The sequence below is a fragment of the Enterococcus sp. AMC1252 genome (genome assembly GCF_058216515.1).
Genome location: NZ_CM177097.1, coordinates 1,672,475 through 1,903,160 on the forward strand (window position 1 = coordinate 1,672,475; position 230,686 = coordinate 1,903,160).

209 protein-coding genes, 1 other RNA gene, 2 pseudogenes, 1 riboswitch and 2 other annotated features (1 of these 215 only partly in view) are annotated in these 230,686 nt (G+C 35.6%); of the genes and pseudogenes, 168 read left to right on the forward strand and 44 right to left on the reverse strand.

Going from position 1 to position 230,686, the window contains the following annotated elements:
- The first annotated feature begins 95 nt into the window (after positions 1 to 95).
- From AC4BB5_RS07900 to AC4BB5_RS07945, 10 genes are all read left to right on the forward strand, one after another.
- Positions 96 to 752, forward strand: a complete 657-nt coding sequence (locus AC4BB5_RS07900) for an MgtC/SapB family protein (RefSeq protein ID WP_490458803.1) — start codon at positions 96 to 98, stop codon at positions 750 to 752.
- Between the two features lie 29 nt (positions 753 to 781).
- The gene (locus AC4BB5_RS07905; protein ID WP_490458804.1) at positions 782 to 1,282 is read left to right on the forward strand and encodes a GNAT family N-acetyltransferase; all 501 of its coding nucleotides are present in this window, start codon (positions 782 to 784) and stop codon (positions 1,280 to 1,282) included.
- 231 nt (positions 1,283 to 1,513) lie between these two features.
- Positions 1,514 to 4,174: a magnesium-translocating P-type ATPase gene (gene mgtA / locus AC4BB5_RS07910; protein WP_490458805.1), complete on the forward strand. Its 2,661-nt coding sequence runs from the start codon at positions 1,514 to 1,516 to the stop codon at positions 4,172 to 4,174.
- 175 nt (positions 4,175 to 4,349) lie between these two features.
- Positions 4,350 to 5,081 carry a LytR/AlgR family response regulator transcription factor gene (locus AC4BB5_RS07915; protein WP_490458806.1) on the forward strand — a complete coding sequence of 244 codons (732 nt, stop codon included), beginning with the start codon at positions 4,350 to 4,352 and terminating at the stop codon, positions 5,079 to 5,081.
- Between the two features lie 39 nt (positions 5,082 to 5,120).
- Positions 5,121 to 6,446, forward strand: coding sequence for a GHKL domain-containing protein (locus AC4BB5_RS07920; protein ID WP_490458807.1), 1,326 nt, complete (start codon positions 5,121 to 5,123; stop codon positions 6,444 to 6,446).
- A gap of 108 nt (positions 6,447 to 6,554) precedes the next feature.
- Entirely contained in the window at positions 6,555 to 7,244 is a 690-nt protein-coding gene (locus tag AC4BB5_RS07925) for a YhfC family glutamic-type intramembrane protease (protein WP_490458808.1), read from the forward strand.
- Entirely contained in the window at positions 7,241 to 7,630 is a 390-nt protein-coding gene (locus tag AC4BB5_RS07930; protein WP_490458809.1) for a DUF3887 domain-containing protein, read from the forward strand. The genes AC4BB5_RS07925 and AC4BB5_RS07930 overlap by 4 nt, the downstream gene beginning before the upstream one ends.
- Positions 7,631 to 8,233: 603 nt before the next feature.
- Positions 8,234 to 10,837 carry an ATP-dependent chaperone ClpB gene (gene clpB / locus AC4BB5_RS07935; RefSeq protein WP_490458810.1) on the forward strand — a complete coding sequence of 868 codons (2,604 nt, stop codon included), beginning with the start codon at positions 8,234 to 8,236 and terminating at the stop codon, positions 10,835 to 10,837.
- A gap of 130 nt (positions 10,838 to 10,967) precedes the next feature.
- Positions 10,968 to 11,408: a MarR family winged helix-turn-helix transcriptional regulator gene (locus tag AC4BB5_RS07940; RefSeq protein ID WP_490458811.1), complete on the forward strand. Its 441-nt coding sequence runs from the start codon at positions 10,968 to 10,970 to the stop codon at positions 11,406 to 11,408.
- A 172-nt stretch (positions 11,409 to 11,580) separates the two neighbouring features.
- Positions 11,581 to 11,985 carry an organic hydroperoxide resistance protein gene (locus AC4BB5_RS07945; RefSeq protein ID WP_069645003.1) on the forward strand — a complete coding sequence of 135 codons (405 nt, stop codon included), beginning with the start codon at positions 11,581 to 11,583 and terminating at the stop codon, positions 11,983 to 11,985.
- Positions 11,986 to 12,025: 40 nt separating this feature from the next.
- On the opposite strand, the gene AC4BB5_RS07950 is transcribed toward AC4BB5_RS07945, so the two are convergent.
- The 3 genes from AC4BB5_RS07950 to AC4BB5_RS07960 are packed head-to-tail and all read right to left on the reverse strand — an operon-like array spanning position 12,026 to position 14,501.
- A complete protein-coding gene (locus tag AC4BB5_RS07950; protein WP_490458812.1) occupies positions 12,026 to 12,703 on the reverse strand; it encodes a DUF2238 domain-containing protein in 678 nt (225 codons plus the stop codon).
- Between the two features lie 40 nt (positions 12,704 to 12,743).
- On the reverse strand, positions 12,744 to 13,223 hold the full coding sequence (locus AC4BB5_RS07955; protein WP_490458813.1) for a nucleoside 2-deoxyribosyltransferase: 480 nt from the start codon (positions 13,221 to 13,223) through the stop codon (positions 12,744 to 12,746).
- 57 nt (positions 13,224 to 13,280) lie between these two features.
- Complete coding sequence (locus AC4BB5_RS07960) at positions 13,281 to 14,501, reverse strand: GNAT family N-acetyltransferase (RefSeq protein WP_490458814.1); 1,221 nt, start codon at positions 14,499 to 14,501, stop codon at positions 13,281 to 13,283.
- A 136-nt stretch (positions 14,502 to 14,637) separates the two neighbouring features.
- Between AC4BB5_RS07960 and AC4BB5_RS07965 the strand changes: the two genes are divergently transcribed.
- Positions 14,638 to 15,252, forward strand: a complete 615-nt coding sequence (locus AC4BB5_RS07965) for a histidine phosphatase family protein (protein WP_490458815.1) — start codon at positions 14,638 to 14,640, stop codon at positions 15,250 to 15,252.
- 175 nt (positions 15,253 to 15,427) lie between these two features.
- Positions 15,428 to 17,263 (forward strand): translation elongation factor 4, encoded by a 1,836-nt coding sequence (lepA, locus tag AC4BB5_RS07970; protein WP_490458816.1) that lies wholly within the window; start codon positions 15,428 to 15,430, stop codon positions 17,261 to 17,263.
- A gap of 122 nt (positions 17,264 to 17,385) precedes the next feature.
- Here the strand turns inward: lepA and AC4BB5_RS07975 are convergent, their stop codons facing one another.
- Both AC4BB5_RS07975 and AC4BB5_RS07980 read right to left on the reverse strand, forming a co-directional pair.
- Positions 17,386 to 17,613 (reverse strand): DUF5067 domain-containing protein, encoded by a 228-nt coding sequence (locus AC4BB5_RS07975; protein ID WP_490459043.1) that lies wholly within the window; start codon positions 17,611 to 17,613, stop codon positions 17,386 to 17,388.
- Positions 17,562 to 17,780 (reverse strand): annotated as a pseudogene (locus tag AC4BB5_RS07980) (DUF5067 domain-containing protein); the annotation flags it as partial. The pseudogene AC4BB5_RS07980 and the gene AC4BB5_RS07975, both read right to left, overlap by 52 nt.
- Positions 17,781 to 18,009: 229 nt before the next feature.
- Here AC4BB5_RS07980 and AC4BB5_RS07985 point away from each other — a divergent pair.
- The 7 genes from AC4BB5_RS07985 to AC4BB5_RS08015 all read left to right on the forward strand — a co-directional run bounded on the left by AC4BB5_RS07985 (position 18,010) and on the right by AC4BB5_RS08015 (position 23,327).
- A complete protein-coding gene (locus AC4BB5_RS07985; RefSeq protein WP_490458817.1) occupies positions 18,010 to 18,747 on the forward strand; it encodes a TraX family protein in 738 nt (245 codons plus the stop codon).
- A 123-nt stretch (positions 18,748 to 18,870) separates the two neighbouring features.
- Positions 18,871 to 19,539 (forward strand): response regulator transcription factor, encoded by a 669-nt coding sequence (locus tag AC4BB5_RS07990; RefSeq protein WP_490458818.1) that lies wholly within the window; start codon positions 18,871 to 18,873, stop codon positions 19,537 to 19,539.
- A gap of 87 nt (positions 19,540 to 19,626) precedes the next feature.
- Complete coding sequence (locus AC4BB5_RS07995) at positions 19,627 to 20,544, forward strand: ATP-binding cassette domain-containing protein (protein WP_490458819.1); 918 nt, start codon at positions 19,627 to 19,629, stop codon at positions 20,542 to 20,544.
- A complete protein-coding gene (locus AC4BB5_RS08000; RefSeq protein WP_490458820.1) occupies positions 20,537 to 21,340 on the forward strand; it encodes a hypothetical protein in 804 nt (267 codons plus the stop codon). Before AC4BB5_RS07995 ends, AC4BB5_RS08000 begins: the two co-directional genes overlap by 8 nt.
- A gap of 29 nt (positions 21,341 to 21,369) precedes the next feature.
- Positions 21,370 to 22,269, forward strand: a complete 900-nt coding sequence (locus AC4BB5_RS08005) for a sensor histidine kinase (protein WP_490458821.1) — start codon at positions 21,370 to 21,372, stop codon at positions 22,267 to 22,269.
- A gap of 274 nt (positions 22,270 to 22,543) precedes the next feature.
- On the forward strand, positions 22,544 to 22,753 hold the full coding sequence (locus AC4BB5_RS08010; RefSeq protein WP_490458822.1) for a hypothetical protein: 210 nt from the start codon (positions 22,544 to 22,546) through the stop codon (positions 22,751 to 22,753).
- A 373-nt stretch (positions 22,754 to 23,126) separates the two neighbouring features.
- The gene (locus AC4BB5_RS08015; RefSeq protein WP_010761095.1) at positions 23,127 to 23,327 is read left to right on the forward strand and encodes a cold-shock protein; all 201 of its coding nucleotides are present in this window, start codon (positions 23,127 to 23,129) and stop codon (positions 23,325 to 23,327) included.
- Positions 23,328 to 23,906: 579 nt separating this feature from the next.
- Here the strand turns inward: AC4BB5_RS08015 and AC4BB5_RS08020 are convergent.
- Positions 23,907 to 25,271, reverse strand: a complete 1,365-nt coding sequence (locus AC4BB5_RS08020; RefSeq protein ID WP_490458823.1) for a TrkH family potassium uptake protein — start codon at positions 25,269 to 25,271, stop codon at positions 23,907 to 23,909.
- A gap of 258 nt (positions 25,272 to 25,529) precedes the next feature.
- On the opposite strand from AC4BB5_RS08020, the gene treP reads away from it, so the two are divergent.
- Together treP and AC4BB5_RS08030 are read left to right on the forward strand one after the other, a co-directional pair.
- Positions 25,530 to 26,999, forward strand: coding sequence for a PTS system trehalose-specific EIIBC component (gene treP / locus AC4BB5_RS08025; protein ID WP_490458824.1), 1,470 nt, complete (start codon positions 25,530 to 25,532; stop codon positions 26,997 to 26,999).
- 248 nt (positions 27,000 to 27,247) lie between these two features.
- A complete protein-coding gene (locus AC4BB5_RS08030) occupies positions 27,248 to 28,252 on the forward strand; it encodes a nucleoid-associated protein (RefSeq protein ID WP_490458825.1) in 1,005 nt (334 codons plus the stop codon).
- 50 nt (positions 28,253 to 28,302) lie between these two features.
- Here the strand turns inward: AC4BB5_RS08030 and AC4BB5_RS08035 are convergent, their stop codons facing one another.
- The gene (locus tag AC4BB5_RS08035) at positions 28,303 to 28,659 is read right to left on the reverse strand and encodes a YxeA family protein (protein WP_490458826.1); all 357 of its coding nucleotides are present in this window, start codon (positions 28,657 to 28,659) and stop codon (positions 28,303 to 28,305) included.
- A 185-nt stretch (positions 28,660 to 28,844) separates the two neighbouring features.
- Between AC4BB5_RS08035 and AC4BB5_RS08040 the strand changes: the two genes are divergently transcribed.
- Together AC4BB5_RS08040 and AC4BB5_RS08045 are read left to right on the forward strand one after the other, a co-directional pair.
- Positions 28,845 to 29,549 carry a zinc metallopeptidase gene (locus AC4BB5_RS08040; RefSeq protein WP_490458827.1) on the forward strand — a complete coding sequence of 235 codons (705 nt, stop codon included), beginning with the start codon at positions 28,845 to 28,847 and terminating at the stop codon, positions 29,547 to 29,549.
- An 84-nt stretch (positions 29,550 to 29,633) separates the two neighbouring features.
- Positions 29,634 to 29,969 carry a hypothetical protein gene (locus AC4BB5_RS08045; protein ID WP_490458828.1) on the forward strand — a complete coding sequence of 112 codons (336 nt, stop codon included), beginning with the start codon at positions 29,634 to 29,636 and terminating at the stop codon, positions 29,967 to 29,969.
- Between the two features lie 42 nt (positions 29,970 to 30,011).
- Here the strand turns inward: AC4BB5_RS08045 and AC4BB5_RS08050 are convergent, their stop codons facing one another.
- The gene (locus AC4BB5_RS08050) at positions 30,012 to 30,866 is read right to left on the reverse strand and encodes a helix-turn-helix domain-containing protein (RefSeq protein WP_490458829.1); all 855 of its coding nucleotides are present in this window, start codon (positions 30,864 to 30,866) and stop codon (positions 30,012 to 30,014) included.
- Between the two features lie 69 nt (positions 30,867 to 30,935).
- Here AC4BB5_RS08050 and tadA point away from each other — a divergent pair, with 69 nt between their 5' ends.
- From tadA to AC4BB5_RS08065, 3 genes are all read left to right on the forward strand, one after another.
- On the forward strand, positions 30,936 to 31,448 hold the full coding sequence (gene tadA, locus AC4BB5_RS08055) for a tRNA adenosine(34) deaminase TadA (RefSeq protein WP_490458830.1): 513 nt from the start codon (positions 30,936 to 30,938) through the stop codon (positions 31,446 to 31,448).
- 40 nt (positions 31,449 to 31,488) lie between these two features.
- An RNA gene (gene ffs / locus AC4BB5_RS08060) (signal recognition particle sRNA small type) lies at positions 31,489 to 31,573 on the forward strand.
- A gap of 355 nt (positions 31,574 to 31,928) precedes the next feature.
- Positions 31,929 to 33,176, forward strand: a complete 1,248-nt coding sequence (locus AC4BB5_RS08065; RefSeq protein WP_490458831.1) for an acyltransferase family protein — start codon at positions 31,929 to 31,931, stop codon at positions 33,174 to 33,176.
- A 360-nt stretch (positions 33,177 to 33,536) separates the two neighbouring features.
- On the opposite strand, the gene AC4BB5_RS08070 is transcribed toward AC4BB5_RS08065, so the two are convergent.
- On the reverse strand, positions 33,537 to 34,070 hold the full coding sequence (locus AC4BB5_RS08070; RefSeq protein WP_490458832.1) for a DUF5067 domain-containing protein: 534 nt from the start codon (positions 34,068 to 34,070) through the stop codon (positions 33,537 to 33,539).
- Positions 34,071 to 34,408: 338 nt separating this feature from the next.
- On the opposite strand from AC4BB5_RS08070, the gene AC4BB5_RS08075 reads away from it, so the two are divergent.
- Positions 34,409 to 34,543, forward strand: a complete 135-nt coding sequence (locus AC4BB5_RS08075; protein ID WP_490458833.1) for a hypothetical protein — start codon at positions 34,409 to 34,411, stop codon at positions 34,541 to 34,543.
- A 63-nt stretch (positions 34,544 to 34,606) separates the two neighbouring features.
- Here the strand turns inward: AC4BB5_RS08075 and AC4BB5_RS08080 are convergent, their stop codons facing one another.
- The 3 genes from AC4BB5_RS08080 to AC4BB5_RS08090 all read right to left on the reverse strand — a co-directional run bounded on the left by AC4BB5_RS08080 (position 34,607) and on the right by AC4BB5_RS08090 (position 37,893).
- Entirely contained in the window at positions 34,607 to 35,413 is an 807-nt protein-coding gene (locus AC4BB5_RS08080; protein WP_490458834.1) for a TPM domain-containing protein, read from the reverse strand.
- Positions 35,410 to 36,570, reverse strand: a complete 1,161-nt coding sequence (locus tag AC4BB5_RS08085) for a TFIIB-type zinc ribbon-containing protein (protein WP_490458835.1) — start codon at positions 36,568 to 36,570, stop codon at positions 35,410 to 35,412. Before AC4BB5_RS08085 ends, AC4BB5_RS08080 begins: the two co-directional genes overlap by 4 nt.
- Positions 36,571 to 36,660: 90 nt before the next feature.
- On the reverse strand, positions 36,661 to 37,893 hold the full coding sequence (locus tag AC4BB5_RS08090) for an SPFH domain-containing protein (RefSeq protein ID WP_490458836.1): 1,233 nt from the start codon (positions 37,891 to 37,893) through the stop codon (positions 36,661 to 36,663).
- 275 nt (positions 37,894 to 38,168) lie between these two features.
- On the opposite strand from AC4BB5_RS08090, the gene pbp4 reads away from it, so the two are divergent.
- The 6 genes from pbp4 (at position 38,169) to argS (ending at position 45,223) form a co-directional block, all read left to right on the forward strand.
- A complete protein-coding gene (gene pbp4 / locus AC4BB5_RS08095; protein ID WP_490458837.1) occupies positions 38,169 to 40,205 on the forward strand; it encodes a penicillin-binding protein PBP4(5) in 2,037 nt (678 codons plus the stop codon).
- 127 nt (positions 40,206 to 40,332) lie between these two features.
- Positions 40,333 to 41,052 (forward strand): tRNA (adenosine(37)-N6)-threonylcarbamoyltransferase complex dimerization subunit type 1 TsaB, encoded by a 720-nt coding sequence (gene tsaB / locus AC4BB5_RS08100; RefSeq protein WP_490458838.1) that lies wholly within the window; start codon positions 40,333 to 40,335, stop codon positions 41,050 to 41,052.
- Positions 41,036 to 41,584 (forward strand): ribosomal protein S18-alanine N-acetyltransferase, encoded by a 549-nt coding sequence (rimI, locus tag AC4BB5_RS08105; RefSeq protein ID WP_490458839.1) that lies wholly within the window; start codon positions 41,036 to 41,038, stop codon positions 41,582 to 41,584. Before tsaB ends, rimI (AC4BB5_RS08105) begins: the two co-directional genes overlap by 17 nt.
- A gap of 4 nt (positions 41,585 to 41,588) precedes the next feature.
- Positions 41,589 to 42,053, forward strand: coding sequence for a ribosomal protein S18-alanine N-acetyltransferase (gene rimI, locus AC4BB5_RS08110; RefSeq protein WP_490458840.1), 465 nt, complete (start codon positions 41,589 to 41,591; stop codon positions 42,051 to 42,053).
- Positions 42,050 to 43,084: a tRNA (adenosine(37)-N6)-threonylcarbamoyltransferase complex transferase subunit TsaD gene (tsaD, locus tag AC4BB5_RS08115; protein WP_490458841.1), complete on the forward strand. Its 1,035-nt coding sequence runs from the start codon at positions 42,050 to 42,052 to the stop codon at positions 43,082 to 43,084. The genes rimI (AC4BB5_RS08110) and tsaD overlap by 4 nt, the downstream gene beginning before the upstream one ends.
- A gap of 63 nt (positions 43,085 to 43,147) precedes the next feature.
- Positions 43,148 to 43,352, forward strand: a binding site (T-box leader).
- A 179-nt stretch (positions 43,353 to 43,531) separates the two neighbouring features.
- On the forward strand, positions 43,532 to 45,223 hold the full coding sequence (argS, locus tag AC4BB5_RS08120; RefSeq protein ID WP_490458842.1) for an arginine--tRNA ligase: 1,692 nt from the start codon (positions 43,532 to 43,534) through the stop codon (positions 45,221 to 45,223).
- A 123-nt stretch (positions 45,224 to 45,346) separates the two neighbouring features.
- On the opposite strand, the gene AC4BB5_RS08125 is transcribed toward argS, so the two are convergent.
- A complete protein-coding gene (locus AC4BB5_RS08125) occupies positions 45,347 to 46,300 on the reverse strand; it encodes a Gfo/Idh/MocA family protein (protein WP_490458843.1) in 954 nt (317 codons plus the stop codon).
- A gap of 295 nt (positions 46,301 to 46,595) precedes the next feature.
- Here AC4BB5_RS08125 and AC4BB5_RS08130 point away from each other — a divergent pair, with 295 nt between their 5' ends.
- The 11 genes and pseudogenes from AC4BB5_RS08130 (at position 46,596) to purB (ending at position 55,304) form a co-directional block, all read left to right on the forward strand.
- Positions 46,596 to 47,117, forward strand: a complete 522-nt coding sequence (locus tag AC4BB5_RS08130; RefSeq protein WP_490458844.1) for a hypothetical protein — start codon at positions 46,596 to 46,598, stop codon at positions 47,115 to 47,117.
- Positions 47,118 to 47,137: 20 nt separating this feature from the next.
- Positions 47,138 to 47,338, forward strand: coding sequence for a hypothetical protein (locus AC4BB5_RS08135; RefSeq protein ID WP_490458845.1), 201 nt, complete (start codon positions 47,138 to 47,140; stop codon positions 47,336 to 47,338).
- A gap of 93 nt (positions 47,339 to 47,431) precedes the next feature.
- Positions 47,432 to 48,055, forward strand: coding sequence for a glycoside hydrolase family 73 protein (locus AC4BB5_RS08140; RefSeq protein ID WP_490458846.1), 624 nt, complete (start codon positions 47,432 to 47,434; stop codon positions 48,053 to 48,055).
- 26 nt (positions 48,056 to 48,081) lie between these two features.
- On the forward strand, positions 48,082 to 48,765 hold the full coding sequence (locus AC4BB5_RS08145; protein WP_490458847.1) for a hydrolase: 684 nt from the start codon (positions 48,082 to 48,084) through the stop codon (positions 48,763 to 48,765).
- 399 nt (positions 48,766 to 49,164) lie between these two features.
- Positions 49,165 to 49,548: pseudogene (locus AC4BB5_RS08150) on the forward strand (C40 family peptidase); the annotation flags it as partial.
- On the forward strand, positions 49,549 to 50,031 hold the full coding sequence (locus AC4BB5_RS08155) for a hypothetical protein (RefSeq protein ID WP_490459044.1): 483 nt from the start codon (positions 49,549 to 49,551) through the stop codon (positions 50,029 to 50,031).
- A 112-nt stretch (positions 50,032 to 50,143) separates the two neighbouring features.
- Positions 50,144 to 50,241, forward strand: a riboswitch (purine riboswitch).
- 83 nt (positions 50,242 to 50,324) lie between these two features.
- Positions 50,325 to 50,906, forward strand: a complete 582-nt coding sequence (locus tag AC4BB5_RS08160; RefSeq protein WP_490458848.1) for a xanthine phosphoribosyltransferase — start codon at positions 50,325 to 50,327, stop codon at positions 50,904 to 50,906.
- Position 50,907: 1 nt separating this feature from the next.
- The gene (locus AC4BB5_RS08165; protein ID WP_490458849.1) at positions 50,908 to 52,233 is read left to right on the forward strand and encodes a nucleobase:cation symporter-2 family protein; all 1,326 of its coding nucleotides are present in this window, start codon (positions 50,908 to 50,910) and stop codon (positions 52,231 to 52,233) included.
- Positions 52,234 to 52,387: 154 nt separating this feature from the next.
- A complete protein-coding gene (gene purE / locus AC4BB5_RS08170; protein ID WP_490458850.1) occupies positions 52,388 to 52,876 on the forward strand; it encodes a 5-(carboxyamino)imidazole ribonucleotide mutase in 489 nt (162 codons plus the stop codon).
- The gene (gene purK, locus AC4BB5_RS08175) at positions 52,860 to 53,990 is read left to right on the forward strand and encodes a 5-(carboxyamino)imidazole ribonucleotide synthase (protein ID WP_490458851.1); all 1,131 of its coding nucleotides are present in this window, start codon (positions 52,860 to 52,862) and stop codon (positions 53,988 to 53,990) included. Before purE ends, purK begins: the two co-directional genes overlap by 17 nt.
- A gap of 18 nt (positions 53,991 to 54,008) precedes the next feature.
- Positions 54,009 to 55,304, forward strand: a complete 1,296-nt coding sequence (gene purB, locus AC4BB5_RS08180) for an adenylosuccinate lyase (RefSeq protein ID WP_490458852.1) — start codon at positions 54,009 to 54,011, stop codon at positions 55,302 to 55,304.
- Positions 55,305 to 55,359: 55 nt separating this feature from the next.
- Here purB and AC4BB5_RS08185 read toward each other — a convergent pair whose 3' ends face one another.
- Together AC4BB5_RS08185 and AC4BB5_RS08190 are read right to left on the reverse strand one after the other, a co-directional pair.
- On the reverse strand, positions 55,360 to 55,683 hold the full coding sequence (locus AC4BB5_RS08185; RefSeq protein ID WP_490458853.1) for an inorganic pyrophosphatase: 324 nt from the start codon (positions 55,681 to 55,683) through the stop codon (positions 55,360 to 55,362).
- A gap of 66 nt (positions 55,684 to 55,749) precedes the next feature.
- Complete coding sequence (locus tag AC4BB5_RS08190) at positions 55,750 to 56,136, reverse strand: hypothetical protein (RefSeq protein ID WP_490458854.1); 387 nt, start codon at positions 56,134 to 56,136, stop codon at positions 55,750 to 55,752.
- 254 nt (positions 56,137 to 56,390) lie between these two features.
- Here AC4BB5_RS08190 and purC point away from each other — a divergent pair, with 254 nt between their 5' ends.
- The 10 genes from purC to AC4BB5_RS08240 all read left to right on the forward strand — a co-directional run bounded on the left by purC (position 56,391) and on the right by AC4BB5_RS08240 (position 66,924).
- On the forward strand, positions 56,391 to 57,158 hold the full coding sequence (gene purC / locus AC4BB5_RS08195; protein WP_490458855.1) for a phosphoribosylaminoimidazolesuccinocarboxamide synthase: 768 nt from the start codon (positions 56,391 to 56,393) through the stop codon (positions 57,156 to 57,158).
- Between the two features lie 6 nt (positions 57,159 to 57,164).
- Positions 57,165 to 57,413 (forward strand): phosphoribosylformylglycinamidine synthase subunit PurS, encoded by a 249-nt coding sequence (gene purS, locus AC4BB5_RS08200; RefSeq protein ID WP_490458856.1) that lies wholly within the window; start codon positions 57,165 to 57,167, stop codon positions 57,411 to 57,413.
- A gap of 1 nt (position 57,414) precedes the next feature.
- The gene (gene purQ / locus AC4BB5_RS08205; protein WP_490458857.1) at positions 57,415 to 58,098 is read left to right on the forward strand and encodes a phosphoribosylformylglycinamidine synthase subunit PurQ; all 684 of its coding nucleotides are present in this window, start codon (positions 57,415 to 57,417) and stop codon (positions 58,096 to 58,098) included.
- The gene (purL, locus tag AC4BB5_RS08210) at positions 58,095 to 60,317 is read left to right on the forward strand and encodes a phosphoribosylformylglycinamidine synthase subunit PurL (protein WP_490458858.1); all 2,223 of its coding nucleotides are present in this window, start codon (positions 58,095 to 58,097) and stop codon (positions 60,315 to 60,317) included. The genes purQ and purL overlap by 4 nt, the downstream gene beginning before the upstream one ends.
- Positions 60,302 to 61,741, forward strand: a complete 1,440-nt coding sequence (gene purF, locus AC4BB5_RS08215) for an amidophosphoribosyltransferase (protein ID WP_490458859.1) — start codon at positions 60,302 to 60,304, stop codon at positions 61,739 to 61,741. Before purL ends, purF begins: the two co-directional genes overlap by 16 nt.
- A gap of 57 nt (positions 61,742 to 61,798) precedes the next feature.
- Positions 61,799 to 62,839, forward strand: a complete 1,041-nt coding sequence (gene purM, locus AC4BB5_RS08220) for a phosphoribosylformylglycinamidine cyclo-ligase (RefSeq protein WP_490458860.1) — start codon at positions 61,799 to 61,801, stop codon at positions 62,837 to 62,839.
- A 2-nt stretch (positions 62,840 to 62,841) separates the two neighbouring features.
- Positions 62,842 to 63,423 carry a phosphoribosylglycinamide formyltransferase gene (gene purN, locus AC4BB5_RS08225; protein ID WP_490458861.1) on the forward strand — a complete coding sequence of 194 codons (582 nt, stop codon included), beginning with the start codon at positions 62,842 to 62,844 and terminating at the stop codon, positions 63,421 to 63,423.
- Positions 63,423 to 64,964, forward strand: a complete 1,542-nt coding sequence (purH, locus tag AC4BB5_RS08230; RefSeq protein WP_490458862.1) for a bifunctional phosphoribosylaminoimidazolecarboxamide formyltransferase/IMP cyclohydrolase — start codon at positions 63,423 to 63,425, stop codon at positions 64,962 to 64,964. Before purN ends, purH begins: the two co-directional genes overlap by 1 nt.
- A gap of 12 nt (positions 64,965 to 64,976) precedes the next feature.
- Positions 64,977 to 66,242 carry a phosphoribosylamine--glycine ligase gene (gene purD, locus AC4BB5_RS08235; protein WP_490458863.1) on the forward strand — a complete coding sequence of 422 codons (1,266 nt, stop codon included), beginning with the start codon at positions 64,977 to 64,979 and terminating at the stop codon, positions 66,240 to 66,242.
- A gap of 187 nt (positions 66,243 to 66,429) precedes the next feature.
- Positions 66,430 to 66,924, forward strand: coding sequence for a type II toxin-antitoxin system Phd/YefM family antitoxin (locus AC4BB5_RS08240; RefSeq protein WP_490458864.1), 495 nt, complete (start codon positions 66,430 to 66,432; stop codon positions 66,922 to 66,924).
- Positions 66,925 to 67,011: 87 nt separating this feature from the next.
- Here the strand turns inward: AC4BB5_RS08240 and AC4BB5_RS08245 are convergent, their stop codons facing one another.
- On the reverse strand, positions 67,012 to 67,821 hold the full coding sequence (locus AC4BB5_RS08245) for a Cof-type HAD-IIB family hydrolase (RefSeq protein ID WP_490458865.1): 810 nt from the start codon (positions 67,819 to 67,821) through the stop codon (positions 67,012 to 67,014).
- A 184-nt stretch (positions 67,822 to 68,005) separates the two neighbouring features.
- On the opposite strand from AC4BB5_RS08245, the gene AC4BB5_RS08250 reads away from it, so the two are divergent.
- The 3 genes from AC4BB5_RS08250 (at position 68,006) to AC4BB5_RS08260 (ending at position 72,629) form a co-directional block, all read left to right on the forward strand.
- Complete coding sequence (locus AC4BB5_RS08250; protein ID WP_490459045.1) at positions 68,006 to 68,611, forward strand: DUF1361 domain-containing protein; 606 nt, start codon at positions 68,006 to 68,008, stop codon at positions 68,609 to 68,611.
- Between the two features lie 68 nt (positions 68,612 to 68,679).
- Positions 68,680 to 70,965: a 5'-nucleotidase C-terminal domain-containing protein gene (locus AC4BB5_RS08255; RefSeq protein ID WP_490458866.1), complete on the forward strand. Its 2,286-nt coding sequence runs from the start codon at positions 68,680 to 68,682 to the stop codon at positions 70,963 to 70,965.
- 257 nt (positions 70,966 to 71,222) lie between these two features.
- Positions 71,223 to 72,629 (forward strand): NCS2 family permease, encoded by a 1,407-nt coding sequence (locus AC4BB5_RS08260; protein ID WP_490458867.1) that lies wholly within the window; start codon positions 71,223 to 71,225, stop codon positions 72,627 to 72,629.
- A gap of 205 nt (positions 72,630 to 72,834) precedes the next feature.
- Here the strand turns inward: AC4BB5_RS08260 and AC4BB5_RS08265 are convergent, their stop codons facing one another.
- Positions 72,835 to 73,719 carry an IS3 family transposase gene (locus tag AC4BB5_RS08265; protein ID WP_490459046.1) on the reverse strand — a complete coding sequence of 295 codons (885 nt, stop codon included), beginning with the start codon at positions 73,717 to 73,719 and terminating at the stop codon, positions 72,835 to 72,837.
- On the reverse strand, positions 73,716 to 74,246 hold the full coding sequence (locus tag AC4BB5_RS08270; protein ID WP_490456441.1) for a transposase: 531 nt from the start codon (positions 74,244 to 74,246) through the stop codon (positions 73,716 to 73,718). The genes AC4BB5_RS08265 and AC4BB5_RS08270 overlap by 4 nt, the downstream gene beginning before the upstream one ends.
- A 158-nt stretch (positions 74,247 to 74,404) precedes the next feature.
- On the opposite strand from AC4BB5_RS08270, the gene AC4BB5_RS08275 reads away from it, so the two are divergent.
- A complete protein-coding gene (locus AC4BB5_RS08275; RefSeq protein WP_490458868.1) occupies positions 74,405 to 75,601 on the forward strand; it encodes a multidrug efflux MFS transporter in 1,197 nt (398 codons plus the stop codon).
- 129 nt (positions 75,602 to 75,730) lie between these two features.
- On the opposite strand, the gene AC4BB5_RS08280 is transcribed toward AC4BB5_RS08275, so the two are convergent.
- Positions 75,731 to 75,922 (reverse strand): YjzD family protein, encoded by a 192-nt coding sequence (locus tag AC4BB5_RS08280; RefSeq protein WP_025868754.1) that lies wholly within the window; start codon positions 75,920 to 75,922, stop codon positions 75,731 to 75,733.
- Between the two features lie 142 nt (positions 75,923 to 76,064).
- Here AC4BB5_RS08280 and dnaE point away from each other — a divergent pair, with 142 nt between their 5' ends.
- From dnaE to AC4BB5_RS08350, 14 genes are all read left to right on the forward strand, one after another.
- A complete protein-coding gene (gene dnaE / locus AC4BB5_RS08285; protein ID WP_490458869.1) occupies positions 76,065 to 79,397 on the forward strand; it encodes a DNA polymerase III subunit alpha in 3,333 nt (1,110 codons plus the stop codon).
- Positions 79,398 to 79,568: 171 nt separating this feature from the next.
- Entirely contained in the window at positions 79,569 to 80,531 is a 963-nt protein-coding gene (gene pfkA / locus AC4BB5_RS08290) for a 6-phosphofructokinase (RefSeq protein ID WP_086444330.1), read from the forward strand.
- An 83-nt stretch (positions 80,532 to 80,614) separates the two neighbouring features.
- On the forward strand, positions 80,615 to 82,372 hold the full coding sequence (gene pyk / locus AC4BB5_RS08295; RefSeq protein WP_490458870.1) for a pyruvate kinase: 1,758 nt from the start codon (positions 80,615 to 80,617) through the stop codon (positions 82,370 to 82,372).
- Between the two features lie 186 nt (positions 82,373 to 82,558).
- The gene (gene adhP / locus AC4BB5_RS08300; RefSeq protein WP_490458871.1) at positions 82,559 to 83,578 is read left to right on the forward strand and encodes an alcohol dehydrogenase AdhP; all 1,020 of its coding nucleotides are present in this window, start codon (positions 82,559 to 82,561) and stop codon (positions 83,576 to 83,578) included.
- 210 nt (positions 83,579 to 83,788) lie between these two features.
- Positions 83,789 to 83,944: a hypothetical protein gene (locus AC4BB5_RS08305; RefSeq protein WP_490458872.1), complete on the forward strand. Its 156-nt coding sequence runs from the start codon at positions 83,789 to 83,791 to the stop codon at positions 83,942 to 83,944.
- Positions 83,945 to 84,219: 275 nt separating this feature from the next.
- Complete coding sequence (locus AC4BB5_RS08310; protein WP_490458873.1) at positions 84,220 to 84,522, forward strand: Fpa/YlaN family protein; 303 nt, start codon at positions 84,220 to 84,222, stop codon at positions 84,520 to 84,522.
- 3 nt (positions 84,523 to 84,525) lie between these two features.
- Complete coding sequence (locus AC4BB5_RS08315) at positions 84,526 to 85,719, forward strand: FtsW/RodA/SpoVE family cell cycle protein (protein WP_490458874.1); 1,194 nt, start codon at positions 84,526 to 84,528, stop codon at positions 85,717 to 85,719.
- Between the two features lie 100 nt (positions 85,720 to 85,819).
- Complete coding sequence (locus AC4BB5_RS08320) at positions 85,820 to 89,248, forward strand: pyruvate carboxylase (RefSeq protein ID WP_490458875.1); 3,429 nt, start codon at positions 85,820 to 85,822, stop codon at positions 89,246 to 89,248.
- A 19-nt stretch (positions 89,249 to 89,267) separates the two neighbouring features.
- On the forward strand, positions 89,268 to 90,389 hold the full coding sequence (locus AC4BB5_RS08325) for a CAP-associated domain-containing protein (RefSeq protein WP_490458876.1): 1,122 nt from the start codon (positions 89,268 to 89,270) through the stop codon (positions 90,387 to 90,389).
- A 2-nt stretch (positions 90,390 to 90,391) separates the two neighbouring features.
- A complete protein-coding gene (locus AC4BB5_RS08330) occupies positions 90,392 to 90,823 on the forward strand; it encodes a YlbF/YmcA family competence regulator (RefSeq protein WP_490458877.1) in 432 nt (143 codons plus the stop codon).
- Entirely contained in the window at positions 90,813 to 91,163 is a 351-nt protein-coding gene (locus tag AC4BB5_RS08335) for a YlbG family protein (protein WP_490458878.1), read from the forward strand. Before AC4BB5_RS08330 ends, AC4BB5_RS08335 begins: the two co-directional genes overlap by 11 nt.
- A gap of 74 nt (positions 91,164 to 91,237) precedes the next feature.
- Complete coding sequence (gene rsmD / locus AC4BB5_RS08340; protein WP_490458879.1) at positions 91,238 to 91,834, forward strand: 16S rRNA (guanine(966)-N(2))-methyltransferase RsmD; 597 nt, start codon at positions 91,238 to 91,240, stop codon at positions 91,832 to 91,834.
- Positions 91,827 to 92,327, forward strand: a complete 501-nt coding sequence (coaD, locus tag AC4BB5_RS08345) for a pantetheine-phosphate adenylyltransferase (protein ID WP_490458880.1) — start codon at positions 91,827 to 91,829, stop codon at positions 92,325 to 92,327. Before rsmD ends, coaD begins: the two co-directional genes overlap by 8 nt.
- On the forward strand, positions 92,320 to 93,375 hold the full coding sequence (locus AC4BB5_RS08350) for a SepM family pheromone-processing serine protease (RefSeq protein ID WP_490458881.1): 1,056 nt from the start codon (positions 92,320 to 92,322) through the stop codon (positions 93,373 to 93,375). The genes coaD and AC4BB5_RS08350 overlap by 8 nt, the downstream gene beginning before the upstream one ends.
- A 45-nt stretch (positions 93,376 to 93,420) precedes the next feature.
- On the opposite strand, the gene AC4BB5_RS08355 is transcribed toward AC4BB5_RS08350, so the two are convergent.
- On the reverse strand, positions 93,421 to 94,242 hold the full coding sequence (locus AC4BB5_RS08355; protein ID WP_490458882.1) for a hypothetical protein: 822 nt from the start codon (positions 94,240 to 94,242) through the stop codon (positions 93,421 to 93,423).
- Positions 94,243 to 94,305: 63 nt separating this feature from the next.
- On the reverse strand, positions 94,306 to 94,830 hold the full coding sequence (locus AC4BB5_RS08360; protein WP_490458883.1) for a sigma-70 family RNA polymerase sigma factor: 525 nt from the start codon (positions 94,828 to 94,830) through the stop codon (positions 94,306 to 94,308).
- Between the two features lie 101 nt (positions 94,831 to 94,931).
- Here AC4BB5_RS08360 and AC4BB5_RS08365 point away from each other — a divergent pair, with 101 nt between their 5' ends.
- The 5 genes from AC4BB5_RS08365 (at position 94,932) to AC4BB5_RS08385 (ending at position 100,001) form a co-directional block, all read left to right on the forward strand.
- Positions 94,932 to 95,555: a helix-hairpin-helix domain-containing protein gene (locus AC4BB5_RS08365; RefSeq protein ID WP_490458884.1), complete on the forward strand. Its 624-nt coding sequence runs from the start codon at positions 94,932 to 94,934 to the stop codon at positions 95,553 to 95,555.
- A 141-nt stretch (positions 95,556 to 95,696) separates the two neighbouring features.
- Positions 95,697 to 96,203, forward strand: a complete 507-nt coding sequence (locus AC4BB5_RS08370) for a ComE operon protein 2 (protein WP_490458885.1) — start codon at positions 95,697 to 95,699, stop codon at positions 96,201 to 96,203.
- A 31-nt stretch (positions 96,204 to 96,234) separates the two neighbouring features.
- Positions 96,235 to 98,511, forward strand: a complete 2,277-nt coding sequence (locus tag AC4BB5_RS08375) for a DNA internalization-related competence protein ComEC/Rec2 (RefSeq protein WP_490459047.1) — start codon at positions 96,235 to 96,237, stop codon at positions 98,509 to 98,511.
- A 49-nt stretch (positions 98,512 to 98,560) separates the two neighbouring features.
- Positions 98,561 to 99,592 carry a DNA polymerase III subunit delta gene (gene holA / locus AC4BB5_RS08380; protein WP_490458886.1) on the forward strand — a complete coding sequence of 344 codons (1,032 nt, stop codon included), beginning with the start codon at positions 98,561 to 98,563 and terminating at the stop codon, positions 99,590 to 99,592.
- 19 nt (positions 99,593 to 99,611) lie between these two features.
- The gene (locus AC4BB5_RS08385; protein ID WP_490458887.1) at positions 99,612 to 100,001 is read left to right on the forward strand and encodes an ester cyclase; all 390 of its coding nucleotides are present in this window, start codon (positions 99,612 to 99,614) and stop codon (positions 99,999 to 100,001) included.
- 132 nt (positions 100,002 to 100,133) lie between these two features.
- Here AC4BB5_RS08385 and rpsT read toward each other — a convergent pair whose 3' ends face one another.
- Entirely contained in the window at positions 100,134 to 100,388 is a 255-nt protein-coding gene (gene rpsT, locus AC4BB5_RS08390) for a 30S ribosomal protein S20 (protein WP_490458888.1), read from the reverse strand.
- A gap of 279 nt (positions 100,389 to 100,667) precedes the next feature.
- Here rpsT and AC4BB5_RS08395 point away from each other — a divergent pair, with 279 nt between their 5' ends.
- From AC4BB5_RS08395 to AC4BB5_RS08405, 3 genes are all read left to right on the forward strand, one after another.
- Positions 100,668 to 101,645 carry an inorganic phosphate transporter gene (locus tag AC4BB5_RS08395; RefSeq protein ID WP_490459048.1) on the forward strand — a complete coding sequence of 326 codons (978 nt, stop codon included), beginning with the start codon at positions 100,668 to 100,670 and terminating at the stop codon, positions 101,643 to 101,645.
- A gap of 12 nt (positions 101,646 to 101,657) precedes the next feature.
- Positions 101,658 to 102,281 (forward strand): DUF47 domain-containing protein, encoded by a 624-nt coding sequence (locus tag AC4BB5_RS08400; RefSeq protein ID WP_490458889.1) that lies wholly within the window; start codon positions 101,658 to 101,660, stop codon positions 102,279 to 102,281.
- Between the two features lie 83 nt (positions 102,282 to 102,364).
- Positions 102,365 to 103,018: an HD domain-containing protein gene (locus AC4BB5_RS08405; protein ID WP_490458890.1), complete on the forward strand. Its 654-nt coding sequence runs from the start codon at positions 102,365 to 102,367 to the stop codon at positions 103,016 to 103,018.
- Positions 103,019 to 103,055: 37 nt separating this feature from the next.
- Here the strand turns inward: AC4BB5_RS08405 and AC4BB5_RS08410 are convergent, their stop codons facing one another.
- Both AC4BB5_RS08410 and AC4BB5_RS08415 read right to left on the reverse strand, forming a co-directional pair.
- Positions 103,056 to 104,963 (reverse strand): heavy metal translocating P-type ATPase, encoded by a 1,908-nt coding sequence (locus tag AC4BB5_RS08410; RefSeq protein WP_490459049.1) that lies wholly within the window; start codon positions 104,961 to 104,963, stop codon positions 103,056 to 103,058.
- A 257-nt stretch (positions 104,964 to 105,220) separates the two neighbouring features.
- Complete coding sequence (locus tag AC4BB5_RS08415; RefSeq protein WP_490458891.1) at positions 105,221 to 106,051, reverse strand: undecaprenyl-diphosphate phosphatase; 831 nt, start codon at positions 106,049 to 106,051, stop codon at positions 105,221 to 105,223.
- 180 nt (positions 106,052 to 106,231) lie between these two features.
- Here AC4BB5_RS08415 and AC4BB5_RS08420 point away from each other — a divergent pair, with 180 nt between their 5' ends.
- The 5 genes from AC4BB5_RS08420 to AC4BB5_RS08440 all read left to right on the forward strand — a co-directional run bounded on the left by AC4BB5_RS08420 (position 106,232) and on the right by AC4BB5_RS08440 (position 111,393).
- On the forward strand, positions 106,232 to 106,723 hold the full coding sequence (locus AC4BB5_RS08420) for a PTS sugar transporter subunit IIA (protein WP_490458892.1): 492 nt from the start codon (positions 106,232 to 106,234) through the stop codon (positions 106,721 to 106,723).
- A 167-nt stretch (positions 106,724 to 106,890) separates the two neighbouring features.
- Positions 106,891 to 107,955 carry a DUF871 domain-containing protein gene (locus AC4BB5_RS08425; RefSeq protein ID WP_490459050.1) on the forward strand — a complete coding sequence of 355 codons (1,065 nt, stop codon included), beginning with the start codon at positions 106,891 to 106,893 and terminating at the stop codon, positions 107,953 to 107,955.
- 1 nt (position 107,956) lies between these two features.
- A complete protein-coding gene (gene murQ, locus AC4BB5_RS08430) occupies positions 107,957 to 108,844 on the forward strand; it encodes an N-acetylmuramic acid 6-phosphate etherase (protein ID WP_490458893.1) in 888 nt (295 codons plus the stop codon).
- A gap of 24 nt (positions 108,845 to 108,868) precedes the next feature.
- On the forward strand, positions 108,869 to 110,317 hold the full coding sequence (locus AC4BB5_RS08435) for a PTS transporter subunit EIIC (protein WP_490458894.1): 1,449 nt from the start codon (positions 108,869 to 108,871) through the stop codon (positions 110,315 to 110,317).
- A gap of 218 nt (positions 110,318 to 110,535) precedes the next feature.
- Positions 110,536 to 111,393 (forward strand): MurR/RpiR family transcriptional regulator, encoded by an 858-nt coding sequence (locus AC4BB5_RS08440; protein WP_490458895.1) that lies wholly within the window; start codon positions 110,536 to 110,538, stop codon positions 111,391 to 111,393.
- 69 nt (positions 111,394 to 111,462) lie between these two features.
- Here AC4BB5_RS08440 and AC4BB5_RS08445 read toward each other — a convergent pair whose 3' ends face one another.
- The gene (locus tag AC4BB5_RS08445) at positions 111,463 to 112,164 is read right to left on the reverse strand and encodes a histidine phosphatase family protein (protein ID WP_490458896.1); all 702 of its coding nucleotides are present in this window, start codon (positions 112,162 to 112,164) and stop codon (positions 111,463 to 111,465) included.
- Between the two features lie 75 nt (positions 112,165 to 112,239).
- A complete protein-coding gene (locus tag AC4BB5_RS08450; protein WP_490458897.1) occupies positions 112,240 to 112,866 on the reverse strand; it encodes an MBL fold metallo-hydrolase in 627 nt (208 codons plus the stop codon).
- 194 nt (positions 112,867 to 113,060) lie between these two features.
- Here AC4BB5_RS08450 and AC4BB5_RS08455 point away from each other — a divergent pair, with 194 nt between their 5' ends.
- The 6 genes from AC4BB5_RS08455 (at position 113,061) to AC4BB5_RS08480 (ending at position 118,961) form a co-directional block, all read left to right on the forward strand.
- Positions 113,061 to 113,420, forward strand: a complete 360-nt coding sequence (locus AC4BB5_RS08455) for a hypothetical protein (protein ID WP_490458898.1) — start codon at positions 113,061 to 113,063, stop codon at positions 113,418 to 113,420.
- Positions 113,421 to 113,606: 186 nt separating this feature from the next.
- Positions 113,607 to 114,983 carry a guanine deaminase gene (gene guaD / locus AC4BB5_RS08460; protein WP_490458899.1) on the forward strand — a complete coding sequence of 459 codons (1,377 nt, stop codon included), beginning with the start codon at positions 113,607 to 113,609 and terminating at the stop codon, positions 114,981 to 114,983.
- 1 nt (position 114,984) lies between these two features.
- A complete protein-coding gene (locus AC4BB5_RS08465; RefSeq protein ID WP_490458900.1) occupies positions 114,985 to 116,355 on the forward strand; it encodes a uracil-xanthine permease family protein in 1,371 nt (456 codons plus the stop codon).
- A 193-nt stretch (positions 116,356 to 116,548) separates the two neighbouring features.
- Positions 116,549 to 117,526 (forward strand): GMP reductase, encoded by a 978-nt coding sequence (gene guaC / locus AC4BB5_RS08470; RefSeq protein WP_490458901.1) that lies wholly within the window; start codon positions 116,549 to 116,551, stop codon positions 117,524 to 117,526.
- 131 nt (positions 117,527 to 117,657) lie between these two features.
- On the forward strand, positions 117,658 to 117,987 hold the full coding sequence (locus AC4BB5_RS08475) for a PadR family transcriptional regulator (protein ID WP_490458902.1): 330 nt from the start codon (positions 117,658 to 117,660) through the stop codon (positions 117,985 to 117,987).
- On the forward strand, positions 117,987 to 118,961 hold the full coding sequence (locus tag AC4BB5_RS08480) for a permease prefix domain 1-containing protein (RefSeq protein ID WP_490458903.1): 975 nt from the start codon (positions 117,987 to 117,989) through the stop codon (positions 118,959 to 118,961). The genes AC4BB5_RS08475 and AC4BB5_RS08480 overlap by 1 nt, the downstream gene beginning before the upstream one ends.
- Positions 118,962 to 119,021: 60 nt before the next feature.
- Here AC4BB5_RS08480 and AC4BB5_RS08485 read toward each other — a convergent pair whose 3' ends face one another.
- Together AC4BB5_RS08485 and thiD are read right to left on the reverse strand one after the other, a co-directional pair.
- A complete protein-coding gene (locus tag AC4BB5_RS08485) occupies positions 119,022 to 119,570 on the reverse strand; it encodes an ECF transporter S component (protein WP_490458904.1) in 549 nt (182 codons plus the stop codon).
- Between the two features lie 11 nt (positions 119,571 to 119,581).
- On the reverse strand, positions 119,582 to 120,406 hold the full coding sequence (thiD, locus tag AC4BB5_RS08490; RefSeq protein ID WP_490458905.1) for a bifunctional hydroxymethylpyrimidine kinase/phosphomethylpyrimidine kinase: 825 nt from the start codon (positions 120,404 to 120,406) through the stop codon (positions 119,582 to 119,584).
- Between the two features lie 366 nt (positions 120,407 to 120,772).
- On the opposite strand from thiD, the gene AC4BB5_RS08495 reads away from it, so the two are divergent.
- The 8 genes from AC4BB5_RS08495 (at position 120,773) to thrB (ending at position 129,427) form a co-directional block, all read left to right on the forward strand.
- On the forward strand, positions 120,773 to 122,215 hold the full coding sequence (locus tag AC4BB5_RS08495) for an aminotransferase-like domain-containing protein (RefSeq protein WP_490458906.1): 1,443 nt from the start codon (positions 120,773 to 120,775) through the stop codon (positions 122,213 to 122,215).
- A gap of 28 nt (positions 122,216 to 122,243) precedes the next feature.
- A complete protein-coding gene (locus tag AC4BB5_RS08500; protein ID WP_490458907.1) occupies positions 122,244 to 122,969 on the forward strand; it encodes a nitroreductase family protein in 726 nt (241 codons plus the stop codon).
- Between the two features lie 102 nt (positions 122,970 to 123,071).
- Positions 123,072 to 124,796, forward strand: coding sequence for a phospho-sugar mutase (locus AC4BB5_RS08505; RefSeq protein WP_490458908.1), 1,725 nt, complete (start codon positions 123,072 to 123,074; stop codon positions 124,794 to 124,796).
- 77 nt (positions 124,797 to 124,873) lie between these two features.
- On the forward strand, positions 124,874 to 125,650 hold the full coding sequence (gene proC, locus AC4BB5_RS08510; protein WP_490458909.1) for a pyrroline-5-carboxylate reductase: 777 nt from the start codon (positions 124,874 to 124,876) through the stop codon (positions 125,648 to 125,650).
- 126 nt (positions 125,651 to 125,776) lie between these two features.
- Positions 125,777 to 126,082, forward strand: coding sequence for an ArsR/SmtB family transcription factor (locus AC4BB5_RS08515; RefSeq protein ID WP_207113849.1), 306 nt, complete (start codon positions 125,777 to 125,779; stop codon positions 126,080 to 126,082).
- 133 nt (positions 126,083 to 126,215) lie between these two features.
- Positions 126,216 to 127,505 carry a homoserine dehydrogenase gene (locus AC4BB5_RS08520; RefSeq protein WP_490458910.1) on the forward strand — a complete coding sequence of 430 codons (1,290 nt, stop codon included), beginning with the start codon at positions 126,216 to 126,218 and terminating at the stop codon, positions 127,503 to 127,505.
- 3 nt (positions 127,506 to 127,508) lie between these two features.
- Entirely contained in the window at positions 127,509 to 128,567 is a 1,059-nt protein-coding gene (gene thrC, locus AC4BB5_RS08525) for a threonine synthase (RefSeq protein WP_490458911.1), read from the forward strand.
- A complete protein-coding gene (gene thrB, locus AC4BB5_RS08530) occupies positions 128,564 to 129,427 on the forward strand; it encodes a homoserine kinase (RefSeq protein WP_490458912.1) in 864 nt (287 codons plus the stop codon). The genes thrC and thrB overlap by 4 nt, the downstream gene beginning before the upstream one ends.
- Before the next feature lie 55 nt (positions 129,428 to 129,482).
- On the opposite strand, the gene AC4BB5_RS08535 is transcribed toward thrB, so the two are convergent.
- Entirely contained in the window at positions 129,483 to 130,340 is an 858-nt protein-coding gene (locus AC4BB5_RS08535) for a pyruvate, water dikinase regulatory protein (RefSeq protein ID WP_490458913.1), read from the reverse strand.
- Positions 130,341 to 130,437: 97 nt separating this feature from the next.
- Between AC4BB5_RS08535 and AC4BB5_RS08540 the strand changes: the two genes are divergently transcribed.
- The 9 genes from AC4BB5_RS08540 to recO all read left to right on the forward strand — a co-directional run bounded on the left by AC4BB5_RS08540 (position 130,438) and on the right by recO (position 137,801).
- A complete protein-coding gene (locus tag AC4BB5_RS08540) occupies positions 130,438 to 130,866 on the forward strand; it encodes a Fur family transcriptional regulator (protein ID WP_490458914.1) in 429 nt (142 codons plus the stop codon).
- Positions 130,867 to 131,073: 207 nt separating this feature from the next.
- A complete protein-coding gene (rpsU, locus tag AC4BB5_RS08545) occupies positions 131,074 to 131,250 on the forward strand; it encodes a 30S ribosomal protein S21 (RefSeq protein ID WP_002356740.1) in 177 nt (58 codons plus the stop codon).
- Between the two features lie 25 nt (positions 131,251 to 131,275).
- Positions 131,276 to 131,725 (forward strand): GatB/YqeY domain-containing protein, encoded by a 450-nt coding sequence (locus tag AC4BB5_RS08550; protein ID WP_490458915.1) that lies wholly within the window; start codon positions 131,276 to 131,278, stop codon positions 131,723 to 131,725.
- 198 nt (positions 131,726 to 131,923) lie between these two features.
- The gene (locus AC4BB5_RS08555; protein ID WP_490458916.1) at positions 131,924 to 132,892 is read left to right on the forward strand and encodes a PhoH family protein; all 969 of its coding nucleotides are present in this window, start codon (positions 131,924 to 131,926) and stop codon (positions 132,890 to 132,892) included.
- Positions 132,893 to 132,924: 32 nt separating this feature from the next.
- Complete coding sequence (locus AC4BB5_RS08560) at positions 132,925 to 135,123, forward strand: HD family phosphohydrolase (protein WP_490458917.1); 2,199 nt, start codon at positions 132,925 to 132,927, stop codon at positions 135,121 to 135,123.
- Entirely contained in the window at positions 135,123 to 135,599 is a 477-nt protein-coding gene (ybeY, locus tag AC4BB5_RS08565) for an rRNA maturation RNase YbeY (RefSeq protein ID WP_490458918.1), read from the forward strand. The genes AC4BB5_RS08560 and ybeY overlap by 1 nt, the downstream gene beginning before the upstream one ends.
- On the forward strand, positions 135,583 to 135,984 hold the full coding sequence (locus AC4BB5_RS08570) for a diacylglycerol kinase family protein (protein WP_490459051.1): 402 nt from the start codon (positions 135,583 to 135,585) through the stop codon (positions 135,982 to 135,984). Before ybeY ends, AC4BB5_RS08570 begins: the two co-directional genes overlap by 17 nt.
- Positions 135,985 to 135,996: 12 nt before the next feature.
- On the forward strand, positions 135,997 to 136,899 hold the full coding sequence (era, locus tag AC4BB5_RS08575; RefSeq protein ID WP_490458919.1) for a GTPase Era: 903 nt from the start codon (positions 135,997 to 135,999) through the stop codon (positions 136,897 to 136,899).
- Positions 136,900 to 136,991: 92 nt separating this feature from the next.
- Positions 136,992 to 137,801, forward strand: a complete 810-nt coding sequence (gene recO / locus AC4BB5_RS08580; RefSeq protein ID WP_490458920.1) for a DNA repair protein RecO — start codon at positions 136,992 to 136,994, stop codon at positions 137,799 to 137,801.
- Positions 137,802 to 137,885: 84 nt separating this feature from the next.
- Here the strand turns inward: recO and AC4BB5_RS08585 are convergent, their stop codons facing one another.
- The gene (locus AC4BB5_RS08585; protein ID WP_490458921.1) at positions 137,886 to 138,113 is read right to left on the reverse strand and encodes a DUF5067 domain-containing protein; all 228 of its coding nucleotides are present in this window, start codon (positions 138,111 to 138,113) and stop codon (positions 137,886 to 137,888) included.
- Positions 138,114 to 138,773: 660 nt separating this feature from the next.
- Positions 138,774 to 138,941 (forward strand) — a binding site (T-box leader).
- 272 nt (positions 138,942 to 139,213) lie between these two features.
- On the opposite strand from AC4BB5_RS08585, the gene glyQ reads away from it, so the two are divergent.
- The 7 genes from glyQ to AC4BB5_RS08620 all read left to right on the forward strand — a co-directional run bounded on the left by glyQ (position 139,214) and on the right by AC4BB5_RS08620 (position 146,905).
- Positions 139,214 to 140,122 (forward strand): glycine--tRNA ligase subunit alpha, encoded by a 909-nt coding sequence (gene glyQ / locus AC4BB5_RS08590; protein WP_490458922.1) that lies wholly within the window; start codon positions 139,214 to 139,216, stop codon positions 140,120 to 140,122.
- A gap of 1 nt (position 140,123) precedes the next feature.
- Positions 140,124 to 142,205 carry a glycine--tRNA ligase subunit beta gene (gene glyS, locus AC4BB5_RS08595; RefSeq protein WP_490458923.1) on the forward strand — a complete coding sequence of 694 codons (2,082 nt, stop codon included), beginning with the start codon at positions 140,124 to 140,126 and terminating at the stop codon, positions 142,203 to 142,205.
- Between the two features lie 248 nt (positions 142,206 to 142,453).
- Entirely contained in the window at positions 142,454 to 142,858 is a 405-nt protein-coding gene (locus AC4BB5_RS08600) for a DUF2177 family protein (RefSeq protein ID WP_490458924.1), read from the forward strand.
- A 7-nt stretch (positions 142,859 to 142,865) separates the two neighbouring features.
- Positions 142,866 to 144,680 (forward strand): DAK2 domain-containing protein, encoded by a 1,815-nt coding sequence (locus AC4BB5_RS08605; protein WP_490458925.1) that lies wholly within the window; start codon positions 142,866 to 142,868, stop codon positions 144,678 to 144,680.
- Positions 144,677 to 145,450, forward strand: a complete 774-nt coding sequence (locus tag AC4BB5_RS08610) for a DUF1295 domain-containing protein (protein ID WP_490458926.1) — start codon at positions 144,677 to 144,679, stop codon at positions 145,448 to 145,450. Before AC4BB5_RS08605 ends, AC4BB5_RS08610 begins: the two co-directional genes overlap by 4 nt.
- Positions 145,451 to 145,463: 13 nt before the next feature.
- The gene (locus AC4BB5_RS08615) at positions 145,464 to 146,270 is read left to right on the forward strand and encodes a TspO-related membrane protein (protein WP_490458927.1); all 807 of its coding nucleotides are present in this window, start codon (positions 145,464 to 145,466) and stop codon (positions 146,268 to 146,270) included.
- A 62-nt stretch (positions 146,271 to 146,332) separates the two neighbouring features.
- Positions 146,333 to 146,905 (forward strand): TetR/AcrR family transcriptional regulator, encoded by a 573-nt coding sequence (locus tag AC4BB5_RS08620; RefSeq protein ID WP_490458928.1) that lies wholly within the window; start codon positions 146,333 to 146,335, stop codon positions 146,903 to 146,905.
- A gap of 50 nt (positions 146,906 to 146,955) precedes the next feature.
- Here the strand turns inward: AC4BB5_RS08620 and yidC are convergent, their stop codons facing one another.
- Both yidC and AC4BB5_RS08630 read right to left on the reverse strand, forming a co-directional pair.
- A complete protein-coding gene (gene yidC, locus AC4BB5_RS08625) occupies positions 146,956 to 147,885 on the reverse strand; it encodes a membrane protein insertase YidC (RefSeq protein ID WP_490458929.1) in 930 nt (309 codons plus the stop codon).
- Between the two features lie 120 nt (positions 147,886 to 148,005).
- The gene (locus AC4BB5_RS08630) at positions 148,006 to 148,281 is read right to left on the reverse strand and encodes an acylphosphatase (protein ID WP_490458930.1); all 276 of its coding nucleotides are present in this window, start codon (positions 148,279 to 148,281) and stop codon (positions 148,006 to 148,008) included.
- A 118-nt stretch (positions 148,282 to 148,399) separates the two neighbouring features.
- On the opposite strand from AC4BB5_RS08630, the gene AC4BB5_RS08635 reads away from it, so the two are divergent.
- The 23 genes from AC4BB5_RS08635 to AC4BB5_RS08745 all read left to right on the forward strand — a co-directional run bounded on the left by AC4BB5_RS08635 (position 148,400) and on the right by AC4BB5_RS08745 (position 177,374).
- Positions 148,400 to 149,167 (forward strand): TrmH family RNA methyltransferase, encoded by a 768-nt coding sequence (locus AC4BB5_RS08635; protein ID WP_490458931.1) that lies wholly within the window; start codon positions 148,400 to 148,402, stop codon positions 149,165 to 149,167.
- Positions 149,168 to 149,343: 176 nt separating this feature from the next.
- Positions 149,344 to 150,105, forward strand: coding sequence for a carbonic anhydrase (locus AC4BB5_RS08640; protein WP_490458932.1), 762 nt, complete (start codon positions 149,344 to 149,346; stop codon positions 150,103 to 150,105).
- A 264-nt stretch (positions 150,106 to 150,369) separates the two neighbouring features.
- Complete coding sequence (rpsB, locus tag AC4BB5_RS08645) at positions 150,370 to 151,158, forward strand: 30S ribosomal protein S2 (RefSeq protein ID WP_010772651.1); 789 nt, start codon at positions 150,370 to 150,372, stop codon at positions 151,156 to 151,158.
- A gap of 229 nt (positions 151,159 to 151,387) precedes the next feature.
- Positions 151,388 to 152,269 carry a translation elongation factor Ts gene (tsf, locus tag AC4BB5_RS08650; protein ID WP_490458933.1) on the forward strand — a complete coding sequence of 294 codons (882 nt, stop codon included), beginning with the start codon at positions 151,388 to 151,390 and terminating at the stop codon, positions 152,267 to 152,269.
- Positions 152,270 to 152,411: 142 nt separating this feature from the next.
- The gene (pyrH, locus tag AC4BB5_RS08655) at positions 152,412 to 153,134 is read left to right on the forward strand and encodes a UMP kinase (RefSeq protein WP_010761216.1); all 723 of its coding nucleotides are present in this window, start codon (positions 152,412 to 152,414) and stop codon (positions 153,132 to 153,134) included.
- Positions 153,135 to 153,137: 3 nt separating this feature from the next.
- Entirely contained in the window at positions 153,138 to 153,695 is a 558-nt protein-coding gene (frr, locus tag AC4BB5_RS08660; protein WP_071877310.1) for a ribosome recycling factor, read from the forward strand.
- 233 nt (positions 153,696 to 153,928) lie between these two features.
- Positions 153,929 to 155,395 carry an ABC transporter permease gene (locus tag AC4BB5_RS08665; RefSeq protein WP_490458934.1) on the forward strand — a complete coding sequence of 489 codons (1,467 nt, stop codon included), beginning with the start codon at positions 153,929 to 153,931 and terminating at the stop codon, positions 155,393 to 155,395.
- A gap of 12 nt (positions 155,396 to 155,407) precedes the next feature.
- Positions 155,408 to 156,082 (forward strand): ABC transporter ATP-binding protein, encoded by a 675-nt coding sequence (locus AC4BB5_RS08670; protein ID WP_490458935.1) that lies wholly within the window; start codon positions 155,408 to 155,410, stop codon positions 156,080 to 156,082.
- The gene (locus tag AC4BB5_RS08675; protein ID WP_490458936.1) at positions 156,075 to 157,658 is read left to right on the forward strand and encodes a PASTA domain-containing protein; all 1,584 of its coding nucleotides are present in this window, start codon (positions 156,075 to 156,077) and stop codon (positions 157,656 to 157,658) included. Before AC4BB5_RS08670 ends, AC4BB5_RS08675 begins: the two co-directional genes overlap by 8 nt.
- A gap of 340 nt (positions 157,659 to 157,998) precedes the next feature.
- Positions 157,999 to 158,796 carry an undecaprenyl pyrophosphate synthase gene (gene uppS, locus AC4BB5_RS08680; protein WP_490458937.1) on the forward strand — a complete coding sequence of 266 codons (798 nt, stop codon included), beginning with the start codon at positions 157,999 to 158,001 and terminating at the stop codon, positions 158,794 to 158,796.
- A gap of 2 nt (positions 158,797 to 158,798) precedes the next feature.
- Positions 158,799 to 159,599, forward strand: a complete 801-nt coding sequence (locus AC4BB5_RS08685) for a phosphatidate cytidylyltransferase (RefSeq protein WP_490458938.1) — start codon at positions 158,799 to 158,801, stop codon at positions 159,597 to 159,599.
- A 58-nt stretch (positions 159,600 to 159,657) separates the two neighbouring features.
- Positions 159,658 to 160,818, forward strand: a complete 1,161-nt coding sequence (locus tag AC4BB5_RS08690) for a 1-deoxy-D-xylulose-5-phosphate reductoisomerase (RefSeq protein ID WP_490458939.1) — start codon at positions 159,658 to 159,660, stop codon at positions 160,816 to 160,818.
- Positions 160,815 to 162,083: an RIP metalloprotease RseP gene (rseP, locus tag AC4BB5_RS08695; protein WP_490458940.1), complete on the forward strand. Its 1,269-nt coding sequence runs from the start codon at positions 160,815 to 160,817 to the stop codon at positions 162,081 to 162,083. The genes AC4BB5_RS08690 and rseP overlap by 4 nt, the downstream gene beginning before the upstream one ends.
- Before the next feature lie 71 nt (positions 162,084 to 162,154).
- Positions 162,155 to 163,864, forward strand: coding sequence for a proline--tRNA ligase (locus tag AC4BB5_RS08700; protein WP_490458941.1), 1,710 nt, complete (start codon positions 162,155 to 162,157; stop codon positions 163,862 to 163,864).
- A gap of 394 nt (positions 163,865 to 164,258) precedes the next feature.
- Entirely contained in the window at positions 164,259 to 168,611 is a 4,353-nt protein-coding gene (locus tag AC4BB5_RS08705; protein WP_490458942.1) for a PolC-type DNA polymerase III, read from the forward strand.
- Between the two features lie 233 nt (positions 168,612 to 168,844).
- Positions 168,845 to 169,288 (forward strand): cell division protein ZapA, encoded by a 444-nt coding sequence (gene zapA / locus AC4BB5_RS08710; protein ID WP_490458943.1) that lies wholly within the window; start codon positions 168,845 to 168,847, stop codon positions 169,286 to 169,288.
- Between the two features lie 17 nt (positions 169,289 to 169,305).
- Positions 169,306 to 169,854, forward strand: coding sequence for a CvpA family protein (locus AC4BB5_RS08715; protein ID WP_490458944.1), 549 nt, complete (start codon positions 169,306 to 169,308; stop codon positions 169,852 to 169,854).
- Between the two features lie 74 nt (positions 169,855 to 169,928).
- Complete coding sequence (locus AC4BB5_RS08720) at positions 169,929 to 172,295, forward strand: endonuclease MutS2 (protein WP_490458945.1); 2,367 nt, start codon at positions 169,929 to 169,931, stop codon at positions 172,293 to 172,295.
- A gap of 88 nt (positions 172,296 to 172,383) precedes the next feature.
- Positions 172,384 to 172,698: a thioredoxin gene (trxA, locus tag AC4BB5_RS08725; protein ID WP_490458946.1), complete on the forward strand. Its 315-nt coding sequence runs from the start codon at positions 172,384 to 172,386 to the stop codon at positions 172,696 to 172,698.
- A 101-nt stretch (positions 172,699 to 172,799) separates the two neighbouring features.
- Positions 172,800 to 174,590, forward strand: coding sequence for an excinuclease ABC subunit UvrC (gene uvrC, locus AC4BB5_RS08730; RefSeq protein ID WP_490458947.1), 1,791 nt, complete (start codon positions 172,800 to 172,802; stop codon positions 174,588 to 174,590).
- Between the two features lie 282 nt (positions 174,591 to 174,872).
- Complete coding sequence (locus AC4BB5_RS08735; protein WP_490458948.1) at positions 174,873 to 175,106, forward strand: hypothetical protein; 234 nt, start codon at positions 174,873 to 174,875, stop codon at positions 175,104 to 175,106.
- A gap of 107 nt (positions 175,107 to 175,213) precedes the next feature.
- Positions 175,214 to 176,113, forward strand: a complete 900-nt coding sequence (locus AC4BB5_RS08740; protein WP_490458949.1) for an ABC transporter ATP-binding protein — start codon at positions 175,214 to 175,216, stop codon at positions 176,111 to 176,113.
- Positions 176,106 to 177,374 carry an ABC transporter permease gene (locus AC4BB5_RS08745; protein WP_490458950.1) on the forward strand — a complete coding sequence of 423 codons (1,269 nt, stop codon included), beginning with the start codon at positions 176,106 to 176,108 and terminating at the stop codon, positions 177,372 to 177,374. Before AC4BB5_RS08740 ends, AC4BB5_RS08745 begins: the two co-directional genes overlap by 8 nt.
- Before the next feature lie 29 nt (positions 177,375 to 177,403).
- Here AC4BB5_RS08745 and AC4BB5_RS08750 read toward each other — a convergent pair whose 3' ends face one another.
- Positions 177,404 to 178,399 carry a LacI family DNA-binding transcriptional regulator gene (locus AC4BB5_RS08750; protein WP_490458951.1) on the reverse strand — a complete coding sequence of 332 codons (996 nt, stop codon included), beginning with the start codon at positions 178,397 to 178,399 and terminating at the stop codon, positions 177,404 to 177,406.
- A 239-nt stretch (positions 178,400 to 178,638) separates the two neighbouring features.
- Between AC4BB5_RS08750 and AC4BB5_RS08755 the strand changes: the two genes are divergently transcribed.
- On the forward strand, positions 178,639 to 180,033 hold the full coding sequence (locus AC4BB5_RS08755) for a 6-phospho-beta-glucosidase (RefSeq protein WP_490458952.1): 1,395 nt from the start codon (positions 178,639 to 178,641) through the stop codon (positions 180,031 to 180,033).
- Between the two features lie 82 nt (positions 180,034 to 180,115).
- Here the strand turns inward: AC4BB5_RS08755 and AC4BB5_RS08760 are convergent, their stop codons facing one another.
- Positions 180,116 to 181,588: a helix-turn-helix domain-containing protein gene (locus AC4BB5_RS08760; protein ID WP_490458953.1), complete on the reverse strand. Its 1,473-nt coding sequence runs from the start codon at positions 181,586 to 181,588 to the stop codon at positions 180,116 to 180,118.
- A 379-nt stretch (positions 181,589 to 181,967) separates the two neighbouring features.
- Here AC4BB5_RS08760 and AC4BB5_RS08765 point away from each other — a divergent pair, with 379 nt between their 5' ends.
- The 8 genes from AC4BB5_RS08765 (at position 181,968) to AC4BB5_RS08800 (ending at position 191,822) form a co-directional block, all read left to right on the forward strand.
- Entirely contained in the window at positions 181,968 to 182,408 is a 441-nt protein-coding gene (locus AC4BB5_RS08765; RefSeq protein WP_490458954.1) for an LPXTG cell wall anchor domain-containing protein, read from the forward strand.
- 146 nt (positions 182,409 to 182,554) lie between these two features.
- On the forward strand, positions 182,555 to 184,921 hold the full coding sequence (locus AC4BB5_RS08770; RefSeq protein WP_490458955.1) for an Ig-like domain-containing protein: 2,367 nt from the start codon (positions 182,555 to 182,557) through the stop codon (positions 184,919 to 184,921).
- Between the two features lie 87 nt (positions 184,922 to 185,008).
- Positions 185,009 to 187,375 (forward strand): Ig-like domain-containing protein, encoded by a 2,367-nt coding sequence (locus AC4BB5_RS08775; protein WP_490458956.1) that lies wholly within the window; start codon positions 185,009 to 185,011, stop codon positions 187,373 to 187,375.
- 15 nt (positions 187,376 to 187,390) lie between these two features.
- Positions 187,391 to 188,125, forward strand: coding sequence for a WxL domain-containing protein (locus AC4BB5_RS08780; RefSeq protein ID WP_490458957.1), 735 nt, complete (start codon positions 187,391 to 187,393; stop codon positions 188,123 to 188,125).
- Between the two features lie 19 nt (positions 188,126 to 188,144).
- Positions 188,145 to 188,957 (forward strand): WxL domain-containing protein, encoded by an 813-nt coding sequence (locus AC4BB5_RS08785; RefSeq protein WP_490458958.1) that lies wholly within the window; start codon positions 188,145 to 188,147, stop codon positions 188,955 to 188,957.
- 75 nt (positions 188,958 to 189,032) lie between these two features.
- The gene (locus AC4BB5_RS08790; protein WP_490458959.1) at positions 189,033 to 189,839 is read left to right on the forward strand and encodes a WxL domain-containing protein; all 807 of its coding nucleotides are present in this window, start codon (positions 189,033 to 189,035) and stop codon (positions 189,837 to 189,839) included.
- A 122-nt stretch (positions 189,840 to 189,961) separates the two neighbouring features.
- On the forward strand, positions 189,962 to 191,071 hold the full coding sequence (locus AC4BB5_RS08795) for a WxLIP family cell surface protein (RefSeq protein ID WP_490458960.1): 1,110 nt from the start codon (positions 189,962 to 189,964) through the stop codon (positions 191,069 to 191,071).
- A 55-nt stretch (positions 191,072 to 191,126) separates the two neighbouring features.
- A complete protein-coding gene (locus AC4BB5_RS08800) occupies positions 191,127 to 191,822 on the forward strand; it encodes a winged helix-turn-helix domain-containing protein (RefSeq protein ID WP_490458961.1) in 696 nt (231 codons plus the stop codon).
- Positions 191,823 to 191,898: 76 nt separating this feature from the next.
- On the opposite strand, the gene AC4BB5_RS08805 is transcribed toward AC4BB5_RS08800, so the two are convergent.
- Together AC4BB5_RS08805 and AC4BB5_RS08810 are read right to left on the reverse strand one after the other, a co-directional pair.
- Positions 191,899 to 192,330 carry a hypothetical protein gene (locus AC4BB5_RS08805; protein ID WP_490458962.1) on the reverse strand — a complete coding sequence of 144 codons (432 nt, stop codon included), beginning with the start codon at positions 192,328 to 192,330 and terminating at the stop codon, positions 191,899 to 191,901.
- 168 nt (positions 192,331 to 192,498) lie between these two features.
- On the reverse strand, positions 192,499 to 193,788 hold the full coding sequence (locus tag AC4BB5_RS08810; RefSeq protein WP_490458963.1) for a BaiN/RdsA family NAD(P)/FAD-dependent oxidoreductase: 1,290 nt from the start codon (positions 193,786 to 193,788) through the stop codon (positions 192,499 to 192,501).
- Positions 193,789 to 193,926: 138 nt separating this feature from the next.
- Here AC4BB5_RS08810 and gdhA point away from each other — a divergent pair, with 138 nt between their 5' ends.
- The 3 genes from gdhA to AC4BB5_RS08825 all read left to right on the forward strand — a co-directional run bounded on the left by gdhA (position 193,927) and on the right by AC4BB5_RS08825 (position 199,508).
- Positions 193,927 to 195,273 (forward strand): NADP-specific glutamate dehydrogenase, encoded by a 1,347-nt coding sequence (gdhA, locus tag AC4BB5_RS08815; protein WP_490458964.1) that lies wholly within the window; start codon positions 193,927 to 193,929, stop codon positions 195,271 to 195,273.
- 175 nt (positions 195,274 to 195,448) lie between these two features.
- On the forward strand, positions 195,449 to 197,758 hold the full coding sequence (locus tag AC4BB5_RS08820; protein WP_490458965.1) for an Ig-like domain-containing protein: 2,310 nt from the start codon (positions 195,449 to 195,451) through the stop codon (positions 197,756 to 197,758).
- Between the two features lie 400 nt (positions 197,759 to 198,158).
- On the forward strand, positions 198,159 to 199,508 hold the full coding sequence (locus tag AC4BB5_RS08825) for a glucose-6-phosphate isomerase (RefSeq protein WP_490458966.1): 1,350 nt from the start codon (positions 198,159 to 198,161) through the stop codon (positions 199,506 to 199,508).
- 81 nt (positions 199,509 to 199,589) lie between these two features.
- Here the strand turns inward: AC4BB5_RS08825 and AC4BB5_RS08830 are convergent, their stop codons facing one another.
- Both AC4BB5_RS08830 and AC4BB5_RS08835 read right to left on the reverse strand, forming a co-directional pair.
- On the reverse strand, positions 199,590 to 201,050 hold the full coding sequence (locus AC4BB5_RS08830; protein WP_490458967.1) for a helix-turn-helix domain-containing protein: 1,461 nt from the start codon (positions 201,048 to 201,050) through the stop codon (positions 199,590 to 199,592).
- Positions 201,051 to 201,230: 180 nt separating this feature from the next.
- On the reverse strand, positions 201,231 to 201,572 hold the full coding sequence (locus AC4BB5_RS08835; protein ID WP_490458968.1) for a hypothetical protein: 342 nt from the start codon (positions 201,570 to 201,572) through the stop codon (positions 201,231 to 201,233).
- Positions 201,573 to 201,718: 146 nt separating this feature from the next.
- Here AC4BB5_RS08835 and AC4BB5_RS08840 point away from each other — a divergent pair, with 146 nt between their 5' ends.
- The 10 genes from AC4BB5_RS08840 to pheT all read left to right on the forward strand — a co-directional run bounded on the left by AC4BB5_RS08840 (position 201,719) and on the right by pheT (position 218,092).
- Positions 201,719 to 202,456: a cyclase family protein gene (locus AC4BB5_RS08840; RefSeq protein ID WP_490458969.1), complete on the forward strand. Its 738-nt coding sequence runs from the start codon at positions 201,719 to 201,721 to the stop codon at positions 202,454 to 202,456.
- Positions 202,457 to 202,694: 238 nt separating this feature from the next.
- Positions 202,695 to 203,456 carry a (Fe-S)-binding protein gene (locus AC4BB5_RS08845; RefSeq protein ID WP_490458970.1) on the forward strand — a complete coding sequence of 254 codons (762 nt, stop codon included), beginning with the start codon at positions 202,695 to 202,697 and terminating at the stop codon, positions 203,454 to 203,456.
- Between the two features lie 11 nt (positions 203,457 to 203,467).
- Complete coding sequence (locus AC4BB5_RS08850; RefSeq protein WP_490458971.1) at positions 203,468 to 204,940, forward strand: LutB/LldF family L-lactate oxidation iron-sulfur protein; 1,473 nt, start codon at positions 203,468 to 203,470, stop codon at positions 204,938 to 204,940.
- A complete protein-coding gene (locus tag AC4BB5_RS08855) occupies positions 204,933 to 205,664 on the forward strand; it encodes a LutC/YkgG family protein (RefSeq protein ID WP_490458972.1) in 732 nt (243 codons plus the stop codon). The genes AC4BB5_RS08850 and AC4BB5_RS08855 overlap by 8 nt, the downstream gene beginning before the upstream one ends.
- Positions 205,665 to 205,811: 147 nt before the next feature.
- The gene (gene lepB / locus AC4BB5_RS08860; protein ID WP_490458973.1) at positions 205,812 to 206,357 is read left to right on the forward strand and encodes a signal peptidase I; all 546 of its coding nucleotides are present in this window, start codon (positions 205,812 to 205,814) and stop codon (positions 206,355 to 206,357) included.
- A gap of 135 nt (positions 206,358 to 206,492) precedes the next feature.
- Positions 206,493 to 210,071, forward strand: a complete 3,579-nt coding sequence (locus AC4BB5_RS08865) for a PD-(D/E)XK nuclease family protein (protein WP_490458974.1) — start codon at positions 206,493 to 206,495, stop codon at positions 210,069 to 210,071.
- Positions 210,064 to 213,864 (forward strand): helicase-exonuclease AddAB subunit AddA, encoded by a 3,801-nt coding sequence (gene addA, locus AC4BB5_RS08870; RefSeq protein ID WP_490458975.1) that lies wholly within the window; start codon positions 210,064 to 210,066, stop codon positions 213,862 to 213,864. The genes AC4BB5_RS08865 and addA overlap by 8 nt, the downstream gene beginning before the upstream one ends.
- 66 nt (positions 213,865 to 213,930) lie before the next feature.
- A complete protein-coding gene (locus AC4BB5_RS08875; protein WP_490458976.1) occupies positions 213,931 to 214,275 on the forward strand; it encodes a winged helix-turn-helix transcriptional regulator in 345 nt (114 codons plus the stop codon).
- Positions 214,276 to 214,615: 340 nt separating this feature from the next.
- The gene (pheS, locus tag AC4BB5_RS08880; RefSeq protein ID WP_490458977.1) at positions 214,616 to 215,662 is read left to right on the forward strand and encodes a phenylalanine--tRNA ligase subunit alpha; all 1,047 of its coding nucleotides are present in this window, start codon (positions 214,616 to 214,618) and stop codon (positions 215,660 to 215,662) included.
- A 6-nt stretch (positions 215,663 to 215,668) separates the two neighbouring features.
- Complete coding sequence (pheT, locus tag AC4BB5_RS08885) at positions 215,669 to 218,092, forward strand: phenylalanine--tRNA ligase subunit beta (RefSeq protein WP_490458978.1); 2,424 nt, start codon at positions 215,669 to 215,671, stop codon at positions 218,090 to 218,092.
- Positions 218,093 to 218,143: 51 nt separating this feature from the next.
- On the opposite strand, the gene AC4BB5_RS08890 is transcribed toward pheT, so the two are convergent.
- Genes AC4BB5_RS08890 through AC4BB5_RS08905 form a run of 4 tightly spaced genes read right to left on the reverse strand, consistent with a single transcriptional unit; the run spans position 218,144 to position 221,144 of the window.
- On the reverse strand, positions 218,144 to 218,800 hold the full coding sequence (locus tag AC4BB5_RS08890; RefSeq protein WP_490458979.1) for an amino acid ABC transporter permease: 657 nt from the start codon (positions 218,798 to 218,800) through the stop codon (positions 218,144 to 218,146).
- 13 nt (positions 218,801 to 218,813) lie between these two features.
- Positions 218,814 to 219,512 carry an amino acid ABC transporter permease gene (locus AC4BB5_RS08895; protein ID WP_490458980.1) on the reverse strand — a complete coding sequence of 233 codons (699 nt, stop codon included), beginning with the start codon at positions 219,510 to 219,512 and terminating at the stop codon, positions 218,814 to 218,816.
- Between the two features lie 46 nt (positions 219,513 to 219,558).
- Entirely contained in the window at positions 219,559 to 220,383 is an 825-nt protein-coding gene (locus AC4BB5_RS08900) for a transporter substrate-binding domain-containing protein (protein ID WP_490458981.1), read from the reverse strand.
- 32 nt (positions 220,384 to 220,415) lie between these two features.
- Positions 220,416 to 221,144 (reverse strand): amino acid ABC transporter ATP-binding protein, encoded by a 729-nt coding sequence (locus tag AC4BB5_RS08905; RefSeq protein WP_490458982.1) that lies wholly within the window; start codon positions 221,142 to 221,144, stop codon positions 220,416 to 220,418.
- A 444-nt stretch (positions 221,145 to 221,588) separates the two neighbouring features.
- Here AC4BB5_RS08905 and racE point away from each other — a divergent pair, with 444 nt between their 5' ends.
- The 5 genes from racE (at position 221,589) to dapD (ending at position 225,927) form a co-directional block, all read left to right on the forward strand.
- Positions 221,589 to 222,416: a glutamate racemase gene (gene racE / locus AC4BB5_RS08910; RefSeq protein WP_490459052.1), complete on the forward strand. Its 828-nt coding sequence runs from the start codon at positions 221,589 to 221,591 to the stop codon at positions 222,414 to 222,416.
- Between the two features lie 40 nt (positions 222,417 to 222,456).
- Positions 222,457 to 223,806, forward strand: coding sequence for a ribonuclease PH (gene rph, locus AC4BB5_RS08915; RefSeq protein ID WP_490458983.1), 1,350 nt, complete (start codon positions 222,457 to 222,459; stop codon positions 223,804 to 223,806).
- A 10-nt stretch (positions 223,807 to 223,816) separates the two neighbouring features.
- Complete coding sequence (locus tag AC4BB5_RS08920) at positions 223,817 to 224,332, forward strand: metallophosphoesterase (RefSeq protein ID WP_490458984.1); 516 nt, start codon at positions 223,817 to 223,819, stop codon at positions 224,330 to 224,332.
- Positions 224,333 to 224,613: 281 nt separating this feature from the next.
- Positions 224,614 to 225,111, forward strand: a complete 498-nt coding sequence (gene cbpB / locus AC4BB5_RS08925; RefSeq protein WP_490458985.1) for a cyclic-di-AMP-binding protein CbpB — start codon at positions 224,614 to 224,616, stop codon at positions 225,109 to 225,111.
- A gap of 114 nt (positions 225,112 to 225,225) precedes the next feature.
- Positions 225,226 to 225,927, forward strand: coding sequence for a 2,3,4,5-tetrahydropyridine-2,6-dicarboxylate N-acetyltransferase (gene dapD / locus AC4BB5_RS08930; RefSeq protein WP_490458986.1), 702 nt, complete (start codon positions 225,226 to 225,228; stop codon positions 225,925 to 225,927).
- A gap of 370 nt (positions 225,928 to 226,297) precedes the next feature.
- Here dapD and AC4BB5_RS08935 read toward each other — a convergent pair whose 3' ends face one another.
- Positions 226,298 to 226,762, reverse strand: a complete 465-nt coding sequence (locus AC4BB5_RS08935) for a MarR family winged helix-turn-helix transcriptional regulator (protein ID WP_490458987.1) — start codon at positions 226,760 to 226,762, stop codon at positions 226,298 to 226,300.
- Between the two features lie 133 nt (positions 226,763 to 226,895).
- Between AC4BB5_RS08935 and AC4BB5_RS08940 the strand changes: the two genes are divergently transcribed.
- Together AC4BB5_RS08940 and AC4BB5_RS08945 are read left to right on the forward strand one after the other, a co-directional pair.
- Complete coding sequence (locus AC4BB5_RS08940) at positions 226,896 to 227,336, forward strand: flavodoxin domain-containing protein (RefSeq protein ID WP_490458988.1); 441 nt, start codon at positions 226,896 to 226,898, stop codon at positions 227,334 to 227,336.
- A gap of 116 nt (positions 227,337 to 227,452) precedes the next feature.
- Positions 227,453 to 228,580: an N-acetyldiaminopimelate deacetylase gene (locus AC4BB5_RS08945; protein WP_490458989.1), complete on the forward strand. Its 1,128-nt coding sequence runs from the start codon at positions 227,453 to 227,455 to the stop codon at positions 228,578 to 228,580.
- A gap of 314 nt (positions 228,581 to 228,894) precedes the next feature.
- Here the strand turns inward: AC4BB5_RS08945 and AC4BB5_RS08950 are convergent, their stop codons facing one another.
- A complete protein-coding gene (locus AC4BB5_RS08950; RefSeq protein WP_490458990.1) occupies positions 228,895 to 229,827 on the reverse strand; it encodes a mechanosensitive ion channel family protein in 933 nt (310 codons plus the stop codon).
- 139 nt (positions 229,828 to 229,966) lie between these two features.
- On the opposite strand from AC4BB5_RS08950, the gene AC4BB5_RS08955 reads away from it, so the two are divergent.
- Positions 229,967 to 230,686, forward strand: partial view of a branched-chain amino acid aminotransferase gene (locus AC4BB5_RS08955; RefSeq protein WP_490458991.1) — the 5' portion only. 297 nt of this gene lie beyond the right edge of the window; 720 of the gene's 1,017 nt are visible here — the first part of the coding sequence; its start codon is at positions 229,967 to 229,969; its stop codon lies off the right edge, out of view.

The window sequence follows — 230,686 nt, forward strand, 5'->3', positions numbered from 1 at the left end:
TGATGAACAGTACTTGACGAACGAAAAGACCAAGAGAACGCCATTAAAAAGCAAATCCAAGAAAGGAGCAAAGATATGAATTTTTAATAAACATTATGGCCAGTATTTTTGCAGGAATGATCATTGGGGCAGAAAGACAGTGGCGAAAAAAATTAGCTGGCATGAGAACGATGACCTTAGTAACATTCGGTTCATGTCAATTTGTTTCATTATCTTCTTTGATTCAAGACGACAGTAGTCCAACACGAGTAGCAGCGCAAGTGGTCAGCGGGATTGGATTTCTTGCTGGAGGAGTGATTTTAAGGGAAGGATTTAGTGTGACTGGCGTCAACACAGCGGCAACTTTATGGTGCTCAGCAGCAGTTGGCAGTATGATTGGGGCTGGATTTGTGATCGAAGGAGTCGTGTGTGCAATCATTTTAATGCTAGTCAATATTTTGTTAAGGAATTTATCGTTCAAAATAGATGACTACACCGTTCAAAGAGAAGAGGAACAAACAGACTCGGTTCATTATCTGTCCGTTATTGCAAGTAATACTAGCGAAGTTATGCTTAGAACAGAGATTATCCAGTTGTTGGACAAGTACTGTTTAACGTTCACTAAATTTTCTTGTACAGATTTAGCTGGAAAAAAAGTTCGACTATTTTTGGAAATCGAAGCAACAAGGAATGGGACACTTGCAGTAAATACGATTATTTCAGAATTATCTCAGTTATCAGAAGTCATAGAAATCAATCAAATGAATAACTAAAAGAACGGAGGAATCAATATGGTAAAACAGTGAGGGTAAAAATCGTAAATTGGAACAGCGAAGAATATTGGTCAGGAATAGATTTAAGAAATAAATTATTAAAAACAACTGCAGGTAAAGCGTGGATCAAGGAGGTTCCCTTAAATGAAAAAAAGGATATTCACATGGCAGCGATGATTGATGGAAGTGTTGTGGGAACGTTACTTCTTTCAAAGAAAAACCAAACAATTGCTCAAATCAAACAAGTGGCCATCAATGAAAATTATCAAGGATTTGGTGTAGGGAAAAAATTACTTGAATTTGCTGAAAACCTTGCAGAGCTTATGAATTTTCAATCTATATTTTTAACTGGACGCAAGCAAGCTTGGGGGTTTTATGATCATTTTGGGTATCGTAGTATCGGGAATTCCTTTTCAGATGGTCAAGTGATCTTAAAAAAATTTGAGAAAAAGCTCAATACTAAAAAGAATGCAGGAAAGCCAGAAATTATTAAATATATAACACTAAAGGAGATGGAAACAAATGGATGACAGTAGTCAGATGATCAAGGACTTATGTAAAAAGAGCCTGTTGTTAAAAATATGTGGATACTATTGTCTATTTGTTTCTAGTATAGTCAAGTAGCTTCCTCCGATAACAGTACTTCTTTTTCCATTAGTCCGTCCCCTAAAAATACCAAATCATTGAAATTGAATGAACGATTGTGTAGAGGCAGCGGTTACCATTTCAGTGATCAGAGTTTTAGAAAGAAGGAGAAATAAATGGAGAAAAGAGTACTAGTAACAAAAAAGAGTAATCAATCCTATGAATATTTTGCAAGAAACTCGATAGAAAATATCATCACGTATTTCAACGCTTCAAAAGGAGGATTAACACATCAACAAGCTGTCCTATCTAGAGAAGAATACGGAGAAAATGTCATTACACATGGTAAAAAAACACCATTGTTCATTGAAATAATCAAAGCCTATTTTACCCCTTTTACAATTGTCTTGCTTACGTTGGCAATCATTTCATTTATCACTGATTATGTGATTGCACCGCCAGCTGATCGTGATCTTGTCGGTGTATTGATTATTTTAGCAATGGTTTTGATTAGTGGAACTATGACCTTGATTCAATCAGTTAAATCAAATCAAGCAGCCGAAAAATTGAATAATTTGGTAAAAGTTACAGCAACTGTCATTCGTAGAAAGAAGACAGTTGAATTGCCAATAGAAGAAATTGTTTGCGGAGATATCGTAAAATTATCGGCAGGAGACATGATTCCAGCTGATATACGACTAACGAAAACCAAAGATTTATTTGTTTCTCAATCGGCTATGACTGGTGAGAGTTATCCTGTAGAAAAAAGAGCAGACTATAAATTAAAGGTGAATAGTGTTGAAACAGAATACGAGAACATCGTTTTTATGGGCAGTAATGTCATAAGTGGTAGCGCGGAAGGCATTATCGTTTCAGTAGGAAACGATACACTTTTTGGTAAAGTAGCGCAAGATGTTTCCAATAAAAATCCTCAAACAAATTTTGAAGTGGGGATTAGTAGAACGTCATGGTTGTTGATTCGGTTTATGTTAGTGATGGCACCGGCAGTATTTTTGATCAATGGCCTAACAAAGGGCGATTGGGTTGAAGCCTTTCTTTTTGGGTTATCTGTTGCAGTTGGATTGACACCAGAAATGTTACCGATGATTGTTACAACTAATCTTGTAAAAGGTGCTTCAAGCATGGCGAAAAAAGGAACGATCATTAAAAACTTGAATGCGATTCAAAACTTTGGTGCAATCGATATTTTATGTACAGATAAAACAGGGACACTAACCCAAGACAAAATTATCCTAGAATATCATTTAGATTGTGCTGGAAAAGAAGACAGCCGCGTATTACGCCATGCTTTTTTCAATAGCTATTATCAAACAGGATTGAAAAATTTAATGGATGTTGCCATCATTGATGTAGCGAAATCAGAGCTATCAATCGATCCTTCTGATTATCGAAAAGTAGATGAAATTCCATTTGATTTTAAACGTCGTCGCATGAGTGTCGTGATCGAAGATACTTCTGGAAAAACGCAAATGATCACAAAAGGTGCCGTAGAAGAAATGTTGGACATTTCAAGCTTCGTTGATTATCAAGGTGCAGTTATGCCTTTAACTGAAGGACTTAAAAATGAAATTTTAAAAACAGTTGAAGAATTAAATGAAGACGGATTACGTGTATTGGCGGTTTCTCAAAAAACAAATCCAGCAACGATTGATGAATTTTCTGTTTCTGATGAAAATGAAATGGTTTTAATCGGCTATCTTGCCTTTCTTGATCCTCCAAAAGAAACGACAAAAGCAGCTTTAGAAACGTTAAAAAATCATGGAGTCGGTGTTAAAGTTTTGACAGGTGATAATGCGTTAGTGACAAAATCTGTGTGTAAACAAGTTGGATTAGCCAATGAAGAGCTGATCATTGGTAATGAAATCACACGAATGAATGATTTTGAATTAAGAACGATTGCAGAAAAGTATAATATATTTGTGAAATTAACACCTCAACAAAAAACGAGAATCGTTCAGGTGTTAAGAGAAGCTGGACATACGGTTGGTTTCATGGGTGATGGAATCAATGATGCGCCTGCGATGAAAGAAGCTGATGTGGGTATTTCTGTTGACACAGCTGTAGATATTGCGAAAGAATCTGCAGATGTCATCTTGTTGGAAAAAGACTTGATGGTTCTTGAGCGTGGTCTATTAGCAGGGAGAACAACTTTTGGGAATATCATGAAATATGTCAAAATGACAGCAAGTTCCAATTTCGGAAACATGTTTTCAGTCGTTGTTGCCAGTATCTTTTTACCATTCTTACCAATGTTGCCATTGCAATTGCTGTTTTTAAATTTGATTTATGATATTTCTTGCATGTCGATTCCATGGGATCATGTGGATGATGAATATTTGGAGCAACCTAAGAAGTGGGAGGCTTCAAAAATCGGTTCGTTTATGACGTGGTTAGGCCCCACTAGCTCAGTTTTTGATATTACGACGTATTTATTAATGTACTTTGTTATCTGTCCACAATTGGTTGGTGGCAACTATCAAGACTTAGATCCAGCACAACAAGCGACATTTATAGCAATTTTTCATGCGGGTTGGTTTGTTGAATCACTTTGGTCACAAACCTTGGTGATCCATACATTACGGACGCCTAAAATGCCATTTATACAAAGCCGGGCCTCTTTTATTCTAACCACGATTACTTCATTAGGAATTGCCGTTGGAACGATTTTACCATTTACAGGATTTGGTAAAAGTCTAGGCTTAGCTGAATTATCATTAAATTATTTTGCATGGTTAGGTTTGACGATAGTTAGTTACTTGATTTTAGTCATGATCGTAAAAAAATTCTATGTAAGACGATTTGGTGAGTTGTTGTAAAAAATAAAGATTACGTATTCGAATTTTAACTAAATAATAGCAGAGGCAAAAATTATCTATTGGATTTTTGTCTTTGTTTTTATTTTATCGATTGTGACCTGTATTTTTGTAAGAAAGCTTGTATAATTGAGTTAGTTTTTAAAATAACTATAAGTTGATTGAGGAATGAAAATAGATGAGCATTTTTATTTTGGAAGATGATGTTATCCAAGCACAAGCATTAAAAAAGTTAGTCAGAGAAGTTTGTCAGGAAAAGGGTATCGATTATGATGAAATTCACGTTACGAATAAAGGGGAACAAATTACAGAACAGATGTCAAAATCAATAACGCAAAACCTTTATTTTCTTGATATTGAAATTAAAAAATCAACATATCATGGTTTTGATATTGCTAAGAAAATTCGCTCCATTGATGAGAGAGGCTTAATTGTTTTTATAACTACTCATTCAGAATTTGCTCCGATATCTTATCAATATATGGTATCGGCTTTAGCATTTATAGACAAAATGACTGAGCCTGAAGTCTTGAAAATAGAAGTTGAAAAATGTCTAATAAAATACCAAGAGTTGAACCAAAAACAAGTTGTTGATGATTATTTAATCGTTGACAACACTCATTCAAAAATAAAAGTTCCAATTTCAGATTTCTATTATGTAATGACAACTGAAGCACATCGCCTAGCGCTTTTTACAAAAAATCGCTCATTACGTTTTTATGGTGAATTGAAAGAAGTTGAGCTAAAAAAGAGTCACTTTATGCGTTGCCATCAATCATATGTTGTTAATTTGGATAAAATTGTTGAAATAGATTCTAATGAACGTGAATTGATTTTATCAAACGAGATGAAAATTCCAGTCTCAAGGCGGCTTTTAAAATCAGTGATTGAACGCTGGAGAGCACGATAAAAATGATTAGAAAAGAAATAGAATGGTTGGTAGGTAAAGATGGGGATAATCACTTTAAGTACAAGTTTAGTCATTGGATTTGTTTATTTCATATTTTATTTAGAGTTAATCAATAGCAAAATCAGAAGGATCAAACTTCTCATCATAAATGCTGTGTTGACTATTGTTACGGGATTTTTTAATAGCAGTGGTCACAATATTTATTCGGTCTTTGCTATTTTTTTGTTGTTATTTTATGTTGGATTAAGTCAAAAGCAGCATAAGTTATCGATAGTTGAAAATATTTATTTTTCTGGATTAACCGTTTTTTTGATTACTTTTTTGCAAAGTGAACTAAATAAAATTTTTAGTTGGCTTTTGATTTATTCATCATTACCAATTTATTTATCGACCTTTATCGTACTTCCTTTGGTTGTCGTGTTGATTATGTTCGGTTTATTGATGGTTCTCCGAAAAAAAATCAGCCGAGTGTTTGCTTATTTAGTTGAAAGTCCGATGCTTTATTTAAGTATCATATTTATTTTAATTTGCAATTTTTTTCTTTTTGCAGCTTTTAATCCGCAATCCACTTTTTTTCAACACTATTTTTGGCAATTTGAATCAATTGCGTACCCATTGTTGATCTTGGCTTTTGGATTGGCTCTTTTTTTCTTTTATTATAGTTTTAAACTTGCCAATAAGAAACGCTTAGAAAAGCAAAAAGAAGCGGAATATTATGAAATGAAGCAATATACAGAGAAGTTGGAAATACTTCATGAGGAACTAGCCACTTTCCGGCACGATTATCTGAATATACTTCTTTCCTTAGATGAAAGTATTCGATTTAAGGATTTCGAGCAAATTCAACAAGTGTATAATGACACAATTAAACCTACTTCACAAATAATTTCTAATAAAGAACTTGAACTGACTAAATTGACCAATATAAAGATTGTTGAAATCAAAAGTGTTTTGAGCGTAAAGGTTATTGATGCTTGTCAGCAAAACTTAAATGTTACTGTAGATATACCTAGAGAAATAACAAAAGTATACATTGATCTGGTGGATTTTATTAGAAGCGTATCTATCATAATTGATAATGCTATTGAGGAAGCGGCCGTATCTCATGAAAAAGAATTGGTTATTGCTTTTTTTGAAGTAGAGGATAATCAATTTTTTGTCGTAAAAAATAGTTGTTCAAAAAATATAATGGCTGTAGATAAATTGTTCCAAAAGTCTGAATCAACTAAAGAAGATAAAGAAAATCGAAGAGGCTATGGGTTATTTTCGTTGGAGCAGATTGTAAATCACTCAGCGAATATAATGCTTGAAACAGTCATAGAACGACCTTATTTTATGCAAATATTGAAAATCAATAAAAGCTAATCAAACCACCTATGATCGAAAAAGAACCACTTATGAAAAAACTATTACAGAATATTGGAGACACTGTATACTTACGTTGAAATGATCTATGTGAAGAAGGTGAGTAAATTGTTTAGTGCTTTAATAGCATTAAGTGTTGGTGGTATTTTTCCAGTGGCTGTTTTTATCTATTGTTTTGTGAGACAGCAGTATGTAAAAGCGTTTCTTTTAGGTGTCTTGACATTTATCGTTTTTCAATTAGCACTAAGAATTCCGTTATTACAACTATTATCAAAAAATAGTATTGGCTTTAACCTTTTCCAAACACTCCATCCAACCCTGTATATATTTTTTTTAGCTATAACTGCAGGGATTTTTGAAGAAGTGGGCAGGTATTGTATCATGAGATATTTCTTGAAAAAGAATAATTCTTTTCAAACTGCTGTGTTTTTTGGATTAGGTCATGGCGGAATTGAAGCTTTTTTGTTTTTAGGTATAAGTACTCTTGCTTTCCTTACTACTACAAATAGTCAAAGTATTGTAAATAGTGATTTTGTTTGGGGAAGTTTGGAGAGAGCACTGGCAATGTCTCTTCATCTTGAGTTATCAATCATCGTGATGAAAAGTATAAAAGAAAACAAGCCTAACTTTCTATGGTTAGCAATATTTTTACATGCTGTGGTTGATTCAGTGGTTGTTATTGTGCAATTTGTTAGTAATGGATCGCCTATTCTAACGGAAATTATTTTTGGAATTATTGTCATGTGTCTGTTTTTTTATGTTTCAAAATTAAAGAGAGAATGGAGTATAATAAAATGAAAAAAACAATGTCATCAATTATTATTATATTTACTGGAATTATGTTATTAGCTGCTTGCGGGGAAAAAGTTGATCAAGAGACATCAAATAAAATGACAGCTAAAGCTGAGGAAGTTGTAATGTCAATAAATGATGGAAACTATGAAAAAGCGAGTGATTCTTTTTCAGATCAATTATTAAAACAGTTGGATAAAACAGAGTTTGAAAAGGCGGTTGCTCCACTTCTTGAAAAATCGGGGAATTTTAAATCATTTGACAAAAGCACGGTTGAAAAGAAAGATGATTTTTATGTAGTCGTTTTAGTTGCTAAGTATGAAAAGGATAAAAGAGTTTTTACAATTTCTATTAATGAAAAAGAAAAGTTAGAGGGTTTTTTCATTAAATAAAAAGTTGCGATTCGTATAGAGTGAGACTAGACAAAGCGTACTTTCAAGCGCCTAATGACAAGAGGAAGCACTCTCTTTCAGCTAATTTAGATTGTGTATTATTGACTCAAAGCCGATCATACTATTATCACTGTTTATTCAAATTTTGAGGGGTTGAGAGATGACTGAAAAAGTTATGTCCCAATCCCCTTTTTTTAAGAAAGATAATAATATTTGCGAAAAAACGTATAAGTTGTATCATGAAAACAGAGGTGACGAATTTGTCAAAATAAGATAGTTTTTATTTGACCTTTACTGACCAAATGAGTATAATTGTTTCATAAGGTCAAAATTAATCAGACTATAGACCTTGTAAAAATAGTACAAAAGACCTAATGTCTTTTTAGAAAATAAACGATACTATATTATAGTGTAGGTAAGTCTTGCGGGAAAAACTACAAATCTATTATCCTGTCAAGGCTGCTCAGCTTTTAACATTATCTAGTTATACGAGCTAGCCTTTTGGAAAAGATAAAATTTGATTGTGGCAGAAAGCAGTACTCTCATATTTTTCTGCCCAGGCTGGACAAGCTCGTTATACTTTTAAATTTAGGAGGTAATTCTATGAACATCGAAAAAATGACAACGACATTACAAGAGGCAATTGCAGAGGCACAACAGGTAGCAGTGACTCGTCATCATCAGGAAATCGATATTGCTCACCTATGGAAGATTTTTTTGCAGCCAAATCATTTTGGGCGTAATTTTTATACAGACGCTGGTGTTGATGTAGAAGCTTTTGAACATGAGATTGATCAAGCAATTGACGAATATCCAAGCATTCAAGGTAGCAATATTCAATATGGTCAAAGCATGAGCCAAAATCTGTTTAACTTATTAGGTGAAGCAGATAAACTTAGAGAAGCATTTCAAGATGAATTTTTAGCAACGGAAATCGTGATTCTAGCGTTGATGAAATTGAAAAATTATCGTTTGACTAAATATTTAACTAGTCAAGGAATCACTGAAAAAGAACTACGTAAAAATATCGAAGACATGAGAGGAGGAGATCGTGTGACTTCTCAAAATCAGGAAGAACAATATAAAGCATTAGAAAAATATGGGGTAGACTTAGTTCAACAAGTTAAAAGCGGTAATCAAGACCCAATCATTGGACGCGATGAAGAAATTCGTGATGTTATTCGAATTCTTTCTCGTAAAACAAAAAATAACCCTGTTTTGATCGGTGAACCAGGTGTTGGTAAAACAGCAATCGTCGAAGGGTTAGCTCAACGAATTGTTCGTAAAGACGTACCTGAAAATTTAAAAGACAAAACCATTTTTTCATTAGACATGGGGGCATTGATTGCTGGAGCTAAATTCCGTGGTGAATTTGAAGAACGTCTAAAGGCAGTTTTAAAAGAAGTGAAGAAAAGTGAAGGTCGTATTATTCTATTCATCGATGAAATTCATAACATCGTAGGTGCGGGCAAAACAGAAGGTAGTATGGACGCAGGTAACTTGTTAAAACCTATGTTGGCACGTGGTGAATTACACTTGATTGGTGCTACAACATTGGATGAATATCGTCAATATATGGAAAAAGACAAAGCGCTAGAACGTCGTTTCCAAAAAGTTTTAGTAAAAGAACCGACAGTTGAAGATACGATCAGTATTTTACGTGGTTTAAAAGAACGTTTTGAAATACATCATAGCGTGAATATCCATGATAATGCATTAGTCGCTGCAGCAACGTTGTCTGATCGTTATATCACTGATCGCTTTTTACCAGATAAAGCCATCGATTTAGTCGACGAAGCAAGCGCAACGATTCGAGTTGAAATGAATTCAATGCCAACTGAACTTGACCAAGTAACCCGTCGCTTGATGCAATTAGAGATCGAAGAAGCGGCATTGAAGAAAGAATCAGATGATGCTAGTAAAAAGCGTTTGAATGTATTACAAGAAGAATTAGCAGATCTTCGTGAAGAAGCCAACGCTATGAAGATGCAATGGGAAACTGAAAAAGAAGAAGTTAATGCTGTTAGCAATAAACGTGGAGAAATCGACAAAGCAAAACATGAACTTGAAGACGCTGAAAACAATTATGACTTAGAACGAGCAGCTGTTCTTCGCCACGGTACAATTCCTCAATTAGAAGAAGAACTAAAAAAACTTGAAGAAAAAAATGCAAAAGACAATGTCCGTATGGTGCAAGAGGCTGTGACGGAAAATGAAATTGCGCAAGTGGTTGGTCGTTTAACAGGTATTCCTGTAACAAAACTAGTTGAAGGTGAACGTGAAAAACTAATGAAATTGAACGAAACCCTTCATAAACGTGTCATTGGTCAAGATGAAGCAGTAGATGCTGTTAGTGATGCAGTGATTCGTTCACGTGCAGGTTTGCAAGATCCAAACCGCCCATTAGGTTCTTTCCTATTCTTAGGTCCAACAGGTGTTGGGAAGACAGAACTTGCTAAAGCTTTAGCGGAAGACCTATTTGATTCAGAAGATCATATGGTCAGGATCGATATGAGTGAGTATATGGAAAAACATAGCGTATCTCGCCTAGTTGGAGCACCTCCAGGCTACATTGGTTATGAAGAAGGTGGTCAATTAACTGAAGCTGTCCGCCGCAATCCATATACAATCGTTTTATTAGATGAAATCGAAAAAGCGCATCCTGACGTTTTTAACATTTTACTTCAAGTGTTAGATGATGGGCGCTTGACTGATTCTAAGGGACGCATGGTTGATTTTAAAAATACTGTTTTAATCATGACAAGTAACATCGGTTCTCAATTACTGCTTGAAGGGGTAACGCCAGAAGGAACAATTCCAGAACAAGTAGAAGAACAAGTGATGACGATTTTACGTGGTAATTTTAAACCAGAATTCTTAAACAGAATTGATGATACGATTTTGTTCACACCACTAAGTTTAGATAATGTCAAAGGCATCATCGGTAAAATGACCACCCAATTAGCGAAACGTTTAGAGCATCAAGAAATCGAATTAGTAATTTCAGATGAAGCGAAAACATGGATTGCAGAAAGTGGTTATGATCCAGCATATGGTGCGCGTCCATTGAAACGTTTTATTACAAAAGAAGTGGAAACACCTTTAGCAAAAGAAATTGTTTCAGGACGAGTATTGCCAAAAACAAAAGTAACCATCAGTTTATTGAATGAGCAATTAGTGTTTGAAAACGAACCGATAGAAGAATAATTTAGAAGGTGTGTGGGACAGAAGTGTTGTTTACTTTTGTTCCACACTTTTTTAAGTGCAAAAAATTGATTTTAAAAATGATATTGTGTAGAATCTAACTATTATAATAACAATTTAAAAGAGGGATCCAGTGGATAAAAAAAGCAGAAGATTAGAAGAACAGTTATGTTTTTCTTTACAATCAGCCTCAAAACAGTTTAATAGAATGTATGCAAAGGCGTTGAAACCATTTCATTTAACCTATCCTCAATATTTAGTATTGTTAGTTTTGTGGGAATACTCAGAACAAAGGATCTCAGATATTGGAGAAAAACTAGCGCTAGATACTGGAACATTGACCCCAATGCTTAAAAGAATGGAAAAAAATGGGTATATTCATCGCAATCGACTGCCAGAAGACGAGCGAATCGTGATTGTTTCACTTTCAGAAAAAGCGATTCAACTGGAAACAGAGATTTATGATCAAGTAGAAGGATGTTTAAGTCAGCTTGATTTTAATGAAAAAGATTATTTTTCGTTGATCGAACAAATCAACTCTCTAAGCAAGAAAATAGCTGAAATCAACCATTAGAATGTGAAGCAAAAGACTTCGAAAAGAGCGGAATGTTCAAAGTCCATCTTTTTGAAGTCTTTTTAAAATAGAATTGATTTTTATGAAGCAAACTATTGTACATTGCTATAAATATTGTGTACAATTTAATTGTACGATACAGTTATGATAATAGGAATTGGAGGAACGAATCATGAAAAAAATTTATTCAACAACAATTATCAATACAGGCGGAAGAGAAGGTGAAGTTTTTTCACCAGATAAATCGTTTAGTTATCAAGTAACCTCTCCTGGTCCGCACCAAGAAAATAAGACGAATCCAGAACAGTTATTTGCCGCAGCATACAGTTCTTGTTTCAATAGCGCTTTGGAACTTGTAATGGCTAAACAAAAAATCACATCAAAAAGCACCGTAAAAGCAACTGTTTCATTATTTAGTGATGAACAATCTGGTTTTCAAGTTGGGGTTGTTTTATCTGTCAAAATTGATGATGTTGATCGTGAAACAGCAGAAGAATTGGTAAAAGCAGCTCATGAAGTATGTCCTTATTCAAAAGCAACAAGAGGCAATATTTCAGTGGAGTTAGAAGTAGAATAAAAAAACGACAACTTTAGGGATGCTAAAGTTGTCGTTTTTTTTATTTGTTAACTTTTCTAAACGCATAAGCTTTAAAATAGTCAGGTTTATGACGTTGAGTAAAACTATAAACCGTTAAAATCAATGCACCAATCGTATTTGTAAAGAGATCGCCCATTGTATCCATCAATGCTGCGCGACCAATATAAGGTTGCCCAGATTCTGTCATATAACGCTGTAAGTTCATATTGCCAAGTGAATCACAAAGAAATTCCCAGAATTCCCAGAAAACGCCGCATAGTCCAGCAAAGGCAAAGCCCATAATAATGAATAACCAAGGATTGATTTTAGAAAAATCTGACTCACGTAAACAATACCCGATAATCGCATACCCCACAGCAACTAATAGAATAGGACTAACTGCATGCAAAATCTTGTCCCAAAACGGTACTAATATGATCAAGCGCAAACCTGTTCCTAAAAAAACAGCAATCCAAATGAAAAACCAATAATAAAGACGTACCATTTTTGGGAAAACCAATCCAGTAAATTTTGTGAAAACAAATGGAACGAAAATTACAGCAATTCCTGCAATCATTTCAAACGTCAACAACACGTATTGTTCAGTTGGGTGAACGACAAAGGTTTTAATAATATTGACGATCAACGTAATAACACCAAAAATAAGTAGTAAATAAAAGGCACTTTTTTCTTGTTTATCCTCAAATTCCAATTTCATATAAACGCCTCCGATATGCTCATATCAATAAGCAAGTAAATTATTTGTTTAATTGTTCTTTGATCAAATCTAAAAACTCTTGTTCATTACTAACAACGCTCCCATTCAATTTAACCAAGCCTACAGTGTACAGGTTTAAATAATGGAATTGATTTTCAGCCGTGTCACTTAAGGCTGCTAATTTTTTTTGATTATCAAAACCTTGTTGACGAGTATCTGTATACAAGGCGATCATTGGAATGTTTTTGGCGTAAGCGACACCGATTTCAGAGGCTACACCTGCATCGATTGTAATGCCATCCAATATAGCTACAAGTAAATCACTTTCAATCACTTTTTCAGTATCTGCTAAAGCAATCATTTTGCTATCTGCATAGGCTGTTTTATCATTGATTGCGCCGTTTTCTTGTGGCAAATAAACCTCAATTGAATCGTCTAATTCACGGATCTGTTTCACCATATAATCATTATAAAGTAAGTCTGCTTTAGCAAACATCGGTCCAGCAAAGTATAGTTTCATGTGTTATTTCCTCCAGTAGTAGTTATGATGTTAAAATGCTCGGCATTCGATTCTCGCTTAGAAATAATCGCTAAAGTAAGCTTCTTGATCAGGAAAAATCCGTTCCAATGAATTTAGCGTTTCTTTATCTGTATCTATACGTTCGATTCGATGCAAGTATGTCGGACGACGATAATTCATCAAAAGACAAGTCAATGTTTGAATATCGATATGGACAGCTTGTCCTAAGGGTTCATTTGTGACCGAAACTTGATCATCCTCATCCCATAATAAGCTAAAGATACCATTGTTCCACTCGGCAACAGGATCACTTACTACAAAGTGAAACGGTTTTGCAGTACTGGCATATGGGTAGACCAGCAATATTTCTTTGACGTCGACGATTCTAGCCATATAATAAGGTTCGATCGTTTCTTTGATTTGACTGTCATCTAATAAAAATGCTAATGGTTCATTTTTATAAATATCACCTTCAGCCCAATCGATCATTGAAAAGTGAGCTGAAATAAAGTTCCATAAAGCATTGCGTGCTTCTTGATTGATGTAGAACATTTCCTTGATGTGAAATACATCTTCAGCTACCCAGTAAAAAAGGACACCTAAAGGTTCTTGATTTGCGCCATAATAAACAGCAGCAATTCGTTCATCTTCATTTTCAAAACGCCAATATTCTTCCCAGTTAAATTCACTTCGAATCAAGGCACCGTGATTTTGACGAGCAAATTTTGCATAGACAGTAAATACATCTTCATGATCTACACTCACACGTTCTACCATTCCAGGAACTGCTACTTGCTTAGGTAATTGGGTGTCACGTATCTTGAATGAGAGTTTATCAGACATGATCTCCCAGCCTTTTCTGCGATAATAGGGAATACTATACGGGTAAAGGTAAGAAATCCATTGTTGATCTTCACGCATATTTTTAAGAGCAAGATGAATCAAATCCTGCATCAATCCGTGATTTGCGTACTCGGGATAGGTTCCAACCCCTGTTACCCCACCCATTTTGAAAAGTTTTCCGTGAATGTTCACTTCACATGGATAAATCGCAATCTGAGAAATCAGTTGTTCCTCATGAAACCAACCAAATACTTTTGATTGTTCTAAAATAGGTTGTTTTGATTTAATCAATTCTTTTTTACTTTCATAACCACTTTCTTCTAAATCTGCTTCCGTAAATTGGAAGACATAGCTCAATAATTCATTGAACTGATCCACATATTTTTCATCTACCGCTTTTAATTCTAAACTATCTCTGAACTCTTTTTGGTCCATTTTTCCATCTCCAATTAGTTTTCTATCTCCAGTATATCAAATAAAAAGGAATAAATAGAGTATTACTTACTAAGAAATGGTAAAGAGAGGTTTTTAGTTGCAAAATAATGTGATACCCTTTTTTTGGAGGTAGATAATGAACAAAAAATTTTATTTACTAAGACATGGGGAAACTGAATTTAACCAACTGGGAATCTATCAAGGAACCCTTGATTCACCGCTAACGACAAATGGGAAACAACAAGTGAAGGAAAATGGTCTTTTACTAAAACAAAACTTGAGAAACGTAAAAGATGAAGAAATCGCCTTTTTTTACAGTCCACTCGGACGAACGCAACAAAGCGCACGAATTATTTCTGAGGTAACTGGTCGACAACAAGTACGATTGATGGAAGATGAACGATTAAAAGAAGTGGATATTGGTCGTTGGAATGGGAAAAACAGACAAGAAATTCAAAAATCTGATTCAACGATTGATTGCGATAGGTACAACTGGTACTTTAAATCGCCCAATGGAGAAAGTTATGCTGACGTTTTTTCACGTTGCAAAAGCTGGATAGAAACGATTCAACTGATCGAACAACAACACGTGATCGTGATGTCACATGGTTTGTTAGGAAGAGTTTTACGAGGCGTGATACTAGATTTAAGCTTTGAGGAAGCAATTACCTTAGAGATTTCGCAAACTGGTTTTTTCATTTTGGAAGAAGGACGAAGTAAATTTGTGACCAATGATTATGAATACATGTGATAAATCAACAGATTTGTAAAAGCCGTGGGCAAACATAGGAAAGTTCTTTAATTCTAGTGGAAATCTTGCTATAATGGGAAGTGCTGATTGAAAATGATCTGAGCGATGAGCGACTAAACAATCGAATGAAATCACAAGCTCATTCAGCTTTTCATAAAAGAAATGAGGACTATTAATGAATATAAATGAAATGAAGCAAAGACAAGAAAAAATCCGTAACTTTTCCATTATTGCTCATATTGACCATGGAAAATCTACACTTGCTGACCGAATTTTACAAAAAACGGAGACGGTATCAGATCGTGAAATGCAAGATCAGTTGCTCGATGCGATGGATTTAGAGCGTGAACGTGGGATTACCATCAAGCTGAATGCTGTTGAATTAACATATACAGCAAAAGATGGTGAAGAGTACATTTTTCATTTGATCGACACGCCTGGACATGTGGATTTCACCTATGAAGTATCAAGAAGTTTAGCGGCTTGTGAAGGAGCCATTTTAGTTGTTGATGCAGCTCAAGGAATCGAAGCGCAAACATTAGCGAACGTTTATTTAGCATTAGACAACGACTTAGAAATTATTCCAGTTATCAATAAAATCGATTTGCCAGCCGCGGACCCAGAGCGTGTTCGGACTGAAATCGAAGACGTGATTGGGATCGATGCAAGCGATGCCGTTTTAGCGAGTGCCAAAGCAGGAATTGGGATCGAAGAGATTTTAGAACAAATCGTTGATTTGGTTCCAGCGCCAACTGGTGATCTTGAAGCACCTTTAAAAGCACTGATTTTTGATTCAGTTTATGATAGTTACCGTGGGGTTATTTTGAATGTTCGGATCATGGATGGGGTTGTAAAGCCTGGGGATAAGATCATGATGATGAATAACAATAAAACCTTTGAAGTAACGGAAGTTGGAATCTTTTCGCCAAAACCAATCGGTCGTGACTTTTTGATGGTTGGTGACGTTGGTTATATTACAGCTGCAATTAAAACAGTTCGTGATACGCAAGTAGGGGACACAGTGACTTTAGCGAATAATCCTGCAAAAGAAGCATTAGCTGGTTATCGCAAAATGAACCCAATGGTTTATTGCGGATTATATCCTATCGATAATTCACGTTATGTTGAGTTACGTGAAGCATTGGAAAAATTACAATTAAATGATGCAGCATTACAGTTTGAAGCAGAGTCTTCTCAAGCTTTAGGATTTGGTTACCGTTGTGGTTTCTTAGGTTTGTTGCACATGGATGTTATTCAAGAACGGTTAGAACGAGAATTTAATCTTGATTTGATTACGACAGCGCCATCTGTAATTTATCATGTGACTAAAACGGACGGTACGAAAATCGTGGTTGATAATCCAGCAGAATTTCCGGATCAAAGTACTGTTGATTTTGTTGAAGAACCTTATGTTAAAGCAACAATTATGGTTCCAAATGAATATGTTGGTGCAGTTATGGAAATTTCTCAACGTAAACGTGGAGAATTTGTTACAATGGATTACTTAGATGAGTATCGAGTGAATGTCATCTATGATATGCCACTATCAGAAATCGTATATGATTTCTTTGACCGTTTGAAATCTGGAACTAAAGGGTATGCGTCACTAGACTATGAGATGATCGGTTATCGTAAGAGTAATCTATCAAAGATGGATATTTTATTGAACTCAGAAAAAGTCGATGCCTTAAGTTTTATTGTGCATAAAGACTTTGCTTTTGAACGTGGTAAAGTAATCGTTGAGAAGTTGAAAAAATTAATTCCTCGTCAGCAATTTGAAGTGCCAATCCAAGCGGCTATTGGGCAAAAGATTACGGCACGTTCAACGATCAAAGCATTGCGTAAAAACGTTTTGGCTAAGTGTTATGGTGGGGATATCTCACGTAAACGTAAGTTATTAGAGAAACAAAAAGATGGTAAAAAACGGATGAAACAAGTTGGATCTGTTGAAGTTCCTCAAGAAGCCTTCATGGCTGTTCTAAAAATGGACGAGGACGAACCGAAGAAATAGCAAGATATTTATTAAGAAAATGATTGAAGTATTATATTATAAAATTTGCTAACTGCTTGCCTACGTTGAAGGTGGAGAGTTAGCAAATTTTTTATTTATTATTATGCTGGATCGAATTTAAATTATGCTAAAATCTTATCTGAGAAAATATTTGCTTTCACACTAATGTCTACTGGTTTTGAAGGATCTTTGACTTCATAATTAGAAACAGAATGAACTGTACCATTTGGCTTAACATCAACTACTCCTTGGCTAGTTTCTTCTGTAAATTTTTCATGATCAGCAATAATCTCCATATTTAGTTCTTCAATCGTATTTTCAAATTCTTGTGATACTTTGAATGAAGATATGAACGAGGAGAAAGCTTGGACATTTCTTGGCTATTTTTTGTAAAATCAAAAGTAATTGCTAAAACAGTAGAATCTTGATAACCTTCATGATATCCATGACCAGTGATTTTAATGGTGCAATCTTTTGTTGTTAGACTATTATCCTTAAATGTATCGTTACCCTTGTCTTTTACTGAATCCGTTAATCATAATCTTTGTAATAAGTATAGTAAATACTTTTAAAATTATAAACATTATTAAAATGAAAATTAATAGGAATAGCAGTATTATTTTTGACTTTACCTTTTCTTTATCTTTTTTTGCAGTTGTCTTGGCACCTTTTTATTAAAGTATAGGTAACAAAGCAGTTGCGATGTTAATCAACAGACAAGACTAAGAAAGGAAAAGGGATAAATAATGAATAAACAGTTAGATGCTTTTCATTTAAAAGTTATCGCAATTATTGCCATGGCAATCAATCATGCAGGAATCATATTTTCTTGGAGTCACCATACAAATACAATGATACTGTTTGCATTTTCAGAATTTGTTGGGAGGTTTACGTTTCCAATTATGGCTTATCTATTAGTAGAAGGGTTTTATTACACTAAAAATGTAAGAAAATATTGTATGAGGTTGATGCTTATGTGGTTAGTATCGATTTATCCATTTTATCTACTTCATAATCCAACCTATTCATTTTCAATCACCGATATGCCTAATAATATTTTCTTTACGTTGTTAATGGGATTGTTGATGCTGATTCTTTATTCACGAACGAAAAATAAAGTGATTCGTCCTCTAACAGTTTTGGGGTTTAGTTCACTTACAGTTCTTTCGGATTGGGCAATAATCGGCATCATTATAATTTGGTATTTTTATGTAACTCACAATCAAAAAGGAAAAAAAAGAGCATTAGTTAGCACATTTCTTTTTTTTGAAATTATTTCAATTGTTGGTTTGGTTATGAATAATGCCTCACCATCCTGGATAGCAGAAGTCTTTTCACAATTTGGGTTTTTAGCAGTACTATTTTTTTTAGTACAATACAATGGTGAGAGAGGCTATTCTCCAACATGGATCAAATGGGGGTTTTATTGGTTTTATCCGATTCATTTAGTTGTATTTGAACTAATTAGATACTTTATTTTTTAAATAAATGATTCAAAAAAAGCCCAAGAATGTTCAAGTTTGAGGGCTTTTTTTGATACATGTTCTGCTATAATGAATAGCGAGTTATAAAAAATAAGAGATAGATAGCAAAGATAAAGGAGAAGAATGAAGAATATTTTAATCGTTGAAGACGATGCGTATATTAATGATTTACTTTATGAAACGTTAGTAGCAGAATCATATTCTTGTACACAAGCGTATTCTGGAACTGAAGCGTTATTGTGTATTGAAACGAAAACCTTTCAGGTTATTTTATTGGATTTAATGTTGCCTGGTATTACTGGAGAAAAATTAGTTCCACTTATAAAAGAAAAATGTAATGTAGCAATAATTATCATCTCATCAAAAGATGTAATTGATACCAAGGTTGAGGTGTTGACTAATGGAGCCGATGATTATATCACAAAGCCTTTTGAAGTTGAAGAACTACTGGCTCGTATTCAAGTTCAATTAAGGAAAAGTAGCCCACATGAAGGTCACTTGATTACCTTTAAATCGTTGACTTTGAATAAAGATAGAAATGCTCTGATTGTATCGGGTCAGGAGATTGCTTTAACACATCGGGAATTCAAAATTATGGAGTTGCTATTATCCTATCCTAAAAAAATATTTAGTAAGCAGGAAATCTACGAATATGCATGGGATGATTTTTATGTTGGCGAAGAAAAAACTGTGAATGTTCATATTTCAAATATTCGTCAAAAAATCAAAAAAAATTCTGAAGAAGAATGGATAAAAACTGTTTGGGGAGTAGGCTTTACTTTGCAAAGTTAACCCTTTAACATTTCTTTAACTCTTTTTTGCGTTGAATTTGTATTAGTAAGGTAAAGTGATTTTAACAAGAAAGAGAGGAATCGAAAAATGAGTAAATATCTGTTAGAAACAAAATCTTTGAGCAAAAAATACAAAAATCATTTTGCAGTGGATCATGTGGATTTACACATTACAAGAGGAGCGATTTATGGCTTGGTTGGCAAGAATGGAGCCGGAAAAACAACAATCATGCGAATGCTTAGTGGGTTAGCGAGTCCTAGTAGTGGAGAAATTGTTTTGTTTGGAGAACATGGAGCAAGGGCTAAAAAATACTTTTCTCGTATTGGTGTTTTGATAGAGGAACCAGGGTTATATGGAGATATGAGTGCAACAGATAATTTAAAATTAAAACAAATTGCCATAGGTTTAAATGGGAGAGATTTTATTTCATCTATATTAAACGTGGTAGGATTGGCAGAGGTAGGGAATAAAAAAGTCAAACATTTTTCTTTAGGAATGAGACAAAGACTAGGGATTGCAATGGCGCTGATTGGTGAACCAGATTTATTGATATTAGATGAGCCTATCAATGGATTGGATCCAGAAGGAATTGTTGAAGTACGAGAAATATTAATAAAATTGGCAGAGGAAAAAAATATAACTATTATGATTTCGAGTCACCTGCTAGAGGAACTTGCCAAAATGGCGACTAGCTATGGTTTTATAAATAAAGGCCAGTTAATTCAAGAAATTTCTCATGAAGAATTAATGGAGGAATGTAAACAGTTTATTGAAATTCAATTACATGACCCGCATCTTGCGACGACTGTAATTGAAAGTCTAGGTATTTTAAATTATAAAGTAGTAAACAGAAACACTATTCGTATTTATGAGCAATTGACTAGAAATAGTGAAATCAATTTGGCTCTTGCTAAAAAGAGCATACCCATTGATTCCTTTATAACATCTCAGATTTCATTAGAAGATTATTTCTTAGAATTAACAGGAGGTGGAGGTCATGATTAATATCATAAAAATGGATTTGTACCGTATGATGCGCTCAAAAAGCACCTACTTTATACTTGTTGGAATACTTTTGTTTATGACTTTGTTGATACTACCGATGAGAGACTTAATAGGTAAACCTGATGTTTCAGTTAGTTTAGGGATTAGTACGAACACTGAAGCACTCAAAAATGTAATGGATTTAAAAACATTATTTATGATTATGACAGGTAGTGGTTCATTTTTGATGGGAATCGTGATATTTAGTGTCTGGTTTATCAGCCGTGAAGAAGTTTCTGGATTTACAAAAAATATTGCAGGACAAGTTCAGAATAAAGGAATGCTTAGCGTATCAAAGTTTATTAGCCAATCTGCATTTGTTTTGGTGTCTTTTATTAGTGGTTTAATTGTTTTCTTAATTGTTGGTAATATCATTTTTGAGGCAGTAGAGTTGGGAGGTATTTCTGACTTATTAAAAGAAGTGAGCTTGCAATTTATTTTCCACATTGCTTTTGCAGCAATTGTGTTGGGCATTAGTACCTTGATAAAGCAGTCTGTTGCTAGTATGTTACTAGGTATTTTAATAACTTTTGGAGGACTTAACTATGTCTATCAACTAATAAATGATATCATCCATAAGTTAGTAGGAGAAGACACATTCAACATAATGGACTATACTGTTACAGGAATCACTTCTAATGTATCAACAGACTCTTCTATGGGAAGGATTGTCAGTGCAATCTGCGTGTCTGCCGTTTTTATTGTTGTGATGTTAGCTTATAGCGTTACAATAAAACAAAAAAGAGATATAAACTAAAAAATGAGTAGGAAGTAAGAGGTTTTTTTATGGTAGTAGCTTTTAGTGTTGTTGGATGTCTTTGTTTGTTGTTACTTTTTCGATTACTCCAGTATAGGCAAAAGATAAAAGGAATTAACCAACAGATCCGTTTTATTCAGCAACATGAAAGTAACCTCTTATTGACAAATCAATTTAGCGACAAACAATTAAATGAATTACTAAGATTGCTTAATCAAATGTTAGTTGCGCAGCGTTCAAATAAAGTTGCAGCACGAAAACAAGAACGTCAATTGAAAGATTCTATTACAAACTTATCACATGATATTAGAACCCCACTAACCTCGTTAGATGGCTATTTTCAGTTGTTTCTTAAGAGTAATAACGAAGAAAAACGGCAGCAATATATTGAGGTAATCAAAAATAGAATTGAGACACTATCAGAATTACTCGAAACGATATTTATGTATACAAAATTAGAAAATGATACTTATGAGATAAAATTAGAGAAGATCCAAATCAATCAATTTTTTCTAGAAACGGTCTTTACATTTTATCCACAATTTTCAAAAGTACAGATAGAGCCAACTATTTTGATTACTGAAAATCCATTGTTTATTGTTGGAAATAAGGAAGCGTTAAATCGGATTTTTTCTAACCTATTGAAAAATAGTCTTGATCATGGAGAAGGTAATATACATATTTCGCTTAGAGAACATGATAATCAGGCTATCTTTTTGTTTGAAAATTCATCTTCAGCTGAGAATGAATTAGATATTTCCAAAATTTTTAATAAGTTTTATAGGTCAGATAAATCAAGAAGTAGGAATTCAACTGGTTTAGGTCTATTTATCGTGAAAGAGTTTGTAGAAAAAATGAATGGACAGATCGAAGCTAAGTTAGTTGACCAAGTTTTTACGATTTGTTTGAAAATTCCGCTGTTAAAATGAATTAGGAAGTAGGTCTACCTAATGGTTTGTTTTCATAGGTATCTTTTGTTTCCGTGTCGCTTATCATCTTTTTGCCAGCAGATGTTACATTGGAAGATGTGGTAGTCGCACCTAAAATAAAAGTAGTAAAGATAAGTACGATAATGGACAATATTGTGTATGGAGCGTTTAGGTCGTTTTTTATTTTTTTTTTTCACCAAGAGTAATTGATGATTCTTTAAGGTATATTTTTTAAAAATATCATATCTCAGTTGAAGGGAGTTTAATTGTCTCAATGCCCCGATCGTTGACTATTTTCAGTTATAAATTTACTATTGATTCACCTATCAGCAAGATGAAATTAGGTTTTGGGCTGACAGGAAGTCACCAGTTTACGATGCAAGATAAGGTTATCTGTGGTATCGATAAAAGAAAATTGACTTCAGATGAGATGAATATCAGATTGAGATCGATGATGCGCAATGTCAAAGAGCCTTTTTATTAATAACTATTGCGCTAGATCGTATTTATTATACTAAAAGATAAGGTTTATAAAATATGTTTGCATGTATTGCGTTTATATAGTAGACTTAACAAGTCTGAAAAATCAATACCTTAACAAATAACTATCCTTATCCCATCTCCTTAGAGGTGGGATTTCAATTTTTAGAAATAAGAAAATGAAAAATGAGTATTTTCTCATAAAAAGAGAAAAGTGTATACTTTCATTCAAGAACATCGTATAATAACAAATGTAGTATAATTGTAATTTAAATTAATAGGTCATTTCATTCGTAAGGGTGTTTTAATTCCTCTTTTTTTATCACAAAGGTATTGCAAAAATTAATCGTGCTAAAAGCACTAGGAGGAACACATTTATGAATACAGGTACAGTGAAATGGTTTAACGCAGATAAAGGTTTTGGATTTATTACTCAAGATAACGGAACTGATTTGTTTGCGCATTTTTCAGCAATCCAAGGTGACGGTTTTAAATCTTTAGACGAAGGCCAAAGCGTATCATTTGATATTGAAGAAGGTCAACGTGGACCACAAGCAGTAAACATCGTTAAAAACTAATTGAAGACTTTCAGAACGATCCAATAATTATTGGATCGTTTTTTTATTGGCTAAAAAAGTGTAGATACAAACTGACGATTTAATAAAAAATTATGAATGGTATATGTGTTTATTTAATTAATAGTTTAAGTAGGTTGTTTTTAGTTTGGATATATTTACAATAACCAAGGGTTATTAGTTGAAATTTTATTTGTTTGAAGTTAATATACTTGTATACCAACAACAACCCTTTTTATTTTTTCATTTTACTCTTTAGAGTAAAACTCCTTTTCTCATCTTCATTAGAAGATGGGATTTTATTTTTTTGTTTAGTAAATAAAAAAATGAAACGTTTAAATTTGTTTTTAAAAAAATAATGAATGTTCGAGGGTTATTAGTTGATAATAAAATAAAATAATAGTATTATAAATTCATACCAACAACAACCCTTTTTATTTTTTCATTTTACTCTTTAGAGTAAAACTCCTTTTCCCACCTTCGTTAGAGGGTGGGATTTTTTATATATTGATTACGTCTATTTATTTAAAAAAACATATAAAATAAAAAGAAACCTTTTTCTTAGGTTTCTTTTTATCTTTTTTATCCAATCATAACACTTTCATCTGGATATTTAAATTTAGCTTGTTGTTTTTGACCCCTAGTCAATAGTGAAAAACCAACGGTATAAATGCCGACTCTTCCAATATACATCAATAACATGATGATTACTTTTCCTATAAAAGTTAACTCAGGTGTTAACCCCATTGTAAGCCCAACAGTGCCAAATGCAGAAAATACTTCAAATGCGACATATTCTATGCCCGATGATTCAGGTATATTTTCCGTAATCGTCAAAAGCATAATAGAGAGTACGCATAAAGTTAATGTGATAAAAAATAAAGTCAAAGCGCGAAAAACCGTGCTATTTCGAATGGTCCTTCCTTGAAATTCTGCTCGTGTTCGTCCCTTGAATATTGAAACAATCTGAATTACTAATACAGCAAAGGTGGTGGTTTTAAGACCGCCGGCAGTTGATCCAGAAGTACCTCCGACATACATTAAAAATATAGTTGTAATCAGTCCAGCATTGGTCATCTGCATGTAATCGATAGAATAATAACCAGCTGTTCTTGGCGTTACAGACATGAAAAATGTATTTGCTAATCGATCAAAGAAATTAGTTCCAGCGGTTAAAGTGCCTGCGTTGTGTTCCGTGATGAAAAATAAGATGAAGCCGCCGAACAATAGAGATAAGGTGGTGATTAATGCGATTTTTGTATGCAAGGAGAATTTCCGTTTTTCTTTAAATCTTAGTAAATCCTGCCAAACAATAAAACCAAGCCCGCCAGAAATAATCAAGCCTCCTATAACCAAAAGAACAAAAGGGTTATTTTGGTAAGGCGTTAAGCTGTCACCTAATAAATCAAAGCCCGCATTACAGAAACTGGATATAGAATGGAAAAGTCCGAAAAAAAGCCCTTTTTTCCATCCGAATTCAGGTACAAATTGAATTGAAAGTAAAATTGCCCCTGTAATCTGAATGATTGCTGCTAATTTAACAACATACATCATTAAGCGAAATGCTCCTGACATATCATCTAAATTAAGTGCTTCGCGCAATAAAATACGGGTACTGAGTGTAATTTTTTTGCGCAGAATAAAATATAAAAGAACTGGCATTGTCATGAAACCAAGCCCGCCAATTTCAATTAAAATCATGATCAATAATTGACCATATGCATTCCAATGCAACGCAGTATTGAGAGTTGTTAAGCCGGTCACGCAAACAGCAGAAACGGATGTAAATAACGCATCGATAAAAGGAGTTGCGTTACCACTGCGTGAAAATACGGGTAAGGATAATAAAGTTCCACCAACAAAAATCAATACAATAAACCCGAAGGCTAAAACTTGGACAGCTGACAATCGTTTTTTGACTATAGTAGTAATTTTCTTTTTTCTCATCTTTTCCTCGGTTATACATACTGTACTGAACAGTATTTTTTATTTGATAAATCCAAGTGTACCATTTTATAAAATAATTGCCAGTAATTTAAAAATGAGGCTACATGATTTTGTTCAGTGATCTGTTTAATTCGCTTTTAAGTAGAAATTAAAAAATTATTTATTTTAAAAAGAAAACGCTTGTAAAAATATAAATAATAAAGTATTATACAAATACAGACGAATTGTATATACAAGTTGTTAGAGAGGAGCAAGGAAATGGGTAAGTTTCAAGAGGATGTAAAAAAACTGTTAGAAGATGTAGGTGGGAAAGAAAATATCGCAGCTGTTTCACATTGTGCAACTCGGATGCGTTTTGTTCTTAATGATCCAAGTAAAGCTGATACTGAGGCAATTGAAAAAATTCCTTCTGTAAAAGGAACGTTTACAAATGCTGGTCAATTTCAAGTTATTATTGGTAATGAGGTACCACAATTTTATAATGAATTTTCTGCTATTTCAGGAGTTGAAGGCGTTTCCAAAGAAAAAGGGAAAGCCGCTGCAAAACAAAATCTAAATCCAATACAGCGTGCGATTTCAGTTTTAGCAGAGATTTTTACTCCGTTGATACCAGCTTTAGTTATTGGTGGGCTAATTTTAGGATTTCGCAATGTGTTGGAAGGAATTCCCTTTAGTTTTTTAGATGGACAAAAAATTGTTGAAGTTTCACAATTTTGGAGTGGGGTAAATTCGTTTTTATGGTTGATTGGGGAAGCAATTTTTCAGTTTCTACCAGTTGGAATTACCTGGAGCATCACTAAGAAAATGGGTACCACTCAAATTCTAGGGATTGTTTTAGGGATTACATTAGTGTCACCGCAATTATTAAATGCTTATTCTGTAGCAAGTACAGCCGCAGCTGATATTCCTTTTTGGGATTTTGGTTTTGCTCAAGTGAATATGATAGGGTATCAAGCTCAAGTGATCCCGGCGATGTTAGCAGGATTTTTACTTGCTTATTTAGAAATATTTTTCAGAAAAGTGATACCGCAGGCAGTTTCGATGATTTTTGTTCCATTGTTTGCCTTAGTGCCAACGGTAATAGCAGCTCATGTAATCTTAGGTCCGATTGGTTGGGCGATTGGAAGCTGGATTTCAGATATCGTAAATGCTGGGTTAACATCGTCACTTAACTGGCTGTTTGGGGCTGTTTTTGGTTTTATGTATGCGCCGCTAGTAATTACAGGTCTACATCATATGACGAATGCAATTGATTTACAGCTAATAGCTGATTTTCATTCAACAAATCTTTGGCCGATGATTGCATTGTCTAATATTGCTCAAGGATCAGCAGTATTGGCTGTTGTTTTCATGCATAGAGGAAATAAGGATGAAGAACAAGTTTCGATTCCTGCCATGATTTCTTGTTATCTAGGTGTTACTGAACCGGCGATGTTTGGGATTAATTTGAAATATGTTTATCCATTTGTTGCTGGGATGATTGGTTCTGCTTGTGCGGGATTATTTTCTACTTTACTTGATGTAAAAGCAATCAGTATTGGGGTTGGAGGATTACCAGGGATTTTATCTATCGTTCCTCAGTATTATCTGTCATTCTTTGGTGCAATGTTGATCGCTGTTATTGTGCCCTTTGTTTTAACTTATATATTCAGAACGAAAGGGATTTTTAATAAACTTGATCCTGTTGATGAAGCAACAGGGAAATTGTTTGTAGAAGAAAATCAATGAAAGTGTGAGCTTTAAAGAGTGAAATTACTCTTTTGTTTACTAAAGCGAGGCAAAAAATTTGCTTCGCTTTTTTGTAGGATAGATTTATGAATAGACTCTTAATTGATCTGAGTTGTACCTTTCTGTATAAAAATGAAAAATTTTTGGTTAGAGTGGGACAAGGTCATTTCACTTTTCTAATAAAATAGTTGGCTTTTTTTGTTCTTTCGGGTAGACTAAAAAGGGTTTAAGAAAAGGGAGATTAAGAGATGGATATTTATTTAAAAAGTGCAATTTTGCACATTATTGATCGGGAAACAGGTACGCCTGTATTTTCTGCGAAGGAGTTGGATTTAACAACAGAATATATTCGCGTTTATCTAACAAGCAAAATAACAAAGCTATCAACTGCTCAAACTAAAACTGGTATTCTGGCAGAAGAAAGCGCCTTTGTTGATAAAATGCGGGGAATTCCCAATGACTTTATTCAAAAAAGTCAACATCTTGCTCAGCATTGGTATGACGTATACTCAGGTAGTGAGGATGCACCGAGTGCGGATGTTCTTTTCATTTTATACGAATTGGATACTGTAATGCATTTAGCTATGATTAAATTGAACTACAAAGAGAGCTATACACATTATGTAGATTATGAAGATGAGTCTGTATACAATAAACTGATCATCAATCGAGCAATTTTACCATCAAAATCACAAAAGCCAGACGAGGGAATGACTGTTAATCTTGATACGTTAGCTTATGAACTATTGGAAAAACGGTATGAATTTTCCGGAGAAAAAGTTTGGTATTTTTCTGAAAAAGTAATTGAATCACAACCTGCCCCTTCAATAGAAGAAAATATGAAAGAAATAAAAAAAGCAGTGAAACGAATTGGTAAAAAGTTTAATGAAGATGAATTTGAATTGATTGCTTCTGTGAAAGAAGCTGTCTATGAAAGTATTGAAGAAACAGGAACAATCGATAATGAGCAGGTAGCAGAACTAGTTTTTAAAGAAAATATTTCGGCGCGTATGGCTTATCAAGATGAAGTAAATGAATCAAAGTTCGTTGATAAAACGCCACCAGTTCGTGAAGCTAGAGAGATTTCAGAGAAAAAATTTGGAAAGCAAAAGTTGAAGATGAGCAATGGGATTGAATTGATTGTTCCAATAGATGTCTATCGAAATGGAGAACTGATTGAATTTATAAATAATCCTGATGGAACTGTTTCAATCGTTTTGAAAAACATCGAAAAAATTAGTAATCAGCTATAAAAAAAAGTCCTTCATCGACGTCGATGAAGGACTTTTTGAATGATAATAGGTTAATCAACCAATCGCTCCAGAGCTTTTTTGGGAACGGACGTTTCGGGTACTTCTTCCCAGCTTAGCACACCTTTTCTAGGATTGACTTTTAATTTTAGGTAAGCATTGATTCGCAAGGGCTTATCTCTAATTTCATACATCTTTTGGACATTTTTTTCACCTTGTTTATTAAAGGCAGTTTGTATGTAATCATATTCTGTATATTTTTCGCCATTTGAAAACTTTCCAGTCTTTACTTCATCTGGTTCTCCAACACGAGTATAGTAATCTTTTCCGCCGAAATAATAATTATAGCCAAACCAAACGCCTGCAGTTAAAAGTACGAAAGGTAGGATAAACAGTAGAATTTTTTTCAATTTAGTCACCTCTTAGTATATAGTATGCCTTTTTTTGAAGAAGGATGCCATTTAATTGTCTTAAAATAATGTGACAATTTTGTTAGAGAATCATTTTCTTACTGTTCACAAATTCATCACGTTATAGATATACTTTTTTTAGAAACTCATGATACAATGAAGAAAAGAATAGAGGGGGAATAAAAATGATGCCTTTTTATGCGGTATTTGATCCAACATATATCTTAGTGATTGTAGGATTGCTGATTTCAATGGCTGCATCAGCTTATGTAAATAGCACGTTTAAAAAATATGATAAAATACAAAGTCGAAACAATGTAACGGGCACAAAAGCAGCTCAATACATTTTACAAAAAGAGCAGATCAACAATGTAGGTGTTCAACAAATTGCAGGAGATTTAACTGATAATTATAATTCTGGGAACAAGATATTAAGCTTATCAGAAGCCACGGCTCAGTCAACATCAGTTGCAGCAATCGGTGTAGCAGCCCATGAATGCGGGCATGCTGTTCAGGATCATACAGGATATAGCCCATTGAAAATTCGAGCAGCAATCGTTCCCGTTGCTAATTTAGGATCTGCAATGTCATTTCCAATTATTTTAGTAGGTGTGTTGCTTAGTTGGAATCAAACATTGATTAATATTGGAATCCTAGCTTTTTCATTAGCATTACTGTTTCAGTTAGTTACTTTACCGGTAGAATTTAATGCATCACGAAGAGCATTGAAAATTTTATCAGAAGGGAATATTTTAACTGAGGAAGAAGTCCCAATGGCAAGAAAAGTCTTGTTTGCCGCAGCATTGACATATGTTGCTGCTGCTTTAGCAACATTTTTACAGTTACTTCGTTTGATTATTTTATTCGGTGGAAACAATCGCAGAGATTAAAAATTGTGTCTGATTTTGTTTCATTACCTCAATTTTTAAGAGTGTGTTATCATAAGAAGAGATAGTAAGAAGGAGCTGAAAAGAATGAAAACATCAACAAAAATTAGTATCGGGTTAAGTATTGCTGCAGTAGCTGGCGTGTCAGTAGCGGTGATTGCTTCTGAGAAAATCGTCAAGAAAGTTTACCATGTCTCAAATCGTTTCAAAGCGAAAAAATTTGTGAACGATAAATTTGGCGGCAATGAAAAATTACTAGGAATTGTAGATGATTTATCTGATGATGAGCTTGATTCTATGATGAACGTTTTAGGCAAGGTCAAAGACGGTAGAAAAAGAATCTCTTCTTACGGAGAATCTTTAAAAGACAATACTGAAAACTTAAAAGATCGTTTAGTCAGTTTTGTTGAAGAAATGATGTAAAAATAGTAGGCGAGCATCTTTTGAGATGGCTTGCCTACTATTTTACTTTGTAATTAATAAATAGCAGAACACAAGATCATCCATTTTCTTTAAGGAAAGTCCTGTTAGCTCGTAAAATTTTTCTAAACGATAGTGTAAAGTATTACGATGCATGTATAGATCTTTCGCCGCTGAACTGATATTTCCTTGATTATGCCAGAGAGCAAGGATGATTTGTTGAATTTCGCTGGTCAAAATTAATTGTTGTGTAAAAGTCTGAACGATCTTACTCTGGTTCATTGCATCGTTGGTAAAAAAATGTAGTGCTACATCGGGTAAGGAAAATGTTGACTTTCCACGGAGATTTTCTATTTCTGTTTTAAAAATCTGTTGTTCTTCTTGGAATAATGCTAGTAACTGTTCATTTGCAGAGAAAAAGCTCCCTACAAAAACGGTAGTGGAAGAATCAAAATCAGCATCTAAAGTTAAAAAAATACTTTGAAGTTCTTCTAAGTTATAATGATTTTTATTATATTCTTCAATTAAAAGTCCATCAGTTTCGCTAATGAAAAAGAAATCGTTTAGGGTAGGAAAGATTTCTACAATACTATTTTCCCATTCTGATTGTAAAAAAGCTTTCGGTTTTTTGATTTGAAATTGCATAATACGAAATGTACCTTCAATTTCAAACGTCATTTTATCAAATAGATAGCCAAACCAAGGATGTTTATTCGGATCGACAGAATATTCTTTTGCAGGAAATAATGTTTCCAATAGTCGGATTTCAGTTTCTTGTAGCGTTTCTTTAGCAACGACAAAATATTTTCCATCAAGTGGTAATGATAGATCTGTACTTGCTGATTTTGTTTGCTGGATTTTTCCTGCAGGATATAGTTTAGCTAATTTCTCAATAGTCATAGACACACCTCACTAGTTTATTGTACCATGAATATGAGAAAAGTATAAAGAACGAGAGGCGGAAATCGCTTGAATGAAAAGACAAGCAGTTTAACGATCGAAGAAAAAGAAAAATTCATGCTAGAGGCAATCAAAGAAGCTGAGAAGGCGCAGGCAATCAAAGAGGTCCCTATAGGAGCAATTGTTGTCTTGGATGGACAAATCATAGGGCGTGGACACAATCTTAGAGAAGAGAGCCAAGATGCTACAGCTCACGCAGAAATGTATGCAATCAAAGAAGCTTGTTCGGCACTTGAAAACTGGCGTTTAGAGCGTGCTCAGTTATTTGTCACACTAGAACCTTGCCCAATGTGTAGTGGAGCAATGATATTATCTAGAGTCAATGAAGTTTATTATGGTGCTAAGGATCCTAAAGGCGGAACTGCGGGAACATTAATGAACCTATTAGAAGATGAACGATTTAACCATGTGGCCTATGTAGAAGCTGGCATTTTAGAGGAAGAGTGTAGTGATTTGTTGTCTAATTTTTTCAAGAAACTTAGAGCAGAAAAGAAACTTTTAAAAAATCAAAAGAAAGACTAGCCAAGCATCAAAAAATGCGGTATACTAAGTCTTGCCGAAAGGCTAGGACAATGGTGGGCTTACGAAGCGTGTCAGATCCGGAAGGAAGCAGCACTAAGTAGGTGCCGCCATGTGTCTGAATTGAGATAGCTTAACAACAGACTTTAGAGTCTGTATTTTTTTTGCTCAAAAAATGAAAAGGGCCAGTATGTTAATCTTGTAATTAGTGTCGATACAAATTCTGAGTTTAATGTATGATTATCATTTTGGGTAGTTACCTGATGCTTATATCAGTTGAATTGGTGGGAATGGGAAATGTCGTCATGTTAGTTGCGGTTCCTATGACGATAGATTGTTTCACATAGATGTATTGATCCATTACTGATGGGAGATTTATAAATATAACAGCCTCATATTTCGATTCGCTTTATGGAATTTATAGTTTACTTGTGGTAAAATTAATGGCATAATATTTTATTTTTTTATTACAAGGAGATGCTTATGAAAAGAAAAAGCATACAATCTCGTGAATCAAATTTTGAACTCTTGAGAATATTAGCCATGTTGGGTATTATTGTATATCATTTGGTAATGCATCATCTAGATTACAGTAGATTTGCAATAGTTGATCCAGAAAATGGCTCTAATTTCTATCATTTAGAAATAATCCAAATCATGTATACTTTTGGTCAGATAGGAAATACCTTATTTATTTTAATAACAGGATATTTCTTAATAGGTAAGCTAAATATCAATGTATTGAAACCAGGTGTTAGGTTATTAAATCGTTCCTATTTGTTAGCAATTATTTTATTAGGTCTCTCTTTTTTATTTGGCAGATTTCATATGCCGTTTTCATCGAGTTCTGATATACACATGGCGCTCAACGGTTGGTGGTTTATTGGATATTATATTTTTATTATTATATTTGCGAAATTTTTTCTTAATGATTTTCTTGATAGATTAGATAAAAAAGGTTATCTAAATTTCATTCTAATACTTACGTTACTTTTAAGTTTTATGGAATTTTTCAACGTTCTTACAAATCTTAAGATACAAAATTTTATGATCGGAATTCTAGTATACTCCATAGGTGGTTTTATTCGTTTATATAATCCCTTAAAAGGTGTGAAGACCTTCACTTTGATATTTTGTATTGTAGTCTTTATGTTTATTCAAATTGTTCAGTACAAAGTAAATTTAAATACAAATATGAGAGAATTTTACCAAGATCCAAGTGTGTTATTCGCAAAATCTCCGTTTACAAATGTGTTGTGGTCTCCAAGTATACTATTTATGATATGTAGTGTGAGTATTTTCGAGTTATTTAGTCGCCTGAATATAGGGAGCCTTAGATTTATTAATGATGTATCTGCTGCCACGTTTACAGTCTATCTTTTTCATGAATCTTCGTTTTTTAGAAAGATACAATTTAAAGGGATTCCATTACCAAATAGACTAGGCATATTAAAAGAAGCTTCAACTAAAATCCTAGATAAAGAGCCGATGAGAGGCTCTATTGCTCAAATAGACAATGCAGAAGGTTGGATTAATTTAAAAGACTTTCTAAATATTAGCCAAGTCTTTCAAGACCGAGGCGTTAAACTCGGCTTGTTTTATATGGCGATATTAACGGTGTCAATATTTACAATTGGTATTTTTTTTGAGTTTTTAATTAGATTCATCAATAAAGTATCTAAGAGTATTTTTTATAATGATTTTAAAAAAATCAAAAGAAAATTGGAATAATTTTTTAAATAAGAAATCAGACTCTTGTTTGTGGAAAACTATAGCGGGTTTTATTATTTTCACGCTTTTCCAGTATTTTGATTACTGAAGAAAAGCAGAATAGATAACAAAAAATGGAATTCAAGCTTAGGTTCTTGATTTGCTTATAAAAGAATAATCAAATAATTAGGCATTAAACAATTAGGTTGATGGCAACAATTTTAAAAGAGGGGTATCACAAATCAATCAACTTATTCGGGAAGCACATAGTTTTTACGGATGAAACAATTTTTTGATGGATGCCTAAAAATATGAAAAGAGACAGCAGTCAATAAAATCATGATTGCTGTCTCTTTCCAATTATTCTGTTAAAATAAAGTTTTATTTTAAGTTGATCACTTTTTCTCCCAGTTCTTTACCAGCCATACCTTGAGTCGCCTTTAAAAGAACTGGATTTTCCGAGTTATTTAAATCATAAGAGATAATAGCTTTCGCTTTATCACCAGGTTTGATATCATCTAATTGATGTTCAGTGAATTCTGTAAATTTTTCATCTTGAGGTGTCATACCCACTGTCAATTTTTCACTATCTTGAGTCAATCCCATACAGGCAATCCAAATAGTAGAAGCAGAAATAGGTTCATCACTATTATTCGTCACTTCATAAATGATTGCTAATTGAGTTTTTTCTCTGAGTAGATTTTCATCTACAGGTAAAACTTCAGTAGATAGTATTTTTAGTGTAGCCATATCAATTTTTAACGTGTTGTCTTTGAAATAGGTTCCTTCTGTTTTCTTTTGAGTAGTTGAAGTGTCTTTAGTTTCTTCCTCTTTAGTTGACTTAGTATTTCCACCGCAAGCAACTAACGTTATACAGCATAATGTTAATGCTCCTAATTTTACCAAATTCTTCATTTACAAATCCTCACTTTATCAAATAATCTTTAGAGAAGTGCCTTGGAAAATAAAAGTCCAGTTCATTTTTACAGGTCATATTACTCTATACTACCTTGTATGTTTGTAAATAACAAGATGAGTTCAGCTTGTTAAGCGATTATTTTGAAAAATCATCCTCATTTATGATTTTCATTAATTTTATTGAAGATATATTTATTTTTTGCCCCAAAAATACGATAATCAAGTAAAATAAATATGGAACAAGTAGGTTTAACATTGTTGCTTTAATCCGAAATAGAAAGGTAATCGCTCCGTCAATAAAATAGCAAAATAGTTGAAAGAAGAGGGGTATCCAAATGATTAAGTTGTGGGATGATTTTGGATCAACCTTGATAACGGAGATTAATGCAGCTTTGGGTTATGCAATTCTAGCCCGTAGTGTTACTTATGGACTTGAGTTTTGTCAGCCATTATTGAATAGTACAAAATGAACATACAAAAAACCTATTCAAAAGAGCGTATTCCGCATTTTTGAATAGGTTTATTTTCTAACATTAAAAACTACGGCCGCCCCCTCCAAAGGTTCCACCGCCAGTTGAGTGAGTGCTGCTTCCACCGCCCCCAGAACTGCCTCCGCCAGAATTATTTCTAGGAATACGGCGAGTTGTAACAAATGAGTTGACTAGAGTATCCTTGCGTCGAGTTAGATTAAGGGTAGATTTTTCTCTAAATGGGTATTTATAGGTGCCAAATTTTAATTGGTACTTTGAAACACTCACCGCAAAAAAGATACCACTTAAAATTATTGCTGCTAGGAAAGCGATGATAATTTCTGTCGTTGTTAAGGTTTTATAACGAGTGATTTTACCAGTTTCTGTGTCTACACGATAATGTCCACCTGGAACGCCTTGGTCAAAGTAATAGCTGACATTTTTTAGGAAGCTTTTAGTAGACTGAAAGTAATGGCCATCTATCATACTAGGTTCCATGTCATCTAAAGTCTTTTTAATCCGTCTATCATCCATATAATCGATCATATTACCAGAGGTGGAAATAATGAAGGATCGTTGATTCATATCGATATAAAAGGTGATACCATTCTTATCTTTACCAATGCGATCGAGCATATAATAATCCGCGAATCTTTTCGAGTCAATATCATTATCAGTATTCGTCACAATAAAAATACGCGCCTTTGTTTTTGATTCGATAGGTGTGATGGTTTCTTTCAGTTGAGTGATTTCCTCAGAAGTAAATAGGGAAGCTTGGTCATCAATTGAATCTTCAGCCGCTTGAACATGAATAGAAAACCCGAATAGTAGAGAAATTAAAACGAATAGAGTAAAACTTATTTTTCTCATATAAACCAGCCTCCTATCAAGAAAAGAGCTAAAATTGTAGCAAAAATACCAAAGGTAAATAAACCTAATCGCCTATAACTTACAGGCAAAATTCCGCTAACTTTTCCAGTTTGACCGTTCATCGCATAATAATACACTTTTTTTGACTGCTCATTGCTTCGATAAGTTACGACCCAAATCGGTAGTAACATATAGTGGTTTTCTTCGTTATTCAACGAAATATCAGTCCGTAGTTTTGTTAAAGTCGTATAACCAGAAGCCGTATCTCTTAATAATGATTCAGAATAATTTTTTAACTCACTTTGGATAGATTTTTGGATAGCTTCATATTCAATGTCACGTTTTTCAGCCTGAAATCCAGCTAAATATTGACTTTTAAATGAAACGGCTTTATCCAATAGAAAGGGTTGGACGGCTTCTACCATTTTTTGCTGTACATTTTTGGAAAGAGCATTTTTGATCAACTCTTTAAATGAAATCTGACCTTGTCGTTGCACATCGAATTGCTTGGTTTCAGTGTATTCAAGGTCACCAATACGCCAAATTCGAATACTTGTACCCGTGCCGTTCATTTGACCATTGATCTCAGCGTCTACAACCCAATAGGGAAAATAGACACCTGTCATTTTATCTATTTGTTCTTTGTTGAAAAAATCTTTAGGAATAAACCATTTTTTCTTTGTCCAGTCTAAAAATTTTTCAACAGCTTCTTCTTTTTCAATGGAAAAAGGCAGAACTTTTTCTGGGAGAAAGTTACCACTCAATCGTCCAGATAAAACAACTGGACTGTGACAATAGTAACAGTAGGTAGCTGCAGTTGTAGCTTCAGTAACAATTTGTGCGCCGCAGCTTGGACAATTGAATAATTCCATTGCACCTTCTAATGTGTCTTCAGTCATACTATCTGTACCAGTAGCTTCTTTAAATGAAGATTTTTCCTCAATTGTCATATGATCTTCTTGTGATTCAGCTGAAAAAGTTAGCTCAGGCTCAGAAGGACTATCTTCTAAATGCGCGTTTCGTTGCGCTTTTTCGTATGTGGAGACTTCATCTTCGGTGTAGACATTTAAACAGTATTCACAATGGAATTTTTGATCTTTGGGATCGAACAATAAAGGTCCACCGCAATTTGGGCATTTGTGTGTAAATGTATCCATCATGATTGTTCCTTTCTTTGCGTGCTTTAGTACTTTAAAGAGTAGATGGAAAAAGGGCAGGACGCGGTTGCCCAGCCCTAAACTCTTGGTTTATAAAGGGATTCCTTGGAAAGGTTTGCCGCAATGTGGACAGAATTTTGGAATACCGTTGGATAAATCAACGATTTCACTACATTCACTGCATTTCATCTCTAATTTTGGTTTTTCATTTGTCGGTTTTGGCGTACCGCAATTAGAACAGAATTTACCATTATTTTCAGTTCCACATTGCGGACAAGTCCATGTATCAGCCGAACCTTGAGCATTTTGTTGATTTTGTTTTTCTTGCATTTGTTGTTGGTTGGTTTGAGAGGCTTGGGCAAAGTAATTACCACTTGTGTTCATGCCCATGCCAACACCCATAAACCCATTCATTGCGCCACCTTCGTTATTTCCAGCAGCTTCCATGCCGCGAGCCATTGCCCCTTGCACATACCCCTCGCGGACACCAGCGTCACTAAGCATTGCGCCCTGATTTCGCATATTGATCAGTTTAGTAGAATCGTCTGTATAAGAGATGCTAGCTACAGCGACAGAGACGATTTCCATTCCGCGTAGTTCGCGCCATTCGTCATCTAATGCTTGCCCCATATATTTGCTTAATTCTAAACTTTTAGAGGGTACATAAGAGATTCTTTCACCGTCAGCAGACATTTTGTTGATTGCTGATTGTAGGGCTGTTAGGAATTCAGCTAGGTATTGTTCATTGATATCATCAATGTCTACTTGAGTTTTATTTCTAGGAATTGCATTTGAAAAGAACAACAAAGGATCAGTGATTTTGATTGAGTAGTTCCCATGTGCGCGTAAAAATAGTTCAGCATTATAGAAATTATCAAAATAATTGATTGGTGAAGAGGTGCCAAACTTGATTCCTTTAATTTCTTGTAAATTGATATAAAAGACTTGTTGTTTTTGAGGTGTTACGCCACCAAATTTAAAACGATCAAATGTTTCCGAAATCGCTTCTTTTAAAGAGCCGTTGAATGCAGAAGGGGCAGAATCATTTTTCACGGTGTAATAGCCTTCTTCAGCTGTGTAGTCGATGATTTTACCACCATCAACTAAAATCATCATCATATTTGGATAAACATGTATAACAGAACCGTCAGTCAAAACATCTTCAGTTCCTTTTCGATTAGAGCCACGTTTATCATTCTTTCGAACAAAAACGCCCTTTGTCATAACGGTTGTGTCGCCCATGTTGTCCGGTTCGATGACTTCGATCCATTGATCCGCTAATCCGCCACCTATTGTACTTGTTGCTGCTTTTATAATTCCCATGTAAAAATCCCTCCTAAAATTGAAAGCGTATCGGGCTAGATAATTGATCAAGCCTGTATAGCTAAATAAAAAGTAGTAAGTAAAAATAGTATACCACAGGTAGACGCAAGAAAAATACTGCTAGAGACTGAACATAGAGTGAAAGTAACTAGTTAGAATAGGCTAAGTTAAATTTTTTATGTTTTTTATAAAAACTTCTTTTTTTACCTTAGACATAGAAGAATAAGGTATAATAAATAAAATAGCATTGAATCAAAGACTTGGGGGATTGAAAAGTGGAAAGAAGAAAACAAAAAAACTCGAATAAACCGTTAATCTTGGCTCTTGGGGGAGGTATAGCAATTGTCGCTTTCGTAGGAGGTTATTTTGCCTATAGCTCATGGCAAAAAGCGCAAGAGTTAAACCAAGCTGAAAAGTCCGCTAAGACATTTTTAAAGTATCTTTCAAAACAAGAATTTGAGAAATTTCCTGAATTACTAAATGAAACAACAATAAAAGAAAATGGCTATGATAAAAGTAAAGTCGTTGAAAAATATCAAACCATTTTTTCAGGGATTCAAGCTGAAGGAATTAAAAGTAAAGATGTCAAAGTATCGCAAGAAAGAGATGACCAATACAGTTTTACCTATAAATTAGAAATGACAACTCCTTTAGGGAATTTAAAAGATTTGTCCTACAAAACAACAATCAAAAAATCAGGTGAAGACTATAAAATCAATTGGGCGCCTAATTTGATTTTTCCAGAAATGTCAGGTCAAGATAAGATCTCAATCGGTGTAGATGCAGCAAATAGAGGAGAAATCGTTGATCGCAAAGGTGAAGGTCTAGCTGTTAACCAAGCGTTTGATCAAGTTGGGATCGTCCCTGGAAAACTTGGAGAAGGGCAAGAAAAATCAGACAACATCAAAGCGTTCAGTGAACAATTCAAAGTTTCAGTTGATGAAATCGAACAAAAGCTTAAACAAGATTGGGTGAAACCAGATGCTTTTGTTCCATTAACGATTTCATTTGATCCAGTAACGACGTTGCCTAAAGGAGCAGCTTCCCAAGATACGATTGTTCGTTATTATCCATTAAAAGAAGCAGCAGCACAATTAATTGGTTATGTTGGCGCGATCACGGCAGAAGACATCGAAAAAGATTCAACATTGAGTAGTACTGGCGTGATTGGAAAAGTTGGCTTAGAGCAAGCGTATGATAAACAATTGCGTGGGCAAGACGGTGGTAATATCACGATTACAGATAAAGATGGTAACTTCAAAAGTGTCTTGCAGAAAGTAGATAAAAAAGACGGCGAAAAAATTCAGCTTGCAATCGATAAAAATGTCCAATCGCAAGCGTATGATATTTTTGTGAATCGACCAGGTAGTGCAGTTATAATGGACCCTCAACAAGGAGATCTATTGGCAGCTGCTAGCTCCCCGTCATTTGATCCAAATAAAATGGCCAATGGGATTTCTCAAGCTGATTATGATGGTTATGCAAACAATGAGAATTTACCCTTTACAGCGAGATTTGCGACAGGTTATGCACCTGGATCTACGTTTAAAACAATCACAGGTGGTATTGGTTTGGATGCTGGTACTTTAAAACCTGACGAAGAAATAGCAATCAATGGCCTAAAATGGCAAAAGGATGCCTCATGGGGAGATTACTTTGTCACCCGTGTAAAAGAAGCAAGTCCAGTAAATTTAAGAACTGCTTTGGTGAATTCTGATAATATCTATTTTGCGGAGCAAACATTACGCATGGGCGAGGATACGTTTAGGAAAGGGTTAGACAAATTTATTTTTGGTGAAAAATTAGATTTATCGATTCCGATGAACCCAGCACAAATTTCTAATGAGGATAAGTTCAAGTCTGAGATTTTACTAGCAGATACAGGTTATGGTCAAGGACAGCTATTAGTTACTCCGATACAGCAAGCATCAATGTACACGGTATTCCAAAACGAAGGAAAACTCGTTTATCCAAAAATAGAGCTGAATAAAGAAACGAAGACGAAAGAAAATGTCATTAGTTCAAATGCAGCAAATACGATTGTAAATGATTTGCTTGGTAGCGTGGAAGATGAAACAGGTTATGTACACAACATGTATAATCCAGAGTTTTCTTTAGCGGCAAAAACAGGAACAGCTGAAATCAAGGATAAACAAGATACCGTTGGAAAAGAAAATAGTTTCCTTTTAGCGATGGATCGAAGCCATAACAAGTTTTCAGCAATGATTATGGTAGAAGATTCTAGAAAAAATGACACAGCGACAAATATCAGCAAACCATTGATTGATTATTTAGAAGCAAATATCAAATAATAATTGGAGATTGGGCGAAGCGTACTAGCGTTTTTGCCCTTCTTTAGTTTTAGTAGCGCGTTTTTTTACGAACGATTAAAAATATGCTACAATTAACCAACTACATGATGAAAGAAAGGGATTTTTTGTGCGAATTTTAGCGATCGATACTTCGAATCAGACATTGACAATTGCTGTTTGTGAAGATAATAAAGTAATGGGACAATATACAACGACTGTTAAAAAAAATCATAGTTTGACGTTGATGCCTGCAATCGCGCAGCTTGTGAAGGAAGTGGGCTTAACACCAAATGATCTTGATCGCATCGTGGTCGCTCAGGGACCAGGATCTTATACAGGGTTAAGAATTGGTGTTACCACAGCGAAGACACTTGCTTATACATTAAAAAAAGAATTGGTTGGTATATCTAGTTTGAAAGCACTGGCTGCAAATTGTGTGAGTATCAAGGGAGCGATTATCCCTGTGTTTGATGCTCGAAGGAATAACGTTTATACTGGGGCTTATGAATATGTTGATCGTCAATTAACAACCGTTATCGCTGATCAACATATTTCGATAGAAGAGTGGTTAGAACGACTAAAAGGATTTGATAATCTTTATTTTGTTGGTGAAGACGTAGAAAAATTCCGATCACAGATAGAATTGACTTTACCTAACGCTGAGATCTGTGATATATCTCAATGGCAAGTTCCGAGCGGAGTCGCTCTTGCAGAGCTTGGCAGAACAGCTGAGCCTGAAGCGGATATTCATCACTTTTTACCCAATTATTTAAAACGAGTAGAAGCAGAAGAAAATTGGCTAAAAGAACATACACCTGAGGTAGAAAATTATGTTGAAAAAATTTAATCTTTTTCATAGTATTCTGGGAATCTTTTTTAAAAATCGTCCATATGATGAAAAGAAAGTTGAAATTTCAAATCAAGAGTATGTTTTACGCGCAATCGCTTTGGATGATATCAAAGATTTGCTATCCATCGAAAGGGAAGTTTATGCAGGAGAGCTACCTTGGACCAAAACAGCTTTTTTAGTTGAACTTCAATCTCCAGATCCTCATCTTTATATACTAATTCAAAAAGAGGGACAAACGATTGGTTTTATTGGCTGCCGTATTTTTGGTCACGATGCCCATATTACAAATGTTGCTGTGTTGACTCAAAATCAAGGAAAAGGAATCGGCAGTTTCTTAATCCGTGAAGTGCTTGAATTTGCAAACGTTAATGGTTGTGAAACGATCTCTTTAGAGGTTAGGATCAGTAACAAAAATGCGCAGCGTGTGTATCGCCAACTTGGTTTTGTCTCTAATACGATCAAACCAAATTACTATACAGAAGACAAAGAAGATGCGTTAGAGATGATTTTATATTTAAAAGAAGAGTGAAATAATGTATTATTCAAAAGAAAATATACCGACAGAGCACCGTGCTGAAAATCTTTGGTACTTAAGTGAGCATTCATACAGTTACGGGTCACCATGGAATATCGAACAATTTAAAAGTGATTTAGATCAAAAAAATAGTCATTACCTGATCTTAGTTGAAAACGATCAGTGGATTGGTTTTATCAGTTATCATTTGATTTTAGGTGAGGTTGAAATAACCCATGTTGTGATCCATAGCGAATTTCAGCAGCAAGGGTATGGCAGTCGCTTGCTTGAACAACTGATTCAGCGTTTTATTGAAGAAAAAGTTTACCAAGTATTTTTAGAAGTTCGAGAATCTAATTTAAGTGCACAAAAATTATATGAAAAAAAAGGATTCAAAACAATCAACCGTCGAAAAAAATATTATAGTCAGCCTAAAGAAGACGGGATCGTTATGTGTTTAAAGTTTAAGGAAGTGAATCAATGACTTTTTTTAATAAAGAAAGAAAATTAATATTGGCGATTGAAAGTAGTTGTGATGAAACCAGCGTTGCGATTATTGAGGATGGTGCTACAATTTTATCAAATATTGTAGCATCTCAAGTGAAGAGTCATCAACGGTTTGGTGGAGTTGTACCGGAAGTTGCTAGTCGTCACCATGTGGAAGAAATTACCTTATGTATTGAAGATGCCCTAGATGATGCAGGAGTGAAACCTAGTGATTTAAGTGGTGTTGGTGTTACATATGGACCTGGCTTAGTGGGGGCTCTATTGATTGGTATATCCGCTGCCAAGTCATTTGCTTGGGCTCATGGTTTACCATTAATCCCAGTAAATCATATGGCCGGACATATCTATGCTGCTAATTTTATCGAACCTTTACAATTTCCCTTGATAGCCCTATTGGTTAGTGGAGGTCACACAGAATTAGTTTATATGAAAGAATCAGGGTCATTTGAAATCATTGGTGAAACAAGAGATGATGCTGCTGGGGAAGCGTACGATAAAGTAGGTAGAGTTTTAGGTTTAACCTATCCAAGTGGCAAAGAAATCGATGAGTTGGCTCATCAAGGAGAAGATACGTATCATTTCCCTCGAGCAATGATCAAAGAAAACAATTATGATTTTAGCTTTAGTGGCTTAAAAAGTGCATTTATCAATACTGTTCATAATGCTGAGCAACGCGAAGAAAAATTGGTAGTGAAGGATTTAGCTGCTAGCTTTCAAGCAAGCGTGATTGATGTATTAGTAGATAAAACGATTCGAGCATGTAAAGAATACCCGGTCAAGCAATTAGTGATGGCCGGTGGCGTAGCCGCCAACAAAGGGTTGCGTGAGCGTTTGAGTGTGGAAGTTGCTAATGAACTTTCTGGTGTAACGTTTATTGTTCCGCCACTTAGATTATGCGGAGATAACGCTGCAATGATTGGTGCTGCTGCTTTTGTTGAAGCGGAAAAAGGTCATTTTGCTGATTATCACTTAAATGCGGATCCTAGTTTGTCTTTTATGACGATTTAAAAGTGAATCGCACTAAACACTAGGCAGAGAGAAAAATATTTGCTATAATAAACCCAGTTTAATAATGATTCAATGAAAAAGAAAGTACTTCATTAAGTTGTCCAAGCGATTTCGGGTTGGTGAAAGCCGAAAATAATCAAATGAAGGAAGCGCACTTTTGAGAATCTGCATAGGCAGACGGCTATCTACCGTTAATAGATTAAGTGGGTCCAATCTTTAAAAAGAATGGACAAATAGAGTGGTACCGCGGGGAAATCTCGTCTCTGGTGTTTTTTAACACTAGGGACTTTTTGTTGTGAATCATCAGACACCTTAGATGGTAAAACGACATATAGACGAGACAAAAGTGCTAATTAATATCAAGAATAATCGAACCGCAAAATGATGAATACTTGTCAATTAGCAAGTATGTATTGAACAGTAAAATCGACTATCAGGAGGATACCTATGAATAACAAAGAAATCGTAGCAAAAGCCATTTTTGAAGTAGTAAAAGAAGATCTATCTCTAGAAACTATTACACAATTATTAGAAAATCCAAAATCTGTCGATCATGGAGATGTAGCATTTCCAGCATTTTCATTGGCGAAAGTCTATCGTAAAGCGCCCCAACAAATCGCAGCTGATTTAGCTGAAAAAATATCTGGTACGGATTTCGAAAAAATTGAAGTGGTTGGTCCATATTTGAACTTTTTCATGAATAAAAAAATGATCAGTCAAGCAGTGATCGGTCAAATTAGCAAAGAAAAAGGTCATTATGGAGATAGTTCAATTGGTGAAAAAGGGAATGTGCCAATTGATATGTCCTCACCGAATATTGCAAAGCCAATTTCAATGGGACATCTTCGTTCAACTGTAATTGGAAATTCAATTGCATTTATTCTTGAAAAAATTGGCTATACACCGATTCGTATCAATCATTTAGGTGATTGGGGCACTCAGTTTGGTAAATTGATCGTGGCCTACAAAAAATGGGGGTCAGAAGAAAGTGTCAGGACAGAACCAATCACAGAATTGTTGCGTTTATATGTTCAATTTCACGAAGAAGCCGAAACTCAACCAGAATTAGAAGAAGAAGCTCGTGCTTGGTTTAAGAAACTAGAAGAAGGCGACGAAGAAGCCACAGAATTATGGCAATGGTTCCGGGCTGAATCATTAAAAGAGTTTGATAAGATTTATTCGATGTTGGAAGTCTCGTTTGATTCATATAATGGTGAAGCTTTTTACAACGATAAAATGGCTGAAATTGTCACAATGTTAGAAGAAAAGCATTTATTAAAAGAAAATCAAGGTGCTGAAATCGTTGATTTATCTGCGTATGATTTAAACCCAGCGTTGATCAAAAAATCAGATGGTGCCACGCTTTACATTACCCGTGATCTAGCAGCAGCTGTCTACCGTAAGCGCACATATGATTTTGCAAAATCAATTTATGTTGTAGGGAATGAACAAAGCAATCATTTCAAACAATTAAAAGCTGTTTTAAAAGAACTTGGCTTTGACTGGTCACAAGACATGCAACATGTGCCGTTTGGTTTGATTACACAAGGTGGTAAAAAGCTATCAACTCGTAAAGGTAAAATTGTTTTACTTGAAGAAGTGTTGAATGAAGCAGTTGAATTAGCGAACAAGCAAATCATGGAAAAAAATCCTGATTTGCCAAATCGTGAAGAGGTTGCTAGACAGGTTGGAATCGGTTCAGTTATTTTCCACGATTTGAAAAATGACCGATTGAATAATTTCGACTTTGTGCTTGAAGAAGTTGTTCGCTTTGAAGGTGAAACAGGTCCTTATGTGCAATATACTCATGCACGTGCAATGAGTATTTTGAGAAAAGCTAATTTCGTTATTGATGAGACAAAAGAGTATGGATTAGATGATAAAGACAGTTGGGAAGTAGTTAAGTTACTACAAAAATTCCCAGAAGTTGTAATGCAAGCGGCTGAAAAATATGAGCCATCTGTGATTGCCAAACATGCTATTCAAGTTGCACAGGCATTTAATAAATATTATGCACATGTCAAAATTTTAGCTGAAGATGATCAAAAGGAATCACGTTTAGCTTTAGTTTACGCAATGGCAACCATCATTAAAGAGGACTTACGTTTGCTAGGATTACATGCACCAAATGAAATGTAAGAAGCCTAGAAAGTAGTTCACCGTCTACTTGAAGTTTAAGGGACTGATATATAACTCTTCAAGTTATATATCAGTCCCTTAAATGTGGTATAAATAACATCAACTCTTATACCAAGTGATTGTTTACGACTTCCAATTTTGTTGCATTTGATCCAAAAGATCAATAACATCTTTTGTTAAAAACAATGAGCGATTTGGTTTTCGCCCTTCAATCATTTTAATCATATTAGTTATTTCATAATTTAAAGCTTGATTACTATCACCAGAAACAATTGTCTCTACGGTACCATCGTTAAAAAAGATTTTTGCCTCATCTGCTCGAGGGTATTCATTAATCACAATGTATGCATCTTCAAAAGCAACGATCCCTTGTTTAGGCATTTTTGCTTGAAAGCTTAAAGAGATTGTAGCCAATTCTTGTGCTTCATTTTGAAGAATCGTTGCGGATTGTTCATCTACACCAGTTGAGAATGGCTGCATGACAGAAGCGATAACTTTTGGTTGAGCAGTGAGGAACCAACGTGCAAAAGAGACTGCGTATGTTCCGATATCCAAAAGAGCACCACCGGCTAAATCGGGATTAAAGAAACGATTTGTTGGATCAGGATCTTTATAACTACCAAAAGGTGCTTGAATCATTTTTAATTTACCGAAACGTTTAGAATCTATCTGACTTCGTAATTCATGATATAAAGGCATATTGAAAATCGTCATCGCTTCAGCTAATATCAATTCTTTTTCTTCAGCTAATTTCATTGCTTTAGCCAATTCTTGACTATTCATGGTAATAGCTTTTTCGCAAAGAACGTGTTTGCCTGCTGCTAATGCTTTTAAAATGTGCTCAATATGTTGCCTATTAGGTACTGCAATATAAACAATATCTATCGTTTCATCTGCTACTAGATCATCAAATGAGCCATATGCTGCAGGAATATTGTGTTCTTTAGCAAATGTTTCAGCTTTAGATAATGTTCTAGATGCAACTGCCGTTATGCGACTATGCTCTTGTTGGAAACTCTCCACAAAACTAGTTGCAATGTCCCCAAGGCCAATGATGCCCCAATTGTAATGCTTCATAAAATGATTCCTCCTTAATTTTAAAAGTTGAATAGCGAGTCATCTACAGCAAAAAGAGAAGCAAAAGGTTGTTACGTACGATAACCAAATTTTTTGCCTGTTGCTAGCGTATCAAGCATTTGTTTTCATTATACATGAGTAGTCCAAAATAATGGATTATTTTGGACAGAAGTACGGAATTGTCTTATTATTTATGGGAATAAGCTGAATGTTTCTTAAAAATACAGAAATAAGTGAATCAAAGAGATGCATTTTTTGTATATTTTCAGTAAAATAGGGAAAGGAGGCGAAAGTCATGCACCAAATGTATATAGATATTCTTATCGATGCAATTATTGAACAATTTGAAACGGAAGAGAACTTTTATACGGACTATCTCCAAACTACAAAGGAAAATTGGGATAACTGGAAAAAGGGTAGAATTAATTTAACTAGCGAAGAAATGCAAAAAGTAAAAAACTTATTTTCTGATTATGAATGGATGTTGACACAAAAAGTATTGCGTCAAACCATCCTATTTCCAGAAAAAAGAAACATTGCTGTTTCAGAGTATAAACGTTTAAAAACATTAATAGCCAAAAAATGGCTGCAGTCTGGATTGGGGATTGCGGAATTGATACCATCAAAGACAAACCACGAAGAAAAAGAACAATCTTTTATAGATTTAAAAGTAACCGTTTCGTATGGTGAGTGGGGCTTTGATGATATTGTTACTTTCAGATTACCAGCTACACTACAAGGACAGTTAGAAGGTTCAAAAGTGGAACTGCTTGATTGGGTAAATGAAAATTTGATGGGTACTTACGTTGGTGAATAAGTAAGTAAGGGAGTTTTATCGTGAAACAAATTTTAGGAATTTTATCCGTCATTATAGTATTAGGAGCTGTGATTTATGTCTTTTTTGGTCATGCTACTCCAAAAGAAAAAACAAAAAATAGCATTGAAGATACAAAAGCAACAAGTATAACTGTTTCGTCAACTACATCTGAAGCAAAAACGGAAGCATCAACAACTACGACTACAACAGCTGTTGATTGATTGTATGGAAAAAAACTGATATAATCAGTCAGCCATTGTCCTAAGCTAGCAAAAGTTAGAGTAGGATCGAATACAAGACAAAGTAGGGAATGTATGAATAGTCCAAGGTATAAGAAGAAAAAAATGAGAAAAACCAATTTACCAGCGCTTTTTGCGGGTTTATTGATTGTTGGTGTGGCATTTATTTTTTCAATCAATGTGTTGTCAGATAGTTCAAAGACAGAAGAAGAATCTGCTCAACAAAAAGAGCAAGTTTCAAAAGAACAGTTTATTGATAGAATTAGTCCCCATGCAAAAGAACTGCAAGCGTCTTATGGCGTTTTACCCAGCATTATCATCGGACAAGGAATTTTAGAATCAAATTGGGGACAGAGTACTCTTGCCTCGAAATATAATAATTTATTTGGAATCAAGGCATATGGGGATCAAAAAAAAGTTAATCTTGAAACGCGGGAATATATCAATGAAGAGTGGATTGTTATTCAAGGAGATTTTCGAGTATATGATACATGGGAAGAATCGATGGATGACCACACACGATTGTTTGTTAACGGTGTAACATGGAATCCTCGTCTGTATGAACATGTTCTTTTAGCAAAAAATTATAAGCAAGCCGCACGTGCGTTACAAGATGCAGGTTATGCGACAGATCCGACTTACGCAGATAAGGTAATTCATGTGATCGAGAGTTACGATCTTAATCAATATGATCGTTGATTAATAGAGTAAAAGGAGTGGGTTGAATGAATGAAAAGTGGGTACCAGAAATCGTTACACCTTTAAAACAGGATATTGTTCAAGTCCCTAAAGTTATTGCGCAAGCGAGTGGAATCCGAATTTTTGGGAAAAAAATCAAATCAATTATTTTTACAACAGATATTGCTATTATTCGAAATACAGATGCTAACGCAGTAATTGCTGTTTATCCGTTTACGCCTCATCCAGCAATCACTAAAAGTATTATTGAGGCAGCAGATATTCCTGTTTTTTCAGGTGTTGGAGGTGGGTTGACCCAAGGACAACGTTCTGCTTATATGAGTTTATTTGCAGAAGCACAGGGATCAATCGGAGTTGTGTTAAATGGACCGACACCAGTTGAAACAGTTGAGATGGTTTGTGAAGTTGTTGATATTCCAGTAGTCAGTACTGTGACGTCTATTCATACACCAATCGATGAAAAAATAGCTGCAGGAGTTACTATGATCAATATTAGTGCCGGAAAAGAAACAGCTAAGACGGTTCAATATTTTCGACAAAAGTATCCGAAATTACCGATTATTGCAACAGGTGGACCAACGGATGCGTCAATTACAGAAACAATCGAAGCTGGGGCAAATGCGATTACATATACACCGCCTAGTAATGGAGAGCTTTTTAGCCATAAAATGGACAAATATAGAAATCTCGAAAAAAAGAACGACGTTTAAAACGTAGTAATTAAATTTTAATTGAAATTAAGAAGAATCAATGGATAATCCAGTATGTTATCATTGATTTTTTTTGTACATTTTTATCAATCTGAAAGTTATATTACAAAATGATTATAAATAGAATAAACTAGTTTTACTATCTTAAAATTAGTTTATTATATGTTATTATTAAAGAAAATGAGTTAGGAGTTGGAAAAAAGTATGAAGAAATATTGTTACGTGGTTGGTGCAGCACTGTTACTTTTTGCTGTTAACGGTACATTTTTGTCAGCTGAAGCGACTGAAAAGTTAGGTGACGAGAGTTATCAAGAAGCAGTTGAAGCAGGTTATACAGCTGGACAAATTCAACAAATCCAAGAAATGCCGGATTTTTCGTTAGAAAATATAGAGGAAGCACCAGCAGCTAGGAGTGCAGTCGCATTTTCGACATCTCAAAAAAATCAAGTAGTTGCTGAAGCAAAAAAACATTTAGGTAAACCCTATGCGTGGGGTGGAAAAGGTCCGAATGTATTTGATTGCTCAGGATTGACACGCTACGTATTTTTACAAGTAACTGGAAAAAATATTGGGGATTATACTGTTCCTCAAGAAAAAGCTGGAGAGCAAATCGGCGTTGCACAAGCTGAACCAGGGGATTTATACTTTTGGGGTGCCAAAGGAAATACTTATCATGTAGCGGTTGCCATTGGTAATGGGCAATATATACACGCGCCAAATGAAAAAGAAGTCGTGAAAATCAATTCAACTACTTATTTTAAACCGAGTTTTGCTGTTAGAGTAATCAAAAATAGCAATAATAATAATAATTCAAAACTAGTAAGCTATAGAACTCATCTTCAAGATTTTGGTTGGGGAAACTACGTTCAATCTGGGCAGACGAGCGGATCAGTTGGAAAATCAAAACGCTTAGAAGGAATTCAAATCAAGTTAGATTCTTCAATTAGTGGGAATATCCAATATAAAACTCATATCCAAGATATTGGCTGGCAAGCTTGGAAATCCAATAATGAACTTAGTGGAACTACAGGTAAGAAGAAAAGATTAGAAGCTATTCAAATTCAATTGACAGGTGCAGCAGCTACTAAGTATGATGTTCATTATCGTGTTCACTCTCAAGATTATGGCTGGCAAGCTTGGACAAAAAATGGACAATCTGCTGGAACGCAAGGCTTATCAAAACGTTTAGAAGCAATTGAAATAAAATTAGTTCCTAAAAATACAGCACTAACTACGGGTGGAAAACCTGCTTTTATTAAAAGATAGATAAAGTTTAAATGAAAACAAATTTTAAATAATTAGTGGAATCAATAAGAGACTCTGTAAAATTTCAATGAAAATTGTTTTTTTCATTGAAATTTTCAGAGTTTTGTACTATTGTATACTAATACAAGAAGCTTATATATGGTCAGAATAAGGCTGGCCGTCTCTACCCAACACCGTAAATGTTGGTCTATAAGTGAAGAAGTGTCCTAGACTCTTTTTTGCTTACGCAGAAAAGAGTCTTTTTGTTTTTTTAGAAATGTCGTATTTAAAAATTGGTGAGGGAGTCGGAAAAAATGGAAGAATTAGTACAACGAATCAAAGAAGATGGCCGTGTTTTAGGGGAAGGTGTCTTAAAAGTAGATAGTTTCGTTACCCATCAAGTTGATCCGAATTTAATGGAAGCGATAGGCTATCGTTTCGCTGAAGTCTTTGCAAATGCAGGCATTACTAAAGTTGTTACAATTGAAGCATCAGGTATTGCACCAGCGCTATTTGCAGCAAAAAAATTAGAAGTACCAATGATCTTTGCTCGTAAAGCCAAAAGCTTAACAATGGACGAAGAGTTATTGACTTCATCGGTTTATTCGTTTACTAAGCAAGTAACAAGTCAAATTTCAATTTCAAGAAAATTCTTATCAAGTGAAGATAAAGTGTTGATCATTGATGACTTTTTAGCAAATGGTCAAGCTGCTAAAGGTTTGGTTGAATTATGTCAACAGGCAGGAGCTCAAGTAGATGGAATTGGGATTGTCATTGAAAAGTCTTTCCAAGATGGACGAGAGTTATTAGAAGAAATGGGGATGCGCGTTGTGTCATTAGCTCGCATTGCTTCTTTAAAAAATGGCGAAGTCGAATTTCTTGAGGGGGATGCATAACTTGGAAAGTAAAACTGAACAAAAAAATCTAGTGGGTCAAACTGAAACAGGGAACGGAAAAGCAGCGGTGTTGGGTCTTCAGCATTTGTTAGCGATGTATGCTGGAGCTGTGGCTGTACCATTGCTGATTGGAACAGGGTTGAATTTTAATTCAGAACAAATGACTTATTTGATTTCAATCGATATTTTTATGTGTGGGATAGCAACGTTATTGCAGTTGACGGTTAATAAATTTTTCGGTATTGGTTTGCCGGTGGTGCTTGGCTGTGCGATTCAAGCAGTAGCTCCGTTGATTATGATCGGTAATGATAAAGGTGTAGGCGCAATTTATGGCTCAATTATCGCTTCAGGAATTTTTGTTGTATTCATTTCTGGGATTTTTTCGAAAATCAAAAAGCTATTTCCACCATTAGTGACTGGTACGGTGATCACCGTAATTGGTTTAACGTTGATTCCAGTCGCGGTTGAAAAAATGGGTGGAGGTCTAGCGGTAGATCCTAATTTTGGTGATGGGACGAATTTGCTTTTAGCCTTTGTAACAATTGCACTGATTATTGTGATTCAAGTTTGGGGTCGAGGATTCATAAAGTCTATTGCTGTTTTAGTTGGCTTAGTCGGTGGTACAATTCTTGCAGCTATCCTAGGACAGGTTAACTTAAGCCCTGTTGGTGAAGCGACATGGTTTCATTTTCCTCAACCTTTTTATTTTGGTACGCCAACATTTGATATCTCTTCAATTGTCTTGATGATCATTATTTCGATCGTTAGTATGGTTGAATCAACAGGGGTTTATTTTGCGTTAGGGGATATCACTGGAAAACGTATTGGTGAAGAAGAACTAAAAAAAGGATATAGAGCAGAAGGTTTAGCAGTTATTTTAGGGGGGATTTTTAATACATTCCCTTATACTGGTTTTTCTCAAAATGTTGGATTGGTTCAACTTTCGGGGATCAAAACGAGAAAACCTATTTATTATTCCGCTTTTTTCTTGATTATCTTAGGTTTATTGCCAAAAGTTGGTGCCATTGCCCAAATTATTCCAGAACCTGTGTTAGGTGGAGGAATGTTAGTGATGTTTGGTATGGTAGCTGTTCAGGGAATGAGAATGTTATCAAAAGTTGATTACAATAATGATAAAAATTTACTGATCATTGCTATTTCAATCGGCTTTGGTTTAGGATTTAACATGATGCCAACATTATTCCAGCAAATGCCAGAAACATTGAGAATGTTTACAGGTAACGGAATTGTCATGAGCAGTCTGACAGCGATTATATTAAATTTGTTGTTTAATGGATTAAAGAATGAAGAGCAAAATGAGGAATGATAATACAGGAAAAACCGGATATTTTTCTGGTTTTTCTTTTTTTGTCTGTCTAATACGAACAATAAGATTAAAAAAAACTATAATATTCGATTTTATTTTGACACGTAAGATTTCCGTTGATAAAATATAATAAGAGTAAAGAAAGGGGAATATTATGTCTGTCGTAGTTTCAATAGTTATGGGAAGTACATCTGATTGGGAGACCATGAAGCACGCGTGCGATTGTTTAGATGAATTTGATGTTTCTTATGAAAAAAAAGTTGTATCAGCACATCGGACACCTGATTATATGTTTGAATTTGCGGATCAAGCGCGTGATCGTGGTGTTAAGGTCATTATTGCAGGTGCAGGTGGCGCAGCACATTTACCTGGCATGATTGCAGCGAAAACAACACTGCCTGTCATTGGTGTCCCAGTTCAATCTAGAGCTTTGAATGGGCTGGATTCATTGTTATCCATTGTTCAAATGCCTAGTGGTGTTCCTGTTGCTACGACTGCTATTGGCAAAGCTGGCGCAGAAAATGCCGGACTACTTGCAGTTCGCATGCTTTCCATGTATGATGTAGAATTAGCAGGGAAATTAGAAGCAAGACGTAAATTTCTTGAAGAAACTGTGATGGAAAGTAGTGATGAACTTGAATAAACCTCTATTACCGGGACAAATGATCGGTATTATTGGTGGCGGACAATTAGGTCGGATGATGGCGTTAAGTGCACGAGAAATGGGTTTTCGTGTTGGCGTTTTAGATCCAACTGTTGATTGTCCTGCTGCTCAAGTCGCTGATTGGCATTTGTTAGCTGATTATGATGACATAGAAGCCTTAGAAGAACTGGCAAAACGCTCGCAAGTTTTAACGTACGAGTTTGAAAATGTGGATGTTGGTGCATTGATGCAAGTTCAAGATTTAGTAAGTATTCCACAAGGGACAGATCTTTTAGCGATTACACAAGATCGCCTGCTTGAAAAATCTTTTTTAGAAGCAAATAATATCGTGATCGCTCCATACGCTACGATTGTAAGCCCAACGGATATTCAAGATGCCATTGACGGTATCGGTTATCCTTGTGTGTTGAAGACGACACGTGGCGGTTATGACGGTAAAGGTCAATTTGTTTTGTATAGCACATCAGATTTAGCCCCATCGATGAATATCCTAAGAGAAGGGACTTGTGTTTTAGAAGCATGGATTCCTTACGAAAAGGAAATCTCTGTATTGGTCAGCGGAAATGGGCAAGGAGAGATTACGGTATTTCCTGTGGTGGAAAATATCCATCGTAATAATATTTTACACGAAACAATAGCGCCAGCTCGCGTAGACGGAGAAGTGGTTGAAGAAGCCCAAAGAATTGCTCGTGTCATTGCAGAATCAGTTGACTTAGCGGGAACGTTAGCTGTAGAAATGTTTTTGACTAGTAATGGTGGTATCTATGTGAATGAGCTTGCTCCGAGACCGCACAATTCAGGGCACTATTCAATCGAGGCTTGTTCGATGAGTCAATTTGATGCGCATATTCGTGGTATTTGCGGTTGGCCGCTACCTGAAATCGAGTTATTATCAGAAGCCGTAATGGTTAATATTTTAGGGAATGAAATCTATGAAACCATGGATGTTATTGCTGAAAAACCGAATTGGCATTTCCATTATTATGGTAAAGCCGAGGCAAAGAAAGATAGAAAAATGGGTCATATCACTATTTTAACAAAAGATATTTTTGAGACCTTAGAAGACATATATCAAACCAATATTTGGGATTAAAAAGGAGAACAAAAACGAATGATCGATCGTTATACACGACCTGAAATGGGTGCTATTTGGACAGATGAAAATCGTTACAATGCTTGGTTGGAAGTAGAAATTTTAGCTGATGAAGCCTGGGCTGAATTAGGGGATATACCGAAAGAGGATGTGCAAAAAATTCGCGAAAATGCATCATTTGATGTAGAGCGGATTTTAGAAATAGAAGCTGAGACTAGGCACGATGTGGTTGCATTTACTCGAGCTGTATCAGAGACTTTAGGTGAAGAACGCAAATGGGTTCACTATGGTTTAACAAGTACAGATGTAGTGGATACGGCGTACGGCTATTTATTGAAACAAGCAAATGATATTTTGCGAGACGACTTAAAAAAATTCACTGAAGTTATTGGTGAAAAAGCAAAAGAACATAAACATACAGTAATGATGGGACGTACCCATGGTGTTCATGCTGAGCCCACTACGTTTGGTTTGAAATTAGCATTATGGTATTCAGAAATGAAGCGAAATGTTGAACGCTTTGAACATGCAGCAAAAGGTGTAGAAGCTGGAAAAATCAGTGGGGCAGTAGGCACTTTTGCGAATATTTCACCTTTTGTTGAGGAATATGTTTGTGATCATTTGGGGATTCGTGCCCAAGAAATTTCTACGCAAGTATTGCCGCGCGATTTACACGCTGAATATTTATCAGCAATGGCCTTGGTTGCGACTAGTATCGAAAAGTTTGCGACTGAAATTCGTGGTTTGCAAAAGTCGGAAACTAGAGAAGTGGAAGAGTTCTTTGCTAAGGGGCAAAAAGGGTCTTCTGCGATGCCGCATAAACGAAATCCTATCGGTTCTGAAAATATGACGGGACTTGCCCGTGTCATTCGTGGGCATATGGTGACAGCTTATGAAAATGTGACATTGTGGCATGAACGCGATATTTCTCATTCATCAGCAGAACGAATCATTATCCCTGATACAACGATTTTACTAGATTATATGCTGAATCGTTTTTCAAATATTGTTAAGAATTTAACTGTATTCCCTGAAAATATGAAACGCAATATGGATGCAACTTACGGCTTGATTTATAGTCAGCGTGTTTTGTTGAAATTGATCGATCATGGGATGGCTAGAGAAGCCGCGTATGATTTAGTACAGCCAAAAACGGCCTACGCTTGGGATCACCAAACGGCGTTTAGACCGTTGCTTGAAGCAGATGAAAAAATCACATCCATTTTATCTAAAGAGGAATTAGATGATGCATTCGATTACAATTATCATTTAAAGAATGTAGATATTATTTTTGAACGTGTTGGTTTAGCTTAATAACGAAAAAAAGTAGTGAGTTCACGATTTAATGTGAGTTCACTACTTTTTTTGATCAGAGCATTTCGACATAACTATCAAAATACTGCTCTATAAAATAAGTTTGTTCGATGATTTCTTTTTCAGAGATCGATGTATTTTCAGGGATCACGACCCATTTTGTTTCAATGTCATTGTTTCTATGGATAACAGCTGTTACAATGCCGATAAATGTATTCACCTCTACAGAAGGAATAGACAAGATGTATGCATCTTGTTCTTCGCCATCACCGCCAATCACACCAGCGACATAACCATAGTTGATTGAATAGATTGTGCCAAAAGAATCTTTATATCCAACTGGTCTGTCGACAGTCACTTTTACTTTTAATTTTTCCATGTTGTATTCTCCTTTGTAGTCATAAAAAAAGACTAAAACCTTGTGAGTTTCAGTCGCAATTTTTTTCTATATAGTAATTTCTTGAAATGTACGCAATGCTATAGGTTTTGGTGCTTTTAATACAGAAAGCAAATAATCGATAAGAAGATACGTACATTCTTGTGAATTGAAATAAACATGTATACAGTATTTATTTTTGAAAAAATGTTGTTCATGAATCTGGTGTATCACTAATTCGTTGTTGAAACTATTCATATAGCGAAACGTTCGCTTACGTCTTTCTGAATGACGATGAACTGCTCGTCTTAGGTTTTTAAATGTGTAATAAGAACTATATTGATTTAATTTATGGACATCTTCTAATGCGAGTAAATCATTGTACAATTTTGTCCTTTCTTCAGGTGATAATCCTGCCAAAAAATCCTGAGCTAAACTGCTATAATCGCTAGTCATTCCTGTGTTCCCTCCTAAAAATCACCACTAATAGCAAATGAATAAAAGTGGAATTTCTACTATTCTACTTTTATTTAGCATACCACTTTTTCAAATAGTTGTAAATGCTTACAGGTTTTTTTATAGTGTTCTTAATCCATACGCTTAAAGACGAACGTTTTAAATAGTTTCAATGTTTAATGTTAATAAAAAGTTGACGGTTTATCATTGTCTTGTTAAACTTAAAATGAATAAAATACGAATTTAAAATAGAAATGTTTGGAAAATGTACGGAAAAGGATGTGGCATGTTTAGTGGGAAGTAGTTCGTTGTTATATGAAGGGAAAGCTAAAAAGTTGTTTAAAACAGATGATCCTGGTGTGTTAAGAGTGGCATACTTAGACCAAGCAACTGCACTAAATGGCGCTAAAAAAGATGTTGTTCAAGGAAAAGCAAACTTAAATAACCAGATTACGTCACTTATTTTTAAACAATTTAAGAAAAAAGGAATTCACAACCATTTTCTTAAAGAAATATCAAAAAACGAACAATTAGTAGAAGCACTTGAAATGATTCCTTTAGAAGTTGTCGTTAGAAATATTTCGGCAGGGAGCTTTGCAAAGCGCCTAGCTATCTCAGAAGGTGAGGTGCTTGATTTTCCAGTTTTAGAATTTTATTACAAAGATGATCAGCTTGACGATCCAATCATTAATGGTGACCATGTAAAGATTTTACAAATTGCGTCAGATCATGAAATCAAAAGGATAAAAGAAGAAGCTGGCAAGATAAATCAAGTATTGATTGAGTTGTTTAAGGAGATCGGTATTCGATTGATTGATTTTAAAATAGAGTTTGGACGAAGAGAAGATGGAACGATAATACTTGCTGATGAGATAACACCAGATACTTGTCGTCTATGGGATGAAAAAACAAATGATCATTTGGACAAAGATGTTTACCGAAGAGATTTAGGGGACTTAGTACCTGTGTATCAAGAAGTACTAGACCGTTTAAATCAAACATTTAATCAAGAAGGGGAGTAGCTTAGTATGTATAACGTAAAAGTGTATGTGACATATAAAGATTCTGTTTTAGATCCACAAGGTGAAGCAGTTAAAGGGGCTGTCCATCGGCTTGGATTTGAAGAAATTGAAGAAATTCGTATTGGAAAATATTTTGAAATTAAAGTAAAAGCAATTGATCGACCGATTGAAACTGTGATTGAAGAAATTTGTGACAAATTATTAGCTAACGTCAATATGGAGACCTATCGATATGAAATCGGAGAGGAAGTCTAAAATGAAATTTGCAGTACTTGTTTTTCCAGGATCAAATTGTGATATGGATTTGTTGTGGGCAGTCAAGGATGTTTTAGGTGTCGAGGCTGAGTATGTTTGGCATGATGCAGATAGTTTAGCTGGATTTGATGGTGTGTTGATACCAGGGGGATTTTCTTATGGTGATTATCTTAGATGTGGTGCAATTGCTCGTTTTTCAAAAATCATTAATGAAGTGATTCGTTTTGCGGATGAAGGGAAACCTGTGTTTGGCACATGTAATGGATTTCAAATATTAACAGAAGCGGGGCTTTTGCCAGGTGTGTTGCTTAGGAACAGCTCTCTTCATTTCGTTTGCAAAACTGTTCGTTTAAATGTGGTGAACAACCAAACGAATTTTACTTCAGAATATCAAAAAGATGAAGTGATTCAATTGCCAATAGCACATGGAGAAGGAAATTATTTTTGTGATGAAGAAACATTGGAACAATTAAAAGCGAATCAGCAAATTGTGTTTACGTATGCTGATGAAAATCCAAACGGTAGTTTAGAAAATATCGCTGGAATCGTCAATGAAAAAGGAAATGTACTAGGGATGATGCCGCATCCAGAGCGTGCAGTGGAAGCATTGTTAGGTTCTGATGATGGGTTGGTTTTCTTTAAATCGATCATTGAAAATTTCGGAAAGGTTAGGGGAAACGCATGATGAAAGTCAAAGAACCAACACCGCAAGAAATTAAAAGCCAGCGGATTTATTCTGAATGGGGCTTGACGGATGAAGAATATCGAATGATTGAAGAAGATATTTTAGGCCGTATGCCGAATTATACGGAAACAGGACTATTTTCTGTAATGTGGAGTGAGCATTGTTCCTATAAAAATTCAAAGCTGGTATTAAGAAAATTTCCCACTGAAGGACCGCAAGTCTTGCAAGGACCAGGTGAAGGCGCTGGAATCGTTGATATTGGTGATGGCCAAGCGGTTGTCTTTAAAGCAGAAAGTCATAATCATCCCTCTGCTGTCGAACCATATGAAGGAGCAGCTACAGGAGTTGGTGGAATCATTCGGGACATTTTTAGTATGGGGGCACGACCGATTGCTATTTTAGACTCATTACGTTTTGGTGAACTGACCAATGATCGAACAAAATACCTTTTAGAAGAAGTTGTAGCGGGAATCAGCGGCTATGGAAATTGTATTGGTATTCCAACGGTTGGTGGAGAAGTAGCATTCGATCCCTGTTATGAGGGCAATCCTTTAGTAAATGCAATGTGTGTCGGTTTGATTGACCATAAAGATATTCAAAAAGGGCAAGCAAAAGGGGTAGGAAATGCAATCATGTATGTCGGTGCGAAAACAGGACGTGACGGTATACATGGTGCGACTTTCGCTTCAGAAGAATTTGTTGAAGGAGAAGAGCAACAACGGTCAGCTGTTCAAGTAGGGGATCCATTTATGGAAAAATTATTACTTGAAGCGTGTTTGGAATTGATTTTAGAGCATTCAGATATTTTAGTTGGGATACAAGATATGGGCGCAGCTGGTTTAGTTTCGTCAAGTGCGGAAATGGCTTCTAAAGCAGGTTCTGGTCTGATTTTAGACCTGGATGATGTGCCCCAACGTGAATCAGGGATGACCCCATATGAAATGATGCTTTCAGAGTCTCAAGAACGGATGTTGATTTGTGTTGAAAAAGGCCATGAAGCAGAAGTTGTCGAACTGTTTCAAAAGTATGAGTTAGAAGCAGTGACGATCGGAAAAGTAACAGATGATGGCTTATATCGTTTATATCATAATGGGGTAGAGGTGGCTAACTTACCTGTAGACGCATTGGCAGAAGATGCTCCAGTTTATACTAAAGAATGTAAGGAGCCGGCAAGAATCAAAAAATTTGAATCATTGGCAGACTTTCAACCTGATATAAAAGATGGGACAGAAACTTTGTTGAGGCTGTTGCAACAACCCACGATTGCCTCAAAGAAAATGATTTATGAAACCTATGATTCTCAAGTGCGGACAAATACAGTGGTTTTACCTGGCAGTGACGCAGCCGTTTTACGAGTTCGTGGGACAAATAAAGCATTAGCAATGACGACGGATTGTAATGCTCGTTACCTGTACTTAAATCCAGAAATTGGCGGACAAATTGCCGTAGCAGAAGCTGCAAGAAATATTGTAGCGAGTGGCGGTCAACCATTAGCGATTACGGATTGTTTAAATTATGGATCACCAGACAAACCAGAAGTGTTCTGGGAGCTTTGGACTTCGGCTGATGGAATTGCTAAGGCTTGCGAAGTACTAGAGACACCTGTGATTTCTGGAAATGTTTCTTTATATAACGAAACAAACGGTCAGGCGGTTTATCCTACTCCAGTAATCGGAATGGTAGGATTAGTCAAAGATTTGTCAGATATTACAACACAAGATTTTAAAAATGTTGGCGATTTGATTTATGTAGTTGGTGAAACAAAAGCTGATTTTAATGGCAGTGAACTGCAAAAAATGAGCCTTGGTTTTATTGAAGGGAAATTAATGGGTTTTGATTTAGCTACTGAAAAGGAGAACCAGCAATTAGTATTAGCTGCGATTCAGTCAGGAATGGTCCAAAGTGCTCATGATTGCTCAGAAGGTGGATTAGGTGTGGCCCTAGCTGAATCTGTGTTTAAAAAAGGCTATGGTTTAGAGGTAAAGGCGAATATGCCTGTTTCATTCCTTTTTTCTGAAACACAGTCAAGATTTGTGCTATCAATCAAGTCAGAAAATCGTGATGTATTCGAAAAAATGCTGCACGGTAAAGGACAACTTATTGGGAAAGTAACGGATAATGGAACAATCAGTATTCAAGCAAGAGACCAAAAAATAGAGGTATTGACACAAACAGCCAAGGTGTTGTGGGAGGAAGCGATTCCATGTCTTATGAAGTGAAAAGTTTAAATGAAGAATGTGGTGTTTTCGGTATTTGGGGCCATCCTGATGCGGCTCGTGTAACCTATTTTGGTCTGCATAGTCTGCAACATAGAGGACAAGAAGGTGCTGGCATCGTATCAAACCAGAATGGAAAGTTAAATGGTTATCGAGGATTAGGTTTGCTTTCCGAAGTGTTTAAGGATGATCGTTCCTTAGCTTCTCTAAGCGGCAATTCAGCGATTGGTCATGTACGTTATGCAACCGCTGGAAATGGGAGTGTAGATAATATTCAGCCATTTTTATTCAAGTTTTATGATGGTGCATGTGGTTTAGCACACAATGGTAATTTAACGAATGCTAAAAGTTTGCGGAAAGAACTAGAACAGGACGGTGCGATTTTTCATTCCAATTCTGATACTGAAATTTTGATGCATTTGATTCGACGCAGTAAACAACCATCATTTATTGACCAACTTAAAGAAAGTTTGCAAACGGTCAAAGGTGGTTTTGCTTATCTGCTAATGACGGAAACCGCAATGATCGCAGCACTTGATCCTAATGCGTTTCGCCCGTTATCAATTGGGCAAATGAAAAATGGTGCATATGTGATTGCAAGTGAGACTTGTGCACTTGAAGTCATTGGCGCTTCTTTTGTTCGCGATGTAGGTCCTGGTGAAATGGTCATCATTAATGATACGGGATATAAAATTGAAAGGTACACGGAAGATACCCAATATGCAATTTGTTCAATGGAGTATATTTATTTTGCTCGGCCGGATTCGAATATCGCAGGCATAAATGTTCATAGAGCACGTAAAAACATGGGGAAACGATTAGCTGAGGAGTCACCAATCGAAGCAGATATGGTTGTTGGTGTGCCTAACTCTTCTCTATCAGCTGCTAGTGGGTATGCTGAAGCTAGCGGTATACCGTATGAAATGGGTTTAGTAAAAAATCAGTACATCGCTCGTACGTTTATTCAACCGACACAAGAATTGAGAGAACAAGGTGTTCGAATGAAACTTTCGGCAGTTCGTGGTGTAGTTGAGGGAAAAAGAGTAGTCATGGTAGATGACTCAATTGTGCGTGGAACAACAAGTCGTCGAATCGTACAATTACTCAAAGATGCAGGGGCTAAAGAAGTTCATGTGCGCATCGCATCGCCTCCACTGAGATTTCCTTGTTTTTATGGAATCGATATTCAAACAAGAAAAGAGTTGATTGCAGCGAATCATTCGGTTTCTGAAATCGAGCGCTTGATCACAGCTGATTCATTATGCTTTTTAAGTGAGCAGGGATTGATCGATGCGATCGGATTGAAGTATGATGCACCTTATTCAGGACTTTGTATGGCTTATTTTAATGGTGATTATCCAACGCCATTATACGATTATGCTGAAAAATACCAAGCATCTCTGCAAGAAAAAATTGGTTTTGCTTGATCTGATGAAGAGAAGTAAAAAAATCACTCGTTTATTAATAGAGTAGGAGGAACCAAAATGGTAAATGCCTATGCAAAAGCTGGTGTTGATGTTGAAGCAGGTTATGAGGTAGTCGAAAGAATCAAAAAGCACGTTAAACGGACAGAACGTGTTGGTGTGATGGGAGCACTTGGTGGTTTTGGAGGTTGTTTTGATTTAAGTACGGTGAACGTGAAGGAGCCTGTCTTGATATCAGGGACAGATGGGGTAGGAACAAAGCTAATGGTTGCGATTCAAGAAAATAAGCATGATACGATTGGGATCGATTGTGTTGCGATGTGCGTCAATGACATTATTGCGCAAGGGGCAGAACCTCTTTTCTTCTTGGATTATATTGCGACTGGCAAAAATAGGCCGGAACGGTTAGAACAAGTCGTTTCTGGTGTTGCGCAAGGCTGCTTACAGGCAGGTGCAGCACTGATTGGTGGCGAGACAGCCGAAATGCCCGGGATGTATGGTGAGGATGATTACGACCTAGCTGGGTTTGCAGTTGGCATTGCAGAGAAAAGTCAATTAGTTACAGGTGCCGATATTAGAGAAGGAGACGTTCTTCTTGGGTTGCCATCAAGTGGTATCCACTCAAACGGTTATTCACTAGTACGTAAAATTTTCTTTGAAACACACCAACTCACAGGGGAAAGCGTTATTCCAGAGCTAAATGAAAAAGCATTAGGAGATGAACTTCTGACGCCTACAAAAATTTATGTAAGGTCAATACTTCCACTAATAAAACAGGAATTAGTGAATGGTATGGCTCATATTACAGGTGGCGGTTTTGTAGAAAATATTCCTAGAATGCTTTCAAAAGAGTTATCAGCGGAGATTCAGCTAGGCAGTTGGCCGATATTGCCAATTTTTGCTTCATTGGAAAAATATGGTCAGATTCCAACAATGGAAATGTATGAGATTTTTAATATGGGAATTGGCATGGTTTTAGCTGTTTCGCCTGAAAAAGTTGCTAAGGTTCAAACCATTTTAAATGAACTAAATGAGCCTAGTTATATTATTGGTAAAATTACTGCAAAAGATGAGCATGCTGTTATTTTTAATGAGGTGTAAAAATGAAACTAGCGATATTTGCCTCAGGGAATGGGAGCAATTTTCAGGCGATTGCGCAAGCTGTTGCAGATGGAATGATCGATGCAGAGATTCCTTTGCTATTTTGTGATAAAAAAGAGGCTTATGTGGTGCAACGAGCAAAGGTTATGCAAATTCCAGTTATTTCATTTTCGCCGAAAGATTTTGCCTCAAAAGCAATGTATGAAGCAGAACTGCTTCATTTGCTTGAAGAAGAACAAATCGATCTAGTTGTTTTGGCTGGTTACATGAGAATTGTTGGTCCAACATTATTAGAAGTTTTTTCAAATCGTATAATCAATATCCATCCTTCATTATTGCCGGATTTTCCAGGTTTACATGGAATCGAGGATGCTTTTAATGCGAATGTAAGTGAAACTGGTGTAACGATCCACTACGTTGATGATGGAGTGGATACCGGTCCAATCATCGCTCAAGAAAAAGTAGTGATCGAATCCCACGACACGCTTGCTAGTTTAGAAGAGAAAATCCATAATGTAGAACATGAGTTATTTCCAAATATCTTAGCAAAAATTATTAAAACACAGCAAAGGGAGAATTGTTGATGACAAAAAAAAGAGCGTTGATCAGTGTTTCAGATAAAACGGGAGTGACCGCTTTTGCAAAAAGATTAGTAGAACTAGGAATTGAAATCATTTCGACAGGAGGAACAAAAGCTGAACTTGAAAAGCAAGGAATTCCGACGATTTCAATTGAAGAAGTAACTAATTTTCCTGAGATGATGGATGGTCGGGTAAAAACATTGCATCCTAAAATTCATGGTGGTTTATTAGGGCGACGTGATATAGGTAGTCACATGGAAGCAATGGAAACGCACGAAATTCAGCCAATCGATTTTGTCTGCGTAAATCTTTACCCTTTTAAGGAAACAATCTTGAAAGAAGATGTAACACAAGAGCAAGCAATTGAAAATATTGATATTGGCGGACCTAGCATGTTAAGAAGTGCGGCAAAGAACCATCAATCTGTGACAGTTGTTGTTGATCCTAAAGACTATGATCAAATTCTGAAGGAGCTTTCTAATAATGGGACGACGACCTTTGCAACAAGACAACGGTTAGCAGCAAAAGTTTTCCGTCACACAGCAGCGTATGATGCGTTGATTGGGGAATATTTGACGGAGATAGCGGGGGAAAAAGAACCTGAATCATTGACATTGACCTATGATCTAAAGCAAGTATTGCGTTATGGAGAAAATAGTCATCAACAAGCAGCGTTTTACCAAAATTCATTACCAGTACCGTTCTCGATTGCTAGTGCAAAACAGCTTCACGGTAAGGAATTGTCTTATAACAATATAAAAGATGCCGATGCAGCACTTCGGATTTCTAGAGAATTTGATCAGCCAACGGTTGTTGCAGTCAAACACATGAATCCTTGTGGTATCGGTAGCGGTGAAACAATTAACGAAGCCTATCAATCTGCTTATGAAGCAGACCCCGTCTCTATTTTCGGTGGAATCGTGGTCTTTAATCGTCAAGTTGACGAGCTAGTTGCTGAAAAAATGCATCAATTATTCCTTGAAATCATTATTGCGCCAAGTTTTTCAAAAGAAGCATTTCAGATATTGAGTAGCAAAAAAAATCTTCGCTTGATGACGTTAGATTTTTCTAAAAAAGACCAGGCGGTAGAAGATGAAAAAGTTTCGGTTTTAGGCGGCTTGCTTATTCAGAACCAAGACATTATTAAAGAAGAGTCAGAAAATTGGCAAGTTGTGACCAAAAGACAACCAACGAAAGAAGAACTACAGGCGCTAGAATTTGCTTGGAAAACGGTTAAACATGTTAAAAGTAATGCTATTGTTGTTGCAAATGCTCACCAAACATTAGGGATTGGTGCAGGTCAAATGAATCGTGTGGGTTCTGTAGAAATTGCACTCAAACAAGCTGGAGAAAAAATGAATGATGCGGTCTTGGCTAGCGATGCCTTTTTCCCAATGGGAGATAGTGTTGAATATGCTGGGAAACATGGTATTAAGGCAATTGTTCAGCCAGGTGGCAGTATCAAAGATCAAGAATCTATCGAAATGGCAGATAGATATGGAATTGCCATGGTGTTCACTGATATCAGACACTTTAGACATTAGAAGGAGAACTCAATGGGATTAACAGTTTTAGTTATTGGAAGCGGGGGCAGAGAACATGTCATTGCCCAAAAATTGATTCGAAGCGCTAAAGTAACAACTGTCTTTTGTGCCAAAGGAAACGCGGGTATGAAAAAAGATGGTATCCAATTGATTGATATTGCAGAAGATGATCATCCTGCTTTGATTAAGTTTGCCAAAGAAAATGCCGTCGACTGGACATTTGTTGGTCCCGAAACGCCATTGCTGAATGGGATTGTTGATGATTTTGAGGCGGCTGGTTTGCTCGCTTTTGGACCAGTCAAAGCTGCGGCAATCATTGAAGGATCGAAAGACTTTGCAAAAAAAATCATGAATAAATACGATATACCTACAGCAAGGCATCAAACATTTTTTGATTTTACAAAAGCCCGTGCTTATGTTATTGAAAAAGGTGCTCCGATTGTAATTAAAGCCGATGGACTCGCTGCTGGTAAAGGGGTTGTAGTAGCGCAAACAGTTGAAGAAGCAATTGAAGCGTTGGATGACATGCTTGAGAAAAGTAAATTTGGTTTAAGTGGTGCGAAGGTAGTTGTTGAGGACTTTTTAGAAGGAGAAGAGTTCTCTTTGTTAGCATTTGTTCGGGATCAAGAAGTTTATCCTATGGTGATTGCACAAGATCATAAACGAGCATATGAAGGAGATAGTGGTCCAAATACTGGGGGGATGGGTGCCTACAGCCCGGTACCTCAAATTTCTGATGAGATTGTCAAAGAAGCAATCGAAACGATCTTGACGCCAACAGTGCGTGGAATGGTAGCAGAAGGTAGGGCTTTTACAGGTGTTTTGTACGCTGGATTGATTGCGACTGATGGAGGTCCCAAAGTAATTGAATTTAATGCTCGGTTTGGTGACCCAGAAACCCAAGTTGTGCTGCAACGTTTAGAAAGTGATTTTGCTCAAGTCATTGATGACCTACTAAAAGGAAAAAATCCAGAGATTCGGTGGAAGCAAAGTGGCTACAATTTAGGTGTGGTAGTTGCAGCGAATGGATATCCTAGCGAGTATCAAAAAGAACAAGTTATTCCAGATTTTTCCAGCTTAGATACGGAACATGTTTATTATGCTGGCGTAAAAGAACAAAGAAATCAGCTAGTTTCAAATGGAGGCCGTGTGTATCTTGTTGAAGCAAGTGGGAAAACATTGAAAGAAGCTCAAGATGCTGTTTATAGTGTACTGGCATCTTTCGATACAGAAGGGACTTTTTATAGGGGAGATATTGGTTTTAAGGGAATCCAATAGAGGATAAGTCAGTTAAGAGTAATTTATACTTTTAACTGACTTATCTTTTATTTTTATATGGGTTCAATTTATTATGAGTATGTACTAGGTTAAATGATGAGTACTATTGACAAAAATATGATAATCTCAAATAGCGCTTCACACTGAAATTCTGTATGATATAATCATTTGGAAGGGGAGTTGACAAATGAAAAATAAAATACAAAGAGACGTAGCGTTTTCAATTACAGATGTAAAACAGTCTCCTATGACCATTTTTGAAGCAGCTGAGGAAACAAACGCGGGAGTTTATATTTATAATCGAAAAAAAATTGCTGGCGTAATGTTGACTGCTGAACAATATGAAACGTTGATTAAGAAACAATCAAATGAACAGAGTCAAGATGTAAAAATAACACAATTAAATCAGGCGATTCGTCAAAAAATTGCTTTTGGTTCACTAATTTCAACAAAGAATCTAGATGACCAAATGGTCTCGTTAGGTTTTATCACTAAAAAGATTGAATCTGAAGATTATGGCGATATGATGAATGAATTGAATGAAACGGGAAAAATCGAATATCAACTTCAGAGAAAAGAAGATCGAACAAATGTTTTAGCTGAAGTAATTGGGGAGCAGAGTAATCAATCTCATTTAACAGATAAATTGATCGTGAAAAAAATTCATCTTAGAGTAGGTTAGCATATTGATACTTAAATAAATTAGAAAAGAACAATAAAAATGACTAGAACACAAAGCACAAAGCTCTGTTCTAGTCATCAATGTTTATTAATCTTCAATCTCTAAATATTTTTTTAGGTAATCAGCTAGGCCGTCTTCATCATTTGTTTTTTCTGTAATGTCGTTGGCGACAGACTTGATTTGGTCAGTTGCATTTTTCATTGCAACACCCCAACCTACATATTCTAGCATTTCTTCGTCGTTATGTTCATCACCAAATGCAATGATATCTGAGCGTTTCACATCTAGGTATTTTGCAACTTGCTCGACGCCTTTAGCTTTTTGAATACCTTTAGAGACGATTTCTAAGATAGGCGTAGGGCCACCCCAGGTTCTAACGTCAACATAATCGCCATACTGTTTCATTAAAGAATCAGAAACGAGTGCGGCTTGATCTTTTGATGTACGAACCATCATCGAAGTTGGATCTGTGACTAAGTTTTTTGCAGTCAAAAGATTACTTGGTGTTGCCTCTGATGCAAAGAAACCCGAATCGAAGTAATCTAAACTATCGATGTAAAAGGTTTCTTTATTTTCTGCAGCGACAAAATCAAGGTTTAATGCTTTTTTTTGTGCTAAAATGTCAAAGACTAAGTCCCGTTTTATTCCTGTTTCTTTCTCATCGGCCCATTGTTTTTCAGGCATATGAACAAGAGCACCATTAAAATTGACCATCGGCGTAGCTAATCCTAATTGGCGATAAAACTGACCGCTCATTCGATAAGGACGACCAGTAACGATACTGACATAATGCCCGTGTTTCATAGCACTTTTCAAGGCTTTTTCAGTGGTTTCACTGATCAATGACTGTGCATTTAAAGTTGTACCATCTAAGTCGATTGCAATTAATTTTTTCAAAATCATTCCTCCCGGAAATTTTTCTTTAACTAAGTCTAGCATAAAATAGCAGAATGACAAGTTTTCAAGAAAATTTTAGAAAAAATTTTCTTTATGATACACTAAATTGAAAAGGATGGTGAAAAAATTGATTCAGATCTATCGTTGGACAATACGGATAGCGACTATCCTGTATTGTCTTTATATGTTATTTGTAGCCCAGATGTATCATTTCATGGCACTGAATGTGTTATTAGCCTATATTCCACTTGAAATTAGTTTTCATTTTAAGAAAGTGAATAATCAATTATTCTTATTACTAGTCTTCTTTTGGTTGATATTTTATCCAAATGCTCCTTATTTATTTACGGATTTTTTTCATTTAGAACGTTTACCCATCTATCGAGGAATGGATCAGATATTTGGACTGTCATTGTCAGGATGGTTGTCTTTTAGTTTTCTAACGGTGGGGATTTGTGTATATGGATTTTTAGGAATGGCGACACTATTTGCAACGCTTAATGAATGTTATAGAAGGAATAAATTAAATAAACGGTGGCAAGGAGTGTTATTTGTTTTTATTGTCAATTTCTTGTCAAGCTTAGCTGTTTTTGTTGGTCGGTTCGATCGTTTACATAGTGTTCATTTATTTACTAAACCTATACAAACATTACAACTCATTTTTTTTAGTTGGTCATGGGAGAAAATCATATTTATTCTTATGTATACAGCGATGCAGCTTATTTTATTAGCTGCTATCATGGGGTTAAAAGGTTTGAAACTAATGGATAAAGAAGAAATGCTATGTTGACATGGTGTGAGGAAATTGTTACTCTTTAACTAAGTGTGTTTGTAATCAATTGTGAAGGGGTTATAACTATGAAAAAGTGGCAAAGTTCTTTGTTAACTGCTTTATTTATTATTGGGGGAATTAGTAGCAGTGGAGTGAGGGGAAACAACACTGTTGAGGCGCAAACAAGTAATGGAGATAATAGCAAGACTCTTTCAGCAGAACAACAATCTACTGGGGAGCAAGTTCCTTTTCAAATTTTAGGGATCAATGACTTTCATGGAGCCCTGAATACTACGGGCTCTTTTTTTGATGACGAAGGGAATAAAGTTGGCAATGCTGGGACGGCTCCTTTACTTTCAGCATACTTGAATCGAGCACAAGAACAGTTTAAAGCCGAAAATAGTGGAGGGCAAACGTTACGTGTACAAGCAGGAGATATGGTTGGTGCAAGTCCAGCTAGCTCAGGATTACTTCAAGATGAGCCGACCATCAAAGTGTTGAATCAAATGGATTTCTCGGTGGGGACGCTAGGAAATCATGAATTTGATGAGGGACTCTATGAGTTTAACCGAATCATGCTTGGTGAGCAACCGACTGATGATTTACATGGTATTTTAAAGTCCTATCCAAGGGAAGCCTCAAAAACGCAAATTGTGATCGCCAATGTTGTTAACAAAGGCACAGAAGAAATTCCTTTTGGCTGGAAACCTTATACGATTAAAGAAGTGGGGACAGCGAATAATAAGGTAAAAGTTGGTTTCATTGGGGTAGTTACAACAGAAATCCCAAACTTAGTCCTAAAAGAACATTATGAAGCATATGATTTTTTAGATGAAGCGCAAACCATTGCTTACTATTCTAGTGAACTAAGAAAACAGGATGTGAATGCGATAGTCGTTTTAGCGCATATTCCTGCAACTAGCAAAACGGATAATGTTAATGGTGAAGCAGCTGATATTATCAAAGAAGTTAATAAGATTTTTCCTGATAACAGTGTAGATGCTTTTTTTGCAGGACATAATCATCAGTATACAAATGGTGTCGTTAATAAAACAAGAGTGGTACAATCGACGGCACAAGGAAAAGGTTACATTGATCTTCAAGGAACGCTTGATCCAAAAACCAAAGATTTTGTTGAGACACCTAAAGCGAAAGTATTACCAGTTGATCCAGCTGCAAAAGATGCACCTAAGATTGATGGACAAGTTGAGACAATCGTAAAAGATGCTGAAGAACGTGTAGCAAAAGTGACAAATAAAAAAATCGGAACGGCGAAGGAAAACGGCGCAATTACTCGAGAAGTCAATGAATCAAAAGAGTCCCCACTAGGGAACCTGATTACGGACGGTCAAGTTGCGATGGCTAAAGCCAAAGGAATTGAAGCGGATTTTGCTATGACCAACAATGGTGGTATTCGAGCTGATTTAGCAGTTGACGAAAATCGGAATATTACCTGGGGAGCAGCCCAAGCAGTACAGCCTTTTGGCAATATTTTGCAAGTGATCGAAATGACAGGTGCACAAGTTGAACAAGTCTTAAATGAGCAGTATGATGATGAGGAACGTTACTTTTTACAAATAGCTGGTCTGACATACACGTATGTCGCTACGGGAGATGAAGATCAACCATTTAAGGTTCACGATATGCGTAAAGTTGATGGGACACCGATTCAATCCAATCAAACTTATTCTGTTGTGATCAATGACTTTTTATTTGGTGGAGGTGATGGCTTCTCGGGATTTACTGAAGCAGTCTTAGTAAATGCGATTCAACCTGATACAGAGACATTTATTAGCTATATTGAAAGTAAAGAGGCTGCTGGAGAATTGATTGCAGCATCTGTTGAAAATCGTAAAAAATTAGTAGATCCAACAAATCCAGTCGAGCCTGATGTGCCCGTATCAAAAGAGGCTGAAGAGAAGATCAAAAAGGCGACGATTTTTGATCCATTGCATGAAGATGATGAACTTTTAAGAGGGGTTACATTACCGAATGCTACTATTGTACTTTATGTTGGAGAAATTCCTCAAGCAACTACAAGGTCATCTGAGCCAACAGAAGGAGATTTAGTTGGAAAAGCAGATTCAGAAGGTGTCATCAAAATCAACGTTATTTCACTAAATCTCAATGGGAAAAAGAAGTTGACTGCGGTCGTATTGGATGAAGAGAAAAATAAAGTTGTGTTTCCAATCGATGTTTTACCCAAGAAAGAAATTCCTTTGCAAACGTCAAACACAAAAGAGCTTTCTGAAACAACAGCAAAAAAGGAATTGCCAAAAACAGGTGAAAGAGAAGCAAGTTCTTACATGTTATTGGGTGCTATCCTAATCAATAGTAGTATGTTTGTTTTATTAAAACGAAAAGTTCTCTAAAAAATGCCTAGGACTCGTAAAAGTCAAACTTCGAGTGCTAGGCATTTTTTTAATACTTAAATCAGTGTGTCAAAAGATTAAAACACGAACATTATAAATAATTAATCTGATTAAAGTTAATAATTTGTTGAAATAAAAAATTCTCTACCTTATACTTTAAAAGTATTCATCAGAAAAACGAAACATGCACTTATTAAGTAAATTGAATTAAAGTATCCTGATGAAATTTTTTGGTAAAAAGGGAGAGAGACAATTTCATGGAAAAGTTTTTCAAATTAAAGGAAAACAAAACAACTGTTTCAACTGAAATGATGGCAGGGATAACAACATTTTTTGCAATGAGTTATATTTTATTCGTAAATCCGTCGATATTATCTCAAACAGGTATGCCGTTTCAAGCAGTATTTCTAGCGACGATCATTGCTTCAATCATTGGAACACTGATCATGGGACTTTTTGCGAATGTACCTTATGCGCAAGCTCCAGGTATGGGGTTAAATGCTTTTTTTACTTTTACAGTTGTATTTGGTTTGGGTTATACATGGCAGCAGGCATTAGCTATGGTATTTATTTGCGGATTGATCAATGTTTTGATCACTGTAACGAAAATTCGTAAATTGATTATTAAAGCTATACCAGAAAGCATGCAACATGCGATTGGTGGCGGTATTGGAATTTTTGTAGCGTATGTAGGGATTAAAAATGCAAAATTATTAGATTTTACAGTACAAGCAGAACCTAATAATGGTGTGGTTAATGGGAATAGCATTGTACCAGCGCTAGGGAACTTTAATAATCCAGAGATTATCTTAGCTGTGATTGGTTTAGTTTTGACGACAGTTTTGGTCGTTTTAAATGTTCGAGGAGCTATTTTAATCGGTATTGTAGTAACTACGGTTATTGCGATTCCGCTTGGAGTAGTAGATTTATCATCTATTAATTGGCAAGAAAATTCTCTAGGGAATTCTATTAGAGAATTAGGAACAACGTTTGGTGCTGCATTTGGTGCTGAAGGAATGCAATCACTATTTAGCGATGCCTCAAAAATTCCACAAGTTTTGATGACGGTCATTGCCTTTAGTTTATCTGATACATTTGATACAATCGGTACATTTATTGGAACAGGACGTCGTACAGGAATATTCTCTAAAGAAGACGAATTGGCTTTGGAAGATAGTAAGGGTTTTTCTACAAAAATGGACAAAGCGTTGTTTGCTGATGCGATTGCAACATCGATTGGTGCTGTTTTCGGTACATCAAATACAACGACTTATGTAGAAAGTGCTGCAGGAATCGGTGCAGGTGGTCGTACGGGTTTGACTTCTGTAGTAGTAGCTGCTTTGTTTGCATTGAGTAGTCTGTTTTCACCACTGATTGCAATCGTTCCAGCTCAAGCGACTGCGCCGGCATTGATATTAGTTGGAGTGATGATGTTAGCTTCGTTTAAAGATATTGAATGGACAAATCTAGAAGAGGCGATACCAGCATTTTTTGCTTCGATTTTCATGGGTTTATGTTATAGCATCTCATATGGGATTGCGGCAGGCTTTATTTTTTACGCAGTAGTCAAAATTGCAAAAGGTAAATTCAAAGAGATATCACCAATCTTATGGGTCGTTAATGCCTTATTTATATTAAACTTTATTATTTTGGCAATTCTATAGTCGATTATGAAGGATAAAGAGGTTGGGACAGAAGTGTTTAACTCCGAGAAATAAGAAGAAATTCACGAAAATTGTTTTTCAAATTTTTATGAATTTCAGCTTATTTACGAAGGAGTTGCTTCTGCGCCCACCGTTTATTCGGATTCTTTGAGGCTGGGATGTAACTCATAGAGTTATGATGTGCGCCCTAAAAGTTGTACGTAGATTAACCTGTCATTCGACTGGTATGAATTCGGTATTGAACCGGACTCATACCAGTCAATTTTGCTTTTATCCGATGATGATTGTAATAATCAATATAATTTGTAACTGCTCGTTTTAATTCCTCAAAGCTAGAAAAACTACGACCATAATACATTTCTTGTTTCATTAGACCAAAGAAATTTTCCATTAATGCATTGTCCAAACAATTTCCTTTTCTTGACATACTCTGGTATAGCCTTGCTTGCTTCAATTGTCTGACATACTGTTGATTTTGGTAATGCCACCCTTGATCGGAATGGATGGTTGTTCGAAAGTGGGTCTTTTTACTTTCTTTAATGGCTATTTTTAAAGGAATCAATACACAATCCAACGTTGGTTTTTGCTGAAATTGATAGGCAATGATTTCTCCATTAAAACCATCAAGAAAAGGACTGAGATACGCTTTTCTTTTTAGTTTAATTCCTTCGGAATTTCGTTCAGTATAGTGGAATTCTGAAATATCTGTAAAGATTTTTTGTTTTGGAATCCTGCTGGAAAAGCGGCGATTCATCTTGTTTTTAGCCAAGGTTCCCACTAAACCTTTGTAAGATCGATAACTTCTTGAACGACGAGTAAAGCTTATACATACTAAGTTATATTTCTTCATAATCCGTTGGATTTTCTTATGATTGATTTGATAGCCCATATTCAGTAAAGCCAGCTTGATTCGACGATAGCCATAATTGTGATCATTCTCTTCAAAAATTGTTTGGATCAGTTTCTCCAAGGGAGTCATTTTTTCTTCGCTTATTATCTGTTTTTTCCAGTAATTGAAGGTAGAACGCGGTAGCTTAATCGCTTGTAACACATGATCTTGACGGTACTTTCCAATAAGTTCTATGGCTATTCTGGTTTGAACTCGTCTTTTCGCTTCGCCATAATAGTCTGTTGGAAAGTCCGTAGCTTTTTTAAATACTCAACCTCGATTCGTAAACGTTCATTCTCACGTTCTAATTCTTTTTCACGAGATCGTTTGCTTGTTTTTTGCAGTTTTTTTGTTGGTTTGTTCATCTTTTTTTTTGGTCTCCCTTTTTGAGTAGACAGAGCAGTTTGACCACCAGCGATGTAGTTTTTTTGCCAACGAGAAATCATCGACCCACTAGGCAGCTTGAATTGTCTTGCTGCTTCACCGAAAGAAGCACCTGTCGTTTCTATAAAGTGTAATACATCTCGCTTAAATTCACTAGTATATTTTGTTGGTGAACGGTGTATTTTGAGCCCTTCTTTCCCAAATAATTGATAGGAGTGTTTCCAATTGTAAATTAAGGCATTTGATGGGAGTCCGTATTTTTTAGCCAACGCTCGTCCGCCCAGAGGGCCTTCTAAGTACTCTTTCACTAGCTTTAATTTGAATTCTACCTCATAATAACTCATAAAAAATAACCTCCAAAAATTGTATTTTCACGTACAACTTTTGGGGGTCACATCATTATGTCTCAGCCTCTTTTTTGTTATTTTCAGAAAAATTTTTTGAGAGATTGCAAAATTTGGAGTATAGTTAGTAGTGAAGAACTTGTGAGGTGTGCATTAAGATGAAAATTGATTGGAAAAAGAATTTGATGGTTGCCTGGTTGGGTTGTTTTTTTACGGGGGCGAGTATTAGTTTAGTGATGCCGTTTATTCCTGTTTATGTTGAACAGTTGGGAACACCAGCAAATCAAGTTGCACTATTTTCAGGATTGGCTATATCCGTTACCGCATTCGCGGCGGCTATTGTAGCTCCAATATGGGGGAATCTAGCGGATCGAAAAGGTCGAAAGCTGATGATGATTCGAGCCGCAGCGGGAATGACAATCACGATGGGATCGTTAGCATTTGTGCCAAACGTGTATTGGTTGCTTATCATGCGTTTTTTTAATGGGATTCTTTCTGGTTACATCCCTAATGCAACTGCGATGATTGCTTCTCAAGCACCAAAAGAGAAAAGTGGCTGGGCGCTTGGGACTCTCTCAACAGGAGCGATAGCTGGGAATTTAATTGGCCCTTCTATCGGCGGTGCTTTGGCCCAATGGTTTGGAATGGAAAATGTTTTTATTATTACAGGTGTTGTGTTGCTGATTACAACACTGTTGACGATTTTCATGGTAAATGAGGACTTTCAGCCAGTTGAGAAGAAGGATTTGTTAAGCACAAAAGAGATTTTTTCAAAAATGGATCATGTTTCTATTTTGATTGGTTTATTTGTAACTACTTTGATTTTACAAATAGGTGTCACAAGTATTAGCCCAATTTTAACATTGTATATTCGTTCGTTAAGTCAAGATATGGGGAATATTTTATTCATTAGTGGTTTGATCGTTTCAGTAGCAGGGGTCTCAGCCGTTATATCCTCACCAGTATTAGGTAAATTGGGTGATAAGATTGGTAATCAAAAGGTTCTAATAGCAGGTCTGATATTATCGTTGATTTGTTATATTCCGATGGCGTTTGTTCAAACTCCGTTTCAATTAGGGTTGTTGCGTTTCTTCTTAGGATTTTCAACAGGTGCTCTGATGCCTTCAATCAACACATTGATCAGCAAAATCACACCGGCGGAAGGTGTCAGTCGAATCTATAGTTACAATCAGATGTTTAGCAATTTTGGACAAGTTTTAGGACCGATGGTTGGCTCGACAGTCGCTCATGGTATGGGGTATAGTGCAGTGTTTATTGTAACGGCTTGTTTTGTATTAGGAAATATTGGCCTATCTCTATTTAATTTTCGCAAAATTTTAAATAAAAAACTATAAACAGTTGAAAACATAAAAAAACCAGTTACAATGTTTGTAGTAACTGGTTTTTTTATAATCGTGATTTTCAAGTAACTAAGGGAAGGTAAAAGCTAATCTGAAGAATAGGATTAGACCTTAGCCTTAGAATTATTGAACACTTTTAGTGGTTTCTTTTTTAGGCAATGCAAATTGACCAATTAATAAGATGATCACGCCGGTAATCAATGAAATAATCGTTGTTAACATAAAATCGTACGTTCCGCCATTTAAGGCACCACCGATATATCCGACCACTTGTCCTAGTAAAAAAGACCATAACAATACAAGGATGTAACGCATGGACTGCACCTCTTTTCTAGCTATAGTTTAGCACAATTTTTGTAAATGTAAAGAAATTGAAAGTTACATTTTTAATTAAAAATAATCGTAATAAATGGTAAAATCAGTCGTAAATCAAACTTCATGTAAAAGGAGATGTCTTATGCCCTTTCCACAATTATATACAATTACTTCCTATTCATTACTTTCCAGTACTATTCGAATTCAAGAATTAGTGCAAGAAGCCAAAAAATTAGGTTATAAGACTTTAGGAATCACTGATGTCAACGTCCTACATGGGGCAATCGAATTTTTTGAAGCTTGTAAAAAAGAAGCAATCAAGCCGATTATTGGCTTGACGTTAGAATATACACCACAAAAATCTGAGCAAAACGCGCAATTGTTGTTATATGCAAAAGATTTAAAAGGCTATCAAAACTTGATGCGGATATCCACTGCAAAGATGAATAGTGAAAGAGTTTTTTATTTAGAAGAAATCGAGGATTATTTATCTCATTTATTTGCTGTGATGCCATCTGACAAAAGTGAAGTCAGAACTGCTTTAAAGCGAAGTGAAGCGGAGACCGCAGAAAGTTTAGATCAACTTGTACAGTTATTTGACCCAGACTCTTTTTTTGCAGGAGTTTCATTCACGTGCAACGCTGAAACTGACCCAAGCCTTTTTCAATTTTATGAAACCCAAAAGCAGCCATTAATCGCTTTACAAGAAACTCGTTATTTAAATAGAGAAGATGGCTTTGCATTAAAGGTATTAGCTCATATCAATGAAGGGCAACAGATGGCATTGAATGCGGAAGAGACTGAGATCGAAGGTCCTTTTTATTTAAGAAATCAGTTAGATGCAAAAGAGCAGTTGCTCGTGAAAACTGGCGAACAAGCAGTTTATAATGCAGAAAAGGTAGCAGATGCTTGTTCTTTGGAGATTCCATTGCATCAGCGCTTGCTGCCTCATTATCCAGTTTCAAATGATAAGCAAGCAGGAGAGTTTTTAAAAGAATTATGCTTGCAAAAATTACCTGAACGAATAGAAAATATTACACCTGAGTATGAGGAGCGTTTAGCCAAAGAGTTAGGTATTATTCATACGATGGGATTTGATGATTATTTCTTGATTGTTTGGGATGTCATGGCATTTGCACATGAGAGAAAAATCGTGACAGGTGCTGGACGTGGCTCTGCTGCTGGTTCTTTAGTTTCGTATGTTTTATCAATCACCGATGTTGATCCAATCAAATATGATTTACTATTTGAACGATTCTTAAATCCGGAAAGGCACTCAATGCCTGATATAGATTTAGATATCCCCGATAACCGGCGTGAAGAAGTATTGCAGTACGTTCGTGAAAAATATGGACATTATCATATGGCGCAGATTGCTACATTTGGTACAATGGCGGCAAAAATGGTTTTAAGAGATGTGGCGAGAGTCTTTGGTCTATCTCAAAGTGAATCCAACCGTTGGTCTAACGCTGTGCCGAGTGCATTGAAAATGACATTGAGTACAGCATATGCTGATTCCAAAAAACTTGTAGAATTAGTGAATTCATCTGAGGCAAATCGTTTGTTATATGATACGGCAGTACGCTTAGAAGGACTACCAAGGCACGTATCAACACATGCAGCCGGTGTGGTAATCAGCGACTTAGATCTTTTAGACATTGTACCGCTACAACCTGGCTCTAATGATATTTTTTTAACGCAGTTTACAATGAATGATGTTGAAAAAATAGGCTTGCTGAAGATGGATTTTCTAGGTTTGCGAAATTTATCAATCATTGATGACACAATCAAGTCGATCAAGCGAGTATACAAACGAGACGTAATTCTAAATAAAATTCCTCTAGATGATGAAAAAACATTAGCCTTGTTCAGACGTGGAGAGACGAGTGGTGTTTTTCAATTTGAGTCAGCAGGTATCAGAAATGTATTAAGGAAGCTAGGTCCAACCAGTATTGAAGATATTGCCGCTGTTAATGCGTTGTATCGTCCAGGTCCAATGCAAAATATCGATTTATTTATCCGTAGAAAAAAAGGAGAGGAACCCATCAATTATCCTGATGAGGTATTAGAACCAATTTTAAAGAATACGTATGGCGTTATTGTGTATCAAGAACAAATCATCCAGGTTGCTTCTACAATGGCAGGTTTTAGTCTTGGGCAAGCTGATATTTTAAGACGAGCTGTTAGTAAAAAGAAAAAAGCTGTCTTAGATGAGGAAAGAAAGCACTTTGTTGAAGGCGCAATGAACCAAGGACATAGTGAAGAAGTAGCAACCACGATTTATGATTATATCGAACGATTTGCTAATTATGGTTTCAACCGCTCGCATGCTTTTGCTTATTCGTTCATTGGTTTTCAAATGGCGTATTTAAAAGTACATTTCCCAGGTGCATTTTACGCATCGATTCTTCATTCAGTCAGACATAATCCTACTAAAATCAAAGAATACATCGGTGAAGCGCGTAAAAATAAAATGGCAATCATCCAACCTTCAATCAACACTAGTCAATATAGTTTTTACTTAAATAATAACGATCAAATTATGTTTGGCTTTAGTTCATTGAAAGGGATACGTCGTGATTTCATCCAAAATATTTTAGATGAACGTAAAGAAAGAGGTCCATTTAAATCATTTAATCAATTTTTATTACGCATCGATCGTAAATGGTTGAAAGCTGAGAATATCCAACCTTTGATTGCAATTGGCGCTTTCGACGAATTACAACCGAACCGTCGTCAACTAGCAGTCAGTCTAGATAGTGAAATTCAAAATATCATTTATAGTGGTGGCAGTATAGATCTTTTAGAAGAAACGTTAAAATTAAAAGAAATCGAGGTTGCAGATTATTCCTTAGAGGAAAAATTAGAGCAAGAAGAACAATATTTAGGCGTCTATTTATCTGGTCATCCTACAGAAGAGTTCAAAAAGACTCGGCTTGCCAAGCAAGTGATGCTTGTCAGCGATGTGTTGGAAAATCAAACAGCACGTTTATTGATTTATGTGAAAGATATTCGCGTAATCCGAACAAAAAAAGGGGAACAAATGGCATTTGTAGAAGGTGATGATTTAACTGGGGCGCTATCTTTGACTCTTTTCCCAACTGTTTTCAGAACACTTCGTCAAACTATTGAAAAAAATCAAGTTTATTTCGTAGAAGGTAAAATAGAAAAAAGCAATTACAATCAAGAGCTTCAATTATTAGTAAATCAGATTGAAAAAGCCAGTGATATTGAAAATAATATTAGTGCAACAACTTGTTATTTAAAAGTCATTGAAACTAAAGATCAAAAACAGGTGCTGCAAAGTGTCCATGATGTGATTCAAGCGCACAAAGGCAATACGCCTGTGATCATCTACTTTGAAAAAAACGGGAAAAAATTAGTCTTGAGTGAAGAGAATTGGGTAGCTGATACACTTAGTGCAAAAGAACAATTAGAGCTGATTTTAGGCAGTCAAAATGTTGTTTTCAAATGATTTACGGTAAAAAATACTAATTGTTTTCATCTTTTTTCAATTATTTCTTCTTAAATCAAGACATTTTGCACTATTAATGGTAAAATGAGTGACGTAATATTTTTGAGTAATGAATAACTGTAGCAAAACTTGTTACAGCTTAAAAGTATAATATATGAGGTGAAAGAACGAATGAAACGTATCGGTATTTTAACCAGTGGGGGAGACGCTCCAGGAATGAACGCTGCAATTCGTGCAGTGGTACGTAAAGGGATTTTTGACGGGATCGAAGTTTATGGTATTAACTACGGTTTTGCAGGTTTGGTGGCAGGAGATATCCGCCGTTTAGACATTGCAGATGTTGGCGACAAGATTCAACGTGGAGGAACTTTCTTATACTCTGCCCGTTATCCAGAATTTGCAACAGAAGAAGGTCAATTAAAAGGGATCGAACAATTGAAAAAATTCGGTATCGAAGGGTTAGTCGTTATCGGCGGTGACGGTTCTTACCATGGTGCGATGGCACTTACAAAACGTGGATTCCCAGCTGTAGGTATTCCAGGAACAATCGATAATGATATTCCAGGGACAGATTTTACAATTGGCTTTGATACTGCAATCAATACTGTACTTGAATCAATCGACCGTATTCGTGATACTGCAACTTCACACGTGAGAACATTCGTTATTGAAGTTATGGGTCGTGGTGCAGGCGATATCGCTCTTTGGTCGGGTGTAGCAGGTGGTGCTGATGAAATCATCATTCCAGAACATGATTTTGATATGGTTAATGTTGCCAAACGTATTAGAGAAGGCCGCGATCGTGGCAAAAAACATTGCTTGATCATTTTAGCTGAAGGCGTTATGGGCGGTAATGAATTTGCTGATAAACTTTCTGAACATGGTGACTTCCATACACGTGTATCTATTTTAGGACACGTTGTTCGTGGCGGTTCTCCAAGTGCTCGTGATCGTGTATTAGCAAGTAAATTCGGTTCTTATGCTGTCGAATTATTGAAAGCAGGAATTGGCGGACAATGCATTGGTATGCTTGATAACCAAGTGGTATCAGCGGATATTGTTGATACTTTGGAAAACCACAAGCACAAACCGGACTTATCACTTTATGATTTAAATCAAGAGATTTCTTTTTAAAAGCAAGTTATACAAAGTATCCCTTGAGGAAAATAGATAATCTTCATAATGTATAAACAAAAATGGAATAGGAGCGTTTGGTAATGAAAAAAACGAAAATCGTATGTACGATCGGACCAGCTAGCGAAACTGTTGACATGCTAGTAAACTTAATGAATGCAGGAATGAATGTTTGCCGTTTGAACTTCTCACATGGTGATTTTGAGGAACATGGCAACCGCATCAAAAATATTCGTGAAGCTGCTAAAATTACAGGAAAACGTGTAGCGATCTTACTTGATACAAAAGGCCCTGAAATCCGTACGAACGAAATGGAAAATGGTGCAATCACTTTAAGAACAGGTGATTCAGTACGACTTTCTATGACAGAAGTTTTAGGAACAAACGAAAAATTCTCAATTACTTATCCAGAACTAATTAACGATGTAAACGTTGGTTCTCATATTCTTTTAGATGATGGATTAATCGATTTAGAAGTAACTGATATTGACCGCTCTGCAAACGAAATCGTTACTGAAGTGAAAAACGAAGGTGTCTTAAAAAATAAAAAAGGCGTTAACGTACCTGGCGTCTCAGTGAACCTTCCTGGGATCACTGATAAAGATGCAGCAGATATCCGTTTTGGTATCGAACAAGGCGTTGACTTTATTGCTGCAAGTTTTGTACGTCGTGCTACTGACGTTTTAGAAATTACTAAAATTTTAGAAGAGCAAGAGGCAACACACATTCAAATCATTCCTAAAATCGAGAACCAAGAAGGTATCGATAACATTGACGAAATTCTAAAAGTTTCTGATGGTTTAATGGTTGCTCGTGGTGACATGGGTGTTGAAATTCCAACTGAAGATGTTCCTGTTGTTCAAAAAGAATTGATCAAAAAATGTAATGCTTTAGGTAAACCGGTCATCACTGCAACTCAAATGTTGGATTCTATGCAACGTAACCCACGTCCAACACGTGCGGAAGCAAACGACGTTGCCAATGCAATCTATGATGGTACAGATGCAGTAATGCTTTCTGGAGAAACTGCTGCTGGGGATTACCCGCTAGAAGCTGTTCAAACAATGGCTCGTATCGCAGTTCGTACAGAAGAAGCGTTGATTAACCAAGATTCATTCGCATTAAAATTATACAGCAAAACAGATATGGCAGAAGCAATCGGACAATCGGTTGGACATACTGCACGTAATTTGGGTATCCAAACAATCGTTGCTGCAACTGAATCAGGACACACAGCTCGTATGATTTCTAAATACCGTCCAAAATCTCATATCGTTGCGATCACATTCACAGAACAAAAAGCTCGTAGCTTATCATTATCTTGGGGTGTTTACGCAACAGTTGCTGATAAACCAGCAAGCACTGATGAAATGTTCAACTTAGCGACTCATACCGCTCAAGAAGAAGGGTTTGCAAGTGAAGGGGACTTGATCATCATTACCGCTGGTGTACCAGTTGGTGAAAAAGGAACAACTAACTTAATGAAGATCCAAATGATCGGATCAAAATTAGTTCAAGGTCAAGGAATCGGCGAAGCTTCAGTTATTGCTAAAGCAGTTGTTGCCAATACAGCTGAAGAAGCAGTAGCAAATGCAACAGAAGGGTCTATTCTAGTTGTAAAAACAACAGATAAAGATTACATGCCTGCTATTGATAAAGCAATTGCTTTAGTAGTAGAAGAAGGTGGATTGACTTCACATGCAGCAGTTGTTGCAATTGCGAAGGATATTCCAGTAATCGTTGGTGCAGTAGATGCAACAAACTTGATTGCAAATGATGAATTAATCACTGTTGATCCTCGTCGTGGTATTGTATATCGCGGTGCAACAACAGCAATCTAAAAGATTAATTATACCAATTAGAAGAGTGAAATGAATCATGCAAAGTGATTCAATTTCACTCTTTTTTATTGAATTCGAACAAAGTTTCTTTTATTGTGAACTTTTTCTCAAAAAGACTATTAAAACGATTTCATACATGGTAAAATATAATTGTTACCATACAATATTAAATACAGGAGTGATAGAATGAAAGCAGCTGTTGTAACTAAAGAAAATAATGGAAAAGTAGAAATCAAGGAAGTAGATATTAGACCCCTTGAAGCTGGTGAAGCTTTAGTTGATGTAGAGTATTGTGGTGTTTGTCATACCGATTTACATGTAGCTCATGGAGATTTTGGTGAAGTACCAGGAAGAGTAATCGGCCATGAAGGTATTGGAATCGTCAAAGAAATTGCTCCAGGTGTTGAAAGCCTTAAAGTAGGGGACCGTGTAAGTATTGCTTGGTTCTTTGAAGGATGTGGAACTTGTGAATACTGCATTACAGGTCGAGAAACATTCTGTCGCCAAGTAAAAAATGCTGGTTTTTCAGTAGACGGTGCTATGGCTGAACAATGTATCGTTAAAGCTGACTATGCTGTAAAAGTACCAGAAGGATTAGATCCAGCTCAAGCTAGTAGTATTTCATGTGCTGGTGTTACTTGTTATAAAGCAATCAAAGTTTCAGATGTAAAACCTGGACAATGGATTGCTATTTATGGTATTGGTGGACTGGGTAATTTAGCCATTCAATATGCTAAAAATGTTTTCAATGCTAAAGTAATAGCTATTGATATCAATGATGATAAACTAGAATTCGCTAAAGAATTAGGCGCGGATTTAGTGTGTAACCCATTAAAAGATGGTGATGCAGGAGCATGGATTCAAGAAAAAGTTGGAGGTGCTCATGCAGCAGTTGTTACAGCAGTATCAAAAGTTGCCTTCAATCAAGCAGTTGATTCTGTGAGAGCTGCGGGTAAAGTCGTTGCAGTTGGTTTGCCGCCGGAAACAATGGATTTAGCGATTGTTAAAACAGTACTAGATGGCATTCAAATCGTAGGTTCTTTAGTTGGAACACGTAAAGATTTAGAGGAAGCATTCCAATTTGGTGCAGAAGGTAAAGTAGTACCGATTGTAGAAACACGTTGTTTACATGAAGTCAATGATATTTTTGAAGAAATGGAACAAGGGAAAATTAAAGGAAGAATGGTTGTAGATTTAAAGAAATAAAGTGACTAACATGAGAAACAAATAGAATAGTAAATCCCTTAAAAAAAGCCTTTGATTTTTTAAGGGTATTTTTTTATAAAAAAGAGGTATAGCTCGGAGAGAATTGAGCTTTCTCAGGTACTTTGATGGCTTCTTAAAATAGATTCTGTTACTATTAATAATAGAATTTCTATACATGCTTATTGACTATTCTGAGAAGGAGGTAAAGTTATGAAAGAGAGTGCAAAAGCAGGTGTTTCATTTGGTTGTGCTTTAGCTTTAGTCATTTCGTATGTGAATTGGCACAGTATTCTTTGGGCAGTGTTTCATGGCGCGTTAAGCTGGTTCTATGTTATTTATTATGCAATTGTTTATGGTCTAAATTAAAATAAAAATAAATAATCTGTGATGAAGGAAATAGAATGGAGTTAGGAATAGCACTCAAAAAGAGAACTCGTAACATCAATTAAACTATTTTAGTTGAACTTCTCTACTAGTTACATGTCTATTTTGAGAGTAGATGTAAGAACAATGAGATTTTTGATGATTTCTATTTGTGAAAAATTAAAAAAAAATTAAACAAAGGATTTTCAGAAAATTTCTGTTAATAAAGGGACAAATTATGCTATAATTACATAATTAAGATGGGAGGTTTAGTGCAAATGGAATCCATTTCAAAAGATTTTGCCGTTCAGCTGTTAAACGATGATGCACAAAGGATCCTGATGTTGATCCGTAATCAAAAAAATAGCCTATGTATTTCCCAGTGTAAGGCGTTTGAGGAAGTCGTAGATACACAAATGTATGGTTTCTCTCGTCAAGTGACCTATGCTATTCGGTTAGGTATTTTAACTTCAAAACAAGGACATCAATTGCTAAGCGACTTAGAAAAAGAGCTTAATCAATTATATAGTGACGTTTATGAGGAAACACAAGAAAAAAAAGAAAGTGGCAAGGAGGTTTAAACTTTGCCGAACAAGATAAAAAAGAGGCATCTGTTAGATTATAGTATTTTGATCCCGTACTTAGTCCTTAGTGCAGTGGGATTGATCATGGTATACAGCTCAACATCCTCTTTGTTAGTTTCACAAGGAAAAACGCCGACAAGTATGGTTGTTACACAGCTAGAGTTTTGGCTTTTAAGTTTGGTTGCAATGTTTTTTATCTATAAGATGAAAACGACCGTCTTTCAAATCAAAGGATTCATTATGCTTGCAATCGTGGTTATCTCAGTTTTACTTTTAGCTGTTCGTTTTACAAAATTAGGGGCAGAGATTAATGGTGCCAAAGGGTGGATTCAAATTGGTTCGTTCTCAATGCAACCAGCTGAATATTTAAAAATCATGGTGATTTGGTATTTAGCGTATATTTTAGGACGAAGACAGAAGTATATCGATAAAGAATTTAAAAAAGCGGTATTTAGACCAATGCTTTTGGTTGGTTTTTTAATTTTCCTTGTTGCGATTCAACCCGATTTGGGAAATGCTGCTATTTTAACTTTGTTAGTGATTATTATGGTGCTTGCTAGTGGTATTAATTATATGTATACGTATGTAGTTGGCGGCGCTGGAATTCTAGGTAGTATTGTTGTTATCCAAACGTTACTTTTAACTGGAGGAAGTTTTATTCCGGATAGGTATCAATATGTGTATCAACGGTTTGCTATTTTCTTGAATCCATTTAAGGATGAACGAAATGCAGGTCATCAGTTGGCTAATTCTTATTATGCTATTAATAATGGTGGTTGGTTTGGAAAAGGATTAGGAAATAGCATTCAGAAAAAAGGTTTTTTACCTGAAGCTCATTCTGATTTTATCTTTGCAATCACGATTGAAGAATTAGGTTTATTTGTATCATTGATTATCCTGGCAATTTTGATGTTTATGATAGCTCGGATTATTTTAGTTGGCGTACGCTCTAAAAAACCGTTTAATTCATTAATGTGCATTGGCATTGGTTCAATGTTGCTAATACAGGTTTTTATTAATCTAGGCGGGATTACTGGAGTGATTCCTTTGACAGGGGTAACGTTCCCTTTTCTAAGTCAAGGAGGAAATAGTGTATTGATTATTTCTATTGCCGTAGCTTTTGTATTGAATATTAGTGCGGATGAGAAAAAACAAAAAATGGACCAAGAGTACCAATTACTTGGTAATCAATAAATAAATGAAGGTAAAAAGAGCTGGAACAGATGGACGTAATAAGTTAAATAAAAGTTCACCAGATTTGTTTCAGTCTCAATAAACAGGTAGGAGTGAAAAAATGAAAAAAGTTTTAGTAGCAAATCGTGGAGAAATTGCAATTCGAATTTTTAGAGCCTGTACAGAGATGCACATCGGGACAGTGGCAATCTATGCAGCAGAAGATGAATATTCTGTTCATCGTTTTAAGGCGGATGAAGCATATTTGGTTGGTAGAGGGAAGAAGCCGATCGAAGCATACCTTGATATGGAGGACATTATCCAGATTGCCAAACAATCAGGTGCTGATGCTATCCATCCAGGCTATGGTTTTCTGTCTGAAAATCTAGAGTTTGCTCGTCGTTGTGAAGAAGAAGGACTTATTTTTGTTGGTCCTTCATTGCACCACTTGGATATTTTCGGTGATAAAATCAAAGCAAAAGAGGCTGCTGTGGCAGCTGGAATTGCGTCAATACCAGGTTCTGATGGTCCTGTTGACACAGTAGAAGGCGTTTTAGAATTCGGTCGAACACATGGTTTTCCTATTATGATCAAAGCAGCGCTTGGCGGCGGCGGCCGTGGAATGCGAGTTGCTCATGATGAAAAAGAAGCCAGAGAAGGCTACGATCGAGCGAAAAGTGAAGCGAAAGCTGCATTTGGTTCTGATGAAGTATACGTGGAAAAATACATCTCTAATCCAAAACATATTGAAGTTCAGATTTTGGGTGATTCCCATGGTAATGTGATTCATTTATTTGAACGGGATTGTTCGGTTCAACGTCGTCATCAAAAAGTCGTAGAAGTAGCTCCTTGTGTATCAATGAGTGAAGAAAAACGAAAAGAAATCTGTGATGCTGCGGTTCAATTGATGAAACATGTTGGGTATATCAATGCTGGAACAGTTGAATTTCTAGTTGAAGGAGATCAATTTTACTTTATCGAAGTCAATCCTCGTGTTCAAGTAGAGCATACGATTACTGAAATGATTACGGATATTGATATCGTAGTATCTCAATTACAAATAGCACAAGGGCTTGATCTGCATCAAGATATGAAAATCCCTCAACAAGAAGAAATCACTCTAAATGGGGCTGCTATTCAATGTAGAATTACAACGGAAGATCCGTTGAATCATTTTATGCCGGATACTGGTAAAATCGATACGTATCGCTCTCCAGGTGGGTTTGGTGTAAGACTTGATGTTGGTAATGCCTACTCAGGTGCAGTGGTGACTCCATATTTTGATTCTCTTTTGGTAAAAGTGTGTACACATGGATTTACTTTTGAAAAAGCGATTCAAAAAATGGAACGCTGCCTAAGAGAATTTAGAATTCGCGGTGTAAAAACAAACATTCCATTTTTACACAAGGTAATTGCTCATCCTCAATTTCAATCTGGAGAAGCGAAAACAACGTTTATTGATAATACTCCGCAATTATTCGAATTTCCGAAGTTAAGAGACCGAGGCAATAAAACTATGAAATATATTGGTGAAGTTACTGTCAATGGTTTTCCGGGAATTGAAAAATCAACGAAAAAGTATTTTGATGCACCACGTATTCCAACAGATTTAGAGTTACGAAGTGATTATGTGACTGCAAAAAATATTTTAGATAAAGATGGTGCCAAAGGCGTGATTGATTGGGTCAAGAAACAAGAAAATGTTTTACTGACTGATACAACTTTCCGTGATGCGCATCAAAGTTTATTAGCGACTCGTGTAAGAACACAAGATTTCAAAGAAATTGCGCGGTTGACTGGTGAAGGCTTGCCTGAACTATTCTCTAGTGAAATGTGGGGCGGTGCGACTTTTGATGTGGCATATCGCTTCTTGAATGAAGATCCATGGCAAAGACTTCGTAAAATTCGTAAATTAATGCCGAATACATTATTACAGATGCTGTTTAGAGGATCAAATGCTGTGGGCTATCAAAATTATTCTGATAATGTTATTGAAGAATTCATTAAAGAATCTGCGCGACAAGGTATTGATGTGTTCCGTATCTTTGATAGTCTAAATTGGCTACCCCAAATGGAAAAAAGTATTCAAGCTGTTAGAGATACAGGGAAAATTGCAGAAGCAGCCATTTGCTATACTGGGGATATCAATGATCCAACTAGAGCAAAATACAATGTTGAATATTACAAAAATATGGCGAAAGAGCTTGAACATATGGGAGCCCATATTATCGCAATCAAAGATATGGCTGGGTTGTTAAAGCCACAAGCTGCGTATCGCTTAATTAGTGAGTTGAAAGACACGACCGATTTACCAATTCATTTGCATACACATGATACAAGTGGCAATGGTATTATCACTTACTCAGCGGCAACTAAAGCTGGTGTGGATATTGTAGATGTAGCAACAAGTGCAATGAGTGGAGCTACAAGTCAGCCTAGCATGAGTAGTTTATATTATGCCTTAGTCAATGGTGACCGTACACCCGATGTTAATATTGATAATACGCAAAAAATCAATCATTATTGGGAAGATGTTCGGATGTACTACAAACCATTTGAAAATGGGTTGAACGCACCACAGACAGAAGTCTACATGCATGAAATGCCAGGTGGACAGTATTCTAACTTACAACAACAAGCTAAAGCTGTTGGTTTAGGTCATCAGTGGGATGATATCAAAAAAATGTATCATACTGTTAACTTGATGTTTGGTGATATCGTAAAAGTGACCCCCTCTTCAAAAGTTGTAGGAGATATGGCACTGTTCATGGTTCAAAATAATTTAACTGAAAAAGATATCTATGATAACGGAGAAGAATTGAGTTTCCCGGAATCAGTAGTAACATTTTTCCAAGGAGATTTAGGCCAACCAGTAGGCGGATTTCCTAAAGATTTACAAAGAATTATTTTAAAAGGACGCCCAGCTTTTACTGAAAGACCTGGAAGTTTGGCAGCACCAGTGAATTTTGATAAAGTAAAGTCGGAATTAGCTGAAAAAATTGGTTATGAGCCAAAACTGGAAGAAATATTAAGTTACTTGATGTATCCTCAAGTATTTTTGGATTATCGTACATCATATCAAAATTTTGGAGATGTGACATTACTAGACACTCCTACATTTTTCCAAGGAATTCGCCAAGGTGAGTCTGTAGAAGTTCAAATTGAAAAAGGTAAAACTTTGATTGTTCGTTTAGATGAAATTGGTGATCCTGATATAGAAGGAAACAGAGTGTTATTCTTCAACTTAAATGGTCAACGTCGTGAAATAGTTATAAAGGATACTTCTATCAAATCTTCTGTTCAAGCAAAACGTAAAGCAGAACCTACTAATAAAGAGCAAATAGGCGCAACAATGTCTGGGTCTGTTCTCCAAGTATTAGTAAACAAAGGCGACAAAGTTAAAAAAGGTGACGCTTTGTTAGTTACAGAAGCGATGAAGATGGAAACCACTATCGAAGCACGATTTGATGGAATTGTAGAGCATATTTATGTTTTTGAAGACGAACCAATCAGTTCAGGAGACTTATTAATTGAAGTAAAAGAAAATTAAACGAAAAGTGGGGAAAAAGATGAAACGATTTTTAGTTTTTTTAGGCGTTTTCTTTGTAGTCCTAATAGGTGGTTATTTACAGCCTGTCTTTTTTCCTGCTGATAAAATGCAGCAAGAAGCAGATCGTGGGAGGCAAGTTGTCTCCCACACTGCATTACCATATGAAGAAATTTCAACTTCTGGTTATGCTGCGTACATAGGCAAAGAAACAGGTACTTTTGTTACTAAATTTGGTGAACCGCTTGAAAAACAGCAGACAGGTACGGGATACGAATTATGGATTTATGGTGAAAAAGATGCGAACTATATAGAAGTGAATGTCCGAGAGGAAAAAATTTCTGCAATCAAAGCGTTCAATGTGTCAGAAGAGACAAAGCCATTTTCGATGGATATGAAATTATCTGATGTTTCCGAATTAATGACTATTTATTCAAATTTTGCGTTTACATATAAAGAAAATAATTACAATGTTGAGTTGATGGAAGAAGATATGAATTATCGTCCATTGATAGCATTTGATAATAAGACATTTGCTATTTTATTTTTCAACCATGGTACAGGAAAACTTTCAGCCGTTACGTATTTAGATAAAAAAACTCTGCTGACAATAATGCCGTATCAATTACTTGAAGGCGAAATCATTCCTATTTTAGTAACAGATCAATTAGCAGGTTTTGATGCAGTTAAGAGCCATCAAGTTATTCAAATAATTAATTTGTTAAAGCTTAAGGAAGGCTTACCGACCTATCATGTGAATACTGAGAGTCAAAAAAATGCTCAAAAACTATTTGAGGTGCTTCCTAAAAACCAAAAAAATATTCTATCGTTAGAACGAACTGAAAGCTGGCAATTTAGTAAAGATCAAATGACTGCAGAAAATGTCTTTACGTTAACAAATGACGAGTATCAAAAATTGTTGAAGGTTGGTCAGTTAGACAAGAAAAAAGCTACTGGGATTTACACAGAACCGATTTATGATCCTACGTTTACAGTATTATCATGGTTTTCTGATTCATTGTATCATTCTCGTTTTGCACATCAAGAAAGAGAAAACATTGGCGTTGCTTTCTCTAAAGCAAGTATGTTAGTCTTATTACAAGAAACAGAGAAAGAAATATCTCAAACAGAGGAAAGTGAATAAGTATGATAGTAACAGAAAAACTTTTTGAAATAGAAGATCAGACAGAAAAACTTGTTCAAGCAATCTTAACAAGCGAGAGCATTAAATCTTATAAAATAAATCGGCAGTCGATGTACGGATCAAAAGATGTTCGAGATAAACAAAAAGCATTTTTAGATGCAAAAGACGCTTTTGAACGAATTGAGGCATATGGCAATCATGCGCCTGATTTTCGTACCAAGCAACGAGCGGTCCGACAAGCCAAGCGGGCGCTGGATGTGAGTGAAGAAGTTGCTGAGTTTCGTGTTTCTGAAACAGAGATACAAACCATACTAGATTTGGTAGGTATGTCCGTTGCTAAAACAATTTCAGATGACATTAAAGTAGATGCCGGAAATCCTTTCTTTGAAAAAGGTAAACATTCAGGCTGTGGAGGTAGTTGTCATGCAAGTTAATGAAGAAAAAGAATTTACTATCCAAAAACGACGCTGCTTAGTTGTCTGGGTGTATAGTTTAAAACAATTAAAGACATTGAAGCGATATGGTCTGATTCATTATGTCTCTCGTCGTATGAAATATGTTGTTGTTTATATGAATGAAGAAGATATAGAAAGCTCCGAAGCTAAAATCAACGGACTACATTTCGTGCGGAAAGTAGAACGGTCTTATCGCCCGGATGTGGAAATGAATTTCGCTGAAAAAATTGGCACTAAGGCTGCTTATCAGTATGAAAAAGAAGAAGGATTTGAAGTGGAAGAGTTAAGCACTCAAATTCGTTTAGCTGAAAATGTGTAAAAATCGAGATGAAAAATGTGAACCAATTTCAAACATTTTTCATCTTTTTTCTGTATGGTTGACGTACTATCAATGTGTATGAACAATTATGTAAAGGAGCGTTAAAGATGCGGGTTATTTCAGGAGAATATGGGGGGCGGCGTTTAAAAGCTTTGGATGGTGACAATACACGCCCTACAACGGATAAAGTAAAAGAATCGATTTTTAATATGATTGGACCCTATTTTGATGGAGGAACCGCATTAGATTTATATGCGGGAAGCGGCGGCCTTGCGATTGAAGCTGTATCCAGAGGGATGGATTTAGGAATTTGTGTTGAAAAAAACTTTTCTGCCATTAAAATCATTAAAGAAAACATAGAAGTAACAAAAGAATCGGCTAAGTTCATTATCAAAAAAATGGATGCTAATAAAGCGATAGAATTTCTGAAAGAAGAAAAAACTAAACTCGATTTAGTTCTACTTGATCCTCCTTATGCTAAACAGGAAATTGCAAAGCAAATTGAGCAAATGCTTGTTTATGATTTATTGAATGATGATGCTATTATTGTTTGTGAGACGGATAAATCAGTAACTTTACCTGAAAGTATCGGAGCACTATTAAAAACTCGTGAAACAACATACGGCATTACTCAAATAACGATATATAGACAGGAGGTAGAAGATGACTAAAATTGCTCTTTTTCCTGGAAGTTTCGATCCGTTGACTAATGGTCATCTGAATCTGATTGAGCGTAGCACAAAGATGTTTGATACAGTCATTGTAGGCGTCTTTGTTAATACGAACAAAACAGCTCTTTTTACTTTAGAAGAAAAACTTGCTTTGATAAAAGAAGCGGTCGCTCATTTAGAAAATGTAGAAGTAATCGTTCAAGAAACAAAGCTTACTGTTGAAAGTGCAGCTGACTTAGGTGCTAACTTTCTGATTCGTGGAATTAGAAATGTAAAAGATTACGAGTATGAGAAGGATATTGCTAAGATGAATCATCATCTGGCACCTACAATTGAAACTGTTTTTTTATTAGCTGATGAAGAATATGCACATATTAGTTCAAGTTTGTTAAAAGAAGTGCTAAAATTTGGTGGAGATGTCTCTGACTATTTACCAGAGGCTGTCAATCAAGCACTAAATCAAAAGAATCGTGAGATGAAGCTAAATGAATAATGAGCATAACGAGAAACTATCAATTAAGTCGATGCTGCCTTTTGCAGTAGTTATTTTATTAATCGTTATAATGATTTTTCCTATACCGTACTATATTGAAGGACCAGGGACAACAGAGAATTTAAAGGATTTCGTTACAGTAGATAATAAAAAAGATTCGGAGCCAGGTGCCTTTTATTTGACGACTGTGGGTGTGCGTAAAGCGACATTAGGCTCAGCTCTAAAAGCAAAATTTTCTGATTTTCAGGAATTAGTGAGTAAGGAATCGCTAATGGGATCAAGTACGAATAGTGAATATGAACGAATCCAGCAATATTATATGGATTCTTCAAAGAATGCTGCTATTGAGCAAGCTTTAAAGCTTGCTGAGGTCCCTTATAAAATGAGTTTTAAAGGTGTTTATGTTTTAGCTATAGAAGATAACTCTAGTTTTAAGGGAAAAATTTCTGTAGGAGACACTGTTACAGGAATTGATGGCAAAACATTTAGCAGCAGTGAAGAATTTGTAAACTATGTAAAAAAACAAAAAATTGGACAAGAAATCACAGTAAGTTATTTACAAGATGGTAAGGCAAAAGACGCAACAGGAAAGCTGATTAAGCTTTCAACTGACAAGAAAGCTGGCATAGGAATTGGGTTGACCGATCACACGGAGATCGATTCATCGATTCCAGTAGAAATTGATGCTGGAGATATCGGAGGACCGTCAGCTGGGTTAATGTTTACATTGGAGACATATGAGCAGTTAACGCATAAAGGCATTCGAAAAGGTCATAAAATCGCTGGAACAGGAACAATCAATAGCCAAGGGACTGTTGGAAGGATCGGTGGTATCGACAAAAAAGTCGTTACGGCTAGCAAAAACCAAACAGAAATCTTTTTTGCGCCTGATGATGAAATCACAAAAGAAATGAAAAAAGCTGAACCAGGAATTAAAACGAATTATGAGGAAGCGAAAGCTGCAGCTAAAAAAATTGGTACAAAAATGAAAATCGTACCAGTTAAAAACGTCCAAGATGCGTTGGACTATCTGAAAACGTTAAAATAAAAAAAAGACAAGGAAGCAGTTAAATGTCTCCTTGTCTTTTTTTATTTAAGGCAAAAGCCAGGTAGAAATCAATTGTAATGATGGTTCAGTTGTAAAATCAAATAAGGATTTTGCTGGTCCAATATGAAAGAAACCACCTAAAGCTAAGAGGATAAGGAATCCTATGGCAGCAAATATAGAAAAATAATACATAAGTCTATAAGCTAGTACAGGATTATTGACGATTTGATCAAATCTATGTTTACGATAGACTTTTTCGATTACGATAATTTCCTTCAAAGCTGGGATTTCTGATAGTTGACGCTTCAAAATATCCGCATCTCGTTGTCCTAATAATTCTGTAAAAATATGATTTTCCGATTCAAAGTCAAAGATATAAGTGTAAAGAGCAACCCGTTTAGGTGGAAAAGAGTTATCCCAATCGAAATAGGTCATTCTATTTTCTTTCAATGTGATTGCTTTGATAGTTGGATAAGGGTAACTAAAAAAGGTTCTTTGATCCAAGAACTCTATGATTGTTGTAAAAATCATACGTTTATCAGTGAAAATCAAAATACGATTGCCTCTAAGATCATTGAAGTTTTTTACATAAGCTTTGGCTTCTTCTGATTCAGGATGATACATTCCCAGTAAACCCAGACCAACAGCAGAAACGTTTTGACCATCACTAGTCATTGGTAAGTAGGCGTGGATTTTTTCACCTTCTTCCAGATAAGGGGCAAATTTCTCAATAAAATCTTGTAAAAATATATACATCTTTGTTTGGTTGAATAAATGTTTCTTTTGTTGCGTATTTAATTCTTTTTTTGAGCTGTTTGTAATGTCTTTGTTGAGTTGATTTATGACAACTTTGAATGGATTTGCCATGTGAAATTCCTCCTTTGAGTTGATGCTGATCAGATTCCTTTAGCCTTTTTTTAATAACAAAATTTATACATTTGACCCAAGCATTTCTTTAATCATTTTTCTTCCCCGAGACAAATGATTATATACTTGAGAAACATTCATTTTTAATTCCTTCGCAATTTCAGCGGGTGTATCCTGATAATAGTAGTATTTCAAAAAAATCAATTGATCTTCTTCTGTTAGATGTTTTAATAAGTCTAAGAAATTTTCTTTTTCAAAGTGATTATCTTCTAAAATACTTTCTGGCAGTTGATCCATAGGAACAATTTTCCGTTCGCGTATAATCAAACGCTTTTTATCCAAACAAATGTTACGTGTAATGGTTAAACTCCAAGTTTTCAAACTACTCTTACTTTCGTCATAACTAGCAATTTTTTGCCAAATACGGTAAAACACTTCGTTTTCAGTTTCTTTCTGATAAGTGATTTCTTCCGGATGATTTAAGATTGCCCGAATACATTTCACAATATCAGTCCCTAAAAGATCAATAAATTTTTCCAACCCCAAAAAATCTTGTTTTTTTAATAATACAATGATTTCCTTCTCCATCTCTTCATCACCTTCTTACTCTATTATACGACGAACTCTTCCATTTTCTATCATGGAAAAACAAAAAGAATGCGTATCTATACTTAGAAGGGAGGAAAAACATGGATTATCGTAAAATGTTACAGAAGTATAAGCAATTTGTTATTGGCGGTGTCATTTTAATTGGGATTGTTTGTGGCATCAGTATATTTTTTTTAGTTGGCTCTAGTTCTGCTGACTTGACGGAAGAAGAGTTAGTGATGACATCAGTCAGCTCATCTCAGTTGATAGAAGCAGATTCGCTATCTAGGCAAATATACGTAGATATAAAGGGAGCTGTTGAAATTCCTGGAATGTATGAAGGATCTGAGAATATGCGTGTCTGGGACGCTGTAATGCTTGCTGGAGGGCTGAGTGAGGAGGCTGATACCAAACAAGTCAATTTTTCTGAGCGAATTGTAGATCAGATGGTGATCTACGTGCCAAAGATAGGGGAGAAAATTCAAAAAACTGAACAAAGCAACGGCTCACAAACGAGTGAAAATAAGGAAACCCGTAAAGTCAATCTTAACAAAGCGAGTGAAGCTGAATTGCAAACCTTACCAGGAGTAGGTGAAAAGAAAGCACAAGAAATCATTCGTTATCGGGAAGAAAATGGAGGTTTTAAAACTATAGAAGATCTAAAAAATATTTCGGGCTTTGGTGAAAAATCTTTTGATAAATTAAAAGAGTTCATTACTTCTTAAAAAACTTGTTAGAATAATAACTATTTTACAAATATCGTGTGCAGGTTCTTGACGAGACTTTTTCTATAATTTACTATTTGTATAACCTACTAATAATTTAAAAATCAGCAAAAATAAATAATATCTTAAAAGGAGTATAATATGACATTAGAAAGAATTCCTTGGGATCAATATTTTATGGCACAAAGTGTGCTTTTATCATTAAGAAGTACGTGTACTCGTTTAGAAGTTGGCGCAACGGTAGTTAGAGATAAACGCATCATTGCTGGAGGTTACAATGGCTCAGTTAGTGGAGATGTACATTGTATTGATGATGGCTGTTATGTGGTAGACGGGCACTGTGTCCGAACGATCCATGCTGAAATGAATGCCATCTTGCAGTGTGCGAAATTTGGTATTCCTACAGAAGGTGCAGAAATTTATGTAACTCATTTCCCCTGTTTGCAATGCACAAAAATGATTTTACAAGCAGGAATCAAAAAGATTCATTATTTAAAGGATTACAGAAATGATGAGTATGCGATGGCTCTGATCAATCAAGTAGGGGCAACTGTAGATCAAGTGACCCTATCGAAGAAATATTTTGCTGAACTACAATTAGGGGAAGAAGAGACTGCTTCAGTGGAAGAAGCACCTCAAACAGATTAATAATTACTGGATTTTCCCAGTATTATTAACGATAGGAACAGTTTTTTTTATAATGAAGCCAAGCCTATTAATAGGTGTAGTTTGGTTTTATTTAATTAGTCGAGTTCTTTGCACAGGAAACAAGGCGATCTTTAGCGTCAGTTTTTTGTGTATTTTTATTATCATGACTTCATGTTGGCTAACTCTAAGAAAAGAGACACAAGTAAAATTCTCTGAGACAAATGAAGTGACAGGTTACTTAGTGGTATTGCCTGATAAGCATAAAGTAGATGGTGATCAACTCCAATTAGAGGGATACTTTTTTACAGGTAAAAAAGAAAAGCGCAAAGTAATAGCTTTTTATCGATTTGATTCACAAGAGGAAAAGCAGCATTGGCAGACAATAAATCAACCAGTGAAAATCAACTTAACTGGAGAGTTTGAAACACCGTTAGGTCAGACGAATCTTAATGGGTTTGATTATCAGAAATATCTAAAAGAAAATGGAATCTATCAAACACTAACAATCAATCGTATCAAGAAGACCACAGTGAAAAGACCTAAACTTTATGAAGTCTTACATTGGCTAAGTAGTTATAGAAAAAAGGCAATTGATTATTGCGATAAGACTTTTTTTAAAGAAACTGCTTTGCACCTTAATACGTTACTTTTTGGATTCAAGTCAAGTGAGTTTTCTCAAAAAGAAGGTGTCCTAGCAAATTTGGGAATTCTTCATTTGTTTAGTTTATCAGGAATGCATGTAGCTTTTTTTGTCGGTTGTTTTAGATATTTGCTCTTGCGATGTGGTATCACAACGGAGCGACTATTTTGGTTTCAGTTATTCTTTTCATTTACTTATGCAGGAATGACTGGTTTTTCAGTCAGTGTAGTTCGCGCGTTGATGCAAAGTATGATCTCTCTAGGAAGTCGTGAATTTAATTGGCGTTTATCTAGTTTGGATTGTTGGAGTTTGACATTGATAATAGGTCTTTTTTTTAAGCCGTATTTGCTGTTTTCAGTGGGAGGGCAACTAAGCTATTCTTTATCATTTTTTATTTTATTTGTAAATCCTATTACAGAAAGAATCAATAATCGTATGGTAAAGATGTATTTTTTTTCATTTTTATTAAATTATACAATGACTCCGTTGATAGGACTAACATTTTTTGAGTGGCAGTTGACGAGCAGCTTATTTACATTTTTGTTATTGCCCCTTTTTGAACACTTTATTTTGCCTATACTTTGTATTAGTCTTTTAACCTCATATGTATTCAACATTGATTTATTAATTGATAGTCTGGAAATATATTTTTTGATCCAACAATCAGTTTTGGAATGGTTAAGTCGTCATAGCACATTTACAATTGTTACGGGTGCTTATTCTCCAATACTATTTCTTTTTATTTGTATACTCCTTTTCTTTACACTTCATAAGATGTACAATCATTCAAAAAGAGTCTATTTACTAGTGATAAGTTTGTTTTTATTGATGTACAATAAACATTTTTCGCCCAATGGCACAATAGCATTTATTGACGTTGGGCAGGGAGATAGTATTTTTATACAAACGCCATTTCATCAGGAAAATATTTTGATCGATACTGGTGGAAGTATTGATTTTCAAAAAGAAAAATGGAAAATTAAATCAAAACAAACATCAAATGCAAATTATTCAGTAATTCCCTATTTAAAAAGTAAAGGAGTCAAATATCTAGATAGGGTTTTGATTAGTCATGGAGATGTCGATCATTGCGGTGATTTATTGGCGATCAATGAAAAAATTCCGATTCGGTCACTTTATTACCCCATTGGTACTGAAAAAAAAGCTGTTTTCCAACGGATTATAAATGGCTTAAAAAAGAAGGGCACAAAATGTTATCCAGTCTTAGCGGGCACATCTGTTGGTCACTCAATTTCATTAGAAATTCTTGCGCCAAATCGTTCAGGAACAGGAGAAAACAAGGACTCAATGGTGATTTATACGAAAGTTCAAGGAAAACGTTTTTTATTTACAGGAGATTTAGAAAAAGAAGGAGAACATCAATTATTAAAAAGTTTTCCAAACTTAAGCATTGATGTATTAAAGGTAGGGCACCATGGCAGTAAGACTTCCTCTGACTCTTTATTTGTTCAAAAAATTGGGCCAGTAGATAGTGTTATTTCTTGTGGACGTGATAATCGATTCAGCCATCCTCATGAGGAAACAGTTAATACACTAAAACAGGCAAATATAAAAAGTTTTCGAACGGATAAAAATGGAATGGTTTATTATGATTGGACGCCATTTTCAAAAATTTCAACAGCTAAAACAATCGTGAGAGAAGACTAGCATTTCTTGAAATGACATGATAGGATGGAAAAGAGAAATGAGGGAACTTATGAACCTACAAGAGGCATTAAAACAAGTGAGGCAACAACAATTTGCTTCTGTTTATTTAATTCAAGGAACAGAAGGATATCTAAGTGAGTTATTTAAAACTGAATTGATGAGTCAATTGATAAAAACTGAAGATGATCAGTTTAACTATTCCTCTTTTGATATGGAAGAAGTCCCATTGTCATTAGCAATAGAAGAAGCTGAAACGATTCCTTTTTTTGGTGATTATCGATTAGTTTTTATTGAAAATCCCTATTTTTTGACGGCAGAAAGAAAAACGAATGGATTAGATCATGATATTGATAGTTTATTAAAGTATTTGGAGCACCCGTCACCAACAACCATTTTGGTTTTTATTGCAAATGTTGATAAATTAGACGAGCGAAAAAAAGTAACTAAACGAATAAAAAAACAAGCTGAAATTATCGATGTTAATCCGATGGGTGAGCGTGAAGTAAGACAGTATGTTGAACAAACGATTCAAAGTGAAGGATACGAGATTAGACCAGAAGCTTTTGATTTATTGTTGCAACTAACGGATTTGAACTTGTCAAAAGTAATGGGAGAACTGCAAAAATTATTTTTATATGCTTCTGATAACAAAATAATTTCATTAAATGCAGTTAAAGAATTGGTACCGAAATCTCTAGAACATAATGTGTTTGACTTAACAAATGATGTGCTATCAGGTCATAGCGAAAAAGCAATCCAATTGTATGAAGATTTATTACTGCAAGGAGAAGAGACAATCAAATTAAATGCTATTTTGCTTAATCAAATTAGATTATTCTTACAAACTAAAATTTTAGCAAAATTAGGATATCAACAGGCGAATATTGCAGAAACATTGAAGATACATCCATATCGTGTAAAGTTAGCACTACAACAGGTTCGTCGCTTTGAATTAGACCGTCTAGAAGTGATTTATGACGAATTGGTTGAGAATGATTTTCGAATGAAAACAGGTCAGATGGATAAAGAATTGCTTTTTGAATTATTTATTCTTAAATTATCTGGACAAGTTGCCAAATAAAAAGCGGGGAGGCGTTTTTTTGAATGAATCAAAAAAAATAATAAAAGCTTTTTTTAAGGAAGTTCGCTCTGGGAAAAATCTACAGTTAGCACATAGTTTTATGCATGAACGGGTAATTGCCCATCAAGTTCAGTCTGAAAACGAATATGTAATAACACGATCGCCAATGGATTATATTGAACATGTAGAAGAAATGCAGGAGCTTTATGGACAATTTAAATTAGAGATTCAAGAAATCTTAGCTGATGGTCACAAGGTCTATGTTCGGTGGAAACAAACTGGACGAACACCTGAAAATAAAACAATCATTCAAATTGCTAGTGCTGTTTATTTACTCGAACAAGAAAAAATAGCTGAATATTGGATTCAAATCGACCGTAAAGGGATCGAAAGCCAAAATAAAAATTAGACTTTTTAAAAGAATTGAAGTAAATTCAAAAGTCTAACATAAAGTAATGAGTACGGGCTAAAATCGAAATGATTTCAGCCCGTACTTTTTTAATAAAAAAGAAGCTAACATCGAGTTAACTTCTAAAAATCATTATTTTGCTAATTTTTTGCTTAGACGAGATTTGTCACGGCCTGCTTTGTTTTTATGGATTAATCCTTTTGTTTCAGCCATATCAACAGCTTTAGCAGCTTCTTTATATAACGCATCTACGTTGTCAGCACCAGCAGCTACAGCATCTTCAAATTTCTTGATAGCTGTACGCATAGCATTTTTTTGAGATGAATTTTGAGCATTCTTATTAGCGTTAGTACGTACACGTTTGATTGCAGATTCAATATTTGGCATTTCTTTCACCTCCGATAAATTAAGGTCTTACACAGGAAAATCCATATGTAATTCAACACTAATCATTATACCTAATCCGCACTTGCATTGCAATAAAAGATGACAAGTTTTTTTCCTTAACAGTAAAAATATTGATTTCATCATGTAAAAACCAATTTGTATGTAAGTTTGATTGGAAAAATCGATACTTTTCTTAAAAAATATGCTATCATAACAAGGGAAAAATGAAATGGTGGTGTCAATGTGAATATTGCTTTAATTGTAACAGTTACACTTGTAATGGGTGTTATTTTTGTTAATGGCTGGACAGATGCACCGAATGCAATTGCAACCGCTGTCTCGACGCGTGTCTTAAAGCCAAACGTCGCAATTTGGATGGCTGTTGTGATGAACTTCTTCGGCGCATTAGTAATGACTTTTTTCAATGCTCAGGTAGCTGAAACGATCAGTAACATTGTAAGTTTTGATGCACAAGGAAATGCGTCACAAGTCGCATTAGCGGCAGCGTTGTTTTCGATTGTGGTTTGGTCAGTAGCTGCTTGGTATTTCGGTATTCCAACGAGTGAAAGTCATGCACTAATCGCAGGTCTCACAGGTTCCGCAATGGCTTTAGGTGGACTTGGTGCTGTCAATGGTACAGAATGGACCAAAGTTCTCGTTGGTTTAGTTGTTTCTACTGTCATGGGATTTGGCGGTGGTTTTCTTGTTACAAAACTAATTGTAATCCTTTTCAAAAATGTAGCTAGAAGGACAGCGAATAAAGTTTTTACATACGGACAAGCATTTGGTGCTGCTGCAAATGCTTTTTTACACGGTGCTCAAGATGGTCAAAAATTTATGGGCGTATTTATGTTGGGACTTTATTATAATAATTTGGCAGAAAAATCGGGATCGGGTTTCATTATTCCAATTTGGGTTATGGTCCTTTGCTCTGTGACGATGGGATTTGGCACTTCGGTAGGCGGCATGAGAATTATCAAATCAGTTGGTATGGATATGGTGAAATTAGAACGATACCAAGGATTTGCGGCTGATTTAAGCACAGCTATTTGTTTATTTGCAGCTTCCATTTTTGGTATTCCAGTTTCTACGACTCATACTAAAACTACTGCAATCATGGGTGTAGGCGCTTCAAAAAGAGTATCTAGCGTCGATTGGCGCATTGTAAAAGAAATGTTGATTGCTTGGATTTTGACATTTCCAGGCTGTGGAGTTATTGCCTTTATCATGGCAAAATTATTTATCGCATTATTTTAAGGAGAGAATAAAATGGCTAGAAAAAAGCAATTTGATTACTTTGGTGAATTAGAACATTTGGCAAAGAATGCTCATCAAGCAGCAGAGCTTTTAGAAATGATTGCAATGGACTATTCCCTTGAAAAACTTGAGAGGGAAGCGGAAAAAATCCATGCGTTAGAGCGTGAAGGCGATCAAATCGTTCAGAAAATCCTAAAAGAGTTATATATTTCGTTTATCACACCAATTGATAGAGAAGATATCGTGGAAATTACACAACGATTAGATGATGTACTAGACACGATTAACAGTATTGCTTATCTGCTGAGTAGTTTGGTTGTAAAAGAATTGAAGGATAGTGCGTTGGTTTTTATAACATATGGAGTAGAAGCTACGGTGGGGGTTCTAACTGCAACAAAGGAATTTGCAAAATTCAAGAATTCTAAAACATTGCATGCGATGATCGATGAGGTAAGTGAAATCGAAGGGAAAGCAGACAAACTATACAGTGATGCCTTAAAGGATTTATTTACAAATGAGCAAAATCCAATTGAAGTTATCCGTTGGAAGAATGTTTATGACCAATTAGAAGATTTACTAAATGCTAGTGAATCGGTTGTAGATGTAATCGGAGGTTTAGTAATAAAAAATAGTTAACAAAAATGACTTGCTAAATAATAGGTTGAGGTAAATCGTTGTTTATCTCAGCCTATTGTTATTCACAAAATTGGAGAAATTGAATGGACAATCAAAAAATTGTAAAAATCAAAAATTATGTAGAACCAATAATGGAAAAAGATCTGACTGGTCATAGTATGGATCATATAAATAGAGTGGTTCGATTAGCGAATACAATTGCTCAAACGGAAACATGTGATCTTTTTATTGTCACGGCAGCAGCTTATCTTCATGATACTGTAGATGATAAGTTAGTTTTTGATTCAGATCAAGCGTACCAGCAATTAGAAGGATTTTTAAGTCAAATCGATTGTTCAAGTGCTCAAATTCAACATATCATCCATATAATTAAAAACCTTTCTTTTAGTGAGCGGTTCAACGGAACTGACGAAATACTTACAATTGAAGGTCAAATTGTACAAGATGCAGATCGCTTGGATGCTATGGGAGCTATTGGAATTACTCGAGCGGTTTATTATGGCGGACATAAGGGAAATCCAATCTATGATCCTAATATTAAACCTAGAACACTGCGTACGAAAAGTGAATATCGTGATGAAAGTACAATTATCAATCACTTCTACGAAAAAATTCTTTTACTAAATGACGGCCTAAATACAAAATATGCTAAAAGAATAGGGAGTAAACGCCAAAAGTTTTTAGAAGCCTTTTTAGAGGAATTTTTTGACGAGTGGAACTATCCAAATAACCGCTAAAACAAAGGAAAGTTTTGTTTTAGCGGTTATTTGTCTATCAAACAAGCTCTACTGCTTGTGAAGAATATTTTTCTAAAGGAGCCTTTTTACTTGGAATTGTTTTTAGCATCCTTAATCCATTCAGAATAACAAGGATTGTACTACCTTCATGACCTATAACACCTAAAGGTAAATTGATAATCTGGAAAAAATTGGAAAATATTAGTAGAACAATGATCCCAGCTGAAAAGGCAATATTTTGACTAACGATTCGTTTTAGTTTTTTTGAAAGTTGATGACTCATTTTCAGCTTTTCCAAATCATTTTGCATTAGAACCATGTCTGCCACATCCATTGCAATATCAGTTCCTTCTCCCATAGCAACCCCAATTGCTGCATTAGCTAATGCAGGAGCGTCGTTGATGCCATCACCGACCATAGCATTTATGCCATATTTTGTTTTTTGTTCTTTAATTAGTAACGTTTTATCTTCAGGTAGACAGTTTGCATGAATTTGATCGATTTCGAGTTCATTTGCGACTGCGCTGGCTGTCTTTTCATGGTCACCAGTAATCATTGTCGTATGAATACCATTTTCTTTAAAGTAGCTAATAACGTTTTTTGCTTCGGGTTTAGGAATATCTAGTAATCCAAAGTAGGCGATTAAATCCTGGTTTCTAAATAGATAAATCACGGTTTTTCCATCATTTTGTAACTGTTCGGTTGTTTTGTTCAGACTTTCGTTAATTATCATTTGGTCATTGAATGAACTTTTACCAACACGCCAAGTAACGCTATCAAGAGTGGTTTCCATTCCAAAACCAATAATGTTTTTGACTTCGATATTTTCATAGTAAGTGATATCTTCATTATCGAAGTGTGTAATAATTGCTTGAGCTAAAGGATGAGTCGATTGCCTTTCCATTGCAAGAAGAATAGTCAGTGCGTCTTGATTATTTGTTAAGAATACAGCATCAGTAACTACTGGGACACCATATGTTAACGTGCCGGTTTTATCAAATGCAATTGCCTTCAATGAAGCTAAATTTTCTAAATAGACTCCGCCTTTAAACAAGACACCATTTCTTGCTCCGTTGGAGATTGCAGCTAAAGTAGCCGGAGTAGCGGAAGCTACTAATGCACAAGGTGAAGCAACTACAAGTAAGACCATTCCTCTATAAAAGCTTTCGTTCCAAGACCAATCTAAAAATAAATATGGAATTAAAATCATCATAGGAATCGCAATCAAGACGATCTTTACATAAATATTTTCTAGTTTTTCAATAAAACTAGCAGTTTGCGAGGGAGTATTTTGTGCTTCGTCAACTAGACGAATAATTTTCGCAAATAAAGTGTCCTCGCTGTTTTTAGTAACGCTAAGTGTAATAGCTTCTCCTAAATTAATAGTTCCACCAAATAAAGGGTCATTTTTTCTTTTTTCAGCGGGAACGGATTCTCCTGTGATAGCTGCCTCATCGATAGTTGAAGAACCAGTAACGAGTGTGCCATCAATGGGTACGCTTGCCCCTTTTGGAACCAATACCAAATCACCTATCTGTAACTCACTAACAGCTATTTCTGTTGTTTTGCCTTGTCCATTAAGAACGAGTGCTGTTTCTGGTTGCATATTCATCAAACTAGCTATTTCTTTTTTGCTCTTATTTGTTGTGTACTCTTCCAAAGCCCCACTAAGGCAAAAAATAAATGTTAACATAGCCCCTTCAAACCAGTTGCCAATAATACAAGCACCAATTGCAGCTAACGCCATTAGTAAGTCCACATTTAGGCGCTTATTTTCAACTGTTTCAATAATTCCTTCTTTGGTCTGCTTAAATCCACCAAAAAAAATTGCTAAAATAAAGATAATTGGATAAAAAGTTGTACCGTTTTTTTCAAAAATAAAACCTAGAATCATAAATAGCAAACATAGTATTGTAGAAAGAATAGCTTTTTTTTCTTCTGTCAATTTCATCGTTATCACTCCTCAATAAAGAGCATATCACAGTTAGAAGTTAAATGATAATAGAATATTCTAAATGAGAATGATAGTGATTATCATTTGTGTTATTGCTTATAAATAAGGTTTTGTATATTTGTTTATATGATACTTATTCTAATTAATAGTGATAATCATTATCACTATTAATGTGAGTATACACAAGCTTCATTTGTTAAATGTATGCAAAATAAAAAAGAACCGATCGTTCGATCGGTTCAAAAAAATTAAGAAAATAGCCAATAACTGATTAATAAGACTCCAAGGATAATGCGATACCAACCGAAAGCAGTGAAATCGTTTCGTTTAAGATAATTTAATAAGAATTTAATCACTATAATTGAAACGACAAAAGCTACAATAGAACCAGTTAGTAGAATGAATATTTCAGTAAAGCCAAATGAATTTCCTTTCATAACAAACTTTACAATTTTCAAGAAGCTTGCGCCGAACATAACAGGAATCCCTAAGAAAAAAGAAAATTCTGTTGCAACAAAACGCGATGCGCCAATGATAATTGCGCCTAAAATCGTTGCTCCCGAACGAGAAGTTCCTGGAATTAAAGATAATACTTGGAAGAAACCAACGATTGCCGCAGCTTTATAAGTGAAGTCTCTTAAGTCTGTGCATTTGGGTTTACGATCCCGATTTCTTTTTTCAATGAGAACAAACGCTACCCCATAGACAATCAACATCAATGCAACTGTAAAGAAATTATGGAATTTTGCTTCAAGCCAGTCATCTAACGGAATCCCAATAATTGCCGCGGGTGCACAAGCGACAACGACCTTCGACCAAAGAATCCAAGTATCTTTCTTTTCCACCTCGTCTTTTCTAGGCGAGAAGGGGTTTAACTTGTGGAAATAAAGAACGACAACAGCCATGATTGCGCCAAGCTGAATTACGACATTAAACATTTCCATAAAATCTTTGCTAAGATTCATTTTAATAAATTCATCGACTAATATTAAATGTCCAGTACTACTAATCGGAAGCCATTCAGTTACTCCCTCAATAATACCTAGAATAATTGCTTTCCATAAATTTGATAAAAGCATAGGTTCAATCCTTTCCTACATAGAATAATAAATCACTATAAGTATACCTTTTAGGATGAGAAAAACCAACTAACTTTTCTGAAGTATTAGAAAAAATTAGCATCTAGCTTATTGATTGTTGTATTTATTTTGAAAATTTTCTATACTAATACTATTCATGAAATTTGGAGGAGAAAGTAAATGTTTGGATTTTTAAAAAAGAAGGAACCAATTCAATTAAATGAATCCCTATACGCAGTAGTAACGGGAAAGTTAATTCCAATCAGTGAAGTCAATGATCCAGTCTTTTCGCAGAAAATGATGGGCGATGGTTTTGCTATTATTCCAGAATCAGAAGAAATTTATTCACCCATTGCTGGAGAAGTGTTAAGTGTTTTTCAAACTAAACATGCGGTAGGGATGAAAATGATGAACGGTCTGGAAATTTTACTTCATATGGGAATTGATACAGTGGAGCTCAACGGAGAGCCTTTTGATATAAAAGTAAGTGAAGGTTCTAAAGTATCTCAAGGAACTTTGATTGCTAGGGTTGATTTAGCGGGGATTGAATCTGCAGGAAAAGGGACTGAAATGGTTGTCGTAATCACAAATATGGACGACTTAAAAAGCTTTGACCTTAGTAAAACAGGAGAAGTTATCGTAGGGGAGCAAATCGGTACTGCCAAGGCATGATCTGTTAATTAATTAAATTAAAAGAATGGGAAAAACAGTAAATTGTTTTTTCCATTCTTTTTTTGTTTCTAAAAAATAATTTTACATATAATATAAATGATGTTTTTATGTTGAAATATTATTTCACTTAGATTATAATAAAAATAAATTAGGAAGGGATGGGAAAGATGCTTGGTATTTCTATTTTTTTGAGTGAAGAGATGACAGATGAGACGTGCTCATATATTCAAGAAATGAGTAGAATTGGATTTAAAGGAATTTTTACTTCCTTACATATTCCAGAAGATGATGCAACACTATATGCTAAAAGATTAAAAAAGCTTGGACAAATTGCTCAAAAGAACAGTATGAAACTAATGGTCGACATTTCAGGCGAAGCATTGAATCGAGCTGGTTTTTCTTTTAAACGTTTAGAGGAAATTTTAGCATTAGGAGTTACTGGTTTACGTATGGACTATGCTATTTCAAATCAAGAAATTGCTGAAGCGTCTAACTATTTAACTATTGGCTTGAATGCTAGTACTATCTCAGTTGATGATGTGGAAGAATTACAAGCGTTCAATGCAAATTTTAACAATTTTGAAGCATGGCATAATTATTATCCGAGACCTGAAACAGGATTGGGCAGTAAATTTTTCAAAGAAAAAAATTACTGGTTAAAACAGTCAGGTTTTCAGGTGTTCGCATTTATTCAAGGAAATACTCAGTTAAGAGGACCTTTGTATGAAGGGTTGCCGACATTGGAAAAACATCGGTATGATAATCCATTTTCGGCGGCTTTGGATTTAAATGAAAATTTTCATGTAGATGGCGTATATGTCGGTGATCCTATGATTTCTGAGCGAACAATGCATCAATTTGAAAGCTACTCTCGTGATCAACTTTTACAACTGGAAGTATCTGATATCGGTAGTAATTACTATGAACAGATACTAGGAAAGCATACGAATCGTTCTGACGAAGCACGTGATGTGATACGTAGTGCGGAGGCACGATTTAAGAAAATAATAAAGGTTGAGCCAGAAACATTACTAGAACGAAAAGCAGGAAGCGTGACAATCGATAATTTTCAGTATGGAAGGTATATGGGGGAAATCCAAGTGACAAAAAAAGACTTACCTGAGCATGAAAAAATCAACGTTGTGGCTCAAGTGGTACCAGAAGACTGTTCGCTGTTGAAATTGATAAACGCAGGTAGAGTCTTCAATTTAGTAGAGAAGGGAACATTATGAAATGAATTTAGAAAAATTAACTACAGAGCGTAGAAATCAGGAAACCATGAATTTAGATGAGTTAACGATAAAAGAAGCACTAGACAAGATGAACCAAGAAGATCAAAAAGTTGCTTTAGCAGTGAAAGAAGCACTTCCTCAAATTGAACCAGTTATTGAATCGATCATTGATTCTTTTAACAATGGCGGTAGACTGATTTACATGGGTGCTGGAACAAGTGGTCGCCTTGGTGTTTTAGATGCTGCAGAATGCGTACCAACTTTTGGTGTAGAACCTACTATGGTCCAAGGCTTGATTGCTGGTGGTCAGTCAGCTATGACTGTGGCTGTGGAAGGGGCAGAAGATTCCAAAGAGTTGGGGCAACAAGATTTGATAGATATAGAACTAACTAATAAAGATGTTGTGATTGGAATCGCTGCTAGCGGGCGGACACCTTATGTGATAGGTGGTTTAGTTTATGCGGCTTTAGTCGGTGCGGCAACTGTATCGATTTCTTGCAATAAAGCAGCCGAAATCAGTCAATATGCACAGATGCCGGTCGAGGTCGACGCAGGACCAGAATTTTTAACAGGTTCAACACGTTTGAAATCTGGTACAGCCCAAAAATTAATTTTAAATATGATATCAACTATCTCGATGATTGGGATTGGCAAAGTTTATAATAATTTAATGGTTGATGTAAAACCTACAAATGAAAAGCTGGTAGAACGATCAAAACGGATTATTATGGAAGCGACCGATTGCAACTATGAAGATGCAGCAACTTATTTTTCTAAAGCAGATGGAAACGTGAAACTTGCAATCGTTATGCTGTTAACAAAAACTTCAAAAGAAGAAGCGAAAACGAAGTTAAGACAAGGCAATCATTTTATAAAAAATACGATCTAAAGAATTTTAAAGGGGGATAAAATCATGACAGAAGATAAAATCAAACGTTTGGCTAGGGAAATTTATGAAGAAGTAGGGGGGCAAGAAAATGTCTTGAAACTGAGACATTGTATGACACGTGTCCGAATGGATATTCGTGATTATGATAAAGTTGAATTAGAAGCGTTAAAAAAGATTGAAGGCGTTATGGGTGTTGTAGAAGATGACACTCTGCAAGTTGTGATTGGACCTGGTACGGTCAATAAAGTAGCACAAGAAATGGTTGATATGGCGGGTGTAAAGCTAGGAGAACCATTTCCTAATAGCATGCCAACAAAAGAAAATGAGCTTTCAGGAAAACAATTAGTTGAAGCGAAAGCAGCACAGGTGAAAGCTGCTCAAAAGGAAAAAAACAAAAATAATTCCGGTTTTAAAGCAGTTTTGAAATCGATTTCTAATATTTTTGTTCCATTGATACCAGCGTTTGTTGGTGCTGGAATTATTGGAGGAATTGCTGCTGTAATGTCAAATCTCTTAGTCGCTGGCACAATCGGTGATTCTTGGCAGCAATATATTGATGTTCTGAATATCATAAAAAACGGTATTTTTGCTTATTTAGCTTTGTATACAGGAATTAATAGTGCCAGTGAATTTGGAGCAACACCGGCGCTTGGAGGTGTAATTGGTGCAGTGACGATGTTAACGGGAATGAATCCTGAAGCGCCACTGCCAAATATCTTGACTGGAGGAAACTTATCAGCTGGACAAGGGGGAATTATTGGCGTTATCTTTGCAGTGTGGTTACTTTCAATAGTAGAAAAGCAACTTCATAAAGTGATTCCTGATTCTATTGATATTATTGTCACACCAACAGTCTCCTTGTTGGTGATCGGTCTGATCACGATTTTCTTAATTATGCCTGTAGCAGGATTCATCTCTAACAGCCTTGTTGGAGTGATTAACATTGTATTAGAAAAAGGTGGAATGCTAGCTGGTTTTACTTTAGGGGCGACATTCTTGCCAATGGTTATGTTCGGACTACATCAGATATTAACACCAATCCATATTGAAATGATTACTCAAACTGGAATGACCTTGTTGTTACCGATACTAGCAATGGCTGGCGCAGGTCAAGTTGGTGCAGCTTTAGCATTGTGGATCCGTTGTAAAAAAGAGACTAAACTTGTTGAAATGATCAAAGGTGCATTGCCTGTCGGAATTTTGGGTATTGGGGAACCCTTGATTTACGGAGTAACATTACCGTTAGGGCGTCCGTTTATTACAGCGTGTATTGGCGGAGGAATCGGTGGAGCTGTGATTGGCGCTTTTGGAAATGTAGGCTCAATTGCAATTGGCCCAAGCGGTGTAGCATTGATTCCCCTAATCGCTAACAATCAATGGTTAGCTTATGTGTTAGGGTTATTGGCAGCGTATGCAGGTGGATTTGTGGCAACATTTTTCTTTGGGATCCCAAAAGATTTACAAGAAAAATAAGAGAGTTACTATAGATTAAAATTTGTGAAAAAACAACTGACTTCTAGCATGAATAATTCGATTGCTAAGAGTCAGTTGTTTTGATATGAGCATAGAGACATCCTTATTTTGGCGGATACATTTCTTTTTGATTGATTTTTAGCTATAATGAAAATGTAAACTGTTGGAATATCAACTAAAAAATGAGAATTTTGACAGAAAAAAAGGATGTGTAAGTAATGCAGCAAAATATAATTTTAACGATTCAAGATTATATCAAAGATTTACCCGGATCTGAACAAAAAGTAGCAGAGTACATTTTGAAGAATACAAGTGAAGTTATTACTTTAAGTGCGCAAGAACTTGCTAAAAAAGCTGGTTCTAGTCCCGCCGCAATCATTCGCTTTTGCCGATCAATCGAAGTGAGTGGCTTTACTGATTTAAAATTGCTACTTTCAGCTAATCTAGGAGCTGTCGATACACAAATGTATACTGAGGTGGAAAATGGTGAAACAACTGGGGCAATAAAAGAAAAACTTCAGCATCGCTTGATTCATATTTTAGAGCGAACCAATGAACATTTGGAAGATCAAGCCATTGATCAAGCAGTCAAAGATTTGGAAGATGCAGAAATTATTTTTGTTTACGGTCTAGGTGCTTCATCGTTAGTTGCCCAAGATATTTATCAGAAATTTACTCGTCTTGGCTTGAGTGTATTTTTTACAATGGATCATCATTTGTTCGCTTCTGCAATTGGAACAAATAGATTGAAAGGGATTTTTATAGGAATCTCAAATTCAGGTACAAATCAGGAAACGAATGCATTAGCAGATATTGCCATTGAGCGTGGGCTGCCCGTGATTGCTTTAACAGCAGATTCGGTTTCTGCATTAGCACAAAAAAGTTCGGTTTTATTATTGACTCCTACTGGTGGAGAAGCACCGTTGAGAAGTGCTGCCACTGTTTCATTAACAGCGCAACTTTATGTAGTTGATGTTTTATTTTTTGCTTATGCTGCAAAAAACTATAAAGAGACACTGGAAAAAATCCAAGATTCTAAGGAAGCTGTTGAAATCGTAAAAAAAGAGTTGGATTAAATTCGCAATACAAATAAGAGGGGCTAATGAAACTTGATTCGTTTTCTTATCCCCTCTTATTTGTATTGTTTACTTAGTGAATGTAATGTCACGTCCATTATCAATATAATGAGTATCGTTGACTGTATTGATCGTAAATTTACCATTTTCATAGATAAGCTTTGTTACACTGCCGTTTTCAAGTCCAATTTGCATGGGTAAGCTAGTGTCGATCAGTGACAGTAAAAATGAAATCGTTAAACCGTGAGAGACGATCAGTACATTACCACCACCGTCTTTTTCTCGGTGATGGGCAATATCTTCAAAGCCAGTCCAAACCCGTTCGCAAATTTTTTCATAAGGTTCTGCCCAATTTGCAGTATCGGCCGCGATAATAGCCTCAGCTAAATCTTTATAACTAATTCTATTGGTCATCATATCTTCATAGTTTTTAAAAGCTAAAATTCTTGGAACCACACCCCAAAGTTCTCCGTCATAACCACCATCTAAAGACCCAAAGCACCATTCACGAATCCGGCTATCAGTGCCGTATGGAATATCCGCTCCATTAAGATGTTCTTGTAAAATAATTCGAGCTGTCTGTATCGCGCGACCACTATCGCTAGAGTAAGCTTCTTTAAAATCTGTATGACGAAGACCAAGTCCTAAGTAGTGGATGATTTCTTCTCCTTCCTTAGTCAAAGGGGTATCTGACCATCCTTGAGTTCTACCAATCGTGTTGAACATTGTCTTGCCGTGTCGGACGATGTATAGCGTTGTTGGTTCATTCATAGAGAATTCCTCCTAGACGTTTTGAATTTTTTCTCTCTTAATAGTAAGAGTCTAGTTTCTAGAGCTAGTCCTATTTTAGTTGAAAAAAGGATTTGTTTTTTTCTCATGTTCAATTGTAGTAGCATCACCGTGTCCTGGATAAGCTGGGAGCTCATCTGGCAATGTGAAAAGATAGGTTGTAATACTATGGAGCAGTTGCTGCATATCGCCAGTATGTAAATCGCTTCTACCGATACTACCTTTGAACAATGCGTCTCCTGTAACAACAAAATCATCAAAAACCAAACTCACACTACCGATTGAATGTCCTGGTGTTGGCAAAACTGAAAATTTGATGCCCCCTAAGTCATAGTCAGTTAGTTCAAATTCTACCTCAGCTGGTTGGACAATAATATCAGCGATATCGCTATGACGACCTGCACCTGATAAATTTAAAATTGGGTTAGATAACCATTCTTGTTCTAATGGACTAACGTAAACAGGAATGTTGTATTGATGACGAAGTTCTTCAACAGCGCCTATATGATCATAGTGCGTATGAGTTAATAAAATAGCGATTGGATTTTTTTCTGTTTTCTCAATTAGAGCAGCTATTTTTTCAGCTTCGGCACCTGGATCAATGATCAAAAGATTTGTTTCATTATAAATTAAGTAACAATTTTCTTGGATTACACCTGTTTGGATTCGTTCAATTTTCAGCATAATTAATTTGCCTCCTACTTAATATAGTTTCTCTCTAAGTATAACTCAATTTAAAATAGAATCAAAAGGCAGAGTTTCTTTTTGAAACATTTAAAGATAAGTTAAATAAATGAAGATTTTACTTTTATTTTGCTATGGAACATAATGAACAAAGGAGTCGAATAGTAAATAATCAGAAAAGGAGTCAATCGAGAATGAAAAAAGTCAATCGGTTTTTAGAACAAATTCCGGCACTACTATCTAGTAAAATATCAATTTTTATCTATCTATTTCTATTTATCTATTTAGTCGTTTTTGCTGTTTTGACCATGTGGGTACCAATGCTAAAAAATGTTCAGCCTTCTGCGAATGTTCAATTGATTTTGGGGAATTACACAAATGTTTTAAGTGCTTTAGGAGCCTCATTAGCAGCAGGGAGTGGGACACTTATTCATCACAGTCTATCTACTCTACATAAAAAACATGATACGATGCATGATGAATTACAAAAAACATTTGCTGAGCTTCATGCGAAAATCGATCATCTAGAGCAGACGAATCAAAGAAAAAATTAATCCATTTTGATCGTACTACAATTAAAAAACAATTAAGCAAAACTAATACAAGTTAGCTTAATTGTTTTTTTGTTCGTTTTTTGATTTGTTTTTATGAATAAATTACTTTGTTTTTCTAAAAATATAGAACAAAAGCGAATTATTGTGTATAATAATTCTTGTATCGTTATGAAAGGGGCATTCGTTTTGTATAAATTTGTTGTAAAAGGAACCGCATTTTCAAGTATTGATTCAAAAAATGTAAAAGTTTTTGAGGACTTCTTATTTTGCATTTCAGAAGAGGGAATGATTAGTAAGATTATATCATCAGATGATGAGGAGTATGAACCGACTATTCAAGAATATTCGGTAAAAAATAAATTTCAGGAATTAGCTCAAGGGCAATTTATTTTGCCTGGTTTTGTTGATCTTCATATCCATGCGCCACAATGGGCACAAGCAGGAACTGCGCTTGATTTGCCGTTATATGAATGGCTTAATACCTACACTTTCCCATTAGAAGCAAAATTTTCAGATAGTCAATTTGCCGAAAAAGTTTATTCAGACTTAGTTTCGCAATTAATAAAAAACGGCACGACAACAGCTTTATATTTTGCAACGGTTGATCGTAAGACTAGTTTAAGACTAGCGGAAATATGTAGTGAAAAAGGCCAAAGAGGTTTAGTCGGAAAAGTTGTCATGGATGATCTTGATCAAAATCCTTCTTATTATCGTGATGAAACAGCGATTGTAGCTCTGGCTGAAACTGAATTATTCATTCAAGAAGTACTAGAATTAAATAAACAAACCCCTCAAGGCGTGTATCCAGTTGTGACTCCTCGGTTTATCCCGAGCTGTACAGATGATGCGTTAAAAGGGCTAGGAGAGTTAGCAGCTAAATATGATGTTCATATCCAGTCTCATTGTAGTGAAAGTGATTGGGCACATTCATTCGTTCAAGAGCGCTTTGGGAAAAATGATGCATATGCACTAAATGACTTCGGTTTGCTCACAGAAAAGGCTATTATGGCTCATTGCGGTTTTTTGGGAGATGAAGATATGAGGTTATTTGCAGAAAAAGGTACAGCTGTTGCTCATTGCCCGATTTCGAATGCATATTTTGGTAATGCAGTGACACCAATTGCTAAATTATTGAATGAGTATCAAGTGCAAACAGGTTTAGGTAGTGATATTTCGGGCGGTTTTTCACCTAGTTTGTTTGATAATATCCGACAAGCGGTCATCTCTTCTCGAATGTTAGAAGATGGTGTTGATAAAGAGTGCTGCAGTGAAAAACGGGGAGTTCCAGGTTCAAGTATAACCTTGAATGAAGCATTTTATCTAGCAACAGCGGGCGGTGGTGAGTCATTGAGTTTACCAATTGGTAAATTAGCTGTTGGTTATGCCTGGGATGTCCAAATTGTCGACAGTAAGAAATTGCCGATTTTTTCTGATGAAGAACCGTTGATGGATATTTTCCAAAAAATACTCTATTTGTCACGACCGGAAAGTATTGCAGAAGTATGGATTCAAGGAAGAAAAGTTCATGACAAAACTATAAAAGAACGAGAGGTACAAAAGTAAGATGGCTGAAACTCAAATAAAAAAATCAAAATTAACAGTAGGACCAAATGATGATCTCTCAATTGGACAATCCGCTCTTTTAGGAATTCAGCATGTTTTAGCTATGGATGTTTATGTTGTTCCATTTATTATTGCTTCAATCATCGGTTTGACAACAAAAGAGTCTTCGGCGTTGATTCAAGCAACATTTATTGCAGCAGGTGTTGCTACGATCATTCAGTCATATTTTTGTATGAAGTTACCAGTCGCACAAGGGCCGTCATTTATTCCGATTGGAGCTGTTGCAGGAATTTATTTTGCGAATAATCAAGGAGGGAATGGCTGGGGCGCTGTTTTAGGAGCCAGCTTGATTGGAGCGATACTAGTCATTATTTTAGGGATAACTGGTATTTTTAATCGCTTGATCAAAGCTTTTGTACCGCCGATTGTTGGAGGAACAATTATTTTCATTGTCGGATTATCGTTAATGCCAGTCGCACTCAATGATAATGTTTTTAATGCTTCAGGTGATTTAGGTCAAAACATTTCACTTGCGTTGATCGCGGCAATCTCACTTGTTTTGTTTGCGATGATCGGGTCACGTTTTCCTGGGAAAGGTCGGATTTTTAGAGTATCATCTGTTATTTTAGCTTTAGTTATTGGAAGTTTAGCTGCGAAGTTCATGGGGATTCTTGATTTATCTCAAGTTGGTAATGCGGCATTGGTTAATGTTCCCCAATTACCATTTGTCGATTTTCAATTTTCATTTGATTTGTCCTCGATTTTAACAATGATCATAATTTATGTTGTACTTATGGCTGAGACGACAGGAACTTGGTTTGCAGTTAGCAATGTTTGTGAAGAACCATTAACGGATGAGAATATCAATAAAGGAGTTGTCGGTGAAGGTATCGGATGTCTTATTTCATCAATACTAGGGACAACACCAGTGACTGGTTATTCAACAAATGCAGGAATTATTTCTATCACGGGCGTTGCGAGTAAAAAAGTATTCTTGGCTGCTGGTGCTTGGTTTGTTATTTTTGGTTTTTCGGGTAAGTTATCCACTTTGATTTCTTCAATTCCTTCACCTGTGATCGGCGGAGTTTTTGTTATTGTTTGCGGAATTATTTCAATTAGTGGGATTAAAGTGATTAAAGAAGTTGAGATCAGCGAAAAAGAAATGTATGTGATTGCTATCCCAATGATTTTAACGCTTGCTTTGACCTTGATACCTAAAGAATTCATTCAATCTTTACCACAATTTTTACAATATTTATTCAGTTCGTCAGTTGCAACTGCCTCAATTGCCGCGATAATTTTAAATCGTCTATTACCGAACGAAAAAGCCGAAGATCAAGGTGTTGAAAATAATGAAATAACTGCTGTATAAGTAAAATGAAAACTATTTATTGTCTAAAACACGAACAATCGACATTGGTTATCTACATTTTTCGTTATTTACCTTTGACTTTTGTAAATGAATAGTGTAAATTAGCATAGGTGTTCGAAAATGCGAACTATTATATAGTTAATGTTCGTGTTTTTGCGTGTTTTTAATTAAACTTACTAGGAGGCAATACAGTATGAAAGTTTTTGATTACGAAGATGTCCAGTTGATTCCAAACAAATGTATCGTGAACAGCCGTTCTGAATGTGATACAGTGGTGAAATTAGGTAAGCATACCTTTAAAATGCCAGTCGTCCCTGCAAATATGCAGACGATTATTGATGAAGATATTGCAGAATTTTTAGCAAAAAATAATTATTTTTATATTATGCACCGTTTTGACGAAAAAGCCCGAATTCCATTTATTGAAAAAATGAATGCTAAAGGCTTGATCACATCCATCAGTGTGGGTGTAAAAGAAGCTGAATATGCTTTTGTAGAAGAATTAGCTGAACGTGATTTAGTTCCTGATTATGTAACGATCGATATAGCACATGGTCATTCAAATGCAGTAATCAATATGATCCAGCATTTGAAAAAGCATTTACCTGATACTTTTGTTATCGCAGGAAATGTAGGTACACCAGAAGCTGTTCGTGAATTGGAAAATGCTGGAGCTGATGCGACGAAAGTTGGAATTGGTCCAGGTAAAGTGTGTATTACAAAGATCAAAACAGGTTTTGGAACTGGCGGTTGGCAACTAGCTGCATTACGTTGGTGCGCAAAAGCTGCTAGAAAACCGATTATTGCAGACGGTGGAATTCGAACGCCGGGAGATGTCGCAAAATCTGTTCGGTTTGGTGCGACGATGGTGATGATTGGTTCGCTATTTGCAGGACACGAAGAATCTCCAGGGGAAACAAAAGTAGAAAATGGTATTGTTTATAAAGAATACTTCGGTAGCGCTTCTGAATTTCAAAAGGGTGAAAAGAAAAATGTTGAAGGTAAGAAAATTTGGATTCAACATAAAGGAAGTCTAGCAGATACACTTGTAGAAATGCAGCAAGATTTACAATCGTCGATTTCTTACGCTGGCGGGCGTGATCTTGAAGCGATTCGTAAAGTGGATTACGTAATTGTGAAGAATTCAATTTTTAACGGGGATACAATATAGTTATAAAAGAGAAGTGTTTTTGAGCACTTCTTTTTTTTAAACTATTTTTACTTTACCTGTCGTAGTAATTGTGGTATTATAATTACAACGACAGACGTAGTACGTTAGACGGGGTAATTGGAGGGGATTCAATGATTGGCAGTGATGCAATAAGAGGCTATAATGATACGTTCATTTTATCTGTATTACAGGAAGGTGATTCATATGGCTACGCTATCTCTAAGAGAATCACCGAGATTTCCGATGACAATTATTCAATTAAAGAAACGACTTTGTACTCAGCTTTTAACCGTTTGGAAAAAAATGGATTTATTGAATCATTTCCTGGACAAATCACTCATGGTAAAAAGAGAACTTACTATAAAATCACATTGTCAGGACAAGCCTATTTGGAAGAAAAAATAGCCGAGTGGGTACTTACAAAAAAAGTCGTTGAACGCTTTATCAAGGAGGAAAAATAATGAAAACCATCAAGGATTATATCGACAGTTTATTTTTAGGGGTAGCTGAGACAAGTCAAACAAAACAATTGAAAGAAGATCTATTAGCTAGTGCAGAAGATCGATACGAGGATCTTAAAAGCCAAGGGAAATCCGAAAATGAAGCGATTGGCGGCGTGATATCAGAATTTGGGTCGATCGACGAATTGCTAGAAGAAATGAATATAAAACAAGATTATATGGATGCAAAAGGGTATGAATTAAATGAAATTACGATTGAAGAATCTTTAGATTTCCTAAAAGTTCGTCACAGATCGGCAACGCTGATTGGTTTAGGTGTGACGATCATCATGCTAGGGGTTGCTGCTCTATTTGCAAGCATGGCACTATACGGTGAAGGAATTGCTGAAGGATTTGGTGTACTATTTATTTTCATAGGCGCAGCAATAGGAGTGCCACTATTTATCATTGCAGGAACAAGTATCTCTAACACAAATAAAAAATTAGATGATCGCTTGATCTCCATCCAAGTAAAAAATGAAATAAAGAAAAGAAAAGAAGCATTTCAACGTTCATTTATTTTTTGTATGGTAGCTGGAGTGGTATTGTGTATTTTAGCAGTAGTTCCTGTCGTTTTTTTCACAACTGTATATGACGCAGAATTTTTTGGGACTGCTTGCTTGCTCGTTCTAGCTTCATTTGGAGTCTTCTTCTTTATCTTTGGAGGCGTGATTATGGGAAGCTTTACCAAGATGCTAGAGCAAACTTACTTCATTTCTGATGAAGGAGAATTAGGGCCTCGTGCTAAAGCAGAACGGGATAGCAAAAGACCCGCTTGGCTGCAAACACTTGAGAAGATCTATTGGCCAATCATTGTGGCCATCTACTTATGTCAAGGCTTTCTGTTAGGGAGTTGGGGGACTAATTGGACTATTTTCCCTGTAGCGGGGATTGTATTTTGGATTATTGAAAGTATTTTTAGTAAAAGTGAATAAAAAAACTCTGTTTATTTTGGAAGATCAGCCAAGATAAGCAGAGTTTTTTCGTATGATTAATTAAAATGATTGCCTTGTAAATATTATATCCATAGCTTTTTTTAACGGAAAATAAACAATAGTTACAATAACAATAGTCGTTGCAACGTTAATGAATGTTGCAGGTAATTTTGAAACAGCACTTGTAAAAGCAACGTTAAAATCGGCGCCTGCAAGAAGTCCCATTACAGTATTTTTTAGCTGAGTCATAATGATTTTGGCGATACCTGTTACAGAGGAAATCACTATGACTTTCCACAGAGTATTAGTATTGTGACGGAAAAATAAAATCATTAAAGCAGCCGCACCACCAACAATAAAACTCTCTAAAATGAAGTAAGGAGCTTCCGCAGCAAAGCCATTTAAAACATCAAAGATAGCAAAACCCAATCCGCCAGCTAACGCTCCTTTCTTGTAGCCAATCAAAAGTACAGCTAATAACAACACTGAGTTACCTAAGTGTGCAAAGGCACCTGTCGGCATAGGGATTTTGATCATAGTTCCAAGTACAGTCAACGCAGCGAACAAACCGACTAATACAATAGAAGTCGTTGAACTTTGTTTCTTCATTCTGTCACTCCTTATTTCTCCGTCATTCTATCTTGGGCATGATTGTAGGCACCATGCCACACGTGCCCAAGAAACGGATTGATTTTTTGTCCGTTTTTGATTGCTTCAGCTACGAATCTTTTAGCTAGTGAAACGGCATCAACGACTGAATAGCCTTTTGCAAGACCAGCTGTGATAGCAGCTGCGAAAGTACAGCCTGCACCATGATTGTAATCAGTTGTAAACAGTTCATTTTCAAAAAGAGTAAAATCATTTCCGTCGTAAAACAAATCGATTGCTTTATCCACTTTCAAACGGTGCCCACCTTTAATGACAACATTTCTAGGACCTAAATCAATGATTTTTTTTGCGGCCTCTTTCATTTGATCAATAGAAGTCAGATCGCCCAGTCCAGATAAGATACCAGCTTCAACTAGATTTGGTGTTGTGACAGTTGCTTTAGGTAAAAGTAAACGAGTCATTGCTGCCACGTTTTCAGGTTGTAGTAATTCACTAGTTCCTTTACAAGCCATCACAGGATCGATCACAATGTTGTTCATATTAAATTTATCAATATAAGCCCGTGTGATTTCGATTGCTTCAATGGAGCCAAGCATCCCTGTTTTCATGGCATCAAGGGCACCACCAGCAAAAATAGTCTTTAATTGTTTTTCCACTAAATCAGGTTCTATCGGTGTAACCAAATGGCTCCAACCTTCATCAGGATCCATAGTTACAATACTTGTTAAAGCTGAAAAACCAAATGTTCCATATTCTTCGAATGTTTTTAAATCCGCTTGAATTCCTGCACCACCACTAGAATCAGAACCAGCAACTGTTAATACTTTTTTTATCATCGTTCAACCTCTATTCAGAAATATTTTGATATAAGTATTGTAAAACAAACATCAGTTGACAAAAACAGCCAATTGGGTTATTTTCATGTCATCCAATTGCTGCGAAACACAAAGAACGAAGTGATTTGATGTTGAGCAGTACAAGACGACTGAAAGGAGAGTTGATCCTTAATTTAGAAACACAAAGAACGAAGTGATTTGATGTTGAGCAGTACAAGACGACTGAAAGGAGAGTTGATCCTTAATTTAGAAACACAAAGAACGAAGTGATTTTATCTCATATTCATCGTTACTAATTAGCAAAAAATCATTTTCTGATCTAAAAAAATAAATTATATATCAGAAAAAACAACAGGAGGCAAAACAATGTGGTCATTAAAAAAAGAAAAAGGGGTTCCAGTCTATGTAAGTATTATTGAATTGATTTTGTCTTACATAAAAAATGGGGATCTTTTACCCGGAGAACGTTTACCCTCAGAGCGGAAGCTAGCGACTTACTTCCAAGTTAATCGTTCTACTGTGGTCCATGCATTAGATGAACTTGTTGCTTTAGGCTGGATTATCCGAAAACAAGGAAGTGGAACGATTGTTAACGAAGGAAAATGGGGGATTAGTACCACCCCCAGAACAGATTGGCGTCGTTATCTTGAACAAAATGCTTTTGCTAAAGTCAACCCTTTTACGGAACAAATAGAGAGTATGATCAAATATGCGGATAGTGATGCTTTAGATTTATATACAGGAGAATTACCGCTAGATTTAATTCCAAGTTTTTCATTTCCACCATTAACTTGGAAACATTTTTTAGAAGAAGAGATCCAAGATGACTTAGGGTATTTACCTTTAAGACAATCAATAAGTCGAGAAACTGAAAAAGAGTATGGTTTTTCACTTTTGCCAGAAAGTCTTTTGATCACATCTGGTGCACAACAAGCTTTATTTTTAATTCTGCAAGTATTGCTACAAACTGGTGATAGTGTGGCAATCGAAGACCCTTCTTTTTTGTATGCACTTCCTATTTTTCAAGCTGCAGGCATCCGTCTTTATGGCGTGAAAATGGATCAAGAAGGTATTTGCTTAGAGTCATTAGAAAAAATGATTCGTCAACATCGCGTCAAAATGGTCATGGTCAATCCATCTTTTCAAAATCCTACAGGGAAAACTATGTCGATGACAAGGAGAAAAGGGTTGGTTGGTTTATGTCAAAAATATCAAATTCCTATTTTAGAGGATGACGTTTTTGCTAAACTAAATTTTGTGTCTTCAGATCAAATCCAACCACTCAAAAAATTAGATCCTGAAAATGTATTATACATAGGTTCACTTTCGAAAATTCTTGGTTCAACTACTAAAATTGGTTGGTTGAGTGCACCGAATTCGGTAAATCAACAATTAGCAGAAGCTAGAAAGATGATGGATTTTTCTCTAAGCATATTCCCGCAATTATTAGCGAATTTAGCTTTAACAGATAAAAATTTTTCAAACAAAGTTTCTCATTTAAAGGAAAATATAGAACAAAGAGGGAGAGCCGTTTTTGAAATAATGAACAAAATGGAGGAGTGGGAAGTAAGCATGCCACAAGGTGGTTTTTATATATGGGCGAAGTGGAAAAAAGGGAACTTGCGTCAAAAAGATTGGGCTGTATTTTTACAAGAAGGATTGTTGATTGCACCAAGTTTCTTTTTTAGTGAGAAAAAAGATTGTATCCGAATCAATTTTACCAGAGTAGATAAAGTTAATTTACCAATCTTCAAAGAGAAACTGCTAGCCGTTACAAAAAAAATTGCTTTTGATTATTCAACACTATGATAAAATAAAAACAAATGGAGGGGCCAATATGAATAAAACAATTGATATTTTGAAAAACCGACGTAGTTATCGTGATTTTGACGAGAATCATGCTCTTGCTAAAGAGGAGTTACAAGTAATTTTAGATGCTGCTCGGCAAGCACCAAGTTGGATGAACGGGCAATTTTATAGCATGATTGTGATTCAAGATAAAAAGTTGAGGGAGCAATTAGTCAAGTGGAATCCAGGCAATCCTCATATGTTGAATAGTTCTGTCTTTATCCTATTTATTGGGGATCTTTATCGTACCAAAATGGTCAGCTCAGCGCATGAAAGCTCTTATTGTATCAATGAAAGCATCGAACCTATTATTTTAGCTACGACAGATGCGGCTTTAGCACTTGAGAATGCGGTGATTGCGGCTGAAAGTTTAGGCTTGGGTTCAGTTGTAGTTGGAAGTATTCGTAAGTATGGAAAAGAGATCAGCCAATTACTAGACTTACCCGAGCTTACATTTCCATTATTTGGTTTAAGCATTGGTAAGCCAATTGTTGAGATGAACGTCAAACCACGTTTGCCAGAAAATGCCGTTGTTCATTTTGATAAATACCATCCTTACAGCTATCTTTTGATCGAACAATATAATCAGACCATGGAAGCGTTTGGTGAAGCCAGAGAAACTAAAACTTGGACTCAAAAGTTTGCCGACTATTTTGCTGTAGAGCCGCCAATGATCACAGAGCAACTATTACGATTACAGGGGTTAATGAAGTAAGTACCTAAACAACGAACTTGTTTAGACATTGCTTTCCTCAAAAGCCTTGGAATGATATACTTATTAGTGGGTAAGAAAACAAATGAAAAAAGAGGTGCTAACATGTCTTGGGAACAAGTCTATGAACAATGGATAAATGAAGAAAATATACCAGAAAATTTAAAAAAAGAGCTAAAAGATTTAAAAGATGATCTGGAAAAATGCGAGGACGCTTTTTATGCGCCATTAGAGTTTGGAACGGCAGGGATGCGTGGGATTTTAGGTGCAGGTATCAATCGGATGAATATTTTTACGATTCGTCAAGCAACTGAGGGGTTAGCTCGTTTCATGGATGCTGAAGGAATTGAAGCAAAGCGACGTGGTGTTGCGATTGCTTATGATTCTCGCCATATGTCACCAGAGTTTGCTATGGAAGCAGCAAAGACATTAGCCAAGCACGACATTCCTGCATTTGTCTTTGAAAGCTTACGTCCAACGCCTGAGTTGTCTTTTGCAGTTCGTTACTTAAATGCATTTTCAGGGATCATGATCACTGCATCTCACAATCCCGCGGCATACAATGGCTATAAAGTATACGGTGCAGATGGAGGCCAGATGCCTCCAGCAGACGCTGACGCTTTAACAAAGTATGTTCGTGAAGTTGAGAACCCGTTAAAAGTTGACGTTTTAGCTGACGAGCAAGCAAAAGAGAGCGATTTGATCACGATTATTGGTGAAGAAGTTGATACAGCTTATTTGAAAGAAGTTAAGACTGTAACGATCAATCAAGAGTTGATCAATGAAATGGGCAAGGAGCTAAAACTAGTTTATACACCTTTGCATGGTACAGGGAAAATGTTAGGTGAAAAAGCCTTAAAACAAGCTGGGTTTGAAAAATTTCTACTAGTTCCAGAACAATCGATTGCTGATCCTGATTTTACAACTGTCAAATCACCCAATCCCGAAGAACATTCGGCCTTTGAATATGCTATTCGTCTAGGGGAAAAAGAAGATGCTGACTTATTAATCGCAACAGATCCTGATGCGGATCGTTTAGGTGCGGCGGTTCGTTTGCCAAACGGAAATTATCAAGTTTTAACAGGTAACCAATTAGGATCAATCATGATTCAATATATTTTAGAAGCACATAAACAAGCTGGGACTTTACCAGAAAATGCAGTTGTCTTAAAGTCAATTGTATCTAGTGAATTAGCTACTGCAATCACAGCAAAATATCAGACAAAAATGGTGGATGTTTTAACTGGATTTAAGTTTATTGCAGAAAAAATTGAACAGTATGAAGAAGACCATTCTCAAACGTTCATGTTTGGGTTTGAAGAAAGTTACGGCTATTTAGTAAAAGCTTTTGTTCGAGATAAAGATGCAATTCAAGCGCTTGTTTTATTAGCAGAAGTTGCGGCTTTTTATAAGAAACAAGGAAAAACTTTATATGACGGATTACAAGATATTTTTAAAGAGTACGGTTATTTTGAAGAAAAAACAATTTCAGTAACCTTGAGCGGTATTGAAGGCAGCGAAAAAATCAAAGCTTTAATGAAAAAATTCCGTGAAGAAGCACCTACTTCATTTGCAGATATCAAGGTAACTCAAACGGAAGACTTCAAAAAATTAACTCGAACATCATCTGATGGTAAAGTCGAAACATTAACAACTCCACCAGCCGATGTGCTAAAATATTTCTTGGAGGATGGTAGCTGGATTGCGATTCGTCCATCTGGAACTGAGCCTAAGATTAAGTTTTACTTGGCAACGAAAGCAGTTTCTCAAGTAGAGGCTGATCAAAAAATCAAGAATTTTGAACAGGCAGTCAATGCGTTAACAAAATAAAATGATCGGGACTGGAAAAACTTGACTGAAAGTTTGTTTCGGTCCTTTCATTTGTAAAAATAGAAGGAGTGATCGATATGAATATTGGATTTATTGGAGCGGGTCATATGGGCAGTGCGATGATTGAAGGGCTTTTGAAAGCTAAAGTTGTGACACCCGAAAATTTATTTGTAAAAGGTGGTTCAAGCGGCACCGCTGAAGCACTTCAAGAAAAACTTGGCTTTCAATTAATTAAAGAATATGATGCTTTAAAATATTGCCAAGTGATTTTTATTGCTACGGGAGCTAAAATTGTTTTAGAAATCTTGAAACAAGCAGCACCATTCATGTCAAAAGATACAATTCTTATTTCTGTTGCGACAGGGCATACTGTGGAAGATGCCCAAGTTGTGCTAGGCAAAAAAGTTCATGTTGTTCACGCTATTCCTAATACACCAGTAAGTGTCAACGCTGGAATGATTGGGGCTGTTTTTGCTAGTGAGATGCCTGCTGACTCGAAGAAAGAAGCAGTTCGTATATTGGAGTCGTTAGGGAAAGTTGAAGAAGTGAGTGAGAATATTTTAGGAACTTTCGGTACGGTTGCCGGATGTAGTCCAGCATTTGTTGACATATTCATGGAAGCTTTAGCTGATGGAGCGGTCTTAGAGGGGATGCCTAGAGCTCTGTCTTATGATATTATTGCGCAGATGATGCTAGGATCTGCTAAACTTGCGATGGATACTAAAAAACATCCTGGAGAATTGAAAGATGGTGTGACTTCTCCTGGTGGTAGCACAATCAAAGGTGTTACTGCACTGGAAAAAAACGGATTTAGATACGCTGTGATCGATGCCGTCAAACAAGCGAATAGCTAAATGAGCTTAATTGTAAAAGACAAGTGGGGTGTTACTTTTGCCCGAATTGTCTTTTTTTTGTTAGTGGTGAGAGAAAAAATCTATCCTCTTTTGAAAAAAGTTTGCTATAATAAGCAAGAGTAAAAGATGAAAGGAAGCTCAGCGATGAAAGAAATAGATGAGATTCAAAAAGTAAGCCAGTTATATAAAGTGTTGAGTGATCCAACAAGGTTACGAATTTTACTGCTGTTGAAACAAGGAGAATTAAATGTAACTGCAATTGGAGAAAAGCTTTCAATGGAACAGTCTGCCGTCTCCCATCAATTGAAGCTATTACGAGATAGTCATGTGGTGAGATCAAGACGAGAAGGTAAAACAATCTACTATACCTTAGATGACCATCATGTTATTGATATTCTTAATCAAACATTTGAACATATCAAACACCAATAACTCACCTTTTCTAGGTTTCCCTTGGGAAATTAAAAGAAAAGGGTAGTTTTTTTTACGCCAGTTGGGTATACTAGAAACATGTTTTATTAGAAGAAAATGAAATGTTTCTAATTTTATAGTTGGAGGAAGAAGAATGAAGGAAAAACTGAAAATTGGTTTGCTTGGACTAGGTACAGTCGGATCTGGTGTACCAACAATTTTACAAGAACATCAGGAAAAAATTTCACAGGTTACAGGAATGGAAGTCGCAATTTCAAAAGCATTTGTACGTGACGAAGCAGAAAAAAAACACCTTGCTGAGAAATTTGATATTCAACTTACAACGACCATTGAAGATATCATTAATGATGATGAAATCAAAATAATTGTAGAATTAATAGGAAAAGTAGAACCAGCAAAAACCTTCATTACCAAAGCACTAGAAAATGGTAAACATATTGTAACAGCAAACAAAGATCTTTTAGCACAACATGGCAGTGAACTAGTTGCTTTAGCCCAAAAAAATCATTGTGATTTGTATTATGAAGCAAGTGTTGCAGGCGGTATTCCTATTTTACGAACGATTGCCAATAGTCTAGCTGCTGATAACATTCAAAAAGTGTTAGGAATCGTAAATGGAACGACAAATTATATGCTGACACAAATGGTTTCTGAGAAAAAATCATACGACCAAGCATTAAGTGAAGCACAAGAATTAGGATTTGCTGAGTCTGATCCGACAAATGATGTGGATGGTATCGATGCAGCTTATAAGATGGTGATTTTAAGTCAGTTTGCCTTTGGGATGAATATTAGATTAGATCAAGTCGATACACGAGGTATTCGCGGCTTATCTTTAGATGATGTTGAAATGGCTGCTCAATTGGGCTATGAAGTCAAGTTGATAGGATCTTCTGAAAATCAAGAGGGGAGTATCGCTGTCGAAGTAGGCCCGATGCTTGTCGCAAAATCTCATCCAATTGCATCAGTTCGTAACGAGTTCAATGCTGTATTTATAGAAAGTTCTGGTGTTGGCGAGTCGATGTATTATGGACCAGGAGCAGGTGCTAAACCAACTGCAACAAGTGTAGTCAGTGATATCATCACCATCGCCAAAAATATTCGTTTAGGTACAACTGGGCATATGTTCAATTCCTACCAACACGACACAAAATTGGCTCCAGATGAAACAATTTCGGGCAAATATTATTTCTCAATCGAGGTGCCAGATCGTCGCGGGCAAATTTTAAAACTAACACAGATAATGACAGAAGCAAATGTTAGTTTTGATCAATTAGTTCAGCAAAAATCTGATGGAACTAGAGCGAGGATTGTTGCCATCACACACACAATTACAAAAGAACAAATGAAGCAAGTAATAAAAGAAATCGAATCAACAAATGAATTCAAATTATTAAATACATTTAAAGTATTGGAGGATTAAAAGATGTACGAAGGACTGTTAAAACAATATAAGGAATATCTACCAGTTACTGATAAGACGCCAATGATTTCATTGGCGGAAGGAAATACACCATTAATTCCATTACATAACCTATCAAAGGAATTAGGGATCACTTTATATGGAAAATATGAAGGGCTTAATCCTACTGGCTCGTTCAAAGACCGAGGAATGGTCATGGCGGTTGCTAAAGCCGTTGAAGAAGGAGCAAAAGCAATTGTTTGTGCCTCAACAGGAAATACAAGTGCGGCAGCTGCTGCATATGCTACAAGAGCAGGTATTAAAGCCTATGTTGTTATTCCAGATGGAAAAATCGCCATGGGTAAGTTAGCCCAAGCAATCATTTATGGGGCAGATATCATCTCGATTCCTGGGAATTTTGATGAAGCATTAAAAGCTGTAAGAGATATCGCCAAAACAGAAGCTGTAGCTTTAGTGAATTCTGTAAATCCTTATCGCTTAGAAGGACAAAAAACGGCCGCTTTTGAAGTATGTGAACAACTTGGCCAAGCGCCAGATGTTTTAGCTATTCCTGTTGGAAATGCGGGAAATATCTCAGCATATTGGAAAGGTTTCAAAGAATGGCATGACAAAAAAGGGACACTCCTACCAAGAATGCATGGGTTTGAAGCTGAAGGAGCTGCTGCTATCGTCAAAGGTGAAGTAATCGAACAACCGGAAACAATTGCCACAGCGATTCGTATTGGAAATCCAGCAAGCTGGAAATTAGCTGAAGCTGCTCGTGATGAGTCTAAGGGGCATATTGATTCTGTAACAGACGAGGAAATCCTAAATGCTTATCGCAAAGTTGCTGCGCAGGATGGTGTGTTTATTGAACCAGGTTCTGCTGCCTCTTTAGCTGGTGTGATTCAACACGTGAAAAGTGGAAAAATCAAGCAAGGTGAAACAGTAGTCGCTATTTTCACTGGAAATGGTCTGAAAGATCCTGATACGGCAATTAATGCGACGGATGTAAAAATATCTAAAATGAGTGATTTGGAAGAAATGCGGATGCATTTACGTAATGGAGTGTCAGAACTATGAGAATAAGAATCCCCGCAACTAGCGCAAACCTAGGTCCAGGTTTTGACTCCTGCGGTATAGCTTTGTCACAGTATCTTAATATTGAAGTTCTGGAGAATGCCAAAGAATGGGAAATTGTGCATACACTAGGCTCGGATATACCAAGTGATGCGACGAATTTATTGATTCAAACAGCTTTAAAAATAGCTCCTGATCTTTCGCCAAAAGTTTTGAGAATGACATCAGATATTCCTTTAGCTAGAGGGTTGGGAAGTAGTTCTAGCGTAATCGTTGGCGGTATTGAACTAGCCAATCGTTTAGGAAATTTAAATTTATCTCAGAAAGAAAAGGTACAGATTGCTACTGAGATTGAAGGACATCCAGACAATGTAGCTCCCGCTATATGTGGTGATTTCGTAGTGTCAAGTTACGTAGATGGCGAAGTTTATTCTGTGAAACATCATTTTCCAATGTGTGATGTGATTGCCTATATTCCAGATGTTCACCTATTGACATCGGAAAGCCGCAGCGTTTTACCAACTTCAATACCGTATAAAGAAGCAGTACAAGCAAGCTCAATTGCAAACGTAATGATTGCTGCAATATTAAATGGTAATTTACCATTAGCAGGTCTGATGATGGAAAAAGATCGTTGGCATGAAGCTTATCGAAAAAGCTTAGTTCCACATTTAGATAAGATTCGAGCGATGGGTCATGAAGTTGGGGCGTATGGAGCATTTTTGAGTGGAGCAGGGCCAACAGTTTTAATTTTATCTCCTGAAGAAAAAACGGATCAAATGGTCCGAGAATTGGAAAAATTGTCTTTGTCTGCTGCTATCAATGTATTATCAATAGATCAAGAAGGAATTCAAGTGTTTTAAAAAAATTACGAACAGTGAGATTATTTACTCTGCACTGTTCGTAATTTTTTTCTTTTTAAGCTTCAGGCGATTCTGTTGCATAGTAACTATGGTCTTCTAAATTCAACGCATTTAAAATCATTGAAGCAGTCTCTTCGATAGACAAAGAAGCGACATTAATGACAACACAACCCAATTTTTCATATAAATCATTAGCAAAAGCTAATTCTTTTCTGATTTTTTCAATATCTGAGTATGAGGTATCAGCAGGTAATCCGTAAGTTCTCATGCGCTCTTTTCTAATCCCATTCAAAATATCTGGATCATTTGTTAATCCTACGATTTTTTTAGGATTTGTTTCCCATAATTGTTTAGGTAAATGAGCTTCTGGAATTAAAGGTAAATTTGCTACTTTCAAATTTTTATTTGCTAAAAACAGGCTAAGCGGTGTTTTTGAAGTTCTAGAAACACCGAGTAAAAGTACATCTGCTTCTAAGAAACCTCTAGGATCTTTGCCATCATCATATTTTACAGCAAATTCCATTGCTTCAATTCGTTTAAAATAGTTTTCATTCAAATGATGAAGCGCGCCAGCTTCTCTTGTAGGAGCAACTCCAGTTAATCGCTCGATTTCTGCTACTGGAGGCGTTAGTATATCGAAATGATATAAATTATGCTCCTCAAAAAAATCATTAGCAATCTTTACTAGGCGATCATTAACGATTGTATGTAAAACCATAGCATTTTCACGTTTTGCGTCTTCTAGAGCCTTTCTAAGTTTGTCTTCTTCTTTAGCAAAGGTTCGTCTAAATAAAGAAAAGTCTACAGTCGGGTACTGAGCCATGGATGCTGCTGCTAATTTTGAAGCAGTTTCACCCGCTGAATCAGAAATAACAAAAATCGTCACACATTTTTTTGGTTCACTTGTTGTCATAATACGATTCCTCTCTTGCTTTTTTTATAAATTTATTATACCATACCTTCATAAATCTTATTCGTAATGATTCTGATTTAATGGTGGAGGGGATCGAATGAAGCAATCAAATTCCAAAGTAGAACAATCACTTGCAGTGATGAAAGAGCATGGATTGAAATATACAAAAAAAAGAGAAGCAATGATCAAATATTTGATTAGAAGAAATCGCTATATCTCAGCAAGAGAAGTTTATGAGTTCATGAATCAAGAATATAAGGGGGTCAGTTACGATACTATTTATCGAAATTTACATGATTTTGAAACTTTGGATTTATTAGAAACAACAGATTTAAATGGAGAAAAAAAGTTTCGTTTTCATTGTTGTCAAGAAGTAGGACATCATCATCATTTTATTTGCACCGTTTGTGGAAAGACAAAAGAAATTCATATGTGCCCGATGGACTTTTTTAAAGAACAATTGAGCGGATGTGAAATTGAAGGGCATCGATTCGAAATTTTTGGCCGGTGTGAGGAGTGTAAATGATCGTTTTTTTCAGAAAAAATTATGAATATTACATATGTGTGTAAAACTTTACTCATTTTGGCACTTTTTTATGCATTTTTTCAATACAAAGGTTGACGTTAAAATAACCATTCGATATAATGTAAAAAGAACGGTATTTTATTTATGTTTAATAATTCATAAATATAAAAAACGGTTACTTTTTAAGCTCGGAGGGAGGGAATTAACATGTCAAAAACTGTCGTTCGTAAAAACGAATCTCTTGACGATGCTCTTCGTCGCTTCAAACGTTCCGTTTCAAAAGCGGGTACTTTACAAGAATCTCGTAAACGTGAATTCTACGAAAAACCAAGTGTAAAGCGTAAGAAAAAATCTGAAGCAGCTAGAAAACGTAAAAAATTCTAGTTTTCGATGAAATGGAGTTGGTTGTATGTCATTACTAATAACATTGAATGACGACATCAAAACAGCAATGAAGTCAAAAGATAAAGATACTTTATCCGTACTTCGTATGTTAAAAGCAGCCATTCAAAATGAGCAGATTAAAACTAGCCGTGATTTGGACGGAGAAGAAGAGTTAACAGTTTTATCTCGTGAGATGAAACAGCGAAGAGACTCTTTATCAGAGTTTGAAAAAGCGGGACGTGACGATCTTGCTGACAAAGTAAAAATCGAAATCGCAATTGTTGAAAAATATATGCCAAAACAACTTTCAGAAGAAGAAATTCGTCAGATTGTTCAGACGGCAATTGATCAGACCGGAGCGTCTTCGCCAAAGGAATTTGGCAAAGTTATGAGTGCTGTTATGCCTAACGTAAAAGGAAAGGCAGACGGCAATCAGGTCAATGCAATTGTAAAAGAATTACTACAAGAGAATTAGTCAAAACAAAAAAACCAGCGGATTTCCGTTGGTTTTTTTGTTCAAAAAATAGACAAATACGTTAGATTAAAAAAACAAAGATTTAAGATTGTATGAATAAAGTAGAATGGGTCTTTAGTTTTGACCCGCTCTCTTTTTAATAAATAAATAATATGGTATGATTGTAAGGAATGAAAAAATAAAGGAGATGGGCGTTTTTTGACAGAGAATCAATCAATATCTTTAGAATTGAAATTAAATGATTCTGATGATGTGAGTATGCTTTTAGGAACCCATGACAAACATATAAAATATTTAGAAGAAAATACCGCTGTAACGATCAACACACGTGGTGAGACGATTCAATTACTCGGTGAAGAATCGGAAGTTCAATTGATTGCTTCTGTTCTGCGTACCTTGCAGGTGTTGATTCACAGAGGGATTAAAGTTAGTACCCCTGATGTTGTGTCAGCTTTAAAAATGGCAAAAAATGGTGATCTAGATGCTTTCGTAACAATGTATGAAGAAGAGATTCTCAAGGATCACCATGGTAGAGCAATCAGAATAAAGAATGTCGGTCAAAAAAAATACATTGATGCAATTCGAAAGCGCGATATCATCTTTGGAATTGGTCCTGCAGGGACAGGGAAAACTTTTTTAGCAGTAGTGATGGCTGTTTCAGCATTAAAAAAAGGAGAAGTTCAAAAGATTATTTTAACTCGTCCAGCTGTTGAAGCGGGAGAAAGTTTAGGTTTTTTACCTGGCGATTTGAAAGAAAAAGTCGATCCTTATCTACGACCAGTCTATGATGCATTGTATCAAATTTTTGGTATGGACCATACAAACCGCTTAATGGAGCGTGGCGTGATCGAAATCGCACCACTCGCTTATATGAGAGGACGGACACTAGATGACGCTTTTGTTATTCTTGATGAGGCTCAAAATACAACTGTCGCTCAAATGAAAATGTTTTTGACCAGGCTTGGTTTTAACTCACGAATGATTGTCAATGGCGACACAAGTCAAATTGATTTGCCTAAAGGGGTAGCTAGTGGGTTGATTCATGCAGAAAAAACGCTACAATCAATCGACAAAATAGCATTTGTTCATTTTGATGCTGGTGACGTTGTGAGACATCCAGTCGTTGCTCAAATCATTCGAGCATATGAAAAAGAAAGTCAAAAATAGATTTAAACCTGCGGAAAGGAGTGAAAATTCCGTTGAAATACTCGTTATTAAAATTACGCGATAAACTAGGAAAAGCTTATATTCCCATTCTTTTACTTATTTTTTCATGCTTTTTATTTATCATTATGTTTGGTAGTGTCCATCAAAAAAGAGTAGAGATAAAAGAAGGACAACTAGCTGAAAATACGATTCGTGCAAACAAAAACGTAGAAAATACGTATGAAACAACCCAAAAGAAAAAGTTGGCGGCTGAAGCAGTTACGCCTGAATATATTTATCAAGAAGAAACTGCTGATGTTCAGCATAAACGAATTGAAAAACTATTTAAGCTCATTATTACTGCAAATGAAAAGACTGAAAAAGAGTACGAAGAAAAAAAAGCGAAGGCCAAAAAAGACGAAACGATTCCAAAACCAACTATTGAAGAAAGAGTAGCCAACTTAAAAGCTCAATTTGAATCGTTGGACCAAGATGAAGTGGCTTTTTACCAAAAATTTCCCAATGTATTTTATCAAAATATATTTTCTTTGGATGCGAATCAGATTCAACAAGTAAAGGCTGAAAGTTTAAAAATCATTGATGATAAAATGAAGGATCATGTTCGTGAAGCTGATTTGGATAATATTCGGCAAAGTGCGATCGAGAAGATTCAATTTCTTGATGTTACAAGCACAATGCAACAAGAAATTCGTTATATTGTAAACGAAGGTATTGTAGCAAATGACTTTGCGAATGATAAAAAAACCAAAGAAATGCGGCAAAATGCCATGGATGCTATTCCACCTGCAATGATCTATCAAGGGGAAATTATCGTTCGTGAAGGAACTCAAATCGATAGTAAAGCGATGGAAAAGCTTGAATTATTAGGTATGACAAATCAAAGCACGTCACTGTTTCCGATGGCAGCATTGGGCTTAGCAATCGTGATGCAGGTTTTAGTGTTGCTATTTTTCACGAAACAAGTGACTGAAGAGGGCAAGCGCAGACACTTTATTTTATTTTATGTAGGTGCAATGTCATTAAGTGTCGTCTTAATGAAATTTTTCCAAATTTTTCAAACAGAGCAAATGATGTATATTTCATTATTTTTCCCAGCGGCATTTACGCCTCTAGTATTAAATTATTTTGTTAGCAGAAGAGCTGGCGTTTTGGCGGCTGTTTTTCAAGTGATTTTTTCACTTTTTGTGTTTTATAATTCGATTGGAACGAACTCTTTGACAATTATTCTGGTGAGCTATATGTTCTCTGGGTTATTGGCTACAGTAGTGAAACGAACTCGTATCGGTGAACAAGGTTTAGTTGCAGTTTTCTGGGTGATTATCTTTCCAGTTTGTTTAGATTTTATTTTGATGATCTATCAAGGAATGAGTTTCTTTGATGGGAAATCGTGGACGATGATGATTTGTGCCTTAGCTGGAACTGTCTTGTCTTTTCTTGCTACAATGGGTCTCCATCCATATATTGAATTGCTTGTGACGGATGATAGTGTGATTGTTTTAAATGAACTAAGTAATCCAAACCATCCTTTGCTCAAACAACTACTTGAAGAAGCTCCTGGAACTTATCATCATAGTATGATGGTGGCAAGTCTAAGCGCAAATGCAGTAGCTGAAATTGGTGGCCGTTCATTACTAACTAGAGTTGCTTGTTATTATCATGATATTGGTAAGATCAAACATGCAAATTTCTTTGTCGAAAATCTACCAGCAGGAGCGGAGAATCCACATAATTTCTTGTTGCCAGAAGATAGCAAGCAAATCATTTTTGGCCATGTGATCGATGGTGCTAAAATATTGGAAGATTATCATATGCCTGAAATGGTGATCGATATTTGTCGTCAACATCATGGAACGACATTAATGAAGTTTTTCTATGTAAAAGCGAAAGAACGAAATTCAGATATTTCTGAAGTTGATTTCAGATATCCTGGTCCTAAGCCTCAAACGAGAGAAGCAGGTATTGTTAGTATTGCTGATACTTGTGAAGCTGCTGTGCGTGCAATGGATCATCCAACAAATGAAAAAATTAATGCATTTGTTCATAATGTCATTCAAGATCGGATTTCAGATGGCCAACTGGATGACTGTGGTTTAACAATGAAAGAAATACGTATTATTGAAAAATCTTTAGTCAATGGATTGTGCAGCACGTTCCATTCAAGAATTAAGTATCCAAAAATGAAATCAGAAGCAGAAGAAATGAAAGACGAACAAGAAAAGAGAGATGATTAATGGATATTTCATTTATTGATGAAACAAGAAATCTATCAAAGGAAAATTTAGCAGAAGTAGAAAATCTATTGCAATTTGCGGCTGATTTTCTGAAAATACCTAAAGATACGGAAATGTCCGTGTCATTTATGGATAATGCAGGTATTCAAGTCATAAATCGGGATTACCGTGGAAAAGATGCACCAACAGATGTTATTAGCTTTGCTTTAGAAGAAGAAGGCGAAGATGAATTGCCCATTATTTTTGAAGATGAAGTAGCAGCTTTCCCAAGAAATATTGGGGACATTATGATATCTACTGAGCGAGCTACTGAACAAGCTGTTGAATATGGCCATTCTTTTGAACGCGAATTAGGCTTTTTAGCGGTGCATGGGTTCTTACATTTAAACGGTTATGATCACATGGAACTTGAGGATGAGAAAGAGATGTTTGGTTTACAGAAAGAGATCTTAGATGCCTATGGACTCAAAAGATAAGCGGACAGAGAAAAATAAGCATTTTATAACATCATTAGAATTTGCTCTTCAGGGAATTAAAACGGTATTTAAGGAAGAACGTAACATGCGTACTCACGTTATAATGGGAATTGTAGCCATTATTATCGGGTTTATTTTCCAATTATCTATCACAGAATGGTTGTGGTTATTACTTGCGATTTTTCTTGTATTAGTAATGGAGATTATCAATACAGTATTTGAAAATGTAGTCGACATGGTAACAGATTTTCATTTTCATCCGATTGGGAAAAAAATAAAAGATATGGCTGCAGGCGCTGTTCTTTTGACGACAGTTTTTGCTGTAATTATTGGATTACTATTGTTTGTTCCAAAATTATGGCAAGTACTACAAGATTTTTTATAGAGGAGAGAAACGATGACAGAAGCACATAAATCCGGATTTGTAGCAATTGTTGGAAGACCTAATGTAGGTAAATCCACTTTGTTAAACCGAATTGTCGGACAAAAAATTGCAATCATGAGCGATAAAGCACAAACAACTAGAAATAAAATCCAAGGAATTTATACGGTTCCTCAAGCACAAATAGTTTTTATTGATACTCCAGGTATTCATAAACCCAAACATCGTCTAGGTGATTTTATGGTTGAAACAGCTTATAGTGCTTTACGTGAAGTGGATGCAACATTATTTATGATCAGTGCTGACCAAAAAAGAGGGAAAGGCGATGATTTTATCATCGAGCGCCTTAAAACAATGTCAAGCCCTGTCTACTTAGTAATCAATAAAATTGATACAGTTCATCCTGATCAACTTTTGGGGATTATTGAGGATTATTCAACTCAAATGGAATTTGCAGAAGTTGTGCCGATTTCAGCTACTGAAGGAAATAATGTGGATCGCTTGATGGATGTTTTAGTGGATCAAATGCCAGAAGGTCCTCAATACTTTCCAGATGACCAAGTAACGGATCACCCCGAATATTTCATTGTATCTGAATTAGTTCGCGAAAAAGTCTTATTGCTAACACGAGATGAAATACCACATTCTGTTGCAGTTGTGGTTGATTCGATGAAACGTGATGAAAATGATAAGGTGCGTATTCAAGCAACGATCATCGTTGAGCGTGATAGCCAAAAAGGTATTATTATCGGTAAAGGTGGTAAGATGCTTAAGCAGATTGGAACTAAAGCAAGACAAGACATTGAGCATTTGTTAGATGACAAGGTTTACTTGGAACTTTGGGTAAAAGTCCAAAAAGACTGGCGTGACAAAAAAGTTCATTTACAAGACTTCGGTTATCGTAAAGACGACTATTAAAGAGAAAAGAAGGACAATTCTGTATTATTGCGGAATTGTTCTTTTGCTTCTATCTCTGCTAAAATAGATTAGAATACATTGGAGGCGAACGTATGACCTTAGGAGAAACAAAAGGAATTATTTTGTTTACCAAAGATTACAAGGAAAAAGATAAGCTAGTTAAGATTTTTACGGAATCATTTGGTAAATTGATGTTTTTTGTAAAAGGGGCGCATCGTAAAAATAATCCAATCGGTCCTGCTATTTTGCCTTTTACAGAAGCTGTTTATATTGGTGATTTTAGAGAAGAGGGGTTGTCTTTTTTAAACGGAAGTAAAGAGGTTTCCCCGCTTCGCATCATTCAAGAAGATATATTTGTGAATGCGTATGCGACTTATATTTTGAATTTAGTGGATGCTGCTATCGAAGATCGAACATATGACCCTAATTTATATCACTTTGTACAGCAGGCATTAAAGTTATTGAATGAGAATAAAGATGCTGAGATCATTACGAATATTTTTGAAATCCAGTTATTAAGTCGTTTTGGGATTACTCCAGAGTGGCGGCATTGTAGTGTGTGCCAAGAAACTCGAGGAAAATTTGACTATTCGTCAAAGTATAGTGGAGTATTATGTGAACGACATTGGGATCTCGATAATCACCGATATCATGCTGATCCTAGAGCAATCCATTTTATTCGCCTATTTTCCGCAATTTCATATGACAAAGTTCAAGATATAAATGTTAAGTCAGAGACCAAAACGGCTATTAGAAAAACAATTGATGAATTGTACGACGAATATGTTGGAATTAATTTAAAAAGTAAAAAGTTCATTGATCAAATGAAAAGTTGGGAAGATACTTTAAAGTTGCCAACACGCGAAAAAAATGATGGTGCAGGGGATAACACTGGATCTTAGTTTTGAAATAGAAAAAAGAGACGATTCTGTCGATTACGCGAATAGTCTCTTTTTCGTATTCATTTATAGGAATGAGCAGTGCGATTACTTGATTTTAACCGAGACAGTTGTAATAACCTCAAGCATTGATATTTCTTTGATTTTTAAATCCACATGTGTTTTTGTATCATCTAATACATAAGCGGTAGCGCCTTGTGTGGTGCCGCCTTGTTTAATGTAATCAGATTGTGAATAAAGAAATGTTTTATCAAGTAGACTACCAACTTTTAAAGTTTTCAAAGTGTTAGGGTCATTGTCTTGATAAGCACTCACTGCACTATTCTATGCTGACATATTATATTCCTTTGAAGAGGTATTTGTAATATCATACTAAAAAGCAATGACTGGTTTAGTTTCATATTCATTTCCTTCTTTGCCAGGCAGGATAATTTTGATAGAAGTAATTTTAAAGTCAAGATCTTTTGTTTTAAAATTATTTTTTTAGGTAAACTTATATCTCGAGTAGTGCTTATTTCTTCTATGTCCGTTTCTTTATTTGTACTTGATGTTTCTGAAGTGTTGGCAGAACTTTCCACTGATATTCTTCAAGTGCGACTGATTGAGGTTCAGTTGCTTTTGTTGTTTGTTTGTCATCTTTCTTTTTTCTTTAGGTACAAGGGTTGCTTGATCAAAGCTTAACTTGCCGTCATTTTTTTGTCATCTAATTTAAATGATTTTTCTGTTATCTTAAATTCTTTCTTATCCCTATTTAAATTCAAAATAATTTCTTGCTTTAACTCTTTATTTTTCAGCGTTAATGTGATTCTTTCGGCAAATGCATTAACAAAACTTTCAGCAAAGAATGCTGTTATATACTGCCTACGAAGTATGTAAGATATGTACAAAGAAAGCAATTTGTGTTTAGTAGTTTGTGATAATTTAAAAAATAATTTGACATCTCATGAATCAAAGATTATCATAAGGAGTAATTAAATAAATACGTTGAAAAAGAAGAGTAAAAAGATCTGCTGTAACAGCGAGTCTGGGAAAGTGTAAGCCGGATACTAGCATCTTTTGAAGGGCGCTTTTGAGTATGTTAAAACGAAGCTGCCGGTAGTTACTATCGGAAGTAGGGTGGAACCGCGATTATTCGTCCCTATGTCTCTGAGAGGCATGGGGACTTTTTTGTTTTCTGAAATTTCTGTGTGATTTAGTTACATCATCAAAAGGAGATACGGCATGCAATTCAATACAACATTTTTACCTGCTGATTTTTCACAGAACAAGTTAAAAGGACTATCGCTTATCAAGTTGTTAGTTCAGATAAAGAATAATAAGGATCATATACAGGTGAAGTAATTGAGTTTTACTCACTTGTTACCGCATTGTAAAAGTAATCATTCGTTTATATTTTTAAATTTAGGAGGATTTTAATGGAAAAGAAACTTACTGTACAAGAAATGATTTTAACGTTACAAAAATTTTGGTCATCAAATGGCTGCATGCTGATGCAAGCTTATGATACGGAAAAAGGGGCAGGGACGATGAGTCCGTATACTTTCCTACGAGCAATCGGTCCAGAACCTTGGAATGCTGCTTATGTAGAACCTTCAAGAAGACCAGCGGATGGACGATACGGAGAAAATCCAAATCGTCTGTATCAACATCATCAATTTCAAGTAGTTATGAAGCCTTCTCCAGAAAATATTCAAGAGTTATACTTAGAAAGTTTAGAGCTCTTAGGAATCGATCCTTTAGCTCACGATATTCGTTTTGTTGAAGATAACTGGGAAAATCCTTCTATGGGATGTGCAGGTCTGGGGTGGGAAGTTTGGCTTGATGGTATGGAAATTACGCAGTTTACCTATTTCCAACAAGTAGGCGGACTAGCTTGTCATCCGGTCACTTCAGAAATTACTTACGGGATCGAACGTCTGGCATCTTATATTCAAGAAGTAGAAAGTGTTTACGATCTAGAATGGACAGAAGGGGTAAAATACGGAGAAATTTTCAATCAACCTGAGTATGAACATTCGAAGTATTCATTTGAAATCAGCAATCAAGAAATGCTATTGGAAAATTTTGATAAATTTGAAAAAGAAGCGAAACGTTGTATTGATGAAAATTTAGTTCATCCAGCCTATGATTATATCTTGAAATGTAGTCATACATTTAACTTGTTAGATGCTCGCGGTGCGGTATCTGTAACGGAACGTGCCGGATATTTAGCTCGTATCAGAAATATGGCAAAAGCCGTAGCAAAAATTTTTGTTGCAGAACGTGAAAAATTAGGATTCCCGCTTTTAAATAAAGACAATCAAACTTCTAAGGAGGCAAAATAACATGGCAAAGGACCTATTACTTGAAATTGGCTTGGAAGAAATGCCAGCCCATATTGTCAGCCCAAGTCGTTTACAATTAGAAAACAAAATAGTAAAATTCCTAGATGAAAATAAATTAACTTATGAGACTGTTCAAAGTTTTTCTACACCTCGTCGGTTAGCAGTTCGAGTGACACAATTACCAGAGCAACAAGAGGATACACACGAAGAGGTTAAAGGTCCGGCTAAAAAAATCGCCCAAGATCCTGAAGGAAATTGGAGTAAAGCAGCCCAAGGCTTTGTCAGAGGTCAAGGTTTGACTACAGATGCAATCACGTTTAAAGAATTGAATGGTGTAGAATACGTCTATGTAACAAAACATAACCACGGACAGAAAACAATCGATGTATTATCAGGGTTAAAAGAGGTTATTACAAGTTTGACTTTCCCAGTCACGATGCACTGGGCAGACTATGATTTTGAATATATCCGTCCAATTCATTGGATTGTTGCTTTATTAGATGATGAATTAATTCCATTTTCTGTTTTAGATGTAAAAACAGGCAAAAGTTCTCGAGGCCATCGTTTCTTAGGGGACGATGTAGTGTTCAATCATTCAAGTGAGTACGAAGAAAAAATGAAAGAACAGTTTGTCATTGTTGACCCTAATGAGAGAAAAACAATGATCGTTGATCAAGCAAATCAATTAGCTGAAAAAAGACATTGGACGCTAGAACTAGACGAGAATTTATTGGAAGAAGTCAATAATTTAGTTGAATATCCAACTGCTTTTGTGGGAGCTTTTGATGAGAAATATCTTTCTGTTCCAGATGAAGTCTTGGTCACTTCAATGAAAGAACATCAACGTTATTTTGATGTGCGTAATGCACAAGGCTTATTGTTACCGCATTTTATTGCGGTAAGAAATGGTAACAGTGTGCATATCGAAAATGTAATCAAAGGCAATGAAAAAGTTTTGATTGCTCGTTTAGAAGATGCGGAGTTTTTCTATAATGAAGATAAAAAGTTATCAATTGATGAATGCATCAATAAATTGAAAAATGTTACATTCCACGAAAAAATTGGTACGATTTATGAAAAAATGCAGCGAGTGAGTATTATCGGGCAAATTATTGGTAAAGAAGTTGGTTTATCAGAACAAGAATTGACTGATTTAAAACGAGCCTCTGAAATTTATAAATTTGACTTAGTGACGAATATGGTTGGTGAGTTTCCAGAATTACAAGGAATCATGGGAGAAAAATACGCATTACTTCAAGGTGAAAAACCAGCAGTAGCTCAAGCAATTCGTGAACATTATTTACCAACATCAAGTGAAGGAGAACTCCCAGTTTCTACGATTGGTGCAGTTTTGGCGATTTCAGATAAATTAGATAGTGTCTTTTCATTCTTTGCGGTAGGTATGATTCCAAGTGGTTCTAATGATCCATATGCATTACGACGTCAAACATATGGCGTGATCAGAATTATTGAAAATAAAGGTTGGCAGTTCCCACTAGTTCAACTTCAAATGGAAATCGATGCAGCCGTTAATGCAGACAGCCAAAAATATGGGATTCAGTTGACCGCAGGACAAGAAGAAGTCATTGATTTTGTAAAAGCACGTCTACGCCAGTTATTGATGACAAAAGATGTACGCCATGATGTGATCGATGCTGTGATTTCTTCTGAACAAAAAGACTTAGCAAAACTATTTTCATCAGCAACAATCTTGAAAAGGCATTTACTTGATGAAGATTTCAGACCCTCAATGGAAGCTTTGACACGAGTAATAAATTTGGCTAAAAAAGGTCGAGAGTTACTAAGTGAAGAAAATCATGTTGATGTGGCGTTATTTGAAAACAATGCAGAGAGAGCATTGCATAAAGCAGTAAATGAGATTGAAGAACAATTTACTGATAATACCATGTCAGAAAATTATCAAGCACTAGTGAATTTACGCGCATTGATTGAAGCTTATTTTGAAGAAACAATGGTTATGGTAGAGGATGATCAAGTGAAGGCAAATCGCTTGAATGAACTGAATCGAATTGCTAAAATGGCTTTATCATTAGCTAGTCTTGATTTATTGATTGTAAAATAAGAATAAAATCAAGTAGTAAATTGGAACAGACAGGCTATTTTTTGAAAATTTGTTTTTACAAATACTTATTCAGATTTTAAGTAGCTGGGATATAACGATTTTAGTTATGTTCCAGTTTTTTATACAAAATTTTTGAATTAGATTTAACAGATGGCAAGCAAAATTTTTTCTTAAATAATTTTAACGTGGTACGATAACCTTATCGATTGATAAGGTTGTTGTACTATTTTTTATTAGGAGGAAGTAAATTGAATCATTTCATAAAATTATTTAGTATTGCGGCTCTTACGTTCCTTGTGCTGGACTTTATCTGGTTACTATTAATTGCGAAAAAAATGTATCAAGATCATCTAGGTAACTTGTTAGGGTCAACTAAAATTGTTCCAGCCGTTATTTTTTATGGGTTATATCTGATTGGTATACTATTTTTTATTGTTTACCCTGCAATTGAAAAAGATAGTTTACTATATGCTGTTGCTGCGGGGGCGTTTCTTGGGGTGTTATGCTATGGGACATATGATTTAACAAATCTGGCTACAATTAAAGACTGGCCATTACTCATAACTGTTATTGATTTAGTGTGGGGTGGTTTTGTTACCGCAGTTACTTGCGGTATTACTGTCTTTGTTGCACAGCATTTTAATTGGAGGTAAGTCGTGTATGAGGAATCAATTTATTGATTATAAAGAGTTGCAGTTTGCGTTTCAACAAGGTGCTATTCAACTGATAAATGAGAAACAAGAATTGAATCAAATTAACGTTTTTCCAGTGTCAGACGGAGACACTGGAAGTAATTTAGCTTCCTTGATGGAGACGATACTTGAGGAATCAAAAAGTGATTCAACTTCAGTACTCGATGTATTTGAAAATATTGCAGAAGCTTCTCTGCTAGGTGCCAGAGGAAATTCGGGTATTATTTTTGCACAATATTTTAATGGAATTTATAACAATCTATTGCTTCAAGAGGAAAAAAATTCTGTTAAGAGCTTCATTAAGAGTGTGAAGTTAGCAATCAACGAGGCTTATCAGGCAATTGAAAACCCAGTCGAAGGAACAATTATTACTGTCATTAGATCTTGGGCGGAAGCTCTTAACGAAAGTGAGCAAATGAATAGTTTAGAAAAACTGTTACCACATGCCCTCACTGAGGCTAAGGAAGCATTAGAAAATACAACAAAACAATTAAAAATATTACAAAAAAATCAAGTTGTCGACGCAGGAGCAAAAGGCTTTTATTTGTTCATTGAAGGTTTTACCCAAGCGTTTTTAACGAAACAAGCAGTGACCAAATCAACGATTGATTCTAATTATTCTGTAAAACTTGAGGTTTCTGAGTCGTTTCATAAAGATACATCAGAGCCGAAGTATAGATATTGTACCGAAATTCTATTAGATCAAGTAACACGATCAAAAGATGAAATTCAAGAAAAATTAAGTGTTTATGGAGATTCATTAGTTATAGCTGTGAATCGGGGAAAAGCTAGAATTCATATTCATTCTAACTGTCCTGATCAAGTGTTGAGCTATTTAAGTACAGTAGGTCAACCAATGCAACAAAAAGCTGACGATATGTTATTGCAATATCGAGTAAATACACAAAAAAAAGCACCAATTGCTTTAGTAACGGATTCAATTGCTGATTTGCCTGCTGATTATTTACTAAAGAATCAGATTCATGTCTTGCCAATGAACATATTAATCGACAAGACCAGTTATATCGATAAAATAACGATTCAAAGTACTCGGTTTTTTGAGTTAACTGAAAAAAAGAACGAACGAGCGACTAGCTCTCAACCGACATTAAAGACTGTAAAAAATCTATTTTCATTTTTAGAAACTAGATACGAGGCGATTTTAGTTGTTACAGTTGCTGGGAAATTAAGCGGGACTTACCATACTTTGAAAGAAGCGGCCAAGCAAAGAGTATCTGCGAATACTAAAATTGAGGTGATTGATTCTAAACAAAATTCTGCTGCGCAGGGATTATTGGTAATGAGCGCGAATGAATGGATTCAATCTGGTATAGACTTTGAAGAATTGGTAAAAAGAACAAAAGAGAGAAGGAACCAAATTCAAATCTTAGTTAGTGTTGATGATTTGAATCCTATGATAGATTCTGGCAGAATACCTCAATTCATCGGGAAATTAGCAAAGAAAATCAATTTGAAACCTATTGTTAGTTTGAACAAAGACGGGGAAGGAAAGTTGAGTGATTTTGCCTTTAGTTTAGAAGGAAACGAAAAAAAAATTATTAATCAACTAAAAAAATTGTGTGAAAAAAGGATGATCAAACGTTACGCTGTCGTTCATGCAAATTCAGAAAAAAGAGCTTTGCAATGGAAAAGTAAATTAATAGAACAACTTGGTTTTCAACCGAGTTACGTTATGGATATCTCAACTGTTATTGCAATAAGTGCGGGGCAAGGATGTGTGGCTGTGGCAGTTGAATTAAAAGAAGGAGTGGATGTAAGATGATTATCTGGATAATTAGTTGTGTGTTATTTCTATACTTTACGGCGTTATTCTTTTTGGCACAATCGCTTCATAATAATTCTATCGTCGATTTGGCTTGGGGCATTGGTTTTGTTCTCGTGGCAGTTACGGGTTACTTAGCTATGCCTGAAAGAACAGTGGTTAGTACAATTATTCTTGTGTTAGTGACTATCTGGGGACTTCGTTTGTTTTTCCATTTAGCCAAGCGGAATATCGGGAAACCTGAGGATTATCGTTATGTGAATATGAGAAAACGTTGGGGAAAGAGTTGGGCAAAATTAAAAGCTTATTTAAATGTTTTTATTTTGCAAGGCATCCTTTTACTTATTGTTTCTATGCCAATCCTTTTTGTGATGACAAATTCTACCAACACTTTTTATTGGTGGAATGGACTGGGTATCTTGATCTGGATAATTGGCTTTGGATACGAAATGATTGGTGATTATCAATTAACTAAATTCAAAAGTGACAGTCAAAATCATGGGCAACTTTTAACGACTGGTTTGTGGGCCACGACAAGACACCCTAACTATTTTGGTGAAGCACTTGGCTGGTGGGGGATTTTTCTTATTAGTTTAAATGACGCACGAAATATTTGGGGGATCATTGGACCTATCACGATTACGTTGTTACTGTTATATGTATCCGGTGTCCCTTTGCTTGAAAAAAAATACAAAGATCGCTCCGACTTTATTGCTTATGCAGATAAAACACCGAAGTTTGTTCCATTTATTGGGAAAAAAGGATTATGAAGGAGAGAGTATGATGGATAAAAATCAGTCTTTAAGATCAAAATTATTAGTAACCATCATTTACGCTGTGATGCTTGGCACAAATGTAGCGGCTGTTTTGTTACCTTTAAATGGCATGACAACGCGAGAAGTTTCAGATACTTACCCCAATTTATTTGCACCAGCGGGTTTGACGTTTACAATTTGGTCAGTGATTTATTTGTCGTTGGCAGGTTTTGTTCTTTATCAATGGTTAAACCCTACAGAGCACTCTATTTTAGCTAATCAAGAAAACAGTAAAAAAATAAGGATTTTATTTATAATTTCTTCTATATTAAATAGCATTTGGCTACTGGCATGGCAATATCTCTATATTGGTTTATCGGTTGTGATTATGTTCGCTTTGCTAGTTGTGTTGATTTATGTGAATCGTATGTTAGCAAATATAAAGTTGATCAAAAAAGATGCTGTTTATGTAAGGTTACCATTCAGCATTTATTTTGGTTGGATTACAATTGCAACTATCGCAAATATAACAGCTTTTTTGGTTGATAAAGATATTAATTTTCTTCAAAATAATCAAATAGTATGGACGGTTATTATATTGATTGTCGGACTAATGATTATTGGTGTAACGATCATTAGGAATCGCGATATCCCATATGGTCTAGCAACTATGTGGGCTTACTATGGTATTTTGAACAAACATCAAGCATCAGACGGGTGGAATGGTGCGTATCCAATCATTATTAATGTGGTTACTATTAGTCTAATTATTTTAACCATTGTTTGTATCTTTGTATTAGTTTCTTCGATTAAAAGGAAAAAGAGGGTTATCTAGTATATGTTTCTTGCGCTGCTTCTGTTAAAATGACAATGAATTCAATTATAGGTGGCTAAGTAATGGATAAAGAAACGAAAAATACAAGAGTTAAAATTATTCAAGTGGCGACAAGATTATTTATGGATAATGGATACCAAAGTACTTCAACAAGACAGATCGCTCAGCTAGCTGAGGTGACGCAACCTAATTTGTACCATCATTTTAAAAATAAAGAAGAAGTTTACGTTGGAGTTATTGAAAGTTTGCTAAGTGACGTGAACCAAGAGCTTGTTAAAATTGTTGAAGATCAAGACCTTGAAACTATCAATAAACTACAAAAGTTTGCAGAGTGTCTCAAAACAAAACATCCTTTTGATTTTGATTTGATGATGCATGATTTTAGGACGAAGTTAACAAAAGAGACCCAACTGAAATTGTTTTCACTATGGAATAAGTCCTACAAAGTTCCATTGTTGAGTCTTTTTCAAGAAAATGATTTTTCATTGCGTCTGGGGGTATCGCCCGAAGTTGCGACCACACATTTCCTTAACACGTTATCTCCGTATATAAAGACGGAGCAAAGTAACACAGCACTGAGTATAGCTCAAGTTGTTGATCTTTTCGTCTTCGGAATTTTAACAAATAAAAAGTAAAAACAAGAACCAACGCAAAGAAATGTTTGCAGATGACTCTTGTTTTTTTGTTACTTTCTATTTTGTTTTCCAGCATTTCTACCTGTACCAGAAGCATTCTTTTGAACGCTTGCTTTTGGCATAGTTTCTTCTGCTGCTGGGGTTACATCTTTACGAGGTGTAAAGACTTGTTTCGGTGGATTTTGCTTTAATTCTTCCGCTACTTGAGCTTTAATTCTTGGTTTCAAGAATTTATTTGTAATCAATGTTTGGATACTGCTGAAAATCCCACCGACCACCCAATACAATGTTACACCCGCAGGAGAGTTCATTGACATGAATACGATCATTAATGGTGATACGATCAACATGGATTTCATTGTTTTCTTTTGCTCCTCTGGAATACCAATTGTAGAAAGGTACCCTTGAAGTAAGTAGGCAACACCTGCCAAAACAACAAATATGATGCTTGGTTGGCCTAGATTGACACCAAAAAATGAGGCATCGCTAATTCCTTTGGTGTACCGAGCGGCGAAGAATAAAGCAGAAAAGATTGGCATTTGAATCAACAATGGTAAACAACCGATACCACCCATCATGCTCATATTATTCTCTTTGTAGACTTGCTGCATTTCGGCTTGAGCTTGCATTTGTTCTTCGCGTGTGGTTGCTTCTTTTACTTTTGCTTGAACGGCATCGATTTGAGGCTTGATTGCTTGCATTTTTTCCGTTTGAATCATACTTTTTTTCGATTGGTTCAAACCTAGTGGCATAATGATAAGTCGAACAATGATTGTAATAAAAATGATTGCCCAGCCATAATTCCAATCGAAGTTATCAACAAGATATGTAATGGCACTACTCATTGGTTTCACTAATAAATTATAGATGATTCCTTCACCAGTTGGTTGACCATCTGATCCTGTCTTTACACATCCTGATAAAAATAGTACTAAAGTAAACAGACCAGAACTCAGTAGCCACTTATTTAATTTTCTCATTTTATTCTGTCCTTTTCTAAAAAATTTGCACAAGGTTAACTATACTTGAAAAAGCGTTTTTTTTCAATAAAAAATAGAAGAATCCGCCTCAAGACTGAGTAAGATTCTTCTTGTTTTAAATCAATTGGTAACTTTGAAGCTAGCATAGTCTTCAATCAATGGGTCTTCTTGGATGTCTACATAGGTCACGCGTCCCATCGGACTGGGTGAATCTTTGACTTTTTGAATAAAAGTGGACATAGAATCCTCATCACCTAGAGATTCAATTGAAACCGACCCGTCATCTTCATTTTTGACAGTACCATAAATTCCTAGCTCGTCGGCAACCATTTTAGTCATATAGCGAAAACCAACACCTTGAACTCGTCCTTGTACATTCATACGTACTTTTCTCATTGTTGCACACCTCGCTCTTAATTAAATCCAATGATAGCGATTTTTTTAGCAACTGGCAAGTAAGTAGTGACTGTCTGAATAAAAAAAACATGCTATAATAACAATGTGAGGTGTAGAAATGAAAGAAATTTTATCAACAAAAAATGCAATGATTAAAGAATTGAAAAAACTACATAAGAAAAGATACAGAGAAGAAAAAAAACAATATATCATCGAAGGATTTCATTTGATTGAAGAAGCAGTTAAAGCTAATGAACATATTTGCTGGATACTTTGTAATCAACGTGGGAAAAGTGAATGGTCGGTTTGGCTTGAGCAACAGCCAGAGGAGAATATCATTAATGTTTCCGATGAAGTCTTAGCGACTCTTTCAGAGTTGCCGACACCACAAGGGATGATTGCCATTGTTGAGATGCCAAAGTATGAGAACAATATCCAGTTCTCAGGTAGCTGGTTACTATTAGATAATGTCCAAGATCCGGGTAATGTAGGGACGATGATTCGAACAGCAGATGCAGCGGGTCTTTCTGGCGTAGTTTTAGGTGACGGAAGTTCAGATATCTATAACACCAAAGTACTGCGGGCGATGCAGGGAAGTAACTATCATCTGCCTGTTATACGAAAACCATTAGGTGAAGTTATTGGTGAATTAAAAAAAGCAAAGATCCCAGTTTTTGGAACTGAACTAAATCCAGATGCTGTTTCTTACAAGGAAATAACAAGTCAAAGTGATTACGCCTTGATAATGGGGAATGAAGGAAGAGGAGTCTCAACAGCGATTTTAGAGCAGACAGACAAAAATATTTATATTCCAATTAAAGGAGCCGCAGAATCATTAAATGTAGCGATCGCAGCTGGCATTTTAATGTATCATCTGACAGAATGACTGATAAACGGGGCTGAAACGAAATATAGACCGCATATATTTCGTTTCAGCCTCGTTTTAAATTTAATAAAAAATTATCAACTATACCAATTTAACTCCAGTACTGTTTACTGTATAATAATCAAGCTTAGATTTTTTCGCTGAGTAAATCAGAACGGAAAGAAGGATACCACAATATGAAAAAAAAGTTACTTATTACAGTGATGTTTTCATCATTACTATTTGTAACGGCTTGTACAAATCAAGCACAAACTAGAACTAGTGAAAGCTCTTCACACACAAAAAAGAGCTCTCTCAAAAAGAAAGCTGGTCATTTTGAGTACAATGATCAAGAAAGCTGGGAACAGGTATCAGGAAAGATGCAGTCACCAATTGACATTCCGATTTCTTCAGTAGAAAAGATGAATGATAGCGGAACAATCAAATTAGATTACAGTGGCAAAATCACTGAAGCTGAAAATAATGGACATAGCATTCAAGTTACGAATTCCGGCTCAGCTACAATCAACCAGCGAACATTTGCTTTGACACAATTCCATTTTCACGCTGAGAGTGAACATACGGTGGACGGAAAACATTATCCGTTAGAAGCACACTTTGTGAATCAGTCCCAAGAGGGGCGCTTAGCCGTTATCGGTGTGTTCTTTATAGAAGGATCCGATAATGAAGGATTTCAAGAAGTACTAGACGATGTGTCAGAAGGGAAAAAATCAGAAATTTTAGACATTGAATTAATGTTTCCAAAAAATATGAGTTACTACCATTATTTAGGCTCACTAACAACGCCGCCACTAACTGAAAATGTGGAATGGTATATTTTGAGAAATCCAGTAGAGGTCTCAAAAAAACAAATCAAAATGTTCCAAGAATTTTATAAACATAATAATAGAAATATTCAATCACTAAATGATCGAGTCATTCTTGAACATGATGAATGATCAAAAACAGTTCCTTTTCTGAGTGAGTTGCAGATGTTGAAAGTTATTTTGAAACATAATTTGTAAAACACGTGCAAAACCTGTTGAAATTGTTAAGGATCTGTTGTACAATAACAAAGGTGTTATTTTTTAGAATTTCTGGAGAATACATCAAATCCACATTTTCAGTATATTTCTTGTGAGGTGCTATAGGAATATAGTCCACAAGAGAGCTTAAAACTGGAAAGAGGGAACAAATAAAAACCAAATTGGAGGAAACAACCCATGGCAGTAATTTCTATGAAACAATTACTAGAAGCCGGCGTACACTTTGGACACCAAACTCGTCGCTGGAACCCAAAAATGAAGAAATACATCTTCACAGAAAGAAACGGAATCTACATCATTGACTTACAAAAAACAGTTAAATTAGTAGATGCTGCTTACGATTACATGAAAAATGTTGCTGAAGACGGCGGTGTTGCATTATTCGTAGGAACAAAAAAACAAGCACAAGAAGCGATCAAAGACGAAGCAATTCGTTCAGGTCAATACTTTGTAAATCACCGTTGGTTAGGTGGAACTTTAACTAACTGGGATACAATCCAAAAACGTATCAAACGTTTGAAAGATATCAACAAAATGGAAGAAGATGGAACTTTCGAAGTTCTTCCTAAAAAAGAAGTTGTTGGTTTAAACAAACAACGTGAACGTCTTGAAAAATTCTTAGGTGGTATCGCTGATATGCCTAGAATTCCAGATGTAATGTATATCGTTGACCCTCGTAAAGAACGTATTGCTGTTCAAGAAGCTCAAAAATTGAACATTCCAATCGTTGCGATGGTTGATACTAACTGTGATCCAGATGAAATCGATGTAGTAATTCCATCAAATGATGATGCAATTCGTGCGGTTAAATTGATCACTGCTAAAATGGCTGACGCTTTCATCGAAGGAAACCAAGGTGAAGATCAAGCTGTCGAAGAAATCTTTGTTGAAGAAGCGCCAGAAGCTGCAACTTCTATCGAAGAAATCGTTGATGTTGTTGAAGGCAGCAACGATTCAGCAGAATAATTTAAAATAACGGAGCTGTCTCGAAGGCTAGGCGAAAAAGCCTGATTCTCCTTTGAGATAGCTTTTTTAAAACGAATTTTATAATTAAATTATCTAGCTACGCAGGCTAGCTCCTCGGAAAAAAGACAAAATATAAATGAGGCAAAAAGCACCTCACTTATGTTTTCCTATTTTTCAGTCAGAGCTGAGCAATCCTGCTACGCTTTTAAAACTTAGGAGGAACAAAAAAATGGCAGATATTTCAGCAAAATTAGTTAAAGAATTACGCGACATGACTGGTGTCGGTATGATGGATGCAAAAAGAGCATTAGTAGAAGTAGAAGGTAACATGGAAGCAGCAGTTGATTACCTACGTGAAAAAGGAATGGCAAAAGCAGCTAAGAAAAATGATCGTGTGGCTGCTGAAGGTTTAGCAAACGTTGCTTCAAACGGTAACTTTGCAGCAATCGTTGAAGTAAACTCTGAAACTGACTTTGTTTCTAAAAATGAAATGTTCCAAGACTTAGTTAAAAAAATCGCTACTGAGATTGCTACAAACAAACCAGCAAACATGGAAGAAGCTTTAGCTCTTAAAACAGATAAAGGCACATTAGAAACTGAATTGATTGAAGCAACAACTGTTATTGGTGAAAAAATCAATTTCCGTCGTTTCGAATTAGTAGAAAAAGATGACAATGCTGCGTTTGGTGCTTATTTACACATGGGCGGACGTATTGCAGTATTGACTGTATTAGATGGAACAACTGATGAAGAAGTTGCTAAAGATGTTGCGATGCACGTAGCAGCTATCAATCCACGTTATGTGAATGAATCTCAAATTCCTCAAGAAGAATTAGAACATGAAAAAGCGATTCTTTCTGAACAAGCTTTAAACGAAGGCAAACCAGCTAATATTGTTGATAAAATGGTTGTTGGCCGTCTAAACAAATTCAAAGCTGAAATTTCATTAGTGGATCAACCATTCGTTAAAGATCCTGATATGACAGTTGAAAAATATGTTGCATCTAAAGGTGCAACAGTTAAATCATTCATCCGTTTTGAAGTTGGCGAAGGAATTGAAAAACGTGAAGACAACTTTGCAGATGAAGTTATGAGCCAAATCAAAAAATAAATCTGTTGCTATTGTAACAGTTGGGAACGCATTGAGATGCGCTCCCTTTTTTTAGGCAAATCAAAAGAAATAGACAATAGACTGGCAGAAAGTCCAGAGTATGTTAAAATGTTCTTAGACAAACGGTGGAGGGAAATCAAAAATGGTAAAACCTAAATATCAACGTGTTGTATTAAAGTTAAGTGGCGAAGCTTTGGCCGGAGAAGAAGGGTTTGGAATTAAACCTCCAACAATTAAAGAAATAGTAGAAGAAATAAAAGAAGTTCACGAATTAGGAATTGAAATGGCGATTGTAGTAGGTGGTGGAAATATCTGGCGTGGACAAATTGGTGCACAAATGGGTATGGAACGTGCTCAAGCGGATTATATGGGAATGCTTGCTACTGTGATGAATGCTTTAGCACTGCAAGACACATTAGAAAATCTAGGAGTTCCAACTCGCGTTCAGACTTCTATTGAAATGCGTCAAATTGCAGAACCATATATTCGTCGTCGTGCAGAACGTCATTTAGAAAAAGGACGTATCGTTATTTTTGCTGGTGGAACAGGAAATCCATATTTCTCAACTGACACAACTGCAGCTTTACGTGCAGCAGAAATTGATGCAGATGTAATTTTAATGGCTAAGAACAATGTTGATGGTGTGTATTCTGCTGATCCTAAATTAGATGCAAATGCAGTCAAATTTGAAGAATTGACACATTTGGATGTGATTTCAAAAGGTCTACAAGTGATGGATTCAACAGCAAGCTCACTAAGTATGGATAATGATATTCCATTAGTGGTTTTCAATTTAAATGAAACAGGTAACATTCGCCGTGCATGTCTAGGTGAAAATATTGGAACAACCGTAAGGGGGAAATAGAAAATGAGTGGAACTGTATTAGCAACAGCAAAAGAAAAAATGAGTAAAGCAGAACAAAGTTTACAACGTGAACTTGGTCAAATTCGTGCAGGGCGTGCAAATGCAAGCCTTCTTGATCGAATTCAAGTAGATTATTATGGAGCTCTTACACCAGTTAATCAACTTGCAGGCATCAACATTCCTGAAGCTCGCGTTTTAATGATTACTCCTTTTGATAAAAATTCACTTGAAGATATCGAAAAAGCGATTCAAGCTAGTGATATCGGAATCAGTCCAACAAATGATGGAACGGTGATTCGCTTAGTGATCCCGCAACTAACAGAAGAACGTCGTAAAGAATTAGCAAAAGATGTGAAAAAAGCAGCAGAAAATGCTAAAATCGCCGTTCGAAATATTCGTCGTGATGCTATCGACGAGCTGAAAAAACAGCAAAAGAGTAATGATATCACTGAAGATGAGTTACGTAACTTAGAAAAAGAAGCTCAAAAATTAACAGATGATAGTGTAAAAAATATTGATACTATCACTTCAGAAAAAGAAAAAGAACTTTTAGAAGTTTAAGTATATTAAAATAAAAACAACAAAAAATCAGACTTTAACTAGCGAGATTTATTGTTGTTTTTTTGTTTATTTAAAATAAAATTGTTATTTTAATTGGATAAAACAATTAATTATAAAATTATAACCTATAGAAATTGTAAGTTTAGGCAAGTGTATGAAAAAACATCTTGTTAAACGTTGAGTGTTATGGAATAATGATAATAGCTATATTTTTCTTAAAGGGAGATGAGAAAGTGAATTTTATCAAACGTGCATTATGCAGTGTCACTAGAAAAAAAGGGAAATCACTAATTTTATTTGCAGTGATATTTGTATTGGGAAATGTTATCGCAGGATCAATAGCGATTCAGCAATCGACACAAAATGTTGAAAAAAGTGTAAAAAAACAGTTAGGTGGTATGGCGACTGTTCAACTTGATTATGAAAACAATCAAGATGAGTTTTCAAAGGAAGATCTTAAAATTGAACAACTTAAAGTTGATTTAATGAAAAAAATAGGCGATTCTCCTTATGTAAAATACTATGATTATAATGCTGTGACGATGTTACAGACAAAAAATTTAAAAAGTGCTTCATTGGACTCAGAGCAATCTGGTGGGATGATGGAAGGAATTACCTTAAAAGGGTCAAACTATCCTAAAATCTTAGACGTTGAAGAAAAAAACATTAAATTAGTTGAGGGGAAAGTATTCACTCAAGAAGAAATTGATAATGGCAAAAATGTTGGTTTAATTTCTTCAAAAATTGCAGAAGAAAACGGATTATCAGTCGGTGATCAAATGGTCATGGATAGTAGAGGATATGATTATACTGAAGAGGATGGAGAAAAAGAATTATTTAAAATAGATATTCCCATCCAAATCATAGGTATTTTTGAACCGACAACTGTAGAAATGAAAGATAAAGAAAATAAGAAAAATGATGATCAAAATATGAATCAACAGTTTATGTCGTTACAACAACTTAATACTGTCTATCTACCAAACAAAACAGTATTGGATATCAATAAAGACTATTTAGAAAAATTAAAAAAAGCTGATCCAAATAGTCCCTTTTTATCAGAGGACAATCAAGAAGAATATTATACCCCAGTCTATGTATTAAATAGTCCAGAGGATGTAGAGGCTTTTAAAGAAGAAACGCAGCCCCTTTTACCAAAACTCTATACAGTAAAAGCTTCGGCAGATCAATACGAGCAAATTGGTGGCAGCATGAAGAAAATGTCTCAAATTTCGGGTTATGTAGTTATGATTGCGGTCATAGCAACATTGCTGATTATTTCTCTTGTTGTTTTACTATTTATGCGAGATCGTAAACATGAATTAGGTATTTACCTATCGTTAGGTGATAAACGAAGTCATGTTATGGGCCAGATTATTATAGAAATGCTTATCATAAGCGGAATTGCATTGCTTCTTTCATTGATTACTGGTAACTTCTTAGGGAAAATGGTTTCAGAATCTTTATTGAATAGTGATCTTTTAAATAGCGCGAATGATCAGATGGGTATGTTTATGGGATTTGACGGCTTAGGGGCAACTGAGCTTACATCAGATGACATCATGAATGCATATGAAGTGAAATTCTCACTAGGTTATATCATCACTTATTTAGTCGTTGGATTAGGAACGGTATTATTAGCAGCAATTTTACCATTGTTGTACATTGTTCGCTTGAATCCGAAGAAAATCATGATGTAGGAGGTAAGGGAAATGGCAATTTTAGAAACAAAAAATCTTAGTTATTTTTATCAAGATGGCGATCAACGTCGTTTTATTTTAAAAGATACCAATGTTTCTTTTGAACAAGGAAAATTTCATACCATTTTAGGTCAATCTGGCTCAGGAAAAACAACATTTCTTTCATTGATAAGTGCTTTAGACACCCCTAAGGAAGGTCAAGTTTTATTAAATGGGAAGGATATTAAGACGATTGGTTATGAGAAGTATCGTCGTGATGAAATCAGTATTATATTCCAGAGTTATAACTTAGTCCCTTATCTAACAGCATTAGAGAATGTCTTGGTAGCAATGTCTATCACCGACAATGAGTTGCCAGCTAACCAAAAGGAAGTGGCTTATAATCTTTTAGATTATATTGGGATCACAAGTGAGAAGGCTGATCGTCTTGTAAATCAGCTGTCTGGTGGTGAACAACAGCGTGTAGCGATTGCACGGGCTTTAGCTACAAATGTTGATGTTATTTTAGCAGATGAACCAACTGGGAATTTAGATGAAGGAATGGAACAAGAGATTGTTGATATTTTTCAAAACCTTGCCAAAGTGCATAACAAATGTGTTATTGTCGTGACACACTCGAATGATATTGCGGAGCAATCTGATGAGACCTATTACCTGAAAAAAGGTGTGTTAAAAAAGTATGAGTGATTTTTTATCAAATTTCAGCGGGGATAATTATGAAAAGACCCGTCAAGAAAAAAACGAGCAAAAAGAGCAATTGAGCAATCCAAGATCGACAAAAAAAACAAGAACAATAAAAATGCCGACTGGTAAAGAAAAATTAGTTGAGGAGAAAAAGGAAAATTCTACAGAGAATACTTTTGGACCTCAAAACAGTCCGTCTAATACTAAATCAATTGAAACTAAAACTGATTCAGAAACTAAAACAGAGAATCTTGAAGAGTTGATTTATACTAAAAAGCGTGCCAAAAAGAAAAAGTATGAACCGAAAAAAGAGCCAAATAAAACAGAAAATGAATCGGTTGTAGCAATACCGATTAATCAATCAAAGAACCCAGAAGAAGTGATTGAAACAGATCCAACATACAAAAAGAAAAAGATAAGAAAATTTATTTTTATCAGTCTTGGTAGTTTAGCAGCTGTTTTTTTACTATACTTTGGGTATTATCAAATGACTCATGTAAAAGTGCCGAATTTTGAAGGTAAGGAGCTATCTGAAGTTCGTGAATGGACCACAGAAAATGGTGTTAAACTTCAAGTAGAGCAAAAGTATGACTTTAATAAAGAAGCAAATGTAATCATTCACCAGACTGTAAAAAATAAAAATATCAAAAAAGGTAAAGAGCTAGTCGTTGATGCTAGTTTAGGGGCTGATCCAGAAGGAGCTGTATCCCTGCCAGATTTTAAATCAATGAAGCTCAAAGAAGCCAAAAGCTGGATAAGTGAGCAAAAAGCTGATAACCTCGCAGTTATTGAAGAATATAGTGATACAGTGCCAGCAGGTGACTATCTAAAATTTGAAATAACGAATAAAGATGTAAAAGCTGAAAATTACAAACGTAAAGACAAAGCAAAAGTATATTATTCTAAAGGCAAAGAAGTCTTTGAAAAAGATATATCAGTACCTGATTTTGCTAGTAAGACAAAAGAAGAAGCAACAGAGTGGGCTAAGAAAAATGAAATTTCGCTAAAAGTAGATGAAGCAGATTCTGACAATGTTGAGAATGGAAAAATCATCTCGCAAAGTATTGGAAAAGATACAAAAGTTGCCAAAAAAGAAACAATGTCAATTACGGTTTCAACTGGTAAAGCTTTAGTAGTTCCAGATTTTTCACAATTTACAGCAGAAGAAGCAGAAGCAAAAGCAAATGGATTACAAGTGCAAGTGAAACAATTATTCAACGATGACGTTCCATATGGTCGCTTTATTAGTCAGTCTGTAGAAATTGGAAAAAAATATAAGGAAAAAGAGGAGAAACCTGTAATTCAGGTGGTTTACTCATTTGGAAAACCATATATTAAAGACTTACGCGATAATACCTTAGAAGGAGACTTGCAAAAGATTTTCTATGACGAATACCAATCTAAAGGAGCTAACATCACTTATCAAGTTTATTATGTTGATTCAACAGTCACAAAAGGAACTGTTGTTAACATGAGTCAGTATAATGAATTTGTTCCGAGTAACTCGGTTGTTCAAATCGGTATTAGCAAGGGGAATCTAAAACCAGAAGAAAATAAACCCTCTGAGAAAGAAGAGTAACTAATCACCAAAGTCATTCAAAAATAGCTGCTTTTTAGCAAGAATTTGAGGTAGAAGTTTTTTTAGAGATTGACTTTTGTGTCCTTCTTTTATCCGGATTCCTTGAGACTGGATTGTAACTCGTAGAGTTATGAGCCAGTCTCTCTCTTTTTATGATTTTGGACTAAAAAAATTGTCAAGAGCTCACGTTCTGGAGTAGATTTAGTTTGGTTTCTACGGGAATTACTGTAATTCAGCTATAAAATTATTAAATAATGTCGAAATTCTTTCATTTGCATAGGTTTTTCTGAAAGATATTGCTATAATAGTCTAGACAGATTTTTGAAATGGAGGGAAAAATATGTTACGTTTTTTTCCGCAGAAGAATAAATACATACAAGCAGAGAGCAAATTTACTTTTAACAGCGAAGGGCCAATTCCAAAACATGTAGCAGTTATTATGGATGGGAATGGACGCTGGGCTCAAAATCGACGCTTGCCGAGAGTTGCTGGACATAAAGAAGGAATGAACACTGTTAAAAAAATTACAAAGCATGCTAGTAAATTAGGGATAAAAGTTTTGACTTTGTACGCATTTTCAACTGAAAATTGGAAACGACCAACAGATGAAGTCAGTTTTTTAATGCAGTTACCTGTAGATTTTTTCGATACTTTTGTACCTGAATTGATTAAAGAGAATGTCAAAGTTCATGTGATGGGCTACAAAGAATTTTTGCCAGCCCATACTCAAGATGCAGTGGAACGCGCAATTGAACAGACAAAAGACAACACTGGTATGGTTTTGAATTTTGCTTTAAACTATGGTTCACGAGCTGAAATTATTACAGCCGTTAAAGAAATTGCTGAAAAAACGGCAAATAGTGAACTTACACCGGAAGATATTACGGAAGCAACTATCGCAGATCACTTGATGACAGGCTTTTTAACAGATGATTTAAGAGATCCAGAATTATTGATTCGAACCAGTGGAGAAGAACGAATCAGCAATTTTTTACTTTGGCAGATCGCATATAGCGAATTGTTTTTTACGGATGCATTGTGGCCCGATTTTAATAGCGAGTTATTAGAAAGTGCTCTCGCATCATTTCAAAATAGGAATCGCCGATTTGGTGGTTTAAAAGAATCAGAGGAGGAATAAAAATGAGACAGCGCGTTATTACAGCAGCCGTAGCATTAGTTGTTTTTATACCGATCATTTGGTATGGGGAATTTGTAATTGAGTTAGCGGCTGCACTGTTAGCAGTTGTTGGTGTTTATGAGTTATTCAGGATGAAAGGCTTAGAAATCGCTAGTTTTGAAGGAATACTTTCGGCTTTAGGGGCAGTATTTTTGGTTTTACCAAAAGATCGTTGGTTCTTCTTTTTACCAGAAAAAGCAGATAATTTTATTTTATTTTATTTAACAGTCATGATATTACTTGGTGGGCTAGTTGCTTCAAAAAATATGTATACTATCTCTCAAGCTGGTTTTCCGGTTATTACAAGTTTGTATGTTGGGGTTGGTTTTCAAAACTTTGTGAGTGCTAGACATACTGGTTTTGTCGTTTTACTATATGCATTATTTGTTGTATGGTCAACGGATATCGGTGCTTATTTCATCGGAAAACGGTTTGGAAAAAGAAAATTATGGCCGGAAGTTTCACCAAACAAAACGATTGAAGGTTCGTTAGGAGGAATCCTCAGTGCAGTTGTCGTGTCGTTCTTATTCTTGATGCTCACACCGAATAAAGAATTATTTGTGTACAATTTACCAATTATGTTGATCATAACAATAGTATTTTCAATGGTTGGTCAATTTGGTGATTTAGTTGAATCATCTATCAAACGGCATTACGATGTAAAAGATTCTGGAAATATTTTACCAGGACATGGTGGGATATTAGACCGTTTTGACAGTTTACTTTTTGTTTTTCCAATTATGCATTTATTCGGACTATTTTAATTTCTAAACAAGAAGGGAAGGTAAAAAACTCTGAATGATCAGGGTTTTTCTTTTTACTATGAAAAAAATCGCATTGTTAGGTGCTACTGGTTCAATAGGTACAAACACAGTGGCTGTTGTTACAGCATATCCAGAATTATTCCAAGTCATATCTTTAACATTCCATTCCAATTTGGAAAAGGGTTTGGAATTGATCGAACAATTGAAACCAAGATACGTAGGTGTGGGTTCAGAGGATATAAAAGTAGAACTAGCGGATCGCTACCCAGAAATAGAATTTGGTGTAAATGAGGAAGGGTTAATAAAAGCTGCTACTTTGGAAGAAGTTGACGTCGTATTAACAGCTGTGACTGGAAGTGTAGGGTTAAGACCGACAATGGCTGCTATAGAGTCAGGTAAAGATATTGCGTTGGCTAATAAGGAAACATTGGTCATGGCAGGTCAGTGGGTTATGGAAGCAGCAAAAAAATTTAACGTCACGATATTGCCTGTTGACAGTGAGCATTCCGCAATATTTCAGTGTTTAGAAGGTCAAAAAGAAAGCGATGTTAAAGAGCTAATGATCACAGCTTCAGGAGGTAGTTTTAGAGATTTGACTCGGGATGAGCTGAAGGATGTTACCTTAGAGCAAGCATTGAAACATCCAAACTGGTCAATGGGACAAAAAATTACAATTGATTCGGCAACAATGATGAATAAAGGGTTAGAAGTTATCGAAGCCCATTGGTTATTTGGCACAGATTATGATAAAATAAAAGTTGTTTTACATAAAGAAAGTATTGTTCATTCGATGATCGTTCTAACAGACGGTGCATACTTGGCACAATTAGGACCTAGTGATATGAGAGAACCAATTCAGTATGCGTTGACGTACCCAAGTCGTCTACCAATTAAAAATGAAAAAACATTTGATTTAGCTCAGATTGGTCAATTGAATTTTGAAGCGATGGATTTTGACCGTTTTCCAATGTTGGCACTTGCATATACTGTTGGGAAAAAGGGTGGTGCGTATCCTACCGTTTATAATGCGGCAAATGAGATTGCTGCAACCTCATTCATTAATGGAAAGATTTCATATTTACAAATTGAACAGCTCGTTCAAAGAGCTGTTGACAATTACAAGGAGACTACCGAAGTCACTTTGGCACAAGTAATCGCGATTGATAAACAAACAAGAACTATCGTAGAAGGATGGATAAAGGAAGAAGGTCGGTTATGAAAACAATCATTACATTTATTATTGTCTTTGGAATTCTTGTCTTAGTACATGAATTTGGACATTTTTTCTTCGCAAAGCGTTCAGGTATATTAGTGCGTGAATTTGCGATTGGTATGGGGCCAAAGATTTTTGCTCACCAAGGAAAAGATGGGACAGCTTATACGATTCGAATATTGCCAATCGGCGGTTATGTACGTATGGCAGGACAAGGTGAAGAGGATACAGAACTTCCGCCAGGTATGGCGATGTCTGTTGAATTAAATGAACAAAAAGAAGTCGTAAAAATCAATACTAGTAAAAAAGTACAGTTAACAAATAGTATTCCAATTGAATTACTGGAAGCTGATTTAGAGAAAGAGCTATTCATTAAAGGATATGTCAATGGAGATGAATCTGAAGAGATCACTTATAAAGTGGATCATGATGCAACTATCATTGAACAAGATGGAACAGAAGTTAGAATCGCACCAACGGATGTGCAATTTCAATCAGCCAAACTTTGGCAACGGATGTTAACAAATTTTGCAGGTCCAATGAATAATTTTATTCTAGCGTTTGTATTGTTTACACTCTATGTTTTCATGCAAGGAGGGGTAACGTACACAAATACAAATCTAATTGGTGGCATTCAACCAGATAGTCCAGCAGAAAAAGCCAACTTAAAAGCAGACGAGAGAATCGTATCAATTGATGGTAAGTCAGTTAATACTTGGGACGATTTCACAAAGATCATTCAAGACAGTCCGAAGAAAGAATTAAATCTAATAGTGGAATCAAGTGGAAAAACAAGAGAAGTCGATATAACGCCTAAAAGTCAAAAATCGGGTAAGCAGGAAATTGGTGTTATCGGCATCTTACCTCCGAAAAAAACTGGGTTAGCTGATAAACTACTCGGTGGGGTCCAAACCACTTTGAGCAGTTCTATGCAGATTTTCAAAGCTCTTAAATCATTATTTACTGGATTTAGTTTAGATAAATTGGGTGGTCCAGTAATGATGTTCCAGATGTCTTCAGAAGCGTCGAAAGCAGGGGTAAATACGGTGATTTGGTTGATGGCTATGCTATCTGTCAATCTTGGTATCATCAATTTATTACCGATTCCTGCTTTGGATGGTGGAAAAATTGTTTTGAATATTTTGGAAGGTCTACGAGGAAAACCTTTGAGTCAGGAAAAAGAAGGGTTACTAACATTGATTGGCTTTGGGTTCATCATGTTATTGATGGTGTTAGTGACATGGAATGATATTCAACGTTTTTTCTTTTAACTAAGTAATCGGATTTTATAACGAATCACTTGAGGAGAGTCAATCATTCGTTTAAACAAAGGAGAGTTCTAATGAAACAGTCAAAAATGCTAATCCCAACTTTACGTGAGGTACCAAATGATGCAGAGGTCTTAAGTCATCAAATGCTGCTGAGAGCAGGTTATATTCGCCAAGTCTCAGCAGGAATTTATTCTTATTTACCGTTAGCGAATCGAGTATTAGAAAAATTAAAAAAAATCATGCGGGAAGAATTCGATAAAATCGATGCAATAGAAATGTTAATGCCGGCATTGCTACCAGCAGAATTGTGGAAAGAGTCTGGGCGTTATGAAACATATGGCCCAAACCTTTATCGTTTGAAAGATCGCAATGAACGTGATTACATTCTTGGGCCAACCCATGAAGAGACTTTTACAGAATTAATTCGTGATGAGGTAAATTCTTACAAACGTTTGCCGTTGAATCTGTATCAAATTCAAACAAAATATCGTGATGAAAAACGTCCACGTTTCGGTTTATTAAGAGGTAGAGAGTTCATTATGAAAGATGGATACTCTTTCCATGCAGACGAAGAAAGCCTTGATCAATCGTATCGTGCTTATGAAAAAGCTTATTCAGCCATTTTTGAACGTTGTGGTCTGAATTTTAGAGCAATCATCGGTGACGGTGGTGCAATGGGTGGAAAAGATTCGAAAGAGTTTATGGCGATTTCTGATATCGGTGAAGATACGATTTGTTTCTCTACTGATGGCGATTACGCAGCGAACTTAGAAATGGCAACTAGTCTATACACGCCTAAAAAATCACACGAAACACAATTAGATATTGAAAAAGTAGCAACACCAGATGTTGGATCAATCGAACAAGTTGCAGCATTTTTCAATGTTGAACCACAACGCATCATTAAATCTGTATTATTTATGGCTGATAAAGAACCTGTTTTAGTGCTAGTTCGTGGTGATCATGAAGTGAACGATGTAAAACTAAAAAACTTCTTAGGTGTTGATTTCTTAGAAGAGGCAACAGATGAAGATGCACGTAAATATTTAGGGGCAGATTTTGGATCAGTTGGTCCGGTTGAACTATCAGAAGATGTGAAATTATTTGCAGATCTTCATGTCCAAGATTTAGCTAATGCGATTACTGGAGCAAACGAAACTGGGTTCCATTTAAGCAACGTTAACCCAGGGCGTGACTTTACACCAATCAGTTACGAGGACTTACGATTCGTCCAAGAAGGTGATCCTTCGCCTGATGGAAACGGCGTTTTAGAATTCACTAAAGGAATCGAGATTGGTCATATCTTCAAATTGGGCACTCGCTATAGTGAATCAATGGGCGCAACTGTTTTAGATGAAAATGGTAGAGAAAAGCACGTAATCATGGGGTGTTATGGAATAGGAGTTAGCCGTCTGCTTTCAGCTATTGTTGAACAAAACATCGATGAAAATGGGATTAATTGGCCAACTGGAATTTCACCATTTGATTTACATGTCGTTCAAATGAATATAAAAGATGAGTATCAAATAAAACTGGCCCAAGAAGTGGAAGAAATGATGTCTGTAGCAGGTTATGAAGTGCTAGTAGATGATCGTAACGAGCGAGCGGGTGTCAAGTTTGCTGATGCTGATTTGATTGGTTGTCCGATCAGAATCACTGTTGGTAAAAAAGCGGTTGATGGTGTAGTGGAAGTGAAAATCAAACGAACTGGTGAAATGGTTGAGGTTCGTAAAGAAGAACTTGAAAGTACGTTATCTATTTTATTGAATGCTGACAAATAATAAGCCTAAAATATCCATGAAACTGATCGTTGATCTTGTTTTATGGATGTTTGCTCTTAATAAACAGCTAAAAGAAGACTTTCAAATCAGATCGTTGTATGTTTGGTTTACATTGTATTTCAATAGAAAAAATAGTATACTTAATTGTGGCGAGGCACTTGGCAGAAATGTCTAAGGGCCTCTTTCTTATCAAGATAACCAGTTGAACTCTGGTGAAATTTAAATAGATTGGGTTTTACGAATTGCTTTCACAAGGAAAGCCGTATGGTCCTGTCATTGTTTAGGTAAGCTTTCGTAAAAAAGAGAATACGTACCTGAGATTGGAACACCTCGGATATCCTATTTTCCTAACAGAGTACGTTCGTTTAGCTTTTAAAATTAGGAGGTTCATTTAGTGGCAGAAAAGGCACAAGAATTATTTGCAAAGTTGATTGATCAAATTCAATTAAATGAACAAGAACGGCAGCATCCACTGATCCAACAAGGAAGAATCGATAAAGTCGTTGTGCATCAACAAAGTCGTTTATGGGAATTTCATCTTGGATTTGGAGAAATATTGCCTGTGATGCTGTATCAATCATTTATGCAGCAATTAGAACTTGCTTTTCAGCAAATTGCAAGTGTATCTGTAAAAATTTCAACTGAAAAAAATGAGTTTACAGAAGAACAACTTACAGACTATTGGCAATTGGCATTACTTAACGGTCAATGTGACACTCCTCTCGTTCAGCGTGTAATCAAAACTCAAACACCGATTATTGAAGATAAAAAAATAATTTTACCAGTTGATAATGAAGCCGTTATTCCGTATTTAAAACAACAATATTTGCCGATTATTGAGGAGCTATATATCAATTACGGTTTTCAAAAATTTCATATCGAGCCTAAGATGGATGAGCAACAGGCGAAGCGGGTGTTAGCATTATTTGAAGAGCGGAAACAAGAACAAGATGCCGCATTCCAACAACAAGCAGCAGAATCACTGATTAAGCATGAGCAAAAGAAAAAACAACAGCAACAACAAGGTCCAGCACTTGAAGGTCCGATTCGTCTTGGACGGAATATTCCAAATGACGAACCGATTATGCCAATGGGAAATATTCTGGAAGAAGAGCGCCGAGTGACGATTGAAGGATTTGTTTTCGATGTAGAAGTACGTGAATTACGCTCTAAAAGGAAAATTTTGATTTTAAAAATTACTGATTACACGTCATCATTCATCGTAAAAAAATTCTCGAATGGCGAAAAAGATGAACAGGTTTTTGATGCAATTCAAAAAAATAGCTGGATTCGAGTTCGTGGAAGTATTCAAGAAGATACTTTTATGCGTGATTTAGTAATGAACTGCCAAGACTTGATGGAAGTCAAACATGCACCACGTAAAGATTATGCTCCAGAAGGCGATAAACGTGTCGAGCTTCATCTACATAGCAATATGAGTACGATGGATGCAACAAACAACGTTGCTGATTACGTCGCTCAAGCGGGTAAATGGGGACACAAAGCGATTGCCATTACAGATCATGGTGGGGCACAAGGGTTTCCTGATGCTCATAGTGCTGGAAAAAAAGCTGGAGTCAAAATTTTATATGGTGTCGAAGCAAACGTCGTAGACGATGGTGTGCCGATTGCCTATAATGAAGCTCACATTGAATTAAGTGATGCAACTTATGTAGTGTTTGACGTGGAAACAACGGGATTATCAGCTGTCTATGATACGATCATTGAACTTGCAGCAGTTAAAATGCATAAAGGAAACATTATCGACACATTTGAGCAATTTATCGATCCAGGACATCCGTTATCTCAAACGACAATCAATTTAACTGGGATCACAGATGAAATGGTGCGTGGATCCAAATCAGAAGAAGAAGTTCTTAGACTGTTTAGAGAATTTTCAGAAGGTACGATTCTAGTAGCTCACAATGCTTCATTTGATATGGGATTCTTAAATACAAGTTATGGGAAATATGATATTCCAGAAGCAGAAAATCCAGTTATTGATACATTGGAATTGTCACGTTATTTACATCCGACATTCAAGAGTCATCGTTTGAATACTTTGTCTAAGAAATTTGGTGTTAACCTAGAACAACATCACCGAGCGATTTATGATTCAGAATCAACTGGTCACCTATGCTGGATCTTTTTAAAAGATGCCAAAGAAAATCACGGAATGAATTATCATGATGAATTGAATATGCATATTGGTGAAGGTGATTCTTATAAACGTGCTAGACCGTTCCATGCTACCATTTTAGCAACGACACAAGCAGGTTTGAAGAATCTTTTTAAACTGATTTCCATGTCTAACATCAATTACTTTTTTAGAATTCCTCGAATTCCACGGTCTCAATTAAATAAATTGAGAGAAGGACTGATTATAGGTTCAGCGTGTTCAAATGGTGAAATTTTCGAAGCTATGATGCAAAAAGGTGTAGAAGAAGCCAAAAATCGAGCAAAGTTTTATGATTATATTGAAGTTATGCCAAAAGCTGTTTATGCCCCATTACTTGAGCAGGAGTTAGTGAAAAGTGAGGCAGATTTAGAAGAAATCATCACTAATTTAGTGAAAATCGGCGATGAGCTTGAGAAGCCTGTCGTAGCAACTGGTAATGTCCACTATCTAAATGAGGAAGATAGCATTTACCGTAAAATTTTAGTTGGTTCTATGGGGGGAGCTAATCCGTTGAATCGTCATAGCTTACCAGCTGTTCACTTTAGAACAACAGATGAAATGCTGACAGCTTTTCAATTTTTAGGTGAAGAAACTGCTCATCGAATAGTTGTAGAAAATCCGAATGCGATTGCTGATATGTGTGATGAAATCACCCCTGTTAAAGATGATTTGTATACACCAAAAATTCCAGGTTCTGAAGATGAAATCAGAAATTTAAGTTATACTCGTGCTAAAGAACTTTATGGTGATCCGTTACCTGATATCGTTGAGAAACGCTTAAAAAAAGAATTGGATAGTATTATCGGTAATGGTTTTTCGGTGATTTATTTGATTTCACAAAAATTAGTGCATAAAAGTATGGAAGACGGTTATCTGGTTGGTTCCCGAGGCTCTGTAGGCTCAAGTTTTGTAGCAACGATGACTGGTATTACAGAGGTCAATCCTTTAGCACCTCATTACCATTGCGTCAATTGTCAGCATTCTGAGTTTTTTGAAGATGGTTCTTATGGTTCTGGTTTTGATATGCCAGAGAAAAATTGTCCGAATTGTGGTCAAAGATTGTTCAAAGATGGTCACGATATTCCGTTTGAAACCTTTTTAGGATTTCACGGGGATAAAGTACCCGATATCGATTTAAACTTTTCTGGTGATTATCAGGCTGAAGCGCATAACTACACAAAAGTGTTGTTTGGTGAAGAGTACGTTTATCGTGCTGGAACGATTGGTACAGTTGCTGATAAGACGGCTTATGGATTCGTTAAGGGATATGAACGTGATCATAATCTTCATTTTAGAGGAGCAGAAGTGGATCGTTTGGCAAAAGGCTCAACTGGTGTGAAAAGAACTACTGGACAGCATCCAGGAGGAATTATCGTTATTCCTGATTATATGGATGTTTATGATTTTACACCGATACAATTTCCAGCGGATGATCAAAATTCTGAGTGGAAGACGACTCACTTCGATTTTCACTCGATCCATGATAATATTTTAAAACTTGATATTCTAGGACACGATGATCCTACTGTTATTCGAATGCTGCAAGATCTATCAGGTATTGATCCTAAAACCATTCCGACAGATGATCCTGAAATGATGCGGATTTTTGCAGGACCAGAAGTTCTTGGTGTGACACCAGAGCAAATATATTCTAAAACAGGGACTTTAGGAATACCTGAGTTTGGTACTCGATTTGTAAGAGGAATGCTGGAAGAAACGCATCCATCGACTTTTGCGGAGCTACTTCAAATATCCGGGTTGTCTCATGGTACCGATGTTTGGTTAGGTAATGCTGAGGAATTGATTCGCAGAGGTGAAGCAACACTTGCAGAAGTGATCGGTTGTCGAGATGATATCATGGTTTACTTGATTCATTCTGGATTAGATAGTGGCATGGCTTTTAAAATCATGGAAACTGTACGTAAAGGTCTCTGGAATAAAATTCCTGATGAATTAAGAGAAGAATATTTGACAGCCATGAAAGAGAATAATGTTCCAGACTGGTATATAGATTCATGTTCAAAAATCAAATACATGTTCCCTAAAGCCCATGCTGCAGCATATGTTTTAATGGCTCTACGTGTTGCCTACTTCAAAGTGTACTTCCCGATATTATACTACTGTGCCTATTTTTCTGTTCGTGCCGATGATTTTGATTTGGTTGCGATGTCACAAGGCAAAGAAGCCGTGAAAGCTCGGATGAAAGAGATCCAAGACAAGGGGCTGGAAGCTTCAACAAAAGAAAAAAATCTATTAACTGTTTTAGAACTTGCCAATGAAATGATTGAGCGAGGCTTTAAATTTGGTATGATTGATTTATATAAATCAGACGCAGAGAATTTTGTGATTGATGGAGATACATTGATTGCGCCATTTAGAGCAGTTCCTAGTTTGGGGCTTAACGTGGCTAAATCAATTGTAGAAGCAAGAAGTGAACCGTTTTTATCTAAAGAAGATCTTGCGAGTCGAGGTAAAGTCTCTAAAACGCTGATTGAGTATATGACAGAAAATGGCGTGTTAAAAGATTTACCAGATGAAAACCAATTATCATTATTTGATATGCTATAAAAATAATGGGATACATAGCGTAAAACCTATGTATTCCATTTATTTATGTAGTTTTTAAGCTCAGTAAAAAAAGTATTTCCAAATAAAATGTAAGGAAAGACGTAATAATAACACTAGACCTTTAATTTTTTTGTTTAGTAGCATATAATAAGAAAGGGTTATTTGAAAACACACAATGATGATATTCATGGTACAATAGCATGTAATGGATCACTACAGGAGGGAACACTATCATGGTTAAAGAAAAGACAAGATATAAAGCTGTGATTGCCGATCATACGTATACGATCATCGGACAAGAAAGCAAACAACATATGGATTTAGTCACAAAACTAGTGAATGAACAACTAGCCGAAATCAAACATATTTCACCACAAACTAATGATGAGCAAGCATCTGTTTTATTAGCGATCAATGCAATTTCTGATCAACTAAAAAAGCAAGAAAAAGTGCTTAATTTAGAACAAGAAGTGGCTGAGTTTAAAAAACGGACAATCAGGCTTGCAGAACTTGAAAATCGTATTAAACGCATCGAAGCAATTGAAGAAGAAGCAAGAGGTGTGTTGAAAAAGAACGGACAAGAAGATGTTGAAATCCACAATCACATGGAAGCACAACAAATCTTAAACGAAAACCGTAAACAACAAATTCAAAGTAAAAGCACTCAAGACCAATAATCTGAGAGGATGACAGGATGTTAACATTACTCATTTTACTACTATTTGCCGTTGGCTTTTATACGGGCGCTAGACGCGGATTGATATTACAAGTTCTATATACATTTGGTTATCTTTGCTCATATTTTATAGCTAGGACGTATTATAAAAGTTTGGCTTCTCATCTGGAATTGTTCATCCCGTATCCGTCACCAACGGCTGATACTAAATTGGTCTTTTTCAATCAAGAGCTTACGCTTGATTTAGATCAAGCTTTTTACGGTGCGGTAGCTTTTTTACTTATTTTAGCAGCTGGTTGGTTAGTCGTACGATTTTTGGCGATTTTCGCACATAGCTTGGTTTTTGTCCCCGTATTAAAGCAAGCAAACTGGTTAGCAGGCGGTTTAATAAGTTTTATAGTTATTTATATTGGAGTCTTTTTAGTATTAAGCATGTTGTCAATGCTGCCTGTTGATGCGGTTCAAAATCAATTTAAAAATAGCGGGTTGGCAAGATACATTATAAAAGATACACCAATTTTTTCTAAGCAAATTTATCATTTGTGGATTGAACAAATGATCAAATAAAACAGTTACACATTATTTACGAGTATGTGTCTAAATTAATCGTAGCAAGTCTTACAAGAACAGAAGGTGAAAAAATGAATACACGAATCTTGGCAACATTGGGTTTTGATAAGGTCAAACAACAGATTTCTCAATATGTTGTGACAGCGCAAGGTCTAGAAGAAATAGAGCACTTGGTCCCTGTAAATGATGCTGTTAGCATTCATGCATGGTTGGAAGAGACCGAAGATGGATTAAAAATTCAACGTTTACGCGGTGGTATTCCAATTCCTAAGCTAGAGAATATTCGTCCTCACATGAAGCGGATTGAAATTGGTGCTGACTTGAATGGCATCGAATTAGCTCATATTGGACGTGTGTTGTCAACAACATCCGAAGTTATTCGTTTCTTTGACGATTTACAAGATAGCGAAATTGAATTACTAAGACTTTATACTTGGATCGATCAATTGGTTGTTTTACCTGAATTAAGTCGAAGACTAAAAGAGTCGATCGATGAAGATGGTCGAGTAACGGATGAAGCGTCGCCAGAACTTAAAGTTATTCGAAATAATATCCGCAGAAGTGAACAGACGATTCGTGAGCAATTAGATGGAATCGTCAGAGGAAAAAATGCTAAATATTTAAGTGACGCAATCGTGACAATGAGGAATGAACGCTATGTTATTCCAGTAAAGCAGGAATATAAAAGTATTTTTGGCGGTGTTGTACATGACCAAAGTGCTTCTGGTCAAACGTTGTTTGTTGAACCAAAACAAATTGTAGATTTAAACAATCGTTTACGCCAACATCAAATTGCTGAACGTAGTGAAATCGAGCGTATTTTGTCTGAGTTATCTGCTGAATTAGTTCCTCACCGAAATGATATCATGCACAATGCATATGTCATAGGAAAATTGGATTTTGTTAATGCCAAAGCTCGTTTTGGTAAAGAATTAAATGCTGTAGTACCTGAAATAAGTGAAGAGAACCATATTTATTTCAAACAAGCCAGACATCCACTTTTAGATCAATATAGGGCTGTACCAAATGATATTACTATTGGAAAAGATTATCAGGCTATTGTGATCACTGGACCTAATACCGGTGGTAAGACAATTACGTTGAAAACATTAGGTTTGCTTCAATTAATGGGACAATCAGGATTGCCGATTCCGGCAGGGGAAGAAAGTCAGATGGGTATTTTTGACGAAATTTTTGCTGATATTGGGGACGAACAATCCATAGAGCAAAGTTTAAGTACTTTTTCTTCTCATATGACGAATATTGTTGATGTGCTAAAAAAAGTTGATAGCCATAGCTTAGTCCTGTTTGACGAATTAGGTGCAGGTACTGATCCGCAGGAGGGAGCAGCACTAGCAATTTCAATCTTAGATGCATTAGGCAGCAAAAGTGCTTATGTGATGGCGACAACCCATTATCCTGAATTAAAAGTTTATGGCTATAATCGTGCTGGGACAATCAATGCTAGTATGGAATTTGATGTAGATACATTGAGTCCGACATATCGCTTATTGATTGGAGTTCCAGGGCGCAGTAATGCGTTTGAAATTTCAAAACGACTTGGGCTGGAGACGTCTATCATTGATGAGGCAAAACATATCATGGACGGTGAAAGTCAAGATTTAAATGAAATGATTGCTGATTTAGAGAATCGTCGCAAAATGGCGGAAACTGAATATTTAGAAGTTCGTCATTTCGTTGATGAAGCAGAACGTCTTCATAGAGAACTAAAAGAAGCTTACACTTACTTTTTTGATGAACGAGAGAAAGAAATGGCGAAAGCACGACAAAAAGCGAATGAATTGGTTTCGCAAGCAGAAAAAGAAGCAAGTGATATTATTTCTGATATTCGAAAAATGCAGTTGACTGGAGGAAATCAAGGTGGTGTGAAGGAACATCAGTTGATTGATGCCAAGTCGAAACTATCTCAACTACATCAAGAAGAAACTCATTTAGAAAAAAATAAAATTCTAAAAAAAGCCAAAGAACAAAAGAAACTAAAATCAGGTGACGAAGTTATTGTCAATACGTTTGGTCAAAGAGGAACTTTGATTCGTAAATCTACTGACCATGAATGGCAAGTACAATTGGGCATTTTAAAGATGTCTGTCAATGAAAGTGATATGACGCCGGTTGCTCCCGAGAAAGAACCAGCACAAAGAGTAACAGCTGTTCGGTCAAGCGAAAGTAGTCATGTAGCTAACCAATTAGATTTACGCGGCAAACGTTACGAAGAAGCTTTGGCCGAAGTGGATCAATATTTAGATGCAGCAATTTTAGCCGGTTATCCTCAAGTTACCATCGTTCATGGTAAAGGAACGGGAGCTTTGCGTACAGGAATAACTGAGTACTTAAAAAATCATCGTAGTGTGAGTGGTTTTGAATTTGCACCAGGAAACCAGGGTGGTAACGGAGCAACAATCGTAAAATTCAAATAATATGCTTACCTTTAGTAAGCAGAAAACTAGTCGAATGAATGACTGAGTGATATAATCATCTTAGATGTAAAAGTAGGAGGGCTATAAAATGACACAAGTAATTACTGATAAAGATTTCTCAACTGAAACAGATAACGGTCTTGTTTTGATCGATTTTTGGGCAACATGGTGTGGTCCTTGTCGTATGCAATCACCGATTTTAGAACAACTAAGTGAAGAATATGATGAAAGTGAAGTTAAAATTGCAAAGATGGATGTAGACGAAAATCCGCAAACGCCAGCTTCGTTTGGTATCATGAGTATTCCAACGTTACTTTTGAAAAAAGACGGAGAAGTTGTAGAAAAAGCAGTGGGTGTTCATTCAAAAGAGCAGTTACGTGCATTGATTGACAAACATCTATAGAATAAAAAATAGGATGAAGAGATGCTTCATCCTATTTTTTATGTCTAATTATAGAGAAAATGGTATAATATATTTTATCAATGGAGTAGAAAGGAAGTATTATGAACGAAAGAATCAAAAATAAATTAGCGTTACTTCCTGACCAACCAGGTTGCTATTTGATGAAAGATAAGAATGGTACGATCATTTATGTTGGAAAAGCAAAAGTGTTAAAAAATCGTGTACGCTCCTATTTTACCGGTAGCCATGATACAAAAACTGAGCGACTAGTCAGTGAGATAGAAGATTTTGAATATATTGTTACTGAATCAAATATTGAAGCGTTACTTTTAGAAATCAATTTGATTCACAAAAATGATCCTAAGTATAATATCATGCTGAAAGATGATAAGAGCTATCCTTTTATCAAAATCACAAATGAAGATTATCCAAGATTATTGATCACTAGAAAAGTTTTAAAGGACAAAGCGTTATATTTTGGTCCATATCCTGATGTTGGCGCCGCAAATGAAACAAAACGCTTGCTGGATCGACTTTTTCCACTTAGAAAATGCCGAGTGTTACCTAAAGAAGTTTGTCTTTATTATCATATGGGACAATGCTTAGCCCCATGTGTTTTTGATATTCCTAAATCAACCTATACTGAAATGGTTGCAGAAATCAAAAGCTTTTTAAATGGTGGACATCCGATTATTCAAGAAGAAATACAAAGAAAAATGAATGAAGCGGCAGAAAATATGGAATTTGAAAAAGCTGCAGAATATCGTGATCAAATCAAAGCTATCGAAACCGTGATGACGCGCCAAAAAATGACAAATGCAGACTTAGTTGATCGGGATGTTTTTGGCTATGCAGTGGATAAAGGCTGGATGTGTGTCCAAGTATTCTTCATCCGTCAAGGCAAACTGATTGAACGTGATGTTTCTATTTTTCCTTTCTATAATGAAGAGGAAGAAGATTTCCTAACATTCATCGGTCAATTCTATCAGGAAAATGAACACTTTATCCCTAGGGAAGTCTTGATTCCAGATAATATTGATATTGCTAGTGTAGAAGCAATGCTTTCAACGAAAGTTTTACAACCCCAACGTGGAGAAAAAAAGAAATTAGTTCGATTAGCTGGCAAAAATGCTACAGTAGCACTTCAAGAAAAATTCGATTTGATCGTGCGAAAACAAGAGCGAACAATTGGCGCAGTAGAAAAATTGGGTAATGCTATGAATATCCCAACTCCTGTAAGAATTGAAGCATTTGATAATTCGAATATTATGGGAACGGACCCCGTTTCTGCGATGGTTGTTTTTATAGATGGTCGCCCAGATAAAAAAGAATACCGCAAATACAAAATAAAAACAGTTAAAGGTCCTGATGACTATGCATCGATGCGTGAAGTGATCTATCGTCGTTATTCAAGGGTTTTAAAAGAAAACCTACCCTTTCCTGACTTGATTGTAATTGATGGAGGCAAAGGGCAAATAGATGCTGCAAAAGAAGTATTAGATAACCAATTAGGCTTAGACATTCCAATAGCAGGACTTGCTAAAAATGATAAGCATAAAACCAGTGAACTTCTTTTCGGTTCAGATTTATCGGTTGTTCCCTTAGAAAGAAATTCTCAAGAATTCTTTTTACTCCAGCGTATTCAAGATGAAGTTCATCGATTTGCAATTACTTTCCACCGACAATTGCGAAGCAAAAATAGTTTTGCTTCACGCTTAGACGATATAGAAGGATTAGGACCAAAAAGAAAAAAAGAGCTCTTAAAGCAATTTAAATCCTTAAAAAATATCACTGCAGCTTCAGTGGAAGAATTAGCTGCTTCTGGTTTACCTAAAAATGTAGCTAAGAATGTATATGATCATTTGAACCAAGATAAACCAAATACTGAATAATTAAAATAATACGCAGACAAGCTTATGTATAAAGAGTTAGTTTGTCTGCGTATTAGTGTCCATGATCTCTGAATTAAGTATAAAATCTGATAATCTATAAAAAGAATTGACATCTTTATTCACTCGAGATACTCTATCGTTAGATGATCTATCATCAATAAAAGCATGGCACTAGAAAAATGAATCAAGTTGGTGTAGTAGTATTTGAAAAAGAAGAGGTAGAAAAAAGGGATTTTCAGTAGATTTTTTGATGATTCACCAGAAGAATTATCAGAATATTTAGTGATTTATGAACAAGCTAGTTGGAAGAGTAGAGCAAATTATAAAGAAAAATACTTACATTTTAAAGCTGATTGTAGTACACCAACGATTTATTCAGATTCCGAAAGCTACTGGATTCTGATGAAAACAGAAAGTATGTGTTCATTGACACATGCTCTTACGTACTTACCGACAGGCATTGGTTTTATTGTTGGCTTGTCATTCAGTATCTTATTGAAAAATTCTTTTTTTTAATACTGACAGATGGTAAAATTTGTTAAGAGCTAAATATGAGTTTGAAGAATGAAATGAAACATTTATTTTATAAAGAATAGAATTATTTGAAAATAGGAGGATGGGAAATGTTAGAAGTAAAAAATTTGGTCAAAACATTTGGAGAGTATACTGCAGTTGATAATATCTCTTTTGAAATCCCAGATGGGAAAATACTGGGACTAATTGGTCAAAACGGTGCTGGTAAAACGACGACTTTTCGTTTGATTTTGGATTTTTTAACTCAAGATAGTGGTGTCGTACTTTGGAATGGGCATCAATTAAGTGGTAAGGATTATAATGATATCGGTTATTTACCAGAAGAACGAGGTTTATATCCAAAAATTTCTATTCAAGAACAATTGATTTATTTTGCTGAATTAAGAGGAAAAACCAAAAAGGAAATTGAACCTAAAATTGACGAGTGGATGGAAAAATTTAAAGTCAAAGGGAAAAAAACAGATAAAGTAAAATCACTTTCTAAAGGGAACCAACAAAAAGTTCAATTGATTGCAACACTAATTCATGAACCAAAATTAGTTATATTAGATGAACCTTTCAGTGGGTTGGATCCAGTTAATGCCGAACTTTTGAAAGATGGAATTATCGCACTGAAAGAAAAAGGTTCTTGTGTTATTTTCTCCAGTCATAATATGGACAATGTTGAAAAAATCTGCGATCACCTGGTGATGCTGAGAAGTGGCAAGATGGTCCTAAATGGGAAAGTTCATGAAATACGTGAAAGTTTTGGACGTACAAAAGTCTTCCTTGAATCCCCGTTGAATCCAGAAGATGTTTTGTCCATTGATGGTGTAAAGTCCGCAATAAAACGCAGTGATGGTGTCGTGGAGATAACATTAAACGATTCAAAAGCAGGGCAAGAAATATTTGCTCGTGCAACACAATTTGGTTATATTCCAATGTTTAATCAACAACCACCAACTTTAGAAGAAATATTTAAGATGAAAGCAGGTGAACCAAATGAGTAAATTTTGGATTATAGCGAGTGATGTTTATAAAAAGAATGTGAAATCTGTTTCCTTTGTTATTATGATATTAGTGCCATTTCTTGTGATGGGAATTATTTATATTGCTGGTTCACTTGCAGGTGGATTTTCTGAAGAAACCAAGGTAGGTCTTGTTTCAGATAATCAAGAATTATCAACCCACTTAGCGAAGTCAAAGACAGATGAGTATACATTTAAAGTCATTCAGTCTCAAAAAGAAGCGGAAAAACAATTAAAGAATAATGAGCTAGATGCTTTTCTTGTTTTGGATACTAAAAAAGAACAGATTCAAGGAAAGCTATATGCAGAGTCATCTTTAGGCACAACGACAGAACTAATGATGGGACAAATGCTTAATGGGCTTCAGTCTTCATTGAATGCAAGTAAATTAAACTTAACTTCTGAGCAGTTAACTAGTTTGAGTCAACCAGCGAACTTTGGAAAGACAAAAGTTAGTTTTGATAATAATGGAAAGATGATTACAGGCCAAGATAATACAGCGATTCAATCGGCGTTGTCTTTTGTGATAACAATTATTCTTTGGGTGATCATTATTACGTATGCATCTATTATCGCACAAGAAATTGCTTCTGAAAAAGGAACTCGAATCATGGAAGTTATATTATCAAGCACAAAAGCTCAAACACATTTTTATGGAAAATTGACTGGGGTTATTTTAGTCGCACTGACGCAAATCGTGATTTATGCAGCCGCTATCGGAATTGGCTATTCGCAATTAAAAGATCTGGATATGGTAAAAGGTTTCCTAGAAGGGTTGTCTTCTGCTAATATCTTCGGCAGTTTCTTGTTTTTCACGTTGGCTTTTTTCGTGTTAGGTGTATTAGTCTACTCAGTTTTAGCAGCTCTGTGCGGTTCGCTGGTATCCAAACCAGAAGATACTGCTAAAGCTGTTCAGCCTATTATCTATATTGCAATGATTGGGTATTTCATCGGGATTTCACTAGGAACAACTGATCCGCAAAATATTGTGATCAAAGTGTCTTCATATATTCCGCTGATTTCATCTTTTATAATGCCAATTCGACTTGCAAGCGAAACAGTGACAAATACAGGTGCTATGATTTCTGTTTTAATTCTAGTTGTTTTCGGAGTATTATTGACGATGTTTTCAGCGAAACTTTACAAATCGAATGTGTTAGTTTATAGTGAAGGCGGCGTACTCAAGTCTTTAAAACAATCAATTTCGATATTAAGAAATGAACGAAAAAAAATCGCTAAATAAGACCAAAAAGAGCAGTGAAGAAATAATCTTCATTGCTCTTTTCTGTGGTTTCGAAGTGGGACGGTCGTACGTTCAATTAAACGGATGCTCATTTCTTGTTCTGGAATCATTTCCTTGTTTAATTGATTATGAATATATATAAATGAATTTTCGGCTTGAAGTTTAATAGAGTAGTCAACTGTTGTAATATGCATCAAACGGCTGATCTCACTATTATCAAAACCAATCACAGCCACATCTTCAGGAATTGAATAACCTAGAGTTTGGAGCTCCGAAATAAAACCAGCAGCAACTGAATCTGTGTAAAAAGCCATTGCATCAGTTTTACTAGACATTTTATGCCATAACTGGGCGATATCACGTCCGTTATCAAGTCTTGTTTTGTCATGGAAGATCCATTCATTTTTTACAGGGATATTTTTTTCTTTATGAAAATCATCAATCACTTTTAAGCGAGCTTTTGTATTCAGATTTTCAAAATTACCTAAAACATGGCCTATTGAACGATATCCTCGCTGATATAGATACTCTAGTGAACGGAAATAACCAGAGTAATGATCTACATATGAAGAGTAGATTCGTTCAGAATCAATTCGATGCCAAGTAGCAATCGGTCCATAAATGCTGTATGGCTCAATGACTTCCCACTTATTTGCGCGAGTCAAAATAAAAACCCCATCCAACTGCTTATATTTCATTTGATTTAATGCGTCGATTTCCTTTTTCTTATCTCCATCAGTAAAATAAAGTGTGACATAATAATTATATTGTTTTGCAATTGAGATAAAACTTTGAAGAAAAATTCCTAAAGGATCAATAAATCCTTGGGCAAGAAAGCCAATTGTTTTTGTTTCACCACTTTGAAGATTTCGAGCTATTAAATTAGGAGAATAGGATAACGCTTCCATTGCTTCTAAAACCTTTTTACGACTTTCTTGACTAACATAACCATTTCCAGAAATTACCCTGGAAACAGTTGATTTAGATACTTGAGCTTTTTTAGCAACATCAATAATTGTGGTCATGATAACACCTCGTTAGTTGAGTAATGAAATAGGTATTCAAGAACTCCATTCTTCGATAAAAATCATAGCAGAAATTACTTTCCAATTATCAATAAGAAAAGAATCGGTTCTGTTCACTCTTTCAGTATAACATAAAAAAAATAAAAAAAGAGCTTGACATGGGAACATTCCCATAAATTATGATTACAATGTAAACGATATCAGAACATGTTCTGAACAATATATCAGGAGGGAAACGCATGACAAGAGAAGCCTTGAAAATTGCAACAATTGGTGGAGGATCAAGCTATACACCAGAACTGATCGAAGGTTATATTAAAAGAAAAGACGAACTACCAATCAAGGAAATTTGGTTAGTGGATATTGAAGAAGGTAAAGAAAAGTTAGAAACAGTTGGTGCTATGGCTAAACGAATGGTTAAAGCAGCTGGATTAGATTGGGAGGTTCACTTAACGTTAGATCGTCGTGCAGCGCTAAAAGATGCCGATTTTGTATCAACACAATTTCGAGTAGGCTTACTAGACGCACGAATCAAAGATGAACGTATTCCTTTATCACATGGCGTTTTAGGTCAAGAAACAAATGGAGCTGGTGGTATGTTTAAAGCGTTTCGTACAATTCCAGTGATTCTCGGTATCATTGAAGATATGAAAGAGTTATGTCCAGATGCGTGGTTAGTTAATTTCACCAATCCTGCAGGGATGGTTACAGAAGCTGCAATCAAGCATGGTGGGTGGAAAAAAACAGCTGGCTTATGTAATGTACCGATTGGTCATAGAAAACAAGCCGCTGAAAAATTAGGGATTCCAGAAGATGATTTATTCTTCAAGTTTGCGGGTATTAATCACTTCCATTGGCATCGTGTTTGGGATAAACAAGGAAATGAACGAACACAAGAATTGATTGATTTGATATACGGACCACAAGAAGATTCTGAAAGTCATTTGAAAAATATCCATAATGCACCATTCCATTATGAACAAATTAAAGACTTAGGTATGTTACCGTGTGGTTACCATCGTTACTATTACATTGAAGATGAAATGTTGAAACACTCGATCGAAGAATTCGAAAAAGGTGAAACAAGAGCTCAAGTCGTGAAAGAGACGGAAGCACGTTTATTCGAACTTTATAAAGATCCTAACTTAGATTACAAACCTAAAGAACTGGAGCAACGTGGAGGTACACATTATAGTGACGCTGCTTGCGAATTGATAGCATCCATTCATAATGATAAGCGTACAGATATGGTTGTTTCAACTGAAAATAATGGCACAATCACTGATTTACCTTATGACTGTGTTGTAGAAGTTTCAGGTCCTGTAACTGCTCATGGACATGAACCATACAATTGGGGTGCGTTCCCGCCTGCAGCTCGTGGAATCATTCAAGTAATGAAAGGTATGGAGGAAACTGTTATTCGTGCAGCGATTGATGGAGATTATGGTGCAGCGTTACACGCATTCACAATCAATCCCTTAGTTCCTGGCGGAGCAATGGCAAAGACACTACTGGATGAACTATTGATTGCCCATAAAGATCATTTACCTAACTTTTCAAAAGCTATTACGAAAATCGAGACAGAACAACCTGATACAGTAGCGTATGTTACTGAACTAATGAAAAGCAATTAAGAAGTGTTAACTAAAAAAACAAGACCAAAAGAATTTTTTGGTCTTGTTTTTTCATTTTTTCTAAGCCTAGTCTCTGATGACCTTAGTGACTGTTTAATAAAAGTTTTTGAATGACGATGATCAATTCAAACCACATTCGCTCGTCTAAAAAACTGTTTACAAAGAAAAATGCTTGATCTTTTCTTTCTTCATGAACTTCAAAGTTGTCTACGATAGCAATATCAGCTTTATCGATGTGGTTAGTGAAAATGATGGATTCAGGATTAAACAGGGTTAAAAGTCTGTTCTTTATAAAAAGAGTACCAAAATTATTACTACTGTACTGAATATAAATAGAGAGCGTAGGAACCAAAAACATATCAGTTAAAATGGTCAGCAGCATGCAAACGCCAAAGTTAAAGGAGGCATCAATCGTAAATTCGGGATGATTTTTTCTGAATTTCTTATAAAAACGATAATTTTTTGGATGTCTTTTTAAATATTTTTTTAGGAACTCTGTATTATCTTGCTCGTTGATCATTACTTGTCTAAAGAAGTACATTGGATTGATTTCAAAAAAAGTTGAATGCACTAACCCAATAAGGACATAGTAAAAAATGCTGGATTTTTGTTTTGGAGTCATAAAAGAAGATGGGTAAAAATTTTTTTCATATTCATTGACCAATAATTCACTAGAAAAAACTAAAGAGGAAGATCTGGGAAACATGTCAAAAAGAATGATTTTCTCTTCAGAAGAATCAATATCTGAAATAAAACTTCGAAGCATTAGATTAAAAAACAAATGTTCATCCTTTGATATAAAGTATTGCTTAACGAGCATCGAAATTTCAGTAGTAATCTCAAAAGGTTTTAGTATATTTTTTATTTCTGTAGGTAATTTTATTGGATATTTGTACTGTCTCATAATAGTGATGCCAAGCATCAACTTTATGCGTTTAATCACAGAAGATGAGTAACGTCTCTCTAAACTTTCTATTATATCTGGACAGGTAAATACACAACTAAGTTCAGATTCAAAAGGAATAATAATTCCTCGATAAGCATTCCAATAAAAATAAAAACAAAACATTCTCAAGTGTTTTTCTTCACCGCATAAATTTTCATTTGAATGGAAAACTACTTTTATATGAAAGCTTTTAAGTTGCTCGTTTAAAGCATTAATTTGTTTGTATAGATACGGAATACTTACAAATAAGTCTTCGGCTAGCTCATCTGCGGTTAAGTAACTCCTAGTTAGAATGCCAGAAATAATTTTAAACTGTAAAGACTCATTCAAGTAATGAAGCCTCAAATGGACTACTAAATAATCAATTTTAAATCCGGAATGATTATTTACTTGAAACCCCCCGGTATTTTTTTCAAAAACAATCATTTTTAAATCCTCATTTTTTTGAATGTCCGTTTCTAACTCATTAAAATACCGCTTTAAAGTACTTAGAGAAATATCTAAATAATCTTGTAGGTAAGTAAAAGAAACTTTTTCACCATCTTTAAAGATTAATTCTTTAAAAAGTTCTAATTTTTTCTTGTTTTTATCATTTAAAAAAAATTCCATTTATGTACATCCTTTGTTAGTAGTTTTCCGTGGAATTATAGAGTAGAAAAAAAACAAAGTCAATGAAGCTAGAGTTTAAATCATTATTATTTGTTTTATATTTGTTATATTAAAAAGGTTTTTTCTTTTCTAGACAATGTCATTTGTTTTTGTGAGTGTTATTTTATCTAAAAAAGAACTGAAATGTGTTCAGTTTTGGATTTTCAAAAAAAATCTTTATGTTTTATGATAATAAAGTAACACGAAAGAGAAAAAAATTTAATTAAATTCACCGGAAATTTATTTAACATATTTAAATAATATTTGTTAAACACAATAAAAATATTTTTTAGAAACAAATTAAGTAAGAGGAGAGCCGGGGAATAAAAAGGGGGTTACTATGAAACATAAAATCTTTTTTTTCTTTAGTATAGCTTTTGTAGCACTATCTTCGTCTCAATTGCCCCAAGAGGTTGAAGCAGCCAATTATGATACAGAAATTGGTTTAACTTTTAATCGTGATGTTGCAGCTGGTAGCAATCAGAGTACCGATATGACTTCCGAGAGTACAGCAGATACAACTTCTGAAAGCAGTACTAATGTATCAAATGAGATGACACAATATCCGGAAACAGGATCGAAAAAACCTGTTAAATCTGGCATTACCAGTTTATTACCAAGCACTGGATATAAAAATAATAATTTATATTTATTATTTGGTTTTTTAATTCTGATTATCGGATTTTTGTTACTCAGTGTTAAACGCTACATTTCATTAAAAAAAAAGAAAAAGAACAAATCAAAATCAATACAAGCATTTAAAAGAAGTGATGATGAATGATTTGCAATGAGTGTCTCTTTGCACCTAAATAACATGGACAATCTAAAATGAGCTATACATCAAGGGAAGAGACACGAAAAACAGTTAGATTTTAATTCTATCGACAATACATTAAAGAATTGCGTACGAAATTAGGAGGAAAGTAAATGAAAAATAAGAAGTGGCATCTAATTTCAGTTCTGTCGATCGCGTTCATCATTTTTACACTTTTCTTTTATTTAAAGACGGAGGCAAAAATAGTATTAAAAGCCGAAGACAATAAGAAAGATTTCAATTACCAATCGAAAACAGACGCAATACCTCCAGCAGTAACGGATCAAACGGTTCTTTCAAAATATAACTTGATCACAAACTGGGAAGGGTATACGACCTATTTGAGTGGTTCTTGGGTTCTGCATAATACTTGGAATGGAACAACATCTCAGGATCTCCTTACTGTTGCGGGATTGAGTGCGTCAGCAAGTGCTGAAAAAGTAAGAATTAAAATTAATGGGAATAACGGGAATGCTGGTCTTGTAAAAACAACAATTCATACAATACCTGGTCACTACTATCAACTTTCGACTCAAATGGCTGCAAGTGCTTATGCTGGAGATGTGGCAAGATATGCTCTGGATTGGTTATCAAATTCAGATGTAAATAATCCAGTGTCTGTTTATTCAGATTATAGTATATTAAAAGATCGGAAATTCGGACCTACAAGTGTTTCAAAGATTGTTCAAGCGACTACGAGTGAAATGAGTCTTGTGTTTAGTATTAGAGCATTGTCATCTTTTTACTCATCAGCAAATTTGTCTAACCTATCCATCGTTGATTTAAACCAAGGAATTGTGGAATCTAGAGAGAGTCTTGAAGCGTTATTTACAGATAGTACGCATACTGAACTGAAATTATCTACGACACAAGAAGAAATCAATAAAACAAAAAAATTGATTGACACAGTGGTTCACATTTCGATAAATGCTGAATTAACAAAAGAACTTGCAAAAGCTCAAGCATTGTTGGATAAAATTACTATGACCTTAACGATACCAACTGATTTAGTAAATGATCCTAAAAATGAGCAAAGTCACACAATCACAGGGAAAACGTATCCTAACTCATTTGTTCAATTCTCTGGCATAACAGATTTCCCAGAAGGAACACTAATTTCGGAAGTTACTGGTGATGCAAGGAAATATCAAATACGTGCGGATAATGAAGGTAATTTTAGTTACTCTTTACCAAAAGATAAATATTTTAGAGAATATGAAACAGTTACTGTTTTCAGCATGTTACGAGGGAAAACAGCTTCTCAGGTACGTGTCATTAAAGATATCGTACCACCGGAAAAACCAACGCTGAATCCAATCAAGGATAATGATGGAACGATTTTTGGGAAGGCTGAAGCAAGCTCAACAGTTACTATCTATGATAAGGCAGATAAAACGGTATTTTTGAGTGGAAAAGCAGATGTAAACGGTCAGTTTTCAATTACAGTTCCAACAGCTAAAAAGCCGATGGTTCCGTATAAAACGTATTATATTACATCAACCGATGCAGCGGGAAATGTTAGTGTTGCGTCAGATTCACAAGTTGTAGCAGACACAACACCACCGAAAGCAGAAGCGATTAGGCAAGCGTTAACTTTGGGAGATCTGCTCCCAACAACAGAAAAAATGCTTAAAAATATCTATGACAATGCGGGGATTGGGTCAGATAATTTAACGATAAAAATGACGAAAGTGCCAGATATCTCAAAAACGGGGTATAAGACAGCTGAAATCACTTTGACTGACAAAGCAGGTAATATTTCAGTTGTAGTTGTTCCGATAACTGTTAAAGATGAGTCAACCTTAATGGACAGTAATCATCTTCTTAAAGCGTATGATTTTTCTGTATTAGCGATTGATTTGCCAGAAACTGCTGAGGAACAAAAGAAATTTGTTCTAAAACATGGACAAGTAGAAGCTTGGGACCTCTCTTTAGGTCAGATGATCAACGAAAAACTGACTTATAATCAAGGGACTTTAAAAAAACAACCTGGTGTTTATACAATTACTGTTACAATTGGGCGCTTAACGAGAACATTTAAAGTGACTCTATTAGAAGGAAGCTTGGCTTTTGATAAAACAGTAGACAAACTATCATTTGGTACTCAGACTATCAGATCAAAAGAACAGTTTGTTTCTTCTGAAAATAAGTTAAGTATTTCTATAAATGATACTCGATTTAAGCTAAATAAGTGGCGTTTAATGGCAAAAATGGAGCATCCGCTTAAAACAAAAGAGGGTATTACTTCAGCGAGTGGTTTACTTTATCGTTCATATGCCTCAGGTGAGGCTGTAGATACGAAACTTAATGAACTAGATACGACAATTTACGAACCCAATAAACTTAGTAATGGTCTTATCCAAGTAGATTTTACGCGAGATAAAGAAAAAGAAGTAATCCTCAATGTTTTACCGGGAAGTGTTCGATCAGATAAAGAATACAGGACCCAAATAATGTGGACGCTTGAGAATGGACCATGATGAAAGGGGAGGAGAAATGGAAAGATTACTCAATTTTAAATCCTATAATGCATTTAAAAGATTGCGCATGAAGTAGGAGGGAAGAGGATGAATAAAAAAAAATTTTACCCTATCTTAATGCTAACTATTTTACTAGTTGTTTTTGTCATTTTCTTTTATCTAAATATGGAAGCAAAAACAGTATTGAAAGCAGAAGAGGATAAGAAAAATGTTAATTACCAAACAAAGACTGAAGAAATCCCGCCAGAAGTAACAGACGAAAAAGTTCTTTCAAAGTATAATTTGATCACACAGTGGGATGGGTATACGGCCTATAGGAGTAATCCTTGGAAGCTGAATAGCACTTGGAATGGAACAACTTCTATCTATCTTATAAGTGATAGAAGTTTGAGCGCAGAAGCTTCTCCTGCTAGTTTAAAATTCTATATCGATGGGACTATATCTGATTCCGGACGTGTAAAAACTACCATTCGTACAATTCCTGGACATTATTATCAACTTTCAACTCAAATGACTGCGAGTGCTTATGCTGGAAGAGTTGCAAGATATGCTCTAGATTGGTTATCGAATTCAGATGTGAATAATCCAGTATCTGTCTATCCGACCTACAGTGAGCTAATCGATCGCAGATTTGGTCCTACAGCTGTGAAAAAGATTGTTCAAGCGACGACAAATGAAATGACTCTTGTTTTTAGTATAGTCTCATTGTCAGGGGTTTATTCTGCAGCAAATTTGTCTAACCTATCCATCGTTGATTTAAACCAAGGAATTGTGGAATCTAGAGAGAGTCTTGAAGCGTTATTTACTGATAGCACGCATACTGAACTGAAATTATCTACGACGCAAGAAGAAATCAATAAAACAAAAAAATTAATTGACACAGTGGTTCATATTTCGATAAATGCTGAATTAACAAAAGAACTTGCAAAAGCTCAAGCATTGTTGGATAAAATTACCATGAACTTAACGATACCAACTGATTTAGTAAATGATCCTAAAAATGAGCAAAGTCACACAATCACAGGGAAAACGTATCCTAACTCATTTGTTCAATTCTCTGGTATAACGGATTTCCCAGAAGGAACACTGATTTCAGAAGTTACTGGTGATGCAAGGAAGTATCAAATACGTGCGGATAATGAAGGTAATTTTAGTTACTCTTTACCAAAAGATAAATATTTTAGAGAATATGAAACAGTCACTGTTTTTAGCATGTTACGAGGGAAAACTGCTTCTCAGGTACGTGTTATTAAAGATATCGTACCGCCAGAAAAACCAACGCTGAATCCAATCAAGGATAATGATGGAACGATTTTTGGGAAGGCTGAAGCAAGCTCAACAGTTACTATCTATGATAAGGCAGATAAAACAGTATTTTTGAGTGGAAAAGCAGATGTAAACGGTCAGTTTTCAATTACAGTTCCAACAGCTAAAAAGCCGATGGTTCCGTATAAAACGTATTATATTACATCAACCGATGCAGCGGGAAATGTTAGTGTTGCGTCAGATTCACAAGTTGTAGCAGACACAACACCACCGAAAGCAGAAGCGATTAGGCAAGCGTTAACTTTGGGAGATCTGCTCCCAACAACAGAAAAAATGCTTAAAAATATCTATGACAATGCGGGAATTGGGTCAGATAATTTAACGATAAAAATGACAAAAGTGCCAGATATCTCAAAAACGGGGTATAAGACAGCTGAAATCACTTTGACTGACAAAGCAGGTAATGTTTCAGTTGTAGTTGTTCCGATAACTGTTAAAGATGAGTCAACGCTTATTGATGATAAATATCTTCTCAAGGCTTATGATTTTTCAGCGTTAGCTATAGATTTGCCGGGTTCAACTGCTGAGAGACTAAAATTTATATTGAAGCATGGACAAGCAGAGGCTTGGGATTTGGTATCAGGTCAGGAAGTTAATGGTCTAAGCTCTTACAATCTAGGTTTGTTACAGAAAAAGCCAGGGGTTTATCCTGTTACCATCACTTTGGGCAATCTGAGTAGAACATTTAAAGTGACTCTATTAGAAGGAAGCTTGGCTTTTGATAAAACAGTAGACAAACTATCATTTGGTACTCAGACTATCAGATCAAAAGAACAGTTTGTTTCTTCTGAAAATAAGTTAAGTATTTCTATAAATGATACTCGATTTAAGCTAAATAAGTGGCGTTTAATGGCAAAAATGGAGCATCCGCTTAAAACAAAAGAGGGTATTACTTCAGCGAGTGGCTTACTTTATCGTTCTTATGAATCGGGAAAAGTTGTAGATACTAAGTTGAATGAAGTGGATATTCCGATTTACGAGCCAAGCAAACTTAATAATGGTCTTATCCAAGTAGATTTTACGCGAGATAAAGAAAAAGAAGTAATCCTCAATGTTTTGCCGGGAAGTGTTCGATCGGATAAAGAGTACAGGACCCAAATAATGTGGACGCTTGAGAATGGACCATGATGAAAGGGGAGAGAAATGAAGAAAATTATAAGATCGATTATTATTTTTCTGACTCTATTGTTAGGGGGAATTTGTTTTGAAACAATCGTAGTTTTTGCTAATGGAGCAACGGGTAATAAATCTGAAGCGGAAATTTCCTATACTGAAAACACAGAGGTCACACCGCCAATAGACCCGTTTCATCCTGATGAATCAATGGACGTCATCTCGCCAATACCTGTTCCACCAGGTACTGCAGGCCCTTTAAGTGTAGATTTTGCACCTCATATTATTTTTGGGACACAGGACGGATCACAAAAAAATGATATTTACTACGCTAAGTTAACAAGGTTGAGAAAAATAAGTGATGATTCAGAAGAAGAAGTACCCAATTTCCTTCAACTAACAGATAATCGAGGAAAAAATTCTGGATGGCGATTAACAGTCAAACAAAATGGACAACTTAAAAATGGTCTGCACACCTTGAGAGGCGCTGAAATAACCTTGAAAAACATTAGGTTATTCTCACCAAATAATGGAGAGAAGCCTATTGTTACAAAAAATGTACAGTTGGATCCCGAAAGTGAAGAGTCGACTGAGATGTCTAAATCATCAGAAACCACCGGTAAAGGAACTTGGCTTATTATGTTTGGAAAAGATGTAGAAGAAAGTAGAACAAGCATACAAGTCAGTGTTCCGGGAACAACTGAAAAAAAGAAAGGTAACTATACAACTTCCCTAACTTGGGAGTTGATTGATACACCAATCTAAAACCAAAGGAGAAAAAAACATGATATTGAAAAAGAACTTAGCACTAACTACAACAGGAATAGTAACATTTGCAGGTTTATTACTTGGGACACCAGCAGCTTTTGCTGAGACGACAAGTGAAAGTGAAGTAAAACCACCAATGACAATTAAGGATCCAGCGAGATCAGAAGCTGAAATTACTTTTGAGCAAAATGAAACAGAAATCACACCGCCAATTGGACCTGGTGGCGAAGAGCTTGAAAAACCAGGCGAAGGCGATACTGGTATGGTTGGACCGTTGACGATTGATTATATTACAAAAATTAATTTTGGTCCGGTTAAGGTGTCTGGTAATAAGGCAACTTACTTTGCAGAATTAGCTCAAATCAAATTAAAAGATATTGCAGAACCCAAAAAGGTCCCGAACTTCGTTCAAGTTACTGATAACCGAGGCTCAAATGCTGGTTGGCAATTGCAACTTAAACAAGATTCGCAATTCCAAGCGAAAGACAAAAATAATAATGTTTCTGTACTGACTGGAGCTGAGTTGACTTTTGATAATCCTACATTGAAGTCTGCTCAAAAAGGACCAGAGTTTGCTCCGTTAGGAATCAAACAAAAACTTGTTCCAGGGGCTGCTGCAGTATCTGTAGTTAACGCTCCAGCTGGTAAAGGGATGGGAACTTGGCACTATACATTAGGTGATACGGATGAACAAGGCGCGAAAAGTGTTTCATTATTTATTCCCGGTGATACTGCAAAGTTAACAAATGTAGCTTATAAAACAGTACTAACTTGGACATTAGTTGATGGACCAGACCAATCAAACGTAAATCTAAACGAAGTACCATAAAGATCAAATGATTACAGAGAACAATTAAGCAATTGAAAAAACAGTTTTAAAAAAAGAGAAAAGAGGATTTTTATTATGAAAAAGACAAAAACAATCGCTTCAGCACTATTAATTAGCACATTCATTCTAGGGGCAGCTTCACCTGCGTTTGCTGATCAAGTTGCAGCGCCTATGACAGATGCAACAGTAAAATTTGAATCAGAATCACAAGATGCAGATAACGGCGGAAATACAATAGATCCGACCAATCCTGATGGAAATGGTGTGAAACCTGATACAGGTGAAGGTTCTGTAGGAACAAAAGGACCTTTGAGAATTGATTTCGCACCGAACTTTAAGTTCAGTACGGTAACAATGTCCGGGAATGCGGCACAATACCACCCACTATATCCAAAAGTAAGTGTATTAGACGAGGCTGGTAATGTTGCAGAACCTTTACAAGCGAAGTATGTTCCTCACTATGTACAAGTAACAGATAACAGAGGAACAAACGAAGGGTGGGAGCTGACTGTATCAGCTACTCCATTTAAAGGAACTGTAGTAGACACAAATGCAGATTTGAAGGCGACTTTAACATTAGGTCAATCAGAATTTTCTACAGCAGTAAAACCTGTTGATGGTAAGGACTTCAAGCCGTCTACATTAAATACAAATGTGACTCTAACAGATAGTCCTAAACCTCTTGTTGTAGCTAAGAAAGATGAAGGAATGGGTTCTTGGGCAACAGTATTCGGAAAAGATGCAACGGGTTCATTAACAGTTGAGGATAGAAACCCTAATATCACACTTAATGTTCCTGCTGATTCTAAGAAAAATCCTAAAGAAGAATACAAGTCTACTATTACATGGACGCTTTCAACTACACCGACAGCAACCAAATAAACAGATTAATATGAACAATCATTGCAGCAACAGAATGTTACTGTTGTTGCAATGATTAATTTTTACATAAAAATAATACAACAACATAAATTCAAACATAAGTAAGTTGGGAGAAATTAGTAATGAATAAACGAATAATATCAGTATTACTTTTGATCATCATGATAGGTTTTATTCCCCTTAAAGCTTCAGCACAAGACGGAACGATGAATTTCTCCGTAACGGCGGTCATTCCTGATAATCAAATAGATAAAACAAAAACATATTTTGATTTAAAAATGAAGCCTGGTCAAGTTCAGGAATTAGAAGTTTTGATGAATAACCCTTTAGATGAAGAAGTTACAGTAGAAAATCATGCTAATACAGCAATTACAAACGATAATGGAATTGTTGATTATAGTAATGCAGATCCTAAATTAGATGAAACACTTAAAGCGCCTTTTTCCGTCATTAGTGAGGTGGAAAAAGAAACAACGATTCCAGCAAAAAGCTCAAAAACATTGAAAATAAAAGTGACGATGCCGGATGAAGAATTAGATGGCGTGATTTTAGGAGGGCTTCATTTTACTGAAAAGGAAGATAAAGAAAAGGAAGATAAAGAAAACTCTGGCGTGCAGATCAAAAATAGATTTGCTTTTGCAATTGGTGTATTGATCAGACAAAATGACAATGTTGTTAAACCAGACTTAAAGTTAGGTAAGATCCAACCTTCACAAGTCAATTATAGAAACGTTCTGAAAGCGAATATTCAAAATACACAACCCGTAATCATCCAGGATATGGAAGTGGATGTTCGTGTAACAAAAAAAGGCAGCAAAGAAACATTATTTGAACAGAAAAAAACTGGAGTACGTATGGCACCCAATTCCAACTTTAACTTTGGAATCAGTTGGCAAAATCAGGAATTCAAAGCAGGAAAATATACGCTGCATATGAATGTCGCTAGTGGGGAAGAAAAATGGAAATGGTCAAAAGATTTTGAAATTAGCCAAAAAGAAGCGCAAGAGCTTAATGAAAAAGCTGTTGAACTAAAAGTAGATTATACAAAATGGTACATTATTGGTGGTATAGCTGGAGTTGTACTATTGATGTTGCTAACATTTGGATTAAGTCAATATATTAATAAAAGAAGAAGACTTAAACGAAAAAGATTAAAAGCGGAAGCTGCTAAGAGAAGAAGAAAAAAAACAAATAGTAAAAAACGTAACAAAAACAATGATAATAGAAAATGATAGATAAGTAGATAGACTGAGCATTAACAAATTTAATATATAGGGGAAATGTAATATGTACAATATAGGCTATTTTTCATTAAGAACACCTCAAAATGATTACTATAAAACTTTGGATTTAGATCAACAATGCTCACTTGAACTAATTGAAGAATTTTGTTTAGATGATTTAGATGGACTAGACGTTCTTATAATAGAAGAAAGTGTCGAACTTAATTTTACAAACATATGTGAATGGTTATTGGAAATAAGAAAAATTTCTGATATTTATATTCTTATCTTAGCGGATGAAGAGCAAATGGTCTTTACTTCTCGAATGGTTTATTTAAAACTGGGAGCAGATGGTATTTTCACAGAAGAAGCAGATGAGCTAGATTTAATTGTAAAAAACATTTTGAAAAGAATCAAAAAAGAGACGATTAAGAAAAAAGATAAAGAATCTTCTTTCGAAATAATACCAGAGAAATCATGTGTACTAGTGAATAAAAAACAAGAAGTTGATTTGACTAGACAAGAATTCTTAGCGTTGACGATTTTATATAAAAATAAAAATCAAACAGTAACTTATGAAGATATATATAAAGGTGTATGGTCTAAAAGTACTGGAGAAGTACAAAAAAATCGTGTGTGTAATCTAGTATCACATGTGAGAAAGAAATTTGCTGATTTAAAGAATTCACCAGTGCAAGTTAAAACAATACGCTCAATTGGATATATTCTGGATACTTCTTTTACGGAGAAAGAAGTATAAACCCTAAGATCGAGTAAAAATAGTGTACTAAAAAAGATCGTACAAGTTCGAATAGAATTTGTACGATCTTTCTCTATTAATAAAGCTCAACCCCAGAAACATCATGTAATAATGAATCCATAGGTTCAATATTAAAATTATATGAACGATAACGAAATAGGTGATTTAATAGAATAAAGGCAGAAATTTCCGTAAATAAGAACAGTTTTAACGATGCAATTGAAAGACTAAGTAGAGAAATTGCTAGAAATAAGATTATAAATAAGGAAAATAAACGCTTGATTTGATTGGTGTTTGAAATTACTATTTCCTTAGTATCAGAGTGTACTTTGATTTTTTGAGAAAACCGGAATAGACCTTCTCTAAATTCGATTGTGTCACCGATTTCAACATCTATTTCAGTCGTAATATTATTAAATAATCGTCCCTGTTTTACACCATTTTTATATACGATGAAATGACGAACGCATCCCCATGTTGTTTGTCGTTTTAAATTTATTTTCATCATAACCACCTCCTAAGACTATTTTCACATAATCAAAGGATTAAGGAATCAAACAAAAGGCTGATTTATTCTGAAATTTTTATCCTGCTAAAGTCGTAGTTAAAGTTGAAAAATACACTGAAAGAATTGAACTGGACGAATATAATAGCTGCATTCCCGTCCAGTTATAAATTATTCTTGTTCTAAAGGTGGTAAATAAGTATATTCTGCTATACTAGCAGCATGTGTACCAGCTACATATCCAGTGACGAAGGCCGCAGTAACGTTATATCCGCCTGTATAGCCATTAATATCTAGCAACTCACCTGCGAAAAACAAACCATTGACTAATTTACTTTCCATTGTTTTAGGTTGGATTTCCTTCAACGAAATTCCTCCGCCAGTGACAAAAGACTTTTCAATAGGTAGTGTTTTGGATGCTTTGATTTTAAAAGACTTTAAGAAGTGTGTCAGTTGATCGATTTGTTGTTCTAAGACTTGTTTTGATTGGCAGTCAGATAAGCTTGTCTTGGTTAAGATGAAATCTAATAGTCGTTCTGGAACAAGATTTTTCAACGCATTTTTTAGTGATTTTTCGGGTTGTTCTAAGAGCTTCTTCTGTATCTCGTTTTTCAGTTCAAAAACAGTTTTTTGAGGGAAAATATCAAGTTGTAAAGAAACTGGTTTCTGTTCATTTTTAACTAATTCTTGATTAATAAAACTTGAACATCTTAAAGCTGCTGGACCGGAGATACCAAAATGAGTAAACAAAAGATCCATCTGGTGCTCTACTATTATTTTTCCTTTGCTATTTAAAACTGAAAGAGAAATGTCTTGAAGTGAAAGGCCCTGTAATGTTTTTTCTTTGATAAAGTCATCATCAGAAATTATTGGAGATTCGGTTGCATATAGCGGGCTGATGGTGTGTCCTAATCTTTTTGCTAGCTTATAGCCATCTCCAGTTGAACCAGTGGAAGGATACGTTCGGCCACCAGTCGTTAAAATCACACAAGTAGCATAGATTTTCTCATGCTCTAAGGCAACTCCAATAACTTGATCATCTTTATGGAGGATTTTTTCGACTTTTGCTTCTGTATAGATGGTTACTCCAAGTTGTTCCAACTGATTAAATAATGTTTCGACTATCGTTTTTGAGCGGTCTGTGACTGGGAACATTCGGCCATGATCTTCTTCTTTCAAATGAGTTCCATTTGATTCGAAAAACTCCATAATATCATAATTGTTAAATTGTGAAAAAGCACTATATAAAAATTTCCCATTTCCAGGGATATGTGCGATGATCTCATCGGCAGGTCGGTTATTGGTCACATTACAACGACCACCGCCAGTCAACAAGAGTTTTTTCCCGACACGTTTGTTTTTTTCTATTAATAATGTATTACTGCCTGATTTTGCGGAAGCAATTGCAGCCATCATGCCACTAGTACCAGCTCCGACAATAATCACGTCGAATAATTTCATAAATTCTCCTCCAATTCAATGGTAGTTTAACACAATTTTCAAAACTTTTTCTACTTTTTTTTCAATTCACAGTAAAAAATTGTGGAAATTTTCAGAATTTAGGTTAAAATAGGATTATAACGATGAGAGGGTGATTAAATGGAAGCAAAACAGTACGTGGAAGAGATTCAAAAGAAGATTCATGAAAACGATCGAGGGCAAGTGGAATACTTGCAAGCTGTCGATGAATTTTTACCAACGGTTGAAGTATTTTTAAAAGAAAATCCAGCATTCATTGAAGCCAATATTTTAGGTATTCTAATCGAGCCAGAGAGAATTTTACAGTTTAGAGTTCCTTGGCAAGATGATCAAGGAAATTGGCAAGTCAACCGTGGATACCGTGTCCAGTATAATTCTGCGATTGGACCTTACAAAGGTGGCCTACGTTTTCATCCTAGCGTGAATTTAAGTGTAATGAAATTTTTAGCTTTTGAACAAATTTTTAAAAACAGCTTGACTGGTCTGCCAATTGGTGGGGGTAAAGGTGGCAGTGATTTCGATCCTAAAGGGAAATCAGACGCTGAAGTCATGCGGTTTTGTCAAAGCTTTATGACAGAACTACAAAAACATATTGGCCCAAGCACAGATGTACCAGCCGGGGATATTGGTGTTGGTGCTAGAGAAATCGGATACTTATTCGGTATGTATAAACGTCTAAGAAATTACGATGCAGGTGTTTTAACAGGAAAACCATTAGGTTACTGGGGAAGTCAAGCTCGTACTGAAGCAACTGGTTACGGGTGCGTTTATTTTGTTAAACATCTTCTGAAAGATTTAAATGATTCATTTGAAGGAAAGAAAGTCGTTGTTTCTGGTAGTGGCAATGTGTCTATCTATGCAATGGAAAAAGCCAAAGAATTAGGTGCAACAGTTCTTACTTGCTCTGATTCAAATGGATTTATTTATGATCCTAATGGTATTGATGTTGAATTAGTCAAAGAACTGAAAGAAAAAAATCGTGAACGTATTTCTAAGTATGTTGAAACACATAAAGAAGCGACGTATCATGATGGTCAATCAGTTTGGGATTTTGAAGTAGCGTATGACATCGCGCTACCTTGTGCAACTCAAAATGAAATCAATGAAAAACAAGCACATATTTTAGTCAAAAATGGTGGGAAAGTGGTAGCAGAAGGTGCGAATATGCCATGTACATTAGACGCTGTTGAAATCCTTGATAAAGCTGGCGTATTGTATTGCCCAGGCAAAGCAGCGAATGCTGGTGGTGTAGCAGTTTCTGCTTTAGAAATGAGTCAAAATTCAGAGCGCTTATCTTGGTCATTTGAAAAAGTAGACGGTATGTTGGATGATATCATGAAGAATATTTATGAAACATGTCGTGATACAGCAAATAAATACGATGCAACAAATAATTTTGTCTTAGGGGCAAATGTTGCAGGCTTTGAAAAAGTAGCACGAGCTATGCTAAGCCAAGGTTTAGTATAATCATTTATCAGTATTTTTTTGTAAACTAAATAGATATTACATGTATAAATTTAAAGCTTTGTTCAAAATTCAGTTGAGCAAAGCTTTTTTATGAATCAAAAAACGATCATTATTAGAGAACTAAATGGTTTTAATTTGGTGTAAAATAAAGGTAGGCTTTAAGGAGGTATGTTTATTGTTAAAGAAAAAAAAGAACTTATTACTAGGGATAGTTCTTTTCCTACTTTTTTTTCCTAATTTATGTATCGGTTTATCTAAGAATGAAAAGCATAGTTTTAAAGTAGAAGCAGCAGAGCAGCAGAATCTGCTAAAAAGTACAGAATGGGCTGGCTATATAAATACATCTGGTTTTCCGTCACCTAGTGGTGGGAAATTAACCTCTACATTGAGTACTCTTGGAAATGGCTTTGGCCTTGCAAATGAAGAAATGGTTTATTTGCGAAAAAAAGGCAAAATTTTAAATGATGGAGCAATTGCTGGCAGACAGAGTGTAACGCTGGTAAAAGGAAGGTATTATCAATTTACAACCCAACTTGAGACGGGTTCGTCTGATGATGAACTAAAAATAGCTACCGTAATTATAAGTATAACTGGAGAACATCTCAGAGAAACCTTCTATAAGGATATGAATAATCAGTCTAATAAACGGGTTAATGTCAAAATAACTTTTGCGGCCACTGATATCGATCCGTATGTTGATTTTTCTGTTTACGCCCTGAATAGAGAGTTGCGTGATACGCAATGGTTGTCTGTTCAAATGACGAAACCTACACTTGTTGATATAACCGAAGAAGTTTTACGTATCGAAGCAGACATTGATGCATTATTTACAAGTAAAGCGCAAACAGAACTTAAATTATCAGTCACGCAGAAAGAAATCACTAATTTAAAAAATAAACTGGCTGAGTATAAGAAGCTTTTAAACGCGACAACTGCTTCAAGATTAGATACAAAACTAGCCAACGCTCAAAAGCTTTTAGATGCGGTCGTTCTAAACTTAACTATAGAAAATATCGTGAATAATCCACAAGATAATCATAGTCATACCATCATTGGAAAAGCGTACCCCAATTCATTTTTACGTTTTTCTGGAAATTCTTCTATACCAGAAGGTAGCTTAAGTTCTGGAGTTGATACAGACACAACAAAATACCACATACGTGCGGATGCAAAGGGGAATTTTAACTATACCTTGCCAGAAGGGAACTTTTTTGAGTATGGTGAAACAATAACGATCAATAATAGTTTACATGGTAAAAAGTTTTCTTTATTGAAACCAGTATTAGATACAATTCCACCGGCACAGCCTATTTTGGACAGTTTAAAAGATACTAGCTCAACTTTTACTGGTGAAGCAGAAAGCAACGCTGAAATCAAAATTTACGATGCAGCAAAAGATACATTGCTTACGCTTGGAAAAGTTGGAGGAGATGGACATTTTTCAATAGCTATACCAGAAAATCAACAACCATTAATTCCATATCAAAAATATTACGCTACAGCGATGGATGCATCAGGAAATGTCAGCGAAAAATCCGTTATTCAAAATGTTGAAGATACGCTACCGCCTAATGCTGATCCTGTTAAACAGATGCTGAATTTGGGTGAAGCATTGCCTGAGACCACAACCCTTTTTACAAACCTAGTTGACAATGCTGGTAGTGCAGATGTAACGGTAACATTGACAAAGCAACCAGATATTTCAAAAGTTGGTTATTCAACAGCAGAAGTTACTTTGGTAGATAAGGCGAAAAATACTACAGTCATTGTCATTCCTATTTTTGTAAAGGATGAGCATACCATCAGCGACGGAAAGTATATGTTTTATGCAACTGATTTTTCTATTCTGACGATCGATTATCCTGTGCAAACAATTGAACAGAGGTCTTCGTTATTAAAAAATAGTCAGGCTGGTTTATGGGATTTGACAACTGGAGAAAATAAACTATTAGATGTAGCCATTGATAATCGTCTTGTAACCAGGGAACCTGGAACTTATGATGTTGAGTTTCGATTTGACTCAATGGTCAAAAAAATCAAAGCGACCTTTCTTCCAGGGAGTTTAGCATTTGAAAAGGTAACAGAGACTATTTCATTTGGTACACCAACTATCCAATCTAACATTCAATCGGTTGCACCAGAAAAGAGTATTGATTTCTTGATTGATGATACTCGCTTTAAGACAGATATCTGGCGACTAGTAGCAAAATTAAGTCAGCCACTACAAACGAATAATGGTGAAATAACACCAAGTACAATTATTTTGAACAAAAAAAATGCTAGTGGAGAAGTAATAAAACAACTATTAAGCGATCAAATGACAACAGAGCTATATGATAATAAAGAATTGACGAACGGGAAATTTTCTGTGAAATTTAATGAAACAGAAAATCAGGAACTTCGTTTAGACGTTTTACCCGGGAGTGTTCGGTCAAATGAACTATATCGAACGCAAATCATTTGGTTATTAGAGAATGGGCCCTAGGAACTTAAACAAGAGGAATCCGTTTCTGCTAATATCCGATACTCGGTTTTGTAGTAAAATGCTAGAAATGGATAGTGTTTTTGGATAAGATTTTATTGATACTTTGACTTCCTTTATTGATTGGTTATGACCAACTTAATAGAGCAGAGGTCAAGGTATTTTCGTATTTATTCTATACTAATAAAGGGAATTGTATAGGAAAATAGTTGCTCGAATGGTCTAATCTTAAGTTTGGTCTAGTTTAGAGGAAGTCTTAATTAGTATTATTTAGTAATATAATTAGTCTAATTAAAAGGAATATTATTAAAAATGGTACAGACGCTCATAATTTGCTTGAAAAATGTTCAAAAAGAACGTAAAGTAGAGACTGTACTAAGTTTAATTTCAAGGAGGAGAAGGAATGTCGCACATTCAATTTGATTATTCCAATTTAACACCATTTGTTGCTGATCATGAATTGGAATACATGCAGACACAAGTGACTGCAGTAGACAAAGCATTAAGAGAAGGAACTGGAGCCGGAAGTGACTTTACTGGTTGGATCGATCTACCGGAAAATTATGATAAAGATGAATTTGCCCGCATCAAAAAAGCGGCTGAAAAAATCCAATCTGATTCAGACGTTTTAGTTGTAATTGGTATTGGTGGTTCTTACTTAGGTGCAAGAGCAGCGATTGAATTTTTACACCATTCATTTAATAATTTGTTACCAGCAGACGAAAGAAAAGCACCTCAAGTTTTCTTCGCTGGAAATAGTATCAGTTCAACTTACTTAGCTGACTTGATTAATGTTATTGGTGATCGTGACTTCTCAGTAAATGTAATTTCTAAATCAGGCACAACAACAGAGCCGGCTATTGCATTTAGAGTATTTAAAGAATTATTGATCAAAAAATATGGTAAAGAAGAAGCAAATAAACGTATCTACGCAACAACAGACCGTTCTAAAGGCGCTGTGAAAGTTGAAGCGGATGCTGAAGGTTGGGAAACGTTTGTTATTCCTGATGATGTTGGTGGACGTTTCACTGTATTGACGCCAGTTGGGTTATTACCGATTGCAGTTAGCGGTGGTGATATTGATGCGTTAATGACAGGTGCCAATGATGCACGTAAAGAATATGCATCAACAACTGATTTAAGCAAAAACCAAGCATATCAATATGCTGCGTTAAGAAATATCTTATACCGCAAAGGTAAAACAACAGAAATGTTGATCAACTACGAACCAGGAATGCACTATTTTTCTGAATGGTGGAAACAACTATTTGGTGAATCAGAAGGAAAAGATCAAAAGGGGATTTTCCCAGCAGCAGCAGATTTTTCTACCGATTTACACTCAATGGGACAATATGTTCAAGATGGTATGCGTAACTTGTTTGAAACAGTTGTTAAAGTTGACACACCGCGTCATGTTGTTTCGATTCCGGAACTTGCTGAAGATTTAGATGGCTTAGGATATTTACAAGGGAAAGAAATTGATTTTGTGAATACTAAAGCCTTTGAGGGTACGTTACTTGCACACACAGATGGTGGAGTACCAAATATGATTGTTAAAATTCCAGCGATGGATGCTTACTCATTAGGCTATGTTATGTACTTCTTTGAAATTGCTGTCGGCATTTCAGGTTATTTGAATGGTGTGAACCCATTTGACCAGGAAGGTGTAGAAGCATACAAGAAAAATATGTTTGCCTTACTTGGCAAACCAGGCTTTGAAGATTTAGCGAAAGAATTGAACGCTCGTCTGTAATATAGTTTTTTTCACTAGGTTTTAAGCAAAAAATACCGCCAACAGTTTTTGATGCTGTTGGCGGTATTTTTTTGCTAGGGTTTATTTAGGCTTAAACAAAAAGGTCTGGATACAAGAAAATAATTCAAACCAAGTTAGCTCGTCATAAACATCCGAAAGATAGAAAACTTTTTGATCCCTTTGAGTGGACCTGGATTCAAAACAGTCGGTAATTACTAGTTCAGCATTTTCAATGCTATCAATAAAACGTAGTGTCTTAGGATTAAAAATAGTATGTAATCTATTTTTAATATAAACCATTCCAAGGTTATTTCTAGAGTATTGAATATAGACAGAAATAGAAGGAAGCAGAAATGTTTCTGTTAAAACGGTCAATAAGACGAGCATGCCACGATCAAATGAAGGTGGAACAGCAAAGTTAGGCTTAATTTCTTGAAATTTTTTGTAAAACGCTTGAACTTTTGGATTTTCCTTAATAGATAATGAGTTTTGTGATTCTTGTTTAAAAGCTGCTCTGAAAAATTGAACTGGGCTGATTGAAAAGTAAGTTGCTTGAATCAATCCAATAAGGACGTAGTAGAAGATGATCGCTTTTTGCTCTTTTCCCATAGAACTATTTGGATAAAAGAATTTTTCATACTCTTCAACTAAGGAGTCACAATCTTTGATTAAAATGAGGGACCTTGGGATTGAATCATAGAGATCAATTTGATCCTGTAAGGTATCTATCTCAGAAATATAGCATCTACATATTAAATTGAAAAATAAAATTTCATCCTCTGATGCTAAAAAGGGTTCAACAAGTTTGGTAATATCATTTGCTGTTGCAAAATTTTTGGACAGTTCTTTGATTTTTTTTGGTAACCGAATGGGATGTTTTGTTTGTCTAACCATGAATAGGCCCACCATAAATTCTAAACGTTTAATGACTGATTCTGAATAATTTTTTTCTAAGTCAGTAAAGTCAACACAAGCTGAAAAGTGTTTCATATTTTCAAAATCAAAAGACCATGTAATACCTCGATAAGTGCCCCAAAAAAAATAGAAATTAAGCATTCTTATATACTTTTCTTTTCCTTGGAAATTCGTTGTAGGATGGAAAACAATTTTCAAAGGATAACGCTTCAATTCTTCGTTGAGAGCGGTAATGTTTTTATAAAGATGGGAAGGACTGACAAACAATTTCTCTGCTAGATCTTCAACTGAATTATAATGGTTCAACAGAAGCTCTAAAATAATCTTGAAATGTAGTGATTGTTCCAAGTAGTTCAGTCTTAACCTTATCGATAAATAATCTGTATTATGATCAGATTGATTTTGAATAAGATAACCACCAATTCGCTTCTCTAATACGATGTTTTCAAGGTTATCGCTATTATTAATATCCATAGCTAATTCGTCAAAGTAGCGTTTCAGCGTACTCAAAGAAACGTCAAGAAAATATTGTAAATAGGAAAAAGATATTTCTTCGTTTTCTCTATAAAGAAGTTCAGTGAAAAGTTCTACTTTCTTTTTACTTTTTTCGTTTAATAGGATTTCCATTTCATCAATCCTTTTTCTATTTTTCCCAAATTATAGAAACAGAATGAATTAAAGTCAAATTATTTGAGTATTATCACATATAACAGTGATTATTTATTTTTTTAATATCAAATAATTCGCTTGATTGATTGAGGGAAAGTACAAAAATAGTGCGAAGCTCAATTGAGTTTCGCACTATTTTTATTTAAAGTCATCATCTTTGGGATATGGGAGAACATGTAATGCATAATCCTCTTCTGGATTTTCATCAGGTATAGATTCTTGATAATCCTGATTTTCTGATTCATTTACTTGTTTAAAACTATCTTGATGTGTTGAATCAGTTTGAACGGAATTTATTGATTGATCCGATGTAGTACTACTGTTCTGAGCCAATCGTATCCTAGCCGCTTCTTCTGCTTGAAGTGTTTTTTTATGACGTGATTGCTTATTCCCACTTGTAAAAGTTAGATAAATAATCAAAGCGATCATAATAATCGTTAGTATAATTAAACCAATAAACATGCCAAATGAGATAAACATGGTGGTCATCCTCCTTCGTTGATCCTGTATTTCTTTAGTTTATCAAAAGTTACGTGTACAGTCATCTATTTTTCTTGTATATTAGAAATTAAGTTTGATTATTTTAAAAACCAAACGAATGAATTGGTAGAATAGGAGAAAAAAGTATGAACACATTGGACGCAATGCGCTATTTAAAAAGTAAAAAGTGGATTGATTTAAGTCATGAGTTACATGACAGAATTCCACGATTTAGTGCGTTTAAAGCTTCTCAGGAGAAAACTTTATTTAAAATCAAAGACGATGGTTTTTTTGCAAAAGAGTACACATTTCCAACTCAGTATAGTACACATATTGATGCACCTATACATTTTGCTAAAGAGAAACGTTATCTACATGAATTAGAACTAAAAGAGCTGGTATTGCCATTATATGTCATTCATAAGGAAACTGCTGTCAATACAAACCATGATTATTGTGTAACTGTCCAAGACATTTTAGATTTTGAAACAGAGTTTGGTCCGATTCCTAGAGAGTCTTTCGTTGCATTTGCAAGCGGCTGGTCTAATCGTTGGGAATCGGAGGAAAAATATTATAATCGGGATTTAGACGGTAATTCGCATACACCAGGTTGGAGTTTAGAAGCTCTGAAGTACCTTAATGAAGTCCGCGATGTCACAGCGATCGGTCACGAAACTTTAGATACGGACAGTGCAGTAGACTTCAGAAAAAATAAAGGACTATTTGGTGAATACTATTGGTTAAAGCAAAACAAATACCAAGTTGAAGTGATGTGTAATTTAGATCAGGTTCCATCAGTTGGCAGCGTTATTTTGACTAGTTTTCCTAATGTATTGAATGCTCCAGGATTTCCTGTCCGGTCATTTGCAATACTACCAGATTAAGTAAGGTGTGAGTATGCGAAAAAGCATACAGAATTTAATTGCTATATAGGCTGATCATTGGTAGAATAATATTTGTATGGTAAATATTACAAAATGATTTTAATTCTAAGTTGTATGATGACAGGATTAGTAATCGTCTTTTACTTTAGTAAAAACGAATATATATGCCAATGTTATTTTTGACTATATAGATAACTGATTTGTCCTTTTCGTACAGCTTTACGAGGAGGGCATTTTTTTGAAAGTAAGTATCTTTTCGACTTGTGTTGTTGACTTGCTATTTCCTAATGTAGGTCAGGCAATGGTGGAGGTTTTAGAGCGTTTAGGGTGTGAGACATCATTCCCAGATAATCAAACTTGTTGTGGTCAACCGACTTATAATAGTGGCTATGTTGAAGAAAGCTACACCACGTTAAAAAATCAACTTGATTGTTTCGAGGATGCAGAATATGTAGTCGGACCAGCGGGGTCTTGTGTAGGCATGTTAAGAGAGTATAAGCACTTCTTGAAAGATGATCCTATATACGGGCCAAAGGCTGAAGCACTAGCAATTAAGTCATTCGAATTTAGTCAATTTCTCTATCGGGTGCTAGGCGTGAATGATGTTGGTGCAACGTTGAATGCTAAGGCAACTTACCATAGATCCTGCCACATGACGAGAATTCTGAAGGAGCGAGAAGCGCCATTTGTCTTATTAGATCATGTTGAAGGGTTAGAAATGCTGCCATTAAATCATATCGAGAACTGTTGTGGGTTTGGAGGAACATTCTCGGTTAAAATGCCGGAAATCTCTGAACAAATGGTCACTGAAAAAATGAATGACGTGATCGATACTAAGGCAGAAATTTTGATCAGCGCAGATATGGGGTGTTTGATGAATATCGGCGGTAAATTCAATCGAGATGGTAAAAAAATAAAAATAATGCACATTGCAGAAGTTCTAAATCATCAAGTGAATAAAACACGTATGGATCAACCAAAAAGAATGACAGTCATCTAGGAGGAGAAATTGTGGGATTAACAACTAGTTCGAAACCATTTAAAGAACGAATAGAAGATAGTAAAAAAGATGTTTTTATGCAAAAAGCTGTAGCAAAAGCCCAAGATGATCAATGGGTCAAGCGTGAAGGAGCTCGAGAAGAACTTGGTGATTGGGAACAATGGCGAGACTTAGGCGAACAGATTAGACAACATACTATTTCATATTTGCCAGACTATTTAGAACAGTTTAGTGACAGGGTAGCGGAACAAGGTGGAAAAGTTTTTTTTGCTAAGACCGCAGAAGAGGCAACTGAATATGTGAAACAAGTTGTTTTAGATAAAAATGCAAAAAAAGTTGTTAAATCAAAATCTATGGTAACCACAGAAGTTGATATTGACCCTATGTTATTGGAATTGAGTGGTGTGAGTGTCATGGAAACCGATTTGGCTGAATTTATATTGCAGATGGATGATTGGGATGAACCATCTCATATCGTTTTTCCTAGTATTCATAAAAATCGTGAACAAATTCGCCAAGTTTTTGAGGAAAAACTAGGTTATAAAGGAGATAACGATCCTGTTAATTTAGCAAGATGTGCTAGAGAAGTTATGCGTAAATTTTTTCTAGAAGCGGAAATAGGTATTACAGGCTGTAACTTTGCGATAGCCGATAGTGGTGTTATCAATTTAAATACAAATGAAGGTAATGCAGATTTAACGATTAGTATTCCCAAAACACAAATAGTTTTAATGGGAATGGAGCGGATTGTTCCCACAATGAAAGAAGCTGAAGTATTGGATAATTTGTTGGCAAGAAGCGCAGTTGGTCAAAGCTTGACCACTTATGTGACGTTTGCTGGGATCAAAAGTGAGGACGAATCGGATGGGCCAGAAGAGTTTCATGTTGTGATTTTAGATAATGGACGCTCTAATGCGCTTGGAACTGCTTTTGAACCTGTATTACAATGTATTCGTTGTGGCTCTTGTCTAAATGTCTGTCCAGTCTATCGGCATATCGGTGGTCATGGATATGGTTCGATTTATCCTGGACCGATTGGTGCTGTATTATCACCTGTTCTGGGCGGATACAAACAATTTGGGGAATTACCATATGCGTCTAGTCTTTGCGGAGCTTGCACGGATACTTGTCCGGTGAAGATTCCCCTACATGAATTATTGATTGAACATCGAAGGGTCATGACAGATGAATTAAAGATGCAACATGGATTTGACGATTTCCAAATGAGGGTTGTAGGCAAAGCGACAGCTACACCAAGCTTGTTTAAAATGGCTATGAAAGTCGACCATGCAGGTTTAGCACCCTTAAGTAAGAAAAAAGACATTACAGTAGAAAATATGTTTCAATTTGGAGGTTATGTTGCTAAAGGCCCTGGATTAGTCAAAGGCTGGACCGATGTTAGAGATTTACCCCGTCCACCAAAAAATTCTGAGAACTTTAGAAGTTGGTATAAAAAGCATAAAGCGGGTGAATCAAATGACTAATACTAATATACAAAATAGAGAGTCTTTTTTAAATACCTTAGCAGAAAAGTTAGGAATAGAGCGTCAAGATGTAGCAGACCACCCATTTAACGCAATCAATAATCTACCTGAAACAACACTATCAGATAAATCAGCTGAAGAGCTTTTAGAAATCGCTAAAAAGCGAGTAGAGAAGATTAATACTAAACTGATTGAAACGACTAAAGAACAACTGAAAGACACGATAGACCAATTGCTTGAAATGATGGGTCAGGGAAAGATTTTATTACCAATTGATGAACGTTTTTCAGAGTTTGGACTAGAAAAATTTACGCAGAAACAAGTTGTGGCTGAGAAAAATCAACAACTAATGTTTTGGCAAGAAGGTCCCGAGCAAAGGGATGTGAATATAGCAAATGCTCAGAATGCCAATATAGCTATAGCTTTTGCTGAATTTCTGTTGGCTGAATCAGGTTCGATAGTCGTTGAAACAAACGCTGGCCAAGGTCGTTCGTTGCATTTCTTGCCCGAACACTACATTTCAATTGTACCAATGAGCAAAATCGTTCCTCGTTCGACTCAAGCAGCTGCTTATTATGCAAAAAAGCAAGCCGATGGAGAAAAAATTGGATCAGCCATTCACTTTATTTCGGGACCGTCTAATTCCGGGGATATAGAAATGCAATTAGTTGTAGGGCTTCATGGACCACTTTCTGTTTACTATGTTGTTGTAAAAGATATGTAGGGTCTCTAAAGACATCATTAGCACATCTGAATCTTTCTGTTCGTCGTTATTAATAGGCAAGTTATTAAAAGTTTAATTAAATAAAAAAGAATACTGTAGGATTTCGAATGTTTGTGGTAAACTATAGGAAGCAAGTTTTTTGGAGGAATGAATTTGAAGTCTAAAGAGTTATTACATACAATTTTATTTTTTGTTGGTTTAGCGGCACTGCTATTTTTATTAAGACAGTTCGTTTTTACACCAGTCGTAGTGAAGGGACACTCGATGGATCCTACATTGGCTGACGGTGAACGAGTAATTGCATTAAAAAATACAGAAATCAAACGCTTTGATATTGTGACGTTTCCGGCACCAGACGAACCTAAAAAGAATTATATCAAGCGAGTGATCGGCTTACCAGGCGATACGATTGAATATAAAAATGATGTTTTATATATCAATGAAAAAGAAGTCAAAGAACCCTATCTTGATGAATTTAAACAAGAAGTGACGGATGGAATGCCTTTAACCTATGATTTTACGTTGAGTGATGTGACAGGTGAGAAGAAAGTTCCAGAAGGTGAATATTTTGTGATGGGTGATAATCGCAGAAATTCTAAAGATGGACGAATGATTGGTTTTATTAATAAAGATAAGATCTCAGGGGATGTTAAATTTGTTTTATGGCCGTTGGACCGTTTTGGAACGATTTAACAATATTTCATTAATAACAATACAAGAAAGCTCTCTTTTTAATAAGAGGCTTTTTTTGTTAAATAATGAAAGCCGTATTCTAAGTTGTTTTATGATAAACTAGGAACATGAAACATTTATGAGGGATGTGACAAAATGAGTCTACAATTTATCCGCGGAACTGCTGAGATGGACTTAGAAGAAGCTTTAATACAAGCTTCTGTACAGTGGTTATCAGAAGATAATACAAACGAAGTTTTTTATCTCGTACCAAACCATATGAAATTTGAGCAAGAAATCAATGCACTTAAGCGAATTAAAAATATCCAAAATAATCATAGTGATTCGATTGCAACAATGCGGTTTCAAGTGTTTAGTTTTTATCGATTGGCATGGTACTTTTTACAACATACGCAATTTTACGGCTCAGAGGTTCTTTCCGAAGCTGGAGCTTCAATGGTTTTCAGAAAGATTTTATCTGAAAACGAAGAGGCATTGAAAGTCTTTCGTGGAGAAGTGAATAAATCAGGATTTATCCAACAGTTATTCGATTTATATCAAGAAATGAAAGAAGGAAATATTGATTTAGATGAGTTATATGGATATTTATCAAGTTCTGATTCGAATAGTAAAGAACAAGATCTACAATTAAAGGTTCAAGATATTCAACTAGTTTTTTCAAAATTCGAGGAAACGATGAGCCAGTTTGGTATTAAATCTGCGGAGATCATTAATTTTTTGACGGACTATCTAGAAACGAAAGACTTAAGTAACGTTTTATTCGTGATCAATGGCTATCATACTTTTTCAGCAAGAGAGTTGAAATTGATTGAAACCTTAATGCGCCGTGGAGGCGAGGTCAAAATTTCATTAGTGCTAGACAAAAAATACCCGAATGATCTTCCCAAACTGATGAACCTATTTTATGAAACAGGATCCACTTACCATAAGTTGTATCAATTAGCTAGAAACTCGAATGTATCAGTACTGCCTGATCATGTTGAAAAAAATAAAGTGTTGATTGCCAATAATAGTCTTCAAACCCTTGAAAAATACTGGGTTGAAGTTCAAGAAAATCATCTTAAAAGAGAAAAACAAGAACTCAGGGATGATCATCTACAATTCTGGTGTGCAGAAAACCCTAAGGAAGAAATCAATCATATTGCTAAAGAAATTAGAAGATTAGTCGTAGAGGAGAAGTATCGTTATAAAGATATTCAACTGCTAACGCGAGATTTGGATAGTTATGAGACGATGATCGAACCACTATTTGCGCTGCAAGAAATTCCTGTCTATTTGGATCGAGACATGGCAATGGAGCAACATCCATTAGTTGAGTTTATTCAATCGTTATTTGCAATCCATAGGTATCATTATCGTTATCGTGATGTTCTGCGTTTTTTAAGAACTGAATTATTTTTTCCATTGAATGATCAAGTGACTATTAAAGAATGGCTGATTGAGCGAAATGAATGGCGTCGAAAAATTGATGTCACAGAGAATGTTGTTTTGGCTTACGGTTACGAAGGATATCATTGGGAGAAGGATAAGGACTGGCATTTTATACGCTATGACTTTGAAGCTGAGCAACAAGACGATACTGCAGTGATTGAAAAAGATTCAAATGATGTAAGACATATGATTCAACAAACAATACCTGTTTTTTTCAAGCAAATTCAAACAGCTCAAACAGGGATTGAAGCTGCAGATTATTTCTATCGGTTCTTAGTCTATAACGGGATAGAAAAACAAATAATGATGTGGCGCAATCAAGCCATTGAGACTGGACATTTAGAAGACGCTCGTAATCATGAACAAACCTGGGAAGCCTTGATGACATTATTAGATGAATATGTGACAATTTATGGAAATGAGAGCTTCGATTTAGATTTGTTTGAAGAAATTTTCTCTAGTGGTTTAGAGGGCTTACGGTACAATAAAGTTCCTACAGCCATTGATCAAGTACAAGTGCGATCAATTGATTTAGCTCGTCCGGGTCAAGCTAAAATCGTTTTTGCAATTGGTTTAACAGATCAAGTTTTACCACAAAAATTCGAGAACAAAACACTACTTTCAGATGAAGAACGACAATTTGTGAATGGCCATTTAGATGACGGACAATTTTTATTGAATGATACAAGGAAAAGTATTGCTCGAGAACCATTTAATGCTTATATCATGTTTACATCGGCCAAAGAGCGTTTATATTTATCTTATCCACGTGTGAAAGATACTACTAAAGACGTGAAATCATCTACTTATTTGACAAATATTCAAAAAGACCTAGGTTTACAGATGCAGCAAAGAAATGCACTTACGATTTTAGACGATGAACAAATTAGTTTAGAACATATTGGAACCTATCGAGCACTGATCAGTGACTTAACTAATCTAAAGCGTCAGAAAAAGGAATCGCAAGAAGGAATCTTGTCTTTTTGGCTTGTTTTGGAACGTGAATTAATGAAGCATTCCGAAGCATCGCTAGCACGACATGTTTTTGAAAGTCTAAGTCATCAGAATTTACCAGAGAACCTAGAAGAGAATTTAGCTGACGGACTTTATTCAAAACATATTTATACATCAGTTTCAAGAATGGAAAGTTTTTATCGTTGTCAGTATCAATATTTTTCACGATTTGGATTGGGCTTAAAGGAAAGAGATGTCTTTGGATTATCACCAGCTGCAACAGGTGATTTCTTCCATGAAGCATTGGATCAATTTTTTAAATTACTAATCATGCAAAAGAAACAACTGTCTGAGTTGACTGATCGAGAGGTAAACGAATTTACAGAACAAATCTTAAATGCTGTGTTCGGTGAAATAAAATTTTCTATTCTCGACACATCCAGTCGCATGAACTATATTCGATACCAATTAGGGCAAACAATCAAAAAAGTTAGCTGGGCGTTAAAACGGCAAAGTGAACGAAGCGGGATGACGACTGTTCAGACAGAGGTTTTATTCGGTCAGATCGCTAGTCAAAAAGGTATTAAAGGCTTGGAATTGCCACTTCAAAACGGCGGTAACATTAGTGTTAGAGGTAAGATTGACCGATTGGATCAATTAGTGACTCCTGATTCTTTGTATCTAGGAGTTGTTGATTATAAATCGAGCCACAAAAAATTTAACATTACAGAAGCCTATTATGGTTTAGCGATGCAGATGTTGACCTATCTGGATGTTGCTTTGATGGATGCTGTTAATTTGGTAGGTCAGTCGGCTAAACCAGCAGGATCATTTTATCTTCACGTCCATAATCCAATTCTTCCTTACGAAACGGAAGAGAAAAAGGAGCAACAACTTTTAAAAAAATTTCAATTTGATGGATTGTTATTAAATGATCCAGTTTTGCTTGAAAATCTAGATAAAAGTTTGCAAGCGAAACAAAGTTCTTTGATTTTTCCAATCGAAGAATCAGCTAAAGAAATCATCAAGCCTGGTCGTCGTCAAGAAGACAAATTTGTGACAGAGCCTGAATTAGAAGCTTTATTGATGCATAATCGCAGCAAGTTTATTGAAGCTGGCAATAAGGTTACAAGTGGAGAAATCGATTTAAATCCTGCTTATCAAGGAAAAGAACGTATTGCCTGCCGTTTTTGTCCGTTTAAAAGCGTATGTAATTTTGATGTAATGTTAAAAGAAAATAATTACAATCGGATTGAAACATTATCTAAAAAAGATGTGATGGATCGCTTGATCGAAAGCGAGCAGGAAGGAGGAACGATCAATGAGTAAAGCTATACCTTTGCGTCCAGAAAATGAACAATTTACTGATAATCAGTGGCAAGCTGTTTTTGATGGGGATGAAAATATTTTAGTTTCTGCTTCTGCTGGTTCTGGGAAAACGACTGTCCTTGTTCGTAGGGTCATTGAGAAACTCAAAAGTGGTGTGGATATTGACCGGTTGTTGATTGTAACTTACACAGAAGCTGCAGCGAAAGAAATGAAAGAAAGAATCCAAATCGCATTGCAAAAAGCAATCACAAATGAAAGTGAACAAGAAAAGAAACAACACTTTATTAGACAATTGAACTTACTTCCCACAGCGAATATCAGCACATTGCATGCTTTTTGTTTAACGGTGATACGCAGGTTTTATTACTTGATCGAAATGGATCCAGTTTTTCGACTATTGACTGATGAGACTGAGATGTTACTTCTAAAAGAGGATGTTTGGGATGAACTTAGAGAACAATTCTATGGTGAAAACCAGGAAGCTTTTTATCAACTGACTAGTAATTTTTCCAATGATCGCAGTGATGACGGACTAACTCAACTGGTTTTCTCGCTGTATGAATTTGCTAGAGCTAATCCGGACCCTGATGAGTGGTTCGCTCATTTAGCTGATAGTTATTGTTTAGGTGGAAAACTAGGAGATTCAGATTTATTCCAAGATTATTTAAAACCTCAAATAATGGAAACTCTATTTCGTTGTGTGGATCGTTATGAAGAGATGATACACTTGACAGAAGGCGAGAAAAAGCTTGAAAAAATAGCCATTCTTGCCAGGAATGAAAAGGAATTCGTAGAAACGTTTAGTAGCCAATTAGCTGATAACGATTTAGAGTCAGCTTTTGAGGTTTCAAAAACAGTTGCATTTGAACGTTATCCTTCTATACGTGTGGAAGAATTAAAAGAAACTGCTGCTCAAGCAAAGAATTTACGCGAACAAAATAAGAAAGCTGTCAATGATATTTTGACCAATTTATTTACTCTGTCGCCAGAACAAATGAAGGAAATTTTGGAACAATCAAGACCACTTGTTCAAGAAATGGCCAAAGTAGGAAGAGCGTTTATCGATACTTACAGTGAGCAAAAGCTTAGAAAAGGGCTAGTCGATTTTAATGACTTAGAGCATTTTACGTTAGCTATTTTAGCAAGAAAAGAAGCTGGTGAATGGCTTGCTACAGAAGCATCCAAGTATTATAGAGAGAAATTTGATGAGGTTTTAGTTGATGAATATCAAGACATCAATCGACTACAGGAAACGATTCTTTACTGGCTGAGAAGACCATCAGTTGATGAAGGAAATTTGTTTATGGTTGGTGATGTGAAGCAATCAATTTATTCTTTCCGTTTAGCTGATCCAACGTTGTTTATTGAAAAATATAATCAATATGGACAAAATAAAGAAGGCAAGCGAATTGTGTTAGCAGAGAATTTTCGTTCTAGAAAGAATGTCTTAGATTTTACTAATCTAGTTTTTGAGCAACTGATGGATGAATGTGTTGGGCAAATTGCGTATGATGAAGCAGCTCAGCTTGTTCATGGCTTCGATCAGTTTGCTGAAGCTGAAAATTATGATACCGAACTGTTGATTTATGAAAAAAAATCTGAACAGTTGAAAGAAACGCAAGGTCTGCCAGATGAGTCTCAATTGATCTTAGAAGATAAAACTGAAGGCGAATTGCATATGACAGCGTTAAAAATTAGAGAATTGATCGATAAAAAGTTTTTGATCTATGATAAATCAATCAAAGAAAATCGCCCAATTACTTATAAAGATATTGTGTTGCTGACACCAACTAAAAAAAATAATTTAACCATTCTTGAGATATTTAAATTAGCTGGTATTCCGATTCAAGTGAACGATGCCCAAAATTATTTTCAAGCAACAGAAGTTCAAACGATGGTCGCTCTTTTACAAATTATCGACAATCCGTATCAAGATATACCGCTGGCGGCAGTTTTACGTTCGCCAATAGTCGGTTTAAAAGAAAACGAATTGGTTTCTATTCGATTAGCCTCTAAAAAGAGCTCCTATTATGAAGCCTTCCTGACATTTATCCAAACTGATACGAATGACCCAAAAGAACAGGCTTTGAAGAAAAAGGCTGGGGAATTTGCTGAGTTACTAGATAAATGGCGTGAAATTGCTAGAAGAAATCAATTATCTACACTGATTTGGCTAATTTATCAAGATACTGCGTATTTAGATTATGTCGGGGGAATGCCAGCGGGTAAACAACGACAGGCTAATCTATTTGCATTGGTTGACCGAGCAGCTAGTTATGAAAAAACTAGTTTCCGCGGATTATTTCAATTTGTTCGTTTTATAGAGAAGATGCAGGAAAAAGATAAAGATTTAGCAGAACCAGTCATTCTAAGCGAAGAAAATGCAGTTCGGGTGATGACGATTCACGCTAGTAAGGGATTAGAATTTCCAGTAGTCTTTATTTTAGATATGACTAAAGAATTCAATCTCGGTGATTTGAATGAACGATATATTTTTGATGATCGCTTAGGTGTAGGGATTCGTTATCTGGATCAAACAGACCGAGTGCTTTATGAAACCTTGCCGTTTCTGGCAATCAAACAGGCAAAATTAAAAAAATTGCTTTCAGAAGAAATGCGTAAACTTTATGTTGCTTTGACACGAGCTGAGCAAAAACTTTATCTTGTTGGTTCTTACAATGATCAAGAAGCAACTTTTAAAGAATGGCTGAAAGTTGCTGATGTCCAGACTAAGGTTTTACCTGGCGAAAATCGTTTACAAGGGAAAAGTAGCTTGATGAACTGGGTGGGGATGAGTTTGATTCGTCATCAGAAAATGGCGGAATTTCAAACTGAATTTATAACCGAACCTGTTACAGGAATCACGCAACATCCAGCAGGATTTACCGTTAGTTTTACGACAGGAAAGACCATTCAAGAACAATTTTCAGCGCTTCAATTTTTTGATACAGGTTCTATCCAAGTAGAAAACAGTAAAAATAGCGATGCAGGAGCTATCGAAAAAGGGTTGCGTCGTTTAAATTATGATTACCCATTTCAACTTTCAACACAAACAACTAATTACCAATCGGTATCAGAAATCAAGCGTATTTTTGAAGATCCAGATAACAAAGAAATTGCTAAAATAGAAGTAGATGAAAAAAACAAACTACAACCGACTTCGATGATCGTCCACCGGATGAGCGAAGGGGAGTTAGGCAAACCTAGATTTATTGAAACAATCAGAAAACCATCTCCTGTAGAAATCGGAACAGCGACACACTATTTATTACAACTTCTAGATTTAAAGAAGGAACCCACCAAAGATGGTATCGTTGAATTAATTGATGAATTAGTTCAAACAAAAATTATCCAAGAAAATGTGGCAAAGAAAATCAATATCGATCAAGTTTTATCCTTCTATAAAACAAATTTGGGGCAACAACTTTTAAAAAGCCCTGACCAAGTTATACGTGAACAACCATTTTCAATGTTATTGAAGGCGGAAGATCTAATTAAAGATTATCCTAAAGAAACAGAGGATGATTTATTGATTCATGGAATGATCGATGGCTACGTTGAAAAGGAAGACAGCTGCATTCTTTATGATTACAAAACAGATTTTGTGCAAGATATTGAAAATGTAAAGGAAATCAAAAAAATCATCCAGCGTTATAGAGGTCAGTTGAATTTATACCGAAAAGCTTTAACTCAAGCAACAAACAAAAAAGTAAATCAAGTATTTTTAGTATTACTGTCGGCGGGAATCATTATTGATCTGGACAAAGAGCAAATTATTGAAAAAATGAAGTAAAAAAGAAAGCAAATCTACTTACAAATTGTAAGTTGTATGCTATACTCAGTGCATGAGGTGAGGAAAATGGAGCAAGTAAAAACAACCGACTTTTCACTATGTCCTAAATTTGAAAAGGCTTTTGCTATTTTAGGAAAAAAATGGAATGGTTTGATTATCGATGTCTTGTTGGAGAATGGTCCTCAACGATTTGGTGAGCTAAGACAAAAGATTCCAGAGCTGAGCGATCGAGTGTTAGTAGAACGCTTGAAAGAGCTTGAAGCAGAAGGAATCATCTCAAAAGCAGTTCGCTGTGATGAGAGCAGTCGTCTAGAATATTTCCTCACAAATAAAGGTAAAGACTTACAACAAGCAATGGAACAAATCCAGTTTTGGGCAGAAAAATGGGTCACAGCCGAAGAATGCAGTTGACCTAGGTCTTAATTTCTTGTAAACTGTAATCAATTGAATAATAAAAAACGTTGATGGAAACGAGTAATTTGGCTGATACGAAAAGGGAAAACCTGTCTTAGACTGAAAACAGGTTGCGTAGTCGAAAAATGAAGTTCACTTCCAGAGTTAGTTTGTTCCAAAGAGATCAGACCGGTGAGAGCCGATATAAGAATTGAGTGCATGATTTTTTGTCATGAAGTAGGATGGTAACACGATAGCTCGTTCCTTTATAGAGGAGCGAGCTATCGTTTTTTTATATTAAAATTACTAAACTAATGTAACTCAGTTTAATCATTAAGCAAAGGAAAGGGATAGTAAAATGACATTAAAAGCTCAATTAGAAGCATTAAAGAATGAAACATTGACTAATATTCAAAATGTAGTTGATCTTAATGCGCTAAATCAAATCAGAGTTGAAACATTAGGTAAAAAAGGACCTATCACAGAAGTTTTGAGAGGGATGAAAGACTTATCAGCAGAAGAACGTCCAGTGGTAGGAAGTTTTGCTAACGAAATTCGTGATCTATTGACTGAAGCTATAGAATCACGTAAGGAAGTTCTAGAAACAGTGGCACTAAATGCTGCATTAGAGCAGGAAACAATTGATGTAACACTACCAGGTAAGCAAATGACCCGCGGGACTCGTCATGTATTGTCTCAAGTAATGGAAGAAATCGAAGATATTTTTGTTGGTATGGGGTATCAAGTTGTTGAAGGTTATGAAGTGGAATCGGATCATTATAACTTCGAGCGGATGAACTTACCTAAAGATCACCCAGCTCGTGATATGCAAGATACATTTTATATTTCTGATGAAATTTTGATTCGCACGCATACATCACCTGTACAGGCTAGAACAATGGAAAAACATGACTTTTCAACAGGCGCATTGCGCATGATTTCTCCAGGAAAAGTATTCCGCAGAGATACAGATGATGCTACTCACAGTCATCAATTCCATCAAATCGAAGGATTAGTCATCGATAAAAACATTACGATGGGAGATCTTAAAGGAACTTTAGAGGTCGTTATGAAGAAAATGTTTGGTGAAGATCGTAAAATCCGACTACGTCCAAGTTATTTTCCTTTTACAGAACCTTCTGTTGAAGTGGACGTGAGCTGCTTCAAATGTGGCGGTTCTGGCTGTAATGTATGTAAACAAACTGGCTGGATCGAAATTTTAGGAGCTGGTATGGTGCATCCAGATGTTTTGAGTATGTCAGGAATTGATCCTAATGAGTATAGCGGTTTTGCGTTTGGTCTGGGACCAGATCGTGTAGCGATGTTACGTTACGGTGTGAATGATATTCGTAATTTCTATCAAAATGATTTACGTTTCTTAAATCAGTTCAAGGTAAAGGAGTAATCGACAATGTTAGTTTCTTATAAATGGTTAAGTGAATATTTAGATCTATCAAAAATTTCAGCCAAAGAGTTATCGGACCAGATGTCTTTAACAGGAATCGAAGTTGAAGGGGTTGAAGTACCAGAAGAAGGATTAAAGAAAATAGTTGTTGGTGAGGTCAAAGAATGCATTCCTCATCCAAATTCTGATCATTTGTCGATTTGCCAAGTGGATATTGGTGAAGAAGAATTATCCCAAATAGTTTGTGGCGCACCAAATGTTAAAGTCGGTATTAAAGTGATCGTAGCTTTACCAGGATCTCGCATTACTGGTAATCAAAAAATTAAAAAGGGTAAAATGCGTGGTGAAGTTTCAAACGGTATGATCTGTTCTTTACAAGAATTAGGTTATTCAGATAGTGTGATCCCTAAAGCGTATTCTGAAGGGATTTATTATATGCCTCAAGATGCTATTAATGGCGAGGATGTCTTCTCTTATTTAGATATGGATGACCATATTATCGAATTATCCATTACACCAAATCGCGCCGATGCATTAAGTATGCGCGGAGTTGCTTATGAAGTAGGTGCTATTTATCGTCAAACGCCTAAATTTAACGATGAACGTTTAAAAGAAGATACAAGTGAGACTGCGGCAGAGTATATCTCTGTAAAAGTGGAAGATGAAAAGGATGCGCCTGCGTATCAAATCAGAATCATCAAAGACGTTAAAATTGGAGAAAGTCCAATGTGGTTGCAAACACGTTTGATGAATGAAGGGATTCGTCCAATCAATAATGTGGTAGATATAACAAACTACATTCTTCTATTATTTGGGCAACCATTACATGCATTTGATTATGATCAGTTAAACAGCAAAACTATTTTGGTGAGACGTGGTAAAACTGGAGAAGAAATGATTACTTTAGATGGTGAAACACGTAAAATATCTGATGAAAACATTGTTATTACAAATGGGGAAATCCCGGTTGCTTTAGCCGGGGTAATGGGCGGCGCAGATTCAGAAATTACCGAAGCAACAACAACGGTAGCATTAGAGTCAGCTTTGTTTGATTCGTTATCTATTCGTAGAACGTCCAAAGAATTCAATTTACGTAGTGAGTCTTCTAGTAGATTTGAAAAAGGTATCAATCATGCAACGATTGGTGAAGCAGGAGATGTAGCTGCAGCCATGATCGCTAAATTAGCAGGAGGTACGGTTGTTTCTGGAAAAGCAATCGGGTCTGACTTAACAATTGAAGATGTTTTTGTAAGTGTAACGATTTCACGAATCAACGAGTATTTAGGTACTAAGATGGATCATTCAATTGTCAGTGAAATTTTTGATACATTAGGTTTTGCTTACTCACTTGACCAAGAAAAGTTCACGGTAACAGTTCCACCTAGACGTTGGGATATCAGAATCGAAGCAGATTTGATCGAAGAAGTTGCGCGAATTTACGGCTACGATAATTTACCATCAACATTGCCAAAAGGAGAAACTGTAGCTGGTAGTTTAACGAGTGGTCAAGAGCTAGTTCGTAAAATCAAAGGTCTATTAGAAGGTTGTGGTGCAAGTGAAGCAATCAGTTATGCATTAACGACAGAAGAAAAATCTCGTCAATTCATGATGAGAGAAAGTCTGACAACAACTTTACAGTGGCCAATGAGCGAGGAAAGATCTGTTTTAAGAATGAATTTGATTTCAGGTTTATTAGATGATGTTGCGTATAATGTTGCACGGAAAAATAATAATGTTGCTCTTTATGAAATTGGGAGAGTGTTTTACCAAGATAACGATCCGAAAAAAGAATTGCCATACGAAGAAAATCATTTAGGGTTGGTATTATCAGGAAATAAAGTGGTCAAAGATTGGCAGACAAAAGAAGTGCCAGTTGATTTTTATACGATCAAAGGAATGTTGGAAGTGTTGTTCGATTCCGTGGGAATAACCCATAAAATATCTTATGAAGCGGCGAAAGATAATCAAGAGTTGCATCCAGGAAGAACCGCTCTAATTAAATTAAATGATACAGTCATTGGTTTTATTGGGCAAGTTCATCCGACAATTGCAAAAGAATATGACATTCCTGAAACATATGCTGCTGAATTGAATCTTCAAGCTATTCTAGAAGAAGAAAATGAAGCCTTAGTTTATCAACAAATTTCAAAATTCCCAGCTGTTTCTAGAGATATTGCCTTATTGGTTGATGAAACAGTAACTAGTCAAGAGTTAGTTGGAACGATTTCTAAACATGCTGGAAAATTCTTGCAAACTGTTCATTTGTTTGATGTTTACCAAGGAGATAATATCGCTGAAGGTAAAAAATCAATGGCTTACAGCCTAACATTTGTAAATGCGGAAGCAACCTTGGTTGATGAAGAAATCAATCAATGGATGGAAAAAGTTGAGAATGCTTTGACTGAGCAATTTAATGTGACAATTCGATAAAAAATAAGAGTAGAGCCTGACTATAAAATAGTTTAGACTCTACTCTTATTTTTATGCCCAGTTTCTAGATAGCCATCTAGAAAACTGAGAGATAGAAAAGTTGATCACGAAATACATCAAAGCGACAAGTCCGTATATAGCAAAAACTTGACCTGTTTGAGCATAACGTCCCATTAAAATGTAGGATTTCCCGAATAGTTCTTGCAGCGCAATAACCGAATATAAAAAACTGGTATCTTTAATTACTGTTACAAACTGAGAAACTATTGCAGGTAAGACATTACGAATAGCTTGTGGTAACACGATGTAAATAAGAATTTGTAATTTACTAAATCCTTGTGATCGAGCTGCTTCTTTTTGACCTTTGTCTACACCATTTAAACCACCGCGAATAATTTCGGCTAGAGCTGCGGTGGTGAAAACGGTAAAACTGACGATGCCCGCTGGAGTGGATTTGATTTTAAAAATCAAAAAAATTACATAAATCCATAGTAAATTAGGGATGTTTCGTACGACTTCGATATACAGACTAGACAAGAACTTCAAAAGACCTGATTTTTGATTTCGTAAAACAGCCAAAATTGTCCCAAAAATAGTACTTAAAATAATTGATACAAAAGAAATATAAAGAGTAAGCTTCAAACCATCAAATAAAAAGCGCAAATTATTGCCGGTCAGAAGTTGACTCATTTGTTCTGAAAAAGACATGTTTGCGAACCTCCTATCTGGTATAAGCTTTCTTATTATTTTCTTCAAGTTTTCGAGCTAACTTGGCTAATGGGAAGCAAAGAATAAAATAAAGAAATCCTGCTACAGCAAAAGCGGGTATATAGTTCAAATTGATTGAAGACCAACTATTAGCGGTAAACATCACATCAGCACCTGAAATGATTGCTACAGTCGATGTATTTTTTATTAAGTTGACAATTTGATTAGTCAGTGGTGGCAGCATAATACGCCAAGCTTGTGGTAAGACTACATAACGCATCGTTTTACCATAAGAAAAACCTTGTGAATACGCTGCTTCAAATTGACCTTTAGGAACTGCGCCGATTCCAGAACGAACGACCTCAGAAATGTATGCACCATGATAAAGACCAACACAGATAATAGCAATTGTGGTTGTCGAAAAGGTTAACATAGGACTAATCAATGGGAAACCATAATAGACGACAATAAACTGAATCAATAATGGCGTATTCTGGAAAAATTCAACGTAAATTCGACTGACTAAATTTAGTAATTTATTGCGCATTGCGGATAGGCTACCGAAAAAAATCCCCAGTAATATCGCAACGATCAGTGACCCCACGGCTAATAGAATAGTGTAGAGGAAAGCATCAGCAAAAAGTCTCCAGTCTTTAAGTAATGCTTCCCATCTAAAAAGCGCAAATGGTCCGGTGTTTGCTATAATGAACATCTAATTTCCTCCCAAATTCTAAAAAATAGCATAGAATCGGCAATTATTAGTCCAGATTCCAATTTTTGTAAATTTTTTCTAAAGTACCGTCTTTTTCCCATTTTTCAATAGATTTATTCAAGAAATCATTTAACTCAGTATTTGATTTCTTAGTCGCAACACCATATTCTTGTGGAGAGAAACCGTCCTTAAGAATTTCTGTACTATCATCGACATAGCCAGTCAAAATAGATTTATCAACAGAAAAAGCATCAATTCTTTTAGAGGTTAAGGCTGTTTTTAGTTCTGGATAAGAACCAAGTTCTTGATATTTAAATGATACGCCCAGTTCTTTTGCCTTTTTTTCAATAGCCTCTTTTGTTGTTGCAGATTGAACAACACCGATTGTTTTTCCATCTAAACTTGCAGTATCAGTAAATTTGTCTGCTTTTCTAACTAAAAAACCAACTTCATCTTTGTAATATGGTGTTGTAAAGTTATAGGTTTCTTTGCGTTCATCAGTGATGGTAAATGTCGCAATAACCATATCCAATTCGCCATTATCTAATAAAGGTCCGCGAGTTTTAGCTGTTACACCAACAAACTCCACATTCTCTTCGCTACCGGTCAGTTCCTTAGCAATCTGACGGGCAATATCTGGTTCCATGCCTTCATTTTTATTCGTATCAGGATTCATATAACCAAAGTTGGGAACATCTTCTTTAACGCCAACTTTGATAACACCAGCATCTTTAATTTTTTGAATGTCCGTAGTACCTTTATTATCAGAATCAGCTGAGTTCTTATTTTCCCCGTTGCTGCCGCAGCCTACAATTAAAGCGAGTAATAAAGTAAGAGATAATGCACCTAGTAGTTTTTTTGTTTTTTTCATTTAAAATTCCTCCTTGTGATTGTTTTGTTGAATTAATTATGAATGATTTTGCTTAAAAATTCTTTAGCACGCTCATTTTGAGTGCTCGTAAAGAAATGTTCAGGTGTGCCTGTTTCAATGATTTGACCGTCATCCATAAAAATGACTTTATCGGCTACTTGGCGGGCAAACCCCATTTCATGTGTAACACAAATCATAGTGATATTTTGTTTAGATAAATCGACCATAACATCTAACACCTCTTGAATCATTTCTGGATCGAGTGCCGAGGTTGGCTCATCAAATAAGATGATTTCTGGATGCATATTCAATGCTCTGGCAATAGCGACACGTTGTTGTTGACCGCCAGAAAGTTGAGCAGGGTAAGCATTTGCTTTGTCAGCTAATCCCACTCTTTCTAAGTATTCCATTCCAGTCTTTGTTGCTTCTTCTTTACTAACACCTTTAACTTTGATTGGGGCTAAAGTAAGGTTTTGAATAATTGTTTTGTGGGCATATAAGTTAAAACTTTGAAAAACCATTGCCACTTTTTGGCGTACTTTTTGAATAGGTGCCTTAGGTTTTGTAATGTCAATGCCATCGACAAATATGTGGCCATCAGTGACCTTTTCTAAATGATTTATACAACGAATCAAAGTGCTTTTACCAGAACCTGATGGTCCGATGATTACGATCTTTTCTCCTTCGTTGACATTTAAAGAAACATCCTTCAATACATGATGATCTCCAAAATACTTATTTACATGTTCCAACGAAATCATAGTCATTCTCCTTTATGTATAAAATTGTCACATCATTTTTAATGATAGTTGACTGATAAGTGAATAAAAATTGATAGATAACAAATGAGGAAAACTAATAAAAATTAAAACTGAGAAAATGGAAAGTCGTATATATAAACCTTAAATTAATATGTGTAAGGTTTTTCGAGAGGATTTGAGCCTATAATATTGTCTGTTTATAAAAACACTTTTCTTTTTCATTTAATCTGTTCATCATAAATCTATCTGTTTGTTAATGTTAGAAATTATAACATATGAAAAATGAGATTACCAGTTTTTTTTCAAAAGGACCAAAGAAGAACAATTGAAAACTTCCTTTATAAAGAATGATATAATAGAAGTTGGCGATGATAAAACTTGAAAAAAAGTGCCAAAAAGTAGAGAATAAGAGTGTTGAAAAAATACTGTAAAGGTTTGATTGACTTGAATAAGCATGAAGCAATAGGATTTATAGATTCTGGGGTCGGAGGGCTCACCGTAGTTAAAGAAGCATTAAGGCAACTACCTAATGAACGTTTGATTTATCTAGGTGATACCGCACGATGCCCTTATGGACCAAGACCCGCTGAACAAGTGGTTCAATTTACTTGGGAAATGACGAATTTTCTTTTAGAAAAAAACATTAAAATGTTAGTGATTGCTTGTAATACCGCGACTGCTGTTGCATTAGAAGAAATTAAAGGGGAACTAGACATACCAGTAGTTGGGGTTATTTTACCTGGAACTAGGGCAGCATTAAAGGCTACAAAAAATAAGCGAATTGGTGTTATTGGAACTGCAGGAACAATTAAAAGCAGTGCTTATGAAGAAGCTTTAAAAAGTAAAGCACCAGATACTTTCATTTCTAGTCTTGCTTGTCCAAAATTTGTTCCAATTGTTGAAAGTAATGAGATTCATTCATCTGTTGCAAAAAAAATTGTATCGGAAACATTAAATCCATTACAATTGAAAAAACTAGATACATTGATTCTGGGTTGTACTCATTACCCGTTATTGAGACCTTTGATTCAAAATGTAATGGGGAATCAGGTGAGCCTGATTGATTCTGGAGCTGAAACGGTTAGTGAGGTAAGTATGCTGTTGGATTATTTTGATATAGCAAATAGCCCAGAACATAAAAATAAACCAAATGAATTTTATACAACAGGATCTGCTAAAATGTTCAAAACAATTGCTGATGATTGGTTAAATTTAGAAAAACTGACTGTTCAACAGGTACGATTATCACAAATCGATAGGTTTGAATTGTGAAGCAGAGCGGAAAATTGTACTGACTAAGGGAGGAAAACGCATGATTAGACACGATGGAAGGCAAGCAAAGGAATTGAGAAAAGTTACGATTGAGACCAATGTGTACAAACACCCAGAGGGTTCTGTAGTGATTTCTTTTGGCGATACTAAAGTAATTTGTTCTGCAACCGTGGAAGAAAAAGTTCCACCATTTCTAAGAGGTGAAGGAACAGGGTGGGTAACGGCTGAATATAGCATGCTTCCAAGGTCTACTAATACTAGAAATATTCGTGAAAGTGCCAAAGGAAAACTGACTGGTAGAACAATGGAGATTCAGCGACTGATTGGACGGTCGTTAAGAGCAGTTATCGATTTGAAAAAGCTTGGGGAGCGAAGTATCATTGTTGATTGTGATGTTATTCAAGCGGATGGTGGCACTCGAACAGCAAGCATTACTGGAGCTTTTGTGGCTATGAAAATAGCAGTTGAAAAAATGTTACAGGCTGGGATTTTACAAGAGGACCCAATCAAAGAATATTTAGCAGCAGTTAGTGCGGGTATTTTAAATAATGGTGAGTGTGTTCTTGATTTGGACTATGAGGAAGATTCAGCAGCTGCTGTGGATATGAATTTAGTAATGACAGAATCTGGTAATTTTGTTGAGCTTCAAGGGACTGGCGAAGAGGCGACATTTTCTGGTGATGAGCTGAACTCCTTATTATTTTATGGCAAAACAGGTATTGAACACTTAATTGCTTTCCAGAAAGAAGTTTTGCTGCAGCAAATAACAGAAAAAAATTTTCCATCAGACAATAAAACAATCGTTATTGCTACAAGAAATCCAGGGAAAGCTAAAGAATTTACGAAAATTTTTGCTGAAAAAGGGTATCGTGTAAAAACGTTGCTAGATTTTCCAGAATTACCAGATGTTGAGGAAACAGGAAATACTTTTGAAGAAAATGCTCGGTTAAAAGCAGAGACAATAGCGAATATTCTAAAGCAACCAGTCTTAGCAGATGATTCAGGATTGATTGTAGATGCACTAGATGGCATGCCTGGAATTTTTTCAGCGCGATTTGCGGGTGAACCGACTAATAACGCTGCTAATAATGCGAAGTTACTGCATGAATTAACAGGAGTACCTAAAGAAAAAAGAACAGCAACCTTTCATTGCACACTTGTTTTTGCTGCTCCTAAGAAAGATAGTTTAGTAGTAGAAGGTGAGTGGGAAGGACAAATTGGCACGATTCCTCGTGGGGATCAGGGATTTGGTTATGATCCATTATTTTTCATACCAGAAGAACAAAAAACAGCTGCCGAACTTTCGGATGACCGTAAAAACGAAATCAGTCATAGAGGAATAGCTGTTGCAAAACTAAGAAGTCAATGGGAAAATTGGTTAAAAAATTAGGAGGAATTGCATGAAATATCTAGTGGTGAGTGATAATCATGGTGATCGTGATATATTAGTCAATTTAGTAGAAACCTATCAAGGCAAAGTGGATAAAATGTTTCATTGCGGCGATTCAGAATTAGAACCTACTGATACATTGTGGAATAATTTTATTGTTGTTAAAGGAAATTGTGATTACGACCCTGATTTTCCAAATGTAATAGTAGAAAAAAGTGGAACAGATACTATTTTCATGACACATGGCCACTTGTCTAGTGTACGCACTGGTTTAACTTCTCTTGCTTTACAAGCTGCTGAAGTTAATGCAAACATTGTATTGTTTGGGCACACACATGAAATTGGTTGTGAGGTTAGAGGCAATGTTCTTTATTTGAATCCTGGTAGCATTAGTCAACCTAGAGGTCCGATCCAACTAAAATCTTATGCGATCATTGAAAGTACACCAGAGCAGCTGACTGTTCAATATTATGGACGGGAGAACCAACCATATAAAGAGTTACATTTTGTTTTTAATAAAAAGTAATTTTTTTTGAATGAAGTCGTTTCAAAAATAGCTAAAACAGTTAGTCGAATAGGTGCTATATGACAAAACTTATTCGATAGTGAATCTGTTATATGGAGTATATCTACAGTGAACAGTAGGTATGAGTGATTCTTTTTTAATTCAGAAGAAAAAGTGAAGAAAATAAGGTCAAATCTTAATTTTTTTTAACAGTTATGAAAAAAGTTTGAATTTAAAGACATTTGCATCCGTTTTCTGTACAATGATAGTCGTAGTAAAGAAAATGAAATGGAGGCACTCCAATGATTGGAACTGCTGTAAAAGAATTATTATTAGAAAAACAAGAAACCTTTTTAATACCGGCGGAAAATGTAGCAAATGTAATGTGCTTAAATCCGCTAAGTCATGCTCTATTAGTGTTATCACAAGTGAAATATTCAAAAATCCCAGTTTTAGACAAAGGGGATCGCTTTGTCGGATTAATCAGTTTATCTGATGTTGTTGATAAAATGTTCGATATCACATCTGTTGATTTTGATAAATTAAAAAATTTTACAGTAGCCGACGTGATGGAAGTGAACGTTCCAGTAATAGGTGAACAATGGGAATTAGAAGATGTTCTTCATTTGTTAGTGGATGCTGCGTTTTTACCTGTTGTAGATGATAATCAACGTTTTAAAGGAATCATCACGCGCAAAGAACTGTTAAAAGCAATCAATCACATGGCTCATGAGTTAGAGCGGAAGAATATTATCTTACCTAAAACTGATGGAGAAACGATAGAAATGAAAGTGATTTGAGTATTTTGAATCAATGACTCATTTCCTTCCTGTTTTTTGACAATCGAAACACAAGAATACAGCACGTGTGTTTTACATTTGCAACGGCTGTTTAAATTGAAGGGAGTTATTTTATTGGACGCATATGAAATCATCAATTATATTGGGAACGCTGAGAAACAAACACCAGTAAAAGTGACTTTAAAAGGCAAACTTAAAGAAGTGACTTTTCCTGATGACATTCAAGCTTTTACTAATTGTAAAACGGGAACGTTATTTGGTGAATGGAAAACCGTAAAAGAATTTCTTGAAAAAAACAAAGAAAACATTATAGATTACGTTATTGAAAATGATTCGAGAAATTCTGCAATTCCGATGCTTGATATTAAAGAAATCAATGCCCGTATCGAACCAGGGGCTATAATAAGAGATCAAGTTGAGATTGGTGATAATGCTGTGATCATGATGGGGGCTATTATTAATATTGGTTCCGTGATTGGCGAGGGCACAATGATCGATATGGGTGCTATTTTAGGTGGTAGGGCAACCGTAGGAAAGAACTGTCATATTGGTGCGGGGACTGTTCTTGCAGGCGTGATTGAGCCACCTAGTGCAGAGCCTGTAGTAATTGAAGACAATGTTTTAATTGGTGCGAATGCTGTCGTTTTAGAAGGAGTTCGTGTAGGAGAAGGAGCAGTTGTTGCAGCTGGTGCAATTGTTGTTGACGATGTAGCACCGTTTACTGTAGTTGCTGGTGTACCAGCCAAAAAGATCAAAGATATTGATGCAAAAACTAAAAGCAAAACAAACATAATGGAAGAACTGCGTAAACTATAGTCGTTGAAATTAACGCAATTAGATTTAAAAAATGGATCAAGGCTCTTGAAGAGCTTTGATCCATTTTTTCTTATATTAAACTTTCAGAGGAACAAATAGTATGAAAATAAAAAAATTAACTGTTGCGGTATCTTGATCGCAATAGGTGAGGAAGTCTAGTTATCCTCTACAGCAGACATTAAGCCTAGTTTTAGTGTATTCAGTGTGAATCATTAGATATCCTTCTCTTGAATGGGAACAAGAAATCAAAAGTGGAGATCTATCTAAATGATGAGATGCAAATCAGAGCAGATCAACAGAAATGTACTGTGAATAACTATACCTCAAGCGGCTCAAAACTTAAGTCCGAGCAACATTAAACAGACACAGTTTATTTTTTTTGTAACTGCTCATCTAATACTACAATGGCTTTAGATAAAAATTGATTAATAAATTGTAACTCTTTATCAGAATACTCTTGCGCTAGTTTTTGCATAGCAGCGTCCAATGGCTGGTAGGCTTGTTGTATTTCTTCTTTATCTTCGTACGTAGGTACAATCATTACCCGTCTGCGATCATTAGGATCTTTGTCTCGATGAGCATAGCCGATTTTTTCCAAGCGATCAATCAAGGCGGTGATGGTTCCTGTCGACAATCCAGTTTTTGTGGCAAGTTCTCCTGCAGTTAAAGGACCTAACTCATTTAACAAATCAATTGAAATATAGTCATTTGCTGGGATTTTTAAAGATTGAACAAGCGCTTGTTGGTGTAAAATAGATCGTGAACCAAATCCTCGTAATAAGGTTGTGAGTTGTTTTTTAGCTGAACTTGTTTTTAAGTTTTCATTGTTTGACAAATCTGTATCCTCGCTTTATGCTTAATTTATCTCGTTTGACGAGATTCTTTTTTGTCGAAAGTTTATTGAACAAAACTATCATAGCAAGCTTAAAAACATCTGTAAAGCAAAGAGAGGAATAAAGGTGAAATGAATGAAAACATTGATTATATATGGTACAAAATCTGGTGCATCAAAAGAATGTGCAAAAATTTTAGGAATCAAGATAAGTAATTCTACGATTGTTGACATTGATCAGGAGAAACCAAGCATAGAAGATTTCACTCATATTATTGTTGGAGCAGGTGTACGAAATGATAAGATGTACAAACCAATTAGAGATTTCTTGAAAAAAAATCAAATCGATTTATTATCTAAAAAAATAGCTTGCTATCTATGCAATTCAAAACCAAAAACGACGGAAGATGTAATCATTGCGAGTATTCCTGCTTTGATCAGAAACGAAGCAATTGAAATTGTTTCTTTTGGTGGCTACAAACCTTCTTGGGTTCCGGTAAGTGAAGAGAATAAACTAAAAGGAATTGATTTGGAAAAAATCAGCGCGTTTGCTCAAAATTATTTAGCAAACTTGTAAGGGAGATTACACTTGAACAGCTAAATGTTATAAAATTTCTCTTATTGGAGGATTGACATGAGAACCTTTTTATTCAACAATAAGATATAGAGAAATAGAAAAGAGGAAGATGAGCGGTGATTCAAGAACACTTAATTGAAATTCGCAGGAAGCTGCACCAGATACCAGAAATTGGTTTGGAAGAAGAAAAAACACAAAACCTTTTATTAGAAATAATCCAATCAATTGATAAAGATTTTTTAGAGTATAAAACATGGCGGACTGGTATTTTAGTTTTTGTTCATGGGAAAAACCCTAAAAAAACGATTGGTTGGCGTGCTGATATTGATGGATTACCAATTACGGAAGAGGTTTCTTCTGGTTTTCAGTCCATACATAAAGGATATATGCATGCATGTGGTCATGATTTTCATATGACGATTGGTTTAGGATTATTAGAGCAAATGACTTTAAAACAACCTGAGAATAATTATTTATTCCTTTTTCAACCAGCAGAAGAAAATGAAGCTGGCGGTATGTTGATGTACGAAGATAATGCATTTGGATCTTGGTTACCAGAGGAATTTTATGGTCTTCATGTGAATCCTGAGTTATCAGTAGGTACGGTTACGACAAAAGTCGGTACCCTTTTTGCTGCGACCTGTGAAGTACAAATCACTTTAAAAGGAAAAGGTGGACATGCAGCATTTCCACATAATTCAAACGATATGATTATAGCAGGTATGAGTCTTGTTCAGCAGGCGCAAACAATCGTTAGTAGAAATGTGAATCCTATTGAGGGAGCAGTTGTAACATTTGGTACATTTAATGCTGGAAGCACAACAAATGTGATAGCAGGGGAAGCGACGATTTCTGGTACGATTCGTACATTAACAGATGAAATGAATCAATTAACACAAACCAGAATCAGAGAAATCGGTGAAGGGATTGCAAAATCCTTTAACTGTGAGGTGGATGTATTCTTAGATCAAAAGGGGTATCTTCCAGTTATCAATGATAAAAAAATTACTGAAAATTTCATATCGTTTATGGAATCAAATCCGGATGTCTTATTTGAAGAGGCAGATGTTGCGATGACAGGGGAAGATTTTGGTTACTTATTATCTAAAGTACCGGGAATGATGTTTTGGTTAGGTGTGGATAGTCCGTACGGTCTACATTCTGCTAAATTTAACCCTAAAGAAGAAGCGATTCCCTTTGCAGTAACCCAGATTGGCAAATTTTTACTGTATTTGGATAAATAAGGTGAACGTATGAAAGTATTGAGTTTATGAAAAAAGAAGTGAAGATTTTGAGCATTTTTCTGTATATAAACACCTAATTACTGAAAATGATAGGTGCGCCAAGCGATATTCGAGAAAAAGAAATTAAAAAAGAGGCTTAAGGGAGCTAACTACACTTTTCATCAAGCTGTGGATGGGATTAATTTCTTTAAGCATTGGTATTTTGGAGAGCAAAAAATACTTTGTTCAGAGTGCTTCTTTGACATTTATCAAGAAAGAATAACAAATACAAGGGAGGATCAGTTATAGAAGATCTTCCCTTGTATTCGTATTTTCTATTTTAGTGTAATTGGTGTATTTGGAATCGTGAAATTGGCTTCAGAGAGTTTTTTTACATATTGAGCTAAAAATTCTTCCCTAATAGGTGCTTGTTTGCCATTTAGTACATACATTGTCGTTCGAACAGCAAAGTTACCATTTCCAAGATCTACCATACCGAAAATCGTCGGTCCGGTTTGAATGCTTTCATTGTACTTTTCTTTTAACTCATGATTAACATGATCAATAATCGTTGTGATTTGGTCATATCCCTCATCAGGCACAATTCGAACATCAATTAGAACTTGCATATTTGATCTGGAGAGGTTGCTTATAGTTGTTATATTTCGGTTTGGGATAAAATGAACGGTACCATCTAAGGCCTTCATCTGTGTTGTTCTAAGCCCTACTGCTGTGACCGTTCCTTCAATTCCTAGTGCAGTCAAGCGGATATAATCTCCTACATCCATTTGTTGTTCCAAAATGATAAAAAAACCTGTAATAATATCATTCATAAACCCTTGAGCACCTAAACCAATCGCTACGCCAGCAATACCCGCTCCAGCAAGAAGGGAGCCGACAGGAACGCCAATAACCGTTAACAAGGAATAAATGAAAAAGAAAAAGAGGGTATATTGGAACGCATTATTGATCAAAGTGTGTAATGTTTTCAATCGACTCTCACTAAGAGATTGTTTTTTACTATAGTTACCGTAAGTTTTATCAATCAGTCCTTTTCCTATTCGGTTAAGAATCACAAAAAGAAGAATCAAAAATAAGAGGAAAATCGCTTTTTCAATCAAAGTAGCAATGATTTGATCCCAATTGATTCCATTCCAAAAACGCTGAAGAGCGTTTACTTTTTTTTCAGTGACAGCTTTTATGTCAAGTGTAGAATCCATTGTACTTTCAACTGTTGTACTAGATATTGATTGTCCAAGAATAAACAAGGATAGCCCAACTTTCTGTTTTAACGATGATTACTTTATCATTATACTTGAATTTGAAAAAAGATGTCATTATTTATGAAAAAGCTTAACAAATTCATGGGAAATGTGTTACAATATTCTGAAAATAAGGAGTGATCGTATGACAATAGATTGGGATAAATTAGGTTTTGATTATATAAAAACACCATTTCGTTATATTTCGTATTGGAAAGATGGTCAATGGGATGAAGGGAAATTAACGGAAGATAATATGTTGCATATCCATGAAGGTTCAGCGGCACTTCATTATGGACAGCAATGTTTCGAAGGTTTAAAAGCCTATCGATGTAAGGATGGTTCAATCAATCTATTTAGAGCGGATGAAAATTCTAAACGGATGAATCGAAGCGCTAAGCGTTTAATGATGGCAGAAGTTCCAGAAGAAAAATTTATTCGTGCAGTCGAAGAAGTCGTAAAAGTTAACGAGGCTTTTGTTCCACCTTATGGTAGTGGCGGAACGTTATATATTCGACCTCTTCTGATTGGCGTTGGTGAAGGGATCGGTGTACATCCTGCTCCAGAATATCTTTTCACTGTTTTTTGTATGCCTGTTGGTGCATATTTCAAAGGTGGCTTAACGCCTACAAACTTTATATTTTCCGATTATGATCGTGCTGCACCTCATGGAACTGGTGCAATCAAAGTCGGTGGAAACTATGCAGCTAGTTTGCTTCCAGGAAATGAAGCTCATGAGAAGAGTTTTTCAGATTGTATCTACCTTGATCCTGCAACCCATACCAAAATTGAAGAAGTTGGGTCAGCTAATTTCTTTGGAATCACTAAAGACGATCGTTTTGTTACCCCTTTATCACCATCGATT

Coding starts and splice junctions, on each gene's coding strand:
- purF (WP_490458859.1), top strand. CDS start 60,302: ATGTCTTATGAAGTGAAAAGTTTAAATGAAGAATGTGGTGTTTTCGGT.
- AC4BB5_RS08805 (WP_490458962.1), bottom strand. CDS start 192,330: ATGATGAAAATAAATTTAAAACGACAAACAACATGGGGATGCGTTCGT.
- AC4BB5_RS08855 (WP_490458972.1), top strand. CDS start 204,933: ATGACTAATACTAATATACAAAATAGAGAGTCTTTTTTAAATACCTTA.
- AC4BB5_RS08465 (WP_490458900.1), top strand. CDS start 114,985: ATGGCTGAAACTCAAATAAAAAAATCAAAATTAACAGTAGGACCAAAT.
- AC4BB5_RS08875 (WP_490458976.1), top strand. CDS start 213,931: ATGGAGCAAGTAAAAACAACCGACTTTTCACTATGTCCTAAATTTGAA.
- rimI (WP_490458839.1), top strand. CDS start 41,036: ATGTTGAAAAAATTTAATCTTTTTCATAGTATTCTGGGAATCTTTTTT.
- AC4BB5_RS08365 (WP_490458884.1), top strand. CDS start 94,932: ATGGATTATCGTAAAATGTTACAGAAGTATAAGCAATTTGTTATTGGC.
- purM (WP_490458860.1), top strand. CDS start 61,799: ATGGTAAATGCCTATGCAAAAGCTGGTGTTGATGTTGAAGCAGGTTAT.
- AC4BB5_RS08350 (WP_490458881.1), top strand. CDS start 92,320: ATGAATAATGAGCATAACGAGAAACTATCAATTAAGTCGATGCTGCCT.
- uppS (WP_490458937.1), top strand. CDS start 157,999: ATGTTACGTTTTTTTCCGCAGAAGAATAAATACATACAAGCAGAGAGC.
- purL (WP_490458858.1), top strand. CDS start 58,095: ATGATGAAAGTCAAAGAACCAACACCGCAAGAAATTAAAAGCCAGCGG.
- AC4BB5_RS08130 (WP_490458844.1), top strand. CDS start 46,596: ATGCACCAAATGTATATAGATATTCTTATCGATGCAATTATTGAACAA.
- AC4BB5_RS08920 (WP_490458984.1), top strand. CDS start 223,817: ATGAAATATCTAGTGGTGAGTGATAATCATGGTGATCGTGATATATTA.
- AC4BB5_RS08495 (WP_490458906.1), top strand. CDS start 120,773: ATGTGGTCATTAAAAAAAGAAAAAGGGGTTCCAGTCTATGTAAGTATT.
- thrB (WP_490458912.1), top strand. CDS start 128,564: ATGAGAATAAGAATCCCCGCAACTAGCGCAAACCTAGGTCCAGGTTTT.
- AC4BB5_RS07945 (WP_069645003.1), top strand. CDS start 11,581: ATGAAAAAAATTTATTCAACAACAATTATCAATACAGGCGGAAGAGAA.
- AC4BB5_RS08550 (WP_490458915.1), top strand. CDS start 131,276: ATGTCATTACTAATAACATTGAATGACGACATCAAAACAGCAATGAAG.
- proC (WP_490458909.1), top strand. CDS start 124,874: ATGAATATTGGATTTATTGGAGCGGGTCATATGGGCAGTGCGATGATT.
- purH (WP_490458862.1), top strand. CDS start 63,423: ATGACAAAAAAAAGAGCGTTGATCAGTGTTTCAGATAAAACGGGAGTG.
- tsf (WP_490458933.1), top strand. CDS start 151,388: ATGGCAGATATTTCAGCAAAATTAGTTAAAGAATTACGCGACATGACT.
- AC4BB5_RS08840 (WP_490458969.1), top strand. CDS start 201,719: ATGAACACATTGGACGCAATGCGCTATTTAAAAAGTAAAAAGTGGATT.
- AC4BB5_RS07915 (WP_490458806.1), top strand. CDS start 4,350: ATGAGCATTTTTATTTTGGAAGATGATGTTATCCAAGCACAAGCATTA.
- clpB (WP_490458810.1), top strand. CDS start 8,234: ATGAACATCGAAAAAATGACAACGACATTACAAGAGGCAATTGCAGAG.
- glyQ (WP_490458922.1), top strand. CDS start 139,214: ATGGAAAAGAAACTTACTGTACAAGAAATGATTTTAACGTTACAAAAA.
- AC4BB5_RS08395 (WP_490459048.1), top strand. CDS start 100,668: ATGGGTGTTATTTTTGTTAATGGCTGGACAGATGCACCGAATGCAATT.
- AC4BB5_RS08760 (WP_490458953.1), bottom strand. CDS start 181,588: ATGGAATTTTTTTTAAATGATAAAAACAAGAAAAAATTAGAACTTTTT.
- AC4BB5_RS08050 (WP_490458829.1), bottom strand. CDS start 30,866: ATGACTATTGAGAAATTAGCTAAACTATATCCTGCAGGAAAAATCCAG.
- AC4BB5_RS08160 (WP_490458848.1), top strand. CDS start 50,325: ATGGAAGAATTAGTACAACGAATCAAAGAAGATGGCCGTGTTTTAGGG.
- AC4BB5_RS08125 (WP_490458843.1), bottom strand. CDS start 46,300: ATGAAGCATTACAATTGGGGCATCATTGGCCTTGGGGACATTGCAACT.
- rpsU (WP_002356740.1), top strand. CDS start 131,074: ATGTCAAAAACTGTCGTTCGTAAAAACGAATCTCTTGACGATGCTCTT.
- AC4BB5_RS08745 (WP_490458950.1), top strand. CDS start 176,106: ATGAGTAAATTTTGGATTATAGCGAGTGATGTTTATAAAAAGAATGTG.
- AC4BB5_RS08010 (WP_490458822.1), top strand. CDS start 22,544: ATGCCCCGATCGTTGACTATTTTCAGTTATAAATTTACTATTGATTCA.
- thiD (WP_490458905.1), bottom strand. CDS start 120,406: ATGATAAAAAAAGTATTAACAGTTGCTGGTTCTGATTCTAGTGGTGGT.
- AC4BB5_RS08000 (WP_490458820.1), top strand. CDS start 20,537: ATGATTAATATCATAAAAATGGATTTGTACCGTATGATGCGCTCAAAA.
- AC4BB5_RS07920 (WP_490458807.1), top strand. CDS start 5,121: ATGGGGATAATCACTTTAAGTACAAGTTTAGTCATTGGATTTGTTTAT.
- AC4BB5_RS08070 (WP_490458832.1), bottom strand. CDS start 34,070: ATGAAGAATTTGGTAAAATTAGGAGCATTAACATTATGCTGTATAACG.
- argS (WP_490458842.1), top strand. CDS start 43,532: ATGAATAACAAAGAAATCGTAGCAAAAGCCATTTTTGAAGTAGTAAAA.
- lepB (WP_490458973.1), top strand. CDS start 205,812: ATGAATTTGAAGTCTAAAGAGTTATTACATACAATTTTATTTTTTGTT.
- purN (WP_490458861.1), top strand. CDS start 62,842: ATGAAACTAGCGATATTTGCCTCAGGGAATGGGAGCAATTTTCAGGCG.
- AC4BB5_RS08075 (WP_490458833.1), top strand. CDS start 34,409: ATGATTAAGTTGTGGGATGATTTTGGATCAACCTTGATAACGGAGATT.
- purD (WP_490458863.1), top strand. CDS start 64,977: ATGGGATTAACAGTTTTAGTTATTGGAAGCGGGGGCAGAGAACATGTC.
- AC4BB5_RS08140 (WP_490458846.1), top strand. CDS start 47,432: ATGAATAGTCCAAGGTATAAGAAGAAAAAAATGAGAAAAACCAATTTA.
- AC4BB5_RS08455 (WP_490458898.1), top strand. CDS start 113,061: ATGAAAAAAGTCAATCGGTTTTTAGAACAAATTCCGGCACTACTATCT.
- AC4BB5_RS08605 (WP_490458925.1), top strand. CDS start 142,866: ATGAGGAATCAATTTATTGATTATAAAGAGTTGCAGTTTGCGTTTCAA.
- AC4BB5_RS08425 (WP_490459050.1), top strand. CDS start 106,891: ATGCTTGGTATTTCTATTTTTTTGAGTGAAGAGATGACAGATGAGACG.
- AC4BB5_RS08335 (WP_490458878.1), top strand. CDS start 90,813: ATGCAAGTTAATGAAGAAAAAGAATTTACTATCCAAAAACGACGCTGC.
- AC4BB5_RS08080 (WP_490458834.1), bottom strand. CDS start 35,413: ATGAGAAAAATAAGTTTTACTCTATTCGTTTTAATTTCTCTACTATTC.
- AC4BB5_RS08500 (WP_490458907.1), top strand. CDS start 122,244: ATGAATAAAACAATTGATATTTTGAAAAACCGACGTAGTTATCGTGAT.
- AC4BB5_RS08310 (WP_490458873.1), top strand. CDS start 84,220: ATGGAATCCATTTCAAAAGATTTTGCCGTTCAGCTGTTAAACGATGAT.
- AC4BB5_RS08675 (WP_490458936.1), top strand. CDS start 156,075: ATGAGTGATTTTTTATCAAATTTCAGCGGGGATAATTATGAAAAGACC.
- gdhA (WP_490458964.1), top strand. CDS start 193,927: ATGGAAGCAAAACAGTACGTGGAAGAGATTCAAAAGAAGATTCATGAA.
- AC4BB5_RS08755 (WP_490458952.1), top strand. CDS start 178,639: ATGACAAGAGAAGCCTTGAAAATTGCAACAATTGGTGGAGGATCAAGC.
- purC (WP_490458855.1), top strand. CDS start 56,391: ATGTTTGGAAAATGTACGGAAAAGGATGTGGCATGTTTAGTGGGAAGT.
- AC4BB5_RS08445 (WP_490458896.1), bottom strand. CDS start 112,164: ATGAATGAACCAACAACGCTATACATCGTCCGACACGGCAAGACAATG.
- AC4BB5_RS08255 (WP_490458866.1), top strand. CDS start 68,680: ATGAAAAAGTGGCAAAGTTCTTTGTTAACTGCTTTATTTATTATTGGG.
- AC4BB5_RS08305 (WP_490458872.1), top strand. CDS start 83,789: ATGAAAGAGAGTGCAAAAGCAGGTGTTTCATTTGGTTGTGCTTTAGCT.
- AC4BB5_RS08810 (WP_490458963.1), bottom strand. CDS start 193,788: ATGAAATTATTCGACGTGATTATTGTCGGAGCTGGTACTAGTGGCATG.
- AC4BB5_RS07985 (WP_490458817.1), top strand. CDS start 18,010: ATGAATAAACAGTTAGATGCTTTTCATTTAAAAGTTATCGCAATTATT.
- pyrH (WP_010761216.1), top strand. CDS start 152,412: ATGGTAAAACCTAAATATCAACGTGTTGTATTAAAGTTAAGTGGCGAA.
- thrC (WP_490458911.1), top strand. CDS start 127,509: ATGTACGAAGGACTGTTAAAACAATATAAGGAATATCTACCAGTTACT.
- era (WP_490458919.1), top strand. CDS start 135,997: ATGACAGAAGCACATAAATCCGGATTTGTAGCAATTGTTGGAAGACCT.
- AC4BB5_RS08630 (WP_490458930.1), bottom strand. CDS start 148,281: ATGAGAAAAGTACGTATGAATGTACAAGGACGAGTTCAAGGTGTTGGT.
- AC4BB5_RS08505 (WP_490458908.1), top strand. CDS start 123,072: ATGTCTTGGGAACAAGTCTATGAACAATGGATAAATGAAGAAAATATA.
- zapA (WP_490458943.1), top strand. CDS start 168,845: ATGGTTAAAGAAAAGACAAGATATAAAGCTGTGATTGCCGATCATACG.
- AC4BB5_RS08765 (WP_490458954.1), top strand. CDS start 181,968: ATGAAACATAAAATCTTTTTTTTCTTTAGTATAGCTTTTGTAGCACTA.
- AC4BB5_RS08030 (WP_490458825.1), top strand. CDS start 27,248: ATGGATATTTATTTAAAAAGTGCAATTTTGCACATTATTGATCGGGAA.
- pyk (WP_490458870.1), top strand. CDS start 80,615: ATGAAAAAAACGAAAATCGTATGTACGATCGGACCAGCTAGCGAAACT.
- dnaE (WP_490458869.1), top strand. CDS start 76,065: ATGCCCTTTCCACAATTATATACAATTACTTCCTATTCATTACTTTCC.
- AC4BB5_RS08620 (WP_490458928.1), top strand. CDS start 146,333: ATGGATAAAGAAACGAAAAATACAAGAGTTAAAATTATTCAAGTGGCG.
- AC4BB5_RS08475 (WP_490458902.1), top strand. CDS start 117,658: ATGATTGGCAGTGATGCAATAAGAGGCTATAATGATACGTTCATTTTA.
- AC4BB5_RS08785 (WP_490458958.1), top strand. CDS start 188,145: ATGATATTGAAAAAGAACTTAGCACTAACTACAACAGGAATAGTAACA.
- AC4BB5_RS08900 (WP_490458981.1), bottom strand. CDS start 220,383: ATGAAAAAAACAAAAAAACTACTAGGTGCATTATCTCTTACTTTATTA.
- AC4BB5_RS08355 (WP_490458882.1), bottom strand. CDS start 94,242: ATGGCAAATCCATTCAAAGTTGTCATAAATCAACTCAACAAAGACATT.
- mgtA (WP_490458805.1), top strand. CDS start 1,514: ATGGAGAAAAGAGTACTAGTAACAAAAAAGAGTAATCAATCCTATGAA.
- AC4BB5_RS08690 (WP_490458939.1), top strand. CDS start 159,658: ATGAAAAAAATCGCATTGTTAGGTGCTACTGGTTCAATAGGTACAAAC.
- AC4BB5_RS08780 (WP_490458957.1), top strand. CDS start 187,391: ATGAAGAAAATTATAAGATCGATTATTATTTTTCTGACTCTATTGTTA.
- AC4BB5_RS08065 (WP_490458831.1), top strand. CDS start 31,929: ATGAAAAGAAAAAGCATACAATCTCGTGAATCAAATTTTGAACTCTTG.
- ybeY (WP_490458918.1), top strand. CDS start 135,123: ATGGATATTTCATTTATTGATGAAACAAGAAATCTATCAAAGGAAAAT.
- AC4BB5_RS08020 (WP_490458823.1), bottom strand. CDS start 25,271: ATGAGAAAAAAGAAAATTACTACTATAGTCAAAAAACGATTGTCAGCT.
- AC4BB5_RS08485 (WP_490458904.1), bottom strand. CDS start 119,570: ATGAAGAAACAAAGTTCAACGACTTCTATTGTATTAGTCGGTTTGTTC.
- glyS (WP_490458923.1), top strand. CDS start 140,124: ATGGCAAAGGACCTATTACTTGAAATTGGCTTGGAAGAAATGCCAGCC.
- AC4BB5_RS08825 (WP_490458966.1), top strand. CDS start 198,159: ATGTCGCACATTCAATTTGATTATTCCAATTTAACACCATTTGTTGCT.
- AC4BB5_RS08330 (WP_490458877.1), top strand. CDS start 90,392: ATGATAGTAACAGAAAAACTTTTTGAAATAGAAGATCAGACAGAAAAA.
- AC4BB5_RS08415 (WP_490458891.1), bottom strand. CDS start 106,051: ATGCTTTTATCAAATTTATGGAAAGCAATTATTCTAGGTATTATTGAG.
- AC4BB5_RS08800 (WP_490458961.1), top strand. CDS start 191,127: ATGTACAATATAGGCTATTTTTCATTAAGAACACCTCAAAATGATTAC.
- recO (WP_490458920.1), top strand. CDS start 136,992: ATGACCTTAGGAGAAACAAAAGGAATTATTTTGTTTACCAAAGATTAC.
- AC4BB5_RS08450 (WP_490458897.1), bottom strand. CDS start 112,866: ATGCTGAAAATTGAACGAATCCAAACAGGTGTAATCCAAGAAAATTGT.
- tsaD (WP_490458841.1), top strand. CDS start 42,050: ATGACTTTTTTTAATAAAGAAAGAAAATTAATATTGGCGATTGAAAGT.
- AC4BB5_RS08700 (WP_490458941.1), top strand. CDS start 162,155: ATGAAACAGTCAAAAATGCTAATCCCAACTTTACGTGAGGTACCAAAT.
- AC4BB5_RS08635 (WP_490458931.1), top strand. CDS start 148,400: ATGAAAGAAATTTTATCAACAAAAAATGCAATGATTAAAGAATTGAAA.
- pheS (WP_490458977.1), top strand. CDS start 214,616: ATGACATTAAAAGCTCAATTAGAAGCATTAAAGAATGAAACATTGACT.
- AC4BB5_RS07900 (WP_490458803.1), top strand. CDS start 96: ATGGCCAGTATTTTTGCAGGAATGATCATTGGGGCAGAAAGACAGTGG.
- AC4BB5_RS08905 (WP_490458982.1), bottom strand. CDS start 221,144: ATGATTTCGTTGGAACATGTAAATAAGTATTTTGGAGATCATCATGTA.
- AC4BB5_RS08770 (WP_490458955.1), top strand. CDS start 182,555: ATGAAAAATAAGAAGTGGCATCTAATTTCAGTTCTGTCGATCGCGTTC.
- AC4BB5_RS08740 (WP_490458949.1), top strand. CDS start 175,214: ATGTTAGAAGTAAAAAATTTGGTCAAAACATTTGGAGAGTATACTGCA.
- AC4BB5_RS08280 (WP_025868754.1), bottom strand. CDS start 75,922: ATGCGTTACATCCTTGTATTGTTATGGTCTTTTTTACTAGGACAAGTG.
- AC4BB5_RS08775 (WP_490458956.1), top strand. CDS start 185,009: ATGAATAAAAAAAAATTTTACCCTATCTTAATGCTAACTATTTTACTA.
- AC4BB5_RS07960 (WP_490458814.1), bottom strand. CDS start 14,501: ATGGACCAAAAAGAGTTCAGAGATAGTTTAGAATTAAAAGCGGTAGAT.
- AC4BB5_RS08830 (WP_490458967.1), bottom strand. CDS start 201,050: ATGGAAATCCTATTAAACGAAAAAAGTAAAAAGAAAGTAGAACTTTTC.
- AC4BB5_RS08540 (WP_490458914.1), top strand. CDS start 130,438: ATGAAGCAATCAAATTCCAAAGTAGAACAATCACTTGCAGTGATGAAA.
- AC4BB5_RS08360 (WP_490458883.1), bottom strand. CDS start 94,830: ATGGAGAAGGAAATCATTGTATTATTAAAAAAACAAGATTTTTTGGGG.
- rpsT (WP_490458888.1), bottom strand. CDS start 100,388: ATGCCAAATATTGAATCTGCAATCAAACGTGTACGTACTAACGCTAAT.
- lepA (WP_490458816.1), top strand. CDS start 15,428: ATGAATATAAATGAAATGAAGCAAAGACAAGAAAAAATCCGTAACTTT.
- AC4BB5_RS08240 (WP_490458864.1), top strand. CDS start 66,430: ATGAAAAATAAAATACAAAGAGACGTAGCGTTTTCAATTACAGATGTA.
- AC4BB5_RS08250 (WP_490459045.1), top strand. CDS start 68,006: ATGTTATTTGTAGCCCAGATGTATCATTTCATGGCACTGAATGTGTTA.
- murQ (WP_490458893.1), top strand. CDS start 107,957: ATGAATTTAGAAAAATTAACTACAGAGCGTAGAAATCAGGAAACCATG.
- AC4BB5_RS08045 (WP_490458828.1), top strand. CDS start 29,634: ATGAAAACATCAACAAAAATTAGTATCGGGTTAAGTATTGCTGCAGTA.
- AC4BB5_RS07955 (WP_490458813.1), bottom strand. CDS start 13,223: ATGAAACTATACTTTGCTGGACCGATGTTTGCTAAAGCAGACTTACTT.
- AC4BB5_RS08440 (WP_490458895.1), top strand. CDS start 110,536: ATGCAGCAAAATATAATTTTAACGATTCAAGATTATATCAAAGATTTA.
- guaC (WP_490458901.1), top strand. CDS start 116,549: ATGAAAGTTTTTGATTACGAAGATGTCCAGTTGATTCCAAACAAATGT.
- AC4BB5_RS08370 (WP_490458885.1), top strand. CDS start 95,697: ATGACATTAGAAAGAATTCCTTGGGATCAATATTTTATGGCACAAAGT.
- AC4BB5_RS08570 (WP_490459051.1), top strand. CDS start 135,583: ATGGACTCAAAAGATAAGCGGACAGAGAAAAATAAGCATTTTATAACA.
- AC4BB5_RS08420 (WP_490458892.1), top strand. CDS start 106,232: ATGTTTGGATTTTTAAAAAAGAAGGAACCAATTCAATTAAATGAATCC.
- coaD (WP_490458880.1), top strand. CDS start 91,827: ATGACTAAAATTGCTCTTTTTCCTGGAAGTTTCGATCCGTTGACTAAT.
- adhP (WP_490458871.1), top strand. CDS start 82,559: ATGAAAGCAGCTGTTGTAACTAAAGAAAATAATGGAAAAGTAGAAATC.
- AC4BB5_RS08090 (WP_490458836.1), bottom strand. CDS start 37,893: ATGGGAATTATAAAAGCAGCAACAAGTACAATAGGTGGCGGATTAGCG.
- uvrC (WP_490458947.1), top strand. CDS start 172,800: ATGAACGAAAGAATCAAAAATAAATTAGCGTTACTTCCTGACCAACCA.
- AC4BB5_RS08890 (WP_490458979.1), bottom strand. CDS start 218,800: ATGTCTTTTTCAGAACAAATGAGTCAACTTCTGACCGGCAATAATTTG.
- AC4BB5_RS08325 (WP_490458876.1), top strand. CDS start 89,268: ATGAAACGATTTTTAGTTTTTTTAGGCGTTTTCTTTGTAGTCCTAATA.
- AC4BB5_RS08515 (WP_207113849.1), top strand. CDS start 125,777: ATGAAAGGAAGCTCAGCGATGAAAGAAATAGATGAGATTCAAAAAGTA.
- purE (WP_490458850.1), top strand. CDS start 52,388: ATGTCTGTCGTAGTTTCAATAGTTATGGGAAGTACATCTGATTGGGAG.
- treP (WP_490458824.1), top strand. CDS start 25,530: ATGGGTAAGTTTCAAGAGGATGTAAAAAAACTGTTAGAAGATGTAGGT.
- AC4BB5_RS08895 (WP_490458980.1), bottom strand. CDS start 219,512: ATGTTCATTATAGCAAACACCGGACCATTTGCGCTTTTTAGATGGGAA.
- rseP (WP_490458940.1), top strand. CDS start 160,815: ATGAAAACAATCATTACATTTATTATTGTCTTTGGAATTCTTGTCTTA.
- AC4BB5_RS08320 (WP_490458875.1), top strand. CDS start 85,820: ATGAAAAAAGTTTTAGTAGCAAATCGTGGAGAAATTGCAATTCGAATT.
- AC4BB5_RS08405 (WP_490458890.1), top strand. CDS start 102,365: ATGGACAATCAAAAAATTGTAAAAATCAAAAATTATGTAGAACCAATA.
- AC4BB5_RS08865 (WP_490458974.1), top strand. CDS start 206,493: ATGAGTCTACAATTTATCCGCGGAACTGCTGAGATGGACTTAGAAGAA.
- rpsB (WP_010772651.1), top strand. CDS start 150,370: ATGGCAGTAATTTCTATGAAACAATTACTAGAAGCCGGCGTACACTTT.
- AC4BB5_RS08795 (WP_490458960.1), top strand. CDS start 189,962: ATGAATAAACGAATAATATCAGTATTACTTTTGATCATCATGATAGGT.
- AC4BB5_RS08400 (WP_490458889.1), top strand. CDS start 101,658: ATGGCTAGAAAAAAGCAATTTGATTACTTTGGTGAATTAGAACATTTG.
- pfkA (WP_086444330.1), top strand. CDS start 79,569: ATGAAACGTATCGGTATTTTAACCAGTGGGGGAGACGCTCCAGGAATG.
- AC4BB5_RS08145 (WP_490458847.1), top strand. CDS start 48,082: ATGAATGAAAAGTGGGTACCAGAAATCGTTACACCTTTAAAACAGGAT.
- AC4BB5_RS08720 (WP_490458945.1), top strand. CDS start 169,929: ATGAATACACGAATCTTGGCAACATTGGGTTTTGATAAGGTCAAACAA.
- AC4BB5_RS08085 (WP_490458835.1), bottom strand. CDS start 36,570: ATGGATACATTTACACACAAATGCCCAAATTGCGGTGGACCTTTATTG.
- AC4BB5_RS08750 (WP_490458951.1), bottom strand. CDS start 178,399: ATGACCACAATTATTGATGTTGCTAAAAAAGCTCAAGTATCTAAATCA.
- pheT (WP_490458978.1), top strand. CDS start 215,669: ATGTTAGTTTCTTATAAATGGTTAAGTGAATATTTAGATCTATCAAAA.
- holA (WP_490458886.1), top strand. CDS start 98,561: ATGAACCTACAAGAGGCATTAAAACAAGTGAGGCAACAACAATTTGCT.
- AC4BB5_RS08835 (WP_490458968.1), bottom strand. CDS start 201,572: ATGTTTATCTCATTTGGCATGTTTATTGGTTTAATTATACTAACGATT.
- AC4BB5_RS08185 (WP_490458853.1), bottom strand. CDS start 55,683: ATGGAAAAATTAAAAGTAAAAGTGACTGTCGACAGACCAGTTGGATAT.
- AC4BB5_RS07990 (WP_490458818.1), top strand. CDS start 18,871: ATGAAGAATATTTTAATCGTTGAAGACGATGCGTATATTAATGATTTA.
- AC4BB5_RS08535 (WP_490458913.1), bottom strand. CDS start 130,340: ATGACAACAAGTGAACCAAAAAAATGTGTGACGATTTTTGTTATTTCT.
- AC4BB5_RS08005 (WP_490458821.1), top strand. CDS start 21,370: ATGGTAGTAGCTTTTAGTGTTGTTGGATGTCTTTGTTTGTTGTTACTT.
- purQ (WP_490458857.1), top strand. CDS start 57,415: ATGAAATTTGCAGTACTTGTTTTTCCAGGATCAAATTGTGATATGGAT.
- yidC (WP_490458929.1), bottom strand. CDS start 147,885: ATGAGAAAATTAAATAAGTGGCTACTGAGTTCTGGTCTGTTTACTTTA.
- AC4BB5_RS08520 (WP_490458910.1), top strand. CDS start 126,216: ATGAAGGAAAAACTGAAAATTGGTTTGCTTGGACTAGGTACAGTCGGA.
- cbpB (WP_490458985.1), top strand. CDS start 224,614: ATGATTGGAACTGCTGTAAAAGAATTATTATTAGAAAAACAAGAAACC.
- AC4BB5_RS07995 (WP_490458819.1), top strand. CDS start 19,627: ATGAGTAAATATCTGTTAGAAACAAAATCTTTGAGCAAAAAATACAAA.
- AC4BB5_RS08270 (WP_490456441.1), bottom strand. CDS start 74,246: ATGAGTTATTATGAGGTAGAATTCAAATTAAAGCTAGTGAAAGAGTAC.
- AC4BB5_RS08015 (WP_010761095.1), top strand. CDS start 23,127: ATGAATACAGGTACAGTGAAATGGTTTAACGCAGATAAAGGTTTTGGA.
- trxA (WP_490458946.1), top strand. CDS start 172,384: ATGACACAAGTAATTACTGATAAAGATTTCTCAACTGAAACAGATAAC.
- AC4BB5_RS07965 (WP_490458815.1), top strand. CDS start 14,638: ATGAACAAAAAATTTTATTTACTAAGACATGGGGAAACTGAATTTAAC.
- AC4BB5_RS08640 (WP_490458932.1), top strand. CDS start 149,344: ATGAAAAAAAAGTTACTTATTACAGTGATGTTTTCATCATTACTATTT.
- AC4BB5_RS08190 (WP_490458854.1), bottom strand. CDS start 56,136: ATGACTAGCGATTATAGCAGTTTAGCTCAGGATTTTTTGGCAGGATTA.
- purS (WP_490458856.1), top strand. CDS start 57,165: ATGTATAACGTAAAAGTGTATGTGACATATAAAGATTCTGTTTTAGAT.
- AC4BB5_RS07950 (WP_490458812.1), bottom strand. CDS start 12,703: ATGAAATTGGAATTTGAGGATAAACAAGAAAAAAGTGCCTTTTATTTA.
- AC4BB5_RS07930 (WP_490458809.1), top strand. CDS start 7,241: ATGAAAAAAACAATGTCATCAATTATTATTATATTTACTGGAATTATG.
- AC4BB5_RS08480 (WP_490458903.1), top strand. CDS start 117,987: ATGAAAACCATCAAGGATTATATCGACAGTTTATTTTTAGGGGTAGCT.
- AC4BB5_RS08610 (WP_490458926.1), top strand. CDS start 144,677: ATGATTATCTGGATAATTAGTTGTGTGTTATTTCTATACTTTACGGCG.
- AC4BB5_RS08040 (WP_490458827.1), top strand. CDS start 28,845: ATGATGCCTTTTTATGCGGTATTTGATCCAACATATATCTTAGTGATT.
- AC4BB5_RS08260 (WP_490458867.1), top strand. CDS start 71,223: ATGGAAAAGTTTTTCAAATTAAAGGAAAACAAAACAACTGTTTCAACT.
- frr (WP_071877310.1), top strand. CDS start 153,138: ATGAGTGGAACTGTATTAGCAACAGCAAAAGAAAAAATGAGTAAAGCA.
- rph (WP_490458983.1), top strand. CDS start 222,457: ATGATTAGACACGATGGAAGGCAAGCAAAGGAATTGAGAAAAGTTACG.
- AC4BB5_RS08790 (WP_490458959.1), top strand. CDS start 189,033: ATGAAAAAGACAAAAACAATCGCTTCAGCACTATTAATTAGCACATTC.
- AC4BB5_RS08940 (WP_490458988.1), top strand. CDS start 226,896: ATGAAAACATTGATTATATATGGTACAAAATCTGGTGCATCAAAAGAA.
- purB (WP_490458852.1), top strand. CDS start 54,009: ATGATCGATCGTTATACACGACCTGAAATGGGTGCTATTTGGACAGAT.
- AC4BB5_RS08435 (WP_490458894.1), top strand. CDS start 108,869: ATGACAGAAGATAAAATCAAACGTTTGGCTAGGGAAATTTATGAAGAA.
- AC4BB5_RS08685 (WP_490458938.1), top strand. CDS start 158,799: ATGAGACAGCGCGTTATTACAGCAGCCGTAGCATTAGTTGTTTTTATA.
- AC4BB5_RS08275 (WP_490458868.1), top strand. CDS start 74,405: ATGAAAATTGATTGGAAAAAGAATTTGATGGTTGCCTGGTTGGGTTGT.
- AC4BB5_RS08615 (WP_490458927.1), top strand. CDS start 145,464: ATGGATAAAAATCAGTCTTTAAGATCAAAATTATTAGTAACCATCATT.
- AC4BB5_RS08670 (WP_490458935.1), top strand. CDS start 155,408: ATGGCAATTTTAGAAACAAAAAATCTTAGTTATTTTTATCAAGATGGC.
- rimI (WP_490458840.1), top strand. CDS start 41,589: ATGTATTATTCAAAAGAAAATATACCGACAGAGCACCGTGCTGAAAAT.
- AC4BB5_RS08715 (WP_490458944.1), top strand. CDS start 169,306: ATGTTAACATTACTCATTTTACTACTATTTGCCGTTGGCTTTTATACG.
- addA (WP_490458975.1), top strand. CDS start 210,064: ATGAGTAAAGCTATACCTTTGCGTCCAGAAAATGAACAATTTACTGAT.